This window comes from Gordonia sp. w5E2, from assembly GCF_036540975.1.
GTDB lineage: Bacteria > Actinomycetota > Actinomycetes > Mycobacteriales > Mycobacteriaceae > Gordonia > Gordonia jacobaea.
On record NZ_CP144213.1, the window covers coordinates 1148689 to 1379374 of the forward strand.

At 65.0% G+C, this 230686-nt stretch carries 203 protein-coding genes, 3 tRNA genes and 2 pseudogenes (2 of these 208 running past the window's edge); 132 read left to right on the plus strand and 76 right to left on the minus strand.

Annotation, left to right across the window (positions count from 1 at the left end; genetic code table 11):
• Positions 1-220 carry the 5' end (the start) of a hypothetical protein gene (locus RND64_RS05290; RefSeq protein ID WP_270483234.1) on the minus strand. The gene continues 446 nt to the left of window position 1, outside the view, so the window shows 220 of its 666 coding nt (coding positions 1-220); it begins with the start codon at positions 218-220; its stop codon lies beyond the left edge, outside the window.
• Positions 221-238: 18 nt separating this feature from the next.
• Here RND64_RS05290 and RND64_RS05295 point away from each other — a divergent pair, with 18 nt between their 5' ends.
• On the plus strand, positions 239-772 hold the full coding sequence (locus tag RND64_RS05295; protein ID WP_270483232.1) for a hypothetical protein: 534 nt from the start codon (positions 239-241) through the stop codon (positions 770-772).
• A 1-nt stretch (position 773) separates the two neighbouring features.
• Here RND64_RS05295 and pgi read toward each other — a convergent pair whose 3' ends face one another.
• Entirely contained in the window at positions 774-2450 is a 1677-nt protein-coding gene (pgi, locus tag RND64_RS05300; protein ID WP_270483231.1) for a glucose-6-phosphate isomerase, read from the minus strand.
• 97 nt (positions 2451-2547) lie between these two features.
• The gene (locus tag RND64_RS05305) at positions 2548-2916 is read right to left on the minus strand and encodes a chorismate mutase (RefSeq protein WP_049698082.1); all 369 of its coding nucleotides are present in this window, start codon (positions 2914-2916) and stop codon (positions 2548-2550) included.
• 47 nt (positions 2917-2963) lie between these two features.
• Here RND64_RS05305 and RND64_RS05310 point away from each other — a divergent pair, with 47 nt between their 5' ends.
• Entirely contained in the window at positions 2964-4967 is a 2004-nt protein-coding gene (locus tag RND64_RS05310; RefSeq protein WP_270483230.1) for a hypothetical protein, read from the plus strand.
• Between the two features lie 36 nt (positions 4968-5003).
• A complete protein-coding gene (locus RND64_RS05315; protein WP_270483228.1) occupies positions 5004-7520 on the plus strand; it encodes a UvrD-helicase domain-containing protein in 2517 nt (838 codons plus the stop codon).
• A gap of 82 nt (positions 7521-7602) precedes the next feature.
• Here the strand turns inward: RND64_RS05315 and RND64_RS05320 are convergent, their stop codons facing one another.
• Positions 7603-8775: a M23 family metallopeptidase gene (locus tag RND64_RS05320; protein WP_053117384.1), complete on the minus strand. Its 1173-nt coding sequence runs from the start codon at positions 8773-8775 to the stop codon at positions 7603-7605.
• A gap of 459 nt (positions 8776-9234) precedes the next feature.
• Between RND64_RS05320 and sucC the strand changes: the two genes are divergently transcribed.
• The 11 genes from sucC to RND64_RS05375 all read left to right on the plus strand — a co-directional run bounded on the left by sucC (position 9235) and on the right by RND64_RS05375 (position 19441).
• Positions 9235-10398 (plus strand): ADP-forming succinate--CoA ligase subunit beta, encoded by a 1164-nt coding sequence (gene sucC / locus RND64_RS05325; RefSeq protein WP_049697888.1) that lies wholly within the window; start codon positions 9235-9237, stop codon positions 10396-10398.
• Between the two features lie 14 nt (positions 10399-10412).
• Positions 10413-11315 (plus strand): succinate--CoA ligase subunit alpha, encoded by a 903-nt coding sequence (gene sucD / locus RND64_RS05330; RefSeq protein WP_005207310.1) that lies wholly within the window; start codon positions 10413-10415, stop codon positions 11313-11315.
• Between the two features lie 95 nt (positions 11316-11410).
• On the plus strand, positions 11411-11782 hold the full coding sequence (locus tag RND64_RS05335) for a PH domain-containing protein (protein ID WP_049697889.1): 372 nt from the start codon (positions 11411-11413) through the stop codon (positions 11780-11782).
• A gap of 179 nt (positions 11783-11961) precedes the next feature.
• Positions 11962-12693, plus strand: coding sequence for a hypothetical protein (locus RND64_RS05340; RefSeq protein ID WP_270483558.1), 732 nt, complete (start codon positions 11962-11964; stop codon positions 12691-12693).
• A gap of 151 nt (positions 12694-12844) precedes the next feature.
• Positions 12845-13270 carry an RDD family protein gene (locus tag RND64_RS05345; RefSeq protein ID WP_414651984.1) on the plus strand — a complete coding sequence of 142 codons (426 nt, stop codon included), beginning with the start codon at positions 12845-12847 and terminating at the stop codon, positions 13268-13270.
• A gap of 74 nt (positions 13271-13344) precedes the next feature.
• Complete coding sequence (locus RND64_RS05350; RefSeq protein WP_270483223.1) at positions 13345-15288, plus strand: carboxyl transferase domain-containing protein; 1944 nt, start codon at positions 13345-13347, stop codon at positions 15286-15288.
• Positions 15289-15451: 163 nt separating this feature from the next.
• Complete coding sequence (locus RND64_RS05355; RefSeq protein ID WP_270483221.1) at positions 15452-16324, plus strand: MetQ/NlpA family ABC transporter substrate-binding protein; 873 nt, start codon at positions 15452-15454, stop codon at positions 16322-16324.
• Positions 16314-17408, plus strand: a complete 1095-nt coding sequence (locus RND64_RS05360; protein ID WP_270483219.1) for a methionine ABC transporter ATP-binding protein — start codon at positions 16314-16316, stop codon at positions 17406-17408. Before RND64_RS05355 ends, RND64_RS05360 begins: the two co-directional genes overlap by 11 nt.
• A 17-nt stretch (positions 17409-17425) precedes the next feature.
• Complete coding sequence (locus RND64_RS05365) at positions 17426-18112, plus strand: methionine ABC transporter permease (RefSeq protein WP_082946514.1); 687 nt, start codon at positions 17426-17428, stop codon at positions 18110-18112.
• 13 nt (positions 18113-18125) lie between these two features.
• Positions 18126-18746 carry a nitroreductase family protein gene (locus RND64_RS05370; RefSeq protein ID WP_270483217.1) on the plus strand — a complete coding sequence of 207 codons (621 nt, stop codon included), beginning with the start codon at positions 18126-18128 and terminating at the stop codon, positions 18744-18746.
• A gap of 47 nt (positions 18747-18793) precedes the next feature.
• Positions 18794-19441, plus strand: coding sequence for a TetR/AcrR family transcriptional regulator (locus RND64_RS05375; RefSeq protein WP_270483215.1), 648 nt, complete (start codon positions 18794-18796; stop codon positions 19439-19441).
• A gap of 207 nt (positions 19442-19648) precedes the next feature.
• On the opposite strand, the gene RND64_RS05380 is transcribed toward RND64_RS05375, so the two are convergent.
• Positions 19649-23419, minus strand: coding sequence for an indolepyruvate ferredoxin oxidoreductase family protein (locus RND64_RS05380; RefSeq protein ID WP_270483213.1), 3771 nt, complete (start codon positions 23417-23419; stop codon positions 19649-19651).
• Positions 23420-23770: 351 nt separating this feature from the next.
• Between RND64_RS05380 and RND64_RS05385 the strand changes: the two genes are divergently transcribed.
• From RND64_RS05385 to RND64_RS05495, 23 genes are all read left to right on the plus strand, one after another.
• A complete protein-coding gene (locus tag RND64_RS05385; RefSeq protein ID WP_290724827.1) occupies positions 23771-25318 on the plus strand; it encodes a carboxyl transferase domain-containing protein in 1548 nt (515 codons plus the stop codon).
• Positions 25319-25352: 34 nt separating this feature from the next.
• Entirely contained in the window at positions 25353-27416 is a 2064-nt protein-coding gene (locus tag RND64_RS05390; RefSeq protein WP_290724685.1) for an acetyl/propionyl/methylcrotonyl-CoA carboxylase subunit alpha, read from the plus strand.
• Positions 27416-28561, plus strand: a complete 1146-nt coding sequence (locus RND64_RS05395) for an acyl-CoA dehydrogenase family protein (RefSeq protein WP_290724687.1) — start codon at positions 27416-27418, stop codon at positions 28559-28561. The genes RND64_RS05390 and RND64_RS05395 overlap by 1 nt, the downstream gene beginning before the upstream one ends.
• Positions 28558-29067, plus strand: coding sequence for a MaoC family dehydratase (locus RND64_RS05400; protein ID WP_290724690.1), 510 nt, complete (start codon positions 28558-28560; stop codon positions 29065-29067). The genes RND64_RS05395 and RND64_RS05400 overlap by 4 nt, the downstream gene beginning before the upstream one ends.
• A 50-nt stretch (positions 29068-29117) precedes the next feature.
• Complete coding sequence (locus tag RND64_RS05405; protein WP_414651981.1) at positions 29118-30038, plus strand: HpcH/HpaI aldolase/citrate lyase family protein; 921 nt, start codon at positions 29118-29120, stop codon at positions 30036-30038.
• Positions 30039-30085: 47 nt separating this feature from the next.
• Entirely contained in the window at positions 30086-31729 is a 1644-nt protein-coding gene (locus RND64_RS05410; RefSeq protein WP_290724693.1) for an AMP-binding protein, read from the plus strand.
• On the plus strand, positions 31729-33759 hold the full coding sequence (locus RND64_RS05415) for an acetoacetate--CoA ligase (protein ID WP_290724696.1): 2031 nt from the start codon (positions 31729-31731) through the stop codon (positions 33757-33759). The genes RND64_RS05410 and RND64_RS05415 overlap by 1 nt, the downstream gene beginning before the upstream one ends.
• 100 nt (positions 33760-33859) lie before the next feature.
• Positions 33860-35287, plus strand: coding sequence for a hypothetical protein (locus tag RND64_RS05420; RefSeq protein WP_331436463.1), 1428 nt, complete (start codon positions 33860-33862; stop codon positions 35285-35287).
• A gap of 167 nt (positions 35288-35454) precedes the next feature.
• A complete protein-coding gene (locus RND64_RS05425) occupies positions 35455-37077 on the plus strand; it encodes a cell division protein PerM (protein ID WP_331436464.1) in 1623 nt (540 codons plus the stop codon).
• Between the two features lie 53 nt (positions 37078-37130).
• Positions 37131-37712, plus strand: coding sequence for a phosphoribosylglycinamide formyltransferase (purN, locus tag RND64_RS05430; RefSeq protein WP_331436646.1), 582 nt, complete (start codon positions 37131-37133; stop codon positions 37710-37712).
• Positions 37709-39289, plus strand: a complete 1581-nt coding sequence (gene purH, locus RND64_RS05435) for a bifunctional phosphoribosylaminoimidazolecarboxamide formyltransferase/IMP cyclohydrolase (RefSeq protein ID WP_331436465.1) — start codon at positions 37709-37711, stop codon at positions 39287-39289. Before purN ends, purH begins: the two co-directional genes overlap by 4 nt.
• A gap of 153 nt (positions 39290-39442) precedes the next feature.
• Entirely contained in the window at positions 39443-40186 is a 744-nt protein-coding gene (locus RND64_RS05440) for a sulfite exporter TauE/SafE family protein (protein ID WP_049697903.1), read from the plus strand.
• A 163-nt stretch (positions 40187-40349) separates the two neighbouring features.
• Positions 40350-41219 carry an ABC transporter permease gene (locus RND64_RS05445; RefSeq protein WP_064870027.1) on the plus strand — a complete coding sequence of 290 codons (870 nt, stop codon included), beginning with the start codon at positions 40350-40352 and terminating at the stop codon, positions 41217-41219.
• A 6-nt stretch (positions 41220-41225) separates the two neighbouring features.
• Positions 41226-42302: a taurine ABC transporter substrate-binding protein gene (locus RND64_RS05450; protein ID WP_331436466.1), complete on the plus strand. Its 1077-nt coding sequence runs from the start codon at positions 41226-41228 to the stop codon at positions 42300-42302.
• Positions 42283-43170 carry an ABC transporter ATP-binding protein gene (locus RND64_RS05455; RefSeq protein ID WP_442903965.1) on the plus strand — a complete coding sequence of 296 codons (888 nt, stop codon included), beginning with the start codon at positions 42283-42285 and terminating at the stop codon, positions 43168-43170. The genes RND64_RS05450 and RND64_RS05455 overlap by 20 nt, the downstream gene beginning before the upstream one ends.
• Positions 43171-43238: 68 nt before the next feature.
• Positions 43239-43493 carry a hypothetical protein gene (locus RND64_RS05460; RefSeq protein WP_156527971.1) on the plus strand — a complete coding sequence of 85 codons (255 nt, stop codon included), beginning with the start codon at positions 43239-43241 and terminating at the stop codon, positions 43491-43493.
• Positions 43474-44412, plus strand: a complete 939-nt coding sequence (locus tag RND64_RS05465) for a TauD/TfdA dioxygenase family protein (protein ID WP_331436467.1) — start codon at positions 43474-43476, stop codon at positions 44410-44412. The genes RND64_RS05460 and RND64_RS05465 overlap by 20 nt, the downstream gene beginning before the upstream one ends.
• Before the next feature lie 480 nt (positions 44413-44892).
• The gene (locus RND64_RS05470) at positions 44893-45273 is read left to right on the plus strand and encodes an ArsR/SmtB family transcription factor (RefSeq protein WP_290724720.1); all 381 of its coding nucleotides are present in this window, start codon (positions 44893-44895) and stop codon (positions 45271-45273) included.
• Positions 45267-45755 carry an SRPBCC domain-containing protein gene (locus RND64_RS05475; RefSeq protein ID WP_331436648.1) on the plus strand — a complete coding sequence of 163 codons (489 nt, stop codon included), beginning with the start codon at positions 45267-45269 and terminating at the stop codon, positions 45753-45755. The genes RND64_RS05470 and RND64_RS05475 overlap by 7 nt, the downstream gene beginning before the upstream one ends.
• A 1-nt stretch (position 45756) precedes the next feature.
• Positions 45757-46335, plus strand: a complete 579-nt coding sequence (locus tag RND64_RS05480; protein WP_331436468.1) for a maleylpyruvate isomerase family mycothiol-dependent enzyme — start codon at positions 45757-45759, stop codon at positions 46333-46335.
• Positions 46336-46384: 49 nt separating this feature from the next.
• Positions 46385-47830, plus strand: coding sequence for a sigma 54-interacting transcriptional regulator (locus tag RND64_RS05485; protein ID WP_331436469.1), 1446 nt, complete (start codon positions 46385-46387; stop codon positions 47828-47830).
• A 35-nt stretch (positions 47831-47865) separates the two neighbouring features.
• A complete protein-coding gene (locus RND64_RS05490; RefSeq protein ID WP_049697910.1) occupies positions 47866-49866 on the plus strand; it encodes a vWA domain-containing protein in 2001 nt (666 codons plus the stop codon).
• A gap of 305 nt (positions 49867-50171) precedes the next feature.
• Positions 50172-50798, plus strand: coding sequence for a DUF1707 SHOCT-like domain-containing protein (locus tag RND64_RS05495; protein ID WP_049698094.1), 627 nt, complete (start codon positions 50172-50174; stop codon positions 50796-50798).
• A 19-nt stretch (positions 50799-50817) separates the two neighbouring features.
• On the opposite strand, the gene RND64_RS05500 is transcribed toward RND64_RS05495, so the two are convergent.
• A complete protein-coding gene (locus RND64_RS05500; RefSeq protein ID WP_331436471.1) occupies positions 50818-51504 on the minus strand; it encodes a TetR/AcrR family transcriptional regulator in 687 nt (228 codons plus the stop codon).
• Between the two features lie 86 nt (positions 51505-51590).
• On the opposite strand from RND64_RS05500, the gene RND64_RS05505 reads away from it, so the two are divergent.
• A complete protein-coding gene (locus tag RND64_RS05505) occupies positions 51591-53111 on the plus strand; it encodes an MFS transporter (protein ID WP_331436472.1) in 1521 nt (506 codons plus the stop codon).
• A 94-nt stretch (positions 53112-53205) separates the two neighbouring features.
• On the opposite strand, the gene RND64_RS05510 is transcribed toward RND64_RS05505, so the two are convergent.
• Positions 53206-54144 carry an AEC family transporter gene (locus RND64_RS05510; RefSeq protein ID WP_049698096.1) on the minus strand — a complete coding sequence of 313 codons (939 nt, stop codon included), beginning with the start codon at positions 54142-54144 and terminating at the stop codon, positions 53206-53208.
• Positions 54145-54312: 168 nt separating this feature from the next.
• Here RND64_RS05510 and RND64_RS05515 point away from each other — a divergent pair, with 168 nt between their 5' ends.
• The 3 genes from RND64_RS05515 (at position 54313) to RND64_RS05525 (ending at position 56501) form a co-directional block, all read left to right on the plus strand.
• Positions 54313-55293, plus strand: a complete 981-nt coding sequence (locus RND64_RS05515; RefSeq protein ID WP_331436473.1) for a DUF4190 domain-containing protein — start codon at positions 54313-54315, stop codon at positions 55291-55293.
• Between the two features lie 273 nt (positions 55294-55566).
• Positions 55567-55740: a 50S ribosomal protein L32 gene (rpmF, locus tag RND64_RS05520; protein ID WP_005174583.1), complete on the plus strand. Its 174-nt coding sequence runs from the start codon at positions 55567-55569 to the stop codon at positions 55738-55740.
• A 122-nt stretch (positions 55741-55862) separates the two neighbouring features.
• A complete protein-coding gene (locus RND64_RS05525) occupies positions 55863-56501 on the plus strand; it encodes a trimeric intracellular cation channel family protein (protein WP_290724743.1) in 639 nt (212 codons plus the stop codon).
• Positions 56502-56541: 40 nt separating this feature from the next.
• Here RND64_RS05525 and RND64_RS05530 read toward each other — a convergent pair whose 3' ends face one another.
• Positions 56542-57312: an SDR family oxidoreductase gene (locus RND64_RS05530; protein WP_290724745.1), complete on the minus strand. Its 771-nt coding sequence runs from the start codon at positions 57310-57312 to the stop codon at positions 56542-56544.
• Positions 57313-57555: 243 nt separating this feature from the next.
• Here RND64_RS05530 and RND64_RS05535 point away from each other — a divergent pair, with 243 nt between their 5' ends.
• The gene (locus tag RND64_RS05535; RefSeq protein ID WP_287001785.1) at positions 57556-58500 is read left to right on the plus strand and encodes an AurF N-oxygenase family protein; all 945 of its coding nucleotides are present in this window, start codon (positions 57556-57558) and stop codon (positions 58498-58500) included.
• The gene (locus RND64_RS05540; protein ID WP_331436474.1) at positions 58500-60095 is read left to right on the plus strand and encodes a 4Fe-4S binding protein; all 1596 of its coding nucleotides are present in this window, start codon (positions 58500-58502) and stop codon (positions 60093-60095) included. Before RND64_RS05535 ends, RND64_RS05540 begins: the two co-directional genes overlap by 1 nt.
• Positions 60096-60122: 27 nt before the next feature.
• Here the strand turns inward: RND64_RS05540 and dctA are convergent, their stop codons facing one another.
• Positions 60123-61538 (minus strand): C4-dicarboxylate transporter DctA, encoded by a 1416-nt coding sequence (dctA, locus tag RND64_RS05545; protein WP_331436475.1) that lies wholly within the window; start codon positions 61536-61538, stop codon positions 60123-60125.
• 174 nt (positions 61539-61712) lie between these two features.
• On the opposite strand from dctA, the gene RND64_RS05550 reads away from it, so the two are divergent.
• From RND64_RS05550 to RND64_RS05575, 6 genes are all read left to right on the plus strand, one after another.
• On the plus strand, positions 61713-62399 hold the full coding sequence (locus tag RND64_RS05550; RefSeq protein ID WP_005207267.1) for a response regulator transcription factor: 687 nt from the start codon (positions 61713-61715) through the stop codon (positions 62397-62399).
• Positions 62399-63889 carry a sensor histidine kinase gene (locus tag RND64_RS05555; RefSeq protein ID WP_270483191.1) on the plus strand — a complete coding sequence of 497 codons (1491 nt, stop codon included), beginning with the start codon at positions 62399-62401 and terminating at the stop codon, positions 63887-63889. Before RND64_RS05550 ends, RND64_RS05555 begins: the two co-directional genes overlap by 1 nt.
• A gap of 171 nt (positions 63890-64060) precedes the next feature.
• Positions 64061-65479 carry a S1C family serine protease gene (locus RND64_RS05560; RefSeq protein ID WP_331436476.1) on the plus strand — a complete coding sequence of 473 codons (1419 nt, stop codon included), beginning with the start codon at positions 64061-64063 and terminating at the stop codon, positions 65477-65479.
• A 126-nt stretch (positions 65480-65605) separates the two neighbouring features.
• Positions 65606-66259 carry a MogA/MoaB family molybdenum cofactor biosynthesis protein gene (locus RND64_RS05565; protein WP_049697920.1) on the plus strand — a complete coding sequence of 218 codons (654 nt, stop codon included), beginning with the start codon at positions 65606-65608 and terminating at the stop codon, positions 66257-66259.
• Positions 66260-66954: 695 nt separating this feature from the next.
• A complete protein-coding gene (locus RND64_RS05570) occupies positions 66955-67599 on the plus strand; it encodes an MspA family porin (protein WP_049697921.1) in 645 nt (214 codons plus the stop codon).
• Between the two features lie 77 nt (positions 67600-67676).
• Positions 67677-68396 carry an MspA family porin gene (locus RND64_RS05575; RefSeq protein WP_049697922.1) on the plus strand — a complete coding sequence of 240 codons (720 nt, stop codon included), beginning with the start codon at positions 67677-67679 and terminating at the stop codon, positions 68394-68396.
• Between the two features lie 517 nt (positions 68397-68913).
• Here RND64_RS05575 and mscL read toward each other — a convergent pair.
• Together mscL and RND64_RS05585 are read right to left on the minus strand one after the other, a co-directional pair.
• Positions 68914-69747, minus strand: coding sequence for a large conductance mechanosensitive channel protein MscL (gene mscL / locus RND64_RS05580; RefSeq protein WP_049697923.1), 834 nt, complete (start codon positions 69745-69747; stop codon positions 68914-68916).
• A 186-nt stretch (positions 69748-69933) separates the two neighbouring features.
• Entirely contained in the window at positions 69934-70593 is a 660-nt protein-coding gene (locus RND64_RS05585; RefSeq protein ID WP_331436477.1) for an SAF domain-containing protein, read from the minus strand.
• 282 nt (positions 70594-70875) lie between these two features.
• On the opposite strand from RND64_RS05585, the gene nhaA reads away from it, so the two are divergent.
• Positions 70876-72129 (plus strand): Na+/H+ antiporter NhaA, encoded by a 1254-nt coding sequence (gene nhaA / locus RND64_RS05590; protein WP_331436478.1) that lies wholly within the window; start codon positions 70876-70878, stop codon positions 72127-72129.
• Between the two features lie 107 nt (positions 72130-72236).
• Positions 72237-72581, plus strand: coding sequence for an FmdB family zinc ribbon protein (locus RND64_RS05595; RefSeq protein ID WP_331436479.1), 345 nt, complete (start codon positions 72237-72239; stop codon positions 72579-72581).
• Between the two features lie 49 nt (positions 72582-72630).
• On the opposite strand, the gene RND64_RS05600 is transcribed toward RND64_RS05595, so the two are convergent.
• Positions 72631-73209, minus strand: a complete 579-nt coding sequence (locus RND64_RS05600) for a 5-formyltetrahydrofolate cyclo-ligase (protein WP_331436480.1) — start codon at positions 73207-73209, stop codon at positions 72631-72633.
• Between the two features lie 172 nt (positions 73210-73381).
• Here RND64_RS05600 and RND64_RS05605 point away from each other — a divergent pair, with 172 nt between their 5' ends.
• The 5 genes from RND64_RS05605 to sepX all read left to right on the plus strand — a co-directional run bounded on the left by RND64_RS05605 (position 73382) and on the right by sepX (position 78789).
• Positions 73382-74338: a UTP--glucose-1-phosphate uridylyltransferase gene (locus tag RND64_RS05605; protein ID WP_331436481.1), complete on the plus strand. Its 957-nt coding sequence runs from the start codon at positions 73382-73384 to the stop codon at positions 74336-74338.
• Positions 74339-74464: 126 nt separating this feature from the next.
• Complete coding sequence (glp, locus tag RND64_RS05610; protein ID WP_049697926.1) at positions 74465-75778, plus strand: molybdotransferase-like divisome protein Glp; 1314 nt, start codon at positions 74465-74467, stop codon at positions 75776-75778.
• An 87-nt stretch (positions 75779-75865) separates the two neighbouring features.
• The gene (locus RND64_RS05615; protein WP_049697927.1) at positions 75866-76528 is read left to right on the plus strand and encodes a GNAT family N-acetyltransferase; all 663 of its coding nucleotides are present in this window, start codon (positions 75866-75868) and stop codon (positions 76526-76528) included.
• A gap of 48 nt (positions 76529-76576) precedes the next feature.
• Entirely contained in the window at positions 76577-77248 is a 672-nt protein-coding gene (locus tag RND64_RS05620; protein WP_331436482.1) for an SIMPL domain-containing protein, read from the plus strand.
• 161 nt (positions 77249-77409) lie between these two features.
• Positions 77410-78789, plus strand: a complete 1380-nt coding sequence (gene sepX / locus RND64_RS05625; protein ID WP_290724794.1) for a divisome protein SepX/GlpR — start codon at positions 77410-77412, stop codon at positions 78787-78789.
• On the opposite strand, the gene RND64_RS05630 is transcribed toward sepX, so the two are convergent.
• A complete protein-coding gene (locus tag RND64_RS05630) occupies positions 78746-79528 on the minus strand; it encodes a hypothetical protein (protein WP_414651983.1) in 783 nt (260 codons plus the stop codon). The genes sepX and RND64_RS05630 overlap by 44 nt on opposite strands.
• Positions 79529-79647: 119 nt before the next feature.
• Between RND64_RS05630 and RND64_RS05635 the strand changes: the two genes are divergently transcribed.
• Positions 79648-79723 (plus strand) — tRNA-Ala (locus RND64_RS05635).
• A gap of 40 nt (positions 79724-79763) precedes the next feature.
• Here RND64_RS05635 and RND64_RS05640 read toward each other — a convergent pair.
• Both RND64_RS05640 and RND64_RS05645 read right to left on the minus strand, forming a co-directional pair.
• Positions 79764-81050, minus strand: coding sequence for a tyrosine-type recombinase/integrase (locus RND64_RS05640; RefSeq protein ID WP_083444306.1), 1287 nt, complete (start codon positions 81048-81050; stop codon positions 79764-79766).
• Positions 81047-81340, minus strand: coding sequence for a hypothetical protein (locus RND64_RS05645; RefSeq protein ID WP_152930007.1), 294 nt, complete (start codon positions 81338-81340; stop codon positions 81047-81049). The genes RND64_RS05640 and RND64_RS05645 overlap by 4 nt, the downstream gene beginning before the upstream one ends.
• A gap of 417 nt (positions 81341-81757) precedes the next feature.
• Between RND64_RS05645 and RND64_RS05650 the strand changes: the two genes are divergently transcribed.
• The 17 genes from RND64_RS05650 (at position 81758) to RND64_RS05730 (ending at position 98196) form a co-directional block, all read left to right on the plus strand.
• The gene (locus tag RND64_RS05650) at positions 81758-82096 is read left to right on the plus strand and encodes a hypothetical protein (RefSeq protein WP_049697933.1); all 339 of its coding nucleotides are present in this window, start codon (positions 81758-81760) and stop codon (positions 82094-82096) included.
• Positions 82093-82359, plus strand: a complete 267-nt coding sequence (locus tag RND64_RS05655) for a hypothetical protein (protein WP_049697934.1) — start codon at positions 82093-82095, stop codon at positions 82357-82359. Before RND64_RS05650 ends, RND64_RS05655 begins: the two co-directional genes overlap by 4 nt.
• A 107-nt stretch (positions 82360-82466) precedes the next feature.
• Entirely contained in the window at positions 82467-83429 is a 963-nt protein-coding gene (locus tag RND64_RS05660; RefSeq protein ID WP_049697935.1) for a helix-turn-helix domain-containing protein, read from the plus strand.
• Between the two features lie 469 nt (positions 83430-83898).
• Positions 83899-88719, plus strand: coding sequence for a hypothetical protein (locus RND64_RS05665; protein ID WP_049697936.1), 4821 nt, complete (start codon positions 83899-83901; stop codon positions 88717-88719).
• A 7-nt stretch (positions 88720-88726) separates the two neighbouring features.
• Positions 88727-89218, plus strand: coding sequence for a hypothetical protein (locus RND64_RS05670; RefSeq protein ID WP_152930009.1), 492 nt, complete (start codon positions 88727-88729; stop codon positions 89216-89218).
• Between the two features lies 1 nt (position 89219).
• Positions 89220-89936 carry a phage minor capsid protein gene (locus tag RND64_RS05675; protein ID WP_049697938.1) on the plus strand — a complete coding sequence of 239 codons (717 nt, stop codon included), beginning with the start codon at positions 89220-89222 and terminating at the stop codon, positions 89934-89936.
• A 140-nt stretch (positions 89937-90076) separates the two neighbouring features.
• Positions 90077-90385, plus strand: coding sequence for a hypothetical protein (locus RND64_RS05680; protein WP_331436483.1), 309 nt, complete (start codon positions 90077-90079; stop codon positions 90383-90385).
• 83 nt (positions 90386-90468) lie between these two features.
• Positions 90469-91836, plus strand: coding sequence for a terminase large subunit domain-containing protein (locus RND64_RS05685; protein WP_083444319.1), 1368 nt, complete (start codon positions 90469-90471; stop codon positions 91834-91836).
• A 141-nt stretch (positions 91837-91977) separates the two neighbouring features.
• Entirely contained in the window at positions 91978-92256 is a 279-nt protein-coding gene (locus RND64_RS05690; RefSeq protein WP_049697940.1) for a hypothetical protein, read from the plus strand.
• Complete coding sequence (locus RND64_RS05695; protein WP_049697941.1) at positions 92256-92447, plus strand: hypothetical protein; 192 nt, start codon at positions 92256-92258, stop codon at positions 92445-92447. The genes RND64_RS05690 and RND64_RS05695 overlap by 1 nt, the downstream gene beginning before the upstream one ends.
• The gene (locus RND64_RS05700) at positions 92444-92599 is read left to right on the plus strand and encodes a hypothetical protein (RefSeq protein WP_160318040.1); all 156 of its coding nucleotides are present in this window, start codon (positions 92444-92446) and stop codon (positions 92597-92599) included. The genes RND64_RS05695 and RND64_RS05700 overlap by 4 nt, the downstream gene beginning before the upstream one ends.
• 10 nt (positions 92600-92609) lie before the next feature.
• Positions 92610-92972, plus strand: coding sequence for a hypothetical protein (locus RND64_RS05705; RefSeq protein ID WP_049697942.1), 363 nt, complete (start codon positions 92610-92612; stop codon positions 92970-92972).
• A 290-nt stretch (positions 92973-93262) separates the two neighbouring features.
• Positions 93263-93484, plus strand: coding sequence for a hypothetical protein (locus RND64_RS05710; RefSeq protein ID WP_049697943.1), 222 nt, complete (start codon positions 93263-93265; stop codon positions 93482-93484).
• A gap of 324 nt (positions 93485-93808) precedes the next feature.
• Positions 93809-93871: transfer RNA gene (locus RND64_RS05715), tRNA-OTHER, on the plus strand.
• Positions 93872-95590: 1719 nt separating this feature from the next.
• Positions 95591-95965: a hypothetical protein gene (locus RND64_RS05720; protein WP_162491222.1), complete on the plus strand. Its 375-nt coding sequence runs from the start codon at positions 95591-95593 to the stop codon at positions 95963-95965.
• Positions 95966-96065: 100 nt separating this feature from the next.
• On the plus strand, positions 96066-97592 hold the full coding sequence (locus RND64_RS05725) for an MFS transporter (protein WP_049698102.1): 1527 nt from the start codon (positions 96066-96068) through the stop codon (positions 97590-97592).
• 127 nt (positions 97593-97719) lie between these two features.
• A complete protein-coding gene (locus tag RND64_RS05730; RefSeq protein WP_235434293.1) occupies positions 97720-98196 on the plus strand; it encodes a TetR/AcrR family transcriptional regulator in 477 nt (158 codons plus the stop codon).
• 43 nt (positions 98197-98239) lie between these two features.
• Here the strand turns inward: RND64_RS05730 and RND64_RS05735 are convergent, their stop codons facing one another.
• Positions 98240-98815: a TetR/AcrR family transcriptional regulator gene (locus tag RND64_RS05735; protein ID WP_200903210.1), complete on the minus strand. Its 576-nt coding sequence runs from the start codon at positions 98813-98815 to the stop codon at positions 98240-98242.
• A gap of 86 nt (positions 98816-98901) precedes the next feature.
• Between RND64_RS05735 and RND64_RS05740 the strand changes: the two genes are divergently transcribed.
• Positions 98902-99618 carry an SDR family oxidoreductase gene (locus tag RND64_RS05740; protein ID WP_049697948.1) on the plus strand — a complete coding sequence of 239 codons (717 nt, stop codon included), beginning with the start codon at positions 98902-98904 and terminating at the stop codon, positions 99616-99618.
• 60 nt (positions 99619-99678) lie between these two features.
• The gene (locus tag RND64_RS05745) at positions 99679-100233 is read left to right on the plus strand and encodes a hypothetical protein (protein WP_049698103.1); all 555 of its coding nucleotides are present in this window, start codon (positions 99679-99681) and stop codon (positions 100231-100233) included.
• Between the two features lie 44 nt (positions 100234-100277).
• On the opposite strand, the gene RND64_RS05750 is transcribed toward RND64_RS05745, so the two are convergent.
• From RND64_RS05750 to RND64_RS05760, 3 genes are all read right to left on the minus strand, one after another.
• The gene (locus tag RND64_RS05750; protein ID WP_049698104.1) at positions 100278-101483 is read right to left on the minus strand and encodes an arylsulfotransferase family protein; all 1206 of its coding nucleotides are present in this window, start codon (positions 101481-101483) and stop codon (positions 100278-100280) included.
• A 176-nt stretch (positions 101484-101659) separates the two neighbouring features.
• Positions 101660-101983 (minus strand): AzlD domain-containing protein, encoded by a 324-nt coding sequence (locus tag RND64_RS05755; protein ID WP_049697949.1) that lies wholly within the window; start codon positions 101981-101983, stop codon positions 101660-101662.
• Positions 101980-102789 (minus strand): AzlC family ABC transporter permease, encoded by an 810-nt coding sequence (locus RND64_RS05760; protein WP_049698105.1) that lies wholly within the window; start codon positions 102787-102789, stop codon positions 101980-101982. Before RND64_RS05760 ends, RND64_RS05755 begins: the two co-directional genes overlap by 4 nt.
• 18 nt (positions 102790-102807) lie before the next feature.
• On the opposite strand from RND64_RS05760, the gene RND64_RS05765 reads away from it, so the two are divergent.
• Both RND64_RS05765 and RND64_RS05770 read left to right on the plus strand, forming a co-directional pair.
• Complete coding sequence (locus RND64_RS05765; protein WP_049697950.1) at positions 102808-103446, plus strand: XRE family transcriptional regulator; 639 nt, start codon at positions 102808-102810, stop codon at positions 103444-103446.
• A 278-nt stretch (positions 103447-103724) separates the two neighbouring features.
• Complete coding sequence (locus RND64_RS05770) at positions 103725-105230, plus strand: DEAD/DEAH box helicase (RefSeq protein ID WP_049697951.1); 1506 nt, start codon at positions 103725-103727, stop codon at positions 105228-105230.
• Here RND64_RS05770 and RND64_RS05775 read toward each other — a convergent pair.
• From RND64_RS05775 to RND64_RS05790, 4 genes are all read right to left on the minus strand, one after another.
• A complete protein-coding gene (locus RND64_RS05775; protein ID WP_049697952.1) occupies positions 105202-106020 on the minus strand; it encodes a maleylpyruvate isomerase N-terminal domain-containing protein in 819 nt (272 codons plus the stop codon). The genes RND64_RS05770 and RND64_RS05775 overlap by 29 nt on opposite strands.
• A 109-nt stretch (positions 106021-106129) precedes the next feature.
• The gene (locus RND64_RS05780; RefSeq protein ID WP_049697953.1) at positions 106130-106636 is read right to left on the minus strand and encodes a hypothetical protein; all 507 of its coding nucleotides are present in this window, start codon (positions 106634-106636) and stop codon (positions 106130-106132) included.
• Between the two features lie 17 nt (positions 106637-106653).
• A complete protein-coding gene (locus RND64_RS05785; RefSeq protein ID WP_331436484.1) occupies positions 106654-108204 on the minus strand; it encodes a 4Fe-4S binding protein in 1551 nt (516 codons plus the stop codon).
• Positions 108205-108251: 47 nt separating this feature from the next.
• Positions 108252-109271 carry an AurF N-oxygenase family protein gene (locus RND64_RS05790; RefSeq protein WP_331436485.1) on the minus strand — a complete coding sequence of 340 codons (1020 nt, stop codon included), beginning with the start codon at positions 109269-109271 and terminating at the stop codon, positions 108252-108254.
• Positions 109272-109448: 177 nt separating this feature from the next.
• On the opposite strand from RND64_RS05790, the gene RND64_RS05795 reads away from it, so the two are divergent.
• The gene (locus RND64_RS05795; protein WP_331436649.1) at positions 109449-111290 is read left to right on the plus strand and encodes a cation:proton antiporter; all 1842 of its coding nucleotides are present in this window, start codon (positions 109449-109451) and stop codon (positions 111288-111290) included.
• An 86-nt stretch (positions 111291-111376) separates the two neighbouring features.
• Here RND64_RS05795 and rpsR read toward each other — a convergent pair whose 3' ends face one another.
• From rpsR to rpmB, 4 genes are all read right to left on the minus strand, one after another.
• Positions 111377-111634: a 30S ribosomal protein S18 gene (rpsR, locus tag RND64_RS05800; RefSeq protein WP_049697956.1), complete on the minus strand. Its 258-nt coding sequence runs from the start codon at positions 111632-111634 to the stop codon at positions 111377-111379.
• A 78-nt stretch (positions 111635-111712) separates the two neighbouring features.
• Positions 111713-112018 carry a 30S ribosomal protein S14 gene (gene rpsN / locus RND64_RS05805; protein WP_331436486.1) on the minus strand — a complete coding sequence of 102 codons (306 nt, stop codon included), beginning with the start codon at positions 112016-112018 and terminating at the stop codon, positions 111713-111715.
• Entirely contained in the window at positions 112018-112182 is a 165-nt protein-coding gene (gene rpmG, locus RND64_RS05810; RefSeq protein WP_005179659.1) for a 50S ribosomal protein L33, read from the minus strand. The genes rpsN and rpmG overlap by 1 nt, the downstream gene beginning before the upstream one ends.
• Entirely contained in the window at positions 112182-112418 is a 237-nt protein-coding gene (rpmB, locus tag RND64_RS05815) for a 50S ribosomal protein L28 (protein WP_331436487.1), read from the minus strand. The genes rpmG and rpmB overlap by 1 nt, the downstream gene beginning before the upstream one ends.
• Positions 112419-112579: 161 nt before the next feature.
• On the opposite strand from rpmB, the gene mrf reads away from it, so the two are divergent.
• The 3 genes from mrf to RND64_RS05830 all read left to right on the plus strand — a co-directional run bounded on the left by mrf (position 112580) and on the right by RND64_RS05830 (position 116351).
• The gene (mrf, locus tag RND64_RS05820) at positions 112580-113917 is read left to right on the plus strand and encodes a ribosome hibernation factor-recruiting GTPase MRF (RefSeq protein ID WP_331436650.1); all 1338 of its coding nucleotides are present in this window, start codon (positions 112580-112582) and stop codon (positions 113915-113917) included.
• Positions 113914-114201 carry a type B 50S ribosomal protein L31 gene (locus tag RND64_RS05825; RefSeq protein ID WP_331436488.1) on the plus strand — a complete coding sequence of 96 codons (288 nt, stop codon included), beginning with the start codon at positions 113914-113916 and terminating at the stop codon, positions 114199-114201. Before mrf ends, RND64_RS05825 begins: the two co-directional genes overlap by 4 nt.
• A 146-nt stretch (positions 114202-114347) precedes the next feature.
• Complete coding sequence (locus tag RND64_RS05830; RefSeq protein ID WP_331436489.1) at positions 114348-116351, plus strand: HNH endonuclease signature motif containing protein; 2004 nt, start codon at positions 114348-114350, stop codon at positions 116349-116351.
• A gap of 153 nt (positions 116352-116504) precedes the next feature.
• Here RND64_RS05830 and RND64_RS05835 read toward each other — a convergent pair whose 3' ends face one another.
• Positions 116505-116765 carry a hypothetical protein gene (locus RND64_RS05835; RefSeq protein ID WP_049697960.1) on the minus strand — a complete coding sequence of 87 codons (261 nt, stop codon included), beginning with the start codon at positions 116763-116765 and terminating at the stop codon, positions 116505-116507.
• 309 nt (positions 116766-117074) lie between these two features.
• On the opposite strand from RND64_RS05835, the gene RND64_RS05840 reads away from it, so the two are divergent.
• The 6 genes from RND64_RS05840 to RND64_RS05865 all read left to right on the plus strand — a co-directional run bounded on the left by RND64_RS05840 (position 117075) and on the right by RND64_RS05865 (position 122564).
• Complete coding sequence (locus tag RND64_RS05840) at positions 117075-117938, plus strand: universal stress protein (RefSeq protein WP_049697961.1); 864 nt, start codon at positions 117075-117077, stop codon at positions 117936-117938.
• Positions 117939-118162: 224 nt separating this feature from the next.
• Complete coding sequence (gene soxR, locus RND64_RS05845; protein WP_049697962.1) at positions 118163-118609, plus strand: redox-sensitive transcriptional activator SoxR; 447 nt, start codon at positions 118163-118165, stop codon at positions 118607-118609.
• A gap of 38 nt (positions 118610-118647) precedes the next feature.
• Positions 118648-119655 (plus strand): patatin-like phospholipase family protein, encoded by a 1008-nt coding sequence (locus tag RND64_RS05850; RefSeq protein ID WP_331436490.1) that lies wholly within the window; start codon positions 118648-118650, stop codon positions 119653-119655.
• Between the two features lie 5 nt (positions 119656-119660).
• Complete coding sequence (locus tag RND64_RS05855) at positions 119661-120887, plus strand: MFS transporter (protein WP_290727566.1); 1227 nt, start codon at positions 119661-119663, stop codon at positions 120885-120887.
• Positions 120888-120933: 46 nt separating this feature from the next.
• Entirely contained in the window at positions 120934-122169 is a 1236-nt protein-coding gene (locus RND64_RS05860; protein WP_049697965.1) for an arginine deiminase, read from the plus strand.
• Between the two features lie 8 nt (positions 122170-122177).
• The gene (locus RND64_RS05865; RefSeq protein ID WP_290727608.1) at positions 122178-122564 is read left to right on the plus strand and encodes a GntR family transcriptional regulator; all 387 of its coding nucleotides are present in this window, start codon (positions 122178-122180) and stop codon (positions 122562-122564) included.
• 132 nt (positions 122565-122696) lie between these two features.
• Here RND64_RS05865 and RND64_RS05870 read toward each other — a convergent pair whose 3' ends face one another.
• Positions 122697-124319: a dolichyl-phosphate-mannose--protein mannosyltransferase gene (locus RND64_RS05870; protein WP_290727568.1), complete on the minus strand. Its 1623-nt coding sequence runs from the start codon at positions 124317-124319 to the stop codon at positions 122697-122699.
• Between the two features lie 29 nt (positions 124320-124348).
• Between RND64_RS05870 and rsmI the strand changes: the two genes are divergently transcribed.
• Positions 124349-125224: a 16S rRNA (cytidine(1402)-2'-O)-methyltransferase gene (gene rsmI, locus RND64_RS05875; RefSeq protein ID WP_049697967.1), complete on the plus strand. Its 876-nt coding sequence runs from the start codon at positions 124349-124351 to the stop codon at positions 125222-125224.
• Between the two features lie 49 nt (positions 125225-125273).
• Here rsmI and RND64_RS05880 read toward each other — a convergent pair whose 3' ends face one another.
• From RND64_RS05880 to metG, 3 genes are read right to left on the minus strand one after another with little or no spacing between them, the layout of a single operon-like run.
• A complete protein-coding gene (locus RND64_RS05880; RefSeq protein ID WP_290727571.1) occupies positions 125274-126491 on the minus strand; it encodes a GAF domain-containing protein in 1218 nt (405 codons plus the stop codon).
• A gap of 10 nt (positions 126492-126501) precedes the next feature.
• On the minus strand, positions 126502-127683 hold the full coding sequence (locus RND64_RS05885; RefSeq protein WP_290727573.1) for an aminodeoxychorismate synthase component I: 1182 nt from the start codon (positions 127681-127683) through the stop codon (positions 126502-126504).
• Positions 127684-127702: 19 nt separating this feature from the next.
• Positions 127703-129274, minus strand: a complete 1572-nt coding sequence (gene metG, locus RND64_RS05890; RefSeq protein WP_290727575.1) for a methionine--tRNA ligase — start codon at positions 129272-129274, stop codon at positions 127703-127705.
• On the opposite strand from metG, the gene RND64_RS23115 reads away from it, so the two are divergent.
• Together RND64_RS23115 and RND64_RS05895 are read left to right on the plus strand one after the other, a co-directional pair.
• Entirely contained in the window at positions 129263-129487 is a 225-nt protein-coding gene (locus tag RND64_RS23115) for an alanine-zipper protein (protein WP_414652049.1), read from the plus strand. The two genes, metG and RND64_RS23115, sit on opposite strands and share 12 nt — an antisense overlap.
• Entirely contained in the window at positions 129481-130596 is a 1116-nt protein-coding gene (locus RND64_RS05895; protein WP_290727577.1) for an alpha/beta hydrolase, read from the plus strand. Before RND64_RS23115 ends, RND64_RS05895 begins: the two co-directional genes overlap by 7 nt.
• Positions 130597-130621: 25 nt before the next feature.
• Here RND64_RS05895 and RND64_RS05900 read toward each other — a convergent pair whose 3' ends face one another.
• Together RND64_RS05900 and RND64_RS05905 are read right to left on the minus strand one after the other, a co-directional pair.
• Positions 130622-132976 (minus strand): glycoside hydrolase family 65 protein, encoded by a 2355-nt coding sequence (locus RND64_RS05900; RefSeq protein WP_290727579.1) that lies wholly within the window; start codon positions 132974-132976, stop codon positions 130622-130624.
• A complete protein-coding gene (locus tag RND64_RS05905; RefSeq protein WP_290727581.1) occupies positions 132973-133683 on the minus strand; it encodes an HAD family hydrolase in 711 nt (236 codons plus the stop codon). Before RND64_RS05905 ends, RND64_RS05900 begins: the two co-directional genes overlap by 4 nt.
• Before the next feature lie 151 nt (positions 133684-133834).
• Between RND64_RS05905 and RND64_RS05910 the strand changes: the two genes are divergently transcribed.
• From RND64_RS05910 to RND64_RS05940, 7 genes are all read left to right on the plus strand, one after another.
• Entirely contained in the window at positions 133835-134692 is an 858-nt protein-coding gene (locus RND64_RS05910) for a PhzF family phenazine biosynthesis protein (RefSeq protein WP_290727583.1), read from the plus strand.
• A gap of 64 nt (positions 134693-134756) precedes the next feature.
• Positions 134757-135671 carry a TatD family hydrolase gene (locus RND64_RS05915; protein WP_290727584.1) on the plus strand — a complete coding sequence of 305 codons (915 nt, stop codon included), beginning with the start codon at positions 134757-134759 and terminating at the stop codon, positions 135669-135671.
• 203 nt (positions 135672-135874) lie between these two features.
• The gene (locus RND64_RS05920; RefSeq protein ID WP_064869476.1) at positions 135875-136960 is read left to right on the plus strand and encodes a resuscitation-promoting factor; all 1086 of its coding nucleotides are present in this window, start codon (positions 135875-135877) and stop codon (positions 136958-136960) included.
• Entirely contained in the window at positions 136924-137832 is a 909-nt protein-coding gene (gene rsmA, locus RND64_RS05925; protein ID WP_290727586.1) for a 16S rRNA (adenine(1518)-N(6)/adenine(1519)-N(6))-dimethyltransferase RsmA, read from the plus strand. The genes RND64_RS05920 and rsmA overlap by 37 nt, the downstream gene beginning before the upstream one ends.
• 160 nt (positions 137833-137992) lie before the next feature.
• Positions 137993-138970, plus strand: a complete 978-nt coding sequence (locus tag RND64_RS05930; RefSeq protein WP_290727588.1) for a 4-(cytidine 5'-diphospho)-2-C-methyl-D-erythritol kinase — start codon at positions 137993-137995, stop codon at positions 138968-138970.
• Positions 138971-139025: 55 nt separating this feature from the next.
• Complete coding sequence (locus RND64_RS05935) at positions 139026-140183, plus strand: lipase family protein (protein ID WP_414652050.1); 1158 nt, start codon at positions 139026-139028, stop codon at positions 140181-140183.
• Between the two features lie 71 nt (positions 140184-140254).
• Complete coding sequence (locus RND64_RS05940) at positions 140255-142126, plus strand: ABC-F family ATP-binding cassette domain-containing protein (protein WP_290727592.1); 1872 nt, start codon at positions 140255-140257, stop codon at positions 142124-142126.
• Between the two features lie 28 nt (positions 142127-142154).
• Here the strand turns inward: RND64_RS05940 and RND64_RS05945 are convergent, their stop codons facing one another.
• Positions 142155-143006: an SGNH/GDSL hydrolase family protein gene (locus tag RND64_RS05945; RefSeq protein WP_290727610.1), complete on the minus strand. Its 852-nt coding sequence runs from the start codon at positions 143004-143006 to the stop codon at positions 142155-142157.
• A 175-nt stretch (positions 143007-143181) separates the two neighbouring features.
• On the opposite strand from RND64_RS05945, the gene RND64_RS05950 reads away from it, so the two are divergent.
• Together RND64_RS05950 and RND64_RS05955 are read left to right on the plus strand one after the other, a co-directional pair.
• Positions 143182-145470, plus strand: a complete 2289-nt coding sequence (locus RND64_RS05950) for a carbon starvation CstA family protein (protein ID WP_270483159.1) — start codon at positions 143182-143184, stop codon at positions 145468-145470.
• 11 nt (positions 145471-145481) lie between these two features.
• Positions 145482-145676 carry a YbdD/YjiX family protein gene (locus RND64_RS05955; RefSeq protein WP_049697979.1) on the plus strand — a complete coding sequence of 65 codons (195 nt, stop codon included), beginning with the start codon at positions 145482-145484 and terminating at the stop codon, positions 145674-145676.
• Between the two features lie 105 nt (positions 145677-145781).
• Here RND64_RS05955 and RND64_RS05960 read toward each other — a convergent pair whose 3' ends face one another.
• Both RND64_RS05960 and RND64_RS05965 read right to left on the minus strand, forming a co-directional pair.
• Positions 145782-146543, minus strand: a complete 762-nt coding sequence (locus RND64_RS05960; RefSeq protein ID WP_290727596.1) for an alpha/beta fold hydrolase — start codon at positions 146541-146543, stop codon at positions 145782-145784.
• Between the two features lie 74 nt (positions 146544-146617).
• Entirely contained in the window at positions 146618-148159 is a 1542-nt protein-coding gene (locus RND64_RS05965; RefSeq protein ID WP_290727598.1) for an ABC-F family ATP-binding cassette domain-containing protein, read from the minus strand.
• A gap of 231 nt (positions 148160-148390) precedes the next feature.
• On the opposite strand from RND64_RS05965, the gene RND64_RS05970 reads away from it, so the two are divergent.
• The gene (locus tag RND64_RS05970) at positions 148391-149392 is read left to right on the plus strand and encodes an enoyl-CoA hydratase/isomerase family protein (protein WP_290727600.1); all 1002 of its coding nucleotides are present in this window, start codon (positions 148391-148393) and stop codon (positions 149390-149392) included.
• Between the two features lie 5 nt (positions 149393-149397).
• Here RND64_RS05970 and RND64_RS05975 read toward each other — a convergent pair whose 3' ends face one another.
• The 4 genes from RND64_RS05975 to RND64_RS05990 all read right to left on the minus strand — a co-directional run bounded on the left by RND64_RS05975 (position 149398) and on the right by RND64_RS05990 (position 153735).
• Positions 149398-150270, minus strand: coding sequence for a hypothetical protein (locus RND64_RS05975; RefSeq protein WP_235434294.1), 873 nt, complete (start codon positions 150268-150270; stop codon positions 149398-149400).
• Between the two features lie 15 nt (positions 150271-150285).
• Positions 150286-151896, minus strand: a complete 1611-nt coding sequence (locus tag RND64_RS05980) for a peptide chain release factor 3 (protein ID WP_049697983.1) — start codon at positions 151894-151896, stop codon at positions 150286-150288.
• A 70-nt stretch (positions 151897-151966) separates the two neighbouring features.
• Positions 151967-152983: a beta-ketoacyl-ACP synthase III gene (locus RND64_RS05985; protein ID WP_049697984.1), complete on the minus strand. Its 1017-nt coding sequence runs from the start codon at positions 152981-152983 to the stop codon at positions 151967-151969.
• Between the two features lie 50 nt (positions 152984-153033).
• A complete protein-coding gene (locus RND64_RS05990) occupies positions 153034-153735 on the minus strand; it encodes a PadR family transcriptional regulator (RefSeq protein ID WP_331436491.1) in 702 nt (233 codons plus the stop codon).
• Positions 153736-153989: 254 nt separating this feature from the next.
• On the opposite strand from RND64_RS05990, the gene RND64_RS05995 reads away from it, so the two are divergent.
• Positions 153990-155015: an ATP-binding cassette domain-containing protein gene (locus RND64_RS05995; RefSeq protein ID WP_231895502.1), complete on the plus strand. Its 1026-nt coding sequence runs from the start codon at positions 153990-153992 to the stop codon at positions 155013-155015.
• Complete coding sequence (locus RND64_RS06000; protein WP_049697986.1) at positions 155012-155773, plus strand: ABC transporter permease; 762 nt, start codon at positions 155012-155014, stop codon at positions 155771-155773. The genes RND64_RS05995 and RND64_RS06000 overlap by 4 nt, the downstream gene beginning before the upstream one ends.
• A gap of 60 nt (positions 155774-155833) precedes the next feature.
• Here the strand turns inward: RND64_RS06000 and RND64_RS06005 are convergent, their stop codons facing one another.
• The 4 genes and pseudogenes from RND64_RS06005 to RND64_RS06025 form a co-directional block, all read right to left on the minus strand.
• Positions 155834-156904, minus strand: coding sequence for a beta-ketoacyl-ACP synthase 3 (locus tag RND64_RS06005; RefSeq protein WP_152930013.1), 1071 nt, complete (start codon positions 156902-156904; stop codon positions 155834-155836).
• Between the two features lie 113 nt (positions 156905-157017).
• A pseudogene (locus tag RND64_RS06010) lies at positions 157018-158851 on the minus strand (SLC13 family permease).
• Positions 158852-158944: 93 nt separating this feature from the next.
• A complete protein-coding gene (gene pth, locus RND64_RS06020) occupies positions 158945-159511 on the minus strand; it encodes an aminoacyl-tRNA hydrolase (protein WP_049697987.1) in 567 nt (188 codons plus the stop codon).
• Positions 159512-159561: 50 nt separating this feature from the next.
• On the minus strand, positions 159562-160188 hold the full coding sequence (locus RND64_RS06025; protein ID WP_049697988.1) for a 50S ribosomal protein L25/general stress protein Ctc: 627 nt from the start codon (positions 160186-160188) through the stop codon (positions 159562-159564).
• 236 nt (positions 160189-160424) lie between these two features.
• Between RND64_RS06025 and RND64_RS06030 the strand changes: the two genes are divergently transcribed.
• Positions 160425-160880, plus strand: a complete 456-nt coding sequence (locus RND64_RS06030) for a limonene-1,2-epoxide hydrolase family protein (RefSeq protein WP_049698118.1) — start codon at positions 160425-160427, stop codon at positions 160878-160880.
• Between the two features lie 9 nt (positions 160881-160889).
• On the opposite strand, the gene eutC is transcribed toward RND64_RS06030, so the two are convergent.
• The 3 genes from eutC to eat are packed head-to-tail and all read right to left on the minus strand — an operon-like array spanning position 160890 to position 164517.
• Positions 160890-161678 carry an ethanolamine ammonia-lyase subunit EutC gene (eutC, locus tag RND64_RS06035; RefSeq protein ID WP_331436492.1) on the minus strand — a complete coding sequence of 263 codons (789 nt, stop codon included), beginning with the start codon at positions 161676-161678 and terminating at the stop codon, positions 160890-160892.
• Positions 161675-163081 (minus strand): ethanolamine ammonia-lyase subunit EutB, encoded by a 1407-nt coding sequence (locus RND64_RS06040; RefSeq protein WP_064869450.1) that lies wholly within the window; start codon positions 163079-163081, stop codon positions 161675-161677. Before RND64_RS06040 ends, eutC begins: the two co-directional genes overlap by 4 nt.
• The gene (gene eat, locus RND64_RS06045; protein ID WP_331436493.1) at positions 163078-164517 is read right to left on the minus strand and encodes an ethanolamine permease; all 1440 of its coding nucleotides are present in this window, start codon (positions 164515-164517) and stop codon (positions 163078-163080) included. Before eat ends, RND64_RS06040 begins: the two co-directional genes overlap by 4 nt.
• Positions 164518-164727: 210 nt before the next feature.
• On the opposite strand from eat, the gene RND64_RS06050 reads away from it, so the two are divergent.
• Positions 164728-166230 carry an APC family permease gene (locus tag RND64_RS06050; RefSeq protein ID WP_331436494.1) on the plus strand — a complete coding sequence of 501 codons (1503 nt, stop codon included), beginning with the start codon at positions 164728-164730 and terminating at the stop codon, positions 166228-166230.
• A 49-nt stretch (positions 166231-166279) separates the two neighbouring features.
• The gene (locus RND64_RS06055; RefSeq protein ID WP_064869444.1) at positions 166280-167017 is read left to right on the plus strand and encodes an IclR family transcriptional regulator; all 738 of its coding nucleotides are present in this window, start codon (positions 166280-166282) and stop codon (positions 167015-167017) included.
• A gap of 22 nt (positions 167018-167039) precedes the next feature.
• Here the strand turns inward: RND64_RS06055 and arsC are convergent, their stop codons facing one another.
• The 4 genes from arsC to glmU are packed head-to-tail and all read right to left on the minus strand — an operon-like array spanning position 167040 to position 171136.
• Entirely contained in the window at positions 167040-167396 is a 357-nt protein-coding gene (gene arsC, locus RND64_RS06060) for an arsenate reductase (glutaredoxin) (RefSeq protein ID WP_331436495.1), read from the minus strand.
• A gap of 25 nt (positions 167397-167421) precedes the next feature.
• Positions 167422-168618, minus strand: coding sequence for an MFS transporter (locus RND64_RS06065; protein WP_331436496.1), 1197 nt, complete (start codon positions 168616-168618; stop codon positions 167422-167424).
• 7 nt (positions 168619-168625) lie between these two features.
• Positions 168626-169603: a ribose-phosphate diphosphokinase gene (locus tag RND64_RS06070; RefSeq protein ID WP_049697995.1), complete on the minus strand. Its 978-nt coding sequence runs from the start codon at positions 169601-169603 to the stop codon at positions 168626-168628.
• A gap of 57 nt (positions 169604-169660) precedes the next feature.
• Complete coding sequence (gene glmU / locus RND64_RS06075) at positions 169661-171136, minus strand: bifunctional UDP-N-acetylglucosamine diphosphorylase/glucosamine-1-phosphate N-acetyltransferase GlmU (RefSeq protein ID WP_331436497.1); 1476 nt, start codon at positions 171134-171136, stop codon at positions 169661-169663.
• 213 nt (positions 171137-171349) lie between these two features.
• Between glmU and RND64_RS06080 the strand changes: the two genes are divergently transcribed.
• Together RND64_RS06080 and RND64_RS06085 are read left to right on the plus strand one after the other, a co-directional pair.
• Positions 171350-172105, plus strand: coding sequence for an SDR family oxidoreductase (locus RND64_RS06080; RefSeq protein WP_049698121.1), 756 nt, complete (start codon positions 171350-171352; stop codon positions 172103-172105).
• Positions 172106-172462: 357 nt separating this feature from the next.
• A tRNA-Gln gene (locus RND64_RS06085) sits at positions 172463-172534 on the plus strand.
• Between the two features lie 131 nt (positions 172535-172665).
• Here RND64_RS06085 and RND64_RS06090 read toward each other — a convergent pair.
• The 4 genes from RND64_RS06090 to RND64_RS06105 form a co-directional block, all read right to left on the minus strand.
• On the minus strand, positions 172666-173622 hold the full coding sequence (locus tag RND64_RS06090; RefSeq protein WP_331436498.1) for a ring-cleaving dioxygenase: 957 nt from the start codon (positions 173620-173622) through the stop codon (positions 172666-172668).
• Between the two features lie 100 nt (positions 173623-173722).
• Positions 173723-174958, minus strand: a complete 1236-nt coding sequence (locus RND64_RS06095) for an acyl-CoA dehydrogenase family protein (RefSeq protein WP_331436499.1) — start codon at positions 174956-174958, stop codon at positions 173723-173725.
• A gap of 75 nt (positions 174959-175033) precedes the next feature.
• Positions 175034-175750 (minus strand): SDR family NAD(P)-dependent oxidoreductase, encoded by a 717-nt coding sequence (locus RND64_RS06100; protein WP_331436500.1) that lies wholly within the window; start codon positions 175748-175750, stop codon positions 175034-175036.
• Entirely contained in the window at positions 175662-176627 is a 966-nt protein-coding gene (locus RND64_RS06105; RefSeq protein WP_331436501.1) for a zinc-binding dehydrogenase, read from the minus strand. Before RND64_RS06105 ends, RND64_RS06100 begins: the two co-directional genes overlap by 89 nt.
• Positions 176628-176825: 198 nt before the next feature.
• On the opposite strand from RND64_RS06105, the gene RND64_RS06110 reads away from it, so the two are divergent.
• The 3 genes from RND64_RS06110 to RND64_RS06120 all read left to right on the plus strand — a co-directional run bounded on the left by RND64_RS06110 (position 176826) and on the right by RND64_RS06120 (position 181001).
• Positions 176826-177851 carry an AraC family transcriptional regulator gene (locus RND64_RS06110; RefSeq protein ID WP_270483127.1) on the plus strand — a complete coding sequence of 342 codons (1026 nt, stop codon included), beginning with the start codon at positions 176826-176828 and terminating at the stop codon, positions 177849-177851.
• A gap of 174 nt (positions 177852-178025) precedes the next feature.
• Positions 178026-178691: an alpha/beta hydrolase gene (locus RND64_RS06115; protein ID WP_270483126.1), complete on the plus strand. Its 666-nt coding sequence runs from the start codon at positions 178026-178028 to the stop codon at positions 178689-178691.
• A gap of 147 nt (positions 178692-178838) precedes the next feature.
• Positions 178839-181001 (plus strand): cytochrome P450/oxidoreductase, encoded by a 2163-nt coding sequence (locus RND64_RS06120; RefSeq protein ID WP_270483124.1) that lies wholly within the window; start codon positions 178839-178841, stop codon positions 180999-181001.
• 89 nt (positions 181002-181090) lie between these two features.
• Here RND64_RS06120 and RND64_RS06125 read toward each other — a convergent pair whose 3' ends face one another.
• Genes RND64_RS06125 through RND64_RS06145 form a run of 5 tightly spaced genes read right to left on the minus strand, consistent with a single transcriptional unit; the run spans position 181091 to position 185975 of the window.
• A complete protein-coding gene (locus RND64_RS06125) occupies positions 181091-181927 on the minus strand; it encodes an SDR family NAD(P)-dependent oxidoreductase (protein WP_270483550.1) in 837 nt (278 codons plus the stop codon).
• Between the two features lie 2 nt (positions 181928-181929).
• On the minus strand, positions 181930-183723 hold the full coding sequence (locus RND64_RS06130) for an NAD(P)-binding domain-containing protein (protein WP_270483122.1): 1794 nt from the start codon (positions 183721-183723) through the stop codon (positions 181930-181932).
• On the minus strand, positions 183720-184166 hold the full coding sequence (locus RND64_RS06135; protein ID WP_270483120.1) for a cupin domain-containing protein: 447 nt from the start codon (positions 184164-184166) through the stop codon (positions 183720-183722). Before RND64_RS06135 ends, RND64_RS06130 begins: the two co-directional genes overlap by 4 nt.
• The gene (locus tag RND64_RS06140; RefSeq protein WP_270483118.1) at positions 184163-185131 is read right to left on the minus strand and encodes an NAD(P)-dependent oxidoreductase; all 969 of its coding nucleotides are present in this window, start codon (positions 185129-185131) and stop codon (positions 184163-184165) included. Before RND64_RS06140 ends, RND64_RS06135 begins: the two co-directional genes overlap by 4 nt.
• Entirely contained in the window at positions 185124-185975 is an 852-nt protein-coding gene (locus tag RND64_RS06145) for an N-acyl homoserine lactonase family protein (RefSeq protein WP_270483117.1), read from the minus strand. Before RND64_RS06145 ends, RND64_RS06140 begins: the two co-directional genes overlap by 8 nt.
• Before the next feature lie 209 nt (positions 185976-186184).
• On the opposite strand from RND64_RS06145, the gene RND64_RS06150 reads away from it, so the two are divergent.
• Positions 186185-186586: a carboxymuconolactone decarboxylase family protein gene (locus tag RND64_RS06150; RefSeq protein ID WP_270483116.1), complete on the plus strand. Its 402-nt coding sequence runs from the start codon at positions 186185-186187 to the stop codon at positions 186584-186586.
• A gap of 91 nt (positions 186587-186677) precedes the next feature.
• Here RND64_RS06150 and RND64_RS06155 read toward each other — a convergent pair whose 3' ends face one another.
• Positions 186678-187631, minus strand: a complete 954-nt coding sequence (locus tag RND64_RS06155; protein WP_270483114.1) for a helix-turn-helix domain-containing protein — start codon at positions 187629-187631, stop codon at positions 186678-186680.
• 590 nt (positions 187632-188221) lie between these two features.
• On the opposite strand from RND64_RS06155, the gene RND64_RS06160 reads away from it, so the two are divergent.
• Complete coding sequence (locus tag RND64_RS06160) at positions 188222-190255, plus strand: hydantoinase/oxoprolinase family protein (RefSeq protein ID WP_331436502.1); 2034 nt, start codon at positions 188222-188224, stop codon at positions 190253-190255.
• Positions 190252-192195 (plus strand): hydantoinase B/oxoprolinase family protein, encoded by a 1944-nt coding sequence (locus RND64_RS06165; protein WP_331436503.1) that lies wholly within the window; start codon positions 190252-190254, stop codon positions 192193-192195. Before RND64_RS06160 ends, RND64_RS06165 begins: the two co-directional genes overlap by 4 nt.
• 84 nt (positions 192196-192279) lie before the next feature.
• Here RND64_RS06165 and RND64_RS06170 read toward each other — a convergent pair whose 3' ends face one another.
• The gene (locus RND64_RS06170; RefSeq protein WP_270483110.1) at positions 192280-192975 is read right to left on the minus strand and encodes a GntR family transcriptional regulator; all 696 of its coding nucleotides are present in this window, start codon (positions 192973-192975) and stop codon (positions 192280-192282) included.
• Positions 192976-193313: 338 nt separating this feature from the next.
• Here RND64_RS06170 and RND64_RS06175 point away from each other — a divergent pair, with 338 nt between their 5' ends.
• From RND64_RS06175 to RND64_RS06195, 5 genes are all read left to right on the plus strand, one after another.
• On the plus strand, positions 193314-193847 hold the full coding sequence (locus tag RND64_RS06175) for a flavin reductase family protein (RefSeq protein WP_331436504.1): 534 nt from the start codon (positions 193314-193316) through the stop codon (positions 193845-193847).
• A gap of 22 nt (positions 193848-193869) precedes the next feature.
• Positions 193870-194961: a 3,4-dihydroxy-2-butanone-4-phosphate synthase gene (locus RND64_RS06180; RefSeq protein ID WP_331436505.1), complete on the plus strand. Its 1092-nt coding sequence runs from the start codon at positions 193870-193872 to the stop codon at positions 194959-194961.
• Positions 194962-195017: 56 nt separating this feature from the next.
• Positions 195018-196115 (plus strand): maleylacetate reductase, encoded by a 1098-nt coding sequence (locus RND64_RS06185; protein ID WP_270483107.1) that lies wholly within the window; start codon positions 195018-195020, stop codon positions 196113-196115.
• A gap of 93 nt (positions 196116-196208) precedes the next feature.
• The gene (locus RND64_RS06190; RefSeq protein WP_331436506.1) at positions 196209-197144 is read left to right on the plus strand and encodes a dioxygenase family protein; all 936 of its coding nucleotides are present in this window, start codon (positions 196209-196211) and stop codon (positions 197142-197144) included.
• On the plus strand, positions 197141-199306 hold the full coding sequence (locus tag RND64_RS06195; RefSeq protein ID WP_331436507.1) for a cytochrome P450/oxidoreductase: 2166 nt from the start codon (positions 197141-197143) through the stop codon (positions 199304-199306). The genes RND64_RS06190 and RND64_RS06195 overlap by 4 nt, the downstream gene beginning before the upstream one ends.
• An 11-nt stretch (positions 199307-199317) precedes the next feature.
• On the opposite strand, the gene RND64_RS06200 is transcribed toward RND64_RS06195, so the two are convergent.
• Positions 199318-200616 carry a hypothetical protein gene (locus tag RND64_RS06200; RefSeq protein ID WP_331436508.1) on the minus strand — a complete coding sequence of 433 codons (1299 nt, stop codon included), beginning with the start codon at positions 200614-200616 and terminating at the stop codon, positions 199318-199320.
• A gap of 172 nt (positions 200617-200788) precedes the next feature.
• On the opposite strand from RND64_RS06200, the gene RND64_RS06205 reads away from it, so the two are divergent.
• The 5 genes and pseudogenes from RND64_RS06205 to RND64_RS06225 all read left to right on the plus strand — a co-directional run bounded on the left by RND64_RS06205 (position 200789) and on the right by RND64_RS06225 (position 206525).
• On the plus strand, positions 200789-201883 hold the full coding sequence (locus tag RND64_RS06205; RefSeq protein WP_331436509.1) for a zinc-binding dehydrogenase: 1095 nt from the start codon (positions 200789-200791) through the stop codon (positions 201881-201883).
• Positions 201884-201910: 27 nt separating this feature from the next.
• Positions 201911-203266: an MFS transporter gene (locus RND64_RS06210; protein WP_270483102.1), complete on the plus strand. Its 1356-nt coding sequence runs from the start codon at positions 201911-201913 to the stop codon at positions 203264-203266.
• 73 nt (positions 203267-203339) lie between these two features.
• Positions 203340-204584 (plus strand): acyl-CoA dehydrogenase family protein, encoded by a 1245-nt coding sequence (locus RND64_RS06215; protein WP_270483101.1) that lies wholly within the window; start codon positions 203340-203342, stop codon positions 204582-204584.
• Positions 204585-204807: 223 nt separating this feature from the next.
• A pseudogene (purU, locus tag RND64_RS06220) lies at positions 204808-205643 on the plus strand (formyltetrahydrofolate deformylase).
• A gap of 96 nt (positions 205644-205739) precedes the next feature.
• Positions 205740-206525 carry an MFS transporter gene (locus tag RND64_RS06225; protein ID WP_331436510.1) on the plus strand — a complete coding sequence of 262 codons (786 nt, stop codon included), beginning with the start codon at positions 205740-205742 and terminating at the stop codon, positions 206523-206525.
• Here the strand turns inward: RND64_RS06225 and RND64_RS06230 are convergent.
• The 6 genes from RND64_RS06230 to RND64_RS06255 all read right to left on the minus strand — a co-directional run bounded on the left by RND64_RS06230 (position 206468) and on the right by RND64_RS06255 (position 214894).
• Complete coding sequence (locus RND64_RS06230) at positions 206468-207994, minus strand: amidase (RefSeq protein WP_331436511.1); 1527 nt, start codon at positions 207992-207994, stop codon at positions 206468-206470. The genes RND64_RS06225 and RND64_RS06230 overlap by 58 nt on opposite strands.
• Positions 207991-209274, minus strand: a complete 1284-nt coding sequence (locus RND64_RS06235; protein WP_331436512.1) for a M20 family metallo-hydrolase — start codon at positions 209272-209274, stop codon at positions 207991-207993. The genes RND64_RS06230 and RND64_RS06235 overlap by 4 nt, the downstream gene beginning before the upstream one ends.
• 49 nt (positions 209275-209323) lie before the next feature.
• A complete protein-coding gene (locus RND64_RS06240) occupies positions 209324-210691 on the minus strand; it encodes an MFS transporter (RefSeq protein ID WP_331436513.1) in 1368 nt (455 codons plus the stop codon).
• Positions 210692-210958: 267 nt separating this feature from the next.
• The gene (locus RND64_RS06245) at positions 210959-211873 is read right to left on the minus strand and encodes a LysR family transcriptional regulator (protein ID WP_331436514.1); all 915 of its coding nucleotides are present in this window, start codon (positions 211871-211873) and stop codon (positions 210959-210961) included.
• Positions 211874-211988: 115 nt separating this feature from the next.
• Positions 211989-213368 carry an aspartate aminotransferase family protein gene (locus tag RND64_RS06250; protein WP_331436515.1) on the minus strand — a complete coding sequence of 460 codons (1380 nt, stop codon included), beginning with the start codon at positions 213366-213368 and terminating at the stop codon, positions 211989-211991.
• Positions 213369-213400: 32 nt separating this feature from the next.
• The gene (locus tag RND64_RS06255) at positions 213401-214894 is read right to left on the minus strand and encodes a CoA-acylating methylmalonate-semialdehyde dehydrogenase (protein ID WP_331436516.1); all 1494 of its coding nucleotides are present in this window, start codon (positions 214892-214894) and stop codon (positions 213401-213403) included.
• A gap of 157 nt (positions 214895-215051) precedes the next feature.
• Between RND64_RS06255 and RND64_RS06260 the strand changes: the two genes are divergently transcribed.
• From RND64_RS06260 to RND64_RS06280, 5 genes are all read left to right on the plus strand, one after another.
• Positions 215052-216674, plus strand: a complete 1623-nt coding sequence (locus RND64_RS06260; protein ID WP_331436517.1) for a PucR family transcriptional regulator — start codon at positions 215052-215054, stop codon at positions 216672-216674.
• Positions 216675-216830: 156 nt separating this feature from the next.
• On the plus strand, positions 216831-217529 hold the full coding sequence (locus RND64_RS06265) for a YceI family protein (protein WP_049699771.1): 699 nt from the start codon (positions 216831-216833) through the stop codon (positions 217527-217529).
• A 606-nt stretch (positions 217530-218135) separates the two neighbouring features.
• Positions 218136-219749: an ABC transporter substrate-binding protein gene (locus RND64_RS06270; RefSeq protein ID WP_270483086.1), complete on the plus strand. Its 1614-nt coding sequence runs from the start codon at positions 218136-218138 to the stop codon at positions 219747-219749.
• A complete protein-coding gene (locus RND64_RS06275; RefSeq protein ID WP_049699769.1) occupies positions 219746-220711 on the plus strand; it encodes an ABC transporter permease in 966 nt (321 codons plus the stop codon). Before RND64_RS06270 ends, RND64_RS06275 begins: the two co-directional genes overlap by 4 nt.
• Positions 220708-223383: a dipeptide ABC transporter ATP-binding protein gene (locus RND64_RS06280; RefSeq protein ID WP_331436518.1), complete on the plus strand. Its 2676-nt coding sequence runs from the start codon at positions 220708-220710 to the stop codon at positions 223381-223383. Before RND64_RS06275 ends, RND64_RS06280 begins: the two co-directional genes overlap by 4 nt.
• A gap of 21 nt (positions 223384-223404) precedes the next feature.
• On the opposite strand, the gene RND64_RS06285 is transcribed toward RND64_RS06280, so the two are convergent.
• A complete protein-coding gene (locus RND64_RS06285; protein ID WP_270483083.1) occupies positions 223405-223755 on the minus strand; it encodes a UBP-type zinc finger domain-containing protein in 351 nt (116 codons plus the stop codon).
• 147 nt (positions 223756-223902) lie between these two features.
• Here RND64_RS06285 and msrB point away from each other — a divergent pair, with 147 nt between their 5' ends.
• Both msrB and msrA read left to right on the plus strand, forming a co-directional pair.
• Positions 223903-224385 (plus strand): peptide-methionine (R)-S-oxide reductase MsrB, encoded by a 483-nt coding sequence (gene msrB / locus RND64_RS06290; RefSeq protein WP_331436519.1) that lies wholly within the window; start codon positions 223903-223905, stop codon positions 224383-224385.
• Entirely contained in the window at positions 224382-224936 is a 555-nt protein-coding gene (msrA, locus tag RND64_RS06295) for a peptide-methionine (S)-S-oxide reductase MsrA (protein WP_064863805.1), read from the plus strand. Before msrB ends, msrA begins: the two co-directional genes overlap by 4 nt.
• 76 nt (positions 224937-225012) lie before the next feature.
• On the opposite strand, the gene RND64_RS06300 is transcribed toward msrA, so the two are convergent.
• Positions 225013-226530 (minus strand): DHA2 family efflux MFS transporter permease subunit, encoded by a 1518-nt coding sequence (locus RND64_RS06300; protein ID WP_251723079.1) that lies wholly within the window; start codon positions 226528-226530, stop codon positions 225013-225015.
• Positions 226531-226631: 101 nt separating this feature from the next.
• Between RND64_RS06300 and RND64_RS06305 the strand changes: the two genes are divergently transcribed.
• The gene (locus RND64_RS06305) at positions 226632-227327 is read left to right on the plus strand and encodes a TetR/AcrR family transcriptional regulator (protein WP_251723080.1); all 696 of its coding nucleotides are present in this window, start codon (positions 226632-226634) and stop codon (positions 227325-227327) included.
• 6 nt (positions 227328-227333) lie between these two features.
• Here the strand turns inward: RND64_RS06305 and RND64_RS06310 are convergent, their stop codons facing one another.
• The 4 genes from RND64_RS06310 to RND64_RS06325 form a co-directional block, all read right to left on the minus strand.
• The gene (locus tag RND64_RS06310; RefSeq protein WP_251723081.1) at positions 227334-228260 is read right to left on the minus strand and encodes an AurF N-oxygenase family protein; all 927 of its coding nucleotides are present in this window, start codon (positions 228258-228260) and stop codon (positions 227334-227336) included.
• Between the two features lie 92 nt (positions 228261-228352).
• Positions 228353-229348 carry a glycine betaine ABC transporter substrate-binding protein gene (locus tag RND64_RS06315; protein WP_251723082.1) on the minus strand — a complete coding sequence of 332 codons (996 nt, stop codon included), beginning with the start codon at positions 229346-229348 and terminating at the stop codon, positions 228353-228355.
• A complete protein-coding gene (locus RND64_RS06320; protein ID WP_005207242.1) occupies positions 229345-230085 on the minus strand; it encodes an ABC transporter permease in 741 nt (246 codons plus the stop codon). Before RND64_RS06320 ends, RND64_RS06315 begins: the two co-directional genes overlap by 4 nt.
• Positions 230082-230686 carry the end of an ABC transporter ATP-binding protein gene (locus RND64_RS06325; RefSeq protein ID WP_049699760.1) on the minus strand. The gene runs 682 nt beyond the window's last position, so 605 of the gene's 1287 nt are visible here — the last part of the coding sequence; its start codon lies beyond the right edge, outside the window — the gene reads right to left on this strand; the stop codon is at positions 230082-230084. The genes RND64_RS06320 and RND64_RS06325 overlap by 4 nt, the downstream gene beginning before the upstream one ends.

Below are 230686 nucleotides of genomic sequence, written 5' to 3' on the forward strand. Positions count from 1 at the left end.
CGGGCAGTGACGCCGAGGCACCGAAGTCGAGCGTCGTTCCGGGTGCGGTGCGCGGATGCTGCTGCCCGGGTGCGACGGTCACGGCCGCTGATCGGGGCACCGACGTCGCGGATTCGGCGGTACCACCGGAGTCGGACGAGCATGCCGCGACGCCGAGCACGCCCGCGACACAGGCCAGCGACACCACGAGCAGTCGCGGCCGCAAAACGGTAGTCCTCACGTGCGTAAGGTAGCGGATGTGGGTTCCACACAGGGGCAAGTGGTCGCCAATGGCGCGTTCGCACTCTTCTCACGACGACGAGTCGACGACATGAGTGAACTACTCGAGTCGATCTTCGGCCGCGACGACATCACCGCGGTCGGCGCAGATTGGCGCGGGATCGTCTACTTCACCCTCGACGACGATGAGGAACTCGCACCCGATACCGTCGTCGGCTTCGACCCGTCGAGCGGAGCGTCGGGACCGCTGGCCACTATCGATGAGGTACTCGCGGCGGTTCGCGACGGCGAGATCGCCGAGGCCGTCGACGTCTCCGGATTCGACGCCTGGCGGATTGCGACCGGCACCCGTGAACTCGCGATGGGCGACTGCGTTCCGCCGCTCGTCCTCGAGTTCCTCGGTGGCGACCCGGCAGAACGCGCCGACGAGCCGCAAGACCTCATCACCTACGTCGCGGTCGCCGCCGCGCTCATGGGTCGACTCGAGGCGCTCGGAGTGCAACCGGGCGACGACATCCCGCCCGAGGTGTTCGACGACGAGCGCTGGTCCTGACTCAGGCCTTGCGTCCGCGCTCGGAGCGGTACCAGCGAACCAGTGCGTCGGTCGACGAATCAGCTTGCTGCGCAGGCGCTTCGGCGTCGGTGATGACGCCCAGAAGTTCTTTGGCCTGCGTCTTGCCGAGTTCGACGCCCCACTGGTCGAAGGGGTTGATGCCCCACAGCGTGCCCTCGACGAAGACCTGATGCTCGTAGAGCGCGATCAACTGACCGATGACCGAAGGGGTCAGTTCGGACGCGAGTATCGACGTCGACGGGCGGTTGCCGGGCATCACCTTGTGCGGCACCACCTTCTCGTCGACGCCCTCGGCCCTGATCTCGTCCGCGGTCTTTCCGAACGCCAGCACCTTGGTCTGCGCGAAGTAGTTGCTCATCAGCAGGTCGTGCATCGAGCCGGTGTCATCGGCGGTGGGCAAATCGTCGGTGGGGTTGGCGAAGCCGATGAAGTCGGCGGGCACCAGACGTGTTCCCTGGTGGAGCAGTTGGTAGAAGGCGTGCTGGCCGTTGGTACCCGGCTCGCCCCAGAAGATCTCGCCGGTGTCGGTGGTCACGTGCTCGCCGTCGGCCTTGACCGACTTACCGTTGGACTCCATCGTCAACTGCTGCAGGTACGCGGCGAAGCGTGCCATGTCGTTCGAATAGGGGAGCACCACCCGCGACTGTGCGTCCCAGAAGTTCGAGTACCAGAATCCGATCAATGCCAGCAGTACGGGCGCGTTGCTCTCCAGCGGTTGAGTACGGAAATGAGTGTCGACGGTGTGGAATCCGCCGAGGAATTCGGCGAAGCGTTCCTTGCCGATCGCCGCCATCACCGAGAGACCGATCGCGGAATCCACCGAATAGCGGCCGCCCACCCAGTCCCAGAAGCCGAACATGTTGACCGGGTCGATTCCGAAGTTCGACACGGCGTCCGCATTGGTGCTGACGGCGGCGAAGTGCTTGGCGACGGCGTCCTCACCCGCGCCGAGTTCGTCCAGCAGCCACCGCTTGGCGGCAGCCGCGTTGGTCAGCGTCTCCAGCGTCGTGAAGGTTTTCGACGCGACGATGAACAGCGTCTGCTCGGCATCGAGGTCGGCGAGTGCCGCGACCATGTCGGCCGGGTCGACATTGGACACGAAGTGGCAGCGGATGTCGGTATCGACGTAGTGGCGCAGCGAGCCGTACACCATGACGGGCCCGAGGTCGGAGCCGCCGATGCCGATGTTGACGACATCGGTGATGGGTTTTCCGGTGTGGCCCTTCCACTCTCCGCTGCGCAGCTTGTCGGTGAATGCGCCCATCGCGTCAAGCACCTCGTGGACGTCGTGCACAACATCCTGGCCGTCGACGACGAGTTGCGCGTCGGCGGGGAGGCGTAGCGCGGTGTGCAGGACCGCGCGGTCTTCGGAGGTGTTGATGTGCACGCCTGCGAACATGTCGTCGCGGTGCTGTTCGAGATTTGCTTCACGCGCGAGCGAGAGGAGGAGCTCGATGGTCTCGGCGTCGATGCGGTGTTTGGAGTAGTCGATGTGCAGATCACCGACGTCGATGGTGAGCTCGCGCCCACGGGAGGGGTTGTCGGCGAACAACTCCCGGAGATGGCGTTCGGCGAGGATCGGCTTGTGAGCCTCCAACGCCTGCCAGGGTTGAGTAGTGGTGATGTCCTTGCCGCTGCGCGAGACGTCGGTGCCCATGAACCAACACTAGGTCTTCGCGGCGTGGCGCGTACTCGATAAGAGGGCAGACCGACGTCTCGTAACCGATGGTTCACCAATCGCGAACCCGCGGCGGTCAGCGACCGAGCGGACCCCTGCCGAGACGCAGCAGCAGCATGGCCAGCGTGTGGCCCTCCTGGCCGAGCGCGGCGAACCGGTCGATGACCTTCACCTCGCGCGAATGCACCAGCCGCGGGCCGCCCGACGCCATTCGGGTTGCGCCGACCTTCTTCGACACAGCGGTCCTGCGCTTGATCGCAGCGAGGATGATCGCGTCGAGGCGGTCGATCTCGACCCGCAGGTCGTCGATCTCGTCTGACAGGTCGTCGATGGAGGGGTCGAGGCGGTAGTACTCGAGATCGATCGTCTCCTCGAACGGCACCGGCACGTCCGACGCGGCGTCGGGTGTCGTCGCAGGGTTCTGATCGTTGCTCGCATCGCTCACCGGGGTGATTTTGCCACGCGCCACCCGCGGCGGTTCTACTAGATCCCATGCCGAGCAGCCCGACGGTGACGTCGCAGTCACACACATCCGACGAGCCGCATCGACACCGATCCCTCGCGGGCCGGATCGGTTCGCTCACCGTGGTGGCGGCGATCGTGCTGATCGTCGCGCATCTGGTGGTCCGCGCGTGGCTGGTCGCGACCGGCAACTTCTACTGGGACGACCTCATCCTCATCGGCCGCGCGTCGACCGTGCCCATCTGGTCGTGGGACTACCTGGGCCAGAGTCACGACGGCCACTTCATGCCCGCAGCCTTCCTGGTCGCTGGTCTCTCGACGCTGGCAGCACCCGTCAACTGGGTCATCCCGGCTGTCACGCTGGTCGTGTTGCAGGCGCTCGCGTCGCTGTCGGTGTGGCGAATGATTCGCGTGGTGGGATCGGCAGCGGGAGGTGAACGTGCGGGTCGTCGACGGCCCGCGCTCGAGGTGGGCGCGTTGGCCGCCCTGGCGTTCTATCTGTTCACTCCGCTGACCGTGCCCGCGTACATCTGGTGGGCCGCCGGCCTCAACTCACTGCCGATGCAGGCGGCGATGGCCTGGATCGTCGCCGACGCCGTGCTGCTGTGCACCGGTCGCGTCCCCGAGTCGTCGCGACGACTCGTCGTCATCCGGTCGACGGTGATCTTCGTCGTCGCGCTCGCCTTCTTCGAGAAGTCGCTGTTCATCCTGCCGGTGGCCTTCATCGCGGCGGTGCTGGTTGCGCGCTTCGACAAGACCGCACGCACCGCCGACGCGACCCCGCAATCCACAGACGACTCCGCGTCGACGCTCCCGCGCACCCCGCTCATCACTGCCTTCACGCGTGGGCGCGCTCTCTGGACGCCGCTGACCGTCGTCTTCGTGGTGTGGGTCATCGTCTACTTCTCGGTCTCCGACGCGACGGCCGGGACGCACTCGGTGTCGCAGACCGCGCAACTCGTGTGGCGCTCGATCAACAAGGCGCTCGTGCCCTCCCTGGTCGGAGGTCCGTGGGACTGGGAACGCTGGGTGCCTTCTCCACCCATGGGATTCCCGTCGATCTGGATGATCGTCCTCGGCTGGATCGTGGTTGCAGGCTTCGCCATCTGGGCGATCAGGACGCGCGTCGGTGCGATCGGCGTGCTCATTGCCGTCGCGCTGTACGTGGTGGTCGTGCAGATTCCGCCCATGTGGAATCGGTCGAGCGCCAACACGGCGCTCGAGCTCGCACAGACGATGCGCTATCTACCCGACGCCGCGCTCGTGCTGGCCCTGGCGTTCACTCTGCTCGTGGCCTCGCCGCTTCGTGCGTCCATCGGGGCGTCGGAGCCGGATGGCACCGATCGGGGTGCCGCGCGGCACGCGCGCGAGGCGGGCACGTCGCCGCTACTGCTCGCCGGGGTCATGGCCGTGGCGTTCGCTGTCGCGTCGTCGATCATCTCCACCGCGGCCTACTCGGCGTCGTGGAATGACGATCCGACCGGCCCGTATCTCGCGAACGCCAAGCGCGCCCTGGCCGCGAACAAGGACACGACGATGTTCGACCAGGCGCTACCCCTCGAAGTGCTGCTCCCGGTCGCCTACCCGGAGAACCAGATCAGCCATACCTTCGGCAAGCTGCGCGATCGGCCGACATTCGGCACTCACACCGACCGTCTCATCGTGCTCGACAATTCGGGCAACGCGGTCCCTGGTGCCGTGACGCCGCGGCGCGCGATCAAAGCCGGGCGCGGGTCGTGTGCGCGTCCCGAACTCGACGGCCCGAGTCGACTCCAACTCGACGGTCCGCTGATCCAGTGGCAATGGACCATCGCTCTGGGATACTGCGCCAATTCCGCTGGGCAGGTGCGTTTCTCGCTCGACGGTGGGGCACCCGTCACCGTGCCGGTGACGGCTGGTCTGCACGTCGTCTACGTGCAGTTGGGCGGTCGCGGCACCGAACTCGACGTTCAGCCGCTCACGCCCGGCCTCGCGCTGCACACCGGGGACGGGCGCGTGGGTGAGGTTGTGGACGCGCGCCTGCTCGGGGGCTGACTGTCTGTCGGTGGCGGCGAGTAACCTGAACTCTCGATGACCAGTTCCACCCGCACCTCCGCCACGCCCGCCGGCCGCGCCCCGGCAGCAAGCCCCGACGACGCGTCCGCGCGTCTGCTGGCAGGGCTCAATCCGCAGCAGCGCGAGGCTGTGTTGCACTCCGGCTCGCCGCTGCTGATCGTTGCGGGCGCGGGGTCGGGCAAGACGGCGGTGCTGACGCGACGCATCGCGTACCTGCTCGCCGAGCGTGACGTATCGCCCGGGCAGGTGCTGGCGATCACCTTCACCAACAAGGCGGCAGCCGAGATGCGCGAACGCGTCATCGGCCTCGTCGGTCCGCGCGCCAACTTCATGTGGATCTCGACCTTCCACTCGACATGCGTGCGCATCCTGCGCGCACAGTCGGCGCTCCTGGAGGGGCGTAACTCCAACTTCTCGATCTACGACGCCGACGACTCCAAGCGACTCCTCGGCATGATCATCCGAGATCTCGACCTCGACCCCAAGAAGTTCGCGCCGCGCGGGGTGTCGGTGATCATCTCGAACTACAAGAACGAACTGGTCACGCCCGACGAAGCCATCACCGCGACGGCCGAAGGCGACCCGACCGAGCAGGCGATCGCGCAGATCTACGCCGAATACCAGCGCAGGCTGCGCACCGCGAACGCCTTCGACTTCGACGATCTGATCGGCGAGACGGTCGGATTGCTGCAACGTCACCCCGAGGTCGCCGAGTACTACCGCAGACGCTTCCGCCACGTACTGGTCGACGAGTACCAGGACACCAACCACGCGCAGTACGTCCTGGTCCGCGAGTTGGTGCTCGGCAGCACCTCCGACGACTCCGACGACGAGCCCGACGCTCGCGCCGTCGAGCCGTCGGAGCTGTGCGTCGTCGGCGACGCCGACCAGTCGATCTACGCATTCCGCGGTGCGACGATCCGCAACATCGAGGAGTTCGAGCGCGACTTCCCGAATGCGGAAACCATTCTGCTGGAACAGAATTACCGCTCCACGCAGACCATCCTGTCCGCCGCGAACGCGGTCATCGCACGCAATCCGAATCGACGCGAGAAGCGGCTGTGGACGGATTCGGGCGACGGTGAGCTGATCGTCGGATACGTGTCGGATTCCGACCGCGACGAGTCGATGTTCATCGGCACCGAGATCGAACGCCTCACCGACCACACCATCGGCGGAGTCTCGGAGTCGTACAAGTACTCCGACATCGCCGTGTTCTACCGAACCAACACCGGCTCACGACCCATCGAAGAAGTCTTTGTGCGCCATGGCATTCCGTACAAGGTGGTCGGTGGCACCCGCTTCTACGAGCGCAAGGAGGTCCGCGACGTCGTGGCCTACCTGCGCACCGTCGCCAATCCCGACGACTCGGTGAGTCTGCGCCGAATCCTCAACACGCCGCGCCGTGGCATCGGCGACCGCGCCGAGGCGTGCGTCGCGGTGCACGCCGAGAACGCGGGTGTCAGTTTCTATCAGGCACTGCTCGACGGCGCCGAAGGCAAAGTGGCGCTGCTGAATTCGCGTGCGGTCAAGCAGATCGGCGCATTCGTCGACCTGATCGAGGGATTGCGTCGCGACTTCTTGACCACCTTCGGCCAGGCCGACGACGCGGGCGCCGACGTGGCGACCGTGTCCGATGCCACGGAGGAGGGTGCCGACATCGGCGAGTTGGTCGCCGCCATCGTCGATCGCAGTGGGTATCGGGCGGAGCTGGAAGGATCGAGCGATCCGCAAGACGCCGCACGTCTCGACAACCTGAACGAGCTCATCTCTGTCGCGGCCGAATTCAGTACGGAGGCAGCCGAACTCGACGTCGACTTCGACGACGAAGCGGTTGGCGACGAAGACCTGGGCGGAACCGACGGCGAACCTGAACCCGGCTCACTGGCCGCCTTCCTCGAGAAGGTCGCGCTTGTCGCCGACGCCGATCAGGTGCCCGACGAGGGCGATGGCGTCGTCACACTGATGACCCTGCACACCGCGAAGGGTCTCGAGTTTCCGGTCGTGTTCGTCACCGGCTGGGAGGACGGCCATTTCCCGCATATGCGTGCCCTCGGCGACCCGGCCGAGTTGAGCGAGGAGCGCCGACTCGCCTACGTCGGTATCACCCGCGCCAAGGAACGGCTCTACCTGACCCGTTCGGTGACCCGCGCATCGTGGGGACAACCCGTCTCGAATCCGGAATCGCGCTTCCTGCAGGAGATCCCGCAGCATCTCATCGATTGGCGACGCACCGAGCCCAGGCGGGGTGCGCGTGGATTCGGTTCCACCGGAGGCGTTTTCGGGCGATCCGACGGCGGATCGTCGCGCACGCTCGGTCGCTCGCAATACTCGACCGACCCCAATCGCGGCCGGAACAAGCAGATTCACCTCGACGTCGGCGATCGACACAACCATCCCAAGTACGGCATGGGGAAGGTCGTGGGCAAAGAGGGGAGCGGTGCCACCGAGCGAGTGGTCATCGACTACGGCGGCAAGACCGGTCGCATCACCCTGCTGACCGCGGGCGGAATCCCGGGCGACAAGCTCTGACACGCGCGCTGCGTCGTCACCGCAAGGGGAGACTCAGGCGGCAGGCGGTGTGGCCCTCAGATCAAAGGCCGGGCGAGGTGAATCAGCCCGTGTAGGCCGACATCCGGACGCCGTGCTCGGCGAGCCACGGGGCCGGGTCGATCTTGGTGGTGCCGTTCTTCCAGACCTCGAAGTGGCAGTGCGGGCCGGTCGACTGACCGTCGGACCCGACGAGGCCGATCACGTCGCCTGCCCTGACGGTCTGACCCTTCTGAACCAGCACGCCGGACGAGTACATGTGGCCGTACACGGTGACGGTGCCGTCCGCGGCTTGCACCTGAATCCAGTTGCCGAAGCCCGAGGCCGGTCCCGCTTCTTTGATGACGCCGTCGGTTGCCGCGTGGATCGGGGTGCCGAGCGGGGCGGCGAAGTCGACGCCGCCATGCATGCTGCCCCAACGCATCGCGAAGCCGGAGGTGAACTGGTAGAGCCCCATGGGGAGCGGTGACTCGTAGTATGGGCGGCTCGCTGCCGCCTTGCGCGCTGCCTCGTCCTTGACGAGCTGCTCACCCTCTGCGAGCTGCGAGGTGAAGACGCTCATGTCCTGCGAGGAGTTGTCGGGTGCTGCGATGCCAGGTCCCAGGTCGGGGACAGGAGCTGCGTTGCCGACGTTCGCGGTGTTGGTGGGAGCCGTCGCGGGTGCCGGTGCCTTCTCGGTGGTGCCGGCGTGGGCCGCCGCGGCCACTGCTGCGCCTGCGGCCATCGCGACGAGGGCGGCACGACCGCCGCGCAGGGCGGTCGGCGGTGCGGCAAGGCGGTGCTTGCCGCGGGTCCGGGTGCGGCCGGGCTCAGGAATCTGGCGGAACGGCTTCTCGGCGGGCCGTAGGTCGATCTCTCCGCTGTGCGTGAGGTCGAGGTCGGCGTCGGAGGGAAACGAGTCGAGCTGCGCGCCCTCGCTCTCGAAGGGGTCGTCGGCGTACGCCTCGAATCCGCCCTCGGGGATGAGGATGTCTTGCGTCAGTTCGGAGCGGGTTGGCCGGTAGTAGGGGTCCCACGTGGAAGGCGACCAGGTGGTCTGGTCGAAGCCGTCCGTCGCGTACTCGTGCTCGGCGGTATCAGTGGCCCAGGGATCGTACGAGTCGAGCTCGTCGATCGGGATGATCGCGGTCATCTCCTCGGCTGGGATGTCGTCGTAGGTACTGCCGCGTCGTGATGTCACGGTGCCGACCGTCGACGTCGACCTGCTCGGAGCTCCGCGTTCCGCCAAGTCGCCCACCTCAATTCCTGTTGCTTCGTTCCCGATATCGATCTTGTTACCGTTCGTGACCGATTCGTGATCCGTACTGCTCGACTGACGGTAACGAAACGATTGCGGCAAGTCCAACGATCGACCGTAAGAACCCGCCCAAATGTGAGCTGGGTCACGAGTCAAAGCCGTACATGGACCCATCGCAAAGACGGTGTTCTAGATGTCGAACCTCGCCCAAAACCGTTGCGCTACGCCCTTCTTCCCGACTTCGTGCCCGCGTGCGGCGAGCCGAGGGCAGACTCTATACGAGGAGCGTGGTGCGCTGATCGAAGGCCGGTGTCCTGCGATGGGGACACCGACCGAACGAGTGATCTGCCGCACAAGCCACGCAGGCCCCCAACAGGGCTGTGTCCGGCAGGTTTAGAGTCCGATATGGCCCGTGTTACACCCAACATCAGCGGGCACAACGACGAAATGGTGAGCTGAATGGATCTCTTCGAATACCAGGCGAAGGAACTGTTCGCCAAGCATGGGGTTCCCACCACACCCGGTCGGGTCACCGACTCCGCCACCGATGCACGAGCGATCGCCGAGGAAATCGGCAAGCCCGTGATGATCAAGGCGCAGGTCAAGACCGGCGGGCGTGGCAAGGCAGGCGGCGTGAAGTACGCCGCGACCCCTGACGACGCGCAGACCAACGCAGAAAACATCCTGGGCCTCGACATCAAGGGGCACATCGTCAAGAAACTCCTCGTGGCAGAAGCCAGCGACATTGCCGAGGAGTACTACATCTCATTCCTTCTCGATCGCGCCAACCGCACCTACCTGGCGATGTGCTCGGTCGAGGGCGGCATGGAGATCGAAGAAGTCGCAGCGACCAAGCCGGAACGTCTGGCCAAGGTGCCCGTCGACGCCGTCAAGGGTGTCGACATCGCCACCGCGCGATCGATCGCCGAGCAGGGCCACCTGCCCGCTGAGGTGCTCGACGCCGCTGCCGTGACCATCGCCAAGCTGTGGGAGGTCTTCGTCGCAGAAGACGCCACGCTGGTCGAGGTCAACCCGCTGGTCCGCACGCCCGACGACCAGATCCTCGCCCTCGACGGCAAGGTGACACTCGACGAGAACGCCGACTTCCGTCACCCCGACCACGTCGAGTTCGAGGACAAGGACGCCACAGATCCGCTCGAGCAGAAGGCCAAGGAGAACGACCTCAACTACGTCAAGCTCGACGGCCAGGTCGGAATCATCGGCAACGGCGCGGGACTCGTGATGAGCACGCTCGACGTCGTCGCTTACGCGGGTGAGAACCACAACGGCGTCAAGCCTGCCAACTTCCTCGACATCGGCGGCGGCGCGTCGGCCGAGGTCATGGCCGCCGGTCTCGACGTCATCCTCGGAGACGAGCAGGTCAAGAGCGTGTTCGTCAACGTCTTCGGCGGCATCACCGCGTGCGACGCGGTCGCCAACGGCATCGTCGGTGCGCTCAACAAGCTCGGCGACGAGGCCAACAAGCCTCTGGTGGTCCGCCTCGACGGCAACAAGGTCGAAGAAGGCCGCAAGATCCTGGCCGATGCGAATCACCCCCTGGTGACGCTCGCCGAAACGATGGACTCAGGCGCCGACAAGGCTGCCGAACTGGCGAGCAAGTAAGAGGCGGAGAATCAATGTCGATCTTTTTGAACAAGGACAACAAGGTCATCGTCCAGGGCATTACCGGCGGTGAGGGCACCAAGCACACCGCGCTGATGCTCAAGGCGGGCACCAACGTCGTCGGCGGCGTCAACGCGCGCAAGGCCGGAACCACCGTCACCCACAAGGACAAGGACGGCAATGACATCGAGTTGCCGGTCTTCGGATCTGTCGCCGAGGCGATCGAGAAGACCGGTGCCGACACGTCGATCGCGTTCGTGCCGCCGAAGTTCTCGAAGGACGCCATCATCGAGGCGATCGACGCGGAGATCCCGCTGCTCGTCGTCATCACCGAGGGCGTTCCGGTGCAGGACACCGCGTACGCGTGGGCCTACAACGTCGACAAGGGTGCCAAGACCCGCATCATCGGACCGAACTGTCCGGGCATCATCACGCCGGAGGAGTCGTTGGTCGGCATCACGCCCGCCAACATCACCGGCAAGGGCCCGATCGGTCTCGTCTCCAAGTCGGGAACCCTGACCTACCAGATGATGTACGAGCTGCGTGACCTCGGCTTCTCGACCGCCATCGGCATCGGCGGCGACCCGGTCATCGGTACCACGCACATCGACGCCATCGAGGCCTTCGAGAAGGACCCCGACACCAAGGTCATCGTGATGATCGGTGAGATCGGCGGCGACGCCGAGGAGCGTGCGGCCGACTACATCAAGGCCAACGTCTCCAAGCCGGTCGTCGGCTACGTCGCGGGCTTCACCGCCCCCGAGGGCAAGACGATGGGTCACGCCGGCGCGATCGTGTCGGGCAGCTCCGGCACCGCTCAGGCGAAGAAGGAAGCGCTCGAGGCTGCGGGCGTGAAGGTCGGCAAGACGCCGAGCGAGACCGCCAAGCTGGCCCGCGAGCTCTACGAGAATCTGTGATCGCTTAGCTTTCGCATAAACCACAATCGGGTACGACGCCGCAACCGCGGCGTCGTACCCGATGTGTATTTGTCGCCTTATCGATTGGATCCAAATTGGAAACCGCAGCTATCACCGCATGGACATTCGTCAGCGAGTGTCCGATTCCCGGAGATATCGGTCCACTATTGGTGCAAGGTGAGCAACCCTGGGCCGCGTACAAGACGTTCCGAGACTCGGCGATTTTCACCAACAAGCGGTTGATCGTTCGCGATGCTCAGGGACTAACCGGTAAGAAGGTTGAGATCTACTCGCTGCCGTACTCGTCGATCACGATGTGGTCGAGCGAGAACGCCGGGCGCATGCTCGATTTCAACGCTGAGATGGAACTGTGGACCCGGGCCGGGCATATCAAGGTCAAGCTCGGCAAAGGCGTGGATATACGCAAGATTGACCATCTGATCTCCAGCGCGGTGCTCCTCGGCTGACAATCCGCGCATCGCCGACGGCTTTCGTACCGTCTAACGTGCGAAAGCGATGGCAATCGAGGGTTCGGAACCGATCGCATCAGTGTTTCAGGTGCGATAATCAGGCAGTGAACAGTGACGCTCGCGCGCGACAAAATCGTGGCTATGGGACGAGTGTCGACGGCGTATCGCTCGCCGGCATGGTGAAACTCCCGTTCCGCGCCGCGTCGGCGGTGTTCGACGCCGCTGAGCATGTCCCCGTGGCGGGTTCGGTTGTTCGTGACGTGCGACGGTCCGCGCACAACGTGGTCGATTCGGCGAGCGGATTGGCAACGGCGGGTGTGCAGACCGGCATGGGCGCGCTGATCCGCGAGATCGTCGACGTGTTCACGTCCGAGATCGACCTCACCGCGCTGGTGCTCGACAACGTCGACCTCGACAAGATCATCGCGTCGGTCGACATGAACGCGATCGTCGACCTTCTCGACCTCGACGCCATCGTCGCGCGCGTCGATCTCGACGCTGCGGTTGCGCGGGTGGACCTGGACGCGGCCGTCGAGCGGGTGGACCTGGACGCTGCGGTTGCGCGGGTGGATCTGGACGCGGCGGTCGCGCGCGTCGACATAGAGGCGGTCATCGCGACCGTCGACCTGGACGCGATCATCGACACCGTCGACCTCGACCGTGCCGTCTCGCATGTGGACGTCGACGCGGTGATCAATCGCGTCGACCTCATCGGACTCGCCGACGTCATCATCGACGGCGTCGACCTTCCCGGGATCATCCGCGAGGCGAGTACGTCGGTGACCGCGGACGTGATGACCGACGTGCGCAGCACCAGCGAGCGTGCCGACGACGCCGTCGCCGACATGGTCGGTCGACTGCTGCGCCGACGAGTGGTTGCGGAGGTGGAGACACGTGAGCGTGACTGAATCCCAGGCTGATTCGTCCGAGCCCGATTCGTCCCAGCCCGATTCTTCTGAGCCCGAGTCGCACAACGAGTCCGTCGGCAGCAACCCCTTCGACACCGCAGCCGACGAGCACGCAGCCCGCGCAAAGGCCAGGAAGAGCAAGGCCCACGCGGTGCACGACACCTCGAAGACGGCGGGCATCGTGAGTCGTGGAGCGGGTGCGGTGATCGACCTGATCGTCGTGCTGGTCATCATGAGTGCCATCTACCTGGGCGTCGTGATGGCCCGACTGCTCTACAACGTTCACGACTTTTCGATGCCGAGCACCAACGGGTTCTTCACTGTTGGTGCGTTCATCGTCGTGTCGATCGTCTACCTGGCCACGTGTTGGGCGGTGTCGGGCCGCACGCTGGGTAGCGTCGTGATGGGTATTCGGGTGGTGAACCGCAAGGGTGATCGTCTGCGCCCATCCGTAGCTGCGATTCGGGCTGCGATCTGTGTGCTCTTCGCCATCGGATTGCTGTGGGCCGGCGTCGATAGGAAACGACGATCCGTCGCCGACCTGGTGCTGCGGACGCGGGTCGTGTACTCGCGCTGAGGTTCTTCACCCGCCGAGTTTCTTCACCCACCGAGGCGTCGTCGGCGACTAGCGTTGGCGAAGTGGTCGAGCGAATGACGGCAGACGAACTGGTAGCCGCGCTCGTCGATGATGGCACCTGGCGGTCGTGGGACGAGGCGCCCAGCTACGTTGCTCTCGACCTGGACTATGCCGAAGCGTTGGGGCGTGCACGCAAGCGAACCGGCGTCGATGAGTCGGTGATCACCGGGGTCGGAGAGATCTCCGGCGCTCCGATTGTGTTGGTTGTCAGCGAATTCGGATTTCTGGGCGGATCTATCGGGCGTGCGGCAGGCGAACGCGTGGTCGGCGCTGTTCGACGCGCGACACGCGAACGACTACCCGTGCTGGCTCTGCCCGCGTCCGGCGGCACCCGAATGCAGGAGGGCACGGCGGCGTTCCTGCAGATGGCGTCCATCGCCGAGGCGGTAGGAAGTCACCGACGGGCGGGGTTGCCGTACCTCGTGTATCTGCGCAACCCGACCACCGGCGGTGTGTTCGCCTCGTGGGGGTCCATGGGACACATCACCTGGGCCGAACCCGGTGCGCTCATCGGATTCCTGGGACCACGAGTCTACGAAGGCCTGCACCACAAGCCCTTTCCCGACGGCGTGCAGGTGTCGGAGAATCTGGCCGCCCACGGCATCGTCGATGCCATCGTGCCGGTGGACGAACTCGCCGGCCGCGTAGCCCGGGTCGTCGAATTGCTCGCCGAGCCGGTTGACCCGCCGGCGTCACCTCCGGTCGTCGCTCCTTCTCGGTCGGTCGGCGCTCCTTCCCCGCCGGTCGACGCTCCATCTCCGCCGGTCGAGCCGCCACCGCCGCTGGTCGAGCCGCCACCGCCGCCGGTCGACGCTCCTTCTCCGCCGGTCGAGCTTGTCGAGACCTGGGATCGCGTGCTCGCGACGCGCGCTGCGGATCGTCCCGGTCTGCGCGCGTTGCTGCTCGCTTCCGATGCCGCCATGATTCACGACACCGGACCAATTGTCCTGGCGCTGAGCCGTTTCGGGCGAACGACGGCCGTGGTGATCGGGCAGGACAGAACCGTGCAGGCCGACGGTCGGCTGATCGGACCGGCGGATCTGCGGGTCGCGCGGCGGGGCCTGGCGTTGGCAACCGAACTGCGCCTGCCTGTCGTCACGGTGATCGATACACCAGGCGCCGACCTGTCCGTCGACGCCGAGGAGGGTGGCCTCGCGCGTGAGATCGCGCTCTGCCTGGCAGACCTCATCGCTGTCCCGCGGCCGACGGTGTCGGTGTTGCTCGGTGAGGGGGCGGGTGGAGCGGCGCTCGCGTTGTTCCCAGCGGATCGTCGACTTGCCGTGGACGACGCATGGCTGTCGCCGCTGCCGCCGGAGGGGGCGAGCGTGATCGTGCACCGCGATACAGCACACGCACCCGAACTCGCCGCGGCGCAGGGCATCGCGGCCACCGACCTCGCCGAACACGGTGAGATCGACGAGATCGTGCACTGGGGAGCCGACGGTCTCCGCGCGAGCATCGGGCGGGTGTTGGCGGGACTCGTGCCCGATCATGCACGGCGCGTGCGTCATTCGGCCGACCGGGGCGGGCGTCGGACACTCGCCGTCGGCGCGATCGTCCGCGACGTCGACGGGCGCTTTCTCCTCGTGCAACGACTTCGCGATCCCCAGGCAGGCCGGTGGACGGTGCCCGGCGGCAAGGTCGATCCTGTCGACGCTGTCGGCCCCGATGGAATCCGTGACGACGAAGGCACACTCGTCGCCGCGGTGATCCGCGAGATCGCCGAGGAGACCGGACTCGACATCGAGGTCGGCGCCAAGGCGTGGGTGGTCGACATACCCGACGGCAGGGGCGGGACCTTCGAGATCCACGATTTCGTCGCGGTCCCCGTCGGTGGCACTGTGCGCGCAGCCGACGACGCCGCTGCCGCCGGATGGTTCACGGTCGACGAGATGCGGGAACTGCCACTCACCGACGGCTTGCTCGAGCACCTGACAGCGGGTGGGTTCGTCGAGTGAGCCAATTCGGTTCATCGTGAACACAATTCGACGTCGCGTCGAATCCGCAGGTCCGTAGGTTGGGTGATGATCGTGACACCGACGTGTGGTCGGAAGCCCGGTTTGTGGGCATTAGCGTCTTGCAGAGTCAGATCAGTGTCGATTGTGATTCGCGGAGGTCGTCGTGCGGTCGAAAGTTCTCGCCGTCTTGTTGTTGCTCGTGTTCGGTGGGGCGGTGCTGACGGCCTGTGGTGGCGACGACGACTCGTCGAAGGTCAAGATCGGCGTCGCCGACGCGTCCGAGCAATACTGGAATGTGTTCAAGCAGAAGGCTTCTGCGCAGGGCATCGACGTCGAGCTGGTGAACTTCACCGACTACAACCAGCCCAATCCTGCGCTCGCAGAGGGTGAACTCGACCTCAACGAGTTCCAGCACCTGCTCTACCTCGCCACCTACAACGCGAAGAACAAGCAGAACCTGGTGCCGATCGGTGCGACGGCCGTCTACCCGTTGCCGCTGTACTCGACCAAGCACAAGTCGGTGTCGGAGATCCCGCAGGGTGGGCAGGTCGCGATCCCGAATGATCCGACGAACCAGGCGCGTGGACTGCTGGTCCTCGAGCAGGCGGGCCTGATCACCCTCACCAAGCCGGGCAATGCGTTCTCGACCCTCGCCGACATCGACCAGAGCAAGTCAAAGGTGAAGGTCATCGCCGTCGACGCCGGTCAGACTGCGGCCAACCTGGATTCGGTCGACGCCGCGATCGTCAACAACAACTACGCGACGTCGGCAAAGCTGACCAAGGACCAGATCATCGCGTCCGACGATCCCAACTCGCCCGGGGCCAAGCCGTACATCAACGCGTTCGTCGCCCGCAACGACGACAAGGACAACCCGACCTACGCGAAGCTGGTGAAGATCTACCACGACCCCGAGGTGATCGCCGCCGTCAAGCGTTCACTCGGCGACAGCGGTGTGATCAAGGACAATTCGGCTTCCGAGCTCCAACAGACGACGAAGGACCTGCAGGCGTCCGTCAACACCAATGGCTCCTGACGTCGACGCGGCGTCGGACATCGGTTCACCCGCCGGGTCCGACACCGCGATTGACTTCGTCGGCGTCTCAAAGCGTTTTGACAAATCGGGACCGGCAGTTCTCGACGGAATCGATCTGAGTATCCGCTCGGGAGAGATCGTCGGGATCATCGGTCCGTCCGGTGCGGGAAAGTCGACGCTCGCCAGGCTCATCAACGGTCTCGAACGGCCTACCGGCGGGCAGGTATTCGTGCACGGTGCAGAACACAGTCGGGCGTCGGAGCGGGAGCTCAACCGGCTGCGTACCGACATCGGCATGATCTTCCAGCAGTTCAACCTGTTCAACTCGCGGACCGTCGCGGGAAACGTCGACTTCGCACTGAAGGTCGCTCATTTTCCGAAGGCCAAGCGGCGCAGTCGAATCGACGAGCTTCTCGACTTCGTGGGCATCGCCGACAAAGCCGATCAATGGCCGGCGGCGCTCTCGGGCGGACAAAAGCAACGGGTCGGAATCGCGCGAGCGCTCGCCACCTCACCGTCGATTCTCATCGCCGACGAGGCGACGAGCGCGCTCGATCCGCAGACGACGTCGGACACTCTGAAGTTGTTGCGCCGCATCAACTCCGATCTCGGTAGGACGATCGTCGTGATCACCCACGAGATGGATGTCGTTCGTGACGTGTGCGAGTCGGTCGCTGTCCTCGACCGCGGTCGGCTCGTCGACCACGGAGATGTGTACTCCGTCTTCGAGCGTCCCACGTCCGACGTCACACGGGGACTGCTCCGGCATGCCGTTGCGGGGGTTCCGGACGCCGACGCACTGGCGACCTTGCGTGCCCGGCACCCCGGACTGCTCGCGACAGTGTCGGTACGCGACGACGGTGCCGCTCGCGGTCACCAAGATGCCACCTTCGACCTACCCGCGGCCGTCGCGGAGCGCGGCGCACGATCGACGGTGATCGCGGGCGGTATCAGCGACATCGCGGGCCGGCCGTTCGGCGCATTGACCTACGAGATCACCGGCGGCGCAACGTCGGTCGACGCTGCGCGTGCGCAACTGGTGCGCATCGACGGCGTCGTCGTACACGAGGAGACACAGCAGTGACCGCCGCCCAGACGTTCGTGCTCGCCGACGGCGAGAGCTTCACGCGGGTCTTCGGGCCGGAGCTGCGACCGTTGTTGATCCAATCCATCTGGGAAACCTTCGAACTCGTCGGCGTGACGCTGCTGATCGGAGGTTTGCTGGGGCTGGTCATCGGAGTGATCCTGTACGCGACGAGTCCCGGAAATCTCTGGTCCAACGCGTGGATCTTCAACGGGTTCAACGTCGTTGTGAATATCGTCCGTCCGATCCCGTTCATCATTTTCATCACCGCGATCGCCCCGCTCACCAAAGCTGTGATGGGCACGCGCATCGGTACCGAGGCGGCGATCTTCCCGATGACGCTGATGGCGATGGTGGTCATCGGGCGCGTCGTCGAACAGAGTCTTGTGTCGGTTGACCCGGGCGTGGTCGAAGCGGCACGGGCGTCGGGTGCCAGTCGGCTGCGTACGTTGCTGACCGTCGTGGTTCCCGAGGGCTTCGCGCCGCTGGTCCTCGGATACACGTTCATCTTTGTCGCCATCGTCGACATGTCGGCGATGGCCGGGTACGTCGGCGGTGGCGGTCTCGGCGATTTCGCCTTCCAGTACGGCTATCAGCAGTTCGACTGGAAGCTGACCGTCGTGGTGATCGCCCTGCTGGTCATCCTGGTGCAAGCGGGCCAGTACTTTGGGAACTGGCTGGCACGCCGCGCACGGCACAGATGACCCGAGGAGCACGATGACCGACCTTCTGCCGCTGAACCCCGACGAGTTGTTGACGACGACCCGTTCGGTTCGCAAGCGCCTCGACCTGGAGCGACCTGTTCCGATCGAGGTCGTCCGTGAAGCGCTCGAGGTTGCGATTCAGGCCCCGACGGGGTCGAACGCGCAGGGCTGGCATTGGATCGTCATCACCGACGCCGACCTCAAGCGCAAGGTGGCCGATTACTACGCCCGCTCGTTCGCCGACTACTCGGCGCAGCGCACATTGTCGACCGAGTCTGCCCGCCGCGTCGCCGCCAGCGCCCAGTACCTTGCCGACGTGATGGGCGAGGTGCCCGTGTTGATATTGGGTGCGATCAAAACGGGAGCTGACCTGCCGACGGGCAACCAGGCCGGGGTGTGGGGGTCGTTGCTTCCGGGGGCTTGGAATCTGATGCTCGCCCTGCGCGCACGCGGGTTGGGTTCGGCGTGGACCACCTTGCACCTCGTGTACGAGCAAGACGTGGCCGACCTGCTCGGGATTCCCGACGGCGTGCACCAGGGAGTGCTGCTGCCTGTCGCCTACACGCAGGGCACCGACTTCACCCCGGCACAACGCAAGCCGCTCGACGACGTCCTACACATCAACGGTTGGTGAATTAACGGCGCGAGCACCGCCGTACCGGCGGTAGATTCGATGACACCATGACGCCAGCAGACCCCGTTGAGACCGCGACGCTCGCCGCGTCTGTCACGCCGCCCCTCACCAAGCGTGGCGAGGCGAAAGCCGCTCGACGTCGAGAAATGCTCGACGCCGCCGCCCGGCAAATGGCCGCACGGGGATTCGCGGGCGTACGCCTCGAGGACATCGGCGGCGCGGTCGGCGTGAGTGGTCCCGCGATGTATCGGCACTTCGCGTCGAAGACCGACCTGCTCGATCAGATGCTGCTCGACATCAGCCGCCGACTCCGCGACGGCGGTGCCGAGGTCGTCGACCGCGGCCTCGCGCCAGCGGAGACCCTCGAGGCGCTGATCCACTTCCACATCGACGTGCTCGTCACCAAGCCGGACCTGATCGTCGTGCAGGATCGCGACCTGCACAACCTGACACCCGAGGCCAACCACGAGGTGCGCTCGCTGCAGCGCCGATACGTCGAGCAGTGGGTCGACGTGCTGCTCGCGCTGATGACCGAACGCGGAGTGACCCTCGCGCGGCCGGAAGCCCGCGTCCGCGTGCACGCGATGTTCGGCCTGCTCAACTCGTCGCCGCGACTGCCTTCACTCGACAGCGCCCGCCTCCGGACCGTGCTCACCGCCATGGCCACCGCCGCGCTGGAGTGCGCGGGGGACTGACGGGGGCTTCGGGGCGTCGGGCCGTGCAGAAACTAGGGGAAGGGTTCTTTTCTCGGGTTGTGTGCGTTTCCGGGGGTTGTTTCGCGGGGAGGGGTCGGAGCCACGGGGAAGAGTTCGGCCGGCCCGGTGCGGGGTGGTCGGAGTGCTACGCAGAAAGTGGGGGAAGAACCCTTCCCCCACTTTCCGCGCGCCCAGTCTGGACGGCCGTCAGATCCCGAGCTCGGCGCGGCGGCGTGCGACCTCGGCGCGATACCGTGCGACGTTGTCCATCTTGATCTGCTCGTAGCCGCGGACCATGTCGGGCAGGGCCGCCAACTCGGCCAGCGCCGACAGACGTCCCGGATCGTGAGCGCCCGGATCGGTAGACCCTGAGCCGACGGCGCCGAGGATCGCGTCGACGAGTTCCCGATACTCGACGATGAGCTCGCGCTCGGTGCGTCGAATCTCGGTGTAGCCGAACGGATCGAGGCGCGTGCCGCGCAGCCGCTTCATCTTCGCGAGACCGGCGAGCATCGGGGCCGTCCGCGCACCGAACGACATCTTTTCCTTGCGGCCCAATGCGCGCAGCAGCGGGGGATGCAGTCGCACAGCGACTTTGGCGTCATCGCCGTACTCGCCGGTGATCTGCGCGGCGAAGGTCGGATCGGCGGTGAGGCGCGCCACCTCGTACTCGTCCTTGTACGCCATGAGCTTGTACAGGTTGCGTGCCACCGCGTCGACGAGTTCGGGGCTGCCCGATTCACGCGACACACGGTCGACGACGTCCAGATACTCAGCGGCATAACGCTCGTCGGCGTAGGCGACCAGTTCGTCGACGCGGATGCCGACGCTATGGGCGAGGTCGTCGAGGTGTAGTCGCGCCACCTGCTCACGCGCATACGAACTCGGCTCCACCGCAACCGATTCGACGCCGGTCAGCTCTCGCGACACGGCATCCGGATCCGCGATCACCTGACGACCACGCCGGAACGCCTGCAGGTTTGCCGACACCGCAACGCCGTTGAGCTCGACGGCGCGCTCGATCGACTCTGCCGAGATCGGCAGTGCTCCGGTCTGATACGCCGCGCCGACCATCAGCATGTTGGCGAACTGCTCGTCGTCGAACAACTCCGTCGCGAGCGCGCCCGCGTCCAGGTATGCGGCTCGTGCGACACGCGCGTCGATCGAATCGTGGACGGCGGTGTCGGCGGGGAAGCCGACCGAGGTGTCGATGACCATGGCGCCGGTGGGAATCCGGGTCGTCGACACCACCGCGACGGTCCGATCCGGCGCGGTGACCTTGAGGTTCACCGGGTCGGTGCCGACCAGGGAATCGCACGCGAGGTACAGGTCGCACGTGTCGGCCGCGGCCTTGGCGGCCTGCTCGAGGGGGCGGGGGAGGTGGTCTCGACAAGCTCGACCAGCGGTATCGGCTCGACCAGCGGGATCGGCTCGACCAGCGGTGGGGTGGTCTCGACAAGCTCGACCATCGGTCGAATCAGCTCGACCATCGTTCGGGGTTCGACCAGCGGGACCAGCGGCGTCGGCGGAGTGCAGCGCAGAGACCTTGATGTCGCTGACCACGGCGCCGCCCTTTTGGGCGAGGCCGGTCATGTCGACCGTGCGGGCAGCGTGACCGTCCAAAAACGCTGCGGTGGCGAGGATCTGGGAGACGGTGACGACGCCGGTCCCGCCGATGCCCGTGATGCGCATCGTGAAGTCGGTGTCGGCGGTGACGGGTCGAGTGGTCGGGGGAGTGGGGACGGCGGCGGCGTCGATCTCGGTTGCACGCCGCGTCGCGGGTGTGTGGCCCGGCGTGACGGTGACGAACGACGGACAATCGCCCTTCAGGCACGAGAAGTCGAGGTTGCACGAGCTCTGGTCGATGCGTGTCTTGCGGCCGAACTCGGTCGAGACCGGGTGCACCGAAAGGCAATTGGACTTCTCGCCGCAGTCGCCGCAGCCCTCGCAGATGCGTTCGTTGATCACGACGCGCTGTGTGGGAGTTGGCATCTGGCCGCGCTTGCGCTTGCGGCGCTTCTCCGCGGCACAGTGCTGATCGTGGATGAGGACGGTGACGCCGGGGATCTCGGCGAGTTCGCGCTGGACGTCGGCGAGGTCGCCGCGATCACGCACCACGACGCCGTCGGCGAGGTCGGCGGAACGTGTGCGCGACGGGTCGTCGGAGGTGACGACGATGCGCGACACCCCTTCTGCGGCAAGCAGTCGCGTCAACTGGGCGAGGCTGAACTCGCCGACGGGGTCTTGTCCGCCTGTCATCGCGACGGTGCCGTTGTAGAGCAGCTTGTAGGTGATGTTCTCGCCCGAGGCGACCGCAGCGCGGAGGGCGAGAGATCCCGAATGTGTGAACGTGCCGTCGCCGATGTTCTGCACGAAGTGGTCCGCGGGTACGAACGGTGCCATGCCGAGCCACTGCGCGCCCTCGCCGCCCATCTGGGTGACCCCGGCGATGTCGCCGACCTGATCCGGATCCATCAGCAACACCATTGCGTGACAGCCGATTCCGCCGCCGACGAGCGTGCCGGGGCTCACCTTGGTCGAGCTGTTGTGCGGGCAGCCCGAACAGAAATACGGCGTGCGCACGGCGAGGGGAAGGTCGATCCGGGTACTCGACCGGCGCGCGTTGTGCTCGTCGAGCCATGCCTGCGCGGCGTCGAGGTGATGGTGTCTTGCCAGGCGTGTCGCCAGGCCGAGAGTGACTGCGTCGACGTCGAGTTCGCCGAAACGCGAGAACAATGTGGAACCGTCCTCGTGGACCTTTCCGACGATGCGCGGGGCGCGCGGATGGCGATACAGCATGTCGCGCATCATGGTTTCGATGAAGTCGCGCTTCTCCTCGACGACGATCACCTCGTCGAGGCGACCGGCGGCGGTGTCGGTGATGAAGCGTTCGAGGATCTCGCGGTCGAGCGGGTAGACCATGCCGAGTTTGAGGATGCGAATACCGGCTCGTTGCAGATCGGCATCGTCGAGTCCCATGAGCCGCAACGTATTCCGGAGGTCGAGGTAGGTCTTTCCCGCGGCGACCAGTCCGATCCTGTCGTCGCCACTGCGTACCGCGATGCGGTTGATGCCGTTGTGTCGTGCATATGCCAGCGCGCGGGGGATGCGAGTCGTCAACTGATTCTGTTCGAGTTCCATGAGATTGGCGCCGAGCAGTTTGCCGCTGGGTACGTGCGGGCTGCGCCCCAGATCGCCGTAGACGGGCACCACTCGATCGGGATGCACCACCGCCGTCGACGACCCGTCTGCCACGTGTGCGGAGATCTTGAGCGAGGTCCACAGGCCGCTGACCCGGCTCATGACCGCGGCGTGCACGCCGAGGTCGAGGATGTCTTGGGAATCGGCCGGGTAGAGCGTCGGGATGTAGAGGTCGGCGAGCGCCATCTCCGACGTGCAGGGGACGGTCGAACTCTTGGCTGCGGGATCGTCGCCGACGAGCGCTACGGCACCGCCGTCGGGATGCGTGCCGATGAGGTTGGCGTGGCGTATGGCGTCGGATGCGCGGTCGAGGCCGGGCGCCTTGCCGTACCAGTAGCCGACGATGCCGTTGCGCTGCTGGCCGTCGTCGTCGGCCGCGAGCGGGCCGAGTGTCGGGGCGAGTTGCGATCCCATGACCGACGTCGCGGCGAGTTCTTCGTTGAGACCTGGGCGGTGCACCACGTCGAAGGGTGCAAGGAGCGACTGGCGTCGCATGAGTTCGAGGTCGAAGCCTGCGAGCGGCGAGCCTTCGTAGCCGGAGATGAACGACGCCGTGCGCAGATTCTGTCTCCGGTCGACGCGGGCGCGGTCGGCGATCATCCGGACGAGCGCTGTGATCCCGCCGAGGAAGATCGGACCTTCTTCGCGGGTGTATCGGTCGTCGAGTGTGAAATCGGTGGGGCGTGTCGTCGCACGCCCTCCTGCCTGCGTCGATGCTGAATTCTTCGCGGTTGCGTCGCGCCGGAATCGGTCGGCTCGATCATCTGCGAGGGTCACGGGTTCACCTGGCCTTCGTGGTGTGTCGGCGTCGGCACGGGGTGCGGCCGACGACGTGTGGGCTGGGTCCGGGGGTGGTGGACCTCATCACCCACAGTACGAAATTGCGTGACGCCCGTCACGTCAGGGACAACAATGACAAGTAGATGACAGCCGCGCCGCGATCCGCTAGAGTCGCTTTCAGTTAATTGCAGCTAACTGAAAGCGCGTGGCTGCACGCATTCCAGCCAAGCGAAAGGTCTGCCTGTGACGAGGGTGGTCTCGACAAGCTCGACCAGCGGTAAGGGCTCGACCAGCGATGCAAGCTCGACCGGCGGGAAGGGCTCGACCAACGGCTCGACGGCCCGGGAGGTGCACGAGGCCAACGTCGCGACGCTGAGGGAGCGGCTTGCGCGGGTCGCGGTCGGCGGCGGCGAGCGGGCTCGGGAGCGGCACATCTCGCGCGGCAAGCTGCTTCCGCGCGATCGCGTCGACGGCTTGCTCGACGTCGGGTCGCCGTTCCTCGAGGTCGGATCGCTCGCGGCGTTCGGGATGTACGACGACAAGGCGCCGTCGGCGGGCGTGATCGCCGGCGTCGGACGGGTGGCCGGGCGCGAGTGCATGATCGTCGCCAACGACGCCACGGTGTCGGGTGGCACCTACTACCCGATGACGGTCAAGAAGCATCTGCGCGCGCAGGAGATCGCCGCAGCCAATCGGTTGCCCTGTATCTACCTCGTCGATTCCGGTGGCGCGATGCTCCTGGCGCAGGACGAGGTCTTCCCCGACCGCGAACACTTCGGACGCATCTTCTACAACCAGGCGACGATGAGCGCGGCGGGTATCCCGCAGATCGCGGCGGTGCTGGGATCGTCTACGGCGGGCGGCGCCTACGTGCCCGCGATGAGCGACGAGACCGTCATCGTCCGCAATCAGGGCACCATCTTCCTCGCGGGGCCCCCGCTGGTGAAGGCCGCGACGGGCGAGGACGTCAGCGCGGAGGACCTCGGCGGCGGTGCCATGCACTCGTCGGTCTCCGGGGTCACCGACCACCTCGTCGACAACGATCAGCAGGCGCTGGCCAAGGTCCGCGAGATCATCGCGACCCTCGGGCCGCGCGAGCAACCACAGTGGGACACGATCGCCCCGCGTGAACCCGCGCGCAGCCAGACCGATATCTACGACGTCGTGCCCACCGATGCGCGTACTCCGTACGACGTTCGACAGGTCATCGAGATCATCAGCGATGCAGGCGAATTCACCGCGTTCAAGGCGAACTACGGCACGACGCTGGTCACCGCGTTCGCGCACGTGCACGGCCACCCCGTCGGCTTCGTCGCCAACAATGGTGTGCTGTTCAGCGAATCGGCGCTCAAGGGAGCGCACTTCATCGAACTGTGCGACCAGCGTCGAATTCCGTTGGTGTTCTTGCAGAACATCACCGGATTCATGGTCGGGCGTGCGTACGAGGAAGGCGGTATCGCCAAGAACGGCGCCAAGATGGTCAATGCCGTTGCGTGCGCGCGCGTTCCGAAGTTCACCGTGATGATCGGCGGTTCGTTCGGGGCGGGCAACTACTCGATGTGTGGCCGGGCCTACTCGCCGCGGTTCCTGTGGTCGTGGCCCAACGCGCGCATCTCCGTGATGGGCGGACCACAGGCCGCTGACACCCTTGCGACGGTGCGCCGCAACCAGATCGAACGATCCGGGAAGGAGTGGTCGGCCGACGACGAGGAGGCGTTCAAGACGCCGATCCGCGAGCAATTCGACGAACAGTCCGACGCGTACTATTCGACGGCGCGCCTGTGGGACGACGGCATCGTCGATCCGGCACACACCCGCACGTTGCTCGGGCTCGCGCTCGAAACCGCCCGTTACGCACCGCTGGCCGATCAGCGCTACGGCGTCTTCCGGATGTGACCGACCGATGCGACACGAGATGGATGAGAACGTCATGACGACACCGACAGCCCGCCCGATCCGCAGCGTGCTCGTGGCCAACCGAGGCGAGATCGCGTGCCGCGTCATCGAGACATTGCGCCGCATGGGGATTCGGAGCATCGCCGTCTACTCGGACGCCGATGCCGACGCTCTGCATGTGCGGATGGCCGACGTGGCAGTACGACTCGGGCCTGCGTCCGCCGCACGCAGCTACCTCGATATCGACGCGGTGGTGCGCGCGGCGCAGCAGACCGGCGCCGACGCGGTGCACCCCGGCTACGGATTCCTCTCGGAGAACCAGAAATTCGCGGCCGCGCTCGACGCCGCGGGGATTGTCTTCATCGGACCTCCGGCGGACGCGATCGCGACGATGGGCGACAAGATCACCGCGCGCGCCGCCGTCGTCGAACGCGACGTCCCGGTGGTGCCCGGCCTGTCACGGCCGGGGCTGACCGACGAGGATCTGATCGCGGCTGCGCCCGAGATCGGATTCCCGGTCCTGATCAAGCCGAGCGCCGGTGGCGGCGGCAAGGGTATGCATCGCGTCGAGAACGCCGACGAACTCCCGGCGGCGCTCCAGCGTGCACGACGAGAGGCCGGATCGGCATTCGGCGACGACTCGTTGTTCCTCGAGCACTTCGTCGACACCCCCCGCCATATCGAGGTGCAGGTCCTAGCCGACCAGTACGGCAACGTGATTCATCTCGGCGAGCGCGAGTGCTCGCTGCAGCGTCGACACCAGAAGGTCATCGAGGAGGCACCCTCGGCGCTCCTCGACGAGGCGACGCGCGCACGTATCGGTGAGGCTGCCTGCGACGCCGCACGCAGCGTCGGCTACACCGGAGCGGGCACAGTCGAATTCATCGTCTCGGCCAAGCGTCCCGATCAGTTCTTCTTCATGGAGATGAACACGCGGCTGCAGGTCGAGCATCCCGTCACCGAGCTCGTCACCGGAGTCGACCTCGTCGAGCAGCAGATCCGGGTTGCGCGCGGTGAGAAGCTCGCGCTCACCCAGTCCGACATCGTCTTGGCGGGCCACGCGATCGAGGCGCGGGTGTACGCAGAAGATCCGGCACGAGGATTCCTGCCGACCGGCGGCACGATCGTCGCGCTCGAACAGCCGGGTGGACACGGAGAGAATGCCGAATACAGCGGCATCCGTGTCGATTCCGCGATGTTCGAGGGCATGGTCGTCGGCAGTGATTACGACCCGATGCTGGCCAAGGTCATCGCGTACGGCAGCGATCGCGACGAGGCGATCGAACGCCTCGACCAGGCACTCGCGCACACCAGAGTGCTAGGTGTGGTGACCAACATCGACTTCTGTCGCTTCGTGTTGGCGCAGGACCGCGTACGCGACGCCGAACTCGACACCGAACTGCTCGACAGGCTCGTCGTCGACTACGCTGCGCCGCAACCGGTTCCGGAAGCGCTGGTGCTCCTGGGGGCTGCCCGCACCGGGTTTCGGCAGCCCGGCGACGTCTGGAATACCGAAGTCGGTTGGCGCATCGGCGCACCCGCACCGGTGGTGACCCGCATCGTCGACGGCGACAACAGGCACTGGACGGTCTCGTTCTGTGTCGACGCCGCCACCGACGATATTCTGCGTGGACGTGCGACGGTCTCCGGCGACGACGTCGATTCCTGGGAAGCCGACGTCGAGTACCGTCGAATCGACCAGGGCGGCAACGGAGATCACGTCGACCGCTTGATCGTCGACGGCGTCAGTCAATCGTGGTCTCACTCCGAGATCGACGGATCGTGGTGGGTCGCGGGTCCCACGGGATCGTGGACTCTTGAACTCGCGCGACCGATCCTCGACGAGGCCGCAGACGAGAAGGCCGGAGAGATCACCTCGCCCATGCCCGGGACCATCGTTGCCGTATCGGTCGACGACGGCGACGCCGTCGAGGCAGGCGTACCCGTGATCGTCGTCGAGGCGATGAAGATGGAGCACACGTTGACGGCGCCGACTGCAGGCGTCGTTGCGCTCGCGGCACAGGTCGGCGACAAGGTCGCGGCCGGTCAGACACTCGCACACGTAACCGACGAGAACTCGATGGAGCAGGCCAACTGATGGAATTGACACAGGACTACACCGACCTGATCGACACCGTGCGCGACTTCGCGCAGTCGGTGGTGGCACCGGTCGCTGCGAAACACGATGCGGAACACAGCTTTCCGTACGAGGTTGTCTCGCAGATGGGAAAGATGGGCCTCTTCGGGCTTCCGTTCTCCGAAGAGTACGGCGGCATGGGTGGCGACTACTTCGCACTGTCGCTCGCCCTCGAGGAACTCGGCAAGGTCGACCAGTCGGTCGCGATCACGCTCGAGGCGGGTGTGTCGCTGGGAGCGATGCCCATCTACAAGTTCGGCACCGAGGAGCAGAAGCAGCGCTACCTGCCCGACCTGACATCCGGTGTCGCGCTGGCTGGATTCGGCCTCACCGAGCCGGGAGCCGGCTCCGATGCCGGGGCAACCGCCACAACGGCGCGCGACGACGGCGACACGTGGATCATCAACGGCGCCAAGCAGTTCATCACCAACTCCGGCACCGACATCACGTCGCTGGTGACGGTGACCGCGGTGACCGGTGTCAAAGACAGTGGGCGCAAGGAGATCTCGACCATCATCGTGCCGTCGGACACGGTCGGGTTCACCGCGGAGCCGGCCTATAACAAGGTCGGCTGGAACGCTTCCGACACCCATCCGCTGACCTTCACCGACGCGCGGGTACCGACCGAGAATCTGCTCGGAGAGCGCGGCCGCGGTTACGCGAACTTCCTGTCCATCCTCGACGAAGGGCGCATCGCCATCGCGGCACTCGCAACGGGCGTGGCGCAGGGGTGCGTCGACGAGAGCGTGAAGTACGCCAAGGAGCGGCAGTCCTTCGGTCAGCCCATCGGCAACTACCAATCGGTGTCGTTCGCAATCGCCCGCATGGAGGCGCGAGCACACGTCGCCCGCACCGCGTACTACGACGCCGCGGCGAAGATGTTGGCGGGCAAGCCCTTCAAGAAGGAGGCGTCGATCGCCAAGATGATCGCCAGTGAAGCCGCGATGGACAACGCGCGGATGGCCACACAGATCCACGGCGGCTACGGGTTCATGAACGAGTACCCGGTGGCACGCCACTACCGGGACTCGAAGATCCTCGAGATCGGGGAGGGCACCACCGAGGTGCAACTCATGCTCATCGCACGAGAGCTGGGGTTCTCATGAGTGATGGCACGCAATCGCCCACATCGACGGCTCGCAGGGTGATACAACGCGGATTGTGGTTCGAGGAGTTCGTCGAGGGCACGGTGTACGAGCACCGGCCGGGACGGACCGTGACCGAGGCCGACAACGTGCTGTTCACCACGCTCACCATGAACACCCAGGCACTGCATCTCGACGCCGCGTGGTCGGCCCAGCAACCCGGCTTCGGCGGTCAGCGACTCATCAATTCGATGTTCACGCTGTCGACGATCGTCGGATTGTCGGTGTCGCAACTGACCCAGGGGACGCTCGTCGCAAACCTGGGTTTCAGCGAGGTCTCCTTTCCCGCACCGTTGTTCGCGGGCGACACGCTGTACGCGGAGACGGAGTGCACCGGCATCCGCGAATCGCGGTCGCGGCCTGGCGAAGGGGTTGTCAACCTGCTCCACGTCGGTCGCAATCAGGACGGGGTGGTTGTCGCCCGAGCCGCGAGGGCCACACTGGTACGGAAGCGACCCGACGACTGACACCGCCGGAGACAACTCCGGCGACGTCTGAACGAACAGGAGTGAGAATCGTGACCACCGGCCCGATCGTGCCGCCCAATCAGTTCGGTATTTCCAGCCAGATCGGCAATGAACCGCAGATGTTGGTCAACGCCTGGCTGCCCTCGGGGCCGGCGATGCTGTTCTGTCCGGCGGACCGTCCCGATCGCTACCAGAAGGCGCTCGAGCGAGCCGACGTCGTCATCCTCGACCTCGAGGACGCCGTCGCACCGGAGAATCGCGTGGCAGCGCGGGAAGCGTTGGTCGCCAACCCGATCGACCCCGACCGAACCGTCGTGCGTATCAACCCGGCGGGTACCGGCGACTATCGGCGTGATCTCGCAGCCTTGAGTGACACCAACTATCGGGTGGTCATGCAGGCGAAGGCCGAAACCGCGACGTCGATCATCGAGACGGCGTTTCAGACGATCGCACTCATCGAGACACCACTCGGGGTCGTCAACGTCAACGAGATCGCCCAAGCCGTCAACTGCATCGGATTGATGTGGGGTGCAGAGGATCTCGTTGCCGGTCTCGGCGGCAAGTCGAGCAGATTCGGTCAGGGCGAGCGAGGAGCGGGTACCTATCGTGACGTTGCCCGCTACGCGCGCGCGATGGTGCGGATATCCTCGGCAGCCGCCGGGATCTTTGCCGTCGACTCGGTGCACATCGACATTCCCGACACCGACGGCCTTGTTGCGGAGGTCCGCGACGCCGTCGCACTCGGATACGCCGCGACAGCATGTATCCACCCCTCGCAGGTGGAGATCATCCGCGCTGGCTACAGCCCGGATGCCGACGAGATCGACTGGGCCAAGCAGGTTCTCGAGAAGTCGGAGGAGTATCACGGTGGCGTCTTCAGCCTCGACGGGCAAATGATCGACGGCCCCGTGCTTCGTCAGGCCGAGGCTGTGCTGGCGCGTGCCGCCGCAGCCGAGAACCTCGACACCTAAATGACCGCATGATCAGGATATGAGTCCACGAGAAGAGAGTGATCCGAATGGCCGAGCCGACGGTCGAATTGGCCTATGCCCGTGGTGAAGACAACCCGCCGCTGCTGACGGAGACGATCGGGCAAACGCTCGCGCGAACGACCGACGCGTACGGGGAGAACCTCGCGCTGGTCGACGCGCCGAGCGGACGCACCTGGACGTACCGAGAGTTCCGCACCGAGGTCCTCGCGCTCGCCGCCGGACTGCTGCGGCACGGCGTTCAGGCAGGCGATCGGGTCGGGCTGTGGGCGCCCAACCGACCCGAATGGGTGATGGTGCAATACGCGACCGCCGAGATCGGTGCCATTCTCGTCAATCTCAATCCCGCCTATCGCCAGAACGAACTCGACTACGCGCTCACGCAGTCGGGTACGAGCGTCGTGCTCGCCGCCGAGCGGTACAAGGACTCCGACTACCGGGGAATGCTCGACGCCGCTCGGCCTTCGACGCCGGAACTGCGTGAGGTGATCCTGTTCGAAACGCCCGAGTGGGATGAACTGCTCACCAGGCCGTCGGACGACGAGCTGGCTGCGGTGGCGCAACGTGCGTCGACGCTGCGGCCGGACGACTCGATCAATATCCAATACACCTCGGGTACAACGGGTTTCCCGAAGGGTGCGACACTCACGCACGCCAATATCAGCAACAACGGTTATCTCGTCGGCGAACTCCTCGCCTATACCGACGCAGACCGCATCTGCATCCCGGTGCCGTTCTACCACTGCTTCGGCATGGTGATGGGAAACCTGGCCGCGACGAGTCATGGTGCGGCCATGGTCATTCCGTCGCCGACATTCGATCCCGAAGCCGCGCTGCGCGCCGTCGCCGACTATCGCTGCACGAGCCTCTACGGTGTGCCGACGATGTTCATCGCCGAGCTGGCGCTCCTCGATCACGTCGAGCCCGGCCAGATCGATCTGTCGAGTCTGCGGACCGGGATCATGGCGGGTTCACCGTGCCCCGAACACGTGATGCGCCAGGTCGTTGATCGCATGCACATGGGCGAGGTCTCGATCTGCTACGGGATGACCGAAACATCGCCGGTGTCGTGTCAGACGAGAGTCGACGATCCGCTGGAACTTCGGGTCGGCACGGTCGGGCGCGTCGGCCCGCATCTGGAGATCAAGGTGATCGACCCGATCACGGGAGAGACACTGCCGCGCGGCGAGACCGGCGAATTCTGTACCCGCGGCTACAGCGTGATGAGTGGGTACTGGAACGAACCCGAGAAGACCGATGAGGCGCTCGACGCCGACGGCTGGATGCACACCGGCGATCTGGCCGTCATGGATCCGAACTCGTACGTACGGATCACGGGGCGCATCAAGGACATGGTGATTCGCGGGGGAGAGAATATCTATCCGCGTGAGATCGAGGAGTTCCTCTACACCCACCCGGATATCCTCGACGCGCAGGTGATCGGAGTGCCCGACGAGCGCTACGGCGAAGAGCTGATGGCGTGGATTCAGTTGCGCGACGGCGTCGCCGACCTCACGGCCGACGACTTGCGCGAGTTCGCGACGGGCAAGATTGCGCGCCACAAGATCCCGAGATATGTCCACGTGGTCAAGGAATTCCCGATGACCGTCACCGGCAAGGTGCGCAAGGTGGCGATGCGCGCTGAGTCCGTCGACCTTCTCGGGTTGGCGTAATGGCGTCGTCGACCGTGCCCGGTTCTTCTGAGCGTCGCGAAACAACCACGCGTATCGATGATTTCGCGCGACAGGTCGCCGAGCGCTACGGCGTCGACACGTCGTCGTACGAGACGCTGTGGTCGTGGTCGGTGGACAGTCCGGCGCAGTTCTGGCGCGCGGTGTGGGACTTCTACGATCTCGACGCCATTGCCGGTCCGCTCGCCGAGGGAGACGATGCTGTCCTCGCGTCGACGGAAATGCCGGGCGCGCAATGGTTTCCCGACGTCACCCTGAACTACGTGGATCAGGTCTTCCGGCATGCCGACGATCCCGACGCCGCTGCGCGGACCGCGATCGTCGGAGTCGACGAGAGCGGTACCCGTGTGTCGCTGACCTGGGCACAATTGCGTGACCAGTCGTTGTCCTTCGCGCGCACCCTTCGCCGGCTCGGGGTCGGTGTCGGCGATGTGGTCGCCGCCTACCTGCCCGACATTCCCGAGGCGTTGGTGGCGTTCCTCGGAACCGCTGCGGTCGGCGCGATCTGGTCGGGTTGCGGGCAGGACTACGCACCCTCGGGTGCTGCGGGCCGCCTCGCCCAACTCGAGCCCAAGGTGCTGGTCACCGCCGATGGGTACCGATACAACGGCAAAGACATCGACAAGACGGCCGACAGCGCGGAACTGGCAGGCCTTCTCGAAGGGCTGAGCTGCCACATCGTCGTAGGAGATCCGTCGCGCCAGCCCGCACGCGGAATCGAAATTCTGAGCTACGAGAACGCCATTGCGTCGAATTCGCAGGCGCAGTCCGACGTTCCCGACGCCGACATCCCGGTGCGGGTCGGGTTCGATCATCCGCTGTGGGTGCTGTTCAGCTCGGGAACAACGGGGCGCCCCAAGGGAATCGTGCACGGGCACGGCGGCGTCGTCGTCGAACACCTGAAAGCCGCTGGGCTGCATGCCGATCTGTCGCGTGACGACGTCTTCTTCTGGCATACCGCACTGAGTTGGATGATGTGGAACTTTCAGGCAGCGGGATTGCTGATCGGTGCCGAGATCGTCTGTTACAGCGGCTCACCGCTCTACCCCGATGCCGATCGGCTCTGGGCACTCGTCGCCGACGAACGCGTCACCTACTTCGGCACCAGTCCCGGACAGTTGCAGGCAAGCCGCAAGGCGGGCCTGCGACCGGGCCGCGACCACGACCTGGCGGCGCTACGGGGAATCGGGAGTACCGGTTCGGCGTTGTCGGCGGACCTGTTCGACTGGATCGACGAAAACGTGCGCCCCGGAATCCCGGTGTCATCGATCAGCGGCGGTACCGACGTGGTGACCGCCTTCGCGGGCGGATCGTCGGGGCAGCCGGTGGTGCCCGGTGAATTGTCGGTGCGGTACCTCGGTGTGGCGCTTGCCAGTTGGGCTCCCGACACCACGCCGCTGATCGGTGAGGTCGGCGAGATGGTCGTCACCGCACCGATGCCCTCGATGCCGGTGAGCTTTTGGAACGACCCGGACGGTGCTCGCTATCGAGCGGCATACTTTGCGCACGAGTGGTCGGGCACCGAGACCGACTCGGAACCCGTATGGCGACACGGCGATTGGGTCACGGTCACCGATCGGGGTTCACTCATCATCCACGGCCGCAGCGACGCGACGCTCAACAAGCAGGGTGTGCGGATGGGCTCGGCCGACATCTACGAGGTCGTCGAAAGCCTCCCCGAGATCGCAGAGGCATTCGTGCTCGGCGTCGACGGTCCCGACGGCAAGTACTGGATGCCCCTGTTTGTGACCCTGGTGCCCGGCGCCACGCTCGACGACGATCTGCGCTCGACGATCGCGTCGTCGATCCGCACACGACTGTCGCCACGACATGTGCCGGACGAGGTGATCGAGGCGCCCGGCATCCCGCACACCCGCACGGGCAAGAAGCTCGAGGTGCCGGTGACGGCGATCCTCGCGGGCCGCAGCGGCGTCGACGTCGACCCTCGGTCGATAGACGATCCGGGCCTCATCGACTGGTACTCGGAGCGCGGTCGCGAACATCAGTGGTGAGGGATCCGTCTCACACCGATGTACTAGCGTGGTCGGGGAACTGCCGTGCCATGTGTGCATGTGGGTGCGGCTCGCACGCTTCGACCAGGAGATATGACGTATGAGCTATCAGCCGGGAGGCTCCGGTTACGGCGCTTCCGACTCGGGCCAGGGTTATGGACAACAGGCCGGATATCCGCAGGCCGGGAGCGGGCAGCGCAGCTCTGACCAGCAGGGATCGTCCCAGCAGGGATCGTCGCAGCAAGGATCGTCACAGCAGGGCTACGGACAGCAGGCGCCCGGTCAGTACGGCTACGGACAGCCTTCCGGCTATGGCCAGCAGGGTGCCGGGGGCTACGGACAAGCTCAGGGCTACGGACAGTCTCAGGGCTACGGCGACCAGGGCTACGGGCAGCAGGGATATGGGCAACAGTCCGGATATCCCCAGTCCGGGTACTCGCAGCCGGGATACGGTCAGTCCGATTACAACCAATACGGGCAGGGGCAATACGGCTACGGTGCCGCGCCGAAGCCTGCGAGCCAGGGGCTTCCGGCGAACATCTCGTTCATCCTCGCCATCGCTCTGTGCGCGCTCGCGGCGCTGAACCTGTTCATCGGCTTCTGGAGCTATGGCTCCGGGCTGTCGTCCGGCATCATCGTGATCGCTCTGTCGCTGCTCGCGGCTTTGTTCCCGAACAAAGTCGCTGTCAACGCGCTCGTTCCGGTCTTGGCGGCTTGGACCAGCGCCGACGCGGTGACTCGGATCTACTCGATCATTCGCTCCGCAGTGTCGGACGCTCAGAACTACGCGAACTACGGCGGCTACGTGCCCGCCTCCACCTCGTGGCAGGACTACGTGCAGTTGGTCCTGGCGTTGCTGATCGCGGGACTCGCGATCCTCTGGCTGCTCGTCGTGCTCGATGCGGTCAAGGTGGCACCAGCGCCGGGCGCTGCCGCGACGACAGGTTCGGTGCCCACCGGCGCGACCGTGACGGCCGTCGAGCAGACGACCATCGTGGCCGAGTCGACGCCCGCTACGCAGGCATACGGTCAGGCAACAACGACCGGCTACGGCGATGCACAGGCATCGGGCAAGGCGCAGGCGCCTGTCGCTTCGAGTCCCGCTGGCTCTCATACCCCTGCGTCGGGTTCCTCTGCCGGTAGCTACGGACAGTCGGCGTACACCTACGGCCAGTCGCCCTCTCATCAGGCGGGCAGCTCAACCGCGTACGGCGCGGGCGCAGCGTCGGCACCGGAGTCGTCGCCCCAGGAATCGTCGCCCCACTCGTCGTCCTACTCGCCCTACTCGGCTTCGTCGTATTCGCAGTCGCAGCCGTCGGCGAGTCCGTCCGCTCAGCCCGGATACCCGGGCGGCACCGGAGCGTCAGAGTCGACAGGGCCGGGTTCGAAGGGCTCGAAGGGAGGTGCGGGGTCCTCGCCGACCGCCGCGCCGTCGGCCGAGAGTGGATACGGGGAGCGCGGGGAGCGCACCACGGCGTTCCACCGGCCCGAAGATCAGTCGGGCAGGGGCGGTTCGTCGTCGAGCTGACGACGCGGCCGACACACCCCTGGGTAGTGAATCCCCGGGGGAGCCATCCAGATAACTCGATACGCGCAGGGCCCCGCCACGTTGCGGGGCCCTGCGCGTATGCCGTGAGCGTCGTCTCTCGGCGCGTCTCCGACTCAACTGCAGTCACTCGTGTCACGCTCGTAACGATGTCGTCGATCAGGTCTGTGCCCAGAGAGAATCTTTCCGCGCGTCTGCGTCAGGTGCGGCGGGCGACCCGTGCCCAGCGTCTCGGCACCGAGGGCAGCGCGCGCGAGTTGATCCTCGTCGCATTCGGGGTTCCGGTCATCACGCTGATGGTCCTCGTGGTCTGTGTGCTGGCAGTGCTCCTCATGTCCGGCGGAGATATGTCGGGCATCGCGAACGTGATCTCGGCCTGCTGGCTGGCGATCCACCAGGTGCCGCTGACGATGAACGGCGTCACGCTCGGTGTACTTCCGATGCTTCCGACCCTGCTCGTCGCAGCGGGAACCGCCGGATTCGCATCGTCGGCGAGCCGCGTCGGACGGTCGCCGTCCGAGCTCGCGGCAATCGCGGCGGCTGCGATCGGCGGACCACTCGTGATCACCGCGATGGCATTGGCTGTCCTCATGGACGGATCGTCGGATATGCCCGTTGCTGCGCCAAATGCCTTGTTGGCCTTCGGCTGCACGATCGCACTGCACGGGCTGGCGACAGCCGCGGGTGTGGTCTGGCGACGACGTCGCGACCTCGCAGCACTGACCTCGGTGACCGCCGCCGACCGTCGAGGGTTTCGGTTCGGCCTCCTTGCCGCGGTTGCGCTCCTCGCGGCCGGGTCGGTTCTCGTTCTCGTGCGACTTCTACTGAGCTTCTCCGACGTCGGGCAACTCCTCGGCGGCGGCTACCGCTTCGACGGTTACCTGGGGCTGACAGTGCTGTCGATCCTTTACCTTCCCAACGTGATCGTGGGCGCGACGGCAGTTCTCGTGGGCGCCGACGTCCACGTCGGGGCGATGTCGGTGGACCTGCTGTCCGTGCGCAGCGGCCCGCTGCCGCCCGTGCCGCTACTCGCAGCGCTCCCCGATGCCGACTACGGCACGCTCGGCGTCGTCGGATTCGTTGTCCCCGCTGCCGTCGCCGGCTACGTCGGTTGGCGATGCCGATCGCTCGACCCAATCGCACACGTCCGCGCTGTCGGCGTGGCCGGAGCGGTCGCGGCGTCGATCATCGTGCTGCTTGCCTGGCCCGCGGGCGGCCAACTCGGTGAGATCGGCGCGACGGGCGTCAATGTCGCAGCGGCGGGAGTGTTCACGCTCGGTTGGGTCGTCGTCGTCGGCCTGATCGTCGCGCTCATTTACGGCTGCCTGCCATCGACTCGGCGCGCCAGGCTGCAGATCGAGTCCGGCGGTGAGGATTCCGACGATCTCGACACCTGGCTCGACGACTCCGGATACGACGACGACTACGTCGTCGACTCCCGGGACGAGGACGGCTCGTGGGACGACAACGACTCGTGGGATGAGAACGACTCCTGGGGCGAGAACGACGCCGTCGGCGCGGACTTCGATGGCGCTTCGGAGTACGAGGACGGCGACGTTGACGTCACCGACGACGAGAGTGCCGAGTCCGAAGGTGGCGCGGATGACAGCGTCACCGTGTTCGACGACGCCACCGGGTTCGACGACGCCACAGTGCTCGACGACGGCACCGGGTTTGACGATGACGGAAGCGGCGTCGACTCCGTCAGCACCGCGGACGCAGCGACTCGCTCACGGGGCGTGAACAGCGATCCACTAGGCTCGCAGATGTGAACAGAACCCCCGTAGACGCTGCCGGTAACCCGGTACGCGTCCCGATCGTCGTGATGGCGTCGGGTACGGGAACACTGCTCGAGTCCCTCATCGACCGCGCCGATGGCCCCGATGCCGCCTTCGAGGTGACGGCAGTCGTCGTCGACCGTGATTGCCGCGCAGCGTCGATCGCGCAACGCCACGAGATCCCCGTCGTCGTGTGTCGTGTCTCCGATCACGCCGACCGCACCCGCTGGGACGAAGCGCTGGCCGAGCAGGTGGCAGCAGTCGCGCCGGCGTGGGTGGTGACCGCAGGTTTCATGAAGATCCTGGGCCCGGCGTTCCTGTCGCGTTTCGGTGGCCGCATCGTCAACTCCCACCCGGCGTTGTTGCCGTCGTTTCCCGGCGCGCACGGCGTCGCCGACGCTCTCGAGCACGGCGTCAAGGTGACGGGCGCGACGATCCACCTCGTCGACGACGGTGTCGATACCGGACCGATCCTCGCGCAGGCGCCGGTGATGATCTCACCGAGCGACACGGAGGAGACCCTGCACGAACGCATCAAGTCGGTCGAGCGATTCCTGCTCGCCGACGTTGTGGCGAAACTCGTCACCCGAGGAGTTGTCATCGACGGACGAAAGGCCCGGATTCCGTGAACGCAGCCACCCCCGCAGACACAGGTCGACGCCCCATCAAGCGCGCGTTGGTCAGTGTGTACGACAAGACCGACCTCGCCGATCTCGCGTCGTCGTTGCACGAGGCGGGCGTCGAACTGGTCTCGACCGGGTCGACTGCGAAAACCATTGCGGCAGCAGGTATTCCGGTGACCGAGGTGTCGGAGGTTACGGGATTCCCGGAATGCCTCGACGGACGAGTCAAGACACTCCATCCCAAGGTGCACGCGGGCATCCTCGCCGATAGTCGCAAGGAATCGCACGTCGCGCAGCTCGAGGAATTGGGTGTCGCACCTTTCGATCTCGTCGTGGTCAACCTGTACCCGTTCACCGAGACCGTCGCGTCGGGTGCCACCCCCGACGAGTGCATCGAGCAGATCGACATCGGCGGACCGTCGATGGTGCGCGGCGCGGCCAAGAACCATCCCACCGTTGCCGTCGTCGTCGACCCGATGGACTACGAGCAGGTCTCCGCCGCCGTCGCCGAGGGCGGATTCACGCTCACACAGCGACGCGAGTTGGCCGCCAAGGCATTTCGGCACACCGCTGACTATGACGTCGCCGTCGCGTCCTGGATGTCGCAGGAAGTGGCGCCGGCAGCGGACGGATCGACGTTCCCCGAATGGTCCGGATTCACCTGGGAGCGTTCCGCTGTGCTGCGCTACGGCGAGAATCCCCACCAGGCCGCGGCGCTCTATCTCTCCACTGCGGCGCCTGAGGGGCTCGCGTCGGCAGAACAGTTGCACGGCAAGGAGATGAGCTACAACAACTACACCGACTCCGACGCCGCCTGGCGCAGCGCCCATGACTTCGACGCACCCGCCGTCGCAATCATCAAGCACGCCAACCCTTGTGGCATCGCCATCGGTGAGACGATCGGCGAGGCACACCGTCTCGCCCACGCGTGCGACCCCGTCAGTGCATACGGCGGCGTGATCGCGGCCAACCGTGAGATCACCGTCGAGATGGCCGAGCAGGTCGCCGAGATCTTCACCGAGGTGATCATCGCCCCGGGCTTCGCCGACGGCGCGCTCTCGGTGTTGCAGCGTAAGAAGAACATACGCATCCTGCGAGCCGTCCCGCCGGTGCGCGCAGGACTCGAATTCCGTCCGGTGTCCGGTGGCCTGCTCATGCAGGATCGCGACATCCTCGACGCCGAGGGTGACAACCCGGAGAACTGGACACTCGTCGCAGGACCTCCCGCCGACCCCGACACCCTCGCCGACCTCGAATTCGCCTGGCGCGCATGCCGCTCGGTGAAGTCGAACGCCATTCTGCTCGCCAAGGACGGCGCCTCTGTCGGCGTCGGCATGGGGCAGGTCAACCGGGTCGACTCGGCGCACCTCGCCGTCACCCGCGCAGGCGAGCGGGCCAGTGGCAGCGTCGGAGCGTCGGACGCCTTCTTCCCGTTCCCCGACGGGCTGCAGGTGCTGATCAACGGTGGGGTATCGGCCGTCGTGCAGCCGGGCGGGTCGATCCGCGACAAAGAGGTCATCGAGGCCGCCGCCGAGGCCGGCATCACCCTGTACCTCACCGGTGCACGGCATTTCGCGCACTGACCTGATCTCGTCGACTGTGCGCTCCGTCGAGCCGACTGAGCGTCGCGTACTGCCGACTGGGCGCTGCCTACCGCCGACTGGGCGCTGCCTACCGCCGACTGGGCGCTGCGTATTGCCGAGTGGGCGCTCCGTCGGGTCGAGTGGGCGTGACCGATGAGCGTGCTCGACCTCGTGCTGCTGTTCGTCGCGGGGTTCGGCGCTGGGCTGATCGGATACGTCACCGGCTTGGCGTCGGTGGTCAGCTATCCCGCCCTTCTGGCAGTGGGACTCAGCCCGATCGCGGCGAACGTCACCAACACGGTGTCGCTCGTCGCGGTGGGGGCGGGGAGTCTCGGCCAGTCCGGCAAAGTACTGCTCGCGGGTGATCGTCGGCCGCTGTACGCCGGTGTGGTCGCGTCGCTGATCGGCGGCACGATCGGCGCGATCATTCTCTTGATCACGCCCCCCGACAGCTTCAAGGTGATCGTGCCGTACCTCGTCGGGTTTGCGGCGATTGCTCTGCTCGTTCAACCACAGCTTCGACGACTCGCCTCACGCCACGCCGACCGTCCGTGGCTCTTCGTCGTCGGACTCGGCCTGATCTCCATCTACGGCGGCTACTTCGGTGCGGGCGCGGGCATCGTGCTACTCGCCCTGACTCTCGTCGTGACAAGCGAACCACTCTGGCGCGCAACGCTGTTGAAGTCTCTGTTTCTCGGCGTGGCCAATCTTGTTGCGGCCGTGGGGTTCATCATCTGGGGCCCGGTTCATTGGCCGGCTGCGATCGCGATGGCGATCGGTTGCCTGATCGGCGGTTGGTGCGGTCCACCCGTGGTCAAGCGACTGCCCGCCGGGCCCCTGCGTATCGCGGTGGGACTCGGCGGGCTCGGTCTTGCTGTGTGGTTGGCGTTCAGCTGATACCCGTCGTCGAGTCGAGATCCCTTGCGCGAACGTACGCTTGGCGCACATAATCGTCGACGTCCCTATAGAAGCGACTACCCACCACGCCACTTCGGCGCGCCTTTTTCTCACGCTGAGGAAAAAGATGGTCGCGCGCTGCCCGGACCGGTACACATAGCCGGTGACTTTGTTCGTCGACATCTCGCCCGAAGAGCAGCAGGGCGGGCAACCAGGGGTCGAGAAGACCTCGACCGGCAGCAGGCTTCGTTCTGTTGCATTGCAATTCGGTCTCCCCGTGCTCTCCGTGGTTCTGTTCCTCGCTGTCTACCAAGCCGTCGCCGTCAGCGGCGTCTGGAGCGAGACATTCGTGCCGCGTCTCGGCACCGTATGGCACGCCTTCGTCGAAATGTCGACGACGCACAACGGCGTCGTCGGATATGCCGGTTATTACTGGTGGGAACACCTCTACATGACGCTGCGTCGTGTCTTCGTCGGTGTTGTGATCGGCGTCGCCGCGGGTGTGGTCCTCGGGCTGATCATGGGGTCGATCCCGTGGGTCCGTCGACTACTCGAGCCGTGGCTGACATTCCTGCGCGCACTGCCTCCGCTGGCGTACTTCTTCCTCCTGGTCATCTGGCTGGGAATCGACGAGGCGCCGAAGATCACGCTTCTCGCGTTGGCCGCTTTGCCGCCGGCAGCGGTGGCGACCACCACGGCCGTCAGCGCCACCCCGGTGTCGCTGATCGAGGCTGCGCGCGCGCTGGGAGCAAGCAGGCGTGAGGTGATCTCCGACGTCGTGATTCCGGCCGCACTACCCGAAACATTCACGGGCATCAGGCTTTCGGTCGGCATCGCCTATTCGTCGGTGGTCGCGGCGGAGCTCTTCAACGGAATTCCCGGCATCGGAGGCGTCGTGAAGGACGCCAGCAACTACAACAACACTCCCGTCGTGCTTGTCGGCATTGTCCTCATCGGACTGTCGGGTCTTGTCATCGACGGAATACTTCGGATGATCGAGCACCGCCTGGTGCCGTGGCGCGGAAAGGCCTGAACAACAATGACATTCCTGACAACGAGCAAGGCTCGTCGATCGCGGCTGCGCTCGCTGGGGGTGACGGTCGGTGCTCTCGTCGCTTCGGCTGCGGTCGTGCTCACAGGTTGCTCTGTCGACAAGTCCGGCGGCGACAGCGACAAGCCGACGATTCGCCTTGCCTACCAGTCCTTCCCGAGCGGTGACCTGATCGTGAAGAACAACAAGTGGCTCGAGGACGCGCTACCGAACTACAACGTCAAGTGGACCAAGTTCGATTCAGGCGCCGACATCAACACGGCGTTCGTCGCGAAGCAGATCGACTTCGGCGCAATCGGTTCGAGCCCCGTGGCGCGCGGACTCTCCGCGCCGTTGAACATTGCCTACCAGGTCGCGTTCATCCTCGACGTCGCGGGCGACAACGAGGCGCTGGTGGCGCGCAACGGAACCGGGATCAATTCGATCGCCGACCTCAAGGGCAAGCGCGTGGCGACGGCGTTCGCATCGACCTCGCACTACAGTCTGCTCGCCGCACTCAACCACGCCGGTGTGAACCCGAAGGACGTCAACCTGATCGATCTTCAGCCGCAGGCATCGCTGGCCGCGTGGCAGCGCGGAGACGTCGACGCCGTCTACACCTGGCTGCCGACACTCGACGAGTTGCGCAAGACCGGTAAGACCATCGTGACCAGCCGTGAGGTGGCCACCTGGGGCAAGCCGACGCTCGACCTCGGCGTCGTGTCGTCGGACTTCGCGAAGGATCACCCCGACGTCGTCGACACCTGGCGCAAGGTCGAAGCACGCGCTCTCAAGCAGATCCACGACGATCCGCAGGCGGCGGCCAAGGCTATTGCCGCACAGTTGAATACGACGCCCGAGGACGCGGCCAACCAGCTCAAGCAGGGTATCTACCTGACGAACGACGAACTGACCTCGCCGCAGTGGCTCGGCACCGACGGTAAGCCGGGCAACGTCGCCGACAACCTGCACAGCGCCGCGGAATTCCTTGCGGAACAACAGCAGATCCCGTCGGCGCCCCCGCTGTCGACGTTCCAGAACGCGATCTACACCAAGGGGCTTCCCGGTGTCCTCACAGCACAGTGATACCAAGGTTGACGCCGGTAAGAAGGTCGACGTTCCGGTGACCGAAGGCGAAGCGTCGTCGACTCCCATTGCAGCGCAAGGCGAAGGCAGCATCAGCCTGCGCGCGGTGACCCAGCGGTACGGCAAAGGCAACGACGCAGTGACGGCCGTCGGACCGGTCGACCTCGAGGTCGACCCCGGTGAAGTGCTCGTGCTCGTCGGGCCGTCGGGTTGTGGCAAGTCGACGCTCCTGAGGCTGATCGCCGGATTCGAGGACCCCGCGTCGGGCGTCGTAGAGGTTTCGGGGAGCAAGCCGGTGCCCGGCACCTCATCCGGTGTGGTCTTCCAGCAGCCGAGGCTGTTTCCGTGGCGCACCGTCGGAGGCAACGTCGACCTCGCCCTGAAGTACGCAGGCGTGCCGCGTTCGGATCGGCCGGCACGCCGGGAGGAACTGCTTGCGCGAGTCGGTCTGTCCGACACGGCGAATCGTCGAATCTGGGAGATCTCGGGTGGTCAGCAGCAGCGTGTCGCCATCGCGCGTGCGTTGGCGGGCGACACGTCGCTGCTCCTGCTCGACGAGCCGTTCGCGGCCCTCGACGCGCTGACCCGGGAGACGCTTCAGGAAGACGTCAGGACCGTGAGTGCCGAGCTGGGCCGCACGAATGTCTTTGTGACGCACAGCGCGGAGGAAGCGGCGTTCCTCGGATCGAGGATCGTCGTGTTGACCAGCCGTCCCGGTCGTGTGGCGCTCGACATCTCGTCGCCGATTCCGCGTACCGGTATCAGCGCCGACGACATCAGAGACTCCGCTGAGTACACCGTTCTGCGCACGGAGATCGCGAGCGCGGTCAAGAGTGCGGCGCGCGGCGAATCTGCTGGGAAGAAGTGAGGGTCGGGGTTTTTATCGCGCTGCGGTAAACCCTGTTCCGGCTGCTCGTCGGTGACTAAACAGGTGGTGTGAGCACAACCTCCCACCTCATCGCACCCGTCGGCACGCTTCGCGCTGCCGATCGGTGTCGACTGTGGGACTCTGTTGTCGACGGTGGGTCGGCGCGGACCACGGCCTTTCAGGAGCAGCAGGGGTACGCGCAGATGATTCACCGGATGACATGGGCAGACGGCAGCCACCACGGCTCGCCGCCGGTCTCTCTCGGACTCGCAACCACTTACGACTCCCCGAGAAGGACCCACCATGACCATTTCACTCCCTGATTCCTCACGTACCGGCGCACAAGCCCCACTCGATTCGACGCCTATTGATTCGGCGACGGTCGCGTCGGGCGTCGAGTTCGACATCGACGAATTCGGCCCACGATTCGGCGCCGAGATCCGTGGCGTCGACGTCGCTTCGGCATCCGACGACGAGATTCGCGCCATCCGGGCCGCGCTGATCGAGTACAAGGTGATCGTGCTGCGCGACCAGCACCTTGACGACGCGTCGCACGTCGAATTCGGCCGTCGCGTAGGCGATCTCACCGCAGGACATCCCGTGTGGAACAGCGGCGACGTGCCTGCCGAGGTGTACTCGCTGGACAGCACCGACAACGGTTTCGCCGACGTCTGGCACACCGATGTCACGTTCATGCCGCGACCGCCGATGGGCTCGATCCTGCGCCCGGTTGTGTTGCCACGCAACGGAGGCGACACGAACTGGGCCGACGCGGAGCTAGCGTACGAGTCGCTCTCGGCTCCGGTGCAGCGCCTCGTCGAGGATCTTTCTGCCGTGCACGACGGTAATCGAGAGTTTGGCTACTACCTCAAGCAGCGTCGGGGTGGTCGCGGAAACGTCTGGGACGGAAAGGAGGTCACCGAGTTGGTTCCGGTGACCCATCCTGTCGTGCGGGTGCATCCGGAGACCGGGCGCAAATCGTTGTTCGTCAACCCGGGCTTCACGTCGCATATCGAGGGCGTGTCCGACGCCGAGAGCCGCGGCATTCTCGATCTGCTGTACGCGCACCTGACAAAGCCGGAACACATTGTGCGACACCGCTGGCGCCTCGGCGACCTGGTGCTGTGGGACAACCGCAACACCCTGCATTACGCCAACCGCGACTACGGCGACAACCGCCGGGTGATGCACCGCATCACGCTCCGCGGCGACGAGCCGGTGGGCCCGCCTGCCGCTGGCTGAGCGGGCGCGGGTGTAGCGAGGACTCAGGTCAGTTCGACCAGCGGGCTGGGCCCGTTTTCCGCTGGTTGAGCGGGCGCGGGTGTAGCGAGCACCCGAGTCGAAACCACCTTGGCGGGGGATGCTCGCGCCAGCGACGGGTGCACCCGGCTGGTGGGTGGTCTCGACAGGCTCGATCACCGGGCTGGGCCCGTCTTCCGCTGGTTGAGCGGGCGTGAGCGCAGCGAGCACCCGAGTCGAAACCACCTTGGCGAGGGAAGCTCGCGCCAGCGACGGGTGCACCCGGCCGGCGGGTGGTCTCGACAAGCTCGACCAGCGAGTCCGGCTCGACCGGCGAGGGGTGGTCTCGACAAGCTCGACCAGCGGCGCGCGGCTCGACCGGCGGCGGCTGCTCGCCCTGCGCGCGGCGTATTCAACCAAAGGGTTGACAACCCGGCGGCCTCGTCGCACACTCGTATTCAACCAAATGGTTGAGGAGGGCGAGTGGCAGACGAGTTGTCCAAGGTGTTCGCCGCGCTGGCGGACCCGACCCGGCGTGACATGGTCGCGCGGCTCGCGGTCTCGGATGCGACGGTCGGTCAGCTCGCCGAGCCGTATGACGTCAGCATCCAGGCGGTGTCGAAGCACTTGAAGGTGCTCGAAGACGCAGGCCTGGTGACCCGCACCCGGGAGGCGCAGACACGTCCTGTCCACCTGGAAGCCGAGGTGTTCGACCTCATGACCAAGTGGATCGAGCGGTACCGCCGCGCGGCCGAGGAGCGCTATCAGCGTCTGGACGTCGTACTGGCAGAGATGAACAACGCAGAGATGCACGACGCGCTTCACCGCGACGAGTCACCGACGAAGAAAGGCAAGGCATCATGAGCACGCAGACGCGCTATCCGGAGGCCACCATCGAGGCCGACAAGGAGGTGCCGATCATTCGCATCACACGCGACTTCCGCGGCACCCCAGCACAATTGATGAGAGCGCACACCGATCCCGAGCTGTTCGTGCGCTGGGTTGGCCCAGACGTGATCTCCAGTCGAATCATCGAGTGGGACGCGCGAAACGGTGGAAGTTGGCGCTACGCCGCGACACATGGCGATCAAGACCACTACTTCCGAGGTTGTTTCCACACCGTTTCCGACGACACGATCGTGCAGACCTTCACCTGGGAGGGCATGCCCGATCAGGTGGCGCTGGAGACGCTGCACTTCGAGGATCTCGGCGACGGCACGACGCGCCTGCACGCCCAATCCCTATGTGACAGCTTCGAAGCCCGCGACGGCTGGTTGTCGTCGGGCATGGAGGTCGGGGTCAACGAGGGCTACGCCAAGCTCGACGGCCTGCTCGGAGAACTCTGACATGACGACGTCGCTCACCGAGCTCAGCGCTGCCGACCGTCATCGCATCATCGCGGACGGATTCGCGGAAGAGGTTGCAGTAGTACAAGACTGGGACGCGCCGACGCCGGTCGACGGGTGGGTGGCGCGCGACGTCGTCGCTCATCTCGTGGACTGGTTCGCGAGCTTCCTCGCCGCCGGGGGAGTGCAGCTACCCGACGCGCCGTCTGTCGCCGACGACCCGCTCGCCGCCTGGCAGGCGCGCAGTGCCGCGATCGGCGAACTGCTCGACGGCCCGTCGTCGAACTCGGCTTTCGTTCACCCGATGGTCGGTGAGCATCGTCTCGCCGACGCGGTCGATCAGTTCTATACAGCCGACGTCTTCATGCACACCTGGGATCTCGCGGCGGCCGGGGGCAGGACCGCGGACCTCGACCCCGTGTTCGCGCAGCGCCTGCTCGACGGCATGACCGGTATCGAGGAGCTGCTGCGATCGTCGGGTCAGTACGGACCGGCGGTGCCTGTTGACGACGACGCCGATCCGGTCACGAGGCTCGTCGGATTCATCGGGCGCGATCCCGCCTGGCGTCCCGAGCGCTAGCGGCGAACGGGCTCGCGAACCCGGCGCCCGCACGCTCGACGGGAGTACCGTGGAGAAGGTGCCAGAGGAGAACTTCACCACATCCAACTCCCAAACCACCGAAAGTCGCCCCCCCTCACCAAGAACCGTCGGCGAGTTGCGTGCCAGCGGCCATGTGCAGCGCAGTGTGCGTGACGAGATCCGCCACAACCTGCTCACCGCGCTTCGCGAGGGCGACGACCCGTGGCCGGGAATCGTCGGGTTCGAGGCGACGGTCATACCGCAACTCGAGCGTGCGCTGATCGCGGGCCACGACGTGGTCATGCTCGGCGAACGCGGCCAGGGCAAAACGCGCATTCTGCGCACACTGGTCGGCCTGCTCGACGAGTGGACGCCAGTCATCGAGGGCTCCGAACTCGGCGAGCATCCGTACGAGCCGATCACGCCGGCGTCGGTTCGACGCGCAGCCGCACTTCTCGACGAGCTCCCGATCGAATGGCGTCATCGCAGCCAGCGCTACAGCGAGAAGCTCGCGACACCCGACACCTCCGTGGCCGACCTCGTCGGCGACATCGACCCGATGAAGGTGGCCGAGGGCCGCAGCCTGGGCGATCCGGAGACCATTCACTTCGGACTTATTCCCCGCGCGCACCGCGGCATCTTCGCCATCAACGAGCTGCCCGACCTTGCCGAACGCATCCAGGTCTCCATGCTCAACGTGATGGAGGAGCGCGACATTCAGGTGCGCGGCTACACACTGCGACTCCCGCTCGACGTCCTGGTCATGGCGAGCGCGAACCCCGAGGACTACACCAACCGCGGCCGCATCATCACACCGCTCAAAGACCGCTTCGGCGCCGAGATCCGGACGCACTACCCGCTCGAACTCGACGACGAGATCTCCGTCATCGAGCAGGAAGCCGACCTCACGGCGACGGTTCCGACGTTCATCACCGAGATCCTCGCTCGCTTCACCCGCTACGCGCGCGACCATCCGTCGATCGATCAGCGGTCGGGCGTCTCGGCGAGGTTCTCGATCGCGGCCGCGGAGACCGTGGCTGCCGCAGCGTTGCATCGCGCCACCGTGACCGGGGAGGACGTGCCCGTTGCGCGCGTCGTCGATCTCGAATCGGTCATCGAGGTGCTGCGCGGCAAGATCGAGTTCGAGTCGGGTGAAGAGGGGCGCGAGCTCGAGATCCTCGAGCACCTGCTCCGCAAGTCCGTCGCCGATACCGTTCGCGCACACCTCGGTGGCATCGACATGGCACCGCTCGTCGACGCCCTGGAGAACGGAGAACCCGTTGTCACCGGCGACAGGGTGACGGCGTCGGATTTCCTGGCGTCGATTCCCTCACCCGAGACGACGGCCGGTGTCCTCGACGGCATCGCCGAACGACTCGACGCCGAGGCGGACGGCGAGCGTGCGAGCGCACTCGAATTAGCGCTCGAGGGACTATTTCTGGCCCGTCGCATCGGCAAGGAAGCCGACGACGAGGGGCAGACCATCTACGGCTGATCTCGGCCGCACGACATCGGGCTGGACGTATACACATGGCTCAGAAGAACTTTCACCGTTCGCGCTACCAGCGGTACACCGGTGGCCCCGACCCGCTCGCGCCGCCGGTCGATCTACGCGAAGCGCTCGAGGAGATCGGCGACGACGTGATGGCGGGAGCGTCGCCGCAGCGCGCGCTCCGCGAATTCCTGCGCCGCGGAACGTCGGACATGCGCGGCCTGGACAAGCTGCGTGAGGAAGTCAACCGTCGGCGGCAGGAGCTGTTGAAGCAACGAAACCTCGACGGAACGTTCAATGAGATCCGCGAGCTCCTCGACCGTGCGGTACTCGAGGAGCGCAAACAACTCGCACGCGACCTCGACGACGACGCGCGTTTCGCCGAGATGCAGATCGGGAGTCTGCCGCCCTCGACTGCTCAGGCCGTCGAGGAACTGTCTGAGTACAACTGGCGGAGCCCGCAGGCGCGTGAAGACTTCGAGAAAATCAAGGATCTGCTGGGCCGGGAACTGCTCGACCAGCGTTTCGCGGGAATGAAGGAAGCACTCGAGGGTGCCTCCGACCAGGACCGTGAGGCCATCTCCGAGATGCTCACAGACCTCAACAAGCTTCTCGACGCCCACAATCGTGGCGAGGACACCACTGAGCAATTCGACGACTTCATGCGCAAGCACGGCGAGTACTTCCCCGAAAACCCGCGCAACACTGAGGAACTCATCGACTCGCTCGCACAACGTGCCGCCGCGGCGCAGCAGTTCTACAACTCGCTGACGCCCGAACAACGAGCAGAACTCGATCAGCTCGCGCAGCAGGCGTTCGGCTCACCCGATCTGATGAATCAACTCGCGCAGATGGATTCGGCGTTGCGGGAGGCCAGGCCCGGCCTCGATTGGGACGGCGGTGAGTCGTTCTCGGGTGATCAGCAGATGGGACTGGGGCAGGGTGCGGCGGCGCTGCACGACATCTCCGAACTCGACGCACTCTCCGAGCAACTCTCGCAGCAGTACGCCGGTGCGCGCATGGATGACATCGACCTCGACGCCCTCGCAAGACAACTCGGCGACCAGGCAGCCGTCGACGCCAGAACACTCGCCGAGCTCGAGAAGGCGTTGACCGAGCAGGGATTCTTCGACCGTACGTCCGACGGCACTCTGCGACTGAGCCCCAAGGCGATGAGGCAGTTGGGGCAGACCATCTTTCGTGATATCGCCGACCAGATGTCGGGGCGTCGGGGTGACCGGCAGACCCGCAAATCGGGATTGCTCGGCGAGCCGACCGGGGCGACGCGCGAGTGGGAGTTCGGCGACACCGACCCGTGGGATGTCACGCGAACCGTCTCGAATGCGGTGCTGCGCACCATCACCGAGAGTTCCGACCCCGCGCACGCGCCGTCGGCGATGGCCCGCGACGGTGTGCACATCTCCGTGCGCGACGTCGAGGTCGCCGATACCGAGGCGCGGACACAGGCCGCCGTGGTGCTCCTGGTCGATACGTCGTTCTCGATGGAGATGGAGGGTCGCTGGACGCCGATGAAGCGGACCGCGATCGCGCTGAATCACCTGATCTCCACCAGGTTTCGGAGCGACGAGCTCGAAGTGATCGCCTTCGGACGGTATGCCCGGAGCATCGACATCGCCGAACTCACCGGGCTACAGCCACGGATGGAGCAGGGGACCAACCTGCATCACGCACTGCTGCTCGCTCAACGCCACCTGCGCAGATTCCCCAACGCGCAGCCGGTTGTCCTCGTCGTCACCGACGGCGAGCCCACCGCGCACCTCGACCCAAGCGGCGAGCCGTTCTTCTTCTATCCGCCGCACCCGCAGACCATCGCGCTCACCGTGCGCGAACTCGACCACGTCGCACGAATGGGAGCGCAGGTCACGTTCTTCCGACTGGGGGAGGACCCCGGGCTCGCGCACTTCATGGACCAGATCGCCCGCAGGATCGGCGGTCGGGTGGTTGCTCCCGACGTCGACGGACTCGGTGCCGCAGTGGTCGGAGACTACCTGCGGTCACGACGTCCGCGCCGCGGCTGATCGGGGCACGGGGCTGATCCAGGAGAAATCAGGGGACTAGTCAGGGTGTTTCAGGGTGTTGGGCGCCGGATGCGATCACTAACGTCGACGGTATGAGCGTTCCCGCCGAACTGCCAGAGCCTGAACTCCCAGAACCCGATTCGACCGGGCATGACCCGGCAGCTCCTGAATCGACCGGGCCGGATCTGACAAAGCCTGAGCCGGCCAACGCTGAGCCCGCCAAACCTGATCTGACCAAGCCTGATCTGACCAAGCCCGGTCCCGCCCAGTACGAGACCGCCCATTACGAGACGGCCCGGTCCGAGATCGCGGCCACGGGCGACACACCCGCGCCGGATCACCGACTCAGAGCAGCCGACGCCGACCGCGAACTCGTCCACCAAATCCTCTCCGCCGCGATGACGAGTGGCGCACTGACGCCGAGTGAGTACGAGGAGCGGGCGCTGAAGGCTTCTACCGCAAAGACTTTCGGCGATCTCGATGCGTTGACCGACGATCTTCCCGTCGGGCAACTCGGCGTGCCCCTGCCGCGGCCAGGCGATCCGTACCCGACAGGTGTGACGCGTCCCGGCACGGGGTCGGGACGTAAGCCGGTGCGCCATCGCCTCGCCATCATGTCCGGCTCAGAGCTGAAAGGCCATGCGTCGGTTGCAGATCAGCTCGAGGCGACAGCGATCATGGGCGGTGTCGAGATCGACCTACGCGAAGTCGAGTTCACCGAACCGGTGCTGACTGTCCAGTGTGTGGCGATCATGGGTGGCGTCGACGTCATCGTGCCGCCGGATGTGACCCTCGAAGTCGGTGGTCTCGCCATCATGGGCGGATTCGAGAGCAAGGCCGATGGGCCCGGGCGTCCGGGGGCCCCGACGGTCCGTGTGACCGGATTCGCGTTGATGGGTGGCGTGGACGTGAAGCGCAAGGAGCGTCGTTGATCGCGCCCACGCGGCGCCGTCAGTCGATGCGACCGTAGATCATCCGCAGGATCGCAATGGTGAGTGTGTCCAGCGCGGCGTCGTCGTCGTCGGCAGTGGTTGCGGTTGAACTATGTCCGTCGCCCGCCGGCGCGGCCGTCGACGATGTCAGTTCGCTCAGGCCCGCGTCGCGCATCACTGCCACGAGAAGTGCCAAGTCTGCTGCGGGCGGACCGTCGGGTGCCAGTCCTGCTGATCGATCGCGCTCGATCTTGGCCGCGAGTCGCTCGACGAATCGGGCGCGCGCTCTCGCGAGGAAGTCCTGTAGCGGCGCGTAACCGGAGGTGTATCCGGTCTGGGCTGCGCACGCCATGATCGATCCGTTCGTTTTCCAGATCGCGGCGACGGCGCCGAGTTGCTCGCGCAGGCCGTCGGCGTCGGGTCCGACGGCGTCGAACCAGTCGTGAGTGCTGGCGAAGTCGTCCCAGATCCGTTCCATGAGCGTCGTGAGAACGGCCTGCTTCGACGGAAAGTAGAAGTAGAAGCTGGTTCGCGAAATGCCCGCCGCAGAAGAGATGTCGTCGATGGTGACGTCGTTGATCGGATGATCGGCGAGAAGCGAACGCATCGCGCTCAGTATCTGGTCTTCACGCTCGTCGCCTTTGGTGCGAGCACCTCTACGGCGGGCCGGGTGGGCCTGCGATTCGTCGGGCGCCTTGGTCGTCATACATCCCATAGTAGGAAATCCGGACAATTTCGACTAGTCGTCGATAAAAATCGACGCAGCGTCGATTCTGTTCTAGATTGGCTCCTATGACACAAGCGGCAGCTCAGGAGCAGGCACCCTCGAAGGTGCGCTCGTCGACATCACTGATCGTCGTTGCCGCAGCGGCGTCTGTGCTGTTGCTCTCGATGATTCAGACCCTCGCGGTGCCCGCCCTGCCGCAGATCGGGCAGCAACTCGGCGTCTCGCTGACGACGGTCGGGTGGGTGACCACGGCGACGATGCTTGCGGCGTCGGCATTCACTCCGCTGTTCGGTCGTCTCGGCGACGTCTACGGGCACAAGCGCGTGATCGTCGCGGTGCTGGTCATCACGCTGGTGGGCAGTCTCATTGCAGCACTGGCGGATTCGATCGAGTGGCTGATCGTCGGTCGAGTGTTGCAGGGCGCGAGCTTCGGACTCTTCCCGCTGGCGATCAGCGTGTTGCGGCAAGAGTTGCCCCGCGAACGTCTCACCGGCGCGATGGCGATCACCGCGTCGTCGTTGGGAGTCGGCAGCGGGCTGGCGCTTGTGGCAACAGGTCTGCTCACACAGGGAAATGCCGACTACCGTCGCATCTTCTGGCTGTGCGTCGCGATGGCGGTCGTCGTGCTGGCGCTGGTCATCTTCGCGATTCCGTCTCGACCGGGAGCGGGCGGACGCGTCGACTACTTCGGCGCGCTGGTGCTCGCGGTCGGCCTGGTGTGTCTGTTGCTGCCGACGTCGCAGGGTCATACCTGGGGCTGGGGGTCGGCACGAGTGATCGGGTTCTATATCGCCGCCGTCGTCGTGCTCATCGGTTTCTGGGCACTGCAGAGTCGACGCGGCGAGCCGCTGGTGTCCGTCGACTTGCTCAAGCAGCGAGCGGTTCTCGCCACGAACGTTGCGTCGTTGTGTGTCGGGTTCGCGATGTTCAGCGTGTTCCTCGGCGCGACCTACTTTGTGCAGACGCCGGATGCGTTGGCGGGCTACGGGTTCGGTGCCTCGGTCCTACGCACGAGCGTCGCGTTCATGCTTCCCGGCGCGATCGTGTCGATCCTCGTCGGGCCGGTGGCGGGAGGGCTGGTCGGACGGGTGGGTCCTCGAGTCGTGCTGCTCGGCGCGACCGTGATCGGTGTGGTCGGGATGCTCATGCTGACCTTCTTGCACGAGAACACCGGTGAGATGATCGCTGGACTCATTGTTGCGAATGTGGCTGTGGCCGCGGCATATTCGGCCATGCCAGCGCTCCTGGTCGAGAACGTCGAACCGCACGAGACGGGCATCGCCAATTCGATCAACTCCATCATGCGCACCGTCGGTGGCGCGATCGGCAGTGCGGTCATCATCACCGTGCTCGCTGCCGAGGTCGCGATTCACTTCGTCGGAGGCACCGCGGTCTCGCTTCCGACGGAGAATGCCTACCGTGTGGCGTTCCTGCTCGGCGCGGGTGCGTTCGCGCTCGCTGCCCTGCTTGCGCTCTTCGGGATTCCACGTCGAAGCCGGCACCACCTCACGGCGCATCAGCGTGAGGAAGAGATCGCGCTCGGTGCTGCGGGCGAGTTCGCGACCGGGTCGGTCGACGTCGACTGACCTGGTCGCGGCCGTGTTGTGGGGGACCCGGCCTCAGTTGTGTGGGACGTAGAGGTACAAAAATGCCCCCGAGGATCCCACGCAACCAGAACGGTCAGGCCAGCAACCAGGCGATCACCGCGATAACAGGGATCGACACCAGGGTGGTGAGCAGCGCGGTGTCGCGTGCGAGCACCTGCCCCCGCCGGTAGCGCGTCGCGTAGACCAGCACGTTCTGGGCGGTCGGCAATGCTGCGATCACGACCTGCGCGAACAATGTGTGTCCCGACTCGCCGAAGCCCCATCGCGCGACCACGTACACCAGTGCGGGCATGAACAGCATCTTGAGCACGGTCGCGAGCGCGACCTCGCGCCGTGGACTCTGTCCTTTCTTGAACAGTGGCACGCCTGTCAGCGACATTCCGAAGGCCAGGAGCGCTGCGGGCACCGACGCGCTGCCGAGCATTTTCATCGGTTCGAGGATCGCGGTCGGCGGATGCCACCCGATCAGCGAGACGACCACTCCGATCAGCCCTCCGATGACGATCGGGTTGGTCAGCGGGAGTCGCACGGTGTCGCGCAGCACCGACTTTCCCGCGGTGCGGTCGAGTGCCGTGACGTCGAGTACGCCCAACGCCAGCGGCGAATAGATCAGGATCTGAAACAGCAGCAGCGGTGCGATGAACGAGGCGTCGTCGAGAACGAAGATCGCTATCGGCAGACCGAGATTGACGCTGTTGACGTACGACGACGAAAGTGCGCCGATGGTCAGCTCCGGTATGTCGCGACGCCGCAGCAGCCCGCGCGCGAGCACGATGTAGAGCGTTCCGGTGGCAAACGCCGAGACTCCCGCGATGACGAGCGTCGACGAGAAGATGACCGAGAGATCGGAAGTCGCCAACGACGTGAACAGCAGTGCTGGCGTGCAGACGAAGAACACCAGTCGCGACAGGACGTCGTGTGCGTGTTCACCGAGGACCTGCGTGCGCCCCAGGGCGAATCCGATGGCCACCAGGATGAAGATGACGGTGAAACCGGAGACGACGCCTGACACTCGGATGAGTGTATGCAGCCGCACTTTGTGTGCTTTCACTAAGCTGGCGTCAGGTTTGGAGTGGCCTGGGCCTTTTTGGGTGTGCACGGTCGCTCTAGCAGTACGGTCGGCGCGGCGATGACGCCGACGGCGAATCCCACAGAGACGAACCCAGAGAGGTGAACGCAGATGTCCACTCCGCACGGAGGTTCGAACGCATCGGATCCAGAGCGTCCCGACAAGACCCCGACCGGCTCCGACGGCGCCGGTTCACCAAGTGCTGACGCACCACGGGCGACGTCGAGCGACGATGCCACCTCGCTGATCAAGCGGCCCAACCCCGCCGACGCTTCGGGAGCGGGTTCGGCGGCATCGGGTTCAGCAGGATCGGGTTCGACGCCGAGCGCAGGTGCGCCTGAGTCTCCGACAACCAAGTTCGACCCGTCCGCCTACGGCCAGCCCTCACAGGGCGAGCCGACCTATCAGCCACCCCAGTACGGTTCGACGCCCGACTATGGCTCGGGCTCGCAGGCTCCTCAGTACGGTTCGACGCCGGATTACGGCTCGGGCTCGCAGGCTCCTCCCCAGTACGGTTCGACGCCGGACTACGGCTCGGGCTCGCAGCCGCCCCAGTACGGCCAGACACCCGACTACGGCCAGGCTCCCCAGTACGGCCAGCCCTCGGCGCAGCCCGACTATGGCACTCCGCAGGGTTTTGGTCAGCCGTCCGCCGAGCAATCCCCGTACGGTCAGGCGGGCTACGGCCAGTCCCCGTACGGTCAGCCCGGCTACGGTCAGCAGGCGTATGGCCAGCCCGCCTATGGTCAGCCCGGCTACGGTCAGCAGGCGTACGGGCAACCCGCGTACGGTCAGCCGGGCTACCCGGCAGCGGGACAGACGACGAACGGCATGGCGATCGCGTCGCTGATCGTGTCGGTCGTCGGAACCCTTGCGTGTTGCTTCACTATCGTGGTTCCGGCAGTCGGCCTCGTGCTGGGCTTTGTCGCTCGTAAACAGATCAGTGACTCCAACGGAACCCAGACGGGTGACGGCATGGCGCTGGCGGGCATCATCGTCGGCGCGATCGGCGTGATCATCGGCGTGCTCTACTGGATTCTGGTCGGCGTGAACGCGATCAACCTGGATCTGAGCGACACCTCGACTTACTGACGGTGACAGTTCTCACCGACGTCGGCGCCGGTCAGCTCGGTCGTTTTGGAGGTTGACCGCGCGACCGGTAGTCTAGAGAGGTTGCGTGCTGCGCCCGAGGGTTGCGTGGCACGTCCACCACGCCGGTCGACGCTCCACTCCGTGGAGAACGGACGACCTGAGGGCACGGTCCGCGAGGGCCACGGTTGCAGGTCTGCAAGGACCACAGTGACCTGTCCGCGAGGACCACAGTGACACACAGTCCGTAAGGACACAGTAGAGAAGGGCACAACCATGGCTGTACCGAAGCGCCGGATGTCGCGGGCCAACACCCGCAGCCGTCGTTCGCAGTGGAAAGCGGACAACCCCGCGCTGCAGGAGGTCAAGGTGAACGGTGTCGCTCAGCGCATCCCGCGTCGTCTGGTCAAGGCTGCGCGCGCTGGCATCATCGATCTCGACCGCCGCTGATCGCGACATAACCTCAGCGACTTAAATCCAGCACAACTGCCGCAACGTCCCAGACGTTGCGGCAGTTGTGCTGTTCTGTGAAGTACGCCGCTAGAGAACTACGCCGTGAAAGCGAGGTGCCGATGCTGCTCGCGATCTTGAACATCGTGGGTATCGGGGTGTTCGCTGCGTCGGGAGCGTTGGTCGGAATCCGTAAGGACTTCGACATCTGGGGCATCGCGACGGTCGCCGTGCTGACCGGTGTCGGTGGCGGGATTCTGCGCGATCTTCTGCTCGGCATCACCCCGCCATCTGCGCTCGACAACTGGGTCCCCGTCACGACAGCCCTGATCGCCGCGCTGGTGACGGTGATCTTTCATCCGTCGTTTGCGCTGCTGCGTCGAACGATTGTCGTCCTCGACGCGATAGGCATGGGATTGTTCGCGGCCACGGGTGCGAGTATCGCGATCGATCATCACGCGCACGCCTTCGCCGCAACCCTCATCGGGATGCTCGCGGCGATCGGCGGCGGCGTCTTGCGTGACGTGCTCGCCAACGAGATTCCGTTGCTGCTGCAACCAGCCGATCTCTACGCCGTGCCCGCAATCGTCGCTGCGGCCGTGGTCGCGATCGGCAGGACGTACTCCGATCTGCCGTCGCAGGTCTGGGTCGTCGCAGGACTCGTCGTCGGCGCGCTGCTACGTCTGGTTGCGCTCGTCCTCGGTTGGCGACTGCCGATGGCGCCACGCGGCGTCGGCTACAACTGGCGTCGTCGCGGATGACGGGCGGCGATTCGCTTTCTCACCGCCCGTCTCGCGGTGACTACTGAGCGATGACCTTGTTCACCAGTCGGTTCAGCGAGTTGGGGATGAACTTCGCCGCGTTGCCCAGCACGAGCGTCTGGGTGCCGACGGAGTAGCTAGTGCGGTGTAGCCGCAGATCGTTCTTGGTGGGATGGACCGACTCCCAGATCTTGTCGGCGACCTCCTCGGGCGTGATCCGCACGCCGAGCGTCTTGGTCGACTTGGCGTCGTTGGCCGCGAGCGCGGTCTTGGCCCACAGCGGCCAGATGCTCACGACGCGGATGCCGTCGGGTTCCCACTCGAGTTCGAGCGCCTCGGTGAGACCCGCGACGTAGAACTTGCTCGCGCTGTAGGTGGCGATGCCCGGCTGCCCGTAGATCGCCGACGCCGACGCGATGTTCACCAGGTGCGACCCCGGCGTCTTCTTGAGGTATTTGTGCGCGGCCTGAGCGCCCAGTGTGACGCCAAGGGCGTCGATGTCGATCTGGCGGCGCACGGCGTCGGGGGAGATGTCGGCGAGTTTGCCCTCGGTGAGTACACCGGCGTTGTTGTCGAGGACGTCGAGGGTTCCGCCGGTGTGTGCGGTGAAGTCGGCGAGGGCGTCGTCCCATTCCTTGGGGTCGCGGACGTCGATCTTGCCGGTGATGAAATCGGGGTGGTTCGCCTTCACCTTGTCGAGCGCGTCGTTGTCGACGTCGTACACGCCGACGGTCCAGCCCTCACGTGCGAAACGCTCCGCCGTGGCCAGGCCGATACCCGCGGCCCCACCGGTGATGAATATCGATGACATGAGGTTCCTGCCCTTCTGAACTGCGACGACGTTCCGCTTCCGTAACTTACTCGCCAGTATAGATGTCCGAGTTGTTTACTACGTCACACCGGGGTGCTATCTTGACAACAAGCGTTGATATGACATCGGTTGTTGATATGACACTGGTTGTTGATACGAAACAGATCGTCATCACCTTACTGCTGTGCCAGTGAATCCAGGTCGCCAAGTTCCGCCGCAGGCGGAGATGGGAAGTCGAGCATCATGACTGCTGCAATGGACCGCACCGAACCCACCGACGATGTCGTCGGCAATGTCGTGAGTATTCGTGACGAGGGTGCCGACGCCGTGTCCGAGCGTCTCCTTGCGTCGGCGGCGCGGCTCTCGCGCAACGCCATGACGGAGATCGACTGGAGCCTTCCGATGGACCCGACCAAGTACGGGTGCAGCCCGGAGTGGTCGTCGCTCTACGGCACGGACTACTGGGACGAGATGACCGAGGAACAGCGGATCTCGGTGACCCGTCACGAGTTCGCGTCGATCATGAACATCGGCATCTGGTTCGAGATGATCCTGCAGGAGATGGTCATACGCGACCAGTACCTCGGTGCCTATCACAGCAATGAGTTCCAGTTCGCGCTCACCGAGATCGCCGACGAGTGCCGTCACTCGATCATGTTCGCCAAGGCGTCGGAGAAGATGGTCGGCACGTCGTACAAGCCGACCAAGTGGGTTGGCCGCGCGGGCAAGCTGTTCAAGCGGACCGCCAAGAACGAGGTCGCGTTCGCAGGCATCCTGGTCGCCGAAGAGGTGCTCGACGTCTTCCAGCGCGGCTGCATGCGCGACGAGCGGGTGCTTCCGTTCATCCGCACCGTCAACGAGATTCACGTCCTCGAAGAGTCGCGCCACATGAAGTTCGCGCGTGAAGAGGTCCGCGATTCGATGAAGGGTGTCGGCTGGTTCCGCCGTCAGTTCAGCGCGCTCTATGTCGCGCTCGGCGGCTACTTCATCGTGTCGAGCCTCGTGCAGCGTCAGGCCTTCGTCGACGCCGGGCTCGACGCCGATCGTGCTGTCGCAGAGATGAATACCAACTCGCACTTCCACTCTATGATCCGGGGTAGCTGTGCACACCTCATGGAGTTCCTCGACGAGGTCGGCCTGCTGACCAAGCCCGCCGCGTACTACTACCGGAAAGTGCACATGCTCTGATGTTCGTCATCACTCAGTCCTGCTGCAGCGACGCAGCATGTGTATCCGTGTGTCCGGTCAACTGCATCCATCCGACGCCGGAGGAGCGCGGTTTCGGCACCTCCGACATCCTGCACATTGATCCGCAGGCATGCATCGACTGTGGTGCGTGTGCAGACGCGTGCCCCGTCGACGCGATCTTCCCGGCCGAGAACCTCGGCACCAGGGACAAGGTCTTCATCGAGATCAACGCCGACTACTACAAGAACAACCCGGAAGTGAAGTCGGGCTGGTCTGACGTTGTCTACCCCGAGATTCCGAAATTGCCTGCGGGACTTAGGGTTGCGCTGGTCGGCACCGGACCGTCGGGCGGCTACGCGCTGCGTACGCTGCTCGACCGCACCGAGGCTTCGGTCACCGTGATCGACAAGCTGCCGACACCCGGCGGACTGGTTCGTGCGGGCGTCGCGCCCGACCATCCCGGCACCAAGGGCGTCTTGCGCGGATTCGATCTGCTCTACCGCGATCCGCGCGTCACGATGGCGACCAACGTCGAGGTCGGCGAGTCGGACGGTCAGATCACGCCCGCCGAACTCGCCGAGCACTTCGACGCGGTGTTCTACGCGGTCGGCGCGAGCGAGTCACGGCGCCTTGGTATTTCGGGTGAGGATCTACCCGGCTCGACGTCGGCGACCGAACTCGTCGCGTGGTACAACGCGGTTCCGGGTGCCGACGCGGCTCCGCCGATCCGACGCTCGACCGACGCCGATCCGGCGAGCGGGCGCGCCGTCATCGTCGGAACCGGAAACGTGGCCCTCGACGTCGCGCGAATCCTGGTGTCGCCACCGGAACTGTTGGCCACCACCGACATTGCCGACCGCGCGCTGGGCATCTTGGAGGAGCAGAACGTTCACGAGGTGGTCCTACTCGGTCGTCGAGATCAGGCGCACGCCGCCTACACGTCGGCCGAATACCGTGCGCTGTCGACGATTCCGGGTGTCGAGGTACTCGTCGTCGACGACGCCGACGGAGCCGGAGTTCCCGACCTCACCGGCCCCGCGGACCCCGACCACCGACGAATCGTGTTCCTGTTCCACAGCACTCCCGACGAGATCCTCGGCGACGAGCGCGTCGAAGGCGTGACCGTCACGACCGGCGGGCAGACACACCGGATCGACGCCGACCTCGCGGTGCGCAGCATCGGATACCGCTCGGTTCCCATCGCGGGACTTCCCTTCGACGACGCTCGCGGACTGTTCCCCAACGTCGACGGACGGATGCTCGACGACTCGGGCGAGATCATTCCCGGTTCGTACGTGCTCGGCTGGGCCAAGCGCGGTCCCAGTGGCGGCATCGGGGCGAACAAGAAGTGCGCCCAGTTGACCGTCGAGGACTTCATCCGCGACGCGGTCGACGGCAAACTGATTCGCACCACACGTCAGCCCGGCGAGTTCACCTCGTTGCTGCGCAAGCGAACTCGACACGTCATCGGCTATCGCGGTATGCGCGCGATCGACCGGATCGAACGTCGACGCGGCTCCGAACAGGGCCGTCCGCGGGTGAAGTTCACCCGCGTGGGCGACATGGTCGGCGCCGCCGGCTGGCGTAAGCGCTAGCAGCCCAGGGCATTCGACCTGCCCCGCCTAGTCCTGCTTGGCTTCGGACTCGACGGTGTGCAGGCCGAGGCCTTCTTCCTCGGGGAGCAGTTGCTTCTCGCCGGTGAGCGGGTTGGATTCCTCGAGCGGGGGAACCGGCTGGCCGTCGAGCACGAGTGTCATTCTCTCCTTGTCGAGTTCGCCTTCCCACGCGGCCACGACGAAGGTGGCGACGCAGTTGCCGATCAGGTTCACCGACACCCGCATCGAGTCCATGATGCGGTCGGCGCCGAGCAGAAGGGCAACGGCCGCAACGGGAATCGATCCGTGACCGATGGCCGAGATCGTGGCCGACAATGCCAGAAACGACGAACCCGGTACGCCTGCCATGCCTTTCGACGTCAGCATCAGCACCAGCACAGCGGTCAACTGCTCGCCGAGGCTGAGATGCACGCCCATCGCCTGTGAGAGGAACAGCACACAGATCGAGAGATACAGGGTCGCGCCGTCGAGGTTGAACGAATAGCCGGTCGGGACAACGAGACCCGTGACAGGCCGCGAACATCCCGCGTACGTCAGCTTGGTCATGATGCGCGGCAGCACCACTTCCGTCGACGCGGTGCCGAGTGCGACGAACAGCTCGTCCTTGATGTAGACGATGAACTTCCACAGGTTGACGCCTGCGAAGACCCGGACGATCACCCCGAGAACCAGGATGAACAGCACCGCCGCGAGGTAGCAGCATGCGATGAGTTTGCCGTAGCTGCCCAGCGACGAGATGCCGTACTGGCCGATGATGTACGCCATCGCGCCGAACGCTCCGAGCGGAGCCAGCTTCATGATCCAGCCGATCATGGTGAAGAAGACGTGGCTGGACTGATCGACAAACCCGAGCACGATGGGTGCCTTCGCGCCGACCTTGGCGAGTGCGAGTCCGAAGAGGACCGCGAAGAACAGCACCTGCAGTAGCTCGTTCTCGGCGAAGGCCGAGATCGCCGACGTCGGGATGATGTTCATCAAGAACTCGACGGTGTGGGGGAGTTCGCCGTCGCTGGTCTTCTTCGCGACGGCTTCGGCTCCGGTCGCGAGGGTTTCGGGATTCACGTTGAAGCCGGCGCCGGGTTTGACGATGTTGCCGATCACGAGCCCGAAGATCAGGGCGAACGTGGTGACGACCTCGAAGTAGATGAGTGCCTTGATCCCGATCCGCCCGACGGCCTTCATATCGCCGACGTGGGCGATGCCGAGCACGACCGTGCAGAAGATGATCGGCGCGATCAGCATCTTGATCAGCTTGATGAAACCGTCTGCCAGCGGTTTGAGAGCAGAGCCGAAGTCCGGCCAGACCGCGCCGACGACGATGCCCGCGACGATCGCCACCAGCAACCAGGTGAACATCGATCGGTACCACGGTGTTTTCGACGACTCGACCGGACCTTCCGAGAGAGCGATGTCTGTTGTCATCGCGCAAGTGTCCGACGCCTCGGGTGCGACTCCGTGAGCGAGCTGTTGCGCACAGGTAACAACCCATCCGCGTGCCCGACGTCGTACGTCTACGGCCCGCCGAGCGTCACGAAGTTAGGGGTAATCCGCGAGTTGCTCAGCGGGTTCTCAGTCGAAGTGGATAAGACTATCTACATGCGCATTCTTGTTGTCGACGACGACCGGGCGGTCCGCGAGTCGCTGCGCCGCTCGCTGACGTTCAACGGATACACCGTCGACACGGCGGGTGATGGCATCGAAGCGCTGGAGAAGATCGTGGCCGAACGGCCCGATGTGGCGATTCTCGATGTGATGATGCCCCGGCTCGACGGTCTCGAAGTGTGTCGTCGACTCCGGTCGACCGGCGACGACCTGCCGATCCTGGTGCTCACCGCCCGCGACACCGTCTCCGAGCGGGTGTCCGGCCTCGATGCGGGCGCCGACGACTACCTGCCCAAGCCATTCGCCCTCGAGGAATTGCTCGCGCGGCTGCGCGCACTCCTGCGCCGCGCGGCACCCGAGGAAGACGCCGACTCGGAGGCGCTCACCTTCGCCGACCTCTCGCTCGACCCGGTGACCCGCGATGTGTCACGCGGCGAACGCCAGATCAGTCTCACCCGTACGGAGTTCGCGCTCCTGGAGATGCTGATGGCCAATCCGCGCCGAGTGCTCTCGCGCAGCCGCATCCTCGAGGAAGTGTGGGGATACGACTTCCCGACCTCGGGCAACGCGCTCGAGGTCTACGTCGGCTACCTGCGTCGTAAGACCGAAGCCGACGGCGAGTCGAGACTGATCCACACCGTGCGCGGCGTCGGCTACGTGCTACGTGAGACGCCGCCGTAGTGCCGTCTGTGCTTCGACTCCGCCTCGCACGGCTGTGGTTGCGGGTGCGTCCGAAGGGCAAGTCAGGCGAGATGCGCGACCCGATGCCCTTGACCCGGTTGGTCTCGCTGCGTCTACGCGTCACGCTGTTGTCGGCGACGGTCGTTCTGGTCTCGGTGAGTTTGATGGCCGCTGCCGCGTATTTCGTGGTGTATCGCGCGATGTACAACGAGGTCGACAACCAACTCGAGTCCCGCGCCGACGGCATGACCGCGCTCGCGAAGATGGGGACACTCAACGACAGGCCCGAGTCGCTGGTGGCGGGAACGGTGTTCTCCACCAACATTTCTCTCGCGCTGGTGAAACCGAGCGGCCAGACCTACCTCGTCGGTTCGGTGCCGTTCGAGGACGTGGAACGCAAAGTCGCGCGCTCGCCGTCGAATCCGGGAAACAACCTGCAGAGTCTGCGGACGGTCAACAATCAGCGGGTGCTCGCGCGCAAGCTCGATGACGGCAACACCCTCATCCTCGCGCAGAGTCTGTTGCACACCGATCGTGTCCTCAAACGACTGGCGTGGGTGCTCTTCGTCGTCGGTTGCGGTGGTGTGGCGCTCGCGGCGGTTGCCGGCACGACCGTCGCGCGCGCGGGTCTTCGACCGGTCGCCCGCCTCACTCGCGCCACCGAACGGGTCGCCCGCACGCAGGATCTCACCCCGATTCCTGTTGCGGGAAACGACGAACTGGCCCGTCTCACCGAGAGTTTCAACACCATGCTGCACGCGCTGGCACAGTCGCGTGACCAGCAGGCGCGTCTCGTTGCCGACGCAGGCCACGAATTACGTACTCCGCTCACGTCATTGCGCACGAATCTCGAATTGCTCATGGCCGCAAGCGAACCCGGCGCGCCCGCGGTGCCTGCGGCCGACATGATCGAACTCCGCTCCGACATCGTGGCGCAGATCGAGGAACTGTCCACTCTGGTGGGCGACCTCGTCGACCTCGCGCGCGAGGACACCCCGGAGGTGGTTTTCGAGGAGGTCGACCTCGACGAACTCGTCGAAACAGCGCTCGAGCGAGTGCGTCGACGCCGCGTCGACGTCGAATTCGAGGTGCATCTCGAGCCGTGGTTCGTGTTCGGAGAGCAGCACGGGCTCTCGCGCGCGGTGGTCAACGTGCTCGACAACGCAGCCAAGTGGAGTCCGCGTGGGCGTTCGGTGCTTGTGACGCTGCGACAACTCGACACCGGTACGGCCGAATTCGCCGTCTCCGACGCAGGCCCTGGTATCCCACCGGAGGACCGCGAGCTGGTGTTCGAACGTTTCTATCGGTCGACGCAGTCGCGGTCGATGCCGGGTTCCGGGCTCGGCCTCGCGATCGTGCGGCAGGTCGTCGACCGGATGGGTGGGACCGTTCGCGCTGATCAATCGAGTCTCGGTGGCGCGATGATCACGATGACGCTGCCCGGACGACCGACGCCCGTGGAACCTTCGCCGAAGGTGATTCGTCAATAGTTTCGGGAGACGACACGTAGGCCTATCGCTTACCTACCCGAGCAGCGGGTCCCATAGTGTTGAGCCACAAGTGAGCGCTGGACGAGAACGCTGTCCGGCGTCGAATATCGGTCGATTGGTCCGCCGTCCGGCAAGGCGCGGTCCGAACAAGGCGAGGAAAGAAGCGCGACGATGACAGGTGGAGGCCCGCACGGGGGGAATCCGTACGGAAACGACCCGCAGACCGGTGGATTTCCTGCGTACGGCTCGGGTCACGGCGATGGTCAGCAGAGTCCCGGCGGCCAGCACGGTTTCGGTGGGCAGCAAGGTTTCGGCGCACCTCCGACGCAGCAGTACTACGGACCGCCCGCCGGTCAGCAGCCCAACCAGTGGAGCGCGCCGGGGTCGACGACTCCGCAGGACCAGACGTTCAGTGGTTTCCAGCCCGGATCTCCGTCGGGATTCGACACGCCGGACGCAGGCCAGTCGACGCCACCCAAGAAGTCGCGCGGCGGCCTCCTCGCAGCACTCATCGGTGGAGCGCTCGTGATCGGTTTGGTCGCAGGAGGAATCGGCGGCGTCGTCGGAGCAAAGGTCTCCGACGATGATTCGACGTCGAGCAGTTCGGCGCCGCTTGGCGGCGATCCGAACACCAACAGCGAAAGCGTTGCTGCCGCGCCCGCGGGGTCTGTGCAGGAGGTTGCCGCCAAGACGCTGCCGTCCGTGGTGTCGATCGACGTTGTCAGCGGGTCGGAGGCGGGCGAGGGCTCGGGCGTCATCCTCTCCGAAGACGGATACATCATGACCAACAACCACGTGGTCGCCGGTTCATCCGGCAGCGGTAAGCCGTCGGCGATCCAGGTGAACTTCCAAGACGGCACGCGCGCAGCGGCGAAACTGATCGGCGCCGACTCGATCTCCGACATCGCGGTGATCAAGGTGGAGAAGAACGACCTGCTACCCATCAATGTCGGAACGTCGAAGAACCTGGCAGTCGGGCAGTCGGTCATCGCGATCGGCGCACCCCTCGGGCTTCAGGGAACCGTCACCACGGGCATCATCAGCGCGTTGAACCGTCCCGTATCAACCTCGCGCGACGGCGGCACGACGTCGGTGATCGACGCCATTCAGACCGACGCCGCGATCAATCCGGGCAACTCGGGTGGCGCTCTGGTCAACGCCAGGGGCGCCCTGATCGGTATCAACACCGCGATTGCGTCGCTCGGGGCGTCCGAACAGCAGCAGAGCGGCAGCATCGGGCTCGGCTTCGCGATCCCGATCGACCAGGCCATCCGCGTCGCCAACGAACTACGAAACAACAACGGTAGGGCGACGCACGCCAGCCTCGGGGTGTCGGTGCGCCCGAACAGTCCCGCGAGCACGCCGGGTGCTGTGGTCTCCGATGTCACGGCCGGTGGCCCAGCTGCGCAGGCGGGTATCCCCAAGGATGCGGTCGTCACCAAGCTCGATGACAGGACCATCGCGTCGGGTGACGCGTTGGTCGCCGCGGTGCGCTCCCACGCACCCGGCGAGAAGGTGACGGTCACCTATGTGGCGAACGGACAGACCCGAACAGCGTCGGTGACGCTGGGAACGCTCACCACCAATTGACGGCGCCGGCGGCCGACCGCTCGAGCATCTGCCCCCGAGCGATCTGTCGCCGACTGATCATCGAAGCCCCTGATCTGAGACCATGATCAAGGGGCGAGAACAGGCGAGAACGAGAAAGAGGCGAGCATGATCGAATCCAGCCGCAGTCCGCAAGGCTCAACCCTTACCGACGACGCGTCGAGCGTGATCGATCCGATCGCGCTGGAGGCCTCCGAGGTCGATCCCGCCGACGTGGTCGCCGCGGACGCTGCCGCGCGCGAGTTCGTTGCCCGCCATAGCAGTGAGGCGGCCGGGACCTTGGGCGACGAGATCGGTAGAGCACTGGTTGTGGTCGTCGACGACCAGATTGCGCACGGTGAGGTTGCCGATTCGCTCGGCCCGCTGGTCGGCGAGCTGCTCAACGAGGCGGGCTTCCACGTCGACGCGACGCTTGCGGTGTCCGGCGACGAGATCGAGATCCGCAACGCGCTCAACACCGCGGTCATCGGGGGCGTCGACCTTGTTGTTTCGGTCGGTGGCGTCGGTGTCGGTGCTCGCGACGTGGCTCCCGAGGCCACCGAGCCGCTGCTCGACCGCCGACTTCGCGGTATCGAAGAAGCGGTCCGAAGCTCCGGTCTCGCCGCGGGGGCGACAGACGGTGGACTGTCGCGGGGGCTCGCGGGCATCTCGGGGCAGACGCTCGTGGTCAACATCGCCGAGTCGCGTGCGGCCGTTCGCGACGGAATGGCTACCGTTGCGCCCCTCGCGAAGCACGTAATCGAGTCGATCAGCGAGTTCTGAGTCGGGCTAATCGAATAGTGCGCAAATATCAGGAAATGCGCACGTGTGCATAACTTCGGTTCACATTGTGTTCACGGAGAATTCGAAAGCATGCCATTCTCTCGCTGAGACGGAATAGTCGATATGTCGCAAGAAGGCTCGAATCGTGAGACGCCGGACGGTTCACGACGGAAATCGAGGCATCGTCGCAGGATCGATGACGTTTTCGGCGACGACCTCCCCGAGACCACGTCGGACGAGAGTGACGAAGGTCACATAGGCGATTCTCAGGAGTGGTACCGGGCCCAGCGGCCGCCGCATTACGAGTGAAATGTCGCTTCCGGCATAGCGGGCGCAGGGTGTTTTCCATTTGTTAACACTTTTCCTGGCGCTGACGTGAATTCTCCCTGTGTAATCGTGTAAGAGAATCTTGAGATCGCGCTGAGCGTTGCTGTTGCCCGTCTTGATATCGCTCGGATAACGTTCGCTGCGACAACACTCGGCCCCTGCGGGAGGCCGGGGCCGTGGTCCTGCAGTCCGATCAACGTCGGCCAGCAGCAGTGGAACGAGGGGGCAGGGACTTTAACGCCTCGGAGAGCACGATGAAACACCGTGTTAACCGGAGTGGACGATGATTCCCGCGAGCCGCCAAGGTCAACCCGAGGGAACGAGTTCGTCTCCCTCGGATAACAGCCGAATCCTGTGAGAGGGAACGAATGAGCAAGTTCAGCAAGCTTGGGCGCCGCGGAGCTGCTGCGGTCGCCGTCGCCGCTGCCGCGGTGATTGGCGCAACCAGCATGGGGGCGGGACACGCCGAGGCGCAGAAGCTCGCGCCCGGGTACAAGAAGGCCGTCGCGAGCGACGGTACGACTGTTGAGACCTGGCGCAACGGTGAGTACTTCACTCGAGTCGGAACAGTGGCCAACAACCCGCTGTCGCGGGGGCTGGCGATTTCCGGCACCTACACCGTGAAGACCGCTGCCGGTGTCGGCGGCCAGGTAAACGTCGGCTACATCATCGGTTGCCAGGTCGACATCTCCGGCATCAGCCTCGACCTTGGTGGCACTTTTGACATCGTTGGTGGCGGACTGACCGGCAGCGGCAGCGTCACTCTGCCGATCAAGCCGGGCCAGATCGCGAACTACGCGCTCTCCGACATGAGCATCTCGGACAAGGGCGTGGCATCGCTCCAGGTTTCCGATCTCCAGGTGATTCTCGACAAGTGCGGCGGCTACGCGTCGGCACGCTCGTACGTCTCCGTCTACGCGGCCAAGGGATTCGATGCCAAGGGCGGCACGCTGAACGTCGACGGACCTTTGGTGAAGTCCACTCTGTACGGCCAGCCTTTCAACGTCAGTTAAGCCGCAGCAGGTAATTCAACAACTCACTCTGAGATTTATCTGCTCGTAGGCAGATTGACATTCCACGAAGGGGAATCATGAAGAAGAGCAACACTCGCCGCCTGGCGGCTGTCGCCGCCGTCGCGGGTGCCGCCGCGATGGGTCTGAGCAGTGTCAGTGCAGGACACGCTGACGCTGGGCCACTGCCCGGCGGCAAGGTCACCAAGACGCTTGTCGACGGAACTCCGGTCAGCATCACGCTTTCGAACGAGAGCATCAGCGTCCAGCGTCCGGTCAACCAGAGTGCGCTGAGCCGCGAAGCCTGGGGATCGGGAACGGTCAGCGTCAACGTGGGCGGCAAGGCCAAGGGCGGCACCATCAAGGTCGGCTATGAGCTGGGATGCCAGGTTGACTTCGGCGTGTCCGGCGGTCTCGGAGCCGGCGGCGGGTTCAAGCCGGGGGCTGCCAACCCGAATGCCATCGGTGGGACCGACGCCGACTGGAGTCGCTCCGCTGGTGGCAACGGGTCGGTGACCCTCGGGCCCGGCGGCGTGACCAAGTACTGGCTCATCAGCGGTGACAGCCTCGGAAACAGCATCCAGTCGTCGGACGTGACGAACAAGGATGATGACAACTACACCGCCAGCAATCTGACCTTCACCGGTTCCACCGGTGGAGTCACCTACAGCCAGGAGCACTTCGTACTGAACGGCTGCGCGGGATACGCGTCAGCCCGGACGATCGTCCAGGTGACCGTCAAGACGGACTCCGTCAAGGGGATCGTCACCTACACGGGTAAGCCCTTCAGCCTCGGCTGATCGCGCCTGTCGCACAACAGAACACAACCGCGGGGCGGGAACCTATTTGGTTCCCGCCCCGCGGTCTTTTTCGCTCAGCGCAGCCAGTGCCGCTGTGTCGATGGCCTCGGGGATTGACCATCGACGTAGCGGAATCCGTCTGCGCGGTGACGTCTGGGACGCCACGAGCGGTCAGCTACCGATCGACTCGGCTACTGGGTTCAGCTCCCGAAGAAGGGGAACGGGAACCACGGACGCGGACGTGGGCGCGGCTGGGGCTGCGGCCGGCCGTGGTTGTTCTGGCCCGGTCGCTGGTTGCCGTGAGGCTGAGGCATCGTTGCTCCTCCGTTGGGTTGATGTGACGTTGCCGTCGGTTGACGTGACGTTCGTCGACGCCTTCTGAATCAAGATCAGCGCCAACGGATTTCAACCTAGGAACCGAACCTTGGGATGCGATGGTCAAGTCGCTGTCAAACCGCTGGACATAGCGAAACGGCCACGCCCGAGATGGGCGTGGCCGATTCGATGCGGCTTCTGATCAGCGGGAGTGGCGTCCCGAGTCGCCGGGATTGTCGCCGGGGAACTGCGATCCCGGCGGCGGGTAACTGCTCGGCGGGTAGTTGCCGGGCGGGGGATAGTTGCCCGGAGCCGGGTTCGGCGTCGGGTAGCCGGTTTGCGGTGCACCTGGGCCGCCTGCCGGGTAGGTCGGCGGGTTCTGCTGCGGCTGCCCGGAGGGCGCCTGGTAGGACGGGGGGTTGCCGTAGGTCGACGGCGCCTCGTATGGGGCCTGGGATGCCGGTGGCGGCGTCGTGAGGCGCTGTGTGGGCGGTGCAGCGTCAAGTCGACCGGAGGGATATGCGTCGGAGGACGGCGAATACGTGTCGGGCGAATCGGAAGCTCCCGAACCGGATGAGGAATCGCCGCCTCCGCCTGAGTCGCTCAGGTGGTCGGGCAGATCCTTCTCGGCCTCGGCCTTGGCCTTCGATACGCCATCGGGATCCATGAGGTCGCGGATCTCGGTGAGCAGTGCAACCTCGGTGACCTCGGCCTTCTTGCCGAAGCCGCCGAGCTCTGCGAGCTTGTTGTACGGAACGATGATCAAGAAGTAGACGACAGCGGCGATGATCAGGAAGTTGATGACCGCCGTCAACACTCCGCCGATATTGACGAACGTCGACGACTTGCCGCTGACCAGCTCGAATCCGAGGCCGTCGGCTTCGTTCGGGCTCCACGGGATGGTGTTGATGATCGGCTTGATGATGCCGTCGGTGAATGCCGTGACGATCGCGGTGAAGGCCGTGGCGATGATGACCGCTGTGGCCAGATCGACCACGTTGCCCTTCATGATGAAATCCCTGAAACCCTTGAGCACTTTCCGGTCCTCTCATTCAGTCGGTGGTACGTGCCTGTGGTGAGGTGTTGACGGAATCTGCTCAGTGGTGCACAGCCCGTTCTCCGTGATGTTAGTAGAGATAGGCATGCGTGTTGCGGAACCAAACGATGTTGTGTCCTGTGCAATGAATCTTCGATGCTGTGCAAGGAATCGCGAAACCACAGTTCAATGCACTATTACGGCGAGGGCGATGTCGAGTCCGGCCGCGGCTACGCGGAGCGCTGATTTCTGGTCCATCGCGAGCACAACCGGCGCCGACGCCTGATTCCGCGCCGACAAACCACTCGACACCGGACGTTCGGTGCCCAGCGCGACTACGGCACGTGTGGCAAGTACATCCGCCTCAGGCCCGACGACGTCGACCACATCGCCCGCTCGCAACAACGCCGACACGGCGTCGTCGGAGAGACGCACGGGGACGAGGCGGGCGTCGGCCGACCCGGTCAACTGTTGCGGCAGCCGGGGTGAGAGAAGTCGTGCGTCGGTGAGAATCTCGCCGGTTCGGACCATGCTCGTCACCGTCTTGCCGGTGCCGTCGCGCGACATACGTAGTGCTCCCGCCGGGACCATCCCGGCGCCAACCCTGCGCACGACGAGATCGGTTGCGGCCAGTTCGGTGCCCGGCAGCAGGTCGTGCGCGGCGACCATGACCGCTTCGTCGTCGTGTTCCGCCCCACCGAGGGTCGCGAAACCCAGTGCGGCCACGACGAGTAGCGCTGCGGCGCATCGTCGAATCAACAACGACCTAGCCCAACCCGGACGCACGGCAGCTCCCAGACGGTCGACGAGGCGCGGGCTGAGACTGTCTCCACGGGCTGTTCGCATGCGCGCAAGTTAGCCGCCCGGAGGTCGCCGAAACCGACGCCGCGGCAGGTTGTGGACAACCCGTCCATTCGTGGTGGTCGGTGGATAACTCGACGCGGCGCACGCGCGACCTGCGTCCGGTGGCGACGCGCCGCCTGACCAGCACGAGTGGTGCCACAGCCGGTCGTCGGGGAGAATGGTCGACGGTGTGCCGGGAAGTCTGGTCGGCAACCCGGACCTCGATCCGGGTTTGTATTCGACCCATCTCGGCCTCGGCGCCGGGATCGCCCGACAGGATCATTTATGCCCGCAGAGAGCTCGTTCGACGGGCGCCCACCCGCCCGTGAGCGCTTGCGCCGCTATCTCTCCCTCGACACCACCAGTGGCATGCTGCTGCTCGTCAGCGCGGCCGTGGCGGTCATCCTGGCGAATTCGCCGTGGCGAGAGGCCTATCACGAGATTCTGGCCTACGAGATCGGTCCGGAGTCGTTGCACCTGCACCTGTCGCTGAGTGAGTGGGCGGCCGACGGTCTGCTCGCAATCTTCTTCTTCGTTGTCGGCGTCGAACTGAAGCAGGAGTTCGTTGCCGGAAGCCTGCGCGATATGCGTCTGGCAGGTGTGCCGATCGCCGCTGCGGTGGCCGGAATGGTCGTTCCCGCACTGTGTTACGTGGCAGTCGTCGCAACGCTCGACCCAGAAGCGTTGCGCGGCTGGGCAATTCCAACCGCCACCGACATCGCGTTCGCGCTCGCCGTCCTGGCGATCTTCGGACGTGGTCTGCCGCTGGCGTTGCGGACGTTTCTGCTCACCCTCGCGGTTGTCGACGACCTACTCGGCATCACCGTGATCGCAGTGTTCTACACGGACTCCATCGACTTCGTGATGCTCGGCTGCGCACTGTTGGCCATCGTGGTGTTCGGGGTCGTCGTGCGTCTGTCACGCGCGTACCGGTGGTTGTTGTTGCCGCTGGCGCTGATCGCATGGGGCTGCATGCACGCTTCCGGTGTGCACTCGACGGTCGCGGGTGTCTTGCTGGGCCTCGTCGTTCCGGCATTGACGATCCGCGGTGAAGAGCTTCCGCGTACCGAACAGCTCGACGAGGCGGTTCGTCCCTGGTCGTCGGCGGTGGCCCTGCCGCTGTTCGCCCTCGCCGCAGCCGGCGTCTCGCTGGTGGGAGCCGACGAACCGCTGCTCCAGCCGGTCTCGATAGGGATTGTGCTGGGGTTGTGCGTCGGCAAGGTGGTCGGTGTACTCGGAGCCACCGCGCTCATGACCCGGTTCACGCCGCTACGGCTTCCCGATGCGATCGGTATGCGCGACCTCATCCCGGTGGGGATGCTCACCGGGATCGGCTTCACGGTCGCGCTGCTCATCGCCGAGCTCTCCTTCGAAGAGGGTCAGCACGCCGCACCGGCGAAGGGGGCAATACTCGTCGGATCGGTGATCGCGGCGTGCGCGGCCGCTGTCCTGCTGCGCTGGAATGCGCGCAAAGCACGCGATCCGGACATGAATCGCGACGGCGTCGTCGACTCCGATCTCGACGTCATCGGCGGTTGAGCGGACCCGTCGCGGAACGGGGAGGCGTCCGGTTTGGCACTCGGAATGTAGGAGTGCCAGAGTTGGTTAGAATCAGTGGCGAATCACTCAAGTCTTCGGAGGTACCGGTGCCCACTTACTCGTATGCGTGCACGGAGTGCGACAACAAGTTCGACATTGTTCAGTCGTTCTCCGATGACTCGTTGACCGAATGCCCGCAGTGCTCAGGGCGTCTGCGCAAGCTCTTCAACTCGGTCGGCATCGTGTTCAAGGGCAGCGGCTTCTATCGGACCGACTCCCGCTCGGGCTCGTCGAGCTCCGAAACGGCGTCGTCGAGCAGCAAGTCCGACGGCGGTTCGTCGTCGGAGAGTTCGTCGAGCAGTTCGTCGTCGGACAGCGCCTCGTCGAGTAGCAGCAGTTCGAGCACGTCGTCGAAGAGTGAGTCGAAGAGCAGCGCCGCTGCGTCTTCGTGATTGCTGCGTCCTCGTGATTGCTGGGCGCCGCTGATTCCGGGCTCGGACCCTAGCTGAGTTTCCGAAATCCACCGGCGGGCGTGAGAGCCCACCCGACCGGGACGTCGTAGTTGCCCGACGGCAGTGCGTCGACGACCTCGTCGTCGTAGACGACGGCGACGAGCTCAGCAGAGCTTCCGATGAGTGTTCGGTCGTAGTAGCCCGCGCCGCGGCCCAGACGAACACCCGTCTTATCGACCGAGAGAGCGGGCACAAGCACCACCGACGCCGCGTGTACGGCGTCGACGCCGAGTCGTTCGCCCGACGGCTCGAGCAGTCCCCAGCGTCCTGGTTGCAGGGTGGTCGCGCCGTCGTAGCGGACCCAGTCCAGGGGGGCGGGGTCGCCGTCGGGGACGATCGGGACCAAGACGCTCACCCCACGATCGATGAGGGCATCGAGCATCGCCGGTGATCCCGGCTCGGTCCCGACAGGGACGTAGGCGGCGACGGTGACGTCGTATTCGAGTCGGAACGGCGCGGCGTAGATCCAGTCGGCGAGGTCGCCTGCGGCTTGTTCGCGCGCGAACGGCGACATGTCGCGTCGCTTTGCCGCTATCTCCTCGCGCAACTGATTCTTGAGGGTAGGCACCGCGACCTCCGCCTTTCTGCGTACCTGCACTCGCCTCGACATACACTCGTCCCGATCCGCACTCGCACTGTAGCGCTCGAAAGTGACGTATTACGCACGCGCGCGTCCGTCAGTCGGGTGATCCGCAACCCTTCGCAAGGACGCCGTCAGACTCCGACATTAAGGTGTCGGTATGACGTCCAGCGTGAGCAAGGCGAGCACCGACGAATTCAGCGAGTACTCGTCTGTACCGAACACCCCGCCTATCCCGCGAACCGCGGTCGTGCCCGCGGCAGGCTTGGGAACGAGATTCCTGCCCGCGACCAAGACCGTCCCCAAAGAGCTGCTGCCCGTCGTCGACACACCCGGCATCGAGCTCGTGGCAGAAGAGGCGAAGTCGGCGGGCGCTGAGCGTCTCCTGATCATCACGTCGCCGGGCAAAGACGGAGTCGTCGCGCACTTCGTCGAAGACCTTGTCCTCGAGAACACGCTGGCCACACGGGGCAAGGCGGCGATGCTCGCCAAGGTGCGCAAGGCGCCGTCTTTGCTGGAGGTCGCATCGGTCATCCAGGAGAAGCCCCTCGGTCTCGGGCATGCGGTCGGGTGCGTCGAGCCGTATCTCGACGACGATGAAGACGCCATCGCGGTACTCCTTCCCGACGATCTCGTCCTGCCGGGCGGCGTTCTCGAGGTGATGGCCCGCACGCGTCAGCGTCGCGGTGGTTCGGTGCTGTGCGCGATCGAGGTGCCGGAAGACCGGATCAGCGCTTACGGCGTGTTCGATGTCGAGACGCTGCCCGACGCCAACAACCCCAATGTGATGAAGCTCAAAGGCATGGTCGAGAAGCCGGAGCCGGAAGACGCCCCGTCGAATCTCGCGGCCGCCGGACGCTACATCCTCGACCGCAAGATCTTCGACGCTCTGCGCCGCATCAAGCCGGGTGCAGGCGGCGAGCTGCAGCTCACCGATGCCATCGCGCTGCTGATCGAAGAGGGCGAACCGGTGCACGTCGTCGTGCACAAGGGCACCCGACACGACCTGGGCAACCCCGGTGGCTACCTGAAAGCGGCCGTCGATTTCGCTCTCGATCGCGACGACTACGGACCCGACCTGCGCGAATGGCTCGTGGGCCGCCTCTCGGTGGACTGAACGGCTGCGCGTTCGACTCGACTTCGCGGTCCGACTCGACGTTGCCTCAGCGCGCCTGCGTCGCAGACGCGGGCACGGCCGCTAACGTCATTGCCTGACGTGTGTCCGGCGAGGCGATGAGGTGAGATGCGGTCCGTCGAAGATCATCTGACGCTGGTGACCGCTGCGGCGGTGGCTCCGCGGCCGGTACGGGTGGCAATTTCCGAGGCGCAGGGTTTGATGTGCGCCGAGGAGGTCGTCACCGAGCGACCAATGCCCGGTTTCGACCAGGCTGCGATCGACGGCTACGCCGTGCGGGCCGTCGACGTTGCGCTCGCCGGAGCGTCGGCACCGAGCGATCCCGACGAGTTCGAGGAATTCGACGCCGGCGGTGCCGAATTGGTCGATCTCGAGCCCGGTGAGCCGATGATCGTGTCGCTTCCCGTGGTCGGCGAGGTTGCGCCGGGTGCGCGTACCCCGACCAGGCTTCAGCCGCGACAGGCGGTACGTGTCGAGACGGGCGCCCCGATGCCGACGCTCGCCGACGCCGTGGTGCCCCTCCGCTGGACCGACGGCGGCGATCAGAAGGTCAAGGTCGGGCACGGCGTCGACAGTGGTGATTACGTACGACGAGTCGGCGACGACGTACAGCCCGGCGACGTCGCGGTTCGTGCCGGATCGATCATCGGTCCGGCACAGGTCGGGTTGCTCGCCGCGGTCGGTCAGTCGCGCGTGCTGGTGCACCCCAAACCGCGGCTCTCGGTGATCTCCGTGGGCAGCGAACTCGTCGACATCGACCGCACTCCTGGCCCCGGCCAGATCTACGACGTGAACAGCTACTCCCTCGCCGCCGCCGCACGTGATGCAGGTGCGGACGTGAACAGAGTCGGACTCGCCGAGCGCGAGTCGTCGCGTCTGCGCGAAGTGGTTGAGGCGCAACTCATTCGATCCGAGATCGTCGTGATCTGCGGAGCGGTGGGCGGAACGGCGTCGCGGGCGATCGCCGACGCACTGGCCGACCTCGGCGACCTCGAGATCGCGCGGGTCGCGATGCATCCGGGCTCGGTGCAGGGCTTCGGCCGACTCGGCCGCGACGAGGTGCCGACGTTCCTGTTGCCGGCCAATCCGGTGAGCGCGCTCGTCACCTTCGAGGTCATGGTGCGACCGTTGATCCGGATCGCGCTGGGCAAGCGGCAGCCGATGCGACGGGTGATCACCGCGCGGACGATCGGGCCGATCGTGTCCGTCGCGGGCCGCAAGGGATATCTGCGTGGCCAGTTGATGCGCGACGAGAAGTCGGGGGAGTACCTGGTGCAGGTGCTCGGGGCGTCGCCGACCGGATCGTCGCATCTGCTGGCAGAGCTCGCCGACGCGAACTGCCTGATCATCGTCGAGCCCGACGTCGAGGAGTTGGGTACGGGCGACGAGGTCGAGGTCGCCTTCCTCGCTCAGCGCGGATGAGTGCGTTCGGGATGCGTCGATTCTGTTTGATTGGTGCGTGTGCGCGAGCCGGTCACACCACGACGTTCACCGAATAGACTCACTGGCGTGTTCAGATGGTTGAGCGGTGTTCCGGCCAGTCCCGGGTGGCCGGCGACGTTGGGACCATTGCTTTCTCGTGGTGGAGCGGTGACCGTGCGTCCGGTGCGGGTTCGTGATGCCAAGAGTTGGAGCGACCTTCGCATCCGCAACCAGAACTCGCTGCTGCCGTGGGAGCCGACCGGCGTCGGCAGTTGGGCCGACCGGCATCAGCCGGCGTCGTGGCCGCCGCTGTACGCGATTCTCAAGTCCGAGGCCAAGCGCGGAACCATCCTGCCGTTCGTCATCGAACTCGACGGCGCATACGTCGGCCAGCTCACCGTCGGGAACATTCAACGTGGGGCCGTGCGGACCGCATGGATCGGGTACTGGATCGACCAGGCGCACTTCGGTCAGGGAATCGCCACTGCCGCAGTCGCTTTGGGCGTCGACCATTGCTTCGGTCCGGTGGGGCTACATCGCCTCGAGGCCACGGTTCAGCCGTCGAACGGCGCGTCGCAGGCGGTGCTGACCAAACTCGGATTCCGGCATGAAGGTCTTCTCGAACGCTATATGGACGTCAACAAGCGTTGGCGCGACCACAACCTGTTCGCCCTGACTGCCGAGGAGGTTCCCGAAGGGGCCGTCGAGCGACTGGTGCGATCGGGCCGGGCGAACTTCTTGCAGGGCTAGTTCTGGTTGTTTGTCTGGGCGACCTGTCCTTCTGCGTAGGGTTGCCGTATGGCTGAGTCATCGCATAGCGCATCGGAGTTGCTCGAGATCGTGGTGCGCGGACACGCACGCGACAGTTACCCGCCCGAGCGCGCGCTGCTCTCGCTCAGCATCGACTTCTCGGGCTCGAATCGCGAGGCGGTGTACACCGACGCGGTCGGGGTGCAGGGGCGGGTCGTCGGGTCGCTGACCTCACTCGAGGAACGGAATGCGGTGTCGACGTGGCACAGCGAGTCGGTGCACGTGTGGTCGTATCGACCGGTCGATGCCAAGGGCAAGCCACGAGAACTGCTGTACGTCACGAAGATTCGCGTGACCACCGAGTTCGTCGACTTCGACGAACTCAACACGTTCATCGACGCGTGGGCGACGGTCGAGGGGGTTGACGTCGGCGGCGTGCGCTGGGATGTCACGCGCGAGGGGCGAGCCGAGCATGAGCGGGAACTTCGACGCCGAGCGGTCGACGATGCGGTGGCGAAGGCGCAGGCCTACGCCGACGCGGTGGGTCGGGGCGAGGTGCGGGCTGTTCAGCTCGCCGACCCGGACATGCTGTCGAGTGGACCCGAACGGATGGCTCGGGTGACATTCGCGGGCGCGCCCGCTGACGCACCGACGTTGGAGTTGCGGCCCGAGGACATCGATATCGACGTCTCGGTGGACGCGCGCTTCGTCGCGAGCTAGTGGCCGGTTGCGAACCCGGGCACCGCGCGGAGTCGCTGAGAAAGCCATATGAATCACTCCAATCTGGCGGGGGCTCGGCGCGTCTGCGCAGTTCGCGCAATGGTCGCACCTAGATTATTGGGTGGTCCGGTGTAACCAGAGTGATTGAAGGGAGAGGTCGAATGCCGAACTCCGTGCTGTGGGTCTGCCTCGTCGTGGTGTGGCTCTTCGTCCTCGTTCCCATGGTCATCAAGGGTCGACCGCAGATGCGCAAGTCGACGGAAGCTGCGCGCATGACGCGCCTCCTTCACCGCGGCGGCACCAAGACCCGCACGTCCACCGCTCGACGCTCCGCAGGTGCCCACCCGCAGGACCCGTCGTGGACGTCGCGGCGCTCGTCACGTTCGGCGAGTAGCGCCGCGACATCGCTTCTCGACAAGACCGAGTCCGACGAAGAGGTGTCGACCGAGTCCGGCGCGGACACCGACGACGCTCCGACGTCGCAGAAGGCGACCAGCACCAAGCGTGCAACTGGGGCGAAGGTGCAGGCGCCCAAGGCTGATCCGGACGTCGAGGCGGATCTCGACGCTGATGACCTTGACGCCGACGATGTCGATTCGGCCGACGACAACGTCACGCTCACAGGCGAACTCGTCGATGCTGACGAGACTGAGGCTGACGAGGTCGACGACTTTGCGGACGCTTCGGATGTCGTCGACGCCGAGGTCGAGGATGCTGAGGCTGAGAGCGCTGAGACCGAAGATGCTGAGCTCGAGGATGATTCGGACGTCGAGGACGTTGAGGATGAAGCCGAGTACGACGACGATCTCGAGTACGACGACGACCTCGACGATGAATTCGAGGACGACGAGTACGAGGACGATTACGACGTAGAAGATGACAGCGCGGACGACGACTACGACGTTGAAGACGAGTACGAGGACGACGAGTACGACGTCGAGGATGAGTACGACGTAGACGCTGAGGACGACTACCTCGACGAGGTCGACGGCTACGAGAACCCTGTGCCGCGCGACAAGCGTTCCGCCGCAGCACAAGCCGAGCCCACGACCGTCGTCGACCGCGGACGCACCCGCGATGCACGACGTTCGGGTACGTCATTTGACGAGCGGGACAGGAAGATTCGCTACCGCGAGCGTCAACGTGTGGCCATCGCGCTGCTGACGTTTGTGGTCATTTCGATCGCGCTCGGAGCGTTCCTGGGGCTCATCGGTTGGATCGCTACCGGGATCACCGTCGTGATGCTCTTTGCCTACCTGGCATACCTGCGTAGCGCGGTCCGCAACGAGCAGCGGCTACGCGCGCAGCGGGCAGCCCGTGTGGCGCGGCAGCGTCGGCAGGACGAAGAGCGTCGACGTCGCGAGATGGCTGCGCCGCAGTTCGTCCCGGTGGTCGAGCCCGCGCCTCAGATGCGCAGGCCCGGCGGAGCCGTCGTCGTCGAAATCGACGACGAGGACCCGATTTTCGATCACATCCCGCCGTTCCAGCGGCGTCGTGTCATGCGTGAGGACGAGGACTTCCGTCGGGCTGCTGCTGGCTGACGGTGATCGCCTCCGGGTGGTTTTTGATCCACTTGCTTGCGTCCGTGACAGCGTGGCAAAGCGCAACGCGCTCACCGACATACGTCACCGGAGCACCGACAACCGGTATGTAGCCGAGCATTCCGAGAAGCTTGGGCGGGCCGGGGCGACGATCGAGTTCGTCGTTGACCTTGCGCAGGATCTGAGCCACCTCCCAGAGCCCACCGATCACCGACCATCCGCGACGCTTCTTTCCTGACGACGTGTCGTCGAAAGGATCGGTGTTCGACGCGGCGTCGGAACTCAATTCTCGATCGCTGAGTACCGAAGCAAGCAGTCGCACTTGATCATTGCGATCGGTGACCCCGTACTCGCGTGCGATGGCGACGAGCACGATGGCCTGATTGGCGTAGCCGAGCGCGCTGGTGAGCGGCAGAGCTTTGGCCCATGCGCCGAAGACGCCGGGGTAGGAGACGGCAATCGTGTTGAGCGCGCCGATGCGATTGACCCACCACTTGCCGCGCTCTTTGAGCGACAGCTCCGACCAGCCATGCGTGCCCGGCCAATCGGCCACGTCGAACCCGTGGGCGACGACGTGTCGGAGCTTGTCGAGGCGAGAACGATCCTCGGAGTCGTCGTCGAACGTGCTTGCCTTGATTCCCAGCGGATCCGACGACGCGAGTGCGTCGAGGATCGGGTTGATGATGGCGACCGCGCGGTCGAGGGCGGTTGCGAGCTCTTTATCGGACATTGTGGCCACGTGCCGAGCGTATCGGAGCGGCGTCGACGTCCGGCTTGTCGGCACGACGACGAGGCGTTTGTGAGCTTGCGCGCGGCGGCTGCTAGAGTGACCTACGGCTGATCACGCAGTGGTCACCCGGGGCTATGGCGCAGTTGGTAGCGCGACTCGTTCGCATCGAGTAGGTCGGGAGTTCGATTCTCCCTAGCTCCACCAGAGAAAGCCCAGGTCAGGGCGTTATTCGAGGGGTGAGGGCTTAGCCCTCGGCGGTACCGTCCCGCAGTGGTCCCGCAGTAGTTTCACTCAGGCCAGAAACTTTTGACCTGATCGCAGTGTTCTGAGACATCATCTCGCCTCGAATCTTCTGGTCCAACGCACCCGCTACGAGGTCGAGATCGTCGTCGAACAGGTCGGCGTAGGTATCGAGCGTCATGCTCGCCTTGGCGTGGCCCAGCATCCGCTGAACCGCCTTCACGTTGGCCCCCGCCGAGATCGCGAGGGAGGCCGCAGTGTGTCGGAGGTCGTGGGGTGCGAGGCGCGGGAACTCTGGGGTGACCGGCTCGCCACCCTTGGACTTCTCCTGCGCCCTGGCCTTGGTCGCGGCCTCCTGGCAGCTCTTGACGGCCTTGTCAAACACTCGTGGACGCCAATTCGTGTTTCGCAGGACCCCACCATCCTCGGCGGTGAACACGAGGTCTTCACGGCCCTTGCCCACCATGAGCTGACTCAGTGCCGGTGCCAGTACCGCTGGGAACGGCACGGAGCGTCGCTCGTGTGTCTTCGGCGTGCCCCACACCAACGCGCCCCTGACCTCGGTTACTGACCGCGAGACCTCGACCCGACGCCGCAGCATGTCGACATCCTGCACCCGTAGCGCAGCCATCTCGCCCCACCGCAGCCCGGTATAGGCCAGGAACTCGACGACCTCGGGGCGGAAGGTGACCGCCTGGGCCAACGCCGACACCTGGGAAACGGAGAGGTAGGCCCGCTCCGCGTGTGCCCGCCTGGGCAGCTTCACGTTGCTGCACGGGTTCGCCGAGAGCCGTCGGTCCTCGACTGCCAGTTCGCAGATGCCCCGCAGGACACCCACGGCACGCTCAATGGTGGGGACTCCCACGGGGCGGTGGTCCTCTGTCTCGGTAGCCATCTCAGACACCCAGGCCCGCACGGCGGTCACCCTGATCTCCCCCACGGGGACGGTGCCCCATCGGGGAGCGACGTGGACGCTGTAGGCCGTCTCGCGGGAGGCGAGGGTCTTTTGCGAGAGGTGCCCCGCTTGGCGCTTGTAGTCCTCCCACAGCGACGCCACGGTCACCTTGCCCGCGCGGTCATCGACGAACCTGCCCAGGTTGCGCGAGGTCGTGAGTTCGGACAGGAACGCGGTGGCGTCTGACTTTTTGTCGAACGACTTGGACAGCTCGCGGCCCTCGACGACGTAGCGAACGAGCCAACGCCGCCCCCTGCCGTACTTCGCGGACTTCTCCCCGGTGGAGGTATGCCAGGCGTCGGTGATCCCTTCCCGGCGATTGCGGTGCTGGCTCATCGCATACCCGCTCTCACGAGGTCTTCACCGATCAACTCGACCATCGAGTCGTGAGTGGTGAGCCTGTCGATCGTCGCCCGCGATAGCCCTGACAATTCGATGAGGTCGACCTTGCGCAGGCCGCAGAGGTACCCCCGCACAATCGAGCAATGGAACTCGTGGCGGGCGCGTTCCGCCCTCTGCGCAGCCGTCTCCGACCAGTCTCGGTTCTCGGAGATGGCTTCTGCCACCTTTGCGCGTTGCTGGAGTAGCTGTTTCATGTCGTCGCCTTTGGGTCTCGTTCTTGCCATGCCTCACAGATTACCAGAGTTCGTCATCATGAGGCATTTTGTTTGATGGGTTGAACGGAATAACGATCGGGTAACAATGCCGAATGGCGTACGCCTTGCAACGTCTGGCGACGTCTGGCAGTAGTCGTCAAACCGACTGTGGTGCAGATGTTTTCGTCGTTGTTGGCTATCTCTGAACGCATATCGTTGTGTTGTCCCACGACCGACAACGAAAGGAAAGATGTTGGACGACAACACAACCGAGCTTCTCGGTTACGAGGGGATCAGGCGGGAGTTCTTGCCCGATCTGCCTCTGGGGACCCTGCGGGCTATGCAGTCGCAGGGGCGGCTTCCCCGTTCAATCACGATTGGCCGCAGGCGGTACTGGGAACGGGCGGTCATTGAGCAGTGGATTGCGGACATGCTCAAGGATGCATCGTGACCGACCCCGAGGACATGAACCCGATCGAGCTGGGTCGCTTGATCGCTCGCCTACGCGGCGAGATGACCCAGATGAAGAATCGTGTTCAAGTGCTCACGCTGATGAAGGCGCGAGTTGAGGCAGCGGGGGTAGACACCTATCGAGCACTGGAGGGGAGTTCTGAGGCCAGTAAAGGGAGCGGGGGGTCTGGTAGGACCCCAAAGGCTCAAAACTCGCCCAGAATCGCCAACCAACAGCGGGAATCGGCACTGTCGTTTGACGATCGAGCCGAAAAGTTCGGCAGGATCGAAGATTCGGGTCTCGGAGACGGTGAACCTGCGGGGGGCGAGGGATGAAAAATCGCGCAGAAGTTCGCACCATCAACGGCGAACCAATGCTGGATGCCCGGTGCACTGCGCTCCTCCTGGGCGTCGATGCCTCTGATCTCGCGGGAGGTCAGAAGTTGTCGGAGTCCGCTGTTCGCTCAGGCATCCGTCGTCGCAAGGAATACGAGGCGGCAACGGGGAACACCGAACCCGACATGTTGGGTGTTCTCTCCCACTACGCCAGGCGCGAGGGGGTCACGCTGATCGTCGACGGAGTCACCGTGGTCGATTAATGTCGACACCGGCATATCAACAGAAACGGAAACACCCCCGGCGAGTAGTCAGCCGGGGGTGTTCCTGCGTCGCACCGATCACCAGAAGAAAGGCACAGACCAAGGATATGTCACCAACGCGATTCGGCAAGTTCCCCAGTATCGAGCGCGGGGGTCTGACTCTCGCTGAGCGCGGGGTACTTGCGCAGATGTACACCTTCGCCGATCAGAACGGCGTGCTCTACGTCAACCAGGAGAAGTTGGCACGGGAACTGGAGATCGGGCGCTCAACTCTACTGCGGCATTTGAGTGCTCTGGAGCATAAGGGATTCCTCACGCGGCGACACCAGTACCGCAACGGCGGGGGGTATCGCACTAGTGAGTATCGACTGTCCGTGGTCGTCAAGGACTCGTTGAAGGGTCGCGACAACAAGTCGAAAACAGACCCCGAGACGACCGAAACGACCTCTCACGATGTCCCAGAATCGGGACAACGCGATGTCCCAGAATCGGGACAGCAATTACATACCGTTCCTAAGAACTCTTCACAGACCGTTCCTAGTGATGGTTCTCGTGATGGCGCAGTTGACCGGATGAGGACCGAAACAGACGACCTCGCGGATGCTGGTACTCGGGTCCCGGATCAACTGCGCGCGATCAAAAGTGCACTTTTCCCCAATGACCCAGGTCACAACGGAAGGGTCACTCTGCCGACGGAACGGCTAAACGATGCCCAGGGACCGCTGTGGAGGGACTGGGAGCCGAACGCTCGGCATTGGCGCATGATTCACAGCCTTCGCTGCGACCACGGCATAGTCATTAATCCCGACGCCCTGTTCGCAGCCTGGGAGCAGTCGGCAGTTCAAACGCCGACCGGGAAGCAAAGGGTCAGTGCGAATTGGGGCGCTGACCTCATGGCGGCTATCCAGATCGTCGCCCACGACATCGACGATGCTTTTGAGCTAAGCCCCGTATTTGATGAGCGGTACTACTCGGAAAACGCAGAGGAGCTGATCGCCGATTATCATTGGCACGCACAGGACGAACACGAGGAGTCATCACCGTGGAGCATCAGCAGCGCCCCCTTCTGATCGAGTCATTGTGCCCCGTGTGTTTTGAGCCCTTGAGGATCGGTGCAGACTGGGTTGTCCCAGAGCATGAGGACCCGATCTACCTAGCTCCTTGTGTCGCCGTAACACCGCCGAAGATGTTCGCGTTTCACATGAACGCTGTTGTCTACGGGCGGTTCTGAACGGTATTTCCGCGTCATTGCACGGTATTTCCGCGTACACAGAAACACCCCCGGGGACGGCTCGCGTTCGCCCCGGGGGTGTTGTGTACCTGTGCCTACCGGATTCCGAGTTCAGGAGAAACCAGGTACACCGAAACCCTAGCGTGTGTTCTGAAAAAAGCCGCCGATCGTACGGCGTTTCAAGGGTCGCGTTTGAAACGCGACCCGTAGAATAGAGAGCAGAAGCGCAACCCCGCGCTTACCCGAGAAAGGACGGAACCCAAGCCCATAAGGGCCTGGGCCACTTGTCCTTTCGGAGGTGAGCAGCGTTGGCCGATCGCTACGGCGGCACTCTCAAACTGCGCATCACTCCGGATGCCTCCCGGTTTGTTTCCGAAGTTCGCGCAGTCGCGGAGCAGGCCCGCAAAAGCGCGTCGGTGAAGATACCCGTCGAGGTCGACAATCGTTCTCTACAGCGTTCGCTGCGCACTGCGACGAGGTCGTCGAACGCCACGGTCAAGGTTGATGCGGAGGTCAATCCTCGCTCCCTGGAACGTTCTCTCAGGCGGGCAACCCTGGCGTCGTCCACGCGAGTGAACGTCGGTCTCGACCCCGACTTCGCGGGAGCGACCGCACGGATAGAGACCTGGGCAAGGTCGTTGCGGCCCACGGTCCACGTGAACATCGACTACGACCGCTCCGCGATTGACCGGTTGGGGCGCGTCCTCGGAGGTATTGCCTCAACGGGGGTTCGAGGTACGGGGAACGCGGCAGCATCCGCTGCGGGGTCGTTTAGCAATCTGAGTGGTGCGATCGGCCTTGCGGCTGCGGCACTCGCTGGTTTGGCTGCGATCTCGCTCGTTCCGCTCATCGCGTCTGCCTCTCAGGCTCTTGGGGTGTTTGCTCTCCTGCCGGGGGTGATCGGGGCCGCTGGGGCGTCGGTGGCAACCCTGGGCCTGGGTCTCGGCGGGGTCGTGGACGCGTTCAAGGCATCCGGCGACGCGGCCACCTCTGCGGGCGGTGCTGCGACCGACGCGGCCCACGACCAAGAGCAAGCCGCGCAGCGCGTCACGCAGGCTCAGGAGTCGGTGACCGACGCCGCTAGGGCTGTGTCCGACGCGCAGCAGGACGCCCGAGACGCCGCAAAGGACCTCAACGACGCCTATAAGGACCAGGCGCGCGAGCTGGAGGACGTCAACCAGCAGTTGACCGACGCGACGCTCAACACCCAGGACGCGGCGCTGGGTCTCGCGCGGGCCAAGGCCGACCTCCAGAAGACTCGGCAGGATCGCGCCCTGGGTAAGGCGAGTGACCTCGACGTTGCCGAGGACCAACTCCGCGTCCAACAGGCGCAGAACCGCCTCAATAAGGCGAACACCGACCAGACACGAGCCGGTCAGGATGCCCGGGATGCCAATCAGAAAGGCGTCGACGGCGGCGACAAGGTGGTCGAGGCGAAGAAGCGACTCAGCGACGCTGCCGACCGCGAGACCGACGCGAATCGTCGTTTGCGAGATGCGCAGTGGGCACTGAACGAGGCTTACTACCAGCAGGCGCACTCCACGGCTGCGGCTGCGGGCGGGGTCGACAAGTACGCCGAGGCGATGAGCAAGCTATCGCCCAACGCACGCCAGTTCGTGACCGACATCAAGAGCCTGTCCGGGGCGTTCGGCGAACTGCGAAATAATGTGCAGGACAAGCTATTTGATGGTCTAGGTCAGAAGATTGTCGATCTGAGCAACAACTATCTGCCCACCTTGAACAAGGGCCTCGGTGACATCGCATCGGGGTTCAACTCGGGTCTGTCGAAGATTATCGACCAGATGTCGCGCCCCGAGAACATCAGCGCGTGGTCGAACATCTTCTCGAACACGGCTGCGTCGGTGGACAAGTTCCTGGGCGGCCTGGGCTACCTCGGGTCGGCGCTGACTACGATCGCGTCCGTCGGGTCTGACTTTCTCCCCGGCATCGGGCAGAGCTTCCAAGACACGATGCAAAAGTTCGACGAGTGGATTAAGGGCCTCGACTCGAACGGCAAGCTCAAAGAGTTCATCCAAGGTGCGATCGACAAGTTTCACGAACTCTGGGACATCGGGTCGAAGATTGTCGAACTCGTCAAGAACATCTTCTCTGGTGGGAAAGACACCGGCGACGACATGCTCAAGAGCATCTCGACGACCCTCGACAAGTGGAATCAGTTCCTCGGGTCTCCGGAGGGGCAACAGAAGCTCAAAGACTTTTTCGAGGACGTCAAGCAGTCGGCCAAAGACATTGCGAGCACGATCTCGGCAGCCGCAGACATCGTGCATCTCGTCTCCGGTATGGGTCCCCGTGACGACGGCAAAAAGAAGCCGACCAACATCGACGAGTCGAAGTCAACAGGCGCAGGGGCGAACTCCGCACGGCTGAAAGACAAGGACGGCAACACCGTTGACTCCGAGGGCAACCCGGCATGGAACCCGGGCGAGTCGGGTCTCGCGGCCACGATCCCGGTTATCCCAAAGAACGGCATCATCGGGAAGGCAGGCCGTGGTGTTGCGGGTCTGTTCGGCTACTCCTCACGCGACGGAGACGACGGGGCAGGGTCCTGGGACGGTGGAGCCTGGAAGCAAACAGGCGAGCGTTGGGCCAACGTCGGAAAGTCGGTCAAAGACAGCTACGACAAAAACATCGGTCCGACGATTACCTCGTTCGTGCAAGGTATGCAGAACATCGGCTCGACCGCGCTAGACAAGCTCCAGAACGTCGGGTCGAGTGCCTGGGGTTCGATCTCGAACGCCGCATCGACGGCGGGGTCGACGATCTCGACAGCCGCGCAGGGCGTCGGACAGTGGTTCGCCGACCTGGGCACCAAGGCGGGCAGCGCGAAAGACGCCGTCGTTCAGAAGATGGACGACATGCTGAATTGGCTTGGGGGACTGGGTAGTTCGATCGCGCAGAAGACCTCCGGCATGTGGAACGGAATTTCGGAGGCGTTTAAAGAGTCGTTGAACTGGATTATCGACCGCTGGAACGCCTTCACGATCAAGGTCGGCGGTTGGGAGATCATGGGCAAAAAGCTGCCATCTCTCACTGTCTCTATGCCGCAGATTCCCCGGCTCTATGCAGGTGGCGCGGTCCGTGATGAGAACGGTCGCCTGTCGGGACCAGGTACGGGAACCTCTGACTCAATCGTGGGCGTTAATGCCGACGGAATCCCTATTGTTCGCGTGGCGGACAAGGAGACAGTGGTTACCGCCGACGCCTCGAATCACCCTGGTAACCAGAAGATTCTGACCGCGATGAACCAGGGGGAGAAGTTCAACCTTCCCGGGTTGGCTACGGGCGGGGCCGTGGAGGACCCGAACGCCAAGAGCAACAGCACTTTTGTGCCGGGTTCCGAGCAGGGCAAGCCCTCTGGCCCAACGTCGCCCACCGGCAAGCCCTCTGACCTCGCGGGCATGATGTCGTTTCTCTCCTCAATGGCGAGCACGGCGCTCTATGCGATGGGCGGATTCTCGCGCACCGATATCGACTGCTCTGGACTCGTCTCGGCGGGCATCAACGCGCTGTTTGGCGAAGACCCGTTTGTCGGTCGGATGAACACCACCGTCGAGGGTCCGTGGCTATCCGCACGAGGGTTCACCCTGGGCAAGGGTGGCAACGATTCCATCACCATCGGCTTCTACGACCAGGGTGGAGGGGCGTTCGGGCACACAGCCGGAACCTTGCCCGGGGGGACCCCTTTCGAGGCGCACGGGCCAGATGGAACCCCGATCGAGTACGGCTCCGGTCAAGGTGCAGACCAGTCGATCTTTACCGACTTCTGGCATCTCGCCATTGCCCCGCAGGACCTCCTGAACGCCAACGTGAACGTATCGGGAGGCAATCTCCCGAACCCGACCTACCCAGGCACCGGAACGACACCGAACAGCACAAACACCACCGCTAGCACTGACCCCAGTGCCACGACCGACTCGGACAAGCCCACCACCATCTCCGGCTGGGCGGGCAAGTTCGCTCAGGACGCCGCGACGTACTACGCACAGGACACACTGGGAGTGTTCGGGATTCCCGACGAACTCCCCGGTGCGGTCAATGCGGCGTTCGTCGTCGGCAACGCGGTGGGTACCCAGGGCAACGACTCCCTGTCAGGCCTCGCGGGGTTGGCGGGGAAGGCCCAGACGAACAGTCGCGGGGCGTACACGGCACCGAAGACCGTCACCGTTCCGGACCAGAACAACCCCAACACGCCTACGAACACCCCGGGACAGACCACCTCGGGACCGACCACCTCGGGACAGACCACCCCTGGTCAGGCGAAGCTGGAAGGCCCCGCGTCGGATCAACCCGCGTCCCCGTCTATGCCGACCGATGTCCCCGAGGGCGGAATCGCCGCAGGCACCCCAGGGGCCAAGGAAGCCGTCTACTCGGAGTGGCTCAAGTACGGGTGGACCGAGGCCGCGCAGTGGCTCGATACGCTTCGCCTCATCAACGGGGAAAGTTCCTGGGATGTCGGGGCGGCGAACCCGTCGAGCACTGCACAGGGTCTCTTCCAGTTCCTCGACACGACCCGAGCGCAATTCCCCTACGGCGCAACAGCAGCCGAGCAAGCCGTCGGTGGCGGGCAGTACATCAAGAGTCGCTATCACACGCCCTCGGACGCGTGGCAGTTCTGGTCATCGCAGTCGCCGCACTGGTATGACGCAGGCGGCAGGATTCCCGTGGGTGACACCTGGGTACGCAACCAGACCGGCAAACCCGAAGCGGTGCTCACAGATGAGCAATGGTCGGACGTGTCCGGGATTCTCGGTGCGCTTTCTGGCCCCGTACTCGACAACCTGAACCGCACGATCGCCGACACCTCGGCAACTGCCATGACGAGCGCGGCGAACACGGTGCCCGGGGTTGGGCCTGCGGTACAGGCGGGGATAGGTGCGATGCGCACGTTCAACTCGGCGGTCGAGTCGGGTCTCGGTGTCGCGCAGACGTTTAAGAACTCCGCAGCCCAAACCCTCACCACCCACGAGGAGACAGCTACCAAGAACGTCAACTCGCACAATCGCACCACGAATTATCACATCAGCGGCACCGACGCCCAAACCGCTATGCGGCTAGCCCGTCTGCGCGAGCAGAAAGAAGCGATGGCGTATGCCGGAGGCCGAAGCTAGGAGAACCATGAAGCCCACGAAGCCCAACGCAGTAATCACCAAGCGCAAGAAAGCAATTGAGGAGTCGCCGGGTGTTCCGTGCCCGGCATGTAACACCCCCACCCAGGGATTCCACGAACCCTTGCCGACTGCCGATCCGAAGTGGAAGCCCGCCCAGCCGGGGGAGATCGACAAAACGATGGTCACCGACGAGAACGCTATCTCAGCGCTGCGGGCGGATCGGATGGCCAGGCGCGCCAAGGGGAACATGCGCGAGGAGTTGGCAGCGCAAGACCTCGCGGCCCGCTACCGCAACGCAGACAGCCCGCAGGGCGGACCCGAGAAGGGCCTTGACGATTGTCCGGTATGTGGTGCGACCGACGTGAAGGTCGACGACGCCAAGCTCACCCCGCAGGGGCGGGCGAAGGTGACTCGCACTCGTGCCCGCAAGGTGCAGAACACCATCGCGGCCTCTGCCGATGAGACCGCAGCCCGCCTCCGGAAGCGCTGGGTCAAGTGAGATGAATCTGAACCGCGCTTACCGGATCGCGGCGAACACCGCCGGGGCGGTGGCGCGTGCGCTCCAGAAGTTGAAAACCGCTGTCCAGGTGGCGTTCGAGCGTGCCATCGTGACTCGCAACCCTGCGGGGCAGGAGGGGGCAGTTAGGCGTTCGATCTCGTCCACTGTGACGACTCTGAGTAGTTATGTCATGACGGGCACGGTGAACGCCTGGAGGACCGCAGGCAGCGGCTACCGTCCGTCCCTCCGGAAGCTGACGCTTCCCGTCCTGTTGGCCTTGGGGCGGATGGAAACGATCTCGGTGAAGCGGTTCCACGAACTCGCGGACGAGGCCCTCTCCCGGATCACTACTGAGACCCGGGAGGACGTGCTGCGCGAGATTGTGCGGGAGTTCGTCGCACGCGGCATCCTGCGGATTACCGACTCTCTGGGGCGTGAGTACGACGCGGTCGAGTGGACCGAACGAGCCGTCGACACAGCGATTCTCAACGCTGCGCGGCAGGCATACACGGGGACACTCCTCGCGAAAGGGTCGACGGTGGTCAAGGTGATCACCGAGCAGGGGGCCTGCGGCAAGTGTCGCCCCTTCCATAATCGACACCTCGCCCTGCGACCGACCCCGGGGATGTTCACGGTGGCCCAGGCCGAGAGGCTGGGGCTGTTCCATCCCTCATGCCGGTGCCATATGGTCGAGATCAGGCAGGCGGTGGCCGCGTGAACGAGTGGGTGCCTGCATTCCCAGGACAGCGGCCCCCGTTTTTCAAGGACGGCAACGAATGCGCCCTCCGGCACGGTGCGCACTCTCCGAAGCTCGTGAACCCCCGCCGTGACGAGATCGTCGCGGGGCTACGACAGGCTATGCCGCACTTGGACAACGAGGGCTACGGCCCGCAACTGTCCCGGTACGGGACGACCCTCGCACAGATTGAACGCCTCGACGCCTGGCTGGAGGAACACGGGGTCATCGGCAAGGGCGGCAGCATCAAGCCCGCAGCCAAGTTCCGTGCCGATCTCGATAAGTTGGCTCTCAATCTCGCTGGCGCACTTGGGCTTACGCCCGTATCTCATGCTCGGGTATTACGCGACCTGGGGGAGGCTGGTCGGTCTCAGGTCGACATCGCCAAAGCGCAAGAGGAGTATCTCCGCGAGCAGAGGGGGAGCGCGTGACAACAACCCTCGACGACCTCCAGCACGTCGGCAGGTTCGCCGACAACTTGATCGGGCAACCACTGTGGTCGCATCAGTTAGAGATGGCCGAATCCGAGGCCCGGTACCGAATCGTCTGCGCGGGCAGGCAGGTCGGCAAGTCGCGACTTCTCGCGGTCCTGGCGTTGCACCAAGCCTTCACCGTGCCCGGCTCGCTGACCCTGTTAGTGAGTGCCGGTGAGACGGCCTCTCTGCGGTTGCTCGACGAGTGCGGGACCCTCGCGACGAAAGCACCGATCCTGCGGGGCAGCGTCGTCGACGACCATAAGACGACTCTCACGCTGAGCAACGGGTCGCGGATCGTCTCGGTTCCCGCGTCGGAGAGGCAGATTCGCGGCTGGGCCGTCGATCTCCTCATCATCGACGAGGCGGGGTTCGTCGCTGAGGATATTTGGCGGGCGGCAGAACCAGCGGTGATCGCCCGACGCGGTCGCGTGGTCCTGTCCTCTTCGCCCTGGGGTAACCCGCAGCACTTTTTCCGACGGCTGTGGACCCTCGGCAGGGTGCCCGACACGAAAGTTGCGTCGTGGCATTGGCCGTCGATCGTCTCACCTCTCATCAGCGACGAAGACCTCACCGACATCGAAGCCCGCGAGCCGTCGAACTACTTTGCCCGTGAGTACCTCGCGGAGTGGCCCGACGAGGCGGGGGCGTACTTCTCTACCAATGAGATCGAGAGCGCGACAGCGGACTACGAACTGTTAGCCCCCGAGAGGGCCAGGGGCGCAACCGCAGTGGCGGGGGTGGATTGGGGCTACAGCTTGGACGCGAATGCCCTAGTCCTCCTGGGGGCCGTCGACGAGGAACACCTCATCGGACGGCGCGACGACCTGCCTGTGTTCTACGTGCCGTGGCTCGAACACCACTACAGAATGCCGTTCACCCAGTTCGTCGAGCGGATCGTTCAGGTGGGCAGGGGATACGAACTCGTCTCGGTTGTCAGTGAGACCAATGGTGTTGGTCAGGGGCCGACACAAGCTCTCTATGAGAAGTTCTTACACGAGCCCCTTATGCCGGGAGTGCTCCCGGTAACCACAACGGCGCGGCGAAAGATGGCGGGCTTCTCCACAATCAAGCTGCTGTTACAACAGGGGCGGCTGGTTCTTCCGCGACATCCGGAACTCTTAAAACAGTTGTCCTACTTGTCATTTGAGACGCTCGACTCCGGTCTCACCCGAATTTCAGTTCCCGAGTCCCAAGGGCACGACGACCTCGTGATGGCACTCATGCAGGCCGCGAGCTGTTTGAACACCTACTACGAACCCGAGCGGCCTCAATACCTCATCAAGTCGAAACGCCCCGAGATGCTCACTACCCCAGGGAAAACGGTGATTCCCAGAACGCCGCGACCCATGACCGACCCGATGCCCCTCTCCTGGGGGCCGATGAATGCAAAGGCGTGGAACGCATGACCCCCGAAGAACTGCGCGAGCTTGCTGAACAGCTTGACCGAATCGCGGACGGGTACCCGCAGACACACGCGGGTGACTCTTGGTACCTCCTGGGCCAAGCCTCCGGTCTGCGGATGGCAGCTCGAACGATGGGATCAAACGATGTTGCGTGAACTCAGGCGGGCTATCGCCTCTCGGCTCGCGGTGTGGTCCACCCGATGGCACCTGCGCGAGACCGAGTTAGACCTCGACCTCACCGGGGTTCCCTCGGTCGACTCTCCGGCGATCGCTTGGGGTAGGACTCTCCCCGTCCCCACGGTCACCTTGATCACCGGAGGATGCGAGACCGACCTCACCCCCTATCGGGCGCGTGAGCTTGCCCAAGAGATATGGGACCTGGCCAACGACATCGAGGACGCCATCGCCGAGGACGGGTGCTAATGAAGGTCAGTTGCGGACGCCGCCCGATCCGTCCCGTGGTCGACATCGGCAGGGGGCCATACCCGATCTGCCTCCGGCTCGCGGGCATCAACTGGCATCTGTCCGAACGCGAAGCCCTCGCCCTAGCCGACCAACTCCACGACACCATCGACGCGGTGCGCTCCGGCATCGCACCCGAGGAGGGGCAGTGACCATCCCCGAGCAGGCAGCCGCCGCCATCGCCCGACGCGGCTACCGCCATCCGACCCACGACCTCGACGCGGAGATTCTCCGCACCCACACCGACCCCGCACGTCTGGGAGTCTGCCGCACCTGCGGGACCCCTGGCCCTGCGACACCTTGAGGAGCCTTTTGTGACCAATCCCCACAACGCGGCCATCGCGTTGACATCAACTGTGACTCAGTTCGTCGCGATGAAACGTGGAGTGCTCAACCCGACGCTCTTGGTGCCCGCCACCCCCGAGGCATCCGAAGCCCTGGCCCGCTGCCACGACATCGAATCCGCCGCCCGCTGTCTCGACGACGCCCTCGATAACGGCCTGGTAGTCGATGAACTAGGACACCCCACTACCGTCTCGTTCCTCGCCGACGAGGTCGCTCGACGCCTGGGCGCACTGCGGGAGAGCCTCCAGCGCACCGGAATACTCGACGCCCTCGCCCCAGCGGGCAAGACCGCCGTGAGTAGCGCGATGAGTGCTGTCTACGGGGAGCTATGAGCGTCTGAACGGATCGGTCGACATGCTGTTGCGGGAGGCCATCACAGGAGACGCTGGTTTGGGCTGTCTAACTAGCACCCGCAGCCACCCTGTTGGGGAGTAGTGCTGAACGAAACCGTCTGCTTGCTCGACCTTGAGAACCCCGCTATCGAGGACGCTATGACTTCGGACCTCCACGGGCCGCGTTTGATTGTCGGGTGTGGTCACTCGGATTGTGTATGTGCTCATGCTGCGAGTGAACACCCGACCACTGACAATCCTCGTTGTACGAGTCGCGGCACAATCGTCGAGTGACTTACGAAGCAAACGAGTACAGCCGACTCGATGAGTACGCCTACAGCTACATTCAGCACCCCGAGCAGCCCATCGAACCGAAGCTCTATCGCGAGCACCGACCAGACGTGCATGAGGTCAACCAACCGTGTGCGGCATGTGGTGACCCTTGGCCGTGCGGGGTATTCGATGCTCTGCTCCTGGGACTCTCGCACTCGTGGGGAGTGCGCAGCAAGTAGCTCGCGCCACGGTGAGATGGTCTGCCGTTCGAGACGAGGGGTCTACGAGTGAGTGACAAGATGTCATTCACTTGCGCCCCTCCTGGGTTCTGGCGTGGACGTCTCGCACCTCCTGCACCGATCCGCCGACCCCCGTCGCGCGGGAACAGCCGCGTGAGTACATGTGTTCGATCGGCGGGACCCGTCCCGCAGCCGTCCCGCAGTGGTCCCGCAGGACGACCAACACGAGTGCGTGTTGCCAACGCAGCCGCACGTAACCGTTTGGGTCGAGAAGCGCAGGCAGACAACGAGTTCCGAACAGAACAACGCCCTGACCTGGGTCGGGTGGTTTCGGTACGAATCTCGTTCGCATCGAGTAGGTCGGGAGTTCGATTCTCCCTAGCTCCACTACAGGTCAGAGACCCTCTTCGCTCACCGGCGGAGCGTTGCGCGCGAGAGACTGCGATATACAACCAGTCGTGGAAGCAAGCGTGTGTGGCAGCACATCCCGGGACGACGATCTCGGATGCTCCTGAGCCGACACCGCCGTACATATGCCACGATCCGGGCACACCGACTACGACGACCTCGATGCCGTCGGTCACCGCGCCGACGATCCCGACAGCGTCGGCCACCACGTCAGGTGCAGGACCTCAGCCGTTTGTTCACGCGCCGACAGACATTCCGTCACCAACACCGGGGCAGGAGCCCATCGTGCCGGTGCCGTCGGCCGGACAGTCCGGCTCCGCTCGACCAAGTTCGACACCGCCAGTGATTCGGGTGCCGTCGTCCGGGGGCCGATATTCAATGGCAGGATTCAAGCCGACTCGCCCGGTGTGCCACCCTATCGACCGTGCGGCGCGTCGTCAGAAATGCGCGAGATCGCAAAATACGATATCGCGGACTTTACTGACACAGTTGGATACACGACGACCGGTGGAATTGCGCGGATGTACTGTGGAACCAACAAGTGGGGTTTCGGGCACATAAAGGGCAATCATCTGGACGACTGAGCAATATGGCCGGGATTACCGGGGATAAGTGGATGGACCTAATGGACTATTCTATAGAGGCCACGCTCAAACATCCTGAAGAGTTCTCGCTGCGGACCAGCTCTGGTCGAGACTCGACCCGGTGTTATGCGCGTAAGATCTGGAGGTTCAACAAGCGAACCGGACAACTCACTAATTCGTATTTCTGGTCGAATGTCGTCGTGAGCGACTCCAGTTTCAAGATAATCACGGCTTACCCATCGACGGGATCGACGTCGGCCTGTGGGGGGTTCTCATGAAGGGTCTCCCTCAGCGGCGCTGGCAAGCTAGCGTTCGGTGGTGTACCGTCTCGGCGATCGCGATCATTGGCGTTTCGGGCTGTCAAGATCAAAGTATAAGACCTACAAGCTCGAGTTCGGGGGCATCGGCGCCAGTGTCTGCAACTGAAGGTCGACTAGTTGCGCTTCGCGGCGATCATGCCGCGTTGGTCGAAATTCTTCCGAACCAGCTTCGGGCGTATGCCATCGAAATTGACAACGACGAAGTCGCGCCGGATCGATTTCTTGCCGCTAACCTGGTGCTATCAGAAGATTACGCGCGGACGGCCACATTTGTTATGACTGTTCCGCAACATCCTTCCGAGGTCGGTGACATGGATGAGGAGCGACGATTGTACGAAGGGTCTTCGTACTCTTTCGCGCCGATTCCGACCGCAAAGGCGGCAACATTCGGGCAACACTCATACGTCCGAACGATGGCAGACGATTCAGGTCGCAGAGGGTGGTCATTGTTCTCTGATGTAGTCAATGTGAGTCTCATATTCTCAGGAGTCGAGATTAGCGACACCGAGCTGTGGGCAATGGCTGAACGTGCGCGTGCCTATCTGAGCTAGCCTGAGCGATTAGGTCGGAGTGGAATTCCCTCGGCTGGATGCCGGTTGAAAACTCCGATTGCCCGGAGGCGCGTACTTGCTTGTTGGGTCGTTCGCCGTCGGGTCGTAAGTCGTCTTCGATGTCGACAACCAGCCCGACCCCGTGGATTGGCGCGTATGCGTGCCAGATGTGGACGGCTGGTGAGGTGGAAGCGGCCACTCGTCCAGAGGAACCCTATCGGTGTCACGTGTGGATATCCGTCGGTGTCGACTGTGGTGAGTCTGGCCAGGGTGTCGCGGTCGCGGTTCAACAGTTCTGCGATTCCGTTGTCCATCTGGCTCGAGCGCCTTCAGCCGACCGCTCCGGTACGTCTTGCCCGCGTGGTCGCGGTTGCCGAGGCCTTCGGCCCTCAGCGGGGACTCGCGCTCCTCGATCAGGTCGACCGCGAGCACCACCTCACCGACGACCCTCTCGTCACCCAGCGCGCCCACGCTGTTCGGGCCCACCTCTTTGAGCGCCTCGGCGACCACGGCCGAGCCGCAGACCACTACCGCATCTCTGCCGGACTGACCGACAACGCCGCCGAGCGCCGCTACCTTCTCGAACGGATCGGGCGACAGGGTGAAGCCATGACGTGAGTCTCGGGAAGTGTGGGGACACCTTGCCCTCAGATAGTAGTTGTACGATAGTTCTAGTTGAATTATCGTACAACTACTATCAGTCGAGTGAGGGGTGTTGATGAGTGGACAGGCGGCGGCACCCTCGGGGGCGCGGGCATGGGCCGGGATGGCGATGCTGGCGCTTCCAACTTTTCTGCTCGGGCTCGACGTGACGATGCTGTATCTGGTGATGCCGGCGATGGCCGAAGATCTGGCTCCATCGGCTACGCAGACGCTCTGGATCATGGACGCTTACGGCTTCCTGCTCGCGGGTTTCTTGGTCACGATGGGCACTCTCGGCGACCGCGTGGGACGACGCCGCTTGCTGATGGTCGGGATCGCCGCGTTCGCGGTGGTTTCACTACTTGCGGCGTTCGCGCAGAGTGCGGAGCTCCTGATCGCGGCCAGGGCGCTGCTCGGGATTGCGGGAGCCACGCTGATGCCGTCGACCCTCTCGTTGGTCTCGAACATGTTCCCCGACCCGCGACAGCGGGCTGTGGCGATCGGTGTCTGGGCGACGTTGTTCGCTGGAGGTATGGCGGCCGGACCGATCGTCGGTGGAGTGCTGGTCGATTCACTCTGGTGGGGAGCGGCGTTCCTCGTGGCGGTGCCGATCGCCATCGTTGTGCTGCTGCTGGGACGAGCGGTGCTGCCCGAGTATCGCGACCCCGGTGGTGGCCGGATAGACCTGATCAGCGTGGCGCTGTCGCTGACGGCAATCTTGCCGATCATCTACGCCATCAAGCACATCGCAGGCCACGGCCCAAACGTCAGTGCCGTTGTCGCGGCCATGGTCGGCGTAGTCGCCGGCGCAGTCTTCTGGCGTCGACAACGCTGCCTCGACGACCCTCTTGTGGACGTAACCCTTTTCCGCAATAAGGCGTTCAGTGTGGCGTTGGCGGTCCTACTCATCGGGCTCGTTGGGGTGGGAGGAAGCATGTACCTGGTCACCCAGTATCTGCAACTGGTCGAGGGGCTGGACCCGTTCGTCGCGGGCCTATGGATGGGGCCGCCCGCGCTGGCGATGTTCGGTGCGGCCATCGGCGCGCCCCTGCTGGCCAGGCGTATCCGGCCCGGCTACGTCATGGGCGGCTCCTTGGCCATCTCCTTGATCGGATACGTGCTCTTGGCTACGGCAGGCCTGAACGACGAACTCACCGTCGCTGCCGGATTCGCCTTCGTCTACCTCGGCCTCGGTGCGATCGCCGCGCTGGGAACCGACATCGTGGTCGGTGCGGCACCGGCGTCGAAATCCGGATCGGCCGCCTCTCTGTCCGAGACCGTTCAAGAGCTTGGGATCGCGATCGGCGTGGCCACGCTGGGCAGCCTCACCGCCGCGATCTACCGCTCTCAACTGTCGATTCCAGAAAGTCTCTCCGAGGAGGAGGGGGCAGCGCTGGTCGACGGTCTCACCACGGCCACGGCGATCGACGACGAGCTCCCCGCGGGCACACTCGTCGAAGCGCAACAGGCCTTCACCATGGGCCTGAACGTGGCCTCTGCGGTTGCAGGGATCGCGATCGCGGTCGTCACAGCGTTCTGCTTGCGAATGCTTGGGCACGTGCCCCGACTCGATCAAGTGCATCAGCAGGACCCGGCCAGTTGAACGATGGTTCGACTATCGTTGGGGCGTGATAGATGGTGACGTGACGGGCGGTGACGGGCACGTCGATGGGCGCCGGGCTCGGGGCGCGAGGCGCCGGGCCGAGATCATCGATGCCACGCTCGCAGTCGTGACTCGTGACGGTGCGGCAGGCGTCACGCACCGCACCGTCGCCAAACAGGCAGGAATCACCACGTCCCTGAGTACGTACTACTTCGCTACTCTCGACGACCTGCTCGTCGCCGCCCTCACCAGCGTCGCCGACGCGTACACCGCGAAGATCAGAGCGATAATCGACTCACCCGGCGACAAGCTCACGGGCCTGGCTGAACTCATCGCCGAAACCGCAGGCTCCGGACGCGAACGCGCCCTGGCCGAACGCGAACTCTCCACTCTCGCTGCTCGACGGCCCGCTCTGCGACCGGTTGCTCGACGCTGGCGCGAGAACATCGCCGAGCTCGCATCCGCCCTCACCGATGACCCCACCGCCATCGCGGCCGTGGTTGCTGCCTCCGACGGGCTATGCACCGCCATCCTCCTCGACAACAGCCCTGCTGAACCCGGATACATCCAAGACGTTCTCCAAGGCGCGATTCACCGCGAGTGAGCCATTGTGCGGGATGTTTCTCGAAGGCGTGATGTCCGGCAGGTCACGCAGTGTCCTGTGCTGCGGTGCTCACCGCCCGTAGCGCCGTCATCGCGGTGTCGGCGATGTTCAGGAGGTCTTGCGTCGAGCCGCCGTCGCGCGCGCATCCCGACATTCCGCGAAGAACGGCGACGAGGAACTCCGCGAACTGATTGCTGTTGACCGTGTCCGCGAGGTCTCCGTCGCGCATGCCCTGGTCGAGTCGGGCCTGCAGACGCGCCCGCAAGGTCTCCCGCTGAGCACCGAGGCGCGGTTCGGTGAGCATCAGGCAGCCGGGCGGTGTCGTGGGGCCGGTGTGGGCGTGCGCGGTGTCGTCGAGTACTCGGGCGATCGCCTGCTCGACGGTCGGGAGCGCGGTTGCGTCGTCGACTGCTGCGATAGCGCGGTCGAAGTAGAGCGCCGACGCCTCGTCGAACAGGTGCTGTTTGTCGCCGAAGGCCGCGTAGAGGCTCGGTGCCGTGATGCCCATGGCGGCGGTGAGCCGCGCGATCGAGGAGCCGTCGTACCCGGAACGCCAGAACTCCTCGACGGCCGCCAGCAGGGCGGCGTCGCGATCGAAACTCCGAGGTCGGCCAGCCACGGGCAAACAATAACATAGTGACCGTTACAGAATGTGTTACGGTGGCTGAGTTAATAAGCTAGCGATCGATACAGAATGGAATCATCATGAACATCGAGGGTGCGGTTGTGCTCGTCACCGGCGCAAACAGGGGAATCGGAGCGGCGTTCGTCGAACAACTCAAGCGCCGCGGGGCGTCGAAAATCTACGCGGCGGCTCGCGACGCCGGCACCATCCACGCGGACGGCGTCGAGGCGATCTCGCTCGATGTCACCAATCCCGACGACATCGCCGCTGCTGCCGCGACGGCGACCGACGTCGATCTGCTGATCAACAATGCGGGCATCTCCACGGGAACCCCGCTGGTGTCCGGGGATGAGGCGGCGATCCGTCGCGAGATGGACACCAACTTCTACGGGCCGCTGCTTCTGACCCGTGCTTTCGCGCCGATCCTCGAATCGAATGGTGGGGGAGCAATCCTCAACGTCGTGTCTGCGTTGTCGTGGTTCACCGCACCGGGCGCCGGCGCGTATGCCGCGTCGAAAGCAGCGGCGTGGATGCTCACCGACAGCACCCGGCTGGAGTTGACCGCGCAGGGCACGCAGGTCACGGCCGTCCACATGGGTTTGGTCGACACCGACATGTCGCAGGGCATGGACGCGCCCAAGCTCTCACCCGCCGAGCTGGCAAACGCTGGCCTCGACGCCATCGAGTCGGGGGAGCAGGAAGTGCTGGCCGACGACTGGGCAAAGCTTGTGAAGTCCGGCCTCACGCTCGAGCCCAAGCAACGCTACGAGCAACTCTTCGGCGCAACGGGTGCGTAGTTGGCAGATGAGGCTCCCGAGCGGGTAAGACGGAATCGTCCGCTCCGAGAGGTGATCGTCATGAGCCATGACATCCTGTCCGACCCCGAGATCGCAGCACTGACTGCGCAGCAGCGTCGGGATCTGATTGCCCGACTGTCCCGCCCGCTCGACGGCATCGCGCCGAGTCCGGTTGTGCGCAGCAGGATTCGGCGTGTGCGCATCGGCGTGATGGCGATCGGCGCGACTGCGCTCATCCCGTGGATCGTCTTTCTCGGGCTGACCCTGCCGGTCGACTACGTCGCCCACAACTGGTCGGTCACCTGGATTGGCTTCGACGTTCTGCTCGTCACCATGATGACCGCGACCGCGGTGCTGGCGTTCCTGCGTCGCCAACTGCTGGTCCTCGCGGGATTCACCACCGGAATCCTGCTCATCTGCGACGCCTGGTTCGATATCATGACCGCGGCCCCCGACGACCGGTGGGTCTCGCTACTGACCGCGTTCCTCGCCGAACTACCCCTCGCCGCGCTCTTGATTCTGGGCACCACGCGGATCATCCGCCTCAACGCCGTACGCCAGTGGCAGATGGAACCCCATGCGCCGCTGTGGGATCTAAGGATGGCCCTCGGCTGAGCGGTGGGCGCTATCTTGTGTCGTTCAATGCCGAACGCGTGCGTTCACGGCCACGTGTCGAGGTAGGCGCGATAGGTGCCGACCGGAAGCGTTGCGTCGTAGGTCATTTCGCCCGAGGGTGAGAACTCCGAGATGTGCGGGGCGGTACCCCAGCTCCCGAAGGTGTATCCGTCGGCCAAAGCTTGTGCATTGCCGGTGGCGGCTGTGGCCAGGCCTGCGGGATGCGCTTGGCGTCGAACGAGAGTCGCGGTGCGTCTGGTGGGGTCGAGTCGAATCCACTTGATGCTGGAGTCGCCGAGTTGGGTGGCAACGTTGATGTTGTTGTCGAACAAGCGAATCGTGTGGGGATCGGCGTACTCGACGTCGTGTTGGCCGAAGAAGTCTGTTCCGGGCCCCATGCGCAAGCTCGAGTGCTTTCCGCCGGCGCTCCAGAGGATCTGACCGGTACGAGCGTCGATGTTGTAGGCGGCGTTCAGGTTTCGGAAAGAGATCAGCAGGTTTCCGACCGGGTCGAGCACTATCGAGTTCATGTGGAACGGATCGAAGGTGGCTGCGCCGCCGAGCCCGGTATATTGGGCGGCCGACGCCGTGAGCGGAATATGTTGTAGTGCAGACCATTCGGTCAGTGTCCGGCCACTGGCGACGTCGACGACCGAGGCGACGCAATCGAGGAGCGTCCCGTGCTTGGGGCCACCGACGGACGTGAGGTCGGCGCTGACCTGGTGGTATGACGTGATCAGAGCCCGACCGTCTGGCGTGAGCCGGAATTCGTGGACATCGGAGCCGAGTCCCGCAGGGGTGATCTTCTTGATGATGTGGCCACGGGTGTCGGCGATGACGTCGACGCCCGCGCCGTGACCACCTTGGCCGGAGCCTTCCCACCACGTGAGCACCTTGCGTCCCTGATAGGTCTGCGTGCGGAAGTTCGAGATACTGCCGCCTTGGGCGACGGTGTATCGCCACACGACCCGACCCGTCTTGTCCACGATCACGGCGGATTGGTCGGTGTTGCCGAGTCCGCGTGGAACGACTGGTAGCGGTACCGCTGCGGCCCACCCCGTTGTGTAGAAGATGTATCCCGAAGGTCCGCCGGGCTTGTTGACGTTCACCGTGTAGGTCGGGGTGCCGATCGGGTTGGTCGGAAGGCGAGGAGCCGCTTGCGCGGTTGCGGCACACGTGACGGCCGAACCCAGTCCAACTATGGCTGCGGTCAGTATGGCCAGAAGACGCGGCGTCGAGCGCTTACGCATGAGGGTCCCTCGGTAGATCGATGCGAACTCAACGATCTTCGGGCGTTCGTGTGCCGATGACAAGCTCTCACGCGGGGTGATTTGAAACCGTGGTCCTGTCGTGTCCGGTTCGCGGAGAAGGGATTTGGGTCAAGCGCGCATAACGTACACGCCGCGTACCCCGTGTAGGAGCAAACTCACCCGACGCCGGCTGCACGGAGTCCAGCGGCGACGCCTGCCGCCAGCAAGATCACCACGATCAGCGGTGCCTTGAGCAGTGCGGCCACCACCCCGGCGGCAACTCCCGCCGGCCGCGCCCATCCGGACAGATCCTGCCCGGCGTAGAGGGCGCCGGTCGCGGCGACCGCAACAAGGAGAACCAGCGCGGCACGGTCGATCAGCGCTCGCACATTGTCCGACACTGTGATTCGTGATCGGAGCAGGGGGCCGGCCAACCGCAGGGCATAGGTACCCGCGGCCAGTACTGCGACGCCGATGAACAGTTGCGTCCCGTGCGTCACGACGCACGCTCGGCGGCATGGAGTGCACGCTCGGCGTAATGAGGCGCACGCTCGACGGTATAGGGCGCACTGTCGGCGGGATGGAGCGCACGCTCGGCAGTACGGAGCGCACGGTCCGCGCCGCGGCGGGGGAGCGGCACGCCGGCAAGGAGCCCGGTAAGGGCGAGCAGGACCGGGACGCCCGCGGGGACGAACGGCGTTGTGGCAACGGCGATCACGGCGCCCAGGGCCAGCGACGCGCCGAGCTTGCCGCGCTCGGAACGGTGTGCGCGCACTGCCGAGATCGCCAGTGCGGCCAAGAGTGCGGGGAACGCGGCGTCGAGTCCAAGTGTCTCGGGGCTCGAGATGATCTGCCCCGCAGCGGAACCCACGGCTGATCCCGCCGGCCACGAGACGAGCACACCGATCCCGCACCACAGGAAGGCGGCACGCGCACGCTCGGCGTCGGGTGCAGCGGCGGTCAGGGCGGCCGTCTCGTCGTTCACCATGTGAGCGCCGACGAGTCGGCGCATGCCCGACCCGAGGTACGGCCCGACGGACAAGCCGTAGCCGAGGTTGCGGGTGTTGACGAGCAGGCCGGCGAGCGCGCCGACGATAGGCAGTCCGCCGGTGGCGATGATGCCGACGAAGACGAACTCGCTCGAACCGGCCATCACCACGCAGGCGATGGTCAGGATCTGCCACCAACTCAACCCTGCGCTGTGACCGGCGACGCCGTACGAGCATCCGATGACGAACACCGACATCGCCATCACTGCGACGCTGCGCAGCGTGCCGTAGCCGAGTGTTTCCCATGACGAACGCATGACCACTATGATGAACATATGGGTACTGTTCGTCAAGATGAACACTCGGACGATTCATCGAACGATCACCTCGGTGGTGCCGCTGGTCGGGCCGAGGCTGCGCCGACGGCGTCCGGCCCCACCGCGGTGATCGCCGCGGCGCTCAAGCGTGAGCGGGCTCGCGTGGGCCTGTCGATCGGCGAACTCGCACGGCGTGCAGGCATCGGGAAATCGACGTTGTCGCAGCTAGAGCAGGGTCTCGGCAACCCGAGCATCGAGACCGTCTGGGCGCTGAGCGAGGCGCTCGGCCTGACCTTCTCCGACCTCGTCGACACCCCGCCCCGTCGAGTGGAGGTGATCAGGTTCGGCGACGGGCCGGCGATTCCCTCTGCGACCGCCGAGTACATCTCGACGCTCTTGTCCGCGGCGTCGCCGTCGTCGCGGCGCGATATCTTCTTGCTGCGCGCCGAGCCGGGAGAGCCGAAAGTGTCTCGCCCGCACGCGCGCGGCGTCGTCGAACATGTCGTTCTGTGCGCGGGGAAGGCGCTGGTCGGTCCTCTCGATGATCCGGTGGAACTGCTGCCCGGCGACTTCATCTCCTATCCCGGAGATGCCGACCATGTCTTCGACGCGCTGGAGCCCGGCACGTTCGCGGTACTGGTCAGCGAAGCTTTCTGACATTTCCGCCGCAACCACTTCGGAGCGCAAACGTGACCGCGCTCACCATGATTCGCTCACTCGGACGACCTCGCGTACGGTGTACATATTGGCGTGCACAGACATAGCCAACGCGTCGTAGATCGCAATTCTCGCGGCGGGTCCCCCACATAGCCCGGGGTCGACCACCGCTCTTTGACTTCATACGGCGAAACGACTTCGCGCACCCGCGATTTCGCCACCACAGCACAGGCCATAGTGGTCCACAGTGCTGATGAGCACGTAGAGAGACCTTTTACATGACTACATTTGCCGAGCTCGGCGTACCTGCCGAGATCGTGAAAGTCCTTGCCGCGGATGGAAAATCCGAGGCTTTCCCCATCCAGACCGACACCCTTCCCGCCACGCTCGACGGCGGCGACGTCCTCGGCCGCGGCCGCACGGGATCTGGTAAGACACTTGCGTTTTCGATTCCGCTCGTGGCCGGGCTCGCCGAGCTCGACGTCGACCGCGTCCCCGGCGCACCCACCGGCCTCATCCTCGCGCCGACGCGCGAGCTGGCCACACAGATCGCCACCGCGGTCGAGCCGCTGGCAAAGGCCGTCGGCCTGACCGTGACCACGATCTTCGGTGGCGTCAAACAGGCTCGTCAGGAGCAGGCGCTCGGGCGCGGCGTCGACATCGTCGTCGCATGCCCCGGACGCCTCGAAGACCTGATGCAGCAGCGCATCGTTCGTCTCGACAACGTCGAGATCACCGTCATCGACGAGGCCGACCACATGGCCGACCTGGGCTTCCTTCCCGGAGTCACCCGAATCCTGGCCGCAACGCCTGCCGACGGACAGCGGATGCTCTTCTCGGCCACCCTCGACCGCGGCGTCGACAAGCTGGCCAAGCGCTTCCTCGACAATCCGACGATGCACTCGGTCGACGAGGCCACATCGCCCGTCGAGGCCATGACGCACCACGTCTTCGAGATCGAGCACGCCGACAAGAACGCCATGGTCGCCGAGCTCGCATCGGGAACGGGACGTCGAATCCTCTTCACACGCACCAAGCATCAGGCGCGCAAGCTCGCCAAGAAGCTCACCTCCGATGGCATCCCCGCCGTCGACCTGCACGGCAATCTGTCTCAGCCGCAACGTGATCGGAACCTGAAGGCGTTCGGCGAGGGCGGTGTGCGCGTGCTCGTGGCCACCGACGTCGCCGCGCGTGGTGTGCACGTCGATGCCATCGAGCTCGTCGTCCACGTCGACCCGCCTGCCGAGCACAAGGCGTACCTCCACCGCTCCGGCCGCACCGCACGTGCGGGCAACGCGGGCGACGTCGTCACGCTGTGCCTGCCGGACCAGCGTCGCGACGTTGCCGGCCTGCTCGGCAAGGCTGCGATCAAGGTCAAGCCGGTTCGGGTGCGCCCGAGCTCGGCGGAGGTCGACGCTCTCGTCGGCGCACGCGCCGAGCGAGTCGAGCCGACACCGGAGCCCGCCCGCCCGGCCGGACAGTCCCGTCAGGGAGCCGGCGGTGGACGTGGTCGCGGAGGCGCCAACGGGGCACGACGCCGCAGCGGCGGACCTCGTGACGGACGCGGTGCGCAGAGCTCGCGCGGCTCCGGCCAGCGTGGCTCCGCGCAGGGCGGTTCAGGTCAGCGCAGTTCCGGACAGCGCAGTTCCGGACAGGGCGCCTCGAGCCAGCGCGGCTCAGGCCAGGCGCGCGGCGGACAGTCGCGCGGTCAGCAGAACACGCAGAGTCGCGGTCAGCAGCGCGGCGGCGGTCGCGTCAGGCATCAAGCGGCGCGAACCGCTTGATCAGATGGGTAGCGAGCCATGGACTGGGACCCCAGGCCATGGCTCGTCCTGTCAGTAGTGCACGCATCGGCGACATGCGGCCGTAGCCGATGAGCACCCCCGCGGCTGGTTTGACGCTCACATAGAGATCAGGGTCGACATGCTCGTCGGGGTTGATCTCGAGATGCCCGTCGGTGAACTGGTAGATAAAGCGTTCGTCGGTTCCGCGGAACCGGATTTCGAATGTGGCGTCGGGTGGCGACGATTCTCCGAGGTGATCGATCCAGCACGGCAACAGCTGGTGCCTGCCCCGTGCGACCAGCGGTGCGACGCCCGGGTCGAGTTCCCAGTGGGCGCCGATCGCCCGTGCGATGTCGTGGCCGTGGACGGTCATCTTGCCGATCAGAATGCCCAGTGCGGAGTCGGCACGGACCCCACGACAGTCGCCCTCGACGGCCATGACGGGCACTCGCGCACCGAAGCGGCCGACGAGATCGAGTAGTTCGTCGAGTTCGTCGACGAGTCTCTGTGCGAGCTTGTGCACGTCCCTCGTGGGCAAATTCGCGATCTGTTTCGCGTAGATGTCCTTGAGATCAGACGGGCGGCTCGGCCACGCCGTGGCGCCACATGCCAGTTCGAGGTAGCGGGAGGGCTCGCTGGCGACGTGTCCGACGCACTCCGCGATGGTCCACTTCGACCGCCTGCCCAGCGACACGTCTGGATTGTCGATGTTGCACACGAGGTCGACGAAATTCTGAGCTGTCGCTCGTGCGGCGTCGATATAGGCAAAGCGTGAAAGCGTGTTGTTCATCCCCAGGCCACCCCCGTCGCGGGATGACGATACTCGCGAGCGCATGTCTATGCGATGCTCAGGCGGTGTCATTCGAACGTAGGAAACCGAATTGTGACATTGCGTCGATTCAGATACCGGCGGCACTCAAAATTGCGGAGCGTACAGCGGCAAAACAGTCGTCGGCGTCCGACTCTGGCCCGAGCCCGATGTGACAGGTGTTGCCCAGCGGCCCGGCGTCGCCGAAGCCGGACACCGTGAACCCGCGTTGGGCAGGATCGGTCGACAACGAGTCCGTCGGAGACAGCGTGGCCTGCGCAAATGGCACCGAAGTCACGACGACCCCCTTACTCGACCCGACCACCTCGACGATCAGATGCGCGGGCGTCAGCACGACGAGAGTCCCGAAATCGGTGTCCTCGGTGTCGGGCTCCAAGCTCTGTGGCGCCAGCGGACCCGGCTTCACCGACTGCGAACTGCGCGTCACCCACGCGGGGGACTGATCGTCAAGTTCTAGTCCCTCGTCCTTGACGTACTCGCGGAGTCCGAGGCGCATTTCCGTCGCGAGCAGTGGCAGGTTGGCCTCGGTCGTCGTGCGGTTGTATTCGGCGTGCTGAGTCGGCTTCGAAGGGCTCATGCCCGCAAATCTACCGATCAGCGGCCGGCCCGGACGAGCGTTGCGCGCGACCCCCGCGTCGGTCTGCGCGTCGATCCCCGCGTCGGCCTCGGCAACAGGCCGGCTTCGAGGTCGGCCAACAACGAGGCGACGGTCTCGCCGGAGTCGGTCTTGTTGGTACCGATGAAGCCTGACGGCCCGCGCTTGATCCAGCCGGTCACGTACATGCCCGGCACGCGACGACCGTCGTCGACGACGCGCCCTTCGTCGTGCGGGATCAGTGCGCGCGCGGCGTCGAAGGGAAGTCCCGGGACGGGCTGACCCCGGTACCCGACCGAGGTGAGAATCAGTCCCGCGGGGAGCGTCGTCGTCGTGGAAGGGCCCGTTCGTTGCGAGTTTGCGACGACGAGCCCATCGGCGGCCCCCGACCCGTCGACCGACACCGCCTGCGGTGTGTGGTGGAACGCGAGGCGGATGTGGCGACCCGAGACGGGCTCGTCGGTCGCCAGTTCTGCCAGGAGTTCGAGCTTGGCCCGTGCCACCGGGTCGAGGTTGTCGTGCGAGACGTCCGTGAAGGCGGAGACGTCGGTGACCACTCGCACGCCGTTGTCGACGAGGCCGACGAGTTCGGGCAACGTGAAGGCGGCATGTTCCGGACCTCGACGCCCGAGCACGGTGACCTGCTCAATCGACGAAGACTCCAGCGCGGCAAGCGCACGAGGCGCGATCGATGTGTCGGCCAGGCGCCCTGCACCTCCGACGAGGATGCGCGCGACGTCGAGCGCGACGTTGCCATTTCCGACCACGACCGCACAGGGGTGCGACAGGTCGGGATCGAGCGAGGCGAAGTCGGGATGGCTGTTGTACCAACCGACGAACGACGTGGCCGATCCGACGCCGGGAGCGTCGATGTTCTCGATCTCGAGGCGACGATCCGTCGGCGCACCTCCCGCCCAGATCACCGCGTGATGCCGTGCGCGCAGGTCGTCGAGCGTGATGTCACGGCCGATCTCGGTGTCGAGAAGGATCTCGACTCGTGGATTGCGGGCGATGTCGTCGAACAGGTCGATGACCTGTCGGGTTCGTGTGTGATCCGGGGCGACGCCGTAGCGCGCGAGGCCGAAGGGGCGTCGGAGGCGTTCGTAGATAATCACCGACACCGCGCGGTGGCGGAGCAGGTCGTCGGCCGCATACATCGCCGACGGCCCCGATCCGACGATGCCCACTGACACGGGCTCTTCGATGCCGAGTGCCCGCGGGTGCTCGATCGGCGCGAGTGGAAGCCGCTGCACCGGGTCGACGGGAAACCGTGCGTCGGTGAGACCGAGCTGTCCGTCGGCCGCGTAGGCGAGGGCGTTGATGTCGGCAAAACGTTCCTGCCCCAGGGGGATTCGATGAGAAGGAACGATCGCCCCGACCGGACACGCGCTGACGCATGCTCCGCAGTCGACGCAGGTCGTCGGATCGATGTAGAGCATCTCCGACGTCGCGAAGTCCGGCTCGTCCGGTGTCGGGTGGATGCAGTTGACGGGGCACGCGTAAACGCATGAGGCGTCGCCGCAGCACGATTGGGTCACGACATGTGGCATGTGTTGGGCCCGTTACTCTTTCGGTGACATAAGTGAAGTGATCGGGCTCAGGTCGCGGTGTAGGTCGGCTCGCTGCGGAACCGCGACGAACGGCCCGAGATGCCGAGGGCTCGCCACATCGCGCGCGAGGCCGGATTCATCAGGCCGCACTGCTCGGCAAGCATCCGTACATCGCCGAACACGTTGCGGCGCACTCGCTTCGATGACTCGGCGCGCCAGAAGATGTCGCGCATCACCTCGCGCGGGACGTCGAATTCATTCCTGAATCCGCGCGGCGGAACCATGATCGCACCGAGCAGGATGCGCATGGCCAGGGGAAACATCAGCGACAGCACGAAACGCTGGAAACGGCCCTTACGGGCGACGTTCTCACGGAGGTGATGGTGCGCGAACGAGATATGACGTGCTTCTTCGGCGACGTGTAGTTGCATGACGGCCGCCATCGCGGGATGTAGGTCGGAACGCATACGCAGGAAGTCTTTTTGGAGATGATCGATGGGCTCCTCGCCGCCGAGGATGCCGAAGAAGAAGATGGTGGGGAACGTCGTGGATACCAGCGGCACCACGGGAGAGATCAGTCGGTAGCCGAGTTTGGCGCCCGGAACGTCCATGCCGATGCGGTTCACCAGTTCCTGGAACATCAGTGTGTGGTTGCACTCCTCTTTCGATTCGTGCGTGGTGTAGCGAAATTCCTTGGCGCCGTTGGGCAATTTGAAGCTGTACTGCATCAGGCCGCGGATCAGGATCGACTCGAACTGCAGCCCGACCTTCGCGACGTTCGCCTGTCGCCACATGCCGATGCGGATCTGTTTGTCGAGCGGCTGTTGCTGATACCAGGGGTGGCGGCCGATCGGATCGACCTGATAGTTGAGCACCCATCGCGGATCGTCGGGCACGACGGCCATGTCCGGAGCGTCCCAATCGATGTCGAGGTACGGGTCGAAGTTTCGATGAACCGACGCCGACGAAAGGTCGTCGAGGACCTGCTCGTACTCAGCGCGGGGGAGGCCGTGCTGGGCGTCGATCGACACCGTCTCGTCGGGGTCGTACCTCAGTGCCTTCGTCATGAGAACTGCCTTCCGCGAGATGTATTCGGTGCTTGAGCGCAACCGACAGTGTGGGGTGTCACACCGTAGGCTTTCGACGGTAAGTGGCACCGAAATTGTTGTCAACAGTCAATGGCACAGTTTTCGGTGGAAGTGTTCTTCGGTGACCGGCGACAGACCCTGGAAGGGGCAGACGCGATGGAAAAAGTGCTGATCGTCGTTGCAGCGGTTCTCTTCATCGCGCTGGTGACCGACATCGCTCCTCGCCTACGGATTCCGGCGCCCCTGGTCCTGGTGTTCGTCGGCGCGGTCATCGGCATCATGCCGTTCGTACCCGCGTTCCACGTCGATCCCGAGTGGATTCTGGTCGGCGTGCTTCCCCCGCTGCTCTATTCGGCGGCGATCGGTATGCCGACGATGGACTTCCGTAGGGACTTCACCGCGATCAGCACGCTGTCGGTGGTGCTGGTGATCCTCAGTGCCGTGGTCGTCGGGTGGTTCTTGACGCTTGTGGTGCCGGGTATTTCGCTGGCAACGGGTGTCGCGTTGGGTGCCATCGTGAGTCCCACCGACGCGGTGGCGACGTCGATCGCCAAGCGGATGGGCGTGCCGTCGCGCGTCGTCGCTGTGCTCGAGGGCGAGAGCATGCTCAACGACGCGTCGGCGCTGGTGCTCCTGCGGGCCGCGGTAGCGGCGACCGCGGCCACGATCTCGTTCTGGGGCGTGGCGTTGAACTTCGTCTTCGCTGTGGCGGGCGCGGTGGCCATCGGTGCAGCGGTGGGCGTCGCCAACCTGTGGGTGCGGTCGCGGATGCGTGATGCCACGGCCAACACGGCGATCTCGTTCACCGTTCCCTACATCGCGTACGTGCCGGCGGAGGCGATCGGAGCGTCGGGTCTCGTCGCCGCGGTGACCGCGGGTCTGATCACCGGCGCAGGCGCGGTCAAATATCTCACGCCGCAGCACCGCATCTCGGACATGCAGAACTGGCACGTCGTCGAGCTGATCGCCGAGGGCGCTGTGTTCCTGCTGATGGGTCTGGAGCTCTTCACCCTCATGTCCGACGTCCACAATGACCACGAGGGCGTGCCGAACGCGGTGTGGATCGGGCTGTCGGTGTTGGGCGTCGCGCTGCTCGTGCGGGCCCTGTACGTCGTGCCGCTGGCGTGGTGGCTCGACAGGAAGCGACGACGCGGCGATCAGATCCGCCCGATGCTCGCGGATTTCTCGGTCACGCCGAGCGCCGACATCGACCGCGATCAGGAACGTCGGAGTCGGCAGTGGTGGCGCAGGGCGTTTCGACGCCGCCGCCACCGCGACACCACTCGACTTGCGGCAGGCGACATGCCGCCCGTCTCCACGGACACCGCGGCCCGCATCAATTCGCGGATCACGCGCACACTCGCCGACATCGACTATTACACCGAAGCACCGCTGGGGCCGAAGGAATCGGCGATCGTGGTGTGGGCCGGAATGCGCGGCGTGGTGACTGTGGCCGCTGCACAGACGCTGCCGGACGATACCCCGAGCAGGCCGCTGCTGGTACTGGTCGCGTTCGTGGTTGCGGCGGCGTCGTTGCTGATCCAGGGCGGCACGCTTCCGTGGTTGATCCGCAAGCTCAAGATCGGCGACGACACCGAATCGATGCTCGCCGAACGTCGACGGCTTCGGGCAGAACTGGACGCGACCGCCCAGAAAGTGATGGCTGAGTCCGAGACGGTCAGACAGATCCCGTGGTTGCGACCACGACTCGAACAGGTCAGCCGCGAGGCCGATGAGGACGCCGACGCAGTTTCGGACGCCGGTGATTCCGACGATCCGCAGAGCGGTGTGGTGCCCGCGGGCGCCAGTACGCCGTACGGCCTCAACTTCGAAGAACGCGTGCAGATCCGCCGGACCCGCCGCGAGATCATCGCCGCGCAGCGCAAGAAGTTGCTCACACTGCGTAGCCAGGGAACGTACAGCTCGTCGGCACTGAGCCGCGCGCTCGGGCAACTCGACGCCGAGGAGATCAGCCTCGACATGCAGCGTGGGTCGTGACTCGCTGAATGTTGCGGTTGCCCAGACGCGCGGATACCGCGCTTGTGGGCAACCGGAACCGGCTGAGACTCAGCAGTGGCGAAGAGTCAGCGCTGAGAGACGAAGGGCAGCAACGCCATCTCGCGCGCGTTGCGGATGGCGGTGGCCACCTGGCGCTGTTGCTGCGGGGTCAGTCCCGTGACGCGTCGGCTGCGGATCTTGCCGCGGTCGGACAGGAACTTGCGCAGCAGGTTGACGTCTTTGTAGTCGACGTCGGTGATGCCGAGCGCATTGAGCTGATTGCGGGTCTGCTTGGGCTTGGTGTCGGCGCCTGGCCGTGGCCGACGCGGTGCTCGCTTCGCCATGGGTGAAGTCCTCTGTAGTGGGTGATGGGTGGTTGGCCGCAGGGTGCGGGCGCTGTGAGCGCCCACACCCGACGGTACTCACCAACTCGACTTGTGGATGCCCGGTAGTTCGCCGCGGTGGGCGAGTTCGCGGAAGCGGACGCGCGACACGCCTGCCTTGCCGACGTAGCCGCGCGGGCGGCCGTCTACGACGTCGCGGTTGCGGACGCGCGTCGGGCTCGCGTTGCGGGGCAGCGCCTGCAGGTCGCGTTGGGCCTGTGCACGCTCTTCGGGTGCTGCAGCGGCGTCGACGATGGTGCGCTTCAGTGCCGAACGTCGTTCGGCGAAGCGGGCCACGGTCTCACGACGCTGCTCGTTGCGGATGATCTTGGATTTCTTGGCCATCAGCGATCCTCACGGAATTCGGTGTGACGTTTGGCGATCGGGTCGTACTTGCGGATCACCATGCGGTCGGGGTCGTTGCGGCGGTTCTTGCGGGTGACATAGGTGTAGCCGGTTCCGGCCGTCGACCGGAGTTTGACTATGGGTCGGATCTCGTTGCGAGCCATCAGACTTTCTCTCCTCGTGCGCGTATCTGTGCGACCACGGCCTCGATGCCCTTCTGGTCGATGGTCTTGATGCCCTTGGCGCTCACGTCGAGCGTCACGAAACGTCGTTCGCTGGGCAGGTAGTAGCGGCGTCGTTGGATGTTGGGGTTCCAGCGACGTGAGGTCCTTCGGTGCGAGTGCGACACCTGATTGCCGAACCCCGGCGTTCTCCCGGTGACCTGACATCGTGCTGCCACGGCACAACCTCCTTGTTGGAAACGATTGGCGTTAGTGCGGTATTCCACGCTATCGTGGCGGCACGCTAAATGGAAATCGTTGCCAATAATTCTGAAGGAGCGACGCTGTGCAGGCCGATCCAACTGATGCTCGACGCCGGCCGTCGAGGCCGCGCACTCCGATGACGCTGGTCACCGGGCTCGACAGGGAAGCGGTGGCGCGGACCGTGGACGCGCTCGCGATGGCAGGGACCACGCTGGTCCACCACGACCTCTCGTCGCTGCCCAGTGGTCGGGTGCTGCGCACGATCCGCTCGATCGACCTCGACGGCGTCGAGCACACAGACATTCGCGAGATCTCGCTCGAGCACGGGTGCGTGTCGTGCACGCTACGGATCGACCTGCTTCCGCTGCTGCGTCGACTGCACCAGCGATCAACGGTGGAACGTATTGTGCTGCAACTTGATCCGCTCATCGAACCCGAGGCGTTGTGCTGGTCGATCGAGCATGTCGTCTGCTCGGACATGCCTGGATTCGTCGACGCTCCCGCGGGATACGACGTCGTCGTCGACGCAACGATCGCGTGCGTGTCGGAGATGGAGTGGCTCGACGCCGCGAGCGGCGACGTCACACTCGGTGAAGCTGGGCTTGTCGAGTGGTCTGCTGAGTGGGATTCGGCTGTGGCCGAGGACGATCGCACCCTGGCGCAGGTGGCGGTCGGGCAGGTCGCCTTCGCCGACGCGCTGGTGCTCGCAGGCGCTGACCCGGCGTTTCGCGACGCGTGGTCGTCGGCGCGGCTGATGGAGGTCTTGCGTCGCCTCGCGCCCGGCGCTCCGATCGTGATGGAGCTGCCTCAACGACCCATCCGGCCGGGCACCCTGATCCAGTTGCTGCGCGCGATCGGCCCGACCGCCCGACGCGGCGCAGTCTTCGGTCCGCATGACCCGCTCCTACGCGGGGCGCCACCGTTGACCACCGAATGTGGTGTGTCGATGGCCGTATTCGAGAGTGACCGACCCTTTCATCCGACGCGCCTCCACGACGCCCTCGACCACCTGCTCGACGGCGTGATCTGCTCCCGCGGCCGAATCTGGCTGGCGACGCGATTCGACGACGTGTTCTGGCTGGAGTCCGCCGGCGGGGCGCTACGGGTCGAGGAGGCCGGACAGTGGGTCGCGGCGATGTCGGCCGACGAACGCGCCGACGTCGAGGAGACGCGCCTCGCGATGGCGGCGCTTCGGTGGGACGAGGTATTCGGTGACCGTCACAACGCGCTGGCGATCCTGGCGCACCGCGCGGACGTCACCGAGATTGTCGAGGCATTGAACGCCGCCACGCTCACCGACGTCGAAATGGCGGAGGGGTCGGATGCCTGGCACGAGTACGACGACCCGTTCGGCACCCGGCACGAGGACCCGTGCGCCGACAGCACGCCTCCCGGGTCCGGATTGCTCTCCATCACTGACGGTCTCGACCCCGATCAACAACGCAACGATTCCGAGAAAGGGGATCTCCCATGAAATCTGGCATCCATCCCGACTACCACCCGGTCGTCTTCCGCGACGCCGCGACCGGCACGCAGTTCCTCACCCGGTCGACCTCGACGTCGACGCAGACCGTGGAATGGCATGACGGACAACACTATCCGCTGATCATCGTCGACATCACGAGCGCGTCGCATCCGCTGTGGACGGGCACCGCACGCGTCGTCGACACCGAGGGGCGCGTCGGACGTTTCCGGCGGAAGTATGCAGCGAAGGGCGCATCGGGCAGGGGGTCATCGGGAAGGGGAGGGGTTCGGTAGAAGAGCGGCTGCGCGCGCTCGGGATTGTCCGTTACGACGAGTCTCCACAGATTCGATCTTGTGTTCGAGATTTCCTCGACGCTGTCGGTATTGTCGGGTAATGTAGAACACATATTCGACATGACGTGGAGCGGGGGTGGCGGCACGTGAACAGCAGCAGCAATCGCAACAACAGCGAAAACGGTGGCGCACCTTCAGCTTTGGGATCGTCTGTTTTGGCCTCGGCTGCGGTGGGTTCTGCGGATGCGGTGGTGGCGGAAAAACTGTCACGCCTTGCCGCGGTGTTGGATGAGTTGGCGGCCGTCGATGTGTCGTTGGTGTCCGATGCGGCGCTGGTGGAAGCCACTGTGGAGGCCGAACGCCTGGCGCTGCGGACTGCGGGCGCGGTGACGGATCGCTTGATTGTGGAGGCCTCCGACCGGGATCTGCCCCGCGCCCTGGGTTTCCGCGATGTTCGTAACTTCATGGCGCATGGTCTGCACATTGGTGATCCAGCGGCGCGGCATCGGGTGATCGCCGCGACCGGCTCGTTCACCACGATCTGCGGTGACCGACTGCCACCGTCGTGTCCCACCCTGGCCGGCTACGTCGTGGAAGGCCGGGTCGCCGGTGCGCACGTGCGTGCGGTGCTCGAGGTGCTCGAAGCGATCCCCGGTGAGGTGTCGGCCGAGACGAAAGCTGCCGCCGAAGCACAGATGGCCGGCTACGCGGTCCAATTCACGCCCGCCGAAATCACCAACCTCGGTTCGCGGCTACTTGCCCATCTGGATCCGGATGGGACGCTGACCACCTCGAAGGACCGCAAACGTCGACGCCGCCTGTGGGTGAACCGGCAGAACGCACAACTCATGTCGCGGTTGACCGCCGATCTCGATCCGATCGCCCGCGCCCGCCTCGACACAGTGCTCGATGCGTGGGCCAAACCCGGCATGAACAACCCGGACGACCCGGAGTCACCGGTCGGACCGATCACCACCGCGAATGCGGAACAGGTCGCGGCCGCCGCCGTACGTGATCAACGCTCACCCGCACAACGCAACCACGACGCCTTCTCCGCACTCCTGCAGCAAGTACTTGAATCAGGAATGTTGGGCAACACCCACCGCGGGTTGCCGATCCAGGTCATCGTCACCACCAGCCTGCACGAGTTGGAAGCACAGGCAGGGATCGCACAAACCACATCCGGAACACTGCTGCCCATCCAAGATGTCATCGAGATGGCCGCCTCTACCGGAGCTAGCCAGTATTTGGCGGTGTTCGGCGACCACACCAGCATCCCGCTCTACCTGGGGCGGTCGAAGCGGATCGCGTCACTCGGACAACGACTCGCCTCATTCGCCTCACCCGGCGGAAAGATGTGTTCCGCCCCCGGCTGCAACCAACCTGCGAGCAGGGTGCAGATGCATCACGCCGCCAAAGACTGGGCAGACGGCGGCTTGACCGATATCGACCAACTCGTCCCGGCGTGTGACGTGCACAACCGCCGGGTCGGCCCAAAACCAGGCCAGTTCACCACCCGCATGATCACCGAAGGACCCGACACCGGGCGTGTCGCGTGGCGACTCAACGCCAAGCCGGGTATGCCAGAGAATCCCGAACGCATCAACCGCATCGCCGACGTCAAAGCCGACTTCCACGACTACCTCGCCGCAGAACACACCAGCAATCAAGCCGCAGCCGCAGCACGCGCCACCGGGTCAGGTACAGACGCGACGGTTACCGAGATCGGCGCGCGAGCAACAGGCAGAGGCGACGCCGAGATCGAGGCGCACACAGCCAGGACAGCGGGCGGCGCTGCGGACACGGCCAGCGCCGAGATCGTCGCGGACGCAGTGCATGGCTGGATGGTGTCGCCGCCCTCGGTGCCGGATTCGCCGAGCAGGCAGGTGGCACGTCAGACGCTCACCGGCGTCGAACTCGCGCTGGCGGATGGGATGCCTTCCGCTGATACTCCGCCTCTCGGCAGGCGGGTCGACATCCGATGGAACCTAACCAGGCCGCTCGAACTCGACCCCGAGCCGCCCACAGACCCCAACCCGCCCACAATCCCGGGCGCGCCAACAGGTCCAGCTCCACCGGGCGACCCCCTCGCACCCCACGGCGTCGACCCGCCAGACAGCCTCGGCCCACCGCTGGCCGACGCCGCCTGACCACCGCGGCGACCAGTACAGCGCGCCGACTCGGCTGACGCGGCCGCCCAACGAATCGGGCGCAACGTCGAATCTGGTTGTGTCGCAACCCATCTGCACCCCGCCACCACTCCGGTGGCGGGGTAGGGGTCGTGCCGAGCTGGTGGGTGAGTGTCAATCCACCAGCAGCAGCGGTGCCGTGCTGAACAGCACGATGACGAAGAAGGCGAACTCGAACCACATTGCGCCCTGCCAGATCTGCCAGCGGCCGCCTGCGCGCCAGACCCGGTACGTGCGTACCGCTGTCGTGAGCGCTGCGATCAGTACGACGATCGGGGCGACGATGAGCAGGAGCGTCTGCAGGCCGCCAGACGATGCGGCCGCGACCAGCACGATGGCGACCGTGAAGAACACCGTGATCACGACCGACGTCATTGCGCGACGGAACTCACTCGGCTCAGACGGTGACGGGCTGCCGGTTGCTTCGCCATCGGTGCGACCGGTGTGATCGCTGTGCGAATTATCTTGCGGCCCAGTCATTTTTGGGTCACCACCAATCGGTTCGGGTGAAGGGTGCGGCTGTTCGGGATGTAGGCGGCGGTTCATTCACCGTACATCCGTCGGTCATTGCAGCAGTCGCTGCCTGCGCCTTCGGGACCTTGTTCCATTGCCCTCGCAACCGTCGGCGGGCACGATGGATGGTGAGGGTTACTGAGCAGACAGTTGTGAGGAGTTGGAAAACAGATGAATGCGATTCTCGTCGGCGTCGACGGTTCTGAAGCGGCAACGGCAGCAGTCCGTTGGGCAGCCAAGGAAGCGGAACTCGAGCACCTCGACCTCAAGCTGGTCGGGGTCTACGACGCGAGCACGAGCGACTACGCGCCTGGGCTCATCATCCCGCAGGACGTGATCGATGCGATCCGGCAGGACGCCACCGATGCGGTGCAGAGCGCTGCTGCCGCAGCCAAGGAAGTTGCGCCCGACATCACCATCCATACGTCGATCGTCGACGGTGACGCTGCGCGTGTGCTGCTCGAGCTCGGCAAGGACGCTGCTCTGATCGTCGTCGGAACACGCAAGCTCGGCAGCGTGAAGGGACTCTTCCTCGGTTCCGTGAGTATCACGGTTGCCGCACACCACCACGGCCGCGTCGTCGTGATCGACGGCGAGGGCAACACCGACGGACCTGTCGTCGTCGGCATCGACGACTCGCCCGTGAGCGAGGCCGCCATCAAGGAGGCATTCCGGCAGGCGTCACTGCGCAATGTGTCGCTTGTCGCGGTGCACACCTGGACCCCGCTCGACGTCGACGCCCTGCACGGCTACGGAATCGATCCCGACGAGGTCACCCGTATGTCGCAGGATGCCGTCGAGGCACTCGCCGAGCGGCTGGCAGGCTTCGCGTCCGACTTCCCCGACGTGACGATCGAGCGGAAGGTCATCCCCGAGGACCCGGCCAAGGCCGTGCTCGACGCCGCAGGCGACAAGGCATCGCTGATCGTGGTCGGCAGCCGTGGTCGCGGAGGCTTCACCGGCCTGCTCCTGGGATCGACGAGCCAGAAGGTGCTGCGGGAGGCCAACGCTCCCGTGATGGTCGTCCGGAGCTGACCGGCCCGGGCCACCGGAGAGCCGCACCCTAAATGTGTGTCCAATCGAAGGAGTTGGGTGCTGCAGCACCCACATCTATCGATAGGACACACGTTTAGGTCTGGCGGGCCCCGCCGATCGAGTCGGGCCCGCCGATCGAGTCCGGCCCGCTGATCGAGCTTGTCGAGATCACGCATCCCGAATAGGCGACTTCAAGTTCACTTGAAGTCGCCTATTGTCGTTGTATGGGCCTCAAGAAGATCGAATTGTCCGTCGGTGAGCTGGCGCAGCGCGCGGGCATCGCGCCGTCGGCCGTGCGGTTCTACGAAGACCAGGGGCTGATCTTCTCGCGGCGCACGTCGGGCAATCAGCGGCGCTACCACCGCGCGATGCTGCGGAGGGTCGCCTTCATCCGCGCCTCCCAGGCTGCGGGGATACCGCTTGCGGTGATCGGGGAGGTGTTCACCGAGCTCGGCGATCACGAGTCGCCGTCGCGGGCGATGTGGGAGGCGGCGTCGCAGCGGTGGATCGCCGACATCAATCACCGCATCGACCTGCTCGAGACGATGCGCGACATGATCGGCTCGTGCGTCGGATGCGGTTGCCTCTCGTTGGGTGCGTGCCACCTGCTCAACCCTGGCGATGAGTTGAACCGGCAGGGTCCGGGTCCGAGGCGGCTTCCGATCGACTGACGCGTGCGGCGTCGGACGTCATCGTTAGGCTGAGCATCATGGCCCGACCGTCTCGCGTGGCCCTCGCTCTGGGTAGCGGGGGAGCTCGCGGTTACGCACACATCGGCGTCGTCACCGAACTCGACGCACGCGGGTACGAGATCGTCAGCGTCGCCGGATCATCGATGGGTGCGCTGGTCGGCGGGCTCTACTGTGCCGGGCGTCTCGACGACTACGTCGACTGGATCAGCGGTTTGTCGCAGCTCGACGTGATGCGTCTGCTCGACGTCTCGCTGTCCAAGCCGGGCGGGATGATCGGCGCCGAGCGCATCTTGGCGCGGGTCCGGGAGATCCTTGGCGACACCGTGATCGAAGACCTCGAGATCCCGTTCACCGCGGTCGCCACCGACCTGGCCGCAGGTCGACCGGTGTGGTTCCAGAAGGGCAGTCTCGTCGACGCCATCCGGGCGTCGATCGCGATCCCGGGAGTGATCCGGCCCCATGAGGTCGACGGCCGACTCCTCGCAGACGGCGGCATCCTCGACCCACTGCCTGTCGCCCCGACGTCGGCGGTCAGCAGCGACGTGACGATCGGCGTGGTGCTCGACGCCGACGAGGGCGCAGAACACGGCGCGAGTCGAGCACCCAAGACCAAGGGCGTGATCCGCCGCAACATCACCCCGTTGTTGGAAAACGACTGGGTGCGCTCGGTTCGCGAACGGTTCGGCGTCGAGGCCGACGACTCCGGGAGCCACGACGCTCGCGACGAGGACGCGCCCGCCGTGTCGGACGGATCCGACGACGTCGAGACGCTGTCAACGGCGAGCGAGGTCGACGACGGTGCCAAAGCGGCTCCGATGGGCAGAATCGAGATCCTGTTGCGCTCTCTCGACATCATGTCGATCGCGCTGACGCGCTACCAGATCGCGGGATACCCACCGGACATTCTGATTCGGGTGCCACGTAAAGCCGTGCGCACGTTGGATTTTCACAAGGCCACGGAGATGATCGAGCTGGGTCGCGCACTGACCGCCGAAGCGCTCGACAAGCTTCCGGAGGAGCCGTGATCTGAGTGAAGCAGATTCCTCGCGGGATCTGGGTGCTACTGGCTGCCAACGTGGTCATCGCGCTCGGCTTCGGTCTGATCGCGCCCGCACTCCCGACCTTCGCGCGCAGTTTCGACGTCGGCTACACCGCCGTGTCGGCAGTGGTGTCGGCGTTCGCGGTGATGCGACTGGTCTTCGCGCCCGCCACCGGACGCCTGGTGACGGTCCTCGGCGAACGACGCATCTACCTGACCGGTCTGCTGATCGTCGCGGCGAGCACATTGGCATGTGCGTTCGCGCAGAACTACATTCAGCTCCTGCTGTTCCGCGGTGCTGGTGGTATCGGTTCGACGATGTTCACGGTGTCGGCGATGGCACTGCTGATCAGGTTGTCGCCCAACGAGATCCGCGGCAAGGTCTCGGGGTTCTTCTCCGCGGGCTTCCTGATCGGCAACATCACCGGCCCACTGATCGGCAGCGCGCTGGTCGGGTTCGGATTGCGCATGCCGTTCGTGGTGTACGCCGTCGCACTGTTGATCGCGTCGGCGGTCGTCGCAACGCAACTGCGCGAGACCGCGGCGCCCGAGGTCTCCGACGTTCCGCAACGAGGTGCGATGTCGCTGCGAACCGCGTTGCACGACAGCGCCTACCGCGCGATCATCGCGTCGAACTTCACGCAGGGTTGGGCGTCGATGGGAGTGCGCGTCGCGGTGGTGCCGCTGTTCATCACCGAGGGACTCGACGAGTCGGCCGCCATGACCGGTGTGGTCCTCGCCGTGTACGCGGCCGGTAACGTCGCCGCGATCCTGGTCGCGGGAAGGATGTCCGACAGGCTCGGTCGTCGACCGGTGATGCTTCCCGGCCTCGCCATCATGGCGATCTCGACAGCCCTGCTCGGGTTTTCGCCGAATATCGTCTTCGCGCTGGTGCTCTCGCTGTTCGCCGGTGTCGGATCGGGATTGTTCGCCCCGACGCATCAGGCCGCGCTCGCCGACGTTCTCGGCGCCAGACGGCAGGGTGGTTCGGCGCTGGCGGCCTACAGCATGTCGTCGGATCTCGGTGCGGTCACCGGTCCGCTGATCGTCGGGTTCGTTGCTGGAGCTGTCGGATTCGGCCCGGCATTCGTGCTGACCGGAGCGGTGGCGGCCGTTGCGTTCGTCGCGTGGCTGTTCGCACGCGAGTCGGCTCCCGAGGTTGTCGGTGCCGTCCCGCGACTGCATCCGACGCAGCAGTCCGATCCCGACGCACCCTGACGCTCGGCGTCGAGCATGCGCGGCACTCGGCGACTAGATTTGATCCATGCCTGCGTCGACTGCCAGCGGTGACTACACACTCGGCTCCAACACGGAGGTCGGCCGACTACGCGCGGTGATGCTGCACCGCCCCGGCGACGAACTGCTGCGCCTCACCCCGCGCAACAGCGACCAACTGCTGTTCGACGGTTTGCCCTGGGTCGCACGCGCTCAAGAGGAGCACGACGAGTTCGCGGCCGCACTGACCGCGCGCGGCGTCGACGTCTTTCTCCTCGGTGATCTGCTCACCGAGACGCTCGACCACAGCGGCGCCGCGCGAATCCAGGGAATCGCAGCAGCAGTGAACTCCCGACTACTCGGACCGCACCTTGCCGAAGAGCTGGCCGGGTACCTGCGCGGCCTGCCCGCACCACAACTCGCCGACGTGTTGACCGCCGGCATGACCTTCGACGAGTTGCCGTTGACCCCGGCGGCGGAGTCGGCGTCGCTGGTGCGTCGCATGCACGTCGGGCCGGAGTTCGCCATAGCGCCGCTGCCCAATCTGCTGTTCACACGCGACAGTTCGTTCTGGATCGGGCCGCGCTTCGCGATCACCTCACTCGCGCTGCCCGCCCGCGTGCGAGAGACCTCACTAACCGACCTGATCTACGCGCACCACCCGCTGTTCACGGGTGCGCGACGCGCGTACGAATCGCAGGTCGCACCCGTCGAAGGAGGCGACGTGCTGCTGCTGGCGCCAGGAGTCGTCGCCGTGGGAGTCGGTGAACGCACCACCCCCGCCGGCGCAGAAGCCTTGGCGCGCAGCCTGTTCGCCGACGGACTGGCCCACACCGCGCTGGCCGTTCCGATCGAGCAACAGCGCGCATTCATGCACCTCGACACGGTCTGCACCATGGTCGACGCCGATGCCGTCGTGATGTATCCGAACATCCGCGACAGCATGTCGGCATTCACGTTGCGCGACCTCGGCGACGGCGACGTCGACGTGAGCGGGCCGCGCCCGTTCGTGGAGGCGGCCGCGGACGCGATGGGCATCGGCAAACTCCGCGTCATCGACACCGGCCTCGACCCGGTCACCGCCGAGCGTGAGCAGTGGGACGACGGCAACAACACTCTCGCTGTCGAACCGGGTGTCGTCGTCTCCTACAACCGCAACGTCGAGACGAACCGCAGACTCGTCGACTCGGGTATCGAGGTGATCGAGATCGAGGGCCGTGAACTCGGCTCCGGCCGTGGCGGTCCACGGTGCATGTCGTGTCCGCTGTCGCGGGACCCGCTCTGAGGTCGACGATGGACCTCGCCGCACGGCTCGCCATCGACCACGACTCCGATCGCGCACCCTTCGAACAGGTCCGCCTCGGCGTCATCGACCTCGTCACGCGGGGCCAACTGCTTGTCGGAGAACGACTTCCGACGGTGCGCGCACTGGCCGCCGACCTCGACCTCGCCCCCAACACGGTCGCGAAAAGCTATCGCGAACTCGAGGCCGCCGGGATCATCGAGACCAGGGGCCGACGCGGAACATTTATCAAAGCCGGATCGAACACGACGCTCGACGACGCCCAGCGCGCCACCGTCGGCCACGTCGCCGCACTGCGTGCGATGGGAGTCGACGACGCCACGATCGTCGACCTGGTCACGCGGGCCGTCGGCGGCGACGAGCATCCCGCTGGCTGAGCGGCCCGCCGCTGGTTGAGCGCCCCACCGCTGGTTGAGCCTGTCGAAACCACCCCGCCCACCGCTGGTTGAGCCTGTCGAAACCACCCCGCCCACCGCTGGTTGAGCCTGTCGAAACCACCCGCCCGCGTGTCAGCCCCAGCTCGGCAGCCAGATCTGTTGGTGCCATTCCTCGGGCGAGATGGGACTAGCGGTGAGGATCGGCCAGAGCCAGGCGAAGTTCGCGACGACCAGCCCGATGTAGATCGCGACGACGATGATGCCGAGAACCTGCCGTTCCGGCCGGGGTCTGGTCGGCGACGATCTGGTGGCTCGCAGTATGTCGCCACAACACAGAGCCAGGCCCATCACGAGGAACGGTGCCAGGACCGTCGCGTAGAAGAAGTACATCTGGCGGTCGAGTTCGGCGAACCACGGCACAAAGCCCGCGCCGTATCCGACGATCACCGCGGCGTAGCGCCAGTCGCGTCGGATCAGAAAGGCCCACAACCCCCAGAGCAGCATCGGAAGCGCGAGCCACCACATTGCCGGTGACCCGATCAGCATCTGGGCGCGGACGCATTGGCCGCCGCCACATTGGTCGGGTCCGTTCTCCAGTGCGTACAGCATGGGGCGCAGGCTCATGGGCCACGTCCACGGCTTGGACTCCCAGGGATGGTGGTTACCGGCCGAGTTCGTCAGACCGGCGTGGAACTTGAGCACCCCGGCCTCGTAGTACAAGAGCGATCGCCACGCGCCGGGCACCCACGCGTACGGTCCGTCGGTCCCGATCGTGTTGCCGACCTGGTAGCGGTACACCGACGTCTCGCTCGTGAACCACGGGACAAAGCTCGCGAAGTAGATGGCGATCGGCATCACGACGAGGCTCGCGACGCCGGGTACGGCGTCACGAACCAGCGCGCCCGCCCAGGGGCGTCGAACGTGATAGGCCTTGCGCGCTGCGACGTCGAATCCGATCACCAGCAGGCCGAAGAAAATGATGTAGTAGATGCCCGACCACTTCGTCGCACACGTCAGCCCGAGCATCACCCCCGCGGTGAAGCGGTACCACCGGAAGCCCAGGCGAGGTCCGAACTGCGAGTCGTTGATGCGGCCGTCGAGGTAGGCGTTGAACATCCGCTCGCGTACCTGGTCGCGGTCGCAGATGACCGCGGTGAATGCTGCGACCACGAACAGGCACTGGAAGATGTCGAGCATGCCCATGCGTGACTGCACGAACAGCACGCCGTCGCAGATCGCGAATACCGCGGCGATCGCTCCGATGAGTGTCGACCGTGCCATTCGACGCACGACCCGGTAGATCATCACCACGATCGCGACGCCCGCGACCGCGGACATGACCCGCCAACCGAGCGGACTGTATCCGAACATCCACTCGCCGACGGCCAACAGCCACTTACCGGCCGGTGGATGCACGACGAGTCCGTAGGCCGGATTGTCCTCGATCCAGTTGCCGCCGGTCAGCACCTGCCAGCCCTGCGGAACGTAGTGCTTCTCATCGAAGACCGGTGTGCCCTGGTCTGTCGGGTGGTTCAGTCCCCAGAAGCGGGTGGCGGTGGCCACCAGAGTGATGATCAGACCGACGATCAGGCCCCGCGTTCGGTCGGGTGCGCCGAAGAGTGGCACCTCGATTTCGGGGTCGGGTCGGACCCGCGTCGAACGCAGCGCGGCCACCTTGAGCAGGCGTCCGCGGGCGGGTGTCGGATCGGCGGCGGGCGCAGCGATGGGTCCGTCGACGATGGTCACCCGGACCATCGTAATGTCCCGCTCGTACAGTGATTCGCATGATTCCCGCTCCGGACGCGTCCGACACCGACACGGGCAACGGTCGACTCGTCCTGGCCGCGACCCCGATGGGTCAGGTCGACGACGCGTCGTCGCGTCTGCGGCATGCTCTCGCGACCGCCGACATCGTGGCGGCCGAAGACACCCGACGCACTCGGGCGCTGGCCCAAGCGCTCGACGTGACGATCACCGGAAACGTCGTCAGCTACTACGACCAGGTCGAGGCCGCACGGACCCCGGCGCTCCTCGACGCGATCCGCGCCGGAAGCACAGTGCTACTGGTCACCGATGCCGGCATGCCATCGGTCAGCGATCCGGGCCACAAGATCGTCGCAGCATGTGCGGCGGCGGGTCTGCGGGTCACCGCGCTGCCCGGACCGTCGGCGGTGACCACTGCGCTCGCGGTCTCCGGCCTACCGTCGGACCGCTTCTGCTTTGAGGGTTTCGCGCCACGCAAACATCAGGCACGGCTCGACTGGCTGACCCAGTTCGTCGACGAACCGCGCACCGTGGTCTTCTTCGATTCACCCCACCGCCTCGCCGACACCCTCGTCGACGCCGTCGACGTTCTCGGACCCGATCGCGAGGCGGCGGTGTGTCGGGAACTGACGAAAACGTACGAGGAGATCCGTCGGGGCCCGCTCGCCGACCTCGCGCAGTGGGCGGCCGAGGGCGTCCGTGGCGAGATCACCGTCGTCTTGGCGCCGGGGGAACGTCGGGTACCGGCCGTCGACGACCTCGTCGAACAGGCCGAACAGCTCGTCGCGGGTGGTCTACGACTCAAGGAAGCCTGCGCGCAGGTCACAGAGGGTACGGGCGTGTCGCGGCGGGACATCTACGAGGCGGTCCTGGCCGCACGCACCGAGACGGACTAGCACCGCAGGTCACCGAGCTAACCGGGACTGCTGGACAATCAGCCGACTGTCAGTCGGGGACGACGGTCAGCGTCACGTCGGTGGCAAGCCGGTACGGCCGACTGGCCACGAGGGTGCCGACGGCCCGGCGCAGGCGCGACATCTCGGACCGCACCGACACCTCGTGGGTCGCGTCGCCGAACAGCATCTTGCTCAACTCCGCAGAGGTGAGGCCCGCGCGCCCGGCGTCGGAAAGCAGTAGCAGGATCTGCGCGTGACGTCGCGTGATGACGATGGTGATGTGGTCGGGCCCGTCGGTGACATGAATCGACGGTTCGCCGCGGAGGTCGAGCTCGATGAGAATCGGACCCGGCGGTCCTGCCGGGCGTACCACCCAGCCGCCGACGATGCGCTCGGCGACGCACACACCGAGCCCCGTCACGAAGCGCAGCTCACCGTCGCTCGGTGGGGCGATCCTGGTCGGGGCGATCACTCCGCGGCTTTCTGCGACGAGACCGTCGTCGTCGACGAGTAGCGCAGCCTTGAAGGCGGACAACGTCTTTCCGCCGGTCTCACGCAACGTGCTCAGTCTGCGCTGGTGTTCGTCAGAGACGTCGCGGGCGCAGAACTCGGCGACAGACGCCGCAAGCATGAGCGTCGCGGGCTGGACGGCATTCATCTGCCCTCCGAAGGCAATCACCCCGGCGACGTCGCCGGTGACCCGATCGAGGACGGGAGCTCCCGTGCAGTACCAGTCGCCCAGTGCCTTCGCGTAGTGCTCGGCGGGGTAGACGCGCTGCGGTCTGGGGTCGGCGAGTACCTGTCCCACCACGGTCGTTGCGGCCGATTCTTCATCCCAGCGCGCACCCTCGGTGATGTGCAACCCGTGCGCCGCGTCGCGGAGTCGGGAATCGGCTTGTCCCCACAGCATCACGCCGTCGGCGTCGAACATCCCGAAGACGAGCTCGGATTCGTCGGCGCTCGCGTCGACGATCGCCCGTGCTGCCGTCGACGCGTGCCGAAGCGGACTCTGTTCACGGCGACGGTCGAGTTCGTCGGCATTGACCAGTTCGGGCCGATGGGTGTCGCGTTGGTGTCCGCGGGCGCGGGCGCGCAGCCACGATTCGAGAACTGATGTCGGGGGCGTGTAGTTATCCGGATAGCGGTGCGCAGTCTGTGTCGAGCCGACCGCGTCAGCGCCGAGTGATTCACTGATGATCGAGGCTCGGATATCGGCGAGGTCGGTGGTGATCTCGGCGGCCTGCTGGACGGTCGCGGCCCAATTCATATCGATAACGTTAGCCGAGCACACTCGGTCGCGCGTTGATCACACTTGCGGCTTTGTCGAGGCATTCCTGCCATTCACGATGCGGATCCGAATCGGCGGTGATGCCGCCACCGACGCCCAGCGCCATTGAGCCGTCGGGTGCGATCTCGACTGTCCGGATCGCGACGTTGAGATCGAGCAGGCCTGCTGGACCTGCCAATCCAACTGCCCCGCAGTACACCCCGCGTGGGTCGCGCTCCCAGTCGGCCAGCAGTTGCATGGCCCTGAGTTTGGGTGTTCCGGTGACCGACGCCGGGGGGAACGTGGCATCGAGTAACGCCACGTTGCCGATCTCCGGCGGCAGTTGCGCCCCGACCCGCGAGACGAGGTGCCACACGCCCGGCGCACCGACGACCTCGAGCAGCCGCTCGACGCGCACCGACCCGGTGCATGCCACACGACCGAGGTCGTTGCGTACGAGGTCGACGATCATGATGTTCTCGGCGATGTCCTTCGACGACGCCGCGAGCACCGTCGGGTCGTCGCCCGCGGCGATGGTGCCCTTGATGGGTGCCGACCACACACGCTCGCCACGTCGGGACAGGAAGGTCTCGGGGGAGAAGCTCGCCACTGCGCCCCAATCGCCCTGTAGGAAAGCAGATTTGGCGGGTCGGGTGCGCGACACGAGATCTGCGAAGAACCCGCACGCAGAACCGGTGAGCGTTCCGGTGAATCGGGTACACAGGCATGCCTGATAGATCTCACCGGCGCTGATGGCCTCGAGGCAGTGCTCGATCGCTGCCAGGTGTGGTCGAGGGTCTGGGGGTTCCCACCGGGTCGACCACCCTCGGGTCGAGTCGTCGACTTCCGTTGCGGCATCGACCAATACCTCGCGCACCCAGTCGGGTGGCCCGGTGCCGGAGGCGCTGACATGCTGCCAGCGCCCGCCCTTGAGTACCAGGAGGTGGTCGGTCTCACCACCAGCGATCGTCGGCAATGCTGATTCGACGCCGCGCACCGGAAAACCCAAGTATCCCAACCAGAATCGGTCGGGACGATCGGGTGGTGCAAGACCTGGGCGTACCTCGATCGACGGCGCGATGACCGCGTCGGCATCCCACCAGTCGCCCACAAGGGCTGCGGGAGGCGGTGATCCGCGACGCGCGGTCGCCACCTGCAGCGTGCGTAGCAGGTTCGTCGCGGTCGGGGTCAACGCGTCACCGCACACCGGCTCACGCGTCGCGGCGCGGGAAAATCACTGTGGGCTTGGGCAATTGGGTTCCGGGCGTGAGGCGGTCGTCGACGGTTGTGAACTCTCGATCGTCGCCGACGGCCAGCAGGTCGAGCAGCGCGTTGCACGACGTCGGCATGACGGGCTGCGCCAGAAGTGCGACCACGCGCACCACCTCTGCGCACACGTAGAGCACGGTGCCCGTCCGGTCGAGATCGGTCTTCGCGAGCTTCCACGGTTCCTGCGCCGAGATGTACCGATTGGTCTGCGCCAGCACCGACCACAGTGCCTCGAGCCCCAGATGGATCGCCTGCACGTCGAAGTTTTCGCGCACGCGTGGCAGCAGTTCGCTTGTGGCGTCGAGGATCTCGGAATCGGCGTCGGTGTAGGCGCCGGGGGTCGGGACCGCACCGTCGAAGTACTTGCCGATCATCGACAGCGTGCGCTGCGCGAGATTGCCGAACTCGTTGGCGAGGTCGGCGTTGACGCGTGCGGTCATGCTCTCGGCGGAGTACGAGCCGTCCTGGCCGTAGGGCACCTCGCGCAGCAGGAAGTAGCGGAGTTGGTCGAGGCCGAACTCGTCGAGGAGGCTCTCCGGATCGACGACGTTGCCGAGCGACTTGCTCATCTTCTCGCCCTTGTTGAACAAGAAGCCGTGCGCGAAGACCCGCTTGGGTAGTTCGATTCCTGCGCTCATCAGAAACGCCGGCCAGTAGACGCAGTGGAAGCGGATGATGTCTTTGCCGATCACGTGCAGATCGGCGGGCCAGTACCGCTCGAACGTGGCGGCGTCGTCGGGGAAGCCGACGCCGGTGAGGTAGTTGGTCAGCGCGTCGACCCACACGTACATGACGTGATCGGGATGCCCGGGCACCGGGACACCCCAGTCGAACGTGGTGCGCGAGACCGACAGGTCGGTCAGGCCCCCCTTGACGAAGCTGACCACCTCGTTGCGTCGGACATCCGGTCCGATGAACTCCGGGTGCGATTCGTACAGTTCGAGCAGTCGATCCTGATACGCCGAGAGTCGGAAGAAGTAGGTCTGCTCTTCGGTCCAGGTCAGGACATGCCCGTTGTCGGAGGCCACGCGTTCGCCCGCGTCGTTGACCGTGGTGTCGGTCTCGGCGTAGAAGGTCTCGTCACGGACGTCGTACCAGCCCGAATAGGTGTCGAGGTAGATGTCGCCCGCATCGGCCATGCGCTTCCAGATGACTTCCGACGCGCGCTTGTGGTCGTCGTCGGATGTTCGGATGAAGCGGTCGTAACTGGAGCCGAGGCGGTCCTGGAGAGCCTGGAAGCGATCGGAGTTGCGCTTGGCCAGCTCCGCCGTCGGGATGCCCTCTTTCTCCGCGGTCTGCTGCATCTTCTGCCCGTGCACGTCGGTTCCGGTGAGGAATCGGACGTCGAATCCGTCGAGACGCTTGAACCGGGCGAGCGCGTCAGCCGAGATGTACTCGTAGGCGTGCCCGATGTGCGGTGCGCCGTTGGGGTAGGCGATGGCCGTCGTGATGTAGTACGGACGCCCTGCGCCGTGTGATGTACGCGTGTCGGTGCTGGTCAGATCAGTGGGCATAGTGTCTGCCAGGATACTTGGTCGCCCGACGCCCGAGCGCCCCGCGTCGACCGCGCGCTCCGGACAGCCGACTGGGCGCTCGAGACGGCCGATTGGGCGCTCGAGACAGCCGACTGTGCGCCAGATCGTGCCGACTGGGCGCTCGAGACAGCCGACCGTGCGTTCATCGAGGCCGATCGAAGTGACACGTCCCGTATTCTGACCGCATGGTGATGGCTGATCGACCCGAGGTGGAGACCGCATCCAAGCCGGTCGCGGCGTTGACGATGGTTGGCCTCGGCGAGAGTCTGCTGAACGGTCTCGCGCGAGTGCCCTTCTCAAAACCGTGGAAGGGGCCCGCTGGATTCCTCGACAACGTCGGCCAGTCCGTCACCAGGAACACCATTCGCGCGTTCATGGGGTATTCGATGGGATTGCCTATCGAGGAGTTCCGTTCGATGGAGAAGGCGCTCGACGACATCTGCAACGTCGTCCTGCCGCCGGTCATCGAACTCGCGGGCAAGGTCGACATCTCCGAAGACGAGATCAACGGCGTGGCGGGAATCTGGTGCCGTGCCAAGGCCAGCAGCGACGAATTCGTCGACGACGACGAAACCAAGGAATCCATCGGGGCAACTGTTCTCTACCTGCACGGCGGTGGGTACATCGGTACGACGCCGATCATGTACTCGGCATTCGCCGCAGCGCTGGTTCGGATCACCGGTTTCGAGATCTTCATCCCGGACTACCGCATGGCACCCGAATTCCCCTTTCCCGCAGGAGTTCTCGACGCCGCCGACGTCTACCAGGGCCTACTCGACCGGGGAATCGACGCCGATCACCTGATGGTTGCGGGAGATTCCGGCGGTGGTGGTCTCGCGACGTCGTTGATCAGCTATCTGCACAACCAGGGCATGCCTCGGCCGGCGGCGCTCGCGCTGTTCTCGCCCGAGATCGACCTCGACCTCGACAACGCCTCGGTGACCGAGAACGCCAAGTACGACATCCTGCCGTGGAGCATCCCGGTCACCCCGTACCTGCACGGCGTGCAGCCCAACGACGTCAGGGTGTCGATCGTCTACGCCGAACCGAGTCCCGACTGGTTTCCCCCGACGTTCGTCTGCTGGGGCGAGTACGAGATGTTCCGCGACGGCATCCGCGACTTCGTCGGGAAACTCGAGGCCAACGGTGTCGGCGTGTACGGATACGAGGGTCGCGGTATGTTCCACGTCTTCCCGATCCTCATGCCGTGGGCGGAGGCGTCGAAAGACGTTCTGAGAGAACTGCGGACGCGCATCGCGCGCAACATCAAGGCCGACCCGGAGGCCAAGCCGACGCACTGAGGCGTCGGGCTCGGCCACCCGGGAGTCAGTCTCGGTGATACGGCTCGCAGCCCACCGGCGCCTTCGGCGGCTCACGATGTTCGATCTCCGCGATGTCGCGCGTCACCGGGTGCTCCGCGGTGAGCGTGAACTTCTCACCGTGGTGCGCGAGGTCGATCTTCGGACCGGACAGCAGGCGGTACGTCGCGGTCTTCTTGTCGACGGCGACGACGATCTTCGAATCCCGCACCGTCATACGGAAAGACATATAGGTCAGTCGCGGTGGGAGCCGGGGCGCAAACGTGATGTGGCCACCGAAGTCGCGCATGCCGCCGAATCCTGCGACGCAGTCCATCCACGCACCCGCCAGCGCGGCGATGTGCAAACCACTGCTGACGTTGCTGTGTAGGTCGTGAAGATCGGTGAAGACCGATTCGGCGAGGAGGTCGTAGCTGAGGTCAAGGTAGCCCACCTCGGCAGCCGTGACGGCCTCACAGCACGCCGACAGCGAGGAGTCGCGGACGGTGAGTGGATAGTAGTAGTCGAAGTTGCGGAGCTTCTGTTCCTCGGTGAACGCCCGGCCGAACATGTACATCGCGAACACGAGGTCGGCCTGCTTGACCACCTGTTTGCGGTACAGGTCGTAGTACGGATAGTTCAGCAGCAGTGGGTATTTGCCGACCGACGCCGCGAAATCCCACGCGCCGAGCAGAGTGAACGCCTCGCACTGCTGGTGGACTCCCAACGCGTCGTCGTACGGGATCGTCATGTCGTCGGCGCACGATTCCCAGTGCGCCGCTTCAGCATTCGTCACGCCGTACTTCTGCGCGAGATCGGGGCGGCGATGGACCCAGGCCACGCCGTCGCGAAGTGCCAGTTGCGCAGCGAGATTGGTGAACACGTTGTTGTTGACGACGGCGGTGTACTCGTCGGGTCCGGTCACACCGTCGAGCCGGAAGTGTCCGTTGACGTCGTGATGCCCGAGACCGGCGAAGAGACGGGCGATCTCGACGAGAAGCTCGACGCCGCACTCGGTCTCGAACTGTTCGTCCTCGGTGGCGCGCATGTAGCGTGCGGTCGCGTTGGCGATGTCGGCGCTGACGTGCACACCCGCGGTACCAGCAGGCCAGTAGCCCGAACACTCGTCACCATTGATCGAGCGCCACGGGAACATGGCGCCGCGCTGTCCGAGTTCTGCTGCGCGTGACTTCGCCTTGTCCATCGTCGAATGGCGCCAACGCAATTCCTCACCTGCTGCCGCCGGGACGGTGTAGGTGAGCATGGGCAGGATGAAACTCTCGGTGTCCCAAAAGGTGTGGCCGTCGTATCCCGGTCCGGTGAGTCCCTTGGCGGGGATCGCGCGTGACTGTCCGCGCGCACCGGCCTGCAGCACGTGGAAGAGCGCGAAGCGCACCGCCTGCTGAACCTCGGGATCGCCGTCGAGTTCGATGTCGGCGTCGCGCCAGAAGTCGTCCATGTAGGCGGTCTGCATCGCCTTCAACGATTCCCAGCCGGTCTCCATCGCCATGGCGAGGGCAGCGTCGACCTGAGCACGAAGTGCGGGAACCGACCGTCGAGCCGACCATCCGTAGCCGATGTACTTCGTCATCTTCAACGACGTTCCTTCCGGAACGTTCGCCGCAATGGTCAGGCGAGCCAGATCGTCGTCGGCACGGATGAAACTGTCTGCCGCGCCGGGGAAGTCGATCTGATGATCCATGCCTGCCGCCATGTGCAACCCGGACTGTTTGGTGTGGTGCACCAGGATGCCCCAGTAGTTGCGGCACGTCGCGAGGTCGGAGACCAGTGGCGACTCGAGCGCTGCGGCGAGTCGGGGATCGTTGCCCGGCACCGGAACCGGCTCGTTGGCGAGCAGATCGGACTGCAGCACGATCTTCATGTCTTCGCCGACGGGCTCCACTTCGTAGTGGATCGCGGCGATGGTGCGTTTGGTGAACGACACCAGCCGCTCGGACTTGATACGCACCGTGCGGCCGGTCGGCGAGGTCCAGAGAGTGTTGCGACGCAGCGTTCCGGTACGGAAATCGAGTGTCTGCGAGTGTTCTTCGGTGCGGCCGTATCGCAGATCCATCGGCTCGTCCTCGACGAGGAGGCGAATGATCTTGCCGTCGGTCACATTGACGACGGTCTGGCCGGATTCGGGGTAGCCGTAGCCGCTTTCGGCGTACGGCAAATCCCGCAGTTCATAGAAGCCGTTGAGGTAGGTGCCGGGATGATCGACCGGCTCACCCTCTTCGAAGCTGCCGCGCAGTCCGATGTGGCCGTTGGACAGGGCGAACAGCGTCTCGTTTCGACCGAGCTTCTCGAGATCGACTCCGCGCCAGTGCAACTGCCACGGATCGATGTCGAATCCGGTGCTCTGTTCTGTGGTGCGGCTCATGCGGGGATCAGCTCGTCGAGATCGTTGACGACGATGTCGGCGCCCGTGGTGCGCATCGCCTCAGCCTGGGTGCCGCCGACTCGGTCGATACCGACGACGTAGCCGAAGTGGCCTGCCACGCCTGCCTGTACACCTGAGATCGCGTCCTCGAAGACGGCTGCTGCCGTCGGTTCGACGCCCATCAATTCTGCCCCCAAGAGAAATGAGTCGGGCGCGGGTTTCCCGCGCAGTCCACGTGCGGCCGTTTCCTGTCCGTCGACACGCACTTCCACGTACTTCGACAGTCCTGCAGCGTCGAGTACGGCCTCTCCGTTCTTCGACGATGTCACCACTGCGATGCGTAGCCCGGCTTCCTGGGCGGCCTGCAGATAACGCACCGACCCGGGATAGGGATTCACGCCGTCACTGGAGAGTTTGTCCAGGAACATCGCGTTCTTCTCCGAGCCGATTCGCTCGGTCGTCGCCTCATCGACATCGTCGATGCCGCGTGACGACAAGAACGCGCGCACACCGTCCTCCCGTGGACGACCGTCGACGTAGTCGAGGTAGTCCTGTTCGGTGAACGGCACGAAGTCGTCGCTGTCGCGGTCACGTAGGAAGTCGTCGAAGGCGGCTTTCCACGCAACGCGATGTAGGACGGCGGTACTCGTGAGAACACCGTCGAGGTCGAATAGGGCGACCGAGATCTGTTCTGGCAAACCCAACACGTCCGACACGCTACCCGCCTGGGGGGTTCACGGCGCGGTATGCGCACAGACCACACGTCGAGCCAGGCGCGTCGCGCCAGTGCCCGGCGGCGCGAGATCCGTCGTCGCAAATCGCTGGACAACCCTCGGTCGCGGCGGCGAGCATGGGTTCATGTCTTCAGTGCAGCAGTCCCGACGTTTCGCCCAGGTCGACGTGTTCAGTTCGAAACCGTTGCGCGGCAACCCCGTTGCCGTCGTTGTCGATGGAGACGGGATCTCCGACGACGATATGGCGGCATTTGCTCGCTGGACTAATCTTTCCGAGACGACGTTCATCCAGTCTCCGACCGACCCTGCCGCCGACTATCGACTGCGCATCTTCACTCCCGGTGGCGAACTCCCTTTCGCGGGACACCCGACGCTAGGGTCGGCGCACGCGTGGCTCGCCGTGGGCGGATCGCCGCGCGGTGCGAACGTCGTTCAGGAGTGCGGCGTCGGACTGGTCACGATTCGTCGTGACGGCGATCGGCTCGCCTTCGCGGCGCCTCCGCTGCGCCGGTCGGGTCCGGTCGACGACGCACTCGTCGACGAGGTTTTACCGTCCCTCGGACTCTCACGTGAGCACGTCCGCGCCGCGGAATGGATCGACAACGGTCCGCCGTGGTTCGTGCTCGAACTCGACTCCGCGGAACGGGTGCTCTCGGCGAGACCCGACCTCGCTGCCCTGGGGGCGCACGACGTCGGCCTCCTCGGACGCTACGAGTCCGGGCACCCCGGCGACCCGGACGTCGAGTTCGAGGTGCGCGGTCTCGCGGGCGGCGAGGCCGTCGGAGAAGACCCCGTCACCGGCAGTCTCAACGCGGGGATCGCGGTGTGGCTGCGTTCGAACGGCCGCGTGGGCGCGAGCTACGTGGCATCGCAGGGCACCGCTGTCCAGCGTTCGGGACGAGTCCACATCGACGACGACGGCGAGCACATCTGGGTCGGCGGGCAGTCGACGACGGTCATCAGCGGGACCGTCGATCTCTGATCGCTGCTTTCTGATCGCTGCTCTCTAGCGGGGTCGCGTCCGGCCACCTTCTAGAGTCGAGTCCATGACGGAGGGTGCAGACACTTCGGCCGGCGCGCAGCCGGTTGGAGAATCGACGACCGAGAGCGCCAAGGCCGCAAAGAAGCGTCGACGTCGCGAGCCGCCGCCGGACCCGACGCCGCTCTACGGGCTGATCGACGCGCACACGCATCTCGCCGCGTGCGGCGGGCGTTCGCCGGAGACCGTTCGTGCGATCGTCGACCATGCCGAAGGTGTCGGCGTAGAGATGATTGTCACAGTTGCCGACGATATGGTCGACGCTCGGTGGGCCGTATCGGCGGCGGACTGGGATGACCGGGTCTACGCGGCAGTCGCGCTGCACCCGATGCACGCGGGCGACCTCGACGACGCGACCTCGCGCGAGCTGGAGCATATGGCGCAGCATCCGAGGGTGGTGGCGGTCGGCGAGACCGGTCTCGATTACTATTGGCCCGCCCGGTCCGACGACTGCGCGAAGCCCGAGATCCAGCACGAAGCCTTCCGCTGGCACATCAGGCTCGCGAAGAGCATCGGTAAGCCGTTGATGATCCACAACCGCGAGGCCGACCGCGATGTGCTGGACATCTTGGCTGATGAGGGCGCTCCCGACACCGTGATCATGCATTGCTTCTCCGGTGACCAAAACGTTGCACGCGAGTGCGTCGAACGCGGCTACTTCCTCAGTTTCGCGGGCACTGTGAGCTTCGCCAATGCCGCGTCGCTGCGAGATGCCGCACGCGTCGTGCCGGATGAGTTGCTGCTCGTCGAAACCGACGCTCCGTTCCTGACGCCGGATCCCTATCGGGGACAACCCAATCAGTCGTACTGTCTGCCGTACACGGCGAGGTCGTTGGCGTCGACGCGTGGAGTCGACGCCGAATCGTTGGCCAGGAGGCTCGGAGAGAACGCGCGACGCGCCTACCAGCTACCTTTGCGGTAATCGCCCCGTCTCGTTATCGTATTGTGATCCCGCGTGATGGTGGGCGTCGATTGATCGGATGATTCGGTCTTTCTTCGGGAGCGATCTCGAGGCCACAGAGCCTCTGTTACTCGCTCCTGCGACGCCCGACGTGGGTTGACTCTGTCGCCGATCAGGATGCTTGGACCTTGTCTGTACTTGCGAGAATTCACAACTCAGAATCGATGCGCGCTCGCGTGGCCGTTGGTGCCGTGCTCGCCACCCTCGCCGCCGGTGGCGTCGCGGGCGTTGCGATGCACAAGAACGTGACGCTCGACGTCGACGGTCACACCATGAAGGTCTCGACCATGGCGATGTCGGTCGATTCGGTGCTGCGCTCGCAGGGGTACACGCCGGCCGAAGGCGACCAGGTCAGCCCAGGAGCAGATTCCGGCTTCGGCGACGGCTCGACGATCACCATGAAGCGCCTCAAGACCGTCGTCCTCGATGTCGAGGGTCAAAAGCAGCAGGTGAAGACCACCGCGGTCAAGGTCGACGAGCTTCTCGCCGAGAAGGGACTCGCTCACGGCGAAGACCAGACCAACTTCTCTGCCGGCGGAGCCATCCCGGTCAGTGGTGCCGTCGTCGACGTCACTCTGCCCAAGGCCGTCACTGTTGTCGACGGCGGCGTGCGGTTCAACACCACCGTGCCCGCTGCGACCGTCGCCGACGTTCTCACCGCGACCGGCAAGCCGCTGTCCGACGAGGACAAGGTCACTCCGGCTGCGGACACCAAGGTCGCGCCGAACATGGTCATCGACGTCACCCGTATCCGGACCGAGCGGGACACCGTGCTCGAAGACGTCGCCCCGCCGGAGATCAAGCAGGACGATCCGACCCTCATCCGCGACAAGAAGGTCGTCGTGAAGGCGGGTAAGCCGGGACGCGCAAACGTCACCTACAACGTCACGATCGTCAACGGCAAGGTCGTCAAGCGCGACAAGCTCTCCGCCGACCAGCTCGCTGCTCCGATCGCCGCAACCGTCAAGATCGGCACCAAGGAAGGCGCGCCCGACGTGCCGTCGGGTTCGGTCTGGGACCGTCTCGCGCAGTGTGAGTCGACCGGAAACTGGGCCATCAACAACGGCAACGGCTTCTTTGGCGGCATCCAGTTCGACCAGAACACCTGGGATCGCTGGGGCGGCCAGGAGTACGCGCCGCGCGCCGACCTCGCCACGCGTGAGGAGCAGATCGCGGTTGCCTCGAAGACCCAGGCAGCGCAGGGGTGGGGCGCTTGGCCCGCCTGCTCGTCGAGTCTGGGCCTGCGCTGACAGACGACGCGGAATCGCCCGCTCCGCGGCTGCTCGGCCCGGCACAGATCCGACGCCTCGCCGCGGAGCTCGATGTTCGTCCGACCAAAACACTCGGACAGAACTTCGTCCACGACGCCAACACGGTTCGACGCATCGTCGCGGCGTCGGGTGTCGGACCTGACGACACCGTCCTCGAGGTCGGACCAGGCCTCGGCTCACTGACGCTCGCGCTGCTGGGCACCGCGGGACGGGTCGTCGCCGTCGAGATCGACCCGAAACTCGCTCAGCGGCTGCCGCACACCGTCGACGAGTTCGCTCCCCAACGTGCCGACGCACTCGACGTCGTCACCGCCGACGCACTGGCCGTGACCGCCGACGATCTGCCGGTGACCCCCACCGCGCTCGTCGCGAACCTGCCGTACAACGTTGCGGTGCCCGTGCTGCTGCACCTGATGACCCAATTCCCTTCGATCGCAACGGCTCTCGTCATGGTGCAGGCCGAGGTTGCCGACCGACTCGCGGCAGGCCCCGGCTCCCGCGTCTACGGTGTGCCGAGCGTCAAAGCACGATATTTCGGAGACGTGGCCCGCGCAGGTGCTGTGGGGCGCAACGTCTTCTGGCCGGAGCCCAAGGTCGAGTCGGGTCTCGTCCGCATCACCCGCACAGACCCATTCGTCGACGAATCAGCGACCCGCGCACAGGTTTTCGCCGTCATCGACGCCGCCTTCGCGCAGCGCCGCAAGACGATGCGGTCGGCGTTGGCCACCTGGGCGGGATCGCCCGCCGAAGCCGAACGACGACTCCGCGCGGCGGGCATCGACCCACAGATCCGCGGCGAGAAGCTCGACGTCGGCGACTTCGTGCGCCTCGCGGGCGTCGAGCCCGCCTGAGCTGCCGGCTGGGCGCTCTATCCCGCCGACTGGGCGCTCTATCCCGTCGACTGGGCGCTCTATACCGTCGACTGTGCGCGCCCTGCGGCCGGGCGCGCCACCTCACCCGGCTCCTCGCCCAGACCCTCACTCGGACCGCAGTCCATTACGCTGGAACATTGTGTCTCCTACGTCGTTGTCGGTCGTGTCCGACGCCGTGCGTGTGCGGGTGCCCGCGAAGGTCAACCTGCACCTCGGCGTCGGACCGTTGCGTGCCGACGGCTATCACGATCTCGTGACCGTGTTCCAGGCGCTCTCGATCTACGACGACGTCTCCGTCGCCCCGGCGACAACGCTGAGTGTGTCCGTGACCAGGGACAGCGGCAGAGGTTCCGGCTCACGCGATGTCTCCGACATCCCTGTCGACAACACCAACCTTGCCGCGCGAGCGGCCATCGCTCTCGGTGAGTACGTCGGCAGGGAGCCTGCGGTCTCGATCGACATCGTCAAACGCATCCCGGTAGCCGGTGGCATGGCGGGTGGCAGCGCCGACGCCGCGGCAACTCTCGTCGCGTTGGCAGCTCTCTGGAAGCTCGACATCGACCGCGCGGAACTCGTCGAGCTCGCCGCGGGCCTCGGCAGCGACGTCCCGTTCTCGTTGCGCGGCGGCACGGCGCTCGGTACCGGCCGCGGCGAGCGACTCGTGCCCGTCCTTGCGCGCGGAGATCTGCACTGGGTGTTGGCCCTCGCACGCGACGGACTGTCGACACCAGCGGTCTATCACGAGCTGGATAGATTGCGCGACAACGGTTCTCACGATGTCCCCGAGGGCGACGTCGACCCGGAAACCGCGCACCCCGACTCCCTGATCTCGGCGCTGGCGTCCGGCGACGCCAACGCCGTCGCATCCCATCTGCACAACGATCTGCAGCGCGCCGCGCTGAGTCTGCAGCCGGCGCTGCGTCGAACCCTGCGGGCGGGGGTCGACGCCGGGGCGCTCGCCGGAATCGTCTCGGGCTCTGGACCCACATGCGCCTTCCTGTGCGCCGACGACGTGTCAGCGGTCAACGTCGCAGCCGAACTGTCGGGCGCGGGTGTCGCCCGCGCGGTTCGCACCGCGAGCGGACCTGTCCCCGGCGCACGTGTGACCGATGAGTGACGTGTCGATGAGCGACGCCCAACCAAGCCGTCTTCGACGCCGCTCCGCTGTGCGAATGCGATACGAGCGGCGCAGTCTGGCACGCGGCGTCGGCGCAATGCTCGCCGCGGTCGTGTCGGCTTCGGCGAGTGTGATGCTGGCACCACAGGCCGCCGCCGACGATCTCGTGCCCGGCGGGACGATCATCACTCGCGAGCGGGTTCCGGCCGAACAACTCCCGCCAGGCGCCGCAGCGGCCGAGCGCGTCGAATACGTCACACGCGACCAGACCGGACGCAGCGCGCCGTCGTCGGGAATCTATTGGATTCCGCAGGGCACGCCGCCTCCCGGCGGGTGGAAGATCGTCTCGTGGGCTCACGGCACCACCGGAATCGGCGACTCCTGCGCGCCGTCGAAGACCAAGACGGGGTCGGGAGTCGACGCCGCGGTCATCGCCGCGCTGAAGGCGGGATATGCGGTTACCGCAACCGACTACGCGGGCCTCGGCACGGCGGAGCAGACGGAGTACCTCGGCGGTCGTGCCGCCGCGCACTCCGTGCTCGACATGTTGCGTGCGGCGCGATGGGAAGAATCCCGGCTGAGCAACGACTGGGTGTCGATGGGCCATTCGCAGGGCGGACATGCCGCACTCTGGGCCGGACACATGGCTGCCGCATATGCCCCTGAACTGCGGTTACATGAGGTTGTCGCCGCTGCGCCCGCGTCGGGGATCGAGTCGGTGTTCAGTGCGTTCACACCCAAGGTGCCGAGCCTCGGCAAGGGAAACATCGTCGGCGGGCTGCTGTTGTTCATCCTCGCGGGCCTCGACCACGCCCGCCCCGATCTGAACGTGCGCGATCATCTGACCGATACGGGGGAGAAGTACCTCGAACTCGCACACCAGAAGTGCTCCGGCGACTTCTCCGATGCGCTGCGCTCGGTGTCGCCGGGGTCGCTCGTGGCGCGCGCGTTCACCGACAAGGCATTCACCGACGCGCTCGCGGACTACACATCGGTTCCGTCCAACGACTGGCACGTGCCGATCAGGATCGATCACGGCCTGTTCGATCCTGTTGTGCCATACGTACTCTCGGCCTCGCTGGTGCGTCGCTTGCGCTCGGCGGGCGCCGACGTCTCGTTCGTCACACACCCGCGTGCAGATCACACGAGCGTCGTCGAACAGTCCCTCGACGACGAAATGCGCACTATCGGGCAGGCGTTCGGACGCGATTAGGCCGGCCGGCAGGGCGCGGGGCCACGGACGGCCACGCCGACCTGCGCCGCGCGCATTGGTAGCCTCGACCGGTGTCACCTGCCAATCCAACCGCGCTGATCAACGCCGACCGCATCAGTAAGAGCTACGGGATCAAACCGCTGCTCGACGAGGTGAGCCTCGGCGTGCACGAGGGTCAGCGCATCGGTGTCGTCGGACTCAACGGCGGCGGCAAGACCACGCTGCTCGAGATCCTCGGCGGCGTCACCGAACCCGACGCCGGGCGCATTTCGCAGACCGGCGGCATCCACGTCGCGGTCGTCACGCAGCGCGGTGAACTACCCGCAGGCGCAACAGTTTCCGACGTCGTCGTTGGCGACGATGTAGAAGTCCACGAGTGGGCGGGCGATGCGCGAGTGCGCGGCGTCCTCGCGGGAATCGGTATCGACGGCCTTCTCGATCGACGCGTCGACGAACTGTCCGGCGGGCAGCGGCGACGGGTCGCGCTGGCGGCCGCGCTGGTCACCGACTCCGACGTCCTGATCCTCGACGAGCCGACCAACCACCTCGACGTCGAAGGCGTGCAGTGGCTTGCCGAGCACCTCGTTTCTCGACGCGGCGCGCTCGTCGTCGTCACCCACGACCGCTGGTTCCTCGACACCGTCGCCACGCGCACCTGGGAGGTGCACGACGGTCAGGTCGACGAGTACGAGGGCGGCTACAACGACTGGATCTTCGCGCGCGCCGAGCGGGCACGACAGGCCGACGTCGCGGAGGAACGTCGCCAGAATCTTGCGCGCAAAGAGTTGGCATGGCTTCGCCGCGGACCGCAGGCGCGTACCTCCAAACCTCGGTATCGGGTCGAGGCGGCCGAGAAGTTGATCGCCGACGTCCCGCCGCCGCGAGATTCGGTGGCGCTCTCGGCATTTGCGCGACGCAGACTGGGTCGCGTCGTGATCGAACTCGAGGACGCGCACATCGAGACACCTCCGAGCGACGACGGCGCGCCGGGCCGGGTCCTGCTCGACGACCTCACCTGGCGACTCGCGCCAGGCGAACGTGTCGGTCTCGTCGGGGTCAACGGCTCGGGCAAGACCACATTGCTGCGGGCGCTGGCCGGTGAGGTCGACGTCGAGCCAGGGCGTCGGGTCGAGGGACTGACGGTCAGCATCGGTTGGCTCAAACAGGAACTCGACGACCTCGACCCCGACCAGCGGGTGCTCGACGCGGTGGAGTCGGTGGCAACGCGAATCACACTGGGCGACAAAGAGATCTCGGCCAGCCAGCTCGCCGAGCGACTCGGTTTCTCGCCGGCACGCCAGCGCACCCCAGTCGGGGATCTCTCCGGCGGCGAGCGGCGTCGACTCCAGTTGACCCGCATCCTGATGGGCGAACCCAACGTGCTGCTACTCGACGAGCCGACCAACGATCTCGACATCGACACCCTGCAGCAACTCGAGGACCTGCTCGACAACTGGGCCGGAACCATGGTCGTGATCAGTCACGACCGCTACCTCATCGAGCGCATCGCCGACAGCACGTGGGCTCTGTTCGGCGACGGCAAGCTCACCAATCTCCCCGGTGGGATCGAACAATATCTGCAGCGGCGCAAGGAGATTGCGGCGAGCAGCTCCGGCGACAACCGTTCTGCGGTGCTGTCGGGCGTGGCGGACAAGGCGACGGTGTCGACAGGGGAGAAGTCGGCGGCGAGCACCGGCACCTCGCAGCCCGCCGCGCCTGCGTTGAGCGCTTCGGAGCACCGCGAGGCGCGCAAGGCGATGAATCGACTCGAGCGGCGGATCGCGCAGCTGGACGAGCGGGAGGCGAAGCTTCACGTCGAATTGGCCGACGCGGCAAGCGATCCCGGCCGGCTCGTGACGCTCGGCGCCGAGTTGCGCGGCGTCGTCGACGAGAAAGAGACGGCCGAGATGGAGTGGCTCGAAGTCGCCGAGCAGCTCGAATAAGGTTGCGAGAGCAGTTATTTGCGCGTAGTCAGCGGCGGATCGCGCCGTTGACAAGTGTCGCGACACCGATCGATCCCGCCTTGTTCAGGTGATAGGGATACGCGATGCGGTTACTCAGACTCGACTCGTACCACGACGTGAGGCCGCACGGATCATGGCCTGCCGACGCACGATTGACGTCGACGAACTGTCCGTCGATCTTCGCGGTGGCTCGTGCGAGAGCACGGTTGGCCCGATCGAAAACCCCGTGAAGCCACCGCACGTCTGGATCGCTGATCGGTACCAGCGGCCAGCAGCCGTGCGAACCCATGAAACCGCCGATACCCACGACGATGATCTGAGCGTGTGGGGCTTTTCTGCGGATGGCGGCGAGCGCCGGTGTGACCGCGTTCTCCATGACGGCGATGCGGTTGATGGCGAGCTGCGCCAGCCCGCGGTTGGAGCGGCAGTGCCTGTCGCCGAACGGCGAAGTGTTGCAGGGTCCGACGATGCGTCCCCACGCCATGTCGTTTCCGCCGATGCTCACGGTGACGACCTGCGCATCCGACGGGACCGACCACACCTGGGGCGGCTTGTACCCACCACTGGTCTGCTGGCCGACGCGGTAGAGATGCTCGGCCAACGCGCCAGAGCAGGAGATGTCGATGAAGCGTCGCGGCAACGTCAGCGCCGCGACCACGGTCGGATAGTTCAGCGCCGAGCGTTTGCATCCTCCGAAATAGCCGGGCGACGGAGTGAAGAAGCTGCCCGAGGCACGTGAATCGCCCAGCGCCACGTACGGCCCGCCCGAGTAGCGCACCGGTGTGCTGGTGGGATCCGCGCCGGCTCGCGAGGACGTGAATCCGCCGCCAGCCAGCAGGGTCGCAGTGCACAGCACCACGAGCGCGATCGCGACGATCGGCCGTCGTAGAAACCGCCTCAGATCAACCTCACTCTGTTGCACAGAATGAACTTTAGGTTGTCTCGCGCACATTTTGCGTATGCGATGTGAATCACATAACCGTGAGTAGAGTGAGCCGCGGCATGTGCGAGCTTCCAAGGAAGGGCAGTGAGCGATGACAACCGTGTCAGAATCGTCGACGTCGACGCGTGACGAGTTTCCCGACGTTGAGTTCGTGACTACAGATCCCGACCGACCACCCGTGGCGGTGATCGACCGGAGTCCGATGACACCCGCGAAGAAGGCGATCTTCGCGGTGATCGGCCTCCTCGGTGCCATTGCCTGGGTGGTCATCGCCCTCGTCCGTGGCGAATCGGTGAACGCGGTGTGGTTCGTCATCGCGGCGCTGTGCACCTACGTCGTCGCGTATCGCTTCTACGCTCGGCTCATCGAGATGAAGGTCGTGAAGCCGCGCGACGACATCGCGACTCCCGCCGAGGAGTACGACAACGCTCGCGACTACATGCCGACCGACCGTCGGGTGCTGTTCGGCCACCACTTCGCGGCGATCGCCGGAGCGGGACCACTCGTCGGGCCGGTGCTGGCCGCGCAGATGGGCTACCTGCCGGGCACGATCTGGATCATCATCGGCGCGGTGGTCGCCGGATGTGTGCAGGACTACCTCGTCCTTGCGATCTCGACTCGACGTCGAGGACGCAGCCTCGGCCAGATGGCCCGTGACGAACTCGGGTCCGTCGGCGGCACGGCCGCGATCGTGGCGGTGCTCGTCATCATGGTCATTCTGATCGCGGTGCTCGCGCTCGTCGTCGTCAACGCACTGGCCGAGAGTCCGTGGGGTGTCTTCTCGATCGCGATGACCATCCCGATCGCGCTGTTCATGGGTGTCTACCTGCGATATCTCCGGCCGGGCCGGATCAGCGAGGTGTCGGTGATCGGCGTCGTGCTGCTCCTGTTGGCCATCGTCGCCGGCGGGTATGTCGCCGAGACGTCGTGGGGGCAGGACTGGTTCAGCCTCTCCCCGGTGGTGCTCAGCTGGGCGATCATCATCTACGGCATCGCAGCGGCCGTGCTGCCGGTCTGGTTGCTGCTCGCTCCGCGCGACTACCTGTCGACGTTCATGAAGGTCGGCACCATCGCGCTGCTGGCCATCGGCATCCTGGTGGTACAGCCGGTCATGAAGGCCCCCGCGGTCAGTGAGTTCGCGTGGAACGGAAACGGCCCGGCGTTTGCCGGTGCCCTGTTCCCGTTCCTGTTCATCACGATCGCCTGTGGCGCGCTCTCGGGCTTCCACTCACTCATCGCGTCGGGCACCACCCCCAAGCTGCTGGCCAAGGAGGGACAGGCTCGGATCATCGGCTACGGCGGCATGCTCACCGAGTCCTTCGTCGCGATCATGGCGCTGATCACTGCATGCATCCTCGATCAGCATCTCTATTTCGGGATGAACGCACCGAAGGCGCTCACTCAGGGCACCAATCAGGGAGCTGCCGACTACGTCAACGGCCTCGGACTCAGCGGAAAGCCGGTCGACGCACAGTACTTCGCCGACGCCGCACAGAGCGTCGAGGAGAAGTCGATCGTCTCCAAGACCGGCGGTGCACCGACGCTCGCGATGGGAATGTCGGAGACGCTGCAGCGTGGGTTCGGCGGAGAATCGTTGCGCGCCTTCTGGTATCACTTCGCGATCATGTTCGAGGCGCTCTTCATACTCACCACGGTCGACGCCGGGACCCGCGTGGCGCGCTTCATGCTGTCCGACGGTATCGGCAACCTGCCGGGTGCTCGTCGTTTCAAAGATCCGTCGTGGCGCCCCGGAGCGTGGGTGTGCACCCTGATCGTCTGTGCCGCATGGGGTTCCATCCTGCTGATGGGTGTCACCGATCCGCTCGGCGGTATCAACACGTTGTTCCCGCTGTTCGGCATCGCCAACCAACTGCTCGCCGCGATCGCGCTGACGGTCGTGACGGTGGTCTTGATCAAGCGGCGGCAGTGGAAGTGGGCGTGGATACCCGGTGTGCCATTGGCGTGGGACCTCATCGTCACCATGTCGGCGTCGTGGCAGAAGATTTTCTCGTCGAATCCGGCCATCGGCTACTGGGCGCAGCACCGGGCATTCGTGAACGCCAAGGACGACGGTCTAACCACGTTCAAGACCGCCAAGAGCATCTCGGAGATCGATGCGGTCATCCGCAACACGTTCATCCAGGGAACACTGTCGATCATCTTCGCCGTGCTCGTGTTGATCGTCGTCGCGGCGGGTCTCTGGGTCGCGGTCAAGGCCGTGCGCGCGGGCGGACTACCCACCACCGAAGAGAAACCCGTTCCGTCGAAGATCTTCGGGCCGCGCGGACTGTTCCCAACACGTGCCGAGAAGGCGGTGCAGCGCGAATGGGACGAATATGATGCCGCGCACGGGATTTCAGCTCGGAGTAGCGGACACTAGAAGGCGATGACATGAAGACCGGCCTCACCCACGCCCTGACCTCGGTGCGCTGGTACGTGCAGAGCGTCATGGGCGATCGAGACTACGACCGCTACCTCGCACACCACGCATCGGAGCACGGGGCGTCGGCTCCACTGACCGAGCGCGAGTACTGGCGACAACGCTTCGCCGACCAGGACCGCAACCCGCAGGGGCGCTGCTGCTAGGCGGAGATGGGGAGCCGGCCCCAAATGTGTGTCCAATTGAAGGATGTGGGTGCTGCAGCAGCCACACTTGTCGATACGACACACATTTAGGACCGGGGGGCTCGATCAGTGGAGCGGGGCCCGGTCAGCGGAGTCGACCGTGTCCGCGAAGTCGTCGATGAGCCCGGCGGTGAATTCCGGCTGGATCAGTGGGAACAGGTGCATGGCTCGCGGGACGACGACGAGGCGTCCGTCGGCCGCGGTCTCGACGAACCTCTTCTCGTGCAGCCGGAACTGGTCCCACGCGCCGTTCGCGAACAGCGTCGGTCCGGGATAGGCCGCGACGGCGGCGAGGGCGTCGAAGTGGAGCACCGCGTCGACGACGTCGCGGATCGAATGCAGCGCGAGCCCGCCTGCCTCCATGTCGTCGGACACCTCCCGGCCGACGGCGATGCGCGTCAGAACCCTGCTGACCTGGGCGGCTTCGGACGGAAGGACGCTGGTCGCCGCGCCGAAGAGGCGAAACGGCGCGGCGAGCAGGCCACTTGGCTGCGCAGTTGCACACAGCACACCGAGGCCTGCGACGCGATCGGGATGTCTCGCAGCCGTCGCCATTGCGACGTAGCCGCCCATCGACATACCGACGACCAGCGCTGAGCCGCCGACCGAGTCGATCGCGTCGCCCACCGCGGCGACGGCTCCGTCCAACGTGAACGTCTCATCGGCGCGTGACCCGTGGCCAGGCATGTCGGGGCACACCACCTCACGGTCGGCGAGCGAGCCGGCCACGCGTCGAAAGGTCTGTCCGCTCACGCGCAATCCGTGCACCAGAACGATCGGTGTGCGTGCTGTGGGGGGAGAGTCGGTGGCAGCGCTGTCGGTGCTCATCGAAAGTCAGTATCCACAAAGAGTTGCGCGGGATCCACAGGTACAAAAATGCCCCCGTGGATCCCACGCAACTTTCACCCGAGCGTGACCTCGCGGTCGATTCCGGCCTCGTCGCGGAACCCCGCGTCGTGCGAGACGAGCAACAGCGCGCCCGACCAGTCCCGTAGCGCCGTGACCAACTCCTCGACGGTGTCGATATCGAGGTTGTTGGTCGGCTCGTCCATGATGAGGAGCTTGGGATCGGGGTCGACGAGTAGCGCATCAGCCAACGCGACGCGAAGCCGTTCACCGCCGGAGAGTTCGTCGAGGCGCCGATCGCCTCGTGATCCGCGGAACAGGAATCGTGCGAGATGAGCTCGCACATCCTGACCGTCGACCTCTGGGTGCCGCTTGCCGACGAATTCGACGACGGTCTGCGACGGATCGTCGAACGAGATCTGTTGCGGCACATATGCGTAAGGAACGACGATGCGCTCGTTGTCGATGAGGTCGGCGATCAGGGTGGTCTTGCCGGAGCCGTTGCGTCCGGTGAGTGCAACGCGTTCTGGGCCGTCCATTCGTAGCCCATCGTCGACGATTACCTGAGCCGAACTGCCAAGTGCCACATCCGGCATGGTGATCCGCGCGCCCCGATCGGAGCGCACGTCGTCGCGGACGGACTCGAGCCGTCCGGCGGCGGCGGTCACGTCGTCGCGATGCTCGTTGCGGAAGCGGCCAGCCGACTTCTCGGCGGCGTCGCGTCGGAGATGCGCGATGATCTTGGGGACACGCTTCTCCCGTTCGGCCTTGGCCGCGGTCCGTGCTCGTCGGTCGAGGGCGATCTGTGCGTTCACCATCTCCCGACGCTGCTTGCGAAGATCGTTGGCGGCGTTGGCAACTGCGGCCTGCGCCGTCGCCTGTTCAGACTCGACCACCTCGCGATAGAACGAATAGGGGCCACCGAACACGCGCACGTCGCCGTGATACAGCTCGAGTGTGGCGTCGACGCGTTCGAGGAGCTCGAGATCGTGGGAGACGACGAGCACGGTTCCCGCGAATCTGTCGATCAGCTCGAAAACCCTGTCGCGGGAATCGGTGTCGAGATTGTTCGTGGGCTCGTCGAGCAGCAGTACCGCTGGCCGGTGCACGATCCTCGACACAATCGCGAGCAGCGTCGCCTCGCCACCGGACAGTGTTCCGACCGACCTGTCGAGGTCGGTGGGCAGCCCCAGCGCCGCCAGTTCGGAGGTCGCGCGCGCCTCGATGTCCCAGTCGTCACCGACGGCATCGAAGTGCGCGCCGTCGACAGAGCCTGCTTCGATTGCGCTGATCGCGGCCCTGATCGGCTCGATCCCCAACGCCGACGCGATGGTCAGTGAGGTGTCGGAGAAAGCGTGTTGGGGAACGAGCGAGACCTCGCCGGTGGTGGCGATACTTCCCGATGTCGGTACGAGTTGGCCCGCGATCAGCCGCAGCAGCGTCGTCTTGCCTGCGCCGTTGGCGCCGACCAGCGAGTACACGGCACGGGGAACGGAGAATGAGAGTTCGTCGAATACCGATGTCCCGTCCGGCCAGCTATACGAGACGTCCGAGAGTGTGATCGACGGTGCGAGATCGACGGATGACGGTGTGGACATGAACAACTCCGAGAGATTGGTGGGTGCGTACGGCGTCGGATCGACGCAGTCGCGCTGAATGCCAACCTCAGATGTTCATGTCTGTCAGATCACCCCTGTGCTCGTCGAAGAATGGTGCCGCACATCGTGCGAACCCAACCAACCATAACTCCGACGACCGACCCCCTGTCAACAGAGTTGTGTTCGCCAGCCGATGGAGTCGGTGTTCGACGACGCGCTACCGTGAAACGCATGTCCTTCATCCGAACTCAGGTCGGCAACGGCGTCGGTGAGATCATCCTCGACCGCCCCAAGGCACTCAATGCGCTCGATCAGACGATGATCGACGACATGCACGACGTCCTCGGGCGTTGGGGCGACGACGATTCGATCGAGACGGTGTTGGTGACCTCCGCGAGCGATCGCGCTTTCTGTGCGGGCGGCGACATCCGGGCGATCCGTGAGCACGCCGTCGCGGGTGAGTACGACGAGATCCGAAACTACTTCGCCGCAGAGTATCGACTCGATCAGATGATCGCGCACTATCCCAAGGCATACGTCGCGCTGATCGACGGTGTGGCGATGGGTGGCGGACTCGGGATCAGCGTGCACGGCGAGGTTCGCGTCGTCACCGAGAACTCGCTGATGGCCATGCCCGAGACGGCGATCGGATTCTTTCCCGACATCGGCGCAACCTACTTTCTGCCTCGCCTGCCGCGTGGTGTCGGAATGTGGTTGGGGCTCACCGGTTCACGCGTGCGCGGTGCTGAAGCAGTCCACCTGGGGCTTGCCACCCACTACGTGCCAGCGGCCGAGCTGGACTCCGTCGCCGACGCGCTGCGCGCCGGGGAGTCGCTCGTCGACATCCTCGGTGGCAGAAGCGAATTGCCCGCCTCCGACATCCCGATCGCCACGATTGGCGAGTACTTCGGCGACGACAACGTCGCCGCGATCCTCGGTGGGTTACGCGGCGCAGCAGGCGATGACTGGGCCGCGGAGATGGTCGAACTCCTCGAAGGTGCGTCGCCGACGAGCCTGTGGGTGACCGCAGCGCTTCTCGACGTGGGCCGCGATTCGACGCTCGACGAGTGCTTCGACCGCGAATTGCACGCGGCGACAACGATCACGAAGACCAACGACTTCTCCGAGGGCGTGCGAGCGATGCTCGTCGACAAGGATCGCAGCCCGTCCTTCGAGCCGTCGACCGTCGACGCTGTCGATCAGTCTGTGGTCGCCTCGATTGTCGAGGACTGAGCCGATCACGGCTGCAGGTCGAACCATCCGGTGAGGCTTGTCGGGCGCTCGGGCTGCGCGCCCGGTGTCGGTGCGGCAGCAGTCGTCGGTGCGCCCGGCGTCGGTGCGGCAGCAGGCGCCGCGCTGTCGTCGTCGACGGGCACATCGTCGTTCGGATCGAGCGGATTCTGTTCGGACACAATCGTTTCGGGGCAGTCGAATGATCCTGCGGCCCGCTTCGATGACATCGCGGTCAGCGTCAGCCTGCACGCCGTCGACGACCTGTAGGTCCCCTTCTCCGACAGTCCGACGGTGGCGTTGATCGGTGTGGTCAGGGGGCCAACCGGCGGGCGTGGACCATCGGTTGGCGGTAGGTGTTCGCCGGTCAGCGCGCCCACCGGGAATTCGATCTGTGCGCCCTCGGTGCCGTCGCCCTTGAACACGAACAGCAGGGAGTCGGGCGGGACATCGGGCGTCGGCTCACCCCAGCGGCCGAACTCGTAACATGTTGGGGCAGGCGACATTTGCTGCGCAGTCGGGCTGGCGGGTGCGACCACCTGCCCGTCCGCCCCTACCTGTCCATCCACGCCCACCTGCCCGCCAACGGCGGGCTGGCCCGTCGATGCCGTGAGTTGTCGCGGCGAGATCAGGACGTGTCCCCGGGTGAATCTCAGGTCGGAGCCCTGCCGGTCGATGGGTCCAGACGGGGGCTTCTCGGCGCAGCGCGCCGGATCCTGTTGCGCGGAGACGGTTGGCGTTGCTGACGACGACTGCGCCGCACGCGTTACCGACGTCGAGTCGGCGCACGCCGAGGTGATCGATGTGAGCGCGGCAGCGACCGCGAGCAGCGCGCAGATCCGCAGCGTGCTCGAGCGGCGTGCGGTCGATCGTCCGATCACGTCAGCCCGCCCTGGTCAATCAGCCGTTGCGACAAGCGGTTCGAGCGTCAGGTCGCCGTGTTCCTTCTCGATGTACTGCAGTCGCCATTTGTCGCTGAACAGAGCGAGGATCGCGCCGTCGGTCCGCGTGAACACCTCGACGCCGCGCTGGCGGTTGAGTTCTGACGCGCTGTCGGCGTCGGTGCGTCGGGCGAGGCTGTACCCGAGCGGCTCGATCACGGTGTCGACGTTGAACTCCGTCTTCATCCGTGCGGTGACCACCTCGAACTGCATCGGTCCGACGGCGGCCAGCACGGGAGACGCGTCTCCGCGGGTCTCGTTGCGCAACACCTGCACCACGCCCTCGCTGTCGAGCTGATCCATGGCCTTGCGGAACTGCTTGTACTTGTCCGCGGTGGTGACGCGGAGCGTCGAAAAGTGTTCTGGCGCAAAGGAAGGGATGGGCGGGTACTGGATGCGTGGGCCGTCGTAGAGGGTGTCGCCCGGTGCGAGTGCCGTCGCGTTGACGAGGCCGACGACGTCGCCGGGGTAGGCGGTGTCGACCGTCGAGCGGTCGCGGCCGACGACGGTGTGAGCGTACTTGGTGGCGAACGGTTTTCCGGTCTGCGCGTGGGTGACGACCATGCCGCGTTCGAATTCGCCGCTCACGATGCGCATGAAGGCCAACCGGTCGCGGTGGCTGGAGTCCATGCCTGCCTGGACCTTGAACACGACGGCGCTGAACGGATCGGTGACCTCGCGTTCGGTCCCGTCGATGCCGGTGCGACCCGACGGTGCGGGTGCGAGCTCGACGAGCGCGTCGAGCAATTGGCGGACACCGAAATTCAGCATCGCCGAGGCGAAGATCATCGGCGACGTCTGGCCTGCGAGGAAGAGTTCCTCGTCGTGATCCTGGCCCATCTCGGAGAGGAGTTCACTCTCTTCGACGGCCGCGATCCAGGCGTCGCCCTCGCGCTCGAGAGCGGCGTCGGGGTCGAGCAGTTCTTCCGGCGCGATCTTGGCTCCACCGGCGGTGCGGGTGAAGTGGATGTACTCGCCGGTGCGGCGGTCGAGGAGCCCGCGGAAATCGCCCGCGATGCCGACGGGCAGGAACAGCGGGGTGGGGATCAAGCCTATGCGTTCGCTGATCTCGTCGATGAGCTCCAACGGGGTGCGGCCGGGGCGGTCCCATTTGTTGATGACGGTGATGACCGGGATGCCTCGATGGCGACACACCTGGAACAGCTTGAGCGTCTGGGGCTCGAGCCCCTTGGCGGCGTCGATGAGCATGACTGCGGCGTCGACCGCGGTCAGCACTCGGTAGGTGTCCTCGGAGAAGTCGGCGTGACCGGGGGTGTCGACGAGGTTGATGACCGCGCCGGGGCCGTCGGTGCCCTCGAGGGCGTAGTTGAACTGCAGGGCGGTCGAGCTGACGGAGATTCCGCGAGCTTTCTCCATCTCCATCCAGTCCGACACCGTCGACTTGCGGCCGGCCTTGCCGTGGATGGCACCAGCCTCGCTGATCACGTGCGCGTGCAACGCCAGTGCCTCGGTCATCGTCGACTTACCCGCGTCAGGGTGGGAGATGATGGCGAAGGTACGTCGACGCTGGGCCTCGAGCCGCAGCTCACGCGCGTCAGAACTCACCAGACGAGGCTACTAGCCGGGCGAGCGTCGGAGCAAAACGCTCGACGCTGCCCGACGGTCAGGTCAGCCGCTACTCGAACGGGACCGGCGGCATCTTGACCACCTGTGCCGCGTAGCTGAGGCCCGCGCCGTAGCCGAGCAGCAGGGCGGTGTCGCCCGGCTTGGCCTTGCCGGTGGAGAGCAGATCTTCCATGGCCAGCGGGATCGACGCCGCCGACGTGTTGCCGGTGTACTCGATGTCGTTGGCCACGGGGGTGCCCTCGGGCAGATGCAGTGTCTTCGCGAGCAGATCGTTGATGCGGGTGTTGGCCTGATGGGGGACGAAGACGTCGAGGTCTTCGGCGCCGATCTTCGCTGCGTCGAGCGCGCGCTGCGCCACCTTGCCCATTTCGAAAGCGGCCCAACGGAATACCGCGGTGCCCTGCAGGCGCACGTAGGGCCGCTGCACCCGGTCGCCGTCGAGGAAGGTCACCCAGTCGATGTCTTGACGAATCGCGTCGTATTGGCTGCCGTCGCTACCCCAGATCACGGGTCCGAGTTGCTGGTCCTCGGTGGGGCCGACGACGACGGCGCCGGCGCCGTCGCCGAAGATGAAGCAGTTGGTGCGGTCGGTCATGTCGAGGGTCACGGACAACTGCTCGGCGCCGATGACGAGGACGTGCGTCGCGCTGCCGCCGCGCACCATGTCGGCGGCGAGTGCCATCCCATAACCGAATCCGGCGCAGCCGACGGTGACGTCGAACGCGGGGACACCGTTCGCGCCGAGTTCGGTGGCGACCTTCGTGGCGCCTGCAGGCGTCATGAGCAGATGGGTGTTGGTCGCGAGGATGACGGCGTCGATGTCGGAGCCGGAAAGCAGAGCATTGGCGATCGCCGTGCGCCCGGCCTTGATGCCCATCTCCACGACGTCCTCGTCGCGGCGCGCGAAGCGTCGGGTTTTGATGCCGGTCCGCGTGTAGATCCACTCGTCGGAGGAATCGATGTGCTCGCAGATCTCGTCGTTGGTGACGACGCGCTCGGGGCGGTACGCACCGATGCCGAGCATGCCGATGTTGTTGACGCCCGATGTGTCCGCGATCTCTGCCATGATCTTCCTTCCGTTATGCGACCCGACATAGACCGTCTCACATCGCGGAGCTACTCGGAAGTACCGATGCGCGAGGAGGGGACATCGTGGCCGGGCTGACCTCCGAGAATGCGCCTGTAGTCAGTGCGGTCTGCGGTCATCTGGTGCCCGGGATCGTCGGGCGGTGGCGTCCAGTCGGCGTTCTCCAGGAACGACAGCTTCCCCTCGTGCACGTCGGCGATGACGTCGGTGAGCCAGTCCGCCTCGGCCTGCGCGAGACGCAACCACAGGCGAGCGCCCTCCATGGCATGTGGCGGAGCGTAGGGGTTGGCGCCGGGTTCGGTGTCCGCGCTGTATTCGCGTATGACCTCCCTCAGCGTCACCAAACGCTGCTGCAGCAGCGTCGTCGCATGGTCGTCGCCGAGGAGTGGCAGGAGATTGAACGCCGCTTGGAACGCGCTGCGGTCGAAGACGTCGACGCCGATCATCGCGCGCTCGATCATGCTGTGCAGCCTGGCCCGACCCGACTCCGTGATCTCGTAGACGCTGACCTCGCGCGAGCCGTCGGAGACCTCGCGGCGTGTGAGATCGCCTGAGTCGCTGAGCTTTCCGAGCGCGTGGTAGATCGAGCCCGGATTCACGTTGGCCCACTTGTCGACCTGCCACGACAACAGTTCGCGGCGGATCTGATAGCCGTTGACCGGCCCCAAGATGCCGACGACGCCGAGCAGGAGTAGCGGCGTCGTCGGTGGGATGGGTGGCGTGGAAGCCATGACCTGACAGTAATGCGTCGAGAAAGATTTCGAATCGAGGGCAGGGGTTGTCCGCATTTCGATGAATCATCGACGCGTAGGTGATCAGTACACGCAGACAGTCACGACGACGCCGTCGGGTTTCAGGGGCCTTTCGACGACTACTTCTGCGACGAAGTGAGCATCTAGTCAACTTTGACTAGATGGCTTATATTCAAATTTGAACACGATGCGTGAGCGGCTCACTCGACGTTCACACAGAGAGGGGACGAGCTGTGACACCGACGACGATCCAAGCGCGAGGTCTGGTGCAGACCTTCACGACGGGGCGAGGCAAGAACAAACGCGAGGTGCGGGCCGTCGACGGCGTCGACCTCGATATTCACGAGGGTGAGGTGGTCGGATTTCTCGGCCCCAACGGAGCGGGGAAGACGACCACGCTGCGCATGTTGACGACGTTGCTGCGGCCAACCGCCGGAACCGCGACCGTCAACGGATACGACGTCGTGCGCGAGTCGGTGATGGTCCGTCGCAGCATCGGCTACGTGTCACAGGCGGGTGGAACGTTCAGCCAGGCCAGAGCGGGCGACGAGGTGGTCGACCACGGGATGCTCTACGGACTCTCACACGCCGACGCCACTCGACGCGGGCACGAACTGTTCTCCCGACTGCAACTCGACGGACTGTGGGAACGGCAGCCCAAGAACATGTCGGGCGGTCAGAAACGACGCCTCGACATCGCGATGGGCCTGATCCACGATCCCTCGCTGGTCTTCCTCGACGAACCGACCACCGGCCTCGACCCGCAGGCGAGAGCGAACCTCTGGGACCACATCAGCAGGCTGCGCTCCGAGCGTGGCGCCACGGTCTTCCTCACCACGCACTACCTCGACGAGGCCGACGAACTCTCCGACCGCATCCTCATCATCGACAACGGCAAGATCGTCGCGGCCGACACCGCGCAGAACCTCAAAGATCAGGTGTCGGGCGACCTCGTCGACCTCGAGGTCCACATGGCAGCCGAGGTCGACATCGCCGCGGATCGTCTACGACGCATCGCCAACTCCGTCGAGACCGATGGCCGCCACGTGCGCGGACGTGTGCGGCACGCGGGACGCGAGATACCGGGACTGCTCCGCGAACTCGACGCCTCGGGCATCGCGCTCGACAGCATCGAGGTGCTGCGACCCACCCTCGACGACGTCTTCCTCACGATGACCGGGCGTTCGCTGCGCGACGCGCAAAGCGGGACCGAAAACGCCGCACTCGAAGAACTCGACAACGAAGGAGCCATCCGATGAACTTCCTCCGCGACTCCACCATCGTGTTCCGTCGACAGATCCGGATGAATCTGCGCAACCCGGCCTGGGTGCTGATCGGGGTGCTGCAACCCGTGCTCTATCTGGTGCTCTTCGGCCCGCTGCTCAAACCGATCGTCGACCAATTTCCCGGCGGCGCCGACAACGCCTACACGTTCCTGGTGCCGGGACTTCTCGTGCAACTCGGGTTCTTCGGCGCGATGTTCGCCGGGTTCAGTCTGATCGGCGAGTGGCGCGAAGGCGTCGTCGAGGCCGAACGCGTGACGCCCGCGAGCCGCTCCGCACTGCTGACCGGTCGGCTCATGCGCGACGTGCTGCAGTTGTTCGTCCAGGCGCTGATCCTGGTGTTCCTCGGCTACGCCATGGGCATGCGTGGATCCGTCAGCGGCGCGATCGTCGGCATCGCCATCACGCTGCTGATCGGCGCAGCGTGCGCCGCGGCGTCGAATGCGCTTGCCCTGACCGCCAAGAGTGAAGACGTCATGGCGCCGGTCATCAACATGGTGATGATGCCGGTGCTGTTGCTGTCGGGAATCCTGCTGCCGATGACGCTCGGACCGATGTGGCTGCAACGGGCCAGCGACTTCATGCCGTTCCGCTGGATCGTCGACGCCGTCCGCAGCAGCTTCGTCGGAGGCGTCGCGACATCGACGGTCGCGTGGGGTCTGCTCACCGCCATCGCGCTCGCGTTTCTCGGAACATGGTGGGGCACAGCGGTCTTCCGCAAGGAAAACGCGTAGCGGTTCTAACCCAGGTCGTCGAAGCTGCTCACCTTGGGTGCCGGGGGAAGCGTCACGGTGCTACCCGAGGTCGTCGAAGCTGCTCACCTTCGGCGCCGGGGGCAGCGTCACGACGGCCCCGGCGTAGGAGAGGCCAGCGCCGAACCCGAGCAGCAGCGCGGTCTGTCCGCCCTTGGCCTTGCCGGTGGCCAGCATCTCTTCCATCGCGAGCGGGATCGACGCCGCCGACGTGTTGCCGGTGTTCTCGATGTCGTTGGCCATCGGTAGGTCGTCGGGGAAGCCCAGGTTCTTCTTCATCAAGTCGTTGATCCGGGCGTTCGCCTGGTGGGGGACGAACACCTCGATGTCGTCGAGTCCGATGCCGGACCTCTCGATCACCGACGACAACGCCTTGGGCAGTGTGATTGCCGCCCAGCGGAATACGCGCGAACCCTCCATGGTGACCACCATGCGGCCGACAGGCTCGGTCTCCGGATCCTTGTGCTGGTATTCCTGAGCGCGATCCATGTACTCGGGGATGTCGTAGTTCTGGCCGATCGCCTCGGCGTTCTCGCCGTCAGAACCCCAGACGGTCGGGGAGATCCCGTTCTCGTCGCTCGGTCCGACGACGACCGCACCGGCGCCGTCGCCGAAGATGAAGGCGGTGTTGCGGTCGGTGGGCTCCATGACGACCGACATCGTCTCGACGCCGACGACAAGTACGTACTCGGCCGAGCCCGCGCGCACGGTGTCGGCCGCGACGCCCAGGGCGTACCCGAAGCCGCCGCATCCCGCGGCGATGTCGTAGGCGGGAATCCCGTTGAGGCCGATGTCGTATGCCACGATCGGGCCGCCGTGCGGAATCTTGGTCTTCCAGCTGTTGGTGGCCAGGATCAGCGCACCGATCTTGTCCTTGTCGATCCCGGAGTTTTCGATGGCCCGCTCGGCTGCGGCGGCGGCCATCGACCGTGCCGACTCGTCGCCGCTGATCCACCGGCGATTACGGATGCCGCTGCGTTCGAAGATCCACTGATCCGAACTGTCGAGAACCTCGCACACCTCATCGTTGCTGACCAGGCGTTTTGGTCGGTACGCGCCGATGCCCAACATCGCTACGTTCTGATGGCCTGTGTTGGCGGCGATGACGGTCACGCGTACTTCCCTTCGACAAACGGATCACGCAGCGGATAGCCCTGCGCCCGAAAAGAGTGTAGGCCCCGCCACATCCGGTGACGAACAAGGCCGCTTCTCACGGCGCCTGCTCGTCAGCCGTTGATCGGCCAGAACACCGGGACCAGGGTCACGGTGACGACCAACCAGCAGACCATCAGGACGATCCCCAGCCGCCAATAGTCGCCGAAGCGGTATCCGCCCGGATTCATCACGATCATGTTGGCGGGAGTGGCGATAGGCGTCAGCAGGGAAGCGGCGGCAGCGACGCAGACCACCATGAGCACCGTTCGGGCGTCGACACCGACGTCGGCCGCGGCGACGAGCGCGATCGGTATGACGATCAGCGCGGTGGCGACGTTGGAGATGAACTGCCCGAGTACGGCGGTCAGCACGAACAGCATGGCCAGCAGCAGATACGCACTGTGTCCGGACACCAGGTCGACGATGGGTCGTGCGATCAATTCGGCACCGCCACTGCTCGTGATCGCCGCCGACATCGGGATCAGCGCGGCGATCAGGACGAGCGTCGCCCAGGGAACGGCACGGTATGCCTGCTCGCTCGACAGCACGCGGAACAGCACCATCGCACCCGCTCCGAGCAGACCCGCGACCACCGGCGGCACGGCCCCACTGGCCAGCAGCGCGATCGTCACCACCAGGATGACTGCCGCACGTGGAGCGCTTCGCCCGAGCGGAACCGTCTGCCGCCGAACGGTTTCCGACGATGCGACCACCAGAACGTCCTTGTCGTCGGCGAGAGCGTCGAGCGCGCCCCACGGGCCGTACACCAGTAGTGCGTCGCCTTCCTGCAGCGTCGACGCACGTGACGAGACGTCGTCGTTCTGCCTGCGCACCGACAACACGAGCAGCCCGTCTTCTGCGCGCACCATCCCGCCGAACGCCGGCCGCCCGATCCACGACGAGCGCGGTGGGATCACCAACTCACAGATTCCGTTGTCGCGGTTGATGAGACTGTCGCGCTGGCCGCTCATGCGCCTGCCGATGGTGTCCTCGACGGTGAGGTCGGTGTCCCGTGCGAGCGTCTCGACGGCGGTGCCCACACCGGAGACGACGAGTATGTCCGACGGTTCGAGCTTATGCGTCGAACTGAGTACGCGGCCACGTTCGGACTGTGCGGCGACCGTGTCGATCGCGTCGTCTGTGATGGCCGCGCGGACGGTCTTCCCGACGAGCGTCGACGCCGCTTTGACGTGCAGGCGAAAGGTGCGCACGCCGGTCGTCGCCAATCCCGACAATTCGTAATGCTCGACGACGTCGCGCTGATATCTGCTGAAATCCTCTGGCAGCGACTGTGATTCGCGACGCGGGATCAGCCGGTCGCCGACAAGCGCGATGACGACCAGTGTCACCACGACCAGGGGGACACCGATGAGGGAGAAGCCGAAGTAGCCGATCGAGGAACCGGTTTGCTCGGTGGCGGCTTCGTCGATGATGACGTTGACCGGACTGCCGCTCAGCGTGAGCAGTGAACCGGCGCTCGCGGCGAACGCGAGAGGGAGCAGTACGCGCGACGGTGACAGATGCCCGCCGCGCAACGGCGACACTGACCGGGACCAACGCCGCCGCCGCACCGTTGATCGTGATGAGTGGGCTCAACGCCGCGGCGAGAACCATGATGGCGGCAACCACCCTGGTGCGTGTGCGACCTGCGACGCGCGCCAGCACGCTGCCCAGCCATGCGGTGATTCCCGACGCCTCGAGTCCCTCGCTGACCACGAACAGGGCCGCGATGAAGGCGATGACGCTCTGACCGAGACCCGAGGTCAGTTCGTCGAACTGCACGAGTCCGAGGAAGTAGAGCGCCAGCGCCGACCCGATGGCGACGAGTCCGACCGGCAGCTTGTTGATGATGAACAACACGACCGTGACGCCGAGGACAATGAGGCTCAGGGCGGCGTCCGACATTTGACCATCGTTGCACCGAGAGTGCACTCATGCTGCGGTGTCGGGCAGTGCGTGCCGCTTCTCAGTCAGTGGCGGCGTCGTCGAATCGCGGTATCACCAGGTGTGGACGACGTTCTGCGCTGCCTCGAGACCCGAGGAGATCAGCGCCTCGGTGGCGTCGGCGCCGTGCTGGATGAGTAGTTCGACGTCGTCGCGTGCGGACGACGGAAAGGGTTTGAGCACGAAGTCGGCGGGATCCTGGCGGCCGGGCGGACGACCGATGCCCAGTCGGACGCGGTAGTAGTCACGCGATCCGAGTGCCTGGCTGATCGAGCGCAGCCCGTTGTGGCCGCCCTCGCCGCCGCCGAGTTTCAGGCGTACGGCACCGAAGTCGATGTCGAGTTCGTCGTGCAGTGCGATCAGATCCGACGGGCCGATCGAGTAGAACTTCGCGAGTGGGCCGATCTCGCGGCCGGTGGTGTTCATGTACGTGCGTGCACGTGCCACCAACACCGACTGGCCGGCGAGCGTGATGGGTGCCACCATTGCGCCGGAGCGCTTGTGCACCTTCCATCGCTCGCCGGCCGTCGTGACGAGATGGTCTGCGACCATCGCGCCGATGTTGTGACGCGTCCGCTCATACTTGGAACCGGGATTACCGAGTCCGACAACAAGTTTCATGATTCCTGTGTCATCAGTAGGTGCGGAGCGTCGGAGGAGGTGACGCCGAATTACTCGGCCTCGGCCTCAGCGGCGGCAGCGTCGGCGTCGGCCTGCTCCGCGTCGGTCTCTTCCTCGAGCTCTGCGGCGGTGGTCGCCTCGTTGACTGCGACGATGAGGGTCTCCGGGTCGGTGATGAGCTCGACGCCCTCGGGGAGGACCAGGTCCGACGCATGGACCGACGTGCCGACTTCCTTGCCCTCGACGTCGACGACGATCTGCTCGGGGATCGACAGTGCGTCGGCCTCGATCTCGACGGTGTTGGCGTCCTGGGTGACCAGGGTGCCGGGAGCGGCGTCGCCCTCGACGACGATGGTGACCTCGACGGTGACCTTCTCGCCGCGCTTGATGACGAGCAGGTCGACGTGCTCGATGTAGTTGCGGATCGGGTGGATGTCGATCTGCTTGGTCAGCGCGAGCTGGCTGGTTCCCTCGATGTCGAGGTCGAGGACGGCGTTGGTGCCGTTGTTACGCAGGATGGTGGCGAAATCGCGAGCCGGGAGGTTGAGGTGCTGCGGGTCGGTGCCGTGGCCGTACAGCACGGCGGGCACGTTGCCTGCGCGACGAGCGCGTCGAGCGGCGCCCTTGCCCTTTTCGGTGCGGGTGGTGACTGCCAGTGCGTTTGCCTGGGTTGCCATGTGACTCTCCTTGGTGGTTCGGCCGCGTCGGTGCGTGCAGCCGGGTGGTCGGTGCTCGGCGTTCCGTAGCGGTTCCGCAGGCCGACAATCCACGACCACCTGCGGAAACTCGAGTCCGCAAGGAGATGTGCGATGGTCGCGCCGATTACGGTGACTGCTCACCCTCGCCGAGACAACCCGTCAAGGATAGACGACGACCAGCGGTGAAGTCACATCGCGCACCGTACGGTGACACCATGACCTCCCGTACCCCTGATCGCGTCGTTACCGACTTCCTCGATGCTCTCGCCCGCGACGACAGTTCCGCAGCCATGGCAGATCTCGACGAGAACATCGTCTACACCAATGTCGGACTGCCGACGATCCGTGGCAAACGCAACGTCGCCAAGGTCTTTGGTGCCATGGACGCGTCGTCGTTCGCAGGCTTCGACTACGGGATCATCAACATCGCCACCGACGACACCGTGGTGCTCACCGAGCGGATCGACGAGATCCGGCTCGGTCCCGTACGTATCCGGTTCTGGGTGTGCGGGCGCTTCGAGATTCTCGACGGTGCGATCGCCGTGTGGCGCGACTACTTCGACTTCTGGGACATCACCAAGGGCTTCGTGCGTGGACTTGCGGGTGTCGTCGTTCCGTCGGCGGTGCAGTCGCTACCAGCGCGCAGGGTCGACGCCCCCGGGATCACCTAGTCCCGCGACCTAGCCGAGTTCGCCCTGCGCAGCGGCTGCGGCGACGGCGGGGTCGGCAGACGAGGTGTCTTTGAGTGCGACGCCCGACGCGCCGAGTTGCCGTGCCCCGGACACCAGTGCTCCGACGATCCGGGCGGCGTCGCGGTATCCGAGCCCGTCCGGCGGATGGATGTTGGAGATGCAATTGCGTTCGGAGTCACGACGTCCCGGCTCCGGGCGATACGTCAGGTAGATGCCGAGGCTGTCGGCGACCGACAGTCCCGGGCGCTCCCCGATGATCACGAGAAGGATCTCGACGCCGAGCGCCTCCCCGATGTGATCGCCGAGCGCGACACGCGCCTGGGTGGCCACGACCGGCGGAGCGATCGAGAATTGCGGCGAGAGTTCGGCAGCGATCGTCTCGATGAGCGCTACCGCGTGCGTGTCCACCGCCGTCGCCGACAAGCCGTCGGCGATCACGAAACCGATGTCGGCGCCCGAATGTTGCACTGCGGAAAGGTCATTCGGGATTCGGCCGAGGTCGGGTCGGCGCAGATACTCCGCCCGCGACGACGCCTGACTCGTGACGACCGCCGGCTCGCCCAACCCCAGCCCCTTCAGACCGTCGACGACGCCGTCGGCGTCCATGGGCGTGTGCACGGCGTCGCGCGCTGCCGCGTGATCGGCCTGGAACTGGAGGACGTCGGTACTCGACAGTGCATTCCCGCTGCGCTGCAACCCGATTCGCGCCTGGGTGAGTCCGCGCATCGATCCCCACGGATCGACCGACGGGGTCGACTGTGTGTCGGGTGTGTTCACGACGCCGCCAGTCCGCGCAGCGCCGAGGTCTGCGGGTCGAGTGGCACGACGTGGCCGCCGTCGTCGGCCATGCCGATCGTCTGCATCCACGCCTCGAACTCCGGTGCCGCGCGCAGACCGAGGACGTCGCGCAGGTACAGGACGTCGTGGAACGAGAGGCTCTGGTAGCCGAGCATGATGTCGTCGGCGCCCGGCACGGTGATGACGAATCCGACTCCGGCCATCCCGAGCAGGCTCAGCAGTGTGTCCATGTCGTTCTGGTCGGCCTCGGCATGATTGGTGTAGCAGACGTCGACGCCCATCGGCAGCCCGAGGAGTTTGCCGCAGAAGTGATCTTCGAGTCCCGCGCGGATGATCTGCTTACCGTCGAAGAGATACTCGGGCCCGATGAATCCGACGACGGTGTTGACCAGCAGAGGCTCCAGCGACCGTGCGACCGCGTAGGCGCGCGCTTCGAGGGTCTGCTGGTCGACGGGCCGGCCACCGGTTCCCAGGTGTGCGCCCGCCGACAGTGCCGAGCCCTGCCCGGTCTCCAGATACATCACGTTGTCGCCGACGGTCCCGCGGTGCAACGACCGCCCGGCCTCGTTGCCTTCGTTGAGAACTGCCAGGTCGACGCCGAATCCGCGGTTGGCGCCCTCGGTGCCCGCGATCGACTGGAAGACCAGGTCGACCGGCGCGCCCGCCTCGACCAAGCCGATCGTCGTGGTGACGTGCGAGAGCACGCACGACTGCATCGGAATATCGAAACGCTGCCGCACGTCGTCGAGGAGTTCGAGCAGCGTCGACGTCGCCTGTGGGGAGTCGGTTGCGGGATTGATTCCGACGACGGCGTCGCCGCAACCGAGGAGCAGGCCGTCGAGCAGTCCTGCCGCGATGCCGCGCGGATCGTCGGTGGGGTGGTTGGGCTGCAATCGTGTCGCGAGGCGGCCGGGCAGTCCGATCGTGGTGCGGAATCCGGCGGTGACCTCCATGCGGCGGGCGACGGAGATCAGATCCTGATTGCGCATCAACTTGCTCACCGCCGCAACCATTTCCGGGGTCAACCCGGGGGAGACGGCCTGCAGGCGCTGCGTTCCACCCGACGCCACGACCTGCTCGAGCAGCCAGTCGCGGAGACCGCCGACGGTCAGGTGCGCGATGGGGGCGAATGCCTCCCGGTCGTGGGTGTCGATGATCAGCCGTGTGACTTCGTCTGATTCGTAGGGGACGAGCATCTCTTCGAGGAAGACGGTGAGCGGAAGGTCGGCGAGAACCCATGCCGCTGCGGCCCGCTCGGCGTCGGATTGTGCTGCGCACCCGGCCAATTCGTCACCCGAACGTGCCGGGGTGGCCTTGGCCATCACATCGATCAGGTCGGCGAACTGGTAGGTGTGCCCACGAAGCGTGTGGCGGTAGATCACGAGAGTCCCTCTTCGGCGTCGGCAATGGCCTCGAACTCTTCGTCGGCGCTGGCGAAGACCAACCGGTTGCGGCTGTACAAGCCAAAATACGTCATGAAGAGCGCGAACACGATGAGACAGCCGGTCGCGGCCTTGATGTCGACGAGGAACGTCGCGACCAATGCGAGCACGGCGATCACGAGGGCGAAGCCTGTCGTGACGATGCCGCCGGGTGTGCGGTAGGGGCGCGCCAGTTCCGGCTCCCTGATGCGCAGCACGATGTGGCTGACCATCATCAGCACATAACTCAGTGCGGCACCGAAGACGGCCATGTTCAGCAGCATCGCGCCCTGTCCGCTGAGTGACAGGAGGAACCCGACGATGCCGGGAACGATCAGCGCCAGCGTCGGAGACTTGCGAGAGTTGGTGACGGACAACGACTTCGGCAGGTATCCGGCGCGCGAGAGTGCGAACAACTGCCGCGAGTAGGCGTAGATGATCGAGAAGAAGCTCGCCACGAGCCCCGCCAAGCCGATGTAGTTGACGACGGTGTGTGCGGTTCCGCTGCCGAGCGCCTCGACGAGCGGGTTACCCGAACTCTGCATGGCCGACGCACCGCCGGCTCCCGGCACCAGGAACAACACCAGCGCACACGTGAAGATCAGCGCGCACATCGCCGCGATGATCCCGCGCGGCACGTTGCGGGCAGGATCCTTGGCCTCCTCCGCGGCGAGGGGGACGCCTTCGACGGCGAGGAAGAACCAGATGGCGAACGGGATTGCCGCCCAGATGCCGAGGTATCCGTGGGGCAGGAACGAACTCGCGCCCGCTGCATCCGTCGGGGCGATATCGGTGAGGTTCGACCACGAGAAGTCGCCGATTGCCGCGATCGCGAACACGATGAGGCCTGCGAGCGCGACCGCGGTGATCACGAACATCACCTTCAGTGCCTCACCGACACCGGCGAGATGTACGCCGATGAACAACGCGTAGACCGCGAGGTACACCCACCAACCGTCGGTGATGCCGAACAGGTGCAGCGACTCGACGTACGCGCCGATGAAGGTCGCGATCGCTGCGGGCGCGATCGCGTATTCGATCAGGACCGCGGTACCGGTCGCCATCCCGCCCCAGGTGCCGAGGGCTCGGCGGGCGAAGGTGTATCCGCCTCCTGCCGCGGGCAGTGCGGAGCTCATCTCGGCCATGCCGAGCACCATCGCGAAGTACATCGCGGCGATGATGACGGCGGCGATGGCCAGGCCGCCGAAGCCGCCCTGCTCGAGCCCGAAATTCCACCCGGAGTAGTCGCCGCTGATGACGTAGCTGACCCCGAGGCCCGCGAGCAGCACCCACCCGGCCGTGCCGGTCTTGAGTCGACGTTTGTCGAGGTAGTCGGTCGAACTCGCTGCCGACGACGCGGCAGCCGTCGTGCCGCCTCCGGATTCGATTGTGCTCATGAACGCGCCTTTCGTGCGGAGGCGAGATCACCGTCGGTCTCGCTGCTTACTTGATTCCGGCAAGACGGTACGGAGTGTGTGTCACATCACAATGGCGTCGACGTAAGAGCGGCTGAGAAATGAGAACCCCGGATTTCTCACGCGGGTTAACACGCTGGAAACACGAAAACGATGCGTCGCAACGACTGCTCCGTCACGGTAGAGGGCGCTATGCCGACATCCTCCACCGCCGAATCATCGTCCAGCGCAGAATCGCCGTCAGCGACGTACCCGTTGGTCGCCGACGAGTCGCCGGTGCGCGGCCTGACTCGTCGTCAGCTTCCCTTCATACCCGTCTTCGCGCAGTCCGTCGCGGCCATCGCGCCGGCAGGGACGTCGGCGGTGACGCCGTTGTTCGTGATCGCCGCGATGAGTGGTGCCGGGGGAGTCATCTCGTTTGCCGTCGCGATGGTCGTCGTCATGATGATCTCGGCGTGCGTGCGGCCGATGGCGCAACGACTCGCCGTCGTCGGCGGTCTCTATTCGTACGTGGCTCAGGGGTTCGGCCCGCGTGTGGCGCTGCCGACGGCGTGGTCGGCGATTGTCGGATACGGCTCGGTGAGTATGGCGGGACTTCTCGCAGTTGGCTTGTACCTCAACCACATTGCCGTCAGTATCGGCGTATCGACGTCGGTGTGGCTGCCGATCGTCTGTGCGATCATCGTCGTGGCCGCTGTCGCGATGACCGTGCTGATGGTTCGCGGGATCAAGGTATCTGCGACCGCGACGCTTGCGATCGAGGTCGTCGCCGTTGTCATCCTGGTCGGCCTGATGGTGTGGCTCGGGATCACGCACCATTCGGCTGACTGGGCGAAGGTGTTCGCACCGCAGGTCGACGTCGGGTCGATGGGTCTGATGATCGTGGTCGCGGTCAGCGCGTTCGTCGGATTCGAGAGTGCGACGACGCTGTCGGCAGAGGCGCGTCGACCGTTCCGCAGCGTTCCGCGGACCCTGCGCTGGACCCCGATCGCCGCCGGGCTCATCTATCTGCTCGCCGTGACCACTCAATCGGTCGCGATGTTCGACGCCCCCGCGGGCGTACGGACGAGCTCCACACCCCTCGCCGCACTGTTCCTCTCCGACGGCACCCGCGTCACGGCGGTCATTCTCGACATCGGGATCGCGACGTCGTTCTTCGCATGCGCGCTCGCCTCGGTCAATGCTCTCGTGCGCGTGCTGTTCACCCTGGGACGCGAGCGGGTGGCACCTCGGGCGTTCGGCACCACGCACCCGCGCTTTCACACACCCGCGTTCGCCACGGTCTGTGCGATGGCGGTCGTGACGCTCGGGCCACTGGTGTTCCTCTGGTGCGGTGGCGATCCGCAGAACGGGATTCGCGACTTCCTGACACTCAGCGCCCTCGGCTACATGGGTAGCTACCTCACCGCCTGTCTCGCATCGCCGCGGCTACTGGCGCGGATCGGCGAGAGCAGCAGGCGCATCCTGGCGCTCGGCGTGTTCACGGCGACCATTCTCGGAGTGCTGCTGCTGACCGCTTTCGGGACCGGTGTCGGACACGGCCGCATTCTGGGCGTCGTCTACGTTGCGTCGATGGCTGTCGTGACCGTGTTCGTGCTGGGCGTGGCGCGACGCCGACCTCGTCTGCTCGGCGGCGTCGGAGTCTTCGATGCGACGACCAGTGCCGACATCCTCACGACTGCGACGCTGCGGTGACAACTCGGCAACTTGCGGGTGCGTACGGACGCTGCGGTGAGGGGGCGACATGGCGATAGGCCGTGCGCCGCGGTCGGATTCGGTGGTGCGCGCCCTGCAGATCATCGAGACCGTTGCCGACCTCGGAATCGGTACGACGGCCCGCGACATCGCCGATCGGCTCGACCTACCCTCGGCGAGCACGTATCGGCTGCTCAACAGTCTCGTCGCCGACGAGTTCCTGGTGCGGACAGCCGACCTGCGCGGCTTCGCGATCGGCACCCGTCTCGCGTCGTTCGTCGACGGAGTGGTCACGCCTCCGGTCCCGGCGCGTGCCGCGGAGCTGATCGACGAGTTTCGCGGATCGGTGCGGTTCGCCGTGCATCTGCTCTACTTTCGCCCCGCCTCGGTGCGCGTCCTCGACGCCGATCCCGACCATCCGCTCGACGGGGTGGGTGAACTCATGCGGTACCTGCACGCATCTGCCGCGGGCAAACTGCTGCTGGCGTCGTTGTCGCAGTGGCGCGACGCGCTGGAGATGCCGTTGCTGCCGGTCACGCCCGCCACGATCATCGACCCGGCGCGTCTGGAGGAGCAGATCGCCGAGATCCGACGCACCGACGTTGCGCGCGACGACGGCGAACTCGTCGTGGCCCACGCCCACCTCGCCGTGCCGATCTACGACGTCACCGGCGCTGTGCGCGGGGCGGTGATGATCGGCGGGGTATCGAGCAGACTCGAGGCGATCTGCTCACTCACCGACGCCGCGCGCGGACTCGCGAACGCCGTCGGGCCGCTGCTGTTCTGAGTGGCCGTGTGAGTCCGGCCGACTACAGAATCTCGTCGAGCTTGTCGAGTGGGCGGCCGAGGCGAGTTCCCTTGTCGGTCACCACAAACGGACGTTCGACGAGGATCGGGTGCGCCACCATCTCGTCGAGCAGTTTCTCGTCCGACGCGGCGTCGAGGTTCAGTTCCTTGTAGAGCGCTTCGCGCTTGCGCGCGGCCTGACGAACGGTGATACCGGCATCGGCGATGAGCTTCTCGAGTTGTGCGCGGGTGTACGGCTCGTCGACGTACTTCACGATCGTCGGCTCGACACCCTCGTCGCGGAGGCGTTGCAGCGCTTTGCGCGACGTCGAGCATTTGGGGTTGTGATAGATCGTCGCTTTGTCGCTCGCAGCAGCCATGAGGGTGACACTACCCAAGCGCCAACTACCCAGACTCTGCGGCGGCGTCGTCGGGTGTGATGCGCCGGGGGAGCGTGAGGGCGACGGCCAGGGCGACGACCGCGCACACGGCTCCGACGACGACGGGTGCCAGCGCGCCGCCGTGCTCGATCGCCAGTGCGCCGATCAGAGCGCCGACGCCGATCGAGAAGTTGAACGTCGTGGAGTAGAGCGTCGTCGCGGACTCCCGGTAGGCGGGTGCCACGCGGAACACCGTCGTCTGCAGGCCGATGGGGGCAGCGGCGTATCCGGCGGCCCAGACGAGGAGTCCGACGAGTGCCGCGGGAAGCCACAGACTCGCGACGGGCGTGAGTATCAGTGCACCCGCGAGGACCGCGATGATCGCCGCCAACGACCAACGCACCGACTGCGTCCGGGTCAGGAACGCCCCGGCCGTGAAGTTGCCCGCGACCCCTGCCACGCCCATCACCAGCAGAACGACACCGATTAGGTCGGCGTCGATTCCGAGGATCTCGACGATGAACGGGGTGACGTAGGTGTAGGCGGCGTACGCGCCGGTGATGAGGAGCGCGGTGACGATCAGCGTCGTCCGGAGGTCGCGCATGCGGAGCAACCTGGGCAGACCGCGCAGGCCGATGGTCTCGCTGTCGCCGGGGACCGATCGGAGCAGCACTGTCAGCGCGACGAGGCTCACCAGACTCAGTCCGGCAAGCGTCCAGTAGGCGGCCCGCCAGCCGAATGCCTGCCCGATCACGGTGCCGACGGGCATGCCGAGCACCGACGCCAGCGACACCCCTGAGAACGCGATCGTGGTCGCGCGGACGGCGGCGTTCGGTGGGACCAGGCGCACCGCGGTGGCCGCGACGATCGCCCACATCAACCCGAGGGCGACGCCGATCGACATGCGGACCGCCACCAGCATCGCGTAGTTCACGGCGAGGGCGGTGAGCGTGTTGCCGACGACGAATGCGGCCATGACGCAGAGCAGGATCGGACGGCGATCGAGGCGTCGAGTCGCCGTGGAGAGGGTGGGTGCACTGACCGCGGCCACGAACGCGAAGAACGTGACCGTGAGGCCGATGGTGCCCTCGGAGACGTCGAGGTCGGTGGCCATCGGACGGAGTAATCCGATGGGCATGATCTCGGTGGTGGTGATGGTGAACACACCGAGCCCAAGCGAGACCACCGCCGCCCAATCGCGTCGGGCGGCGGTGGTCGTCATCGAAGTATCAGGCGTTGCCGTCGAAAAGGCTTGTCACCGAACCGTGTTCGAACACCTCGCGGATGGTCTGTGCCAGCAGCGGGGCGATCGAGATCACGGTCAGCTTGTCGAAGCGCTTCTCCTGCGGGATCGGGAGCGTGTCGGTCACGATGACCTCGTCGGCCTCGGAGTTGGCGAGGCGCTCGGCGGCCGGATCGGAGAAGACGGCGTGCGTCGTGGCGATGATGACGTCGCCCGCGCCCGCTTCCTTGAGCTTGGAGACCGCGCCGACGATGGTGCCGCCGGTGTCGATCATGTCGTCGATGACCACACAGGTGCGGCCTTCGACCTCACCGACCACGCGGTGCGCGACGATCTGGTTGGCGACCAGCGGGTCGCGGGTCTTGTGGATGAACGCGACGGGGGCGCCACCGAGCGCATCCGACCACTTCTCCGCGACGCGCACACGACCCGAATCCGGCGAGACGACGACGAGGTTCTCGATGCCGTACTTGCCGCGAACGTAGTCGGAGAGCTGACCCTGGGCGTGCATGTGGTCGACGGGGCCGTCGAAGAAGCCCTGGATCTGATCGGTGTGCAGGTCGACCGAGATGATGCGGTCGGCGCCAGCGGTCTTCATCAGGTCGGCGATGAGGCGTGCCGAGATCGGTTCACGACCGCGGGCCTTCTTGTCCTGGCGTGCGTACGGGTAGAAGGGCAGGATCACGCTGATGCGCTTGGCCGAGCCGCGCTTGAGCGCGTCGATCATGATCAGCGCCTCCATCACCCACTCGTTGAGCGGGGCGGGGCAGCTCTGGATCACGAACGCATCCGAACCGCGCACCGACTCCTCGTAGCGAACGAAGATCTCGCCGTTGGCGAAGTTCCGCGCGGTCTGCGGAGTCAGCTTGATGCCGAGTTCGTCGGCGACAGCCTGCGCCAGGTCGGGGTGTGCACGCCCCGAGAACAGCATCAGGTTCTTCTGGTTGTCGGTGGTCCAGGTCATGAAAACTCTTCTACTCGATCGTCGGCCGGTGGGCGGCTCTGCCAGCGGGTCACGTGGCTAGGAGCCGGGCTGTTCGGGCTGAGTATCGGCCGCGCCTGCCTCGATCGCTGCGCGTGCGGCAGCCGTGTCGGGGCGTTTGCGGGGTACCCAACCGTCGATGTTGCGTTGTGGACCCGACGAGACCGCGAGGGCGCCGGGCGGGACATCGTCCCGAATGACCGTACCTGCCCCGGTATACGCGCCGTCACCGACCTGCACCGGAGCGACGAACATGTTGTCCGATCCGGTGCGGCAATGCGACCCGATCACCGTTTGATGCTTGTTCACCCCGTCGTAGTTGACAAAGACGCTCGACGCCCCGATGTTCGACTCCTCGCCGATCGTCGCGTCACCGACGTAGGTGAGGTGCGGAACCTTGCTACCTGCACCGATGGTGGCTTTTTTGGTCTCGACGAAGGTGCCGATCTTGCCGCGCTCACCCAATTCGGTACCCGGCCGCAGGAAGGCGAACGGGCCCACGGAGGCGTCGTCGGAGATCACCGAGTCGGAGCCGTGCGTGCGGATCACCGACGCCCCGCGGCCGATCGTCACGTCGGTGAGCGTGGTGTCGGGACCGACGACGGCATCCTCGGCGATACGGGTGGCACCGTGCAGTTGGGTGCCCGGCTCGATGCGTACGTCGCGCTCGATGCGTACGTCGACGTCGATCCACGTCGAGCCTGGATCGACGACCGTCACGCCCGCGAGCTGGTGGCGACGGATGGTCGCGGCGTTGAGCGCGGCACCGAGCGCGGACAGTTGCGCGCGGTCGTTGCAGCCCGCGACGACCAGCGGATCGTCGACGACATGCGCCCGGACGGTCTTGCCCGCGGTCCGCGCGATCTCGATGACGTCCGTCAGATAGAACTCGCCCTGTGCGTTGTCGGTGGAGAGTTGCTGTAGCGCTGAGCGCAGTGCCTGCGCGTCGAAGGCGTAGATGCCCGCGTTGACCTCGGTGATCGCGCGCTGAGCGTCGCTTGCGTCCTTTTCTTCGACGATGGCCTGCACCGAGCCGTCGTTGGTCCGGATGATCCGGCCGTATCCGGTCGGCTCGTCGGCGATGAAGCCGGTGAGCGTGACCGCGGCGCCGTCTCCCGCGGTGTGCGTGGCGACGAGGGCCTCGATCGTCTGGCCGTCGAGGAGTGGGATGTCGGCGGCGGTGATGATCACCGTTCCGGTGAAGTCGTCGGGGAGTGCGGTGAGACCCGCGCGGGCGGCGTCGCCAGTCCCGGCGGGCGAATCCTGAACGGCCACAACGATATCGGTGCCGATCTCCGCGGCGATCTCGTTGACGGCCGCAGTGACGCGCTCGCGTTCGTGGCCCACGACGGCGACGAGTTGATCGGGCGATGCCGCTGCTGCGCCATGCAGCACATGGCCGACGAGCGAGCGTCCACCGATGGTGTGCAAGATCTTGGGAGTCTTGGATTTCATCCGAGTGCCCGCGCCCGCGGCGAGGACGATCACGGCTGTCGCGGCTGACTTCTCTGTCATGTCCACCTCCGGGATTCGACGACTGCGCGCCGCGCGCACCGAGTGACGGCGTCGGGCGTGGCGACGGACCGATACTACTGACTCGTCTACGGCACAGAAGCGTCAGTGCAGGTAGTGGCCGGGGTGCAGGTGGTGACGGCCGCCCGAACGGCGACTGATAGAACCGAGGGGACGCACGTCACAGGAGACGTACACGCAACGGAGGAGTTCGCAATGAGTGCTCAGAAGACAGCAATCGTCACCGGATCGGGTCGGGGCATCGGCGCGGCGGTGGCCAAGCGCCTCGCCGACGACGGCCTGGCCGTCGCCGTTCTCGACATCACCGAAGAGGCCGCCGCCGACACCGCCAAGGCGATCAACGACGCCGGTGGCAAGGCGATCGCCGTCGGCGCAGACGTATCCGACGAGGCATCGGTCAACGCGGCCGTCGAGAAGGTCGCAGCCGAGCTCGGCGCGCCGACCGTGCTGGTGAACAACGCGGGCATCCTGCGCGACAACCTGCTGTTCAAGATGAGCGTCGACGACTGGGACGCGGTCATGGGCGTGCACCTGCGCGGCGCCTTCCTGATGAGCCGCGCCTGCCAGAAGTACATGGTCGACGCCGGCTGGGGCCGCATCGTGAACCTGTCGTCGACCTCCGCGCTGGGCAACCGCGGCCAGGCCAACTACTCGGCAGCCAAGGCAGGCATGCAGGGCTTCACCAAGACGCTGGCGATCGAGCTGGGCAAGTTCGGCGTGACCGCCAACGCGATCGCCCCCGGCTTCATCGAGACCGACATGACCGCCGCCACCGCCGCCCGCGTCGGCATGGACTTCGAGGAGTTCAAGAAGCTCAACGCCTCCGCCATCCCCGTCGCCCGCACCGGCAAGCCCGAGGACATCGCCCACACCGCCTCGTTCTTCGCCTCCGAGGGCGCGGGCTTCGTCTCCGGCCAGGTCATCTACGTCGCCGGCGGCCCGCGGGACTGACCTCGCCGCCGCTGGTCGAGCTGACCACCGCTGGTCGAACGTGCACTCGCTGGTCGAGCCGGCCCCGCTGGTCGAACGTGCACTCGCTGGTCGAGCTCACCACCGCTGGTCGAGACCGCCCCGCTCGGTAGATATGTGTCGTTTGTGAGGATGTGGGCGCTGCAGCACCCACATCCTTACTTTCGACACACATTTAGGTCGGGGTCTGGTCGGTCGAGTTGACCACTGCTGGTCGAGCTGACCACCGCTGGTCGAGCCGACCGCCGCTGGTCGAGCTTGTCGAGACCACCCCGCCCAGCTCGCCGCCCCTGTGGCACAATCGTCTGCCGTGCCTGTGGCACACTTCTAGGCGAGTAATCCCCCATGGTGTAATCGGCAACACTTCTGATTTTGGTTCAGGCATTCCAGGTTCGAGTCCTGGTGGGGGAGCAGCAACACGATCGTGGTGTCCACGCGCGCATTTCACAAGCATCCGCGAGAACTCGCCGCAACGACCGACGCCGGGCCTCGGCTGTGAACCGATGACCCGGCGGATACTTGGTCGAGATGGATCGCGCTGATCAGCCTTCGATCGGCTCCAGCTTGCTGAAGATCTCGTCGCGCCGATCCTCGAACTGCGAAGGGAGCTGGAAGCGCATCCCCAGCTCCTGAGGCGACTCATCGCAGTCCCAGCCGCCGTCGGCGTGGGTCACCGCGATCTCGAACAGTGCACCGCCCGGTGACCGTACATAGACGGACTTGAAGTACTTGCGGTCCTTGAGCTCGGAGATGTCGGTGTAACCGGCACCCTCGATTTCGAACTTCAGCTCGTCCTGGTTCTCCAGAGTCGATGCGTTCCAAGCGAAGTGGTGATAAGTGCCGGCACCGTAGCTCCAGGTGCCCTGATCGTCGGCGCGATTGGCGGTCAGCTCCACCCAGTTGCCGATCTTCTCGTTGCCCACCTGGAAGGCGGCACGGTCGCCGTCCTCAGTGATGTCACCCTGCGAGTAGAAGACGTCGCCTGCGAAGTCGACCATCCGCTCCGGCGTGGTGACGTGGATTCCGACGCCGTGAATGCCGTGGATCGCATACTCCTGCGGCACACCGTTTTCGGAGTATCCCTCGCGGGCGTCGTTCTCATTGGTGACGAACACGTACTCCAGTCCCGAGGGGTGCCGGAAGGCGAGACGACGCTGCCCGAAGGCTTCGATGTTGGTGACGTCCTTGACATCGTGTTCGGTGAGTCGCTTCTGCCAGTAGTCCAACGAACCGGCAGGCACCGACAGCAGAACCTCGCGGGCCTGGTTGGTGCCCGGTTTGCCGAAACGTCCCTGCTGCGCCCACGGGAACGTGGTGATGACGCTCGACGGATCGCCGTTGGCGTTTGAGTAGTAGAGGTGATAGATCGGCAGCGAGCCGTCGAATAGCACGGTGCGCTTGATGAAGCGCATGCCAAGCGTCTTGACGTGGAAGTCCACATCCTCTTGCGCACCGGCGACCGACAGGGTGACGTGATGAGAACCTTCGACAAAGGCCATGACATTTCCTTTCAATGGTGAAACTGTGAGGGTGTTCAACTCTTGCGAGGTGAAACGATAAGGGCCGGAACGAAATTCACGACCCGAAGTCGGCGATGATTCAGGAGGGCTCGGCGAGCAAGCCCGCCGTGTAGAGCGGAGCGGTGATGTCTTGCACGATTGAATTCTGATGGCTGTGCAGCATGCTGAAGTCGCGCCAGATCCGTTCCATCCGGGAGCCGTTCACGAGGGTGCTGGAGCCCGACGTACGCATCAGGATGTGTTCGAGCACATGCCAGGCATCGGTCTGGGCGGCAAACGCCAATCGGCCGATCCCGGCGTCGTCGGTTGCCGAGAAACTACCGTCACCCTTTGCCGAGCGGGTGGCGCATTCCATAAAGTCTCGGGCTGCGGTGTCGAGACAGGCTTCGGCCGCCCGAAGGCGGGTGACGGAGTCTGCAAACCACAGCTGATAGGTCGGATTCTCTGAACGTAAAGTGAAGGGAGGCAGAGCGGTTCGCTTGGAAGTGATCACCTCGCGGTAGGAGTCCAAAGCGCCCAGCACGCCGCCGACGCCAAGGCTGGCCAGTTCCAGCGTGAAGGTCGAAAGTCCGCGTCCGTTGTACATCGCGTTCTTGTGCAGCGCCCATCCGGGGGTGCCGCCGTCGACGTCCATATCGATGATTGTCTTGCCGAGCAGCACGTGCGAATCGGGAACGAAGCCCTCGACGATCTCCACGGTGTGCGAACCCGACCCCTTCAGGCCGAGGGTGCGACCCCAGTCGTCGCGCACGGCCCACAGGGAGCGGGGGGCGATGAACACGCTCAGCGGACCCTGGGTGCCGTCTTCGGCTATGGGGAAGACGTGACCGAGGAAGTGTGTGGAATACGGCCCGCCTGAGGCATAGGGGAAGACGCCGTTGATGATCCAGCCGCCATCGGCCTTGCGCATCGTGCCGCCAGGCGCAGATGTTCCGCCGGCTGCGGTGTGTGGCGTCGAGAAGAACTCGCGCTGCGCCTCGGCCGGCCACCACGACGCCATCCACAGCACGTGTGCTGACGCGAGGCAGAAGCACCAGGCGGTGCTCATATCCGATCGGGCGATCTCGCGGACGATCTTCAGGTAGTCCGCGACGTCGAATTCGTAGCCGCCAAAAGTAGCCGGGCGCAACATGTTGTAGAGCCCTGCCCGCATGAAGTCCAGATGCAACTCTTCGGAGTAGTACGTGCGGGCCTCGGTCTCGGCGGCCTGTGCGAGGATCTTCGGTTGCAACTCGCGCACCGAAGCGAGCGCCTCAGCGAAGGTGAGTTGAGCGGGCGACTCGACGGTGGCGAAGTCTGTGGGTGGGATCGGCATAATCGCGTCCTTTCAGAAGAGGAAGTGTTTTGTTGGGCAGGACCGTTTGGGTTTCAGTAGCGGAAGTGGCTGGGGCTACTGCGCCACATAGCCTCCGTCGCAGGCGATCTCAGCGCCGGTCACATAGGAAGCGTCGTCGCTGAGTAGGAAGGCGATGGTGGCGGCGACCTCAGAGGGGGAGCCGAGTCGCGCCATCGGGATCACCGGTGCGAACACTGCGTCGTCGGCGCCGCCGAGCATGGGGGTGTCGATGAACCCTGGGTGCACGGAGTTGACCCGAACACCTTCGGGCGCCCAGGCAACCGCGGTGCCCTTGCTCATCGATCGAAGTGCACCTTTGGCGGCGTGATAGGCCGGTGACACCGCCGCGGTGCCGACAATGCCGAACATCGAACTTACGTTGACTACTGCGCCGCGATGTTCTTTGAGTGTGGGACCAGCCGCCTTCATGCCGAGAAAGGCGCCGGTCTGCAAGACGCCCACCACGTGATCGAAAGTGGCCTTGGTGCTGTCTTCGATGGTTCGTAGATCGCCGATGCCCGCGTTGTTCACGAGTCCGTGCAGAGCACCTTCGGTGGCCGCAATGTCGTCGATGAGGTCGTGCCAGCCGTCCTCGTCGGTGACGTCGAGGGTGGCGAACCTGCCGCGGCCGCCGAACGTGCGGAGTTCTTTCTCGATCTGGTCGGCGTCCGTCGTATTGATGTCAGTGGCGATGACGGTGGCGCCCTCGTGTGCCAGTCGAGAGGCGGTGGCTCGTCCGATTCCGCCCGCGGCGCCGGTGATGACTGCCACTTTGCCTGCAAATCGCTTCATGATCGTCCTGTCGTGAGAGGCTCTCCATCCCGGTGGGCACCACGGTCCCGCCGCCGCGGGTCATCGCGAATGCCTGCTCCATGGCTGCGGTCTGGCCTGCGGCCTCCAGCGCGACGTCGACACCGCGTCCATCCGTCAGTTCCTTCACCGCGTCAACTGGATTGCCGTCGGCTGGGTCGATCGTGACGTCGGCGCCGAGTCGGCCAGCCAAGAGACGCCGAGACTCTGTCGGCTCCACCGCGAACACGGTGCCGGCTCCGGCCAAACGCGCCGCCTGAATCATCCAGAGTCCGAGGTGGCCGCATCCGACCACGGCGACTGAGTCGCCGGGCTGCACCTGTGCTACCTCGATCACGGCACCCAGACCGGACACGATGCCGCAGCCCAGCATCGCGAGATGCTCGGGCGGCGAGTCACTCTGTACCGCCACGACGTTGCTCTCGCGGTAGATCATCTGTTCTGCGAGTGTGGCGACTCCACCGTCGGCGTGGACAGTGACGCCCGTTTCGTCCACCCCGATGGGGCGGACCATGCCGCCGAGAATCTGCTCGCAAGCGCCAGGACTGTGGCGGACGCAGTAGTAGCAATTTCCACACTGGGCCGAACCGACGACTATGACCTGGTCGCCCTCTCGCACTCTGCGCACCCCGGTACCGGCCTGTTCCACGACGCCGGTAGCGCTGTGTCCGGGAATCAGGGGGAACGGTGTGAGCCCGTGGCCATCGAGGCTCAAGGTGTCGGTGATGCACATGGCCGCGGCGTCGAGCCGGACCAAGACCTCGTCGGCACTGGGCTCACGTAACGTAACGTCGCGGATGCCGAATTGTCCTGTCCCGGAAGCAACTGCAGCCTTCATGAAAGCTCCTCACAGGTGGGTGGAATGGTGACCGGCAACTCGAGGTGCCGGGTGACAATGGCCAGGAGTTCGTGTCACACTCGAAGCTATTCGTGATGGGCATCACTTCCATCGCGGATGTGTGCACAGCGATGTTGCGAACGCGAACACCCATCCCGGAGTGGTCTGACGCCGCAACCAGACGGAACAACTATCAGCGTGTTGAACAACAACGACGAACTCGCCGTGGAACTCACGGACCGACTTCTGCAACCGGCCACCCGCGTCGTCGGTGGTGCCGCCAGGATTCCCGACCACACACAGATCCTCGGTGCGGATGAATGGGGCACCGCGATTGCCGAGACGATCACCCGTTTCGATTTGTCTGCAGATACGGGTAGCGACTTCCACGGCCGCATGAGGGTCCATATGGCCGACGGAATGGCCCTATGCGAGCTGTCGGCCGAGCGGCACGTCGCCACCCATGATCCGTCACGTTCCCGACAGCCCGGCGGCCCGCTCCACCTCTTGTCGTTGCAGCTCAGCGGTGAGGCGAACATGGAGCTCGGTGATCAGCATGTGTTGCTCAAGCCTGGTGACATCGGGTTCTACAGTGCTGACCAGCAGGGGGTTGTGGCCAGCGGCGACGGGTACCGCAGCTTGTGCCTGACCTTGCCGGCCAACGCAATCGACATCCCCACTGACCAGCTGCGGGAGGTGCAGGCTCGGCCGGTGGGCCCCGACCGCGGACTCTCGCCCGCGCTCGCCGCTCTACTGACCTCGCTGAATGACTGTCTCGACCGACTGACCCCGGCGCAGCAGGCTCGCGCGCTGCGCAGTGCGGTGGATCTCGCGGTCACCCTCGTGCTGCACGAGGCCGGTGAGACTCCGGTGCAGATCGACCCGGTGACCCGGCTCCGGCAGCAGGTCTACGCCTACATCGAAGATCATCTGCACGACCCCGAACTTGATGTCTCGCAGCTTGCCGCGGCGCATTACGTGTCGGTCCGGCATGTGCACAACATCTTCCGCGGAACCGAACAGACTGCCGCAGAACGTATTCGGTCCCGGAGACTGGAGAAGGCGCGACGCGAACTCGTCGACCCCGGCATGATCGACGTTCCGGTGGCCGCTGTTGCCGGGCGGTGTGGGTTCGCCAATCCGTCGCATTTCGGCAATCTTTTCAAGGAGCGGTTCGGGATCACGCCGGCGGCGTATCGGATGCAAGCGCACCGCGAGCTGTGACCTGACCAGCCGTCCGAGGGCATGGGTGTGCGGGTTCGGCGCGGGGTGAGCAAGCGGTCGTGCACGCCTACGACACCCGAGAGCACGAATTCGACACAGGTGCCTGCCTCTAGTCGCCCTACTCTGACCGGAGAACCGGCCGCAACGGGCAGGTCCGCACTCTGAGGAGGTTCGATGTCGTCGACCAATCCGCACCTTGCACAACCTGTGACCGAATGGGGTGCCGACGGGAGTAGCGCTGCGATCACGGTGTTGGCCATCCATGGCCGGGGCCAGAACCCTACCTTCATGGTCGAGCAGTCGGCGCGGTTCGGGCTCGACCGAGTCCGTTTCGTCGCGCCCCGTGCAGCCGATGACTGCTGGTACCCGAAGCCGTTCCTTGAACCGCTGACGGAGAATCAGCCCGCACTCGACTGCGCACTCGACACCGTCGACGCTCGGCTCGACGATCTGATAGCCGATGGGACGTGCGTCGAAGACATTGTCTGCTGGGGCTTTTCGCAGGGGGCCTGCCTCCTCGCGCATCACGCGCTGACCCGGCCACGCAGGCTCGGGGGACTGATCCTGTTCACCGGAGGATACGTTGGCGTCAATCCGGTTCGCGGAGAGCCCGGTTCGCTGCGAGACGTCCCGATTATCGTGCGTAGCATAGAAAATGATCCGTTCGTCCCGCCGCACCGGGTACAGGCCACGGTCGAGGCATTGCGGTTCGCCGGGGCAGACGTCGACGACGTGATCGCGCCCGGCGACGAACACATCATCACCGATGAGGCGATCGATACCGCTCGGGAACTGTTGGGGCGCAGCCGCTCCGCGCCGGTAGGGAGTCGGACTACCTGATCCGTTCGGGTGTTGACGGCGGCTGTCCGGTTCGTGCAACAGGCTGTCGCATCAACGAATCGTATTCTCGCCCAACGCCTTTTCCACACATTCGGCTCGTACCGTGGCACGCACAATGACGTGTGTCACACCGAGTACGAGGTAACGATGTCCGATCAGATCATCACCACACCGCCCGTCGCCGACTGGATCACCGGGGAGGATCTGTACCTCGACCCGTTCCCGCTCTACGCCCGGCTACGTGCAGAGGCTCCGGTCGCCTTCGTGCCTGCCACCGGGCACTGCGTGATCAGCAGGTTCGACGATTGCCGGCTGGTGGAACGTGCACGAGCCGATTTCACTGCGGTGGAACCATTTCCGATGATGGACCGAGCGGTCGGGGTGTCGATGCTACGCCGCGACGACCCTGAACACAGCGGCCCCCGGCACGCCGTGAACTCCGCGGTTCGCACCAAACAGGTGCGCGAACACTGGCGGCCGGTCTTTGCCGACAACACCAGCGCGTGGCTGGACCGGCTGGCTGCGGCGGGACCCGGTGCAGACCTCAACACCGAGTTCGCTGCGCCGCTGGCAGCGACCAACCTGCGGTCTCTGGTCGGGTTGACCAACGTGGACTGGCGCGATATTGCGCGCTGGTCAGCAAATTTCATCGCTGCAACAGCTAACATCGCCGGTGACCCCGACATATGGGCGGCCAACGAACTCGTACACCGCGAGGTCGACGAGGCACTCGATGAAATGATCCCGGAACTGCGCACACACCCGGACGGCTCGATTCTTTCGTCGTTCATCCACGCGGGCCTGCCAGACGCCGTCCTACGCAGTAACACGAAATTGTGCATCGCCGGCGGTGTCAACGAACCTCAGCACTCGCTGACCGGGACGGTGTGGGCGCTGGCCACTCGTCCGGAACAGGCGAGGCTTGCGGCCTCGGACCCGCAGCAGTGGTATCCGCGGGCTTTTGCCGAACTGGTGCGGTGGGTTTCGCCCATCGGCGCCATTGCCCGGATGGCCTCGCGAGACGTTGAAATCGGCGGCGTGACGATTTCGGCAGGCACCCCGGTTCTGGTCTCTATCCACTCGGCCAACCGCGACGAGTCGCGATTCGACGCCGCAGACGACTTCGACATCACGTCGGCGACGGACAACCACTATGCCTTCGGCAGTGGCCCCCACATGTGCGCCGGCCGATGGGCGGCGGAATGCGCGATCGGCGAGGTTGCCCTGCCGATGTTGTTCGAGCGATTCCCCGATCTGCACGTGATCGGTGCCGAACAACGCACCCCGCGCGGTTGGATCTTTCGCGGGATCGACGAACTGCCGGTGACTTGGGACAGCGTCAGCGAACGCGTGGAGATCCGGGGCGCGACTCGCGCTGTGGTGGCCGCGCGGCGGGAAGTGGCGGAGGACATCATCGAACTGGAACTGGCCGTGAACCCGATGCCGGCCTGGTCACCCGGCGCCCACGTGACGCTGACGCTTCCCGGCGGCATGGATCGGCACTACTCCATCATCAGTGCGGATGCCGACGCGCAGACGTTTCGCATCCTGGTACAACTCGACGGCGAGGGGCGTGGTGGCTCACGCCACCTGCACAGTCATGCGCACCCCGGCACGGTGTTGGGCTTCGGCGGGGTGCGTAACAACTTCGAGATGCAGGGCATCTCGACGGACAGCGGCCGGCATTATCGGTTTCTCGCCGGCGGTATCGGGATCACCCCGCTGCTGCCAATGGTCGAACAGGCAGACCGAGCGGGCGCGCAGTGGACACTCGACTACGTGGGTCGGAAGACCACACGTATGCCATACCTGGCCGAGCTGATCCAAGCCCACGGAGCACACATCCGCGCGCACGTGACCGGGGACGATGGCCGCCCAGATTTGAGAACCCTCGTTGCCGGGATGCTCGACGGTGACGTCGTATACGCCTGCGGCCCTGCGGGTTTCCTGGACGAGATGCAGGAGATGGTCAGTAGTCGGCCAGGACTGAGGTTGTGCCTCGAGCGGTTCGTCGCTGCCGACATCGCTGACCGCGGACTATCACGTTTCACAGTCACGACGGCGAGCACCGGAGAGTCGTTCGACGTCGGTCCCGACGACACCATTGTCGACGTGTTGAGTCGCGCCGGGGTGGAGCCGACGACATCGTGCCTTGAAGGAGTCTGCGGCACTTGCGAGACAAAGGTTCTCGGCGGTGTGCCATGTCACCGGGACTCGATTCTCACTCCGGCGGAACGGGAATCGGTCACCGATCGAACGATGATCTGTGTGGCGCGCTCGCACACCCCGAATCTGGTGCTCGACTTGTGATCGGCATGCCGCCCGAACGCACGCGCGCCACACATGCGACGACATCGCACAGCGCGGCGAGACCGTCCACACCCGCGAGCAATAAAGCCTCAGCTCGACACGACCGCCCCGTGCCGCTCAACGAGGGGTCCGTCGGTGACGCTGATGTCCCACAATCCAGCGCCGCCGGCATTGCGGTTGGTGTTCTGGATGTTCGCGCCGCCGTCGACGGAGAGGATCTCGCCGGTGATGTATGTGGCGTCGTCGCTCAACAAGTAAGCCACCGAACCAGCGATCTCCTCGGGCCTGCCCGCGCGCCGCAAGGGTGAGGTACCAGCACGGCGAATCATGTCGTCACGGCCGGCCGGTCCGAAGATGGTGGTCGGCACGATGCCCGGGGCAATACCGTTGACGCGCACGCCGATTGGGCCGCCGTAGACAGCAGCGCCGTGGACCAAGCCGATGACACCGTGCTTGGAGGTGGTATACGCGAGCAGATCGTTGCTGCCGCGCAGCCCGGCGATCGACGAGGTGATGACGATGGAGCCGCTGGTGCCGGTGGCGTGGAACTGCCGGAACGCCGCCCGTACGCCGAGGAACGGTCCGCGCAGGTTCACCGCCATGACGGTGTCCCATTCCGCGGCCTCCACTTCCACCAGCGGTGCGACCGATCCGGCGATGCCCGCGTTGAGGAAGTGGAAGTCAACGGTGCCGAATCGGTCCACCGCGGCCGTCATGTACTTGTTTACTCCGTCCTCTGCCGACACATCTGCGCCCACACCCACTGCGGGCGTGGACAGCCGGTCCGCCACCTCGGTGGCGGCCGCGCCATCCAGATCGACGGCCACCACGTGGACTCCTTCATCGGCCAGACGGGTCGCGGCGGCACGGCCCAACCCGCCCGCGGCGCCGGTCACCACGGCGACCTTGCCGCTCAATCCGTTCATGCTCATGCGGTCTGCTCGCTTTCGGTACTCGTCATCTCAGGAGTGGCGGTGCCGGAACTCGGGGCGGTCGCCGTGGGGGAGTTGCCCGGGGTGGCGCGCCGGAGTTCCTCGGCAAGAATCGGGAAGGCTGTAGTGGCGGCCTGGAATCCCATAGCGCTGGAGATCTCCATGACCTCCAGGATCTCCCCGGTCGTGGCCCCGTACCCGATGGCGTTGCGGATGTGCAGCTTCCAGCCGGGAACGTAGAGATGCGTCGCGGCAGCGTCGAAGGCGATGTAGATCAGCTCCTTGACCTTCGGCGTCAGGGTGCCGGTACGCCACGGGAGCGCGGAAAACTCTGTGTACGCCTCGAACATCTCGGGGTCGAGTTCCAGCATCTCCTCCCAGAACGGATGCCAGTAGCCGCGTTCGTCGGTGAAGCGCCGTTGCAGATCCCTCTGGGCGGCGGACAATTCCGCTGGGCCGTCCCGCAGCCCCTCTTCTGTGAGCACTTCCACCAGAAGCGGCACCCCGATGTTCATCGCGTGGATGCCGAGGGTGGTGGTCAGCTCTATCGTCTCGATGATCTCCGCGGTGGTGGCACCATGCTCGAATGCGGCCCGGATATGTTGGCGCACACCGGGTTCGTGCAGATGGGTGGCCGCAGCATCCACCGCGAGATAGATCAGTTCCTTGGTCTTGGGGTCCAGGTGGTTCTTGCGCCACGGGACCGCGGCGAGATCGACATAGGCCGCCAGCAATTCCGGTCGCAGATCCAAGATCGCTTGCCAGGAATCGTCCCACGTCTGGTGCATATCGACGACGGCCTGCTTCACCCGATCCCGGTCTGGTGATTCGCCTTCGGTATCCGCGGCGGCGGCATCGGCTTCGGCGGTCGCGGTTACTGTCCTCGGAGTTTCTGACGTTGGGGCAGAAGCCGAGGAATCCACCCAACGGGCGATCTCAGTGTGGTCGGCGCCGGCATCGAGGTCGATGGACGCCTTCTCCCACAGTGCTACCGCGTACTCGCCGAGCTTGGTCGGCGCACCCAGTTGAGCCGCCAAATCAGTGGCGATCCTCATGTCCTTGAGCATCAGCGAGAGGGCGAACCCCGAATCGAAGGTGCCGGGCAGGATGAAGTTCGGGAACTTGTTGTCGGTGGATCCGCTGCGCCCGCTTGAGGTGTTGAGCAACTGGGTCAGCACTGCGGGGTCGAGCCCGAAACGCTCGCCCGCGGTGACCGCCTCGGCGGTGGCCAGCAGATGGGTGGCCGACAACAGATTGTTGATCGCCTTGATCGCGTGTCCTGCACCCACTCCGCCACCCAGTCGTGGGGTGCCCAGCGTTTCCAGGATGGGGCGGACCTGAGCGAACGCATCGTCGTCGCCGCCAACCATGATGGTGAGGGTGCCGCCGACGGCACCCCGCACCCCACCGGACACCGGGGCGTCGACCAGGAGGACCCCGCGCTCGTCCAGCCGGCCGGCCAGGGCGCGGGTGGAGGTGGGATCCGACGAACTCATGTCGACGACGATGTCGCCGCTGGCCAGGGCATCGGCCGAAAGTAGTTCCGCGAGTACCGATTCCACGATCCGCGAGTTGGGCAGCATGAGGATCACCACTCGTGCGGCGCGGCTCGCCTCGGCGGCGGTGTCCGCGGGCAGGCCGCCGCGGCTGACCAGGCGCGCCCGGGCTGCCTCGTCGACGTCGAAACCCGACACCGGATAGTCGGCGTCGATGAGGCGTGCGGCCATCGGGGCACCCATGTTGCCCAGGCCGATCACGGCCACAGGGGTGCCGGTCGCCGCCGTTCTCATCGGTTCACCCCCGGCTGGGCAGTGTCGGAGGAGGTGGCGGTCTGTGCGTTGTGGACGAACAGACCCGCATTCTGGTAGTCGTCGTCGGGGACCGGGTCCCCCCAGGAGGTGGTGCCTAGAGAGATCGCGGTGTGGGTCATGAATGACCCTTTGGCCGCGCCGTGCCAATGCTTTTCACCCGGCGGACACCAGACGGTGTCACCAGCCTTGAGAACACGCACCTGCGTTTCGGTGCCCACGAGTCCCTCACCGGCGAGCACCTGCAGGATCTGACCGTTCTCGTGCTCGTGCCAGAAGGTGCGGGCGCCGGGGGTGAAGCTGACCGTATTGATGGTGACGCCATCTGTTGACGGCATCGTCAGGTAGTTGTGCACCACCCCGTCGAAACGGGAGCCGGTCTTGCCTGCGGTACCGGACTGATCGATTCCATGGATGAGTTTCATCGGGCGTCCTCGTCGGAGTCGTGGAGGCGGACATGACCGGAGATGTCTCCGATCGCGTCGACCACCGTGTTGCTGATGCGCTCGGTGTAGCCGAGCTGATTGGCGAGACCGAACGCCGCCAGCGGCGCGGCCGAGTTGGGGCTTGCCACACCGAGTTCCGTGGTCAAGTCGACGTAGGCCAGTACGTCTTTCATCATCAGGGCGTTCGTCAGCCCGCCTTCCAGGTAGTCGCCGCGGATGATGGACGGGAATCGGTTGAGGGTCGCGAAGTTGACGCCGGAACTGCTGTTGAAAACCTCCAGCAGCACCGCCAGGTCCAACCCGGCCTTTTTGCCGGCGACCATCACCTCGGCGGTGGCCGACAGCGAGATCGCGTTGAGAAAATTGTTGAGCAGCTTCGCGGTGTGCCCCGCGCCCACCGGGCCGCAGTGGAAGACCTTGCTGGAGAAGGCGTCCAGTACCGGGGTCACGGAGTCCAGGGTCTCGGCCGGGCCGCCGACCATCAGTGTCAACGCACCCTTGGCGGCTGCAGCGGCACCACCGGAGATCCCGGCGTCGAGCAGGGTCACCCCCTGCTCTGCCAGCCGTCGGGCGAGGCGGCGGGTGGAGGCGGGTTCGGAGGTGCTCAGGTCGATGACGATCTGACCGGGGCGCGCGTTGCCGAGGATGCCGTCGGGACCCTCCACCACGGCTTCCACTATCCGGCTGTGCGGCAACGACAACAGTATGACGTCGGTCTGCTCGACCACCGCGGTCACCGACTCGGCCGGGTCGGCGCCACAATCGGCGGCACTCCCGGCGCGGGCGTCGTATCCGATCACCCGTCGGTCGCGGGCGACGAGACAGCGCGCCATCCGTCCTCCCATGTTGCCTAATCCGATGAACCCCACGGTGTGGAATGTGCTTGTCCCGCTACCCTTAGCGGTTGTTTGCTGTGCCTCTGTTGTCGTCGTGGTCTCAGTCATTGGCGGTTCCCTTCGTTGTACGCGCCAGCGGCGCGGCTTCGGCAGCGGCTCGGCCGAGAACGACGGCGAAGTCGGCGTCGGGGTGGCTTTGGAAGCGCGTCATCACCTCGGGATCGTGTCCGGGGACGAGGGTTGCGTCGTACTCCTGCGCCAGCCGCTTCATGGTGTCGAATCCGGCGTACATCGCCGCCAGGTCGGCGACCACGAGGAATGGCATGTCCCTGTCGAGTTCCTCGTAGTAGTGGGTGGCGTCAGAGGCCAGGAGCACAACCCCGTCGGCGGTGTTGACGAGCAGGATCGCCTGCCCAGGCGAATGTCCGCCCAGTTCGATCAGCTCGATCCCCGGCGCGATGGCGGTGCGACCCGCGCAAAGGATGAGTCGACCTTGATCGGCGACGGTGCGCAGATGATCGATCTCGTCGTCTTCCACAGAGTGCGCGAACTGCAGCCTGCCTGCGAGTTCACTTGTCCAGAAGTCGAATTCGGATCGAGGTGTGAGCACGGTGGAATGTGGGAACAAATCGAGGTTCCCGGCGTGGTCGTAGTGGGCGTGGGTGAGGACGACGGTGGCGGCGTCGCGGTCCACTTCGAGCGCGTCGAGGGCGTCACGCGGATGAATCAGGTGTCCGCGGCCGCGGTGCCTGCCGCCGGCGACGCTGTACCCGGTGTCGACGACGATGGTGCGCCGGTGGTTGCGGATCACCCAGAGGTAGTAGTCCATCCCGATGGGGCCGTCGGGCTCACCGTAGAGGTGATGGTTGAGGAACACCTGGCTGCGCGTGGTCTGCCGGGATGCGTAGCGCACGGCGATGACGTCGTAGGTGTCCGGTGAGTGCTCGGTCATCGACCGGCTCCTTCCAGAATTTTGTCATACATTACAACATGAGCTTCGAAACATGAAAGAGTTCCGCTTATCCAAGTCGGAAGTTGATCAGTAAAAGCCCGATGAGCTGGGTATTAGCATCAGCTCCCTGGAGCTCACGCAGACGCACTATGGACGACGAACGATGCTAGACGCTAGTGTTGTCGGACAATTATCGACCAAGGAGTGCCATGACGACCACCAGCCGAACCCACGAAATGACCTATCGGGATGGAATCGAGATGCGGAAAACCGTGCTCGGTGCCGCGCACGTCGAGAAGTCGCTGAGCAACGTCACCGAGTTCTCGCGTCCGATCCAGGAATTGGTGACCGAATACTGCTGGGGTGCGGTGTGGACCCGGCCGGGGCTTGACCGCAAGACCCGGAGCCTGCTTAACCTGGCGATGCTCACCACCCTCAACCGTGGACACGAACTCGCAGTGCATGTGCGCGGCGCGGTGACCAACGGCTGCACTGACGAGGAGATTCAGGAGGTGCTCATCCAGGCTGCCATCTACGCAGGTGTCCCGGCGGCGCTGGAATCCTTCCGAATCGCCGAGGCGACCCTGAACGAGCTGCGCAAGAACCAATGAACCGGATCTGATTCTGAGCCGGTGCGCCGCGCCGATTCGGCTGCGGCACACCGGCTCCCGGTGGCCGAGGTTGCCGCATGGCCACGAGCGATCAGTGGACCGAAGTCGCCACACGTTTGAGAGCCTGCGCCCGATAGACGGCCGGGGTGCATCCCATCGTCGCCTTGAATACCTGCCCGAAGTGCGACGCCGTGGTGAAACCCCATCGTGCGGCGATCGCGGCCACCGGCACCCCGGCGCGGGCCGGGTCCGCCAGATCGGCGCACGCGCGGACAATGCGGCGGCCTCGGATCCGGGCCGCGGCTGACTCGCCACCCTCGCGAAAGATGTTGTGTACGTGGCGGACCGACAGATGATGCGCCACCGCCAGCTGATGGACGTCCAACGCCGGATCCGAGAGACTCGCCTCGATGTAGTCGTACATCTGACGGCGCAGCCGCGTTCGTGGGTCGGGGATCGCGGATGTGTCCATCGTGTCGACCAGTAGTGCGGTGCCGATCGCTGCGGCCCCGTGTAGCAGTCGTGTGAGCTGGTGCGGTGTGAGGTCGTCGCCGGAACGGCTGATGGTGCGCAGGAGATCACCGAAAACTGTCGTCATGCTGCCGGTCTGCGCCGCAATCCTGGTGCCGGACAAGGTATCGGGCGGGATCTCCACCGCGTCGCAGGGTAGCGCCAGGCAAAGGCTGTGATACCCGTCGCCGGCGTGTACCTCGCCCGACTGATGTGAGGAGAACACGCCGATGTCGCCGGGCAGCAACGTCTCCGTCCTTGCGCCGACGTGCATGGTGGCAGTCCCGGAGAGCTGAACCGAGATCATCACCATGCCTGGGCGACCAGGCGACGAGAAATGCTGGGCCACATGCGGTCTGGAGACGATCTCACTCAACGTCAGTCCGTCGGAGCCTATTGTGCGCAACCAGCCGATCGGGGTGCTCGGTTCGGCATCCACACCGAACGGTGCCATCGCGGCGGCGATCTGTTCACTCCATTCACGCGCTGTGCGAGGTGCCGACGGCACCGGGGCAGCGGGTGCCAGTGCGTTCACTGTCGTGCCGCCCGTCGCGCTGGGGGCCGCGGCACAATGGACTGCTTTCGAGTGCACCGTCGCGATATGGTCGTGCGCTTCCGTGTCATGGCGCGACGGGATGTGGACCCTATATTCAGCTGTGAGTCAGATAACAGGTATGGACGCATGGTGATGGCCGCCTCTCCTAAGATGTGCGATCATCATACAATCTTGGTACTGAAAGGGTGAGCGTTCGCGCTCAACTCCCGTCGACGAGACGGGACACCCGGACGGCGTATCCAAAGGCGCTCGGAATCCTCCCGCGCCTGCGATCCGCCTCACCGATGAGAGGAACATCCAAATGCACAACTTCCCACGGCCGTCCCAAGATCGGCTGTACGCCGATCGGGAGCCGGTTGACCAGACCTGTCCCGCCTGTGGTTCGGCCACCGCGGTGGCTCGGTATCGCGTCCTCACCGAGGGGGGTTGGTGGGATGCCGTGAAATGTGTCGACTGCCTGTACACCATCGACCGCACCCGAGCGCCGCGACTTGGCTCGTTCAGTCCGATGGTCAGCGTCGCTACCTTCGCGACTCGTGCTGACTCCGTAGAGACGAAGGGAGAGAACAATGTTCGGAGTTGACGTGGGAGGTACGTTCACCGATGTCGTCGCGGTTCGCGACGGCGTGATCTCCGTGACCAAGGTGCCGAGCAGTCGGTCCGATCCTCCCGCTCCCGTCATCGAGGGTGCGCGACGGCTAGGGGTCGCGGGCTCCACGGTGTTCAACCACGCGAGCACCATGGGACTCAACGCGGTCATCGAACGCCGTCTGCCGAAGATCGCATATCTCACCACCGAGGGATTCCGCGATGTCCTCGACCGTGGCAATGTGCACCGGCCACTGGACGCACAGACTGATCCGCAGTGGCGGCGTTCCTTTGGTGACGCCAATCGCCCGTTGATCCCGCGCTACCTACGGCGCGGCGTTGCCGAACGCATCACCGCCGACGGTGCTGTGCTGATCCCCCTCGACGAGGAACACGCGCGTAGACAATTGGAGGTTCTCGCGCGGTGTGATGTGGAAGGCGTGGCGATCTGCACCATCAACAGCTACGTCAATCCCGAGCATGAGATTCGTCTTCGGGAGATTGCAAGGGAAGTCCTCGGTCCCGATGTGGCCATCTCGATTTCGGCCGAGACATCACCGCTGGCCAAGGAGTACACGCGAGCGTCGACGACGGTGATCGACGTGTTCATGAAACTGATCTTCACCGATTATTCGAGTCACATCCACGATGAACTGCGCGCCCTCGGATTCGGCGGTGAACTGAACTTCGCCGACTGCGCAGCCACCTTGCTGCCGTGGCGCGAAGCCCTGCACCGCCCGTTCCGAATCCTGTTCGCCGGTCCTGCCGCGGGCACCATCTCGAGCGTCCGCCTTGGCGCCGCAATCGGCGAGAACAACTTGCTGTGCGCTGATGTCGGGGGCACCTCCACCGACGTCTCACTGATCGTCGACGGACGTCCGTTTATCCAGAACACTTTTGAGCTCGAACACGATCTGGTCATCAACGCGTTGTCGACTGAGGTTTCCAGCGTGGGTGCCGGAGGCGGCAGTCTCGTCACCGTCGCCACCTCGGGCGGCATTCAGGTGGGGCCTGGCTCGGCCGGTGCCGAACCCGGCCCGGCCTGCTACGGGCGCGGAGGGACGATCCCAGCGGTCACTGATGCATGCCTGCTCATGGGCATTCTTGACGGCGACTCGTTCGCCGGCGGTGAGATGGCCCTGGATCGCGAGGCATCCAGAGCGGCGTTCGACGCACTGGACACACCTGTCACTTTCGGAGAGAGGGTGAGCTCGGCCTACAGACTTGCGGTGGCCAATATTGCCGAGGAGGTACTCAATGTCGCGGTGCGTCATGGTGTCGATATTCGCGATTTCTCGCTGATGTCCTATGGTGCGGCGGGTCCGATGCTGTTGCCGGCGGTGTTGGAGCTGTTGCCACTCAAGAACGCCATCATTCCGCCGTATCCAGGCCTCTTCTCGGCGTTGGGACTTCTCTCCACCGATCAGGTCTTCTACGAATCGCGCAGCGCCTACACGGTTCTCAATCCGAGCAGTGCCGACCAAATCAGCGATATGTTCGCCGACATGGAGCGCACGCTCCGCGATCACGTCGGTACGGTCGCCGACGGCCTCGAGGTCCGACGCAGTTTCGATGGGCGACTCCTCGGCCAGAGCTGGGAGACACCGTTTATCCAGCTGCCGGCAGGCGATATCAATGCAGAGACAGTCATCGACATGGTTGCTGCATTCCATGATGCGTACGCCGAACGCAACGGCCAGCGCTTCGAGATGATCCCGGTCGAAGGCGTGACCTACCGCGTCGAACTCATCGTGCCGTCGGAGAAGGTGGAGTACGTTGCCGCCGACGCCCAGCAACCGTTCACGGTGGAGCCCGAACGGATGATCACCCTGGAGTACCTCGCCGACCAACCCTTGGCGGCGGGCGAATACCGAAGGGAGCACTTGAATGTGGGGGCGACCATCACCGGTCCCGCAGTGATCCGAGAGGACCTCTCGACGACGATCGTGCTCGAATCGCAGACCGCCACTGTTGGCCGGTGTGGCGAACTCATCATCGAAGGGATAAACCAATGACCGTCATCACCCGACCGGAGCCGGACACCGCGTTCCTGATCCGTGATCTCGACGAGAAGGGCTTCACGGCCGAGTACGGATGCGACCGCTACACCGCGACCGTGCTGAGTAACCGGTTCGACTACCTCGTCGAGCACATGAGTGGTCGGCTGCTGAGCGGAGCCTTTTCCCCGGTGCTGCGCGACTTCTACGACCTGGCCTGCACTATCAGCGGTCCACCGGAGATGGACTATCTGGTACCCGCGGCCAGCAACGGAATCGTGCTCATGGCCGGCACCGCACTGGACGGGGTGGCCAACACAGTGGAGGAGTACGGCGTCGAGAACCTGGGGCCAGGTGACGTGCTGATCTCCAACGATCCTTACCGGACCGGAAACCACAACAACGATCTCAACTTCATACGCCCCGTCTTCGTCGACGGCCGGATCGTCGGATTCGTCAATCTCAATGCCCATCAATTGGATATGGGCGGCGTGGTGCCCGGCGGGTTCAGTGCCACCAAGACCAACGTCTACGAGAACGGTCTGGTGATCTCGCCGCGGCTGCTGATCCGGGGCGGGCAGATGGTCACCGAGACTTGGAATCTCATCTTCGATAACGTCCGGATGGCCACGATTCTGTATCCGGACATGATGACGATCTGCTCGAGTCTTGAATTGGGTGAGCAGCTGTTGCGCGAGTCCATCGATCGCTACGGTCTGGACGCGGTGCACGGCACGATTCGGTACGTATGCGACCTCGGTGCCGAATCGATGGCAGCGGCCTTGGAGTCGATGCCCGATGGCGACTGGTCCGGGACCGAGCAGATCGACTGCGACGGCGTGGACGATACCGAGCAGTACTCGCTCGAGGTGGCGATCCGGAAGCGCGGCCCGAGAATCGAATTGGACTTCTCGGGGACTTCGCGTCAGGCCCGTAGTTCGGTCAACGCGACCGCCTGGGACACCAAAACGTCGGTGGGGATCGCGTTGAAGTACCTGTTCCTGCCGCGTGGGCGCTTCAATTCGGGGCTGTACCGCAACGTCGACATTGTGTTGCCCGAGGGCACTATGCTCTCCGCGCTGCCGCCGGACGGTTGTGTGTTCATGTACTGGGAGCAGGGGCAAATCGTGCTGACCGCGATGCTGCGTGCTCTGGCTGATGCGGTCGGCGACGCCGCCATCGGCGGCGACAGCGGCAGCGCCGACCTCCACACCGCCTACGGCGTGCATCCCGACGGGACCGCTTGGGTGTCGGCGCTTCAGTGCGGTGGAGAAGTAGGTCCCTACGGTGCCAACAGGTTTGGCGACGCTGACTCGCAGTGTATGACCTATCAGGCCAATGGGGTGGCCCCGGCGGTGGAGGGGATCGAGAAGGGCACGCCCGCGGTGGTGCTGAGACATGAGTTACAGATCGACTCCGGTGGCCCAGGGTACTTTCGTGGCGGTGCTGGGATGATTCGAGACACCCTGTGGACCGCCGACGCGCAGCATTCGCTCACCTCTTTGCGGTACAAGCAGGCTGCCGGATTCGGTGCTCGCGGCGGTAAAGACGGTGCGCGCGGCGGGATTTGGAAATTCGAGCCGTCACAGGACGGAATGGTCAGAACCCCGGGGACAGAGGTGCCCGCATATCGGGTGGCTACGGCGTGGGCCGGACTCATCGATCCGGAGACCAACACTGCCGATGCCGCAGGCGAATTCGTTTATCCGTTCTGCGCCGAACAGAACACTTCACGAGCAAACTCGGTGATCCGGTATCTCACAAATGCCGGTGGTGGCTGGGGTGATCCGCTGACGCGAGACCCGCAGAAGGTGTTGATCGATGTCCGCGACGGATACGTTTCGATCGCTGGTGCTGCCAGGGACTACGGGGTAGTGGTGATCGGAGATCCAGACCTCGATCCGGAGGGAATAGCGATCGATGTCGCGGCTACCGAGGCGATGCGAAGCGCTACCTGAAATCTCCGACTACTACCGACGACGTTGCCGGGTCAGACCGGCCCGGCAACGTCGTCGCGGATCACTCAACCGCGCCTGTCGGGTTCACTCAGCGAGACGGCGTAATTTCGCCAGCGCGTTCCGGGCGGTGGAGCGCATATGAATGTCGTAAAGCTGTTCGGCTTGCTCTGCGTCGCCTGATCGCGCGGCTTCCACCACTCCACGTAGTTCTGCAATGGTGTTCGTGTGATCGTCGGGCATGCCCTGCGCACGCAGTACCCGCAGCCTGCTCTGAAGATTCTCCACCAACTGTGCGAGTACCGGGCTCTTTGCCCCCTCCACCAGCACGGCGTAGTAGGCGTCAACGGCGTCGAGAATCGCGAGGGCGTCCTCGCCGGCGGCCGCCTCGGCGAATCCCTCCGCGGCCGCGGCAAGTCGGATGATCTGCGAGGGAGCCGCTCGTTCGACGAAGCGACGGACGATCAGTCCCTCGAGCCGGAGTCGGGCCTCGTAGAGTTCCTCGGCCTCCTCGAATGTCGGCGAGGCCACCATCGCACCTTTTTGCGGCACAACGGTTATCAAGCCCTCAGAGGTCAACTGCCGCAATGCTTCACGCACTGTCGTTCGGGATACCCCGAGTTGTTCGATCAGTTCGCGCTCAACCAGACGCTGCCCAGGTGGCAGCGTGAAGTCCAAGATCGCGGCACGGAGGGCATCAATGACCTGTTCACGCAGCGGCGCGGCCACCCGCCCGATCGGCCCCGACGTCCAGCGATCACCGAGCGATTTAGACGTGGTCACGGGCTGCTCCTCAGGATGGTTGCCAACGCGCACCGCGCGCTGCCGCTCACGAGTCTGTGTGGGTGCTTCGACCGAGGCCAGTCCCCGGTGCTGTCGTACAAGTCTACGATCCTGTGCCTCGTTGACGGCAAACGCGCCATGTCAGCGCCTGCCGACTGTAGTATCGTCATACAAAAAACAACCGGGCGACATAGCCGGAAAGCGTCGAGAATTCACTTCGCGGAACCGACAGGCAAGTGCGCATTTGCTCAATGACAGTGACCTGCACCACAAAATATCGTCAATAGTGTTCCGGTCGACGCACAGCGCGTGTCGTCCTCTTTCGCTTGAGGAGCATCATGACCATTACCGACAGCACTCACCAGCAGTCATCGATTGACGCCGAGCACTATCGAACGGTGTTCCGCGACCATCCCGCGGGCGTTGCCGTGATCACGGCGGATGCCGGTAACGGACCGGCCGGACTGACTGCCACCTCGGTGTCGTCGGTCTCGGCCGCCCCGGCAATAGTCATGTTCTCGCTGTCGAATGAGTCCTCCGCCGCGCCGACGATCGCCCGAGCCGACACCGTGGTGGTGCACTTCATGTCCACCCAGCAGATCGAGCAAGCTCTGACTTTCGCCACCAGCGGGATCGACCGTTTCGCAGACTCCACTTCATGGCGACGGTTGGAGACTGGTGAGCCTGTGCTGAACAGTGCGGACCGCTGGATGCGCGGCAAGATCTCGGGGCGAATGGTGGCCGGTACGGCGACCATCGTCACCATCGAGGTGCTCGAGGTGCATGTGGAGGAGAGCGAGCCCGCTGCCGCGCCGCTCGTGTATCACGCCCGCACCTGGCATCGGCTTGGCGATCACAGTCGCCTGAACTGACCCCATCCGAGGAGGATTGATCATGAGCACCGCCGTCGAGGTTCGCCCACACTTCCGTCGATACGACGCCACCCGGTTGAGAAAGTCGTTCGTAAAGTCGACCTCGTGCCTCCATCACGTTCACCACGCGCGGGAGGAACTGCTTGCCGGTCGCACGGTGTTGTTGGTGGAAGAGCGCGGCGATGAGGTGGTCGGACACCTCGTGGTGCGTGCCGCCGAGGTGCGGGTCGGAGCGGTGGCCTTCTTGGTCCGGCACAGCGCCGGATACCTCTGTGCTGCTATGGAATCACGTCGCTGCGACGAACTGCAATTGCCCCCGTGCAGCAGCGGGGTCCGCGATCAGCACGTCACCGACTTTCGGGTGGCGGTCGACGCCGCGACCGGTGTCGGTACCGGGATTTCCGCCGCCGACCGGGCCCGCACCGCTCGTGTGCTGGCCGATCCTGCGACTCAGCCGGCAGACCTGACCCGGCCCGGCCATTTGGTACCGGTGGCCGCTGACCCTGGTGGAGTATTCGCGGCGGGCGCGTCAACTCCCGAATCAGTGGTTGAACTCCTTCGAACGACCGGTCGGCCTGCAGTCGGTCTCTACGGCACCGTGGTGGGACTGGCCGACCCCACCGGCCTGCCCGATCGTGCCGAGCTGCTGCGGTTCGCCTCGGAGAACTCGCTGGTTGTCGTGACTCACAACGACATTCGAATGGCGACCGCGCACCAAACCGAGGCTGCCACCCTCAGCTCCCAGGTACTGCTCGAGGACCTCGGTGCGGTCCGCTTGCACGAGTTGACGATTCCCGCGTTGCCGTTCGTCGGATACCTGCTGGCCCCCTCCGACATACCCCGCGGCGCCGAGGTGGTAGCCAACGTGTGCACGGTGCCCGGCACGGTGGCGCTGATGGCGGCCATCGCTGCCGACGCGGCGACGGCCGCTGAGCGCCGTGAGATCGCGATCTACGTGGATGCCGATCCTGACCTGATAACGCTGGTGGCTCCCACCATGATCGCGCGAGCCCTCGACCATCTAGGACTCTCTGCCGCAACCGATCACACTTCCACGTCGGGTGCGACCGAACGGCAACGGCTGAGGCGTAAGGAACTTGCTGCCTCCGTTTGAGACTCTGCACCAACCAATCCGCCCCACCGATCACACATGAAAAGAGCAATGGATTAATGGAGTTCAGTCACACCACCCTCGCTCAGCGCGTTCACTTCGGTACCGGTCGAGCCGCGGAGAACTTGGCTGAGGAATTGGCGGCGCGTGAGATGACCCGGCCGATGATGATCGTGTCGAATCGCGCTCGGACGGTGGGCGAGACGGCTACCGCCGCGGTGGCACCCGGGGTGTGGTGGACCGACATAGCCCAGCATGTACCGGTGACACTCGTGGACCGCGCTGTTGACGCGGCATCCGAGGCGCAAGTGGACGGGCTGGTCTGCATCGGCGGCGGCTCGATCATCGGACTGGCCAAGGCTGTCGCCCTACGCACGGGCTTATCCATAATCGCCGTGCCGACCACCTATTCCGGATCAGAGGCCACCAATCTGTGGGGGATGACAGAGAACGGTGTCAAGACCACAGGTGTCGACCAGTCCGTGTTGCCGGTGACGGTGATCTACGACGCCGAACTCTCCCGCGGACTACCCACGGACCTCACCGTGGCCTCGGCTCTGAATGCGTTGGCGCACTGCGTCGATTCGCTATGGGCTCCGCGCGCCGACCCGATCAACCAAGTGTTGGCACTGGCCGCCACCAGAGTGCTGGTCGGTGCCATCCGCGGGATGACCTCCGATGATTCCGGATTGGCGAACCGCGAAAACGCGCTCTACGGTGCATATCTCGCGGGCGTGGCCCTCGCCGGGGCGGGAGCGGGGTTGCACCACAAGATATGTCACGTGCTCGGCGGTACTTTCGACATGCCGCATGCGCAGACCCACGCCGTTGTCCTGCCACATGTGCTCGAATTCAACGCGCCGTCATTGCCCGTCGAGTTGGCGACAGATCTGGCCACGGCCTTGGGCGCAACAGAGGTCAACGGGAATGCTGCAGCCTCCGCGGTGACCGCGATGCGCGATCTCTATCGAGCGGCCGCGGCGCCCTCGAATCTCGCCGACCTCGGATTTCCGGAGGACGGCATCGAACTCGCGGTCCAGAGAGTTCTGGCCGCAGCCCCTGCATCCAATCCGAGTCCCGTGACCGCAGAGGGTCTCACCGCGTTGCTGACCGCAGCCCGAACGGGCAGCACACCGGTCGCGACAGCTGCCCCGTGATGACCGACACGTGGGGCGTGTAACCGCTATCGACATCGATAGCCGGTGTACTCCCACCTGCCAACCAGCACCCACCAAAGACGGAACTGAGACATGACAGATACACGTACCGACCGCAATACAGGTCAGCAGGCAACCTTGGAACCCGACCGCCAGGAGCAGCGCGAACAGGCGCTCACCGACCGTGTGATCGATTCCTTCGCCACCGCTCCGAATCCGCGCCTGCGGGAGATCATGCAGTCGCTGACAGCGCACCTGCACGCATTCATTCGTGACGTCCGACTCACCGACGCGGAATGGGAGGCCGGCATTCAGTTCCTGACGGACGTCGGCCATATCACCGACGACCGGCGCCAAGAATTCATTCTGGCTTCAGACGTACTCGGTGCATCCATGCAGACGATCATCGTAAACAATCCGTCAGATGGGGCGGTCACCGAGTCGACGGTTTTCGGGCCTTTCTTTGTCGAGGACTCGCCGCAGATCCCGCTCGGCGGCGACATTTCCGGTGGTGCAAGCGGCGAGCCATGCTGGGTTGAGGGGAGTGTCGTAGATGCCGAAGGACGCGCAATTCCCGGTGCGCGAGTGGAGGTTTGGGAGGCCGACGACGAAGGCTTCTACGACGTGCAATACCCCGACGGTCGAGTGGCCGGACGGGCGCATGTCCACGCCGACGCCGAGGGCCGGTTTCGTTTCTGGGCACTGACTCCTACGCCCTACCCGATCCCGCACGACGGACCGGTGGGCCGCCTACTCGCCGCAACCGGGCGGTCGCCGGTCCGCGCGGCGCACCTACACTTCATGGTCACCGCAGACGGTGCCCGCACCCTGGTGACCCACATCTTTGTCGACGGCGATCCGCAGCTGGAGATCGGCGATTCGGTGTTCGGCGTGCAGGATTCGCTGATCAAGGAGTTTGCCCGGCAGCAGCCCGGTACTCCCACTCCTGATGGCCGCAACCTCGGTGACATTCCCTGGTCGCGCACTCGATTCGACATAGTTCTCGCCGCGACTGGCGACAGGGAATGAGTGCATCGCTGCTGCCTCCGGCACCCGGGATTCCGGTGGCAGATGCAGTCACTCTTGAAGCGCTGAACCGCGACCCGTGGCCGGTTGTGGCCGCGCTGCGAGACGAGGCGCCTGTGCATTGGGTCCCGGCGCTGAACCGATACCTCGTCATGGGTTTCGATGACTGCCGATTCGTCGAGACAAGGCCGGACATCTTCACCGCTGTCGAGGACCGGCATCCTGTAGACCGCACGATCGGCCGTTCGATGATTCGCAAGGACGACCCGAACCACGCTCCCGAGCGGCACGCCGCCAATCGCGCGTTGCGCATCAAGGTTGTGGCCGACCGGTGGCGCCCGGTGTTCGAGGAGAACACTCGCGTCTTCCTCGATCAGCTGATCGCCGCGGGGCCAGGTGCCGACCTCAGTGCTGATTTCGCCGCGCCGCTGGCAGCGTCGAATGTGGCCGCGCTGGTGGGATTGAAAGATGTCCCGGCGACCGTCGTGCTGCGCTGGTCGACGGCTTTCATGGCTGGTGCCGCCGATCCGGGCGCGGATGTGAGTATCCGGCGGCGAGTTCGTGAGGCCAACGCAGAGATCGACGATGTCATCGCCAGTGTTGTCGCCGGCTCGAACCGAGCGCCCGACGGCACCATCCTGGCGGCCATGATCGACGCAGGAATGTCGCTCGAGACCCAGCGCGCGAATGTCAAACTCGCCATCGCAGGGGGGATCAACGAGCCCAAGCACGCGCTCACCAACGCCGTTTGGGCACTCGCGCGTCACCGTGAACAACACGACCGGGCAGTTGCGGACCCGACCCTATTCGAGGCGGTATTCGAGGAGATCGTCCGTTGGTTGCCACCGGTCGGTGTGATCTCGCGGCGCACCACCTGCGAAGTGGAGATCGCGGGGGTCACCATCCCGGAGGGCGCGCAGATCGGTGCGTGTCTGCACAGCGCCAACCGAGATCCCCGCCGTTTCACCGCCCCTGACGCGTTCGACATCGACCGGGACAGCGTGGGTCACCTCGCTTTTGGTGCCGGCCCGCACATGTGCGCTGGTCGGTGGGCGGCTCAGTGCGCGGTAGGGCAGGTAGCGCTGCCACAGCTATACGCGCGGTTCTCAGGGCTGAGGCCCGTGGACTCGGAAGGAGCTGCCTTCGCGGGATGGACATTCCGCGGACTGGAGACATTGCCGGTCACCTGGGACGCCGTGCGCACACCACGCGCAACGGGCGCAGTCGTTCCGTTGGAGGTGACAGTAGTGGACAAATCGATCGCCGCCGAGGGGGTGTGCGCGGTGACCTTGCGGCCGAATTCTGCCACCGGGCCGCTACCGTGGCAGCCTGGCGCACATCTGACCGTTGAGTTCCCGACGAGTGACGACGCCTCGGTCGAGCGGCAGTACTCGCTGTGCGGCTCACCCGATGAGCCGGACTACCGCATCGCTGTGCGCCGCGAGGAGGCCGGACGCGGTGGATCCGACTACGTGCATTCCAGGCTCGCGGTCGGAGACCGGATCCGAATATCGCCGCCCCGCAACAACTTTGTGTTGTATCCAGCCCAGCGGTACCGCTTCGTGGCCGGCGGCATCGGGATCACGCCGATTGTGCCGATGATCGCAGAGGCACACCGCCGCGGCGTCGACTGGTCATTGCTGTACCTCGGCCGAGCGCGTCGGGGAATGCCGTTCCTGGATTGGTTGTCCGCCTTCGGGGATCGGGTGACGGTATGGCCGAGTGCGGAGTTCGGGCGGGTTCGACTCGCCGACCACCTGTCTGAAGTGGCGGGGGAACTGGTCTACGCCTGCGGGCCGGGAGCACTTCTCGACGAACTGGAGGAACTGTCCCAGCAGTGGCCGGCGGACACTCTGCATGTGGAGCGATTCGCGGCAAGGGTATCGGACCTGCCGAACAAGGACTTCCGACTGAACCTGGCGCGCAGCGGTATCGTCCTTGACGTCGCAGCTGAGCAGACCATTGTCGACGCGCTCCAGTCGGCGGGGATCGAGGTGGCCACGTCATGCCTCGAGGGAACGTGTCGCACGTGTGAGACGACGGTGGTCGCAGGCACCCCGTGTCACCGCGACTCAGCGCTCACCGAGGCCGAGAAGCAGCGGTCGATGACCATGATGATCTGCGTATCACGTTCGCAGACTTCGGAACTCACCCTCGACCTGTGAGCTCCAGCTGATCAGGACGGGGCTGCCGCGATGGCGCTCAGATCCGCCCTACGGTTGTCGGTCTTGTAAGGCGCCGGTGCCACCGTCACCCGAATGCGCTTCTGTCGTGTGCCCGGATCGCCCCAGATGAGAGTGAGCACGGTACCCGGCTCGGCCATGTCCGGGCGGACGTAGGCCAGGGCGAGCACTTTGTGGAAGTAGGCGCTGTAACCGGGGTTGGTGGATAGACCGACAACCGCGTCATGTTCGTCGATCACCTTGTCCGACCACGCGATCCACCGCTGCCCATGCGGGATGTCGAGGAACTGATAAGGCTCGTCCTCGGCAAACAAAGAGGCGTAAATCGCGATCACGTCGTCGCTGTCGAACTCCAGGGTCACCCGTACTCGTTGCGGGTCGGCGATCTCACGCTCGAGTGCTGCGCGACCGACGAAGTCGTGGTCGAATCGGATCGAGCGGCCCCATCCCAATTCAATGGGCGAACGCAGATATTCGTTGATGTCGTCGGAATCGTAACTGCCCTTGATTGTTGCGGTCAGTCCATATGTGTCGAAGTGTTTCCGGATCCATTCGCCGCTGCCGGCCAGTTCGGGATGGTCGGACTGCTTGAGGTAATGCCAGTTGCCGGTGGGGAAGGCTGCTTCGAGGTGATTGATCATCACGGTTCGGCGACCCACCCGCCTGATACCGTGCTCGGCGCCAACAGACAGGATGGCCTCCGTGATCTCCTCGCGATGCGCTGCGTCGGCATGGAACTCGAAACCGATCTCACCGGCCATGCCCTGTCGGAGCGCCCACACCGGATGGCCCGCGATCGTGACATCGGTGAAGTGCATGAACTTGACATCGGTCAAGGGTTCGCCGGTAACCGCGTGGCACACCGCCAATGCGGTGGGACCTGACACCTGAAGTTTGGTGCGGTCGACCGCCGTCCAGGTGGCGTCGTAGTCACCCGCGCTCAACACCCAGCTGGTATGCAAAGCAGGGACGCCCTGCGTGATGAACTTCTGGCGGCCGAGCCGCATCAGGATGCCGTCGCCGATCACCTTGCCGTCACTGGTGCATTGCACGATGTGCTTTGCCTGCCCAATCGCAAAACTGTCGAAACCGTTGATGCAGGTGTCGGAGAAAACGCGCAACGCGTCTGGCCCTTCGGTGATCACATCCCACAGAAACGACCAGTCTTCGAGATAACAAGTGGTCTTCCAAGACAGTTGCTCTTCGCGCCAGTCGGTGAACTCCAGTCGACGCCAGCCGGGATGGTATCCCGGCGAGGCTGAGCGCAGCGTACCGATGAGGTCACTTCCCATGGCTGTGGTCCTTTCCCGGACAACGTGATCGGTGGGTGGGGCGGCGGTCGACAACAGCTTCGTCGGCCATGCCCCTTTACACGATCATCATATTGTCATACATTTTTCCTGTGAGCCAGGCCATAGCGCACCGCTTCGGTTCACCAATCCCGTTCCCACTCCGAGGAGTCTTATGAAGGCCGCAGTGCTCACTGCCATCGCAGAGCCGTTCGTCGTCGAAGATCTCGAATACCATCCACCCGAACCGGGACGCGTGCTTGTTCGTACCCACGCCACCCCCTTCTGCTCCACCGACTGCACGAACTGGGCGGGCAAGTTCGGAAAGGTGCCTCCGGTCATTCTTGGGCACGCCTCGATCGGAGAGGTGGTGGAGATCGGTTCCGAGGTGCGCGGCGTGTCTGTGGGACAGCGGGTGCTCGTCCCCGGTACTCCCGAGTGCGGAACGTGCTATTACTGTGCCGTCGGACGCCCGGATCAGTGCTCGGAGCTATTCGACAATCCGCGGGGCTATCCGGTTGTTGCCACCGACGCCTCGGGCACCGATATCCGTGCCTCCGGCAACGTCGGTGGTTATGCGGAGATGATGAACATCTCGGCAAATCAGGTCTTCGTCATCGAGTCGGACCTTCCCTCAGAAGTGTTGTCACTCATGGGATGCGGAATCATGACCGGCCTGGGTTCGGTGTTCAACGCCGCGCGGGTAACGCCGGGGGAGAGCGTCAGCGTCGTTGGTGTCGGGCACCTCGGTCTGTGGGCCGTGCAGGCCGCCCGGCTGGCCGGCGCGTCGCAGATCTTCGCGATCGACCCGATCGTCGAACGGCGCGAACTGGCCGCTCAGCTCGGAGCCACTCACGTGCTCGACCCGACGACAGAAGACGTTCTCGACGAGGTGCGCAGTGCCACCGGTGGACGGGGCAGCGATCATGCCATCGAAGCCGCGGGTCCGGCCGCATCGCAGGAACTGGCAGTGTCGCTCGCGCGGCGAGCAGGCACCGTCGTGCTCAACGGGGTCAAGGAGTTGGGTACCACGGTGACGTTGACGCAGACCACGATCGCCGTCCAGGGTCGCACCATCATCAGCACTCAAAACGGCAATGTCCGGATGCGCCGCGATCTGCCGCGCTATGTGTCGCTGCTTGAATCCGGCGGCCTCGACGCAGGCCCCATCATCACCAATCGCTATCCACTCGAAAAGATCAACGACGCCATGCAGGCCTCTCGAGAACTGCGGGACATCAGTGGACTACTCGTATTCGATCCGTCCTGATATCCATACTTGCACAAGGAATTACACATGACCTCACCCTCTGTCAGCCCACGTCGGATTTCCCCTGTGCGCGTCGGCGCGGCCAGCCTCATCGGCACCACTGTCGAGTACTACGACTTCGCCATCTACGGCTTGGCCGCCGCATTGGTGTTTCCACACGTGTTCTTTGCTGACAACGATCCGTTCGTGGCTACCATCCTGGCGTTGGGCACCTTCGCCGTCGGCTTTATCGCTCGACCGCTCGGTGGACTCTTCTTCGGCCACTACGGCGACCGAATCGGACGAAAGCGCATGCTGGTGTTGTCGCTGTTCCTCATGGGCGTGGCGACTGTGCTCATCGGCCTGCTGCCGAGCACTGACCGGATTGGTGCGCTCGCTCCGGTTTTGCTGGTGCTCTTGCGTTTTGCCCAGGGTTTCGCCTTCGGCGGTGAGTGGGGTGGCGCCATCCTGATGGCTTACGAATCGGCACCAGAGACGCGCCGCGGGCTGTTCGCAGCTCTGCCGCAGACCGGTCCCGCCGCTGGAATCCTGTTGGGCAACATAGCTTTTCTTGCCGTCGCAACTCTGCCGGACGATCAGCTCTACTCATGGGGATGGCGAATTCCGTTCCTGTGCAGCGGTATCCTCGTGATCGTCGGACTGGCGATCCGGGCCGGCATCGGCGAATCGCTCGACTTCGAAAAGGCCAAGGAGAAGGGGCAGACCACCTCCGCACCGATCCTTCGAGCCTTCCGTACCAGCACACCCTCCATTCTTCTCGTCGTCGGCGCCTTCCTCGGCTTCGGAAGTCTCTCCCTTATCGCCATCAATTTCCTGGTCAGCTACGGCACCAGCGATTCGGTCGGGTTCAGCAGGTCGGAGATTCTGGCCGCGGTGCTGATCGCGAACGCGGCTCAATTGGTAACCACGCCGTTCGGCGGTGTGTTGGTCGACCGGATCGGGATGGCGCGAGTGATGACGATCAGCATCAGCGGATGTATTGTCGCCGCGGCGTTCCTGATCTACGCGGTGTCTACCGGAAATCTGGTACTGACGACCATCGGCTACCTCGTCTGCATGAGTGGTTTCTTCAGCATCGGATATGCGGCACAGGGTTCGCTGTTTGCCTCAGCATTCTCGCCCGACGTCCGATACACCGGCATGTCGCTAGGGTTCCAACTCTCCAACGTATTGGGAAGCGCGATCAGTCCGATCGTCGCGACCGTGCTGGTCCGAGAGACCGGGTCTGTCTACTCGGTGATCCTGTATGTCACTGTGGTGCTTATCATTTCGGGTATTTGCACCGCTCTGCTGCTGGTACGCCGCCGGCGGGCCGACACTGGCGGACCTGTGTCTCCGGTCGCGGGTGATGTGAGCGATCGGCGGACAACCGAGCCCGCCTGAGGGGCGTCCCTGATGCCTGGCGAGAACGATCTCTAAAATGTATGATCGTATGACAATTACCGAGGAGATTTTCATGACAGACACTCTGTTTCCCTCTGCAACCCTGCCGCAGTCGAAAGATCGGGCCCGGGCCGACGACCTGGTGGCGCGTGCTCGTGACCTGCGTCCAAGGCTGCGTAAGCTCCAGACAGAGCACGAGGCGCTGGGCGGGTACTCCGAGGAAATCCATTCCGAGTTGCTGGAGCACGGTTTCTACCACGCTTTGATGCCCTCCCGATACGGCGGACTCGAACTGGAAATCGACGACTTCTTCCGCATCGGCATCGAGATCTCCCGCGGAGATCCCGGCGTCGGCTGGTCGTACATACTTGGTGCAGGTCACTCGTTCCATGTGGCGTCGTTCTTTTCTGAGGCAGGCCAAGACGAGCTCTTCGGTTCAGGGCCCTTCATCGCGCCCGGCCGGACTGTGCCGTCGGGTAAAGCGGTAGCCGCAGACGGTGGTTACAGACTGTCCGGCCGGTGGGACTATTGCTCCGGGTCGATGTGGTCCACGCACGCGTTGGTGGTAGCCCCGGCAACCGATGCCCACGGCGTGATGACCGGCATGCGCATGTTCGCGTTGCCTCGCACCGACTACACGATTCTCGACGACTGGGGTGGTGACCGCACAATCGGGATGCGGGCATCGAGTTCGCACTCGATCGAGGCAACCGATGTGTTCGTACCCGAGCACCTGTCGGTGCACTACGAGTTTCGCGAACACGAGTTGGGCACCGACGGCACCATCGGCTATCAGTTGCACGGCAACCCGATGTATCTCGGCCGCACCATGCTTTACTTCAACGCCGAACTCATTGCCACTCAGATCGGTGCAGCGTGGGCAGCGGTCGACGAGTACGAGGAACTCATGCAGGCAAAGGCGTCCAGCTTCCCGCCCCGGATCCCGCGATCGGAGGCACCGGAGTACCACCGCTGGTTCGGAAAGATGCTGGCGCTGACCGACGGTGCCGAGGCGATGTTCCTCGGAGGAGTTCGGCAGTATGCCGAACTCGGTCGGCTGTGGGCGCACACAGGACGTGACTTCACCCCTGAAGAGGACGGGCGACTTCGCGCAGTCGTGCAGCAGGCTGCGCAACTGGCCAACGACGCCGTCGAGTTGGCATTCACCACGGCAGGAAGCACCGCAGCCAAACGCGGTTCGGCGCTGGAGAAGTACTACCGGGACGTCGCGATGTACAAGACGCACATTGCCGCGCAATGGGACGTCACATACGGCGCACTGGCTCGGTATCACCTGGGAGCCCCGCTGACCTTCTGATCTTGTCCGATGGCACTGACGGCCCACTGCGCTCCCACCAACTCATATTGGCGCTGTCGCCTTCCCGAGGAGTAAGTGCATGACCCACGACACCGATTCTGCAGCCAGCCCGGCATCAACCCGCGCGTGCTGCTCGGGGTTGCCGCCCCAGGACCGCCTCACCTTGTCGACCGGCAGTCTCGATACCGCGGGCAGTTGTCGTTCCGCGGACGCAGGACGGTTGATGGTGCGTGCCGCAGCTGATCGGCCAGGACTGGTGGGAGCCGTCGGTGATTTCCTCGGTCGGCGGGGGCCAACATCACGACTCTGGATCAATACTCGACGGCGGGCGAGTTCGGAGTCTTTTTCCAACGCACCGAGTTCGAGCTCCCTGGTTTGGTCGACAGCATCGACGAGTTGGCTTCCGACTTCGAGCACGAAGTGGCCGGTCCGCTCGATCTGACGTTCCGCGTGGTGGAGGCGGCACGACGTAAGCGAACCGCGATCATGGTCTCCCGGTATGACCACTGCCTGATGGACCTGCTGTGGCGGGCGCGTCGAGGGGAACTCGACATTGATGTGTCGATGGTGATCTCCAACCACCCCGACCTGGAAGAATCCGTTGCCCAATTCGGGGTGCCGTTCGAACACATTCCGGTCCCGCGTGGAGGGAAAGCTGCCGCGGAACTGTCGCAACTCAGTCTCCTGGCCGAGAAAGTGGATCTGGTCGTGCTCGCCCGGTACATGCAGATCATCTCGGCAGACTTCCTTGAGCAGTTGCGATGTCCGGTGATCAACATCCATCACTCCTTCCTGCCGGCATTTGTTGGCGCTGACCCGTATCGGCGGGCCAAAGAGCGCGGAGTCAAGCTTGTCGGGGCAACCGCACACTATGTGACCGCCGATCTGGATGAGGGTCCCATCATTGACCAGGACGTCGTGCGCGTGTCGCACCGCGACGACACCACCGAACTCGCGCGCCGCGGCGCGGATGTGGAACGTCTCGTATTGTCTCGCGCGGTGGCGCTTCACGCCGCCGACCGGGTTGCACGACTTGGCAATTCGACGATCGTCTTCTGAGTAGAGGTGTCGGTGGGCTGATTGGTTGAGCGCCACCGGGCCCCGCCCTCGTGGTAGCTCCGCCCCAGCCCAGTCACGGCCCGTAGAGTCGGACATATGCCCCGCAAAGACGCTTCGTCCCAGCTGACCGCGCCGCTGGCGTGGACCGTGCTCATTCTGTCGGTCGCCCAGGCCATGGCCGTGATCATCCCGCTCGCCCTGTTCGGTGGAGAGCCCAACGACGACGGCGTCGACCTGTTGATCAGTCCCGCCGGCTATGCCTTCGCGATCTGGGCCGTCATCTACGTGTTGTCGGCCGTGACCGGCTACATCTTCGTCCGAGGGCTCGACTCGGGCACGCAATACGGCAAACGCCTCGCCGTCGATCTCGCCATTGCCTGTGGTGCGGCGGCGCTGTGGCTGATCGTGTCGGCAGCCTCGATCGACTGGCTGCCCTCGATCCTGCTCACCGTCATTGCGATCGCATTGCTCGACGCCGCGCGCATCGCGGCACTTACGGTCGAAAGCCCTTCTTCGACAACCACTCTCGTCCGCATCACGATCGGCATCTACGCGGGGTGGGCAACCGCCGCGGTGTTCGTCAACTGGGCATCAGACATCGCACGCAGCGGCGCGGCCGACGAGTCGTCGGCCGGTTGGCAACTCGTCGTCCTGATCGTCGCCGCACTCGTCGCTGTCACCGTCACCTACCTCTACGGCAGCGCGCTTCCAGCGCTCCCCATCACCCTTGCGTGGGCGCTGTTGGCTATCGCTGTGAACGCGTGGTCGGATTCGACGCCGATCGCGGTTACCGCCGTCGTGGGCATTGTCGCTGTGGCACTGGCCTATTGGGCGTCGACGCGGCGGACTTCCGTCTCAGAGGGTGCGCTGTCGCGAACCTGAGCCTCCCGCCACGACGGAACTCCCAGGGCATCTTCGACTGCTCTGCCCAACCGGAACGGCATGACTTCGTCGAGTGGCTTGCCTACCAACTGAACCCCGATCGGCACGCCGTCGGTTGCGATACCTGCGGGGACCGCTAGTACCGGGCAGCGGTTCGCGACGTTGAACGGACTTGTCAGATGCGCCTGCCAATAGTGTTGCAGGTGAACGGGAGTCGCGTCGGGGCCGACGACCTCGATGCCGTCGAGATAGTTGCCATCCGCGGCAAGGGATGTCACAGCAGAAACCGGGCACAACAGCGCGTCGACGTCGGCCATCGCGGAGGCGAGTTGCGCCTGCAGCCGTGCGTCGGCGGCTACCGAGTCGAGGTATGAGAGTCGTTGCGCGGCAGCCTCGGCGTCGCGTATGAACTGCTCGGTGTAGGCGGCGACGGGCCGTCCGCCAGCCGTTTCGGCGCGCATCGCGGGAGCGAGTAGGTGGCCGAAGTGGGCGAAGATGGTCTCTCTGATCTCGTCGCTACGCCACGGGAGCGTCACGTCAATGATTTCTGCGCCTCGTTGCCGCAGCGCTTCCGCTGCGCGGAGGGTGGCGGAAGCGACGTCGGGATGAACATCGAAGTCGCCCAACGTGATACTGATGCCGACGCGTACCCCATCAAGAGAAGTATGCGTATCCAGTGTGTCGGCAAGCTGCCCGCTGCCGCCCCAACTGAAGTGATCGCTGTGATGGTGGCCGGACATGACATCGGCCAGCAGGGCGGTGTCGTCGACGGTGCGCGCCATCGGGCCGTCGCCACGATAGGTGTCGGCGCTCAGGGGCGGCGCCCCGGGGATGCGCCCGTACGGTGCCTTATAGCCGACGGTTCCGGTGAAACCTGCTGGGATTCGGGTTGATCCGGCGATATCGCTTGCTGTGGCTAGAGTGGCCATGCCTGCCGCAAGTGCGGCACCGGCGCCACCCGACGAACCGCCGGGGGAAGCCGCAAGGTTGTAGGGGTTACGAGTGACGCCCCACATCGGAGAATGTGTGACGGTCGCGCAACTGAATTCGGGAGATGTAGTCCGCGCGTGGATGATTCCACCGGCTGCACGAATGCGCGCGACGATCGGGTGATCGGCGTCGGCGATACGACCGCGGTGCGCTGCAAGACCTTGCTCGAGAGTGCGTCCGGCCAGCGCGTGCTTCTCCTTGGTGGCGACTGGAATCCCGAACAACGGTGGCAGTCGATCGCCACGACGACGCGCTACATGGAGCCGCTCCGTCGCAGTAGCCGCTTGACTGGTTGCCTCGTCGTCGGGGACCTCGGTGAAAGCGTTGATGCCAGTTGCGCGGTCTCCGTTGACATCACGAATGCGCGCCAGCGTCGACGCCATCACCTCGCTCGGTGTGAAGTCGCCGCTGAGATAACCGACGCGCATCTGTGCTGCCGAGAGATCACAGAGACTCGTCGTCGACACCGCGGTGCTCATGCGTGCGCTCCCGGCATCCCTGCTGCAACGCCGTCGAGTGCGCCTTCGGTGAGGCGGCGGACGACGCCCGTAAGTGCCTCGACACCAGCCAACATGTCTGCGTCAGTGGTGAATTCGCGCTCGCAGTGGGAGACGCCGTCGACCGACGGGACAAACATCATCACCGTGGGAACGATGCGGTTCATGGCCACCGAATCATGTCCCGCCATGGTCCGGAGGCGTCGAACGCTCAGTCCGGCGTCGGCAGCGACCTTCTCGGCGAGTTCGAGGCCGGCCTCGGGGTAGTACTGGATCTCACGGATATCGACGTCGTTGACCTCGATGCGAACGTCGTATCGCTCAGCTACCGCCGCGATGTCACGAAGCAGACTGTCGCGCGCGGCGAGTACGTCGGCTTTGCGTTCCGCACGCAGATCGGCGACCAACGTCACGAGTCGTGGCACGACGATAGGCGAGTTGGGCTCAAGGGTGAGTTGACCGACGGACGAGACGAGCGACTCGGGCTCGGCCACACTCGTCACCTTGTGGACGAGCAGAACCACTTCACTTGCGGCAACCAGAGCATCCCTGCGATCAGCCATCGCAGTGGCGCCGGTGTGCGACTGTTCTCCGACGACACGAATGTCGAGTTTCTGAGTGTGCCAACTGAAGTCGACGGCGCCGAGGCTGATCTGCTCGCGTTCGAGAATGCGGCCCTGCTCGATGTGGATCTCGGCATAGGCGACGGCCTCCGGGCGGGGATCGTCGCCCAGCGCCCCGATGTTTCCCATCGCCTCGCGGACGGTGATTCCGGCGAGGTCGGTGACCGCCAGCATCTCCTCCTGGTCCATCAGTCCGGCGAAGACCGAACTACCCATGATCGACGGGGCAAACCGGCCGCCCTCCTCGTTGAACCAGTCGACCACGGCGACGTTGTACCGGGGCTGTGCGCCGCCAGCCGTCACCTCCCGCTGCAGACGCTCGGCGGCATGCAGCGCAGCAATGACACCGTAGGCACCGTCGAAGCGCCCACCGAGTGGTTGAGAATCGAGGTGCGATCCGACGAGCACGTACGGAGCACCGGGCGCGAACTCGATGAGAGCGAAGAGATTTCCGATCCCGTCGCGACGCACGTCCCAACCGCGCTGCTCGGCGAATTCGGTGAACCAAGCGCGAACGCGCTTGTCCTCCAGAGTTCCGGCTTGACGTTCGACGCCGCCGCCGTCAGTGGCCCCGATGGTCGCGACGTGATGAAAGTCGACGAGGAAGGACTCGTTGGTACTCGAATCATTGGTACTCATCTGTCAAAACTCCTGTAACTGCGTGGAAAGCGTTGCTGGCGCGGCGGTTCTACAGTGCCGCGTGCCGGGTCTCCGGGACGCGCGTTGCGATGATCACTGCCAGGACGACGGCGGCCGCGATGGCCATGTACACGCCGGGCGCGGCGTCGAATCCCGTCGACCCCACGAGCCACGTGCCGACGAACGGCGCGGTCCCGCCGAAGAGGGCATAGCCGGTGTTGTAACTGATTGCGGCGCTGGTGAATCGGGTGCGGGTGGTGAATGCCTCGACGAAGAAGGTGTAGCAACCTCCGCCGTAGATCGTGAGCGGGATGACGAACAGCATCTGTCCAGCGATCGCCATCGCCAGGGAGCCGCTGGTCACCATGGCGAAACACGGCACCGCCAAGATGGCGATCGAGATGGTGCCCGCGATGAGCATCGGCCGACGGCCGAACCTGTCGCCGAGCATGCCGGTGAGCGGGAGCATCAGTGTGTAGAGCGACATCGCGGCGGCGTTGGCGATCAACGATTGCTGCTGGGAGAGTCCTCCGGTCGTCTTCACATAGGTGACGAAGTAGCCGGACAGGAAGTAGAAGCCCATCGCGGTCAGACCCATCACGAACACAACCTGAACCATGCGAAGTCCGTTCTCGCGGAATGCTTCACGGATCGGCGACGACTCGCGGTGCTCAACGTTCGCCAGTGTCTCCTTGAACGCATCGGACTCTTCGGTGCGAAGACGAATCCACAACCCGAAGACTGCCAGCGGCGCGGCCAGCAGGAACGGGATGCGCCATCCCCAGGACTCGAATGCGTCGGAACCCATGGCGGCGGTGAGTCCGAGGATCAACGCGCCGCCGAAGACGGACGGCAGTGCTGTTGCAGCGATCGTCGTATTCAGCCACTTTCCGCGATGCGCAGTCGGGGCGTGCTCATAGGTGAAGGTCGGTGCGCCGACCGACTCGCCACCGGCAGAGAACCCCTGGAGCAGTCGACACAGCACGAGCAGAATCGGTGCGGCGACACCTATCTGCTCGTACGTGGGCAGCAACCCGATGAGCGCCGTCGCGCCACCGATGGTGAGCAACGTGACGAACAGGACGTTCTTGCGCCCCACGCGGTCGCCGAGAGCGCCGAAGAACAGACCGCCGAGCGGCCGGATCACAAACGCCGCCGCGAACGTGGCGAACGTCGCGAGTAGACCGGTGAGATCGTTCGACGACGGGAAGAAGTGATGGGCGAGAACGACTGCCGACAACCCGTACAGGGTGAAGTCGTAGAACTCGATGAACTGACCGATCGCACCACCAGCGAGAACGCGTCGCTGCAGCGGGGTTGCGGGTTGAGATTTGCCGTTGACGTCCATCTCCGCTGTCGCGGCTGATGACTGTGCCGGAGCCTCGGTGTTCGTCGAGGGCGTCTGGGTGGAATTCATATCGGTCACGCTAGGGACGCACCATTGCCGAACGTTGGCACTCGTGTTGCAAGACGAGCACGTGGTGTGTTTCTGATGTGCGACGGACCTCGCGCACAGGTCCGAGCAGGTAACACAGTGGTCATCGGTATTGCCTTCCTCTGCGCCTCGATCGGCGATCTGCCAAGCGAATCGGGTTCGCTCGAGGGTGCTGCACCATAGAGTGCGTGACCCGGATCACGTAACTCAAGCGAATCTTTTCGTTTGCTGCCATCGACAAAATCGATATCAAAGGTCGACGCCGTAGAGCTGCCGGCACACAGCGGCAAACGCCTGGGCACGTCGTGTCGGGGTGCCGAGTGACGGGAACAGCAGAACGACCTTGATCGGCGGCAGGTCTTCGACGATCCGCAATGGAACCACTGAACCGCCGGAGTACGTGAGGTCGTGGTGCAGGCGCTGGTTCAGAATCGAATAACCGTGTCCCCGTGACACAAACGACCGCACGGTCTCGTAACCGCTGGCCCGGTGCCTCACACGCGGGGTGAGTCCGAGCTGACGGAAGAGGGCGAGGAAGTAGTCGCGCGAGTGGGGAACGTCGTAGAGCACAAACGGGTCGGCTTCGAGGTCGCGCAGTGACACCTCGCCGAACGAGTTGGCAGCTGCGGGATGATCGGCAGCGACAATGACATGTGGGGCAACGGTTTCCACCACCTGCGACTCGGCGTCGACTGCGACACCGAGGTCGTACATGAGAGCTACCTCGCAGCGTCCCTGCGCCAGCGCGAGCCTCAGGCCCTCCTGGTCGGCCTCGAAGAATCGCACATGGACTTTGGGGTAGGCGCGCTCGAACGCCTGCAGAATGACCGGTGCGCGAAAGGGTGCAAGCGGTGCGAATATCCCGACCGTCATCTCACCTTCGAGTTCGGCGTCTTCATCTCGAACGGCGGCCAGGAGCGTGCTTGCGTCTTCGAGGAATCCGAGCGCACGAGACCTGAGTCGACGCCCCGCAGGCGTCAGCTCCAGGCCGCGACGAGCGAGCCGGAGGAAAAGGGGTTGCCCCACTTCGTGTTCGAGTTGTGCGATCGCCGCGGACACCGTCGATTGCGTGACGGACAGCGACTGCGCGGCCGCCGTCATGCTGCCGGCCTCGGCGACAGCCATGAAGTACCGCAGCTGCGTCAGGGTGAAGTCATTCGACACCGCTGGCTCCTAATGTTGTGGCCCGCACCGGCTCGATAACGCGACACAACCCGGTGCCGACGGCGTGTGCCGGAACCGGGTTGTGTCACGCTCGTGCGAGCGCAGAGGGTGCCTGTCACAACGCCGCGTCGGCGACCTCCAGCGCGGCGTCGAGGATGGCAAGTCCTTCGCGGGCCTCGTCGTCGGAGATGGTGCACGGCGGGCAGACGTGGATGCGGTTGAAGTTCGCGAACGGCAGCATTCCACTCGATTTGCATGCCGCGATCACCTTGTTCATGGCATCGCTGCTCGCGCCGTAGGGGGCGAGTGGCTCGCGAGTTTCTGAGTCCTTGACCAATTCGACGGCCCAGAAGACGCCTGCACCGCGGACCTCGCCGACGCTGGGATGCCGCTGCGCGATCCGCTCGAGTTCGGGGCCGATCACCTCGGCGCCGATTCGTGCGGCATTCTCGACCATTCCCTCGTCGGCCATCGCGTTGATCGTCGCGACAGCGGCCGCGGTGGCGAGCGGGTGACCCGAGTAGGTCAGGCCGCCGGGGTACGGGGTCTCGGCGAAAGTTGCTGCGATGTGCGGACTTATCGCGACGCCACCGAGCGGGACGTAGCCGGAGTTGACGCCCTTGGCGAAGGTCAGCAGGTCCGGGACGATCGGGCCCTGCTCGTCGTCGCCGTGCTCGATTGCGAACCACTTGCCTGAGCGTCCGAACCCGGCCATCACCTCGTCGGCGATGAAGACGATGCCGTACCGGTCGCAGATCTCCCGCACACCGCGCAGGTAGCCGGGCGGCGGAATCATGATGCCCGCGGTGCCGGGAATGGTCTCCAGGATGATCGCCGCGATCTGAGACGGACCTTCCATGCGGATGGTCTCTTCCAGGTGGTCGAGAGCGCGTTCACACTCCTGCTCCTGCGTTGTCGCATGAAACCGCGAGCGGTACAGGAACGGCCCGAAGAAGTGCACGACGCCTGCGTCGCCGTAGTCGTTGGGCCAGCGTCGTGGATCGCCCGTCAGGTTCACCGCGGTGTCGGTGCCGCCGTGATAAGAGCGGTAGCGCGACAATACTTTTCGACGACCCGTGTGCAAGCGGGCCATGCGAACCGCGTGCTCGTTGGCGTCGGCGCCGCCGTTGGTGAAGAAGACCTGATTCAACTCACCGGGAGTGCGCTCGGCGATGAGCCGTGCGGCCTCTGAGCGCGCATCGTTGACGTGTGCAGGCGCGACGGTGCACAACTTGGCGGCCTGCTCCGCGATCGCGGCGACGACCTTGGGGTGCTGGTGGCCGATGTTGGTGTTGACCATCTGCGAGGAGAAGTCGAGAAGGCGATTACCTTCGCCGTCCCACACGTAGCACCCGTCGGTGGCGGTGATCGTCATCGGGTTGAGCTTCGCCTGCGCCGACCACGAGTGGAAGACGTGCTTGCGGTCGAGTTCGTAGGCACGCTTCGCCGCGTCGAGATCGATGGCGGGCGTCGTGCGTTCAGACTGAATGGTCATATGCGGCAATCCGTTTCGGTACTCGGTGAAGCTCAGGCGTTCTGGGGGAATCCGAGGTTGATTCCGCCGTGGCTGGGGTCGAGCCAGCGGGTGGTGATGGCTTTGGTGCGTGTGAAGAAGTGTATTCCCTCGGTGCCGTGGGCGTGGCTGTCGCCGAAGAGGGAGGCCTTCCAGCCGCCAAAGCTGTAGTAGGCCGTGGGGACGGGAATGGGGACGTTGATGCCGACCATGCCGACTTCGACTTCGTTGCCGAAGCGTCGGGCTGCGCCGCCGTCGTTGGTGAAGATCGCGGTGCCGTTGCCGTAGGGGTTGTTGTTGATGAGGTCGAGCGCTTCGTCGTAGGTGTCGACGCGGACGACCGACAGGACGGGCCCGAAGATTTCGTCGGTGTAGATGCTCATGTCGGGGGTGACGTTGTCGAAAAGTGTTGGGCCGAGCCAGAAGCCGTCGGCTCCGCCGTCAGCCTTGACGGTGCGGCCGTCGAGAACGACGGTGGCTCCGGCTTTTTCGCCTGCGTCGACGTAGCCGGCGACTTTGTCGCGGTGGGCTTTGGTGACCAGGGGTCCCATGTCGGCGTTGGTGGTGCCGTCGCCGGTGACGATGGTGGTGGCGCGTTCGGTGATCTTGGCGACGAGGTCGTCGGCGATGTCTCCGACGGCGACGGCGACGCTGATGGCCATGCAGCGTTCGCCTGCGGAGCCGAAGCCTGCGTTGACCATGGCGTCAGCGGCGAGGTCGAGGTCGGCGTCGGGCAGGATGATGGCGTGGTTCTTGGCGCCGCCGAGGGCCTGGACGCGTTTACCGTTGGCGGTTCCGGTGGCGTAGACGTACTGCGCGATGGGGGTGGAGCCGACGAAGCTGACGGCCTTGACGCTCTTGTTGGTGAGCAGTTCGTCGACGGCGGTCTTGTCGCCCTGTAGGACGTTGAACACGCCGTCGGGCAGGCCTGCCTCTTTCCAGAGTTCGGCGAGCCAGATCGATGCGCTGGGGTCTTTTTCCGACGGCTTGAGGACGACGGTGTTGCCTGCGGCGATGGCGATGGGGAAGAACCACATGGGGACCATGGCGGGGAAGTTGAAGGGGCTGATGATGGCGACGGGTCCGAGTGGCTGGTGTACGGAGTGGATGTCGACGTTGGTCGAGGCGTTCTCGGTGTAGCCGCCCTTGAGCAGATGCGGGATGCCGCAGGCGAATTCGACGACTTCCTGGCCGCGGCTGATCTCACCGAGCGCGTCGGAGAGCACCTTGCCGTGTTCGGCGGTGATGATGGCTGCCAGCTCTTCCTTGCGCTCGTTTAGAAGTTCGCGGAAGCGGAACAGCACCGCGGTGCGCTTGGCCAGTGACGTGTCGCGCCATTCGGGGAATGCGTCGGCGGCCGCGGCGATGACCGTGCGCGCATCCTCGACAGACGCCAAGGCCACATTCGCGGTCACGACGCCGGTTGCCGGGTTGGTCACGGGCGCCGTCGCCGACGAATCCCCGGCGAACGCCTTGCCGTCACACCAGTGCTGCACGATGGCTGTCATCAGAACTCCTCCACAAGAACGGAATTTGGCACGCGACTCCACAGTGGGCAGAGTCGTCGCGCGAGTACCTCCCAGTCTGGTGCAGAACGCAGAGTTTGGCGCGCTACACTCTGTCAGTGAAATTCGAGCGGGATTTACACCTCGTAAAGCTCTGCGGATGACTCTGACAGTCGGCGACGTCATCGATCTGCCGGTGATCCGCGATGGGCTCCCCGACGTGCTGAGCGCGGCGGGCGTCGAGCGCACGGTGAGGTGGGTTCACGTCAGCGACGTCGGCGATCTCGGGCACCTGCTCGAGGGCGGCGAACTCGTCCTGACCACGGGCGATGCTCTGCGACGTGACCCGCGACGTTACCTCGAGAATCTCGCTCGGGCGGGTGCGCTCGGGGTGATCGCCGAGTTCGACGATTCGTCGGCCATACCGTCGGAGATCGGGCCGGTGGCCGTCGAGCTGGGTTTGACGGCAGTGGTGTTGCGCAGGGAGATCAAGTTCGTCGAGGTGACCGAACAGGTTCACCGCAGCCTGGTTGCCGAACAGTATGCCGCCGTGGAGTTCGCGCACCGAACGCACGAGACTTTCACGCAGCTCACCATACGACGTGCGTCGCCAGCGGAGATCACGAACAGTGTTGCGGCGCTGCTTGATTCACCAGTGGTGTTGGAGAATCTGCAGCATCATGCGGTGGCGTCGGCCGGAGCTCCGGCGGCTTCACTGCTTCACGACTGGGAACGCCGTTCGCGGCTACACGCATCCGACGTCGCGACGACTGAGGTTTCCGATCACGCACCGTGGAGAGTCGTCGACGTCGGTCGCGGCGACGACCACTGGGCCAGGCTGATCGTCCCCGAATCGCACGCCGAGCAACAGCGAACGGCGATGGTGCTCGAGCGCGCCGCACAGGCGCTCGTGATGCATCGGATGGCCGAGCGTGGCCGCCTCGACATCGAGCGGCAAGCACAGGCAGGGCTCGTCGACGACGTTCTGCAAGAACGCATTCGAGACGAAGGCGAGGTGGCGGCGCGAGCGTTCGCGCTCGGCCTGCGCGAAGCCAACGAGTACGTGCCGATCTCGGTGCGAGTGCCCGGCTGGCCGGCGAGTGACGATCCGATCTCCACACGACGTCGCACCGCGCAGTTGCTCGACGTCGTGGTGCGGGTTGTCGGCGCGCAGGGACACAGCGCGCTCTTCTCCGTGCGAGGCGACGGGGAGATCCTTGTAGTGCTCGCGTTGACGACGGCACGTGGCAGGTCGCGTCAACACGCACTGGACACTCTCGCCGCCGCCACACGGCGCGACGTGGAGCGAACCGTCGGCCATGCAGGTGCCGTTCTTGGTCTGGGCGCGCCCGGACGACAGGTGATGTCGACGATTCACACGCTGCTACAGGCGTCGCAGGTTGCCGAGGTCGCTGCCGGAATGCCGACGTCGGAGCGTGCCGTATTCGGAGTGCAGGACATCGGAATTCGAGGATTGATCTCGTTGCTACGCGACGATCCGCGATTACAGCGGTTCGCCGAATCCGAACTACGCGACCTCGTGCTCGACGACATCAACACCGGCGGTGACCTGCTCGACGTCTTGCGCGGTTACGTGCAGCACGTCGGCAACAAGTCGGCACTCGCTTCCCGTCTACACATGAGTAGACCGTCGTTGTATGCGAAGCTTGCGCGCATCGAGCGGATACTCGGCGTCGATCTCTCCGACGGCGAGTCCGTCACCTCGCTGCACGTCGCTCTTCTTATTCTCGACGGGCGATCACAGGGAGCCGCAACTCTTTAGCTGCGAGAAGCTTTCCGGACTGCGGTCCGTTTTGCAATGTAGTTTTGTACGAATTTTCAGGCGATCGTAAGAAATCGGTGGTGAGGTAAGCCTTATGAAACCTCCAGAGACGATCACCGACCCGAACCACTCCTCCACGATCGGGGAGGTTGCACGATGAAGCGACGCTACCTGTGGTGGGGGCTCGGAACGCTTGTCGTTCTCATTGTTGTCGTCGTCGCGGCAGGCCCGTGGGCGTACTCCAAGTGGATTGCGGGCGACGCCGACGAGGAACTCAAGCTCCCGACGTCGACGCAGGCGGCATCGGAAAGCGTCGACGGCGCATGGACGATCGTGCCCGGCCCGTCTGCCGACGCGACCCGAACGCAGGCGGGATATCGAGTGGACGAGACGCTGCGTGGGCAACCCGTCACGGTGAACGGCCGCACGACATCCGTGACCGGCACGGCGACCGTGGCGTCGTCGAAGTTGGAGAACGCAGAGATCACGGTCGACGTCGCGTCCATCACCAGTCCGGAATCGATGCGCGACAACCGGTTCCGCGGTGAGTCGATCATGGACACCGACAGGTATCCGACCGCAACGTGGAAACTGACTCAGCCGGTTGATATTTCGTCCGTCCCCGAATCTGGCCAGCCGCAGGCTGTGCAGGCAACCGGCGACATCACCATCAAGGGAGTGACCAAGTCGGTCACGACGACCCTCAACATCCAGCGATCCGGAGCGTCGGTGATCGTGCAGGGATCGATACCCGTCACCTGGACCGACTTCGGCGTCACCCCACCGTCACTGGGCTTCGTCGAGGTGGAGAAGACCGGCAGCATCGAGTTCCTGGTGAACCTCGAGAAGAAGTGAGCGGTGGTCTCGACAGGCTCGACCAGCGGGGGCGCTCGACCCTTTCCGCTGGTTGAGCCGGCCGCGAGCGTAGCGAGCTGCCGAGTCGAAACCACTTCCGCGGGGGAGTGGTCTCGACAAGCTCGGCCAGCGGTGGCGGCTCGACCCCTCCGCTGGTTGAGCTGGCCGCGAGCGTAGCGAGCTGCCGAGTCGAAACCACTTGTCCGCGTGGGAGTGGTCTCGACAGGCTCGACCAGCGGGTGTTGCTCGGCTGGCGGTGGTCTCGACAAGCTCGACTAGCGGGAAACGCTCGACCCTTTCCGCTGGTTGAGCCGGCCGCGAGCGTAGCGAGCAGCCGAGTCGAAACCACTTGTCGGCATGGGGTGGTCTCGACAAGCTCGACCAGCGGGAAACGCTCGACCGGCGGTGGTCTCGACAAGCTCGACCATCGGTGGGGCGGCGCTCGACCAGCGGTGTGTAGCTCGACCAGCGTAGGGGCGCTCGGCCAGCGGCGAGTGGCAGCGCCTGACACGCGGGGCGCCCCTTACGCTTGCGAACTTTCGGTAAGCGCGGCAGACTCCAACACGGACCACAGCGTCGCCGCGGCGCGGGAGGGATCGCGATCGGATGACCGACGAGCGCCAGCAGAGCAGGTCATCGCCGTCGGTCTCGTCGATTCCGCTGAATCGTCGTCGGTTCTTCGCTTTGAGTGCTGCGGCGGGCGCTGGTGCGTTCGGAATATCTGCGCTGAGCGCCTGCTCGTCCGGGTCGGGTTCGGGATTAGCTGGTTCTGCCAACACAATTCGGGCAGCGATCGCCGGTGAGCCCGATCAACTCGATCCTCACAAGACCTCCGCCTACTTCTCCTTCGAGGTACTCGAGAACGTCTTCGACACTCTCGTCGAACCCAACGAAAAGCTCGAGATGGTCCCTGCGCTCGCACAAAGCTGGCAGGTCAATCCCGAAGAGACGCAATATGTTTTCACGCTGCGCCCGAACGTCCGGTGGCACACCGGTGAGCCGCTGACCGCATCCGACGTCGTATACTCCTATCGGCGGATCATCGACGGTGAGCTCTCGGCGTCGTGGCGGTTCGACAACGTCGCCACCATCACGGCACCCGACGATGCACACGTCGTGATCACCACCCGCACGCCGAGTCCCAACCTGCTCAGCAGTATTGGCGGTTTCAAAGGGCTCGCCATCGTCAACAAGCGCAACGTCGAGTCGGGCCAGATCCTGACGCGTCCAATCGGCACCGGACCGTTCTCATTCGAATCACGTTCGCCCGCAACGTCGATCGTGCTCAAGGCCAACCCCGGCCACTGGTCGGGCGGACCACACGTCGACGGTGTTGCCTTCAGCTTCATCTCCCAGGGGACGACCGCTGTCTCGTCGCTGCGGTCTGGCGAGGTCGACTGGACTGACGCCATCCCCGCGCAGCAACTGCGCATCCTCGACAGCGACGACGAAATCAACGTCGGGACCGTGACCGCCAACGATTACTGGTACGTCGCAATGAACTTCGCACGCAAGCCGTTCGACGACCGACGCGTGCGGCAGGCGGTGGCCTACGCGATCGACCGCAAATCCATCGCGCAGGTCGTCGGATACGGCACGGCGACACCGAATCAACTGGCGATTCCTAAGACCAGTCCGTGGTTCACACCCTATGACCGATTCACCGCCGGTCTGGATAGGGCTGCCGCGGTGGACAAGTCGCGGTCACTCCTCCGCGATGCCGGTCATTCGTCATTGTCGATGGGTCTGATGGTCTCCACCGAGTATCCCGAAACCGTTACGGCCGCACAGGTCATCGCGTCGAATCTCGCCGACGCGGGTATCAAGGTCACCATCGAGCAACTCGACTTCGGCGTCTGGCTCGATCGCCAATCCGCCGGTCAATTCGACTCGTTGCTGATGGGCTGGCTCGGAAACATCGACCCCGACGATTACTACTACGCGCAGCATCATTCGGCTGGAACGTCGAACTCGCAGAAGTACTCCAATCCGGAGGTCGATCGGCTCCTCGACGCCGGACGTACCGAACTCGACGTCGGTCGTCGCAAACAGATCTACGCCGACGTCTCGTCGCGGATCGCCGACGATGTCAGCTACCTCTATCTCTACAACCCGTCCGCCACACAGGCGTTCTCGAAGTCGGTGCGCGACTACACCGTGCGAGCCGACAAGGCCGTCCGATTCCGCAACGCCCGACTCGACAGGGGAGGTGCGTCATGAGTGACTTCGGTTGGCCGCTCATCAGGTTCATCCTGATCCGACTGCTCTACACCGTCCTCGTCTTGATCGGTGTGACGATCGCGGTGTTCTTCCTGATGCAGATCGTTCCCGGTGACCCGGTCAAGATCGCGCTGGGTACCCGCTACACGCCCGAATCCTATGCGGCACTGCGTAGTGCGTCTGGGCTCGATCAGCCGTTGTTCACCCAGCTCATCCACTATATCGGGAATGCTGCGACCGGAGACCTGGGCGTCAGCTTCCGCAACAATGAACCGGTCACTCAGATGTTGATGGACCGACTGCCCGCGACGATCGCCCTCGCGGTGGCGGCCATCCTCGTGGCGCTGGTGATCGCGATTCCGTTCGGTACGTGGGCAGCGTTGCGCGAGGGTCGCGCTGCGGACAACACAATTCGCGTCGTCTCGCAGTTCGGTATCTCGGTGCCTGACTTCTGGATGGGCATTCTGCTCATCGCACTGTTCTCGACTTCCCTCGGCTGGCTGCCGTCATCGGGATATCGTTCGCTCGCAGACGGATTCGTGCCGTGGATATCTCACCTGGTGCTGCCGGCGATCACCGTCGGCGTCGTCACCGGCGCCATCATGACCCGATACGTTCGCGCCGCCGTCCTCGAGGTGGCGAACGCGCCGTACGTCACCACCGCGGAGTCCAAGGGGCTGAGCCGTAGACGAATCATGGTGTCGCACATCGGCCGCAACGCATTGGTCCCCGTGCTCACCATCTCGGGTATCCAGCTCGCAGGCCTGCTCGGCGGCGTGATCGTGGTCGAAGTGGTCTTCGCCTGGCCTGGCCTGGGGCGACTCGTCTACGACTCCGTTGCCGCACGCGACTATCCGATGCTGCAGGGGGCGATTCTGCTCATCGCAGCGATCTTCCTCATCATCAATCTGATCGTGGACATCCTCTACGCCGTCATCGATCCGAGGATTCGGTTGTCATGAGCGAGCTACCCGAGCCAAGACGCACCGCACAGACCGCGCTCGACGACGCGGGCGAACCGACCTCCGCAGGTACCGGCAGCACCGACTCGGCGTGGCGACTGCTGCTGCGCAACAAGGCGTCGGTGGTCGGCATCGTCGTCATCCTCGTGATGGTCGTCCTGGCGATCTTCGGTTCGTTCATCGCCCCGTACGGCGCCAACGACATCGACGTCCCGAATGCGCTGCAGGCACCCGATTTCTCGCATCTGTTCGGCACCGACGACCTCGGCCGCGACGTGTTCTCCCGGGTGGTCCTTGCGGCGGCGGTGAGTATGCGTGTCGCCGTGATCGCCGTGGCGATCTCGTTGGTCGCGGGCGTGATCATCGGCATGGTGTCGGGGTTCGCGGGCGGAATCACCGACACCGTGCTGATGCGGGTGATCGACGTCATCTTCTCGTTCCCGGTGATGTTGCTGGCGTTGGCGATCGTCGCGATCCTCGGCCCGGGCGTCACGTCGGCGACCATCGCGATAGGCATCGTCTACATCCCGATCTTCGCCCGTGTCGCGCGAGCCGACACCCTGCGCGTTCGCGAAACACAATTCGTGCAGGCCGCCCGCACGATGGGTGTGTCGACGCCCCGCATCCTGTTCGGCCATGTGCTGCCGAACATCTCGGGTCCCGTCGTGGTGCAGACGTCGATCTCGTTGGCCTTCGCCATCTTGTCGGAGGCGGCCCTGTCGTTCCTCGGACTCGGAGTTCAACCACCCGAACCCTCCTGGGGCCGCATGCTGTACGACGCCCAGGGCTTCCTCACCACGGCCTGGTGGATGGGTGTGTTCCCGGGCCTGGCGATCCTCGTGACCGTCTTCGCCTTCAACCTGCTCGGCGACGGCGTGCGCGACGTCCTCGACCCTCGGCAACGAACTCTGTTGCGGAATCGGGGGAAAGCGGGTCGACGCCCCGCCACCCGCAGCACGAAGGCGGCGACTACCGAAGCGGCACAGGCAACGTCGGACCCCGCGGCGCACGACGAAGACCGGCGAACCGACCCGGTCTTCTCCGTCTCACAGCTCGTCGTCGGCGTCGGTCCGCGGGAGATCGTGCACGGCATCGACTTTGCCGTGGCCAAGGGCGAAACCCTGGGCATCGTCGGCGAGAGCGGCTCGGGCAAATCGCTGTCAGTACTGTCGGCGACGGGGTTGTTCCACGCACCGAGCTCGTACGTCGACGGATCGTCGACTCTCGCTGGCACACAGGTGATAGGCGCCTCCCGCGCGGTTCTGCAGTCCCTGCACGGGGCGCGCGTGGGATTCGTGTTCCAGGACCCGTCGTCGAGCCTGAATCCGTTGCTCACCATCGAACAACAACTGACCGAGGGTCCGCGTCGGCACCTCGGATTGAGCCATGCACAAGCCCGCGAACGTGCGGTGCAGTTGCTGACGGACGTCAACCTCCCCGACCCCGAGAGTCGTCTGCGTGCCTACCCGCATCAACTGTCCGGCGGTCAACGGCAACGCGTGATGATCGCGATCGCGCTCTCCTGCGATCCCGACGTCCTCGTCGCCGACGAGGCGACCACCGCGCTCGACGTCACGACGCAGGCCCAGATCATCGATCTCGTCGCGCGGCTGCAGCGCGAGCGAGGCATGGCGGTGGTGTGGATCAGCCACGACCTGGGGGTGATCGGACGGATCGCCGACCGCGTCGTCGTTCTCCGGCAGGGCGAGGTCGTCGAAACCGGCGACGTCGCAGAGATATTCGCCAATCCGCAGCACGAGTACACCCGCGAGCTGTTGGCGTCGCGTCCGCTGTTGTCGAAGGTCGACGATCGTGACGACACCGACCTCGAGTCCGAAAAAGATACCGCCACAACACCTCTCGTCAGCATCTCCGACCTGGACGTGAGGTTCGCGGTACGGACCTCGACCGGTCGTGATGTGGTGCACGCGGTCAGCGATGTCAGCCTCGACGTCGCACGCGGAACGACACTGGGCATCGTCGGCGAATCGGGGTCGGGCAAGTCGACGATCGCGGGCGTCCTCACCGGATTGACCACCACCGGCCACGGCACGGTGGTTCGCGGCAGCGCACGAATCAATGTGGAGGACAAGGAGATCGACGCCGTCGGCGTGCACGGTGCTGAGCAGAAGGCGCTGCGTCGACGGGTTGCCATGGTGTTCCAGGACCCGGGCGCCTCACTCGACCCGCGGATGACCGTCGTCTCATCGATCGGCGAGGCGCTACGCGCGCACAATCTGGTATCGGGTAAGGACGCATTGCGGAGTCGCGCAACGCAATTGCTCGACGACGTCAGTCTGGACAGTTCGTACCTCGACCGTTATCCGCACGAGCTCTCCGGCGGTCAGCGGCAACGTGTCTGCCTCGCCCGCGCACTCGCGTCCGACCCCGAGCTGCTGATCCTCGACGAGTCGACGGCCTCGCTCGACGTGACGGTGCAGGCGTCGGTTCTCGATCTGCTCGCCGAACTTCAGCGCGAGCGCGGGCTGACGTACCTGTTCATCGCACACGACCTCGCCGTCGTCGAGCAGATCAGCGACACGGTGGCTGTGATGGAGAAGGGGCGGGTCGTCGAGACCGGCCCGGCGTCGAAGATCCTGCACCACCCGGAGAGCGATTACACCAAGAAGCTTTTGGCCGCCATCCCGCCGGAGACGCCTGCGAGGGCCTGAGTTACGGGAGACGAGCGACCGTCAACCGTGCAGCAGTTGCTGCCAGTTCGACGGCACGCGGTCGGCCGGACCGGGTGCGGCCTGGTCGTCGGGGTGGCTTGTCGGGGGAGCCAGCTCCGGACCGCTGGCCATGGCCGAGTCAGGGAAGCTCCAGAACCAGTCCTCGCCGGGTTCGAAGCTCTGGATGTACGGGTGCCCGGTGTCGTCGGCGTGATGCGAGGCGTGTTGGCCGGGGGAGGAGTCGCAACATCCGACGTGTCCGCAGGCGGCGCAGCGTCGAAGATGAAACCACCAGCCGTCGGCGGTGTCGAGGCATTCGACGCAGCCGGTACCCGACGGCGGGACAGTGGGATCGATCAGGTTCTCAGCCATAATCCGACGCTACGCTCGGGTGGAGACGAGTTCGACCCTCACGCGACTCGACTCTCACACGACTCTCAGAACGGTCGGGACCAAATCCGACGTGGCTGCTGTTGGAGTAGATGACATCGCAGCCAGCGGTGATCAGAAGGAGGATCAATGTCCCACGACTACCGCAAGAACCCGCAGGCCCTCGAGGCCCTCACAGCGGACCAGTACCGAGTAACCCAGGAAGACGGGACCGAGCCCGCGTTCCACAATGCCTACTGGGACAACCACGAGCCAGGCATCTACGTCGACGTGGTCTCCGGAGCGCCACTGTTCAGCTCGCTCGACAAGTACGACAGCGGCACCGGATGGCCGAGTTTCACCCGCCCGATCAGCGACGACGCGGTCTCGACGCGCACCGACCGATCGCTGTGGATGAAGCGAACCGAGGTCCGCTCGGCGTACGCCGACAGCCATCTCGGCCACCTCTTCGACGACGGACCGCGAGCCGAAGGCGGCAAGAGGTACTGCATGAACTCGGCGTCGCTGCGGTTCATCCCCGTGGCCGAGCTCGACGAGCAGGGTTATGGCGAGTACCGCCATCGTTTCGAGAACACCGATAGTCCCGACACCACGCAGGAGAACGCATCATGACCAGTGGAAGCAACGACGACGGCCGCATCACCGAGCAGCCCGGCACCGAGACCGCGGTGCTCGCGGGAGGCTGCTTCTGGGGCGTCGAGGATCTGATCCGCCGCCAGCCCGGCGTGCTCGCGACGCGCGTCGGCTACACGGGCGGCAGCAACGACCACCCGACATACCGAAATCATCCCGGGCACGCCGAGGGGGTGGAGATCGTCTTCGATCCGACGCAGACGAGCTACCGCGACATCCTCGCGTTCTTCTTCCAGATCCACGATCCGACGACGAAGAACCGCCAGGGCAACGACGTGGGTAGCAGTTACCGATCGGCGATCTTCCCCGTGACGCCCGAGCAGGAGCGCGTCGCGCGTGACACCATCGCCGACGTCGACGCCTCGGGCCTCTGGCCGGGGCGGGCGGTCACCACGATCGAGCCGGCTGGCCCATTCTGGGAGGCCGAGCCCGAGCATCAGGACTACCTGGTGCGCTACCCCAACGGGTACACCTGCCACTGGCCCCGGCCGGACTGGGTGCTCCCACACCGCGACGAGGCGCACGCCTGATCTGATCTGTTCTGACGGAACGGCCCGGCCACCGAGTTGCTCGGTGGCCGGGCCGTGGGTCATGCAATACGACGACTCAGTGCGCCATCGCGGGAGCCTCGTCGCCCTCGGTGACGGGGAGTTTGCCGTTCGGGACGAGCAGCGCGGAGATCACGGCGCCCGCGGCGAACACTGCGGCCGCGACCCAGAAGGCGGTCGTGTACGAGTGCACCGCTGCAAGCTGTTGCAGCGCAGCGGGATTCGCCACCTGGCCCGCGTGCGACGTCGCATACGACGCCGCGGCGCTCGCCGCGATCGTGCTGAGCAGCGCGGTGCCCACCGAGCCGCCCACCTGCTGCATGGTGTTGACGGTTGCCGACGCCACGCCCGCGTCTTCGGGCAGCACGCCCGACACCGCGCCCTGCATGGCCGGGGCCATCGACGCGCCGAGTCCGACGCCCATGATCAACAGCGCGGGCAGGACATGAGCCGCATACGTGCTGGTGTCGGTCAGTTGCGTTAGCAGCACCATGCCGACAGCGGCGATCAACATGCCGCCCGCCATCAGCCAGCGCGGTCCGAATCGAGGCAGCAGAACACCCGTCGACGTCGTCGCGGTGACGATCAGCATTCCGATCATCGGCAGGAACGCCAAGCCGGTCTGGATCGGGCTGAAGTGCAGATTCACCTGCAGGTAGTAGGTGAGGAACAGGAAGATGCCGAACATTCCGATGCCGACGATGAACACCGCGAGGTACGAGCCGCCACGAGTGCGATCAAGAATTACGCGCAGGGGGAGCAGAGCATGCGGGGTCCGCGACTGCCACCAGACGAATCCGGCGAGCAACACGGCTCCGACGACCAGCCAGGTGATGGTGGCCCAGTCGGCCCAACCGTTGGTCTCGGCGTTCGAGAAGCCGTAGACGATCGAGAACAGTGCGATCGACACCGTGATCACACCGGGAAGGTCGAGCTTCGGGCGGTGTTCGGTCTTGTGCGCGCCGATGAACAGTACCGCGCCGACGAGCGCGATCGCGGCGATCACGAGGTTCACGTAAAGGCACCAGCGCCAGTCGGCCCATTCGGTCAGCATGCCGCCGAGGAGGAGTCCGAGCGCACCGCCGCCGCCGGCGATGGCACCGAAGATGCCGAACGCCTTACCGCGCTCGGCCGGGTCGGTGAACGTGGTGGTGAGCAGCGACAGTGCTGCGGGCGCGAGGAGTGCGCCAAACACGCCCTGGCCTGCGCGGGCGACGACGAGCATGTCGAAATTGACTGCGGCGCCACCGATCGCGGACATCACGGCGAATCCGACGAGGCCGACGATGAAGGTGGTCCTCCGGCCGAGCAGATCCGACAGTCGGCCACCGAGGAGCAGCAGGCTGCCGAACGCCAGCGAGTATGCGGTGACGATCCATTGCCGATCGGCGTCGCCGAATCCGAGTGACTCCTGCGCGTGCGGGAGTGCGATGTTCACGATGGTCGCGTCGAGCACCACCATCAACTGTGCGAGGCCGAGTACGCCGAGCACGACCCACCGAAGGCGATGGTGTCGTTCCTCCCGAGACTCCCCGTTCGCCGACAATCCATCGGCAGTGTCGTAGGTTGTGGTCATCAGTCCTCCAAGTGGCGGAATAGTGGAGAAGACTCCTCCGTTTACGAGGGTGGCAACGAAGCGAATCCGGAGATGATTCCTCCGGTTGAGAGAATGTGACGATGACCACACAATCGAGCTCGGTCGCACCGACCGGACGACCCCTGCGTGCCGACGCCGAGCGCAATCGGCGTCGGATCATCGCCGCTGCTCACAAGCTGTTCGCCGAGCGTGGCCTCGACGTCTCGCTCGACGACGTCGCCGCAGCAGCCGGTGTGGGTGTGGGGACGGTATATCGACGATTCGCCAACCGGGACGAACTGATCGTCGGAGTGTTCGCGGCGCATCTGGAGGAAGTGGCAGAGCAGACCGAGGGGGTCCTCGCGGCGGACAGCGACCCTTGGGCGTCGGTGGTGACGATGGTGTCGACGGTCTGCACGGCAATGGCCGAGGATCGTGGGCTGGCCGCGATCATCATGCAGATCGACCACACGGATCCGACGATCGCGACGGTGAAGGCGCGGATGACGAAGCGGATGGGCGAGGTCTTCGATCGGGCCCACGCCGCCGGTGTGCTGCGCGAAGACATCGTCGAGACGGACATCTTCTCCATCTTCTCGATGGTGTCGTCGTACGCGGATATCACCGAGGCGACGGTCCCCGGAGCGTGGAAGCGCTACCTCCAGCTACTGCTCGACGCCATCCACGCCGCCCCGCCGTCGGAGCCTCTGCGGACTCCGGCGCTGACCGAAGAGCAGATCCACGAGGTGCAGGCGTGTCGGATCGCGTTCCGGCGCGGTGGCGGTGCGTCGAGCTGACGTCGGTCAGAGCATGTGCACCTTGCGGTAGACCGATGCCGCCGCGGGTGTCAGCAGCCCGACCTCGTCGAGAAAGCTCATCAGGTGCGAGCAACTCGTGCGGACCATCGCCTGGAAGTGATGATTTCGTCGCATCTCCGAGACAGCGCGGTACTTGTCGAGCCCCGCGTCGGCGTAGGCCTGCGGTCGGACGAGGCTGGTGAAGATGAACGACGCCGCCACTGCCGTGTAGTACGCGCTGGCGTGGCGACGCACCGGGCCGACGTCGGCCATCGACGCCCGGATCTGCTCCCGCGCGAAGCGCATATGGCGTGATTCCTCGAGCACGTGGATCTCGTTGACGGTGCGGACGAACGGCAGTACGCGTTCGTCGCTGGTGCAGCCGCGTTGGAACACGTCGAGGATCTCCTCGGCGGCGAGGATGCCGCCATACGCGATCTCGCCCCCGGTGGTGGCCGCAAAGAACTTGCCTCCCTTGCCGATTCGAGGGTGCGGCACATACGACGTCCCGGCGAGTTTCTGCGACGCCTTCGCGAACATCAGCGAGTGCCTGCATTCGTCGGCGATCTCGGTCATGGCGAACCAGTACTCGGGACGATGTCGGTCGGCGAGGTACTGATCGCGGAGTACCAACTGCTGCAACAGCATCTCGAACCAGATTCCGATCGACATAACCGACGCCGTCTCGTGTCTGGTGAGCCGCACGCGCTGCTCCTCCGTCATCTCCGCCCAATAGGAGGTGCCGTAGAGCGTCGACCACTCGGGGCTGCAGCCGTAGAGCGTCGGGTCCATCGGAGCGTCCCAGTCGATCTCGACCAGAGCGTTGCGCGACAAGCGTGCCGACGAATCGACGAGTCTCGCCGACACCTCATCGGTGCCGCGGTCGAGCGTGCTGACTTGCGGTGCTGACCCGTCGACGACCTGAACCGACACGCGCGCCTCCTGGTCTCAATGCCATTGGATGATGTAACCGTAACATCCATGGATGGCAAAGTGGAGGGGCGGCGTTGTGTGCGCAGTGGCAACTAATCCTTGGGGACGATCAATTTCTCGCTGAGCAGCCAGTCGTATGCGACGTCGGCAGGGTCTTCGCCGTCGATGTCGACGCGGCCGTTGAGGTCCTGCATGACGTTGTCGGTGAGACGCTCCGAGATCGTTCCGAGCAGTTCGTTGAGTTGCGGGTAGCGCTTCATGACGTCCTCGCGAACGACGGCGGTTCCGCTGTAGGGCAGGAAGAACTTCTTGTCGTCCTCGAGGACGGCGAGGTCGAGGTTCTTGATCCGGCCGTCGGTGGTGTAGACCATGCCGAAGTTGCACGGCGAACTCTTGGCCGTCGATGTGTAGACGACGCCGGCGTCCATGCGTGTCACGTTGCCGAGCGGGACCCCATTCGGGCCGTCGAGCGGCATACCGTACTTCGCCAGCATCGGCTTGAAACCATCTGGGCGGGAGAAGAATTCGTCGTCGACGCAGAAGGTGCGATCAGCGACAGGTAGTTTGGCGACATCCGAAAGAGACTTCACGTTGAGGCGTTTCGCCGTGGGTGTCGACGCCGCGAACGCGTAGGTGTCGTTGAAGTTGGCGGGAGGCAGCCAGACGAGCCGGTTCTCCTCGAGTTCGATGTCGTGGACCTTCTGCCAGAGTTCCTTCGGGTCGGCGATGGTCTCGGTCTCGTTGTGGTAGTTCACCCATCCGGTTCCGGTGTACTCCCAGAGGATGTCGGCGTCGCCGTTGAGTTGTGCCTGGCGAGACGACGCCGAGCCGGGCGCGCCGGTGAGGTCGGTGACGTCGGCGCCCGCGGCAGCGAGATAGGTTGCGGTGATCTTGCCGAGGATGACGCCCTCGGTGAAGCTCTTCGACGTGACGGTGAGCTTGGCTCCGTCGAGCGGTCGGGAACCGTCGGGGAGCGACGCCTGCTTGAAGGTGCCCGACGAACTGACCAGACCACATCCCGCAAGGCCGATGACGGCGACGACGAGAAGTGTTGCGACGGTGGCGAGTCGTGCTCGCGTGGCGCTCATGCGACGCCCTTCGGTGTAGCGACCAGTTCGAAGACCCGGCCGAGCCAGTCGATGATCATCGCGAGCAGAGCGACGAGTATCGCGCCCGAGATCAACAGCTTGGGCAAGAAGAGCGTGACGCCGGTGGTGATCAGCGTGCCGAGGCTCGTCGCGCCGATGAAGGTACTCAGGGTGGCCGTGCCGACCAGGATCACCAGGGCGGTGCGGACACCGTTGAGGATGACGGGCACGGCCAGCGGGAGTTCGACCTGCACGAGCGTGCGCGCCGCCGAGTATCCGATACCGCGCGACGCCTCGATGGTGCGTTGGTCGACCTGGCGCAACCCGACGATCGTGTTCTGCAGGATCGGCAGGACCGCGTACACGACCAAACCGATGACGGCAGTACGGAATCCGGTGCCGAGCCAGAATGTGAACAACACCAGCAGTCCGACGGCGGGCGCAGCTTGACCGATGTTCGCGATGTTCACCGCGATCGGCGAGAGCCATCGCATCGACGGCCGGGTCAACAGGATTCCCAAGGGAATTGCGATGACGATGACGACGATGGCCGCGACGAGAGTGAGCTCGATGTGGTCGATGATGGTGGACTGCAGAGTCGACCAGCCCAGTGACGCCTGCTCGGTCTCGGTGAAGGTCGTCGTCGCATACCAACTGAAATATCCGACGGCCAGCACGATGAAGACGAGTGGCTCGAACCACACGTCGATCGGGAGGTTGCGGAATCGTTGTTTCATGCGCCCGCGTTCTGCTCGGGGTCGTCGGCAGCGATCACCGGCGTCTCGGTGGGTGCGGTTCCCTCGGTGTGACTTTCGTACGAGCCGTCGTCCTCGTCGGGGCGGGCTTCGGAAAGTTGCGTACGGATGATGTCCATGACCGAGGCGATGGTGAGCATGCCGACGACGGCGCCGTGACGATCTGTCACCAGCGTGCCGCCCTGGCTGGCCGCGAGCATGGTGTCGAGGGCGTCGTTGAGCGTCGACGATTCGGCTACGACGGGTAGCCGCGGATCGAGGTAGTCGGAGACCTCCGGCTTGGAGGCAACCTCATCCAGCGACGGCCATGCACGCGGGCGGTCGTGCTTGTCGACGACGACCACCCAACTCTGCCCCGCGGCCCGTGCGCGCGTGATGACCTCTCCGGAACCCTCGCCGACGCGCGCGGTGATCACCGAGTCTTGTTCGACGTCGCGCACGCGCGACAGCGTGAGCTGCGCAAGCGTTGCCCCCGACCCGATGAACTCTTCGACGAAGGGTGAGGCGGGGTTGGCCAGAATCTCCTCGGGCGCCGCGTACTGCTCGACGTGAGCCCCCTGCGACAGGATCAGCACCTTGTCGC

Bases quoted from the DNA above. Each gene is read 5' to 3' on its own strand.
- RND64_RS05315 (WP_270483228.1), top strand. From the start codon at position 5,004: ATGACCAGTTCCACCCGCACCTCCGCCACGCCCGCCGGCCGCGCCCCG.
- RND64_RS05765 (WP_049697950.1), top strand. From the start codon at position 102,808: ATGGGTACTGTTCGTCAAGATGAACACTCGGACGATTCATCGAACGAT.
- RND64_RS05535 (WP_287001785.1), top strand. From the start codon at position 57,556: ATGACTGCTGCAATGGACCGCACCGAACCCACCGACGATGTCGTCGGC.
- RND64_RS05525 (WP_290724743.1), top strand. From the start codon at position 55,863: ATGCTGCTCGCGATCTTGAACATCGTGGGTATCGGGGTGTTCGCTGCG.
- RND64_RS05425 (WP_331436464.1), top strand. From the start codon at position 35,455: ATGTCGTCGATCAGGTCTGTGCCCAGAGAGAATCTTTCCGCGCGTCTG.
- RND64_RS05370 (WP_270483217.1), top strand. From the start codon at position 18,126: ATGACCGACCTTCTGCCGCTGAACCCCGACGAGTTGTTGACGACGACC.
- RND64_RS06025 (WP_049697988.1), bottom strand. From the start codon at position 160,188: ATGGCAACCCAGGCAAACGCACTGGCAGTCACCACCCGCACCGAAAAG.
- RND64_RS05695 (WP_049697941.1), top strand. From the start codon at position 92,256: ATGAAGGTCAGTTGCGGACGCCGCCCGATCCGTCCCGTGGTCGACATC.
- rpsR (WP_049697956.1), bottom strand. From the start codon at position 111,634: ATGGCGAAGCGAGCACCGCGTCGGCCACGGCCAGGCGCCGACACCAAG.
- RND64_RS06215 (WP_270483101.1), top strand. From the start codon at position 203,340: ATGACAGACACTCTGTTTCCCTCTGCAACCCTGCCGCAGTCGAAAGAT.
- RND64_RS05415 (WP_290724696.1), top strand. From the start codon at position 31,729: ATGGCGTCGTCGACCGTGCCCGGTTCTTCTGAGCGTCGCGAAACAACC.
- RND64_RS05950 (WP_270483159.1), top strand. From the start codon at position 143,182: ATGACAACCGTGTCAGAATCGTCGACGTCGACGCGTGACGAGTTTCCC.
- RND64_RS05690 (WP_049697940.1), top strand. From the start codon at position 91,978: ATGTTGCGTGAACTCAGGCGGGCTATCGCCTCTCGGCTCGCGGTGTGG.
- RND64_RS05550 (WP_005207267.1), top strand. From the start codon at position 61,713: ATGCGCATTCTTGTTGTCGACGACGACCGGGCGGTCCGCGAGTCGCTG.
- RND64_RS05795 (WP_331436649.1), top strand. From the start codon at position 109,449: ATGGAAAAAGTGCTGATCGTCGTTGCAGCGGTTCTCTTCATCGCGCTG.
- RND64_RS06240 (WP_331436513.1), bottom strand. From the start codon at position 210,691: ATGAATTCCACCCAGACGCCCTCGACGAACACCGAGGCTCCGGCACAG.
- RND64_RS06065 (WP_331436496.1), bottom strand. From the start codon at position 168,618: ATGACGACCACCGCCGCCCGACGCGATTGGGCGGCGGTGGTCTCGCTT.
- RND64_RS05915 (WP_290727584.1), top strand. From the start codon at position 134,757: ATGACGGAGGGTGCAGACACTTCGGCCGGCGCGCAGCCGGTTGGAGAA.
- sepX (WP_290724794.1), top strand. From the start codon at position 77,410: ATGCCGAACTCCGTGCTGTGGGTCTGCCTCGTCGTGGTGTGGCTCTTC.
- RND64_RS05570 (WP_049697921.1), top strand. From the start codon at position 66,955: ATGAGCAAGTTCAGCAAGCTTGGGCGCCGCGGAGCTGCTGCGGTCGCC.
- purN (WP_331436646.1), top strand. From the start codon at position 37,131: ATGGCGTCGGGTACGGGAACACTGCTCGAGTCCCTCATCGACCGCGCC.
- rpmF (WP_005174583.1), top strand. From the start codon at position 55,567: ATGGCTGTACCGAAGCGCCGGATGTCGCGGGCCAACACCCGCAGCCGT.
- RND64_RS05670 (WP_152930009.1), top strand. From the start codon at position 88,727: ATGAAGCCCACGAAGCCCAACGCAGTAATCACCAAGCGCAAGAAAGCA.
- RND64_RS05790 (WP_331436485.1), bottom strand. From the start codon at position 109,271: ATGACGAAGGCACTGAGGTACGACCCCGACGAGACGGTGTCGATCGAC.
- RND64_RS06055 (WP_064869444.1), top strand. From the start codon at position 166,280: ATGGCGATAGGCCGTGCGCCGCGGTCGGATTCGGTGGTGCGCGCCCTG.
- RND64_RS05575 (WP_049697922.1), top strand. From the start codon at position 67,677: ATGAAGAAGAGCAACACTCGCCGCCTGGCGGCTGTCGCCGCCGTCGCG.
- RND64_RS06275 (WP_049699769.1), top strand. From the start codon at position 219,746: ATGAGTGACTTCGGTTGGCCGCTCATCAGGTTCATCCTGATCCGACTG.
- RND64_RS06115 (WP_270483126.1), top strand. From the start codon at position 178,026: ATGTCGTCGACCAATCCGCACCTTGCACAACCTGTGACCGAATGGGGT.
- pgi (WP_270483231.1), bottom strand. From the start codon at position 2,450: ATGGGCACCGACGTCTCGCGCAGCGGCAAGGACATCACCACTACTCAA.
- RND64_RS05745 (WP_049698103.1), top strand. From the start codon at position 99,679: ATGAGCCATGACATCCTGTCCGACCCCGAGATCGCAGCACTGACTGCG.
- RND64_RS05515 (WP_331436473.1), top strand. From the start codon at position 54,313: ATGTCCACTCCGCACGGAGGTTCGAACGCATCGGATCCAGAGCGTCCC.
- RND64_RS06105 (WP_331436501.1), bottom strand. From the start codon at position 176,627: ATGAAGGCTGCAGTTGCTTCCGGGACAGGACAATTCGGCATCCGCGAC.
- RND64_RS06130 (WP_270483122.1), bottom strand. From the start codon at position 183,723: ATGAGAACGGCGGCGACCGGCACCCCTGTGGCCGTGATCGGCCTGGGC.
- RND64_RS05775 (WP_049697952.1), bottom strand. From the start codon at position 106,020: ATGAACAACACGCTTTCACGCTTTGCCTATATCGACGCCGCACGAGCG.
- RND64_RS06305 (WP_251723080.1), top strand. From the start codon at position 226,632: ATGACCACACAATCGAGCTCGGTCGCACCGACCGGACGACCCCTGCGT.
- RND64_RS05450 (WP_331436466.1), top strand. From the start codon at position 41,226: ATGACATTCCTGACAACGAGCAAGGCTCGTCGATCGCGGCTGCGCTCG.
- RND64_RS05725 (WP_049698102.1), top strand. From the start codon at position 96,066: ATGAGTGGACAGGCGGCGGCACCCTCGGGGGCGCGGGCATGGGCCGGG.
- RND64_RS06205 (WP_331436509.1), top strand. From the start codon at position 200,789: ATGAAGGCCGCAGTGCTCACTGCCATCGCAGAGCCGTTCGTCGTCGAA.
- RND64_RS06135 (WP_270483120.1), bottom strand. From the start codon at position 184,166: ATGAAACTCATCCATGGAATCGATCAGTCCGGTACCGCAGGCAAGACC.
- RND64_RS05895 (WP_290727577.1), top strand. From the start codon at position 129,481: ATGGTGATGGCTGATCGACCCGAGGTGGAGACCGCATCCAAGCCGGTC.
- RND64_RS06320 (WP_005207242.1), bottom strand. From the start codon at position 230,085: ATGAAACAACGATTCCGCAACCTCCCGATCGACGTGTGGTTCGAGCCA.
- RND64_RS05440 (WP_049697903.1), top strand. From the start codon at position 39,443: ATGAGCGTGCTCGACCTCGTGCTGCTGTTCGTCGCGGGGTTCGGCGCT.
- RND64_RS05770 (WP_049697951.1), top strand. From the start codon at position 103,725: ATGACTACATTTGCCGAGCTCGGCGTACCTGCCGAGATCGTGAAAGTC.
- RND64_RS05870 (WP_290727568.1), bottom strand. From the start codon at position 124,319: ATGGTCCGGGTGACCATCGTCGACGGACCCATCGCTGCGCCCGCCGCC.
- RND64_RS05410 (WP_290724693.1), top strand. From the start codon at position 30,086: ATGGCCGAGCCGACGGTCGAATTGGCCTATGCCCGTGGTGAAGACAAC.
- RND64_RS06255 (WP_331436516.1), bottom strand. From the start codon at position 214,894: ATGACAGCCATCGTGCAGCACTGGTGTGACGGCAAGGCGTTCGCCGGG.
- RND64_RS06050 (WP_331436494.1), top strand. From the start codon at position 164,728: ATGCCGACATCCTCCACCGCCGAATCATCGTCCAGCGCAGAATCGCCG.
- RND64_RS06080 (WP_049698121.1), top strand. From the start codon at position 171,350: ATGAGTGCTCAGAAGACAGCAATCGTCACCGGATCGGGTCGGGGCATC.
- glmU (WP_331436497.1), bottom strand. From the start codon at position 171,136: ATGACAGAGAAGTCAGCCGCGACAGCCGTGATCGTCCTCGCCGCGGGC.
- RND64_RS05955 (WP_049697979.1), top strand. From the start codon at position 145,482: ATGAAGACCGGCCTCACCCACGCCCTGACCTCGGTGCGCTGGTACGTG.
- RND64_RS06265 (WP_049699771.1), top strand. From the start codon at position 216,831: ATGAAGCGACGCTACCTGTGGTGGGGGCTCGGAACGCTTGTCGTTCTC.
- RND64_RS06300 (WP_251723079.1), bottom strand. From the start codon at position 226,530: ATGACCACAACCTACGACACTGCCGATGGATTGTCGGCGAACGGGGAG.
- RND64_RS05660 (WP_049697935.1), top strand. From the start codon at position 82,467: ATGTCACCAACGCGATTCGGCAAGTTCCCCAGTATCGAGCGCGGGGGT.
- RND64_RS05985 (WP_049697984.1), bottom strand. From the start codon at position 152,983: ATGGCAGAGATCGCGGACACATCGGGCGTCAACAACATCGGCATGCTC.
- glp (WP_049697926.1), top strand. From the start codon at position 74,465: ATGCGGTCCGTCGAAGATCATCTGACGCTGGTGACCGCTGCGGCGGTG.
- RND64_RS05685 (WP_083444319.1), top strand. From the start codon at position 90,469: ATGGCCGAATCCGAGGCCCGGTACCGAATCGTCTGCGCGGGCAGGCAG.
- RND64_RS05960 (WP_290727596.1), bottom strand. From the start codon at position 146,543: ATGAGCACCGACAGCGCTGCCACCGACTCTCCCCCCACAGCACGCACA.
- RND64_RS06280 (WP_331436518.1), top strand. From the start codon at position 220,708: ATGAGCGAGCTACCCGAGCCAAGACGCACCGCACAGACCGCGCTCGAC.
- RND64_RS05420 (WP_331436463.1), top strand. From the start codon at position 33,860: ATGAGCTATCAGCCGGGAGGCTCCGGTTACGGCGCTTCCGACTCGGGC.
- RND64_RS05935 (WP_414652050.1), top strand. From the start codon at position 139,026: ATGCGATACGAGCGGCGCAGTCTGGCACGCGGCGTCGGCGCAATGCTC.
- RND64_RS05500 (WP_331436471.1), bottom strand. From the start codon at position 51,504: ATGACGACCAAGGCGCCCGACGAATCGCAGGCCCACCCGGCCCGCCGT.
- RND64_RS06225 (WP_331436510.1), top strand. From the start codon at position 205,740: ATGCCCCGCAAAGACGCTTCGTCCCAGCTGACCGCGCCGCTGGCGTGG.
- RND64_RS05360 (WP_270483219.1), top strand. From the start codon at position 16,314: ATGGCTCCTGACGTCGACGCGGCGTCGGACATCGGTTCACCCGCCGGG.
- RND64_RS05390 (WP_290724685.1), top strand. From the start codon at position 25,353: ATGACGACACCGACAGCCCGCCCGATCCGCAGCGTGCTCGTGGCCAAC.
- RND64_RS05850 (WP_331436490.1), top strand. From the start codon at position 118,648: ATGGCCCGACCGTCTCGCGTGGCCCTCGCTCTGGGTAGCGGGGGAGCT.
- RND64_RS05785 (WP_331436484.1), bottom strand. From the start codon at position 108,204: ATGCCACATGTCGTGACCCAATCGTGCTGCGGCGACGCCTCATGCGTT.
- RND64_RS05375 (WP_270483215.1), top strand. From the start codon at position 18,794: ATGACGCCAGCAGACCCCGTTGAGACCGCGACGCTCGCCGCGTCTGTC.
- RND64_RS06125 (WP_270483550.1), bottom strand. From the start codon at position 181,927: ATGAACGGATTGAGCGGCAAGGTCGCCGTGGTGACCGGCGCCGCGGGC.
- RND64_RS06260 (WP_331436517.1), top strand. From the start codon at position 215,052: ATGACTCTGACAGTCGGCGACGTCATCGATCTGCCGGTGATCCGCGAT.
- msrA (WP_064863805.1), top strand. From the start codon at position 224,382: ATGACCAGTGGAAGCAACGACGACGGCCGCATCACCGAGCAGCCCGGC.
- RND64_RS05585 (WP_331436477.1), bottom strand. From the start codon at position 70,593: ATGCGAACAGCCCGTGGAGACAGTCTCAGCCCGCGCCTCGTCGACCGT.
- RND64_RS06160 (WP_331436502.1), top strand. From the start codon at position 188,222: ATGTTCGGAGTTGACGTGGGAGGTACGTTCACCGATGTCGTCGCGGTT.
- RND64_RS05640 (WP_083444306.1), bottom strand. From the start codon at position 81,050: ATGAGCCAGCACCGCAATCGCCGGGAAGGGATCACCGACGCCTGGCAT.
- RND64_RS05760 (WP_049698105.1), bottom strand. From the start codon at position 102,789: ATGCGTTCGTCATGGGAAACACTCGGCTACGGCACGCTGCGCAGCGTC.
- RND64_RS06200 (WP_331436508.1), bottom strand. From the start codon at position 200,616: ATGGGAAGTGACCTCATCGGTACGCTGCGCTCAGCCTCGCCGGGATAC.
- RND64_RS06140 (WP_270483118.1), bottom strand. From the start codon at position 185,131: ATGACTGAGACCACGACGACAACAGAGGCACAGCAAACAACCGCTAAG.
- RND64_RS05395 (WP_290724687.1), top strand. From the start codon at position 27,416: ATGGAATTGACACAGGACTACACCGACCTGATCGACACCGTGCGCGAC.
- RND64_RS06185 (WP_270483107.1), top strand. From the start codon at position 195,018: ATGGAGTTCAGTCACACCACCCTCGCTCAGCGCGTTCACTTCGGTACC.
- RND64_RS05900 (WP_290727579.1), bottom strand. From the start codon at position 132,976: ATGAGCCGCACCACAGAACAGAGCACCGGATTCGACATCGATCCGTGG.
- RND64_RS05835 (WP_049697960.1), bottom strand. From the start codon at position 116,765: ATGACGTCGGTCGTGATCACGGTGTTCTTCACGGTCGCCATCGTGCTG.
- metG (WP_290727575.1), bottom strand. From the start codon at position 129,274: ATGCCCACTGATCTGACCAGCACCGACACGCGTACATCACACGGCGCA.
- RND64_RS05350 (WP_270483223.1), top strand. From the start codon at position 13,345: ATGACGGCAGACGAACTGGTAGCCGCGCTCGTCGATGATGGCACCTGG.
- RND64_RS05680 (WP_331436483.1), top strand. From the start codon at position 90,077: ATGCCGCACTTGGACAACGAGGGCTACGGCCCGCAACTGTCCCGGTAC.
- RND64_RS05910 (WP_290727583.1), top strand. From the start codon at position 133,835: ATGTCTTCAGTGCAGCAGTCCCGACGTTTCGCCCAGGTCGACGTGTTC.
- RND64_RS05920 (WP_064869476.1), top strand. From the start codon at position 135,875: ATGCGCGCTCGCGTGGCCGTTGGTGCCGTGCTCGCCACCCTCGCCGCC.
- RND64_RS06210 (WP_270483102.1), top strand. From the start codon at position 201,911: ATGACCTCACCCTCTGTCAGCCCACGTCGGATTTCCCCTGTGCGCGTC.
- RND64_RS05505 (WP_331436472.1), top strand. From the start codon at position 51,591: ATGACACAAGCGGCAGCTCAGGAGCAGGCACCCTCGAAGGTGCGCTCG.
- mrf (WP_331436650.1), top strand. From the start codon at position 112,580: ATGACGCTGGTCACCGGGCTCGACAGGGAAGCGGTGGCGCGGACCGTG.
- RND64_RS05860 (WP_049697965.1), top strand. From the start codon at position 120,934: ATGCCTGCGTCGACTGCCAGCGGTGACTACACACTCGGCTCCAACACG.
- RND64_RS06175 (WP_331436504.1), top strand. From the start codon at position 193,314: ATGACCATTACCGACAGCACTCACCAGCAGTCATCGATTGACGCCGAG.
- RND64_RS06315 (WP_251723082.1), bottom strand. From the start codon at position 229,348: ATGAGCGCCACGCGAGCACGACTCGCCACCGTCGCAACACTTCTCGTC.
- RND64_RS06030 (WP_049698118.1), top strand. From the start codon at position 160,425: ATGACCTCCCGTACCCCTGATCGCGTCGTTACCGACTTCCTCGATGCT.
- RND64_RS05490 (WP_049697910.1), top strand. From the start codon at position 47,866: ATGGCTCAGAAGAACTTTCACCGTTCGCGCTACCAGCGGTACACCGGT.
- nhaA (WP_331436478.1), top strand. From the start codon at position 70,876: ATGCCCGCAGAGAGCTCGTTCGACGGGCGCCCACCCGCCCGTGAGCGC.
- RND64_RS05620 (WP_331436482.1), top strand. From the start codon at position 76,577: ATGGCTGAGTCATCGCATAGCGCATCGGAGTTGCTCGAGATCGTGGTG.
- RND64_RS05970 (WP_290727600.1), top strand. From the start codon at position 148,391: ATGTCCTTCATCCGAACTCAGGTCGGCAACGGCGTCGGTGAGATCATC.
- RND64_RS05965 (WP_290727598.1), bottom strand. From the start codon at position 148,159: ATGTCCACACCGTCATCCGTCGATCTCGCACCGTCGATCACACTCTCG.
- msrB (WP_331436519.1), top strand. From the start codon at position 223,903: ATGTCCCACGACTACCGCAAGAACCCGCAGGCCCTCGAGGCCCTCACA.
- RND64_RS06195 (WP_331436507.1), top strand. From the start codon at position 197,141: ATGAGTGCATCGCTGCTGCCTCCGGCACCCGGGATTCCGGTGGCAGAT.
- RND64_RS05750 (WP_049698104.1), bottom strand. From the start codon at position 101,483: ATGCGTAAGCGCTCGACGCCGCGTCTTCTGGCCATACTGACCGCAGCC.
- rpsN (WP_331436486.1), bottom strand. From the start codon at position 112,018: ATGGCCAAGAAATCCAAGATCATCCGCAACGAGCAGCGTCGTGAGACC.
- eat (WP_331436493.1), bottom strand. From the start codon at position 164,517: ATGAGCACAATCGAATCCGGAGGCGGCACGACGGCTGCCGCGTCGTCG.
- soxR (WP_049697962.1), top strand. From the start codon at position 118,163: ATGGGCCTCAAGAAGATCGAATTGTCCGTCGGTGAGCTGGCGCAGCGC.
- RND64_RS06230 (WP_331436511.1), bottom strand. From the start codon at position 207,994: ATGAGCACCGCGGTGTCGACGACGAGTCTCTGTGATCTCTCGGCAGCA.
- RND64_RS06145 (WP_270483117.1), bottom strand. From the start codon at position 185,975: ATGACCGAGCACTCACCGGACACCTACGACGTCATCGCCGTGCGCTAC.
- RND64_RS06270 (WP_270483086.1), top strand. From the start codon at position 218,136: ATGACCGACGAGCGCCAGCAGAGCAGGTCATCGCCGTCGGTCTCGTCG.
- sucC (WP_049697888.1), top strand. From the start codon at position 9,235: ATGGATCTCTTCGAATACCAGGCGAAGGAACTGTTCGCCAAGCATGGG.
- rsmI (WP_049697967.1), top strand. From the start codon at position 124,349: ATGATTCCCGCTCCGGACGCGTCCGACACCGACACGGGCAACGGTCGA.
- RND64_RS05605 (WP_331436481.1), top strand. From the start codon at position 73,382: ATGACGTCCAGCGTGAGCAAGGCGAGCACCGACGAATTCAGCGAGTAC.
- RND64_RS06235 (WP_331436512.1), bottom strand. From the start codon at position 209,274: ATGAGTACCAATGATTCGAGTACCAACGAGTCCTTCCTCGTCGACTTT.
- RND64_RS05465 (WP_331436467.1), top strand. From the start codon at position 43,474: ATGACCATTTCACTCCCTGATTCCTCACGTACCGGCGCACAAGCCCCA.
- RND64_RS05560 (WP_331436476.1), top strand. From the start codon at position 64,061: ATGACAGGTGGAGGCCCGCACGGGGGGAATCCGTACGGAAACGACCCG.
- RND64_RS05540 (WP_331436474.1), top strand. From the start codon at position 58,500: ATGTTCGTCATCACTCAGTCCTGCTGCAGCGACGCAGCATGTGTATCC.
- RND64_RS06095 (WP_331436499.1), bottom strand. From the start codon at position 174,958: ATGCCGATCCCACCCACAGACTTCGCCACCGTCGAGTCGCCCGCTCAA.
- RND64_RS05340 (WP_270483558.1), top strand. From the start codon at position 11,962: ATGGTGAAACTCCCGTTCCGCGCCGCGTCGGCGGTGTTCGACGCCGCT.
- RND64_RS05880 (WP_290727571.1), bottom strand. From the start codon at position 126,491: ATGAATTGGGCCGCGACCGTCCAGCAGGCCGCCGAGATCACCACCGAC.
- sucD (WP_005207310.1), top strand. From the start codon at position 10,413: ATGTCGATCTTTTTGAACAAGGACAACAAGGTCATCGTCCAGGGCATT.
- arsC (WP_331436495.1), bottom strand. From the start codon at position 167,396: ATGGCTGCTGCGAGCGACAAAGCGACGATCTATCACAACCCCAAATGC.
- RND64_RS05480 (WP_331436468.1), top strand. From the start codon at position 45,757: ATGACGACGTCGCTCACCGAGCTCAGCGCTGCCGACCGTCATCGCATC.
- RND64_RS06190 (WP_331436506.1), top strand. From the start codon at position 196,209: ATGACAGATACACGTACCGACCGCAATACAGGTCAGCAGGCAACCTTG.
- RND64_RS05990 (WP_331436491.1), bottom strand. From the start codon at position 153,735: ATGGCTTCCACGCCACCCATCCCACCGACGACGCCGCTACTCCTGCTC.
- RND64_RS05865 (WP_290727608.1), top strand. From the start codon at position 122,178: ATGGACCTCGCCGCACGGCTCGCCATCGACCACGACTCCGATCGCGCA.
- RND64_RS06165 (WP_331436503.1), top strand. From the start codon at position 190,252: ATGACCGTCATCACCCGACCGGAGCCGGACACCGCGTTCCTGATCCGT.
- RND64_RS05530 (WP_290724745.1), bottom strand. From the start codon at position 57,312: ATGTCATCGATATTCATCACCGGTGGGGCCGCGGGTATCGGCCTGGCC.
- RND64_RS06120 (WP_270483124.1), top strand. From the start codon at position 178,839: ATGTCCGATCAGATCATCACCACACCGCCCGTCGCCGACTGGATCACC.
- RND64_RS05840 (WP_049697961.1), top strand. From the start codon at position 117,075: ATGAATGCGATTCTCGTCGGCGTCGACGGTTCTGAAGCGGCAACGGCA.
- RND64_RS06285 (WP_270483083.1), bottom strand. From the start codon at position 223,755: ATGGCTGAGAACCTGATCGATCCCACTGTCCCGCCGTCGGGTACCGGC.
- RND64_RS05310 (WP_270483230.1), top strand. From the start codon at position 2,964: ATGCCGAGCAGCCCGACGGTGACGTCGCAGTCACACACATCCGACGAG.
- rpmG (WP_005179659.1), bottom strand. From the start codon at position 112,182: ATGGCTCGCAACGAGATCCGACCCATAGTCAAACTCCGGTCGACGGCC.
- RND64_RS05825 (WP_331436488.1), top strand. From the start codon at position 113,914: ATGAAATCTGGCATCCATCCCGACTACCACCCGGTCGTCTTCCGCGAC.
- RND64_RS06150 (WP_270483116.1), top strand. From the start codon at position 186,185: ATGACGACCACCAGCCGAACCCACGAAATGACCTATCGGGATGGAATC.
- RND64_RS05645 (WP_152930007.1), bottom strand. From the start codon at position 81,340: ATGGCAAGAACGAGACCCAAAGGCGACGACATGAAACAGCTACTCCAG.
- dctA (WP_331436475.1), bottom strand. From the start codon at position 61,538: ATGACAACAGACATCGCTCTCTCGGAAGGTCCGGTCGAGTCGTCGAAA.
- RND64_RS06180 (WP_331436505.1), top strand. From the start codon at position 193,870: ATGAGCACCGCCGTCGAGGTTCGCCCACACTTCCGTCGATACGACGCC.
- RND64_RS06250 (WP_331436515.1), bottom strand. From the start codon at position 213,368: ATGACCATTCAGTCTGAACGCACGACGCCCGCCATCGATCTCGACGCG.
- RND64_RS05780 (WP_049697953.1), bottom strand. From the start codon at position 106,636: ATGAGCCCTTCGAAGCCGACTCAGCACGCCGAATACAACCGCACGACG.
- RND64_RS05400 (WP_290724690.1), top strand. From the start codon at position 28,558: ATGAGTGATGGCACGCAATCGCCCACATCGACGGCTCGCAGGGTGATA.
- RND64_RS06090 (WP_331436498.1), bottom strand. From the start codon at position 173,622: ATGGCCTTTGTCGAAGGTTCTCATCACGTCACCCTGTCGGTCGCCGGT.
- pth (WP_049697987.1), bottom strand. From the start codon at position 159,511: ATGAAACTTGTTGTCGGACTCGGTAATCCCGGTTCCAAGTATGAGCGG.
- RND64_RS05655 (WP_049697934.1), top strand. From the start codon at position 82,093: ATGAAAAATCGCGCAGAAGTTCGCACCATCAACGGCGAACCAATGCTG.
- RND64_RS06000 (WP_049697986.1), top strand. From the start codon at position 155,012: ATGAACTTCCTCCGCGACTCCACCATCGTGTTCCGTCGACAGATCCGG.
- RND64_RS05675 (WP_049697938.1), top strand. From the start codon at position 89,220: ATGAATCTGAACCGCGCTTACCGGATCGCGGCGAACACCGCCGGGGCG.
- RND64_RS05565 (WP_049697920.1), top strand. From the start codon at position 65,606: ATGATCGAATCCAGCCGCAGTCCGCAAGGCTCAACCCTTACCGACGAC.
- RND64_RS06070 (WP_049697995.1), bottom strand. From the start codon at position 169,603: ATGACCTGGACCACCGACAACCAGAAGAACCTGATGCTGTTCTCGGGG.
- RND64_RS05740 (WP_049697948.1), top strand. From the start codon at position 98,902: ATGAACATCGAGGGTGCGGTTGTGCTCGTCACCGGCGCAAACAGGGGA.